Annotated in this window: 197 protein-coding genes, 2 tRNA genes and 2 riboswitches (2 of these 201 cut by a window edge); of the genes, 86 read left to right on the top strand and 113 right to left on the bottom strand. The window is 42.7% G+C overall.

Going from position 1 to position 230,686, the window contains the following annotated elements; all coding sequences use genetic code 11:
• Together ABIE26_RS05375 and ABIE26_RS05370 are read left to right on the top strand one after the other, a co-directional pair.
• Nucleotides 1–49, top strand: the 3' end of a protein-coding gene (locus tag ABIE26_RS05375) for a 7-carboxy-7-deazaguanine synthase QueE (protein ID WP_310139206.1). The gene continues 575 nt to the left of window position 1, outside the view; only the last 49 of its 624 coding nucleotides appear in the window; its start codon lies off the left edge, out of view; it ends in the stop codon at nt 47–49.
• 52 nt (nt 50–101) lie between these two features.
• A complete protein-coding gene (locus ABIE26_RS05370; protein WP_310139208.1) occupies nt 102–1,997 on the top strand; it encodes an OmpA family protein in 1,896 nt (631 codons plus the stop codon).
• Between the two features lie 6 nt (nt 1,998–2,003).
• On the opposite strand, the gene kdsA is transcribed toward ABIE26_RS05370, so the two are convergent.
• Complete coding sequence (gene kdsA, locus ABIE26_RS05365; protein WP_310139210.1) at nt 2,004–2,819, bottom strand: 3-deoxy-8-phosphooctulonate synthase; 816 nt, start codon at nt 2,817–2,819, stop codon at nt 2,004–2,006.
• 16 nt (nt 2,820–2,835) lie between these two features.
• Nucleotides 2,836–5,025 carry a DNA helicase RecQ gene (gene recQ, locus ABIE26_RS05360; protein WP_310139213.1) on the bottom strand — a complete coding sequence of 730 codons (2,190 nt, stop codon included), beginning with the start codon at nt 5,023–5,025 and terminating at the stop codon, nt 2,836–2,838.
• A gap of 89 nt (nt 5,026–5,114) precedes the next feature.
• On the opposite strand from recQ, the gene ABIE26_RS05355 reads away from it, so the two are divergent.
• Together ABIE26_RS05355 and ABIE26_RS05350 are read left to right on the top strand one after the other, a co-directional pair.
• Nucleotides 5,115–6,080, top strand: coding sequence for a KpsF/GutQ family sugar-phosphate isomerase (locus tag ABIE26_RS05355; RefSeq protein ID WP_310139216.1), 966 nt, complete (start codon nt 5,115–5,117; stop codon nt 6,078–6,080).
• 15 nt (nt 6,081–6,095) lie between these two features.
• Nucleotides 6,096–7,187: a mannose-1-phosphate guanylyltransferase gene (locus ABIE26_RS05350; RefSeq protein WP_310139218.1), complete on the top strand. Its 1,092-nt coding sequence runs from the start codon at nt 6,096–6,098 to the stop codon at nt 7,185–7,187.
• Between the two features lie 6 nt (nt 7,188–7,193).
• Here ABIE26_RS05350 and rlmB read toward each other — a convergent pair whose 3' ends face one another.
• Nucleotides 7,194–7,958, bottom strand: a complete 765-nt coding sequence (gene rlmB, locus ABIE26_RS05345; RefSeq protein ID WP_310139220.1) for a 23S rRNA (guanosine(2251)-2'-O)-methyltransferase RlmB — start codon at nt 7,956–7,958, stop codon at nt 7,194–7,196.
• A gap of 162 nt (nt 7,959–8,120) precedes the next feature.
• Here rlmB and dnaB point away from each other — a divergent pair, with 162 nt between their 5' ends.
• Nucleotides 8,121–9,689 carry a replicative DNA helicase gene (dnaB, locus tag ABIE26_RS05340; protein WP_310139222.1) on the top strand — a complete coding sequence of 523 codons (1,569 nt, stop codon included), beginning with the start codon at nt 8,121–8,123 and terminating at the stop codon, nt 9,687–9,689.
• Nucleotides 9,690–9,695: 6 nt separating this feature from the next.
• On the opposite strand, the gene chrA is transcribed toward dnaB, so the two are convergent.
• The gene (gene chrA, locus ABIE26_RS05335; protein ID WP_310139226.1) at nt 9,696–10,895 is read right to left on the bottom strand and encodes a chromate efflux transporter; all 1,200 of its coding nucleotides are present in this window, start codon (nt 10,893–10,895) and stop codon (nt 9,696–9,698) included.
• Between the two features lie 11 nt (nt 10,896–10,906).
• Nucleotides 10,907–11,242, bottom strand: coding sequence for a tetratricopeptide repeat protein (locus tag ABIE26_RS05330; RefSeq protein WP_310139227.1), 336 nt, complete (start codon nt 11,240–11,242; stop codon nt 10,907–10,909).
• A 96-nt stretch (nt 11,243–11,338) separates the two neighbouring features.
• Here ABIE26_RS05330 and ABIE26_RS05325 point away from each other — a divergent pair, with 96 nt between their 5' ends.
• The 4 genes from ABIE26_RS05325 to ABIE26_RS05310 all read left to right on the top strand — a co-directional run bounded on the left by ABIE26_RS05325 (nt 11,339) and on the right by ABIE26_RS05310 (nt 15,176).
• Complete coding sequence (locus tag ABIE26_RS05325; RefSeq protein ID WP_310139230.1) at nt 11,339–12,076, top strand: electron transfer flavoprotein subunit beta/FixA family protein; 738 nt, start codon at nt 11,339–11,341, stop codon at nt 12,074–12,076.
• A gap of 43 nt (nt 12,077–12,119) precedes the next feature.
• The gene (locus ABIE26_RS05320) at nt 12,120–13,091 is read left to right on the top strand and encodes an electron transfer flavoprotein subunit alpha/FixB family protein (RefSeq protein WP_310139232.1); all 972 of its coding nucleotides are present in this window, start codon (nt 12,120–12,122) and stop codon (nt 13,089–13,091) included.
• 70 nt (nt 13,092–13,161) lie between these two features.
• Complete coding sequence (locus ABIE26_RS05315) at nt 13,162–13,773, top strand: bifunctional nuclease family protein (protein WP_310139234.1); 612 nt, start codon at nt 13,162–13,164, stop codon at nt 13,771–13,773.
• Nucleotides 13,774–13,790: 17 nt separating this feature from the next.
• Nucleotides 13,791–15,176 carry a nucleoside permease gene (locus ABIE26_RS05310; protein ID WP_310141488.1) on the top strand — a complete coding sequence of 462 codons (1,386 nt, stop codon included), beginning with the start codon at nt 13,791–13,793 and terminating at the stop codon, nt 15,174–15,176.
• Between the two features lie 67 nt (nt 15,177–15,243).
• Here ABIE26_RS05310 and ABIE26_RS05305 read toward each other — a convergent pair whose 3' ends face one another.
• The 13 genes from ABIE26_RS05305 to ABIE26_RS05245 all read right to left on the bottom strand — a co-directional run bounded on the left by ABIE26_RS05305 (nt 15,244) and on the right by ABIE26_RS05245 (nt 26,988).
• Entirely contained in the window at nt 15,244–16,530 is a 1,287-nt protein-coding gene (locus tag ABIE26_RS05305) for a citrate synthase (protein WP_310139235.1), read from the bottom strand.
• A gap of 118 nt (nt 16,531–16,648) precedes the next feature.
• Nucleotides 16,649–17,182 (bottom strand): DUF3347 domain-containing protein, encoded by a 534-nt coding sequence (locus ABIE26_RS05300; protein WP_310139237.1) that lies wholly within the window; start codon nt 17,180–17,182, stop codon nt 16,649–16,651.
• 100 nt (nt 17,183–17,282) lie between these two features.
• Nucleotides 17,283–17,789: a hypothetical protein gene (locus tag ABIE26_RS05295; RefSeq protein ID WP_310139239.1), complete on the bottom strand. Its 507-nt coding sequence runs from the start codon at nt 17,787–17,789 to the stop codon at nt 17,283–17,285.
• A gap of 141 nt (nt 17,790–17,930) precedes the next feature.
• Nucleotides 17,931–18,461, bottom strand: a complete 531-nt coding sequence (locus tag ABIE26_RS05290; protein ID WP_310139241.1) for an outer membrane beta-barrel protein — start codon at nt 18,459–18,461, stop codon at nt 17,931–17,933.
• Between the two features lie 192 nt (nt 18,462–18,653).
• Nucleotides 18,654–19,595: a tRNA (adenosine(37)-N6)-dimethylallyltransferase MiaA gene (gene miaA, locus ABIE26_RS05285; RefSeq protein WP_310139244.1), complete on the bottom strand. Its 942-nt coding sequence runs from the start codon at nt 19,593–19,595 to the stop codon at nt 18,654–18,656.
• Between the two features lie 25 nt (nt 19,596–19,620).
• The gene (locus ABIE26_RS05280) at nt 19,621–20,454 is read right to left on the bottom strand and encodes a hypothetical protein (RefSeq protein WP_310139248.1); all 834 of its coding nucleotides are present in this window, start codon (nt 20,452–20,454) and stop codon (nt 19,621–19,623) included.
• Entirely contained in the window at nt 20,445–20,828 is a 384-nt protein-coding gene (locus ABIE26_RS05275) for a hypothetical protein (RefSeq protein ID WP_310139251.1), read from the bottom strand. Before ABIE26_RS05275 ends, ABIE26_RS05280 begins: the two co-directional genes overlap by 10 nt.
• A 78-nt stretch (nt 20,829–20,906) precedes the next feature.
• Complete coding sequence (locus ABIE26_RS05270; RefSeq protein WP_310139253.1) at nt 20,907–21,986, bottom strand: MBL fold metallo-hydrolase; 1,080 nt, start codon at nt 21,984–21,986, stop codon at nt 20,907–20,909.
• Nucleotides 21,987–21,994: 8 nt separating this feature from the next.
• Nucleotides 21,995–23,845 carry a DNA topoisomerase 3 gene (locus ABIE26_RS05265; protein WP_310139255.1) on the bottom strand — a complete coding sequence of 617 codons (1,851 nt, stop codon included), beginning with the start codon at nt 23,843–23,845 and terminating at the stop codon, nt 21,995–21,997.
• Between the two features lie 2 nt (nt 23,846–23,847).
• Nucleotides 23,848–24,747 (bottom strand): histone deacetylase family protein, encoded by a 900-nt coding sequence (locus ABIE26_RS05260; RefSeq protein ID WP_310139257.1) that lies wholly within the window; start codon nt 24,745–24,747, stop codon nt 23,848–23,850.
• Between the two features lies 1 nt (nt 24,748).
• A complete protein-coding gene (locus ABIE26_RS05255; protein WP_310139258.1) occupies nt 24,749–25,609 on the bottom strand; it encodes a bestrophin family protein in 861 nt (286 codons plus the stop codon).
• 304 nt (nt 25,610–25,913) lie between these two features.
• Nucleotides 25,914–26,519, bottom strand: coding sequence for a DNA-3-methyladenine glycosylase (locus ABIE26_RS05250; protein WP_310139261.1), 606 nt, complete (start codon nt 26,517–26,519; stop codon nt 25,914–25,916).
• Complete coding sequence (locus ABIE26_RS05245) at nt 26,512–26,988, bottom strand: GAF domain-containing protein (RefSeq protein ID WP_310139263.1); 477 nt, start codon at nt 26,986–26,988, stop codon at nt 26,512–26,514. The genes ABIE26_RS05250 and ABIE26_RS05245 overlap by 8 nt, the downstream gene beginning before the upstream one ends.
• Nucleotides 26,989–27,128: 140 nt before the next feature.
• Here ABIE26_RS05245 and ABIE26_RS05240 point away from each other — a divergent pair, with 140 nt between their 5' ends.
• The 7 genes from ABIE26_RS05240 (at nt 27,129) to ABIE26_RS05210 (ending at nt 42,722) form a co-directional block, all read left to right on the top strand.
• On the top strand, nt 27,129–29,297 hold the full coding sequence (locus ABIE26_RS05240) for a S46 family peptidase (RefSeq protein ID WP_310139266.1): 2,169 nt from the start codon (nt 27,129–27,131) through the stop codon (nt 29,295–29,297).
• Nucleotides 29,298–29,365: 68 nt separating this feature from the next.
• On the top strand, nt 29,366–29,617 hold the full coding sequence (locus tag ABIE26_RS05235) for a hypothetical protein (protein ID WP_310139267.1): 252 nt from the start codon (nt 29,366–29,368) through the stop codon (nt 29,615–29,617).
• Nucleotides 29,618–29,943: 326 nt separating this feature from the next.
• On the top strand, nt 29,944–30,522 hold the full coding sequence (locus ABIE26_RS05230) for a hypothetical protein (protein ID WP_310139268.1): 579 nt from the start codon (nt 29,944–29,946) through the stop codon (nt 30,520–30,522).
• 132 nt (nt 30,523–30,654) lie between these two features.
• Complete coding sequence (locus tag ABIE26_RS05225) at nt 30,655–37,281, top strand: polyketide synthase (RefSeq protein ID WP_310139270.1); 6,627 nt, start codon at nt 30,655–30,657, stop codon at nt 37,279–37,281.
• Nucleotides 37,282–37,285: 4 nt separating this feature from the next.
• On the top strand, nt 37,286–41,275 hold the full coding sequence (locus ABIE26_RS05220) for a non-ribosomal peptide synthetase (protein WP_310139272.1): 3,990 nt from the start codon (nt 37,286–37,288) through the stop codon (nt 41,273–41,275).
• A complete protein-coding gene (locus ABIE26_RS05215) occupies nt 41,276–41,923 on the top strand; it encodes a 4'-phosphopantetheinyl transferase family protein (RefSeq protein WP_310139274.1) in 648 nt (215 codons plus the stop codon).
• A gap of 73 nt (nt 41,924–41,996) precedes the next feature.
• Entirely contained in the window at nt 41,997–42,722 is a 726-nt protein-coding gene (locus ABIE26_RS05210; RefSeq protein WP_310139275.1) for a TylF/MycF/NovP-related O-methyltransferase, read from the top strand.
• A gap of 7 nt (nt 42,723–42,729) precedes the next feature.
• Here ABIE26_RS05210 and ABIE26_RS05205 read toward each other — a convergent pair whose 3' ends face one another.
• Together ABIE26_RS05205 and ABIE26_RS05200 are read right to left on the bottom strand one after the other, a co-directional pair.
• Nucleotides 42,730–43,896, bottom strand: a complete 1,167-nt coding sequence (locus tag ABIE26_RS05205; protein ID WP_310139276.1) for a glycosyltransferase family 2 protein — start codon at nt 43,894–43,896, stop codon at nt 42,730–42,732.
• Nucleotides 43,897–44,814 (bottom strand): glycosyltransferase family 2 protein, encoded by a 918-nt coding sequence (locus ABIE26_RS05200; RefSeq protein WP_310139278.1) that lies wholly within the window; start codon nt 44,812–44,814, stop codon nt 43,897–43,899.
• Between the two features lie 302 nt (nt 44,815–45,116).
• Here ABIE26_RS05200 and ABIE26_RS05195 point away from each other — a divergent pair, with 302 nt between their 5' ends.
• The 9 genes from ABIE26_RS05195 to ABIE26_RS05155 all read left to right on the top strand — a co-directional run bounded on the left by ABIE26_RS05195 (nt 45,117) and on the right by ABIE26_RS05155 (nt 54,953).
• Nucleotides 45,117–45,989: a beta-1,6-N-acetylglucosaminyltransferase gene (locus ABIE26_RS05195; RefSeq protein WP_310139279.1), complete on the top strand. Its 873-nt coding sequence runs from the start codon at nt 45,117–45,119 to the stop codon at nt 45,987–45,989.
• Nucleotides 45,977–46,351: a sugar 3,4-ketoisomerase gene (locus tag ABIE26_RS05190; protein ID WP_310139281.1), complete on the top strand. Its 375-nt coding sequence runs from the start codon at nt 45,977–45,979 to the stop codon at nt 46,349–46,351. Before ABIE26_RS05195 ends, ABIE26_RS05190 begins: the two co-directional genes overlap by 13 nt.
• Complete coding sequence (locus ABIE26_RS05185; protein ID WP_310139283.1) at nt 46,326–47,423, top strand: DegT/DnrJ/EryC1/StrS family aminotransferase; 1,098 nt, start codon at nt 46,326–46,328, stop codon at nt 47,421–47,423. Before ABIE26_RS05190 ends, ABIE26_RS05185 begins: the two co-directional genes overlap by 26 nt.
• A 153-nt stretch (nt 47,424–47,576) precedes the next feature.
• Nucleotides 47,577–48,857 (top strand): sialate O-acetylesterase, encoded by a 1,281-nt coding sequence (locus ABIE26_RS05180; protein WP_310139284.1) that lies wholly within the window; start codon nt 47,577–47,579, stop codon nt 48,855–48,857.
• Nucleotides 48,858–48,868: 11 nt separating this feature from the next.
• On the top strand, nt 48,869–50,677 hold the full coding sequence (locus ABIE26_RS05175; protein WP_310139285.1) for an ABC transporter ATP-binding protein: 1,809 nt from the start codon (nt 48,869–48,871) through the stop codon (nt 50,675–50,677).
• Nucleotides 50,674–51,738: a prenyltransferase/squalene oxidase repeat-containing protein gene (locus ABIE26_RS05170; protein WP_310139287.1), complete on the top strand. Its 1,065-nt coding sequence runs from the start codon at nt 50,674–50,676 to the stop codon at nt 51,736–51,738. Before ABIE26_RS05175 ends, ABIE26_RS05170 begins: the two co-directional genes overlap by 4 nt.
• Before the next feature lie 7 nt (nt 51,739–51,745).
• A complete protein-coding gene (locus ABIE26_RS05165; RefSeq protein ID WP_310139290.1) occupies nt 51,746–52,918 on the top strand; it encodes a glycosyltransferase family 4 protein in 1,173 nt (390 codons plus the stop codon).
• Nucleotides 52,919–52,930: 12 nt separating this feature from the next.
• Nucleotides 52,931–53,917 carry a UbiA family prenyltransferase gene (locus tag ABIE26_RS05160; RefSeq protein ID WP_310139294.1) on the top strand — a complete coding sequence of 329 codons (987 nt, stop codon included), beginning with the start codon at nt 52,931–52,933 and terminating at the stop codon, nt 53,915–53,917.
• A gap of 82 nt (nt 53,918–53,999) precedes the next feature.
• Nucleotides 54,000–54,953 (top strand): glycosyltransferase family 2 protein, encoded by a 954-nt coding sequence (locus tag ABIE26_RS05155; RefSeq protein WP_310139296.1) that lies wholly within the window; start codon nt 54,000–54,002, stop codon nt 54,951–54,953.
• Between the two features lie 9 nt (nt 54,954–54,962).
• Here ABIE26_RS05155 and ABIE26_RS05150 read toward each other — a convergent pair whose 3' ends face one another.
• From ABIE26_RS05150 to ABIE26_RS05135, 4 genes are read right to left on the bottom strand one after another with little or no spacing between them, the layout of a single operon-like run.
• Nucleotides 54,963–55,397: a hypothetical protein gene (locus tag ABIE26_RS05150; protein WP_310139298.1), complete on the bottom strand. Its 435-nt coding sequence runs from the start codon at nt 55,395–55,397 to the stop codon at nt 54,963–54,965.
• On the bottom strand, nt 55,398–56,840 hold the full coding sequence (locus ABIE26_RS05145; RefSeq protein ID WP_310139299.1) for a GMC oxidoreductase: 1,443 nt from the start codon (nt 56,838–56,840) through the stop codon (nt 55,398–55,400).
• A gap of 36 nt (nt 56,841–56,876) precedes the next feature.
• Nucleotides 56,877–57,917 carry a UbiA prenyltransferase family protein gene (locus ABIE26_RS05140; protein WP_310139302.1) on the bottom strand — a complete coding sequence of 347 codons (1,041 nt, stop codon included), beginning with the start codon at nt 57,915–57,917 and terminating at the stop codon, nt 56,877–56,879.
• Between the two features lie 8 nt (nt 57,918–57,925).
• Entirely contained in the window at nt 57,926–58,609 is a 684-nt protein-coding gene (locus ABIE26_RS05135; RefSeq protein ID WP_310139303.1) for an HAD family hydrolase, read from the bottom strand.
• Nucleotides 58,610–58,624: 15 nt separating this feature from the next.
• Between ABIE26_RS05135 and ABIE26_RS05130 the strand changes: the two genes are divergently transcribed.
• Both ABIE26_RS05130 and ABIE26_RS05125 read left to right on the top strand, forming a co-directional pair.
• Nucleotides 58,625–60,307: a glycosyltransferase family 39 protein gene (locus ABIE26_RS05130; protein WP_310139304.1), complete on the top strand. Its 1,683-nt coding sequence runs from the start codon at nt 58,625–58,627 to the stop codon at nt 60,305–60,307.
• 86 nt (nt 60,308–60,393) lie between these two features.
• Nucleotides 60,394–61,263 (top strand): beta-1,6-N-acetylglucosaminyltransferase, encoded by an 870-nt coding sequence (locus ABIE26_RS05125; RefSeq protein WP_310139307.1) that lies wholly within the window; start codon nt 60,394–60,396, stop codon nt 61,261–61,263.
• A 9-nt stretch (nt 61,264–61,272) separates the two neighbouring features.
• On the opposite strand, the gene ABIE26_RS05120 is transcribed toward ABIE26_RS05125, so the two are convergent.
• Nucleotides 61,273–62,841 (bottom strand): hypothetical protein, encoded by a 1,569-nt coding sequence (locus ABIE26_RS05120; protein ID WP_310139309.1) that lies wholly within the window; start codon nt 62,839–62,841, stop codon nt 61,273–61,275.
• Between the two features lie 405 nt (nt 62,842–63,246).
• On the opposite strand from ABIE26_RS05120, the gene ABIE26_RS05115 reads away from it, so the two are divergent.
• Both ABIE26_RS05115 and ABIE26_RS05110 read left to right on the top strand, forming a co-directional pair.
• The gene (locus tag ABIE26_RS05115; protein WP_310139311.1) at nt 63,247–64,686 is read left to right on the top strand and encodes a hypothetical protein; all 1,440 of its coding nucleotides are present in this window, start codon (nt 63,247–63,249) and stop codon (nt 64,684–64,686) included.
• Nucleotides 64,687–64,701: 15 nt separating this feature from the next.
• Nucleotides 64,702–66,255, top strand: coding sequence for a beta-galactosidase (locus tag ABIE26_RS05110; protein ID WP_310139315.1), 1,554 nt, complete (start codon nt 64,702–64,704; stop codon nt 66,253–66,255).
• On the opposite strand, the gene ABIE26_RS05105 is transcribed toward ABIE26_RS05110, so the two are convergent.
• The 14 genes from ABIE26_RS05105 to ABIE26_RS05040 all read right to left on the bottom strand — a co-directional run bounded on the left by ABIE26_RS05105 (nt 66,256) and on the right by ABIE26_RS05040 (nt 81,625).
• Nucleotides 66,256–67,611 (bottom strand): lipopolysaccharide biosynthesis protein, encoded by a 1,356-nt coding sequence (locus ABIE26_RS05105; RefSeq protein ID WP_310139318.1) that lies wholly within the window; start codon nt 67,609–67,611, stop codon nt 66,256–66,258. It lies immediately after the preceding gene.
• A gap of 8 nt (nt 67,612–67,619) precedes the next feature.
• The gene (locus ABIE26_RS05100; RefSeq protein ID WP_310139321.1) at nt 67,620–68,426 is read right to left on the bottom strand and encodes a glycosyltransferase family 2 protein; all 807 of its coding nucleotides are present in this window, start codon (nt 68,424–68,426) and stop codon (nt 67,620–67,622) included.
• A 49-nt stretch (nt 68,427–68,475) separates the two neighbouring features.
• On the bottom strand, nt 68,476–70,167 hold the full coding sequence (locus ABIE26_RS05095; RefSeq protein WP_310139323.1) for a GMC family oxidoreductase: 1,692 nt from the start codon (nt 70,165–70,167) through the stop codon (nt 68,476–68,478).
• 7 nt (nt 70,168–70,174) lie between these two features.
• Nucleotides 70,175–70,756: a gluconate 2-dehydrogenase subunit 3 family protein gene (locus ABIE26_RS05090; protein ID WP_310139326.1), complete on the bottom strand. Its 582-nt coding sequence runs from the start codon at nt 70,754–70,756 to the stop codon at nt 70,175–70,177.
• Between the two features lie 44 nt (nt 70,757–70,800).
• Entirely contained in the window at nt 70,801–71,937 is a 1,137-nt protein-coding gene (locus tag ABIE26_RS05085; protein ID WP_310139328.1) for a glycosyltransferase family 4 protein, read from the bottom strand.
• Complete coding sequence (locus ABIE26_RS05080; protein WP_310139330.1) at nt 71,927–73,114, bottom strand: glycosyltransferase; 1,188 nt, start codon at nt 73,112–73,114, stop codon at nt 71,927–71,929. The genes ABIE26_RS05085 and ABIE26_RS05080 overlap by 11 nt, the downstream gene beginning before the upstream one ends.
• The gene (locus ABIE26_RS05075; protein ID WP_310139332.1) at nt 73,111–74,316 is read right to left on the bottom strand and encodes a glycosyltransferase; all 1,206 of its coding nucleotides are present in this window, start codon (nt 74,314–74,316) and stop codon (nt 73,111–73,113) included. The genes ABIE26_RS05080 and ABIE26_RS05075 overlap by 4 nt, the downstream gene beginning before the upstream one ends.
• Before the next feature lie 19 nt (nt 74,317–74,335).
• On the bottom strand, nt 74,336–74,950 hold the full coding sequence (locus ABIE26_RS05070) for an acyltransferase (RefSeq protein WP_310139334.1): 615 nt from the start codon (nt 74,948–74,950) through the stop codon (nt 74,336–74,338).
• 112 nt (nt 74,951–75,062) lie between these two features.
• Nucleotides 75,063–76,508, bottom strand: a complete 1,446-nt coding sequence (locus ABIE26_RS05065; protein ID WP_310139336.1) for an O-antigen ligase family protein — start codon at nt 76,506–76,508, stop codon at nt 75,063–75,065.
• 49 nt (nt 76,509–76,557) lie between these two features.
• Complete coding sequence (locus tag ABIE26_RS05060) at nt 76,558–78,711, bottom strand: exopolysaccharide transport family protein (RefSeq protein WP_310139340.1); 2,154 nt, start codon at nt 78,709–78,711, stop codon at nt 76,558–76,560.
• Between the two features lie 13 nt (nt 78,712–78,724).
• Nucleotides 78,725–79,405, bottom strand: a complete 681-nt coding sequence (locus ABIE26_RS05055) for a TolC family protein (RefSeq protein WP_310139343.1) — start codon at nt 79,403–79,405, stop codon at nt 78,725–78,727.
• A 45-nt stretch (nt 79,406–79,450) separates the two neighbouring features.
• Nucleotides 79,451–80,536 (bottom strand): sugar transferase, encoded by a 1,086-nt coding sequence (locus ABIE26_RS05050; protein WP_310139346.1) that lies wholly within the window; start codon nt 80,534–80,536, stop codon nt 79,451–79,453.
• Complete coding sequence (locus ABIE26_RS05045; RefSeq protein ID WP_310139349.1) at nt 80,533–80,916, bottom strand: response regulator; 384 nt, start codon at nt 80,914–80,916, stop codon at nt 80,533–80,535. The genes ABIE26_RS05050 and ABIE26_RS05045 overlap by 4 nt, the downstream gene beginning before the upstream one ends.
• A 337-nt stretch (nt 80,917–81,253) precedes the next feature.
• Nucleotides 81,254–81,625, bottom strand: a complete 372-nt coding sequence (locus ABIE26_RS05040; RefSeq protein WP_310139350.1) for a hypothetical protein — start codon at nt 81,623–81,625, stop codon at nt 81,254–81,256.
• A gap of 489 nt (nt 81,626–82,114) precedes the next feature.
• Between ABIE26_RS05040 and ABIE26_RS05035 the strand changes: the two genes are divergently transcribed.
• The gene (locus ABIE26_RS05035) at nt 82,115–85,654 is read left to right on the top strand and encodes a response regulator (RefSeq protein WP_310139352.1); all 3,540 of its coding nucleotides are present in this window, start codon (nt 82,115–82,117) and stop codon (nt 85,652–85,654) included.
• A gap of 40 nt (nt 85,655–85,694) precedes the next feature.
• Here the strand turns inward: ABIE26_RS05035 and ABIE26_RS05030 are convergent, their stop codons facing one another.
• Nucleotides 85,695–86,168, bottom strand: a complete 474-nt coding sequence (locus ABIE26_RS05030) for a YMGG-like glycine zipper-containing protein (protein WP_310139353.1) — start codon at nt 86,166–86,168, stop codon at nt 85,695–85,697.
• A 218-nt stretch (nt 86,169–86,386) separates the two neighbouring features.
• Between ABIE26_RS05030 and ABIE26_RS05025 the strand changes: the two genes are divergently transcribed.
• The 3 genes from ABIE26_RS05025 (at nt 86,387) to ABIE26_RS05015 (ending at nt 90,154) form a co-directional block, all read left to right on the top strand.
• Nucleotides 86,387–87,217, top strand: a complete 831-nt coding sequence (locus ABIE26_RS05025; protein WP_310139356.1) for an SDR family oxidoreductase — start codon at nt 86,387–86,389, stop codon at nt 87,215–87,217.
• Nucleotides 87,218–87,226: 9 nt separating this feature from the next.
• On the top strand, nt 87,227–88,606 hold the full coding sequence (locus ABIE26_RS05020) for an MBL fold metallo-hydrolase (RefSeq protein WP_310139359.1): 1,380 nt from the start codon (nt 87,227–87,229) through the stop codon (nt 88,604–88,606).
• Nucleotides 88,607–88,825: 219 nt separating this feature from the next.
• Nucleotides 88,826–90,154, top strand: a complete 1,329-nt coding sequence (locus ABIE26_RS05015) for an OmpA family protein (RefSeq protein ID WP_310139362.1) — start codon at nt 88,826–88,828, stop codon at nt 90,152–90,154.
• 64 nt (nt 90,155–90,218) lie between these two features.
• On the opposite strand, the gene ABIE26_RS05010 is transcribed toward ABIE26_RS05015, so the two are convergent.
• Nucleotides 90,219–91,211, bottom strand: coding sequence for a TerC/Alx family metal homeostasis membrane protein (locus ABIE26_RS05010; RefSeq protein WP_310139364.1), 993 nt, complete (start codon nt 91,209–91,211; stop codon nt 90,219–90,221).
• Between the two features lie 40 nt (nt 91,212–91,251).
• A complete protein-coding gene (locus ABIE26_RS05005) occupies nt 91,252–91,818 on the bottom strand; it encodes a helix-turn-helix domain-containing protein (RefSeq protein ID WP_310139366.1) in 567 nt (188 codons plus the stop codon).
• 180 nt (nt 91,819–91,998) lie between these two features.
• Here ABIE26_RS05005 and ABIE26_RS05000 point away from each other — a divergent pair, with 180 nt between their 5' ends.
• Genes ABIE26_RS05000 through ABIE26_RS04970 form a run of 7 tightly spaced genes read left to right on the top strand, consistent with a single transcriptional unit; the run spans nt 91,999 to nt 98,241 of the window.
• Complete coding sequence (locus ABIE26_RS05000; protein WP_310139369.1) at nt 91,999–93,159, top strand: hypothetical protein; 1,161 nt, start codon at nt 91,999–92,001, stop codon at nt 93,157–93,159.
• Between the two features lie 34 nt (nt 93,160–93,193).
• A complete protein-coding gene (locus ABIE26_RS04995; RefSeq protein ID WP_310139371.1) occupies nt 93,194–93,844 on the top strand; it encodes a head GIN domain-containing protein in 651 nt (216 codons plus the stop codon).
• Nucleotides 93,845–93,854: 10 nt separating this feature from the next.
• Nucleotides 93,855–94,580 (top strand): DUF4833 domain-containing protein, encoded by a 726-nt coding sequence (locus ABIE26_RS04990; protein ID WP_310139374.1) that lies wholly within the window; start codon nt 93,855–93,857, stop codon nt 94,578–94,580.
• A gap of 29 nt (nt 94,581–94,609) precedes the next feature.
• Nucleotides 94,610–95,197 (top strand): RNA polymerase sigma-70 factor, encoded by a 588-nt coding sequence (locus tag ABIE26_RS04985; RefSeq protein ID WP_310139375.1) that lies wholly within the window; start codon nt 94,610–94,612, stop codon nt 95,195–95,197.
• Nucleotides 95,198–95,204: 7 nt separating this feature from the next.
• Complete coding sequence (locus ABIE26_RS04980) at nt 95,205–96,173, top strand: FecR family protein (RefSeq protein ID WP_310139378.1); 969 nt, start codon at nt 95,205–95,207, stop codon at nt 96,171–96,173.
• Nucleotides 96,170–97,912, top strand: a complete 1,743-nt coding sequence (locus ABIE26_RS04975; RefSeq protein WP_310139380.1) for a hypothetical protein — start codon at nt 96,170–96,172, stop codon at nt 97,910–97,912. The genes ABIE26_RS04980 and ABIE26_RS04975 overlap by 4 nt, the downstream gene beginning before the upstream one ends.
• A gap of 41 nt (nt 97,913–97,953) precedes the next feature.
• Complete coding sequence (locus ABIE26_RS04970; RefSeq protein WP_310139382.1) at nt 97,954–98,241, top strand: hypothetical protein; 288 nt, start codon at nt 97,954–97,956, stop codon at nt 98,239–98,241.
• Between the two features lie 89 nt (nt 98,242–98,330).
• Here ABIE26_RS04970 and ABIE26_RS04965 read toward each other — a convergent pair whose 3' ends face one another.
• The 6 genes from ABIE26_RS04965 to ABIE26_RS04940 form a co-directional block, all read right to left on the bottom strand.
• Complete coding sequence (locus ABIE26_RS04965) at nt 98,331–98,900, bottom strand: DUF6580 family putative transport protein (RefSeq protein WP_310139383.1); 570 nt, start codon at nt 98,898–98,900, stop codon at nt 98,331–98,333.
• A 59-nt stretch (nt 98,901–98,959) separates the two neighbouring features.
• A complete protein-coding gene (locus ABIE26_RS04960) occupies nt 98,960–100,066 on the bottom strand; it encodes a cell surface protein (protein WP_310139384.1) in 1,107 nt (368 codons plus the stop codon).
• Nucleotides 100,067–100,087: 21 nt separating this feature from the next.
• Nucleotides 100,088–101,182: a YncE family protein gene (locus tag ABIE26_RS04955; protein WP_310139385.1), complete on the bottom strand. Its 1,095-nt coding sequence runs from the start codon at nt 101,180–101,182 to the stop codon at nt 100,088–100,090.
• A gap of 69 nt (nt 101,183–101,251) precedes the next feature.
• Complete coding sequence (locus ABIE26_RS04950) at nt 101,252–102,235, bottom strand: PKD domain-containing protein (protein WP_310139388.1); 984 nt, start codon at nt 102,233–102,235, stop codon at nt 101,252–101,254.
• An 18-nt stretch (nt 102,236–102,253) separates the two neighbouring features.
• Nucleotides 102,254–103,378 carry a YncE family protein gene (locus tag ABIE26_RS04945; protein ID WP_310139389.1) on the bottom strand — a complete coding sequence of 375 codons (1,125 nt, stop codon included), beginning with the start codon at nt 103,376–103,378 and terminating at the stop codon, nt 102,254–102,256.
• Between the two features lie 5 nt (nt 103,379–103,383).
• Nucleotides 103,384–105,447: a TonB-dependent receptor gene (locus ABIE26_RS04940; RefSeq protein WP_310139392.1), complete on the bottom strand. Its 2,064-nt coding sequence runs from the start codon at nt 105,445–105,447 to the stop codon at nt 103,384–103,386.
• Between the two features lie 97 nt (nt 105,448–105,544).
• Nucleotides 105,545–105,744, bottom strand: a riboswitch (cobalamin riboswitch).
• A 79-nt stretch (nt 105,745–105,823) separates the two neighbouring features.
• Between ABIE26_RS04940 and ABIE26_RS04935 the strand changes: the two genes are divergently transcribed.
• The gene (locus tag ABIE26_RS04935) at nt 105,824–107,065 is read left to right on the top strand and encodes a serine hydrolase (RefSeq protein WP_310139394.1); all 1,242 of its coding nucleotides are present in this window, start codon (nt 105,824–105,826) and stop codon (nt 107,063–107,065) included.
• A gap of 4 nt (nt 107,066–107,069) precedes the next feature.
• On the opposite strand, the gene ABIE26_RS04930 is transcribed toward ABIE26_RS04935, so the two are convergent.
• On the bottom strand, nt 107,070–107,951 hold the full coding sequence (locus ABIE26_RS04930) for a polyphosphate kinase 2 family protein (protein ID WP_310139395.1): 882 nt from the start codon (nt 107,949–107,951) through the stop codon (nt 107,070–107,072).
• Nucleotides 107,952–108,119: 168 nt separating this feature from the next.
• Here ABIE26_RS04930 and ABIE26_RS04925 point away from each other — a divergent pair, with 168 nt between their 5' ends.
• The gene (locus tag ABIE26_RS04925; protein WP_310139397.1) at nt 108,120–110,567 is read left to right on the top strand and encodes a penicillin-binding protein 1A; all 2,448 of its coding nucleotides are present in this window, start codon (nt 108,120–108,122) and stop codon (nt 110,565–110,567) included.
• A gap of 78 nt (nt 110,568–110,645) precedes the next feature.
• Nucleotides 110,646–113,753: a basic secretory protein-like protein gene (locus tag ABIE26_RS04920; RefSeq protein WP_310139399.1), complete on the top strand. Its 3,108-nt coding sequence runs from the start codon at nt 110,646–110,648 to the stop codon at nt 113,751–113,753.
• Nucleotides 113,754–113,895: 142 nt separating this feature from the next.
• Here ABIE26_RS04920 and ABIE26_RS04915 read toward each other — a convergent pair whose 3' ends face one another.
• Entirely contained in the window at nt 113,896–114,246 is a 351-nt protein-coding gene (locus ABIE26_RS04915; protein ID WP_310139400.1) for a GIY-YIG nuclease family protein, read from the bottom strand.
• A 130-nt stretch (nt 114,247–114,376) separates the two neighbouring features.
• Here ABIE26_RS04915 and ABIE26_RS04910 point away from each other — a divergent pair, with 130 nt between their 5' ends.
• The 3 genes from ABIE26_RS04910 to bioD are packed head-to-tail and all read left to right on the top strand — an operon-like array spanning nt 114,377 to nt 116,894.
• Nucleotides 114,377–115,153, top strand: coding sequence for an XRE family transcriptional regulator (locus ABIE26_RS04910; RefSeq protein ID WP_310139403.1), 777 nt, complete (start codon nt 114,377–114,379; stop codon nt 115,151–115,153).
• Nucleotides 115,153–116,286 (top strand): aminotransferase class I/II-fold pyridoxal phosphate-dependent enzyme, encoded by a 1,134-nt coding sequence (locus tag ABIE26_RS04905; RefSeq protein WP_310139404.1) that lies wholly within the window; start codon nt 115,153–115,155, stop codon nt 116,284–116,286. The genes ABIE26_RS04910 and ABIE26_RS04905 overlap by 1 nt, the downstream gene beginning before the upstream one ends.
• Nucleotides 116,283–116,894, top strand: coding sequence for a dethiobiotin synthase (bioD, locus tag ABIE26_RS04900; protein WP_310139405.1), 612 nt, complete (start codon nt 116,283–116,285; stop codon nt 116,892–116,894). The genes ABIE26_RS04905 and bioD overlap by 4 nt, the downstream gene beginning before the upstream one ends.
• A gap of 69 nt (nt 116,895–116,963) precedes the next feature.
• On the opposite strand, the gene rplT is transcribed toward bioD, so the two are convergent.
• The 8 genes from rplT to ABIE26_RS04860 all read right to left on the bottom strand — a co-directional run bounded on the left by rplT (nt 116,964) and on the right by ABIE26_RS04860 (nt 124,829).
• A complete protein-coding gene (rplT, locus tag ABIE26_RS04895) occupies nt 116,964–117,308 on the bottom strand; it encodes a 50S ribosomal protein L20 (protein WP_015807731.1) in 345 nt (114 codons plus the stop codon).
• Between the two features lie 74 nt (nt 117,309–117,382).
• Nucleotides 117,383–117,583, bottom strand: a complete 201-nt coding sequence (gene rpmI, locus ABIE26_RS04890; RefSeq protein WP_084240471.1) for a 50S ribosomal protein L35 — start codon at nt 117,581–117,583, stop codon at nt 117,383–117,385.
• Nucleotides 117,584–117,610: 27 nt separating this feature from the next.
• Nucleotides 117,611–118,180 carry a translation initiation factor IF-3 gene (gene infC / locus ABIE26_RS04885; protein ID WP_310139409.1) on the bottom strand — a complete coding sequence of 190 codons (570 nt, stop codon included), beginning with the start codon at nt 118,178–118,180 and terminating at the stop codon, nt 117,611–117,613.
• Nucleotides 118,181–118,193: 13 nt separating this feature from the next.
• Nucleotides 118,194–120,119 (bottom strand): threonine--tRNA ligase, encoded by a 1,926-nt coding sequence (gene thrS, locus ABIE26_RS04880; protein ID WP_310139410.1) that lies wholly within the window; start codon nt 120,117–120,119, stop codon nt 118,194–118,196.
• Between the two features lie 79 nt (nt 120,120–120,198).
• Nucleotides 120,199–120,936: a (Fe-S)-binding protein gene (locus ABIE26_RS04875; protein ID WP_310139412.1), complete on the bottom strand. Its 738-nt coding sequence runs from the start codon at nt 120,934–120,936 to the stop codon at nt 120,199–120,201.
• Complete coding sequence (locus ABIE26_RS04870) at nt 120,933–122,225, bottom strand: MFS transporter (RefSeq protein WP_310139415.1); 1,293 nt, start codon at nt 122,223–122,225, stop codon at nt 120,933–120,935. The genes ABIE26_RS04875 and ABIE26_RS04870 overlap by 4 nt, the downstream gene beginning before the upstream one ends.
• Complete coding sequence (locus ABIE26_RS04865) at nt 122,222–122,932, bottom strand: head GIN domain-containing protein (protein ID WP_310139417.1); 711 nt, start codon at nt 122,930–122,932, stop codon at nt 122,222–122,224. The genes ABIE26_RS04870 and ABIE26_RS04865 overlap by 4 nt, the downstream gene beginning before the upstream one ends.
• A 4-nt stretch (nt 122,933–122,936) precedes the next feature.
• Nucleotides 122,937–124,829 (bottom strand): RecQ family ATP-dependent DNA helicase, encoded by a 1,893-nt coding sequence (locus ABIE26_RS04860; protein ID WP_310139420.1) that lies wholly within the window; start codon nt 124,827–124,829, stop codon nt 122,937–122,939.
• Nucleotides 124,830–124,904: 75 nt separating this feature from the next.
• On the opposite strand from ABIE26_RS04860, the gene ABIE26_RS04855 reads away from it, so the two are divergent.
• Nucleotides 124,905–128,177, top strand: a complete 3,273-nt coding sequence (locus tag ABIE26_RS04855) for an amidohydrolase family protein (RefSeq protein WP_310139423.1) — start codon at nt 124,905–124,907, stop codon at nt 128,175–128,177.
• 15 nt (nt 128,178–128,192) lie between these two features.
• On the opposite strand, the gene ABIE26_RS04850 is transcribed toward ABIE26_RS04855, so the two are convergent.
• Nucleotides 128,193–129,440, bottom strand: a complete 1,248-nt coding sequence (locus ABIE26_RS04850) for a serpin family protein (RefSeq protein ID WP_310139425.1) — start codon at nt 129,438–129,440, stop codon at nt 128,193–128,195.
• 508 nt (nt 129,441–129,948) lie between these two features.
• A complete protein-coding gene (locus ABIE26_RS04845; protein WP_310139426.1) occupies nt 129,949–131,178 on the bottom strand; it encodes an NAD(P)/FAD-dependent oxidoreductase in 1,230 nt (409 codons plus the stop codon).
• A 16-nt stretch (nt 131,179–131,194) separates the two neighbouring features.
• Here ABIE26_RS04845 and ABIE26_RS04840 point away from each other — a divergent pair, with 16 nt between their 5' ends.
• Nucleotides 131,195–132,334 (top strand): 5-(carboxyamino)imidazole ribonucleotide synthase, encoded by a 1,140-nt coding sequence (locus ABIE26_RS04840; RefSeq protein WP_310139427.1) that lies wholly within the window; start codon nt 131,195–131,197, stop codon nt 132,332–132,334.
• A gap of 10 nt (nt 132,335–132,344) precedes the next feature.
• Complete coding sequence (purE, locus tag ABIE26_RS04835; protein ID WP_310139429.1) at nt 132,345–132,875, top strand: 5-(carboxyamino)imidazole ribonucleotide mutase; 531 nt, start codon at nt 132,345–132,347, stop codon at nt 132,873–132,875.
• Nucleotide 132,876: 1 nt separating this feature from the next.
• On the opposite strand, the gene ABIE26_RS04830 is transcribed toward purE, so the two are convergent.
• Nucleotides 132,877–133,440, bottom strand: a complete 564-nt coding sequence (locus ABIE26_RS04830) for a YqgE/AlgH family protein (RefSeq protein ID WP_310139431.1) — start codon at nt 133,438–133,440, stop codon at nt 132,877–132,879.
• A gap of 49 nt (nt 133,441–133,489) precedes the next feature.
• On the opposite strand from ABIE26_RS04830, the gene pdxH reads away from it, so the two are divergent.
• Genes pdxH through ABIE26_RS04810 form a run of 4 tightly spaced genes read left to right on the top strand, consistent with a single transcriptional unit; the run spans nt 133,490 to nt 137,675 of the window.
• A complete protein-coding gene (gene pdxH, locus ABIE26_RS04825; RefSeq protein WP_310139434.1) occupies nt 133,490–134,140 on the top strand; it encodes a pyridoxamine 5'-phosphate oxidase in 651 nt (216 codons plus the stop codon).
• Between the two features lie 26 nt (nt 134,141–134,166).
• Entirely contained in the window at nt 134,167–135,057 is an 891-nt protein-coding gene (locus ABIE26_RS04820; RefSeq protein ID WP_310139436.1) for a 3-hydroxybutyryl-CoA dehydrogenase, read from the top strand.
• 35 nt (nt 135,058–135,092) lie between these two features.
• The gene (ruvB, locus tag ABIE26_RS04815) at nt 135,093–136,115 is read left to right on the top strand and encodes a Holliday junction branch migration DNA helicase RuvB (protein ID WP_084240458.1); all 1,023 of its coding nucleotides are present in this window, start codon (nt 135,093–135,095) and stop codon (nt 136,113–136,115) included.
• Between the two features lie 51 nt (nt 136,116–136,166).
• On the top strand, nt 136,167–137,675 hold the full coding sequence (locus tag ABIE26_RS04810; protein WP_310139439.1) for a carbon-nitrogen hydrolase family protein: 1,509 nt from the start codon (nt 136,167–136,169) through the stop codon (nt 137,673–137,675).
• 12 nt (nt 137,676–137,687) lie between these two features.
• Here the strand turns inward: ABIE26_RS04810 and ABIE26_RS04805 are convergent, their stop codons facing one another.
• Nucleotides 137,688–137,906 (bottom strand): hypothetical protein, encoded by a 219-nt coding sequence (locus ABIE26_RS04805; RefSeq protein ID WP_310139442.1) that lies wholly within the window; start codon nt 137,904–137,906, stop codon nt 137,688–137,690.
• Between the two features lie 77 nt (nt 137,907–137,983).
• On the opposite strand from ABIE26_RS04805, the gene queG reads away from it, so the two are divergent.
• Nucleotides 137,984–138,922, top strand: a complete 939-nt coding sequence (gene queG / locus ABIE26_RS04800; RefSeq protein ID WP_310139445.1) for a tRNA epoxyqueuosine(34) reductase QueG — start codon at nt 137,984–137,986, stop codon at nt 138,920–138,922.
• Between the two features lie 13 nt (nt 138,923–138,935).
• Here the strand turns inward: queG and ABIE26_RS04795 are convergent, their stop codons facing one another.
• Nucleotides 138,936–140,795 carry a M1 family metallopeptidase gene (locus ABIE26_RS04795; protein WP_310139447.1) on the bottom strand — a complete coding sequence of 620 codons (1,860 nt, stop codon included), beginning with the start codon at nt 140,793–140,795 and terminating at the stop codon, nt 138,936–138,938.
• An 11-nt stretch (nt 140,796–140,806) separates the two neighbouring features.
• On the bottom strand, nt 140,807–141,757 hold the full coding sequence (locus ABIE26_RS04790) for an exonuclease domain-containing protein (RefSeq protein WP_310139450.1): 951 nt from the start codon (nt 141,755–141,757) through the stop codon (nt 140,807–140,809).
• Nucleotides 141,758–141,918: 161 nt separating this feature from the next.
• Between ABIE26_RS04790 and ABIE26_RS04785 the strand changes: the two genes are divergently transcribed.
• Both ABIE26_RS04785 and ABIE26_RS04780 read left to right on the top strand, forming a co-directional pair.
• Nucleotides 141,919–143,889 (top strand): DUF3857 domain-containing protein, encoded by a 1,971-nt coding sequence (locus tag ABIE26_RS04785; protein WP_310139451.1) that lies wholly within the window; start codon nt 141,919–141,921, stop codon nt 143,887–143,889.
• Complete coding sequence (locus tag ABIE26_RS04780) at nt 143,886–145,796, top strand: DUF3857 domain-containing protein (RefSeq protein ID WP_310139452.1); 1,911 nt, start codon at nt 143,886–143,888, stop codon at nt 145,794–145,796. Before ABIE26_RS04785 ends, ABIE26_RS04780 begins: the two co-directional genes overlap by 4 nt.
• Here the strand turns inward: ABIE26_RS04780 and ABIE26_RS04775 are convergent.
• The 5 genes from ABIE26_RS04775 to mqnE form a co-directional block, all read right to left on the bottom strand.
• A complete protein-coding gene (locus tag ABIE26_RS04775) occupies nt 145,785–146,303 on the bottom strand; it encodes a C40 family peptidase (protein ID WP_310139455.1) in 519 nt (172 codons plus the stop codon). The genes ABIE26_RS04780 and ABIE26_RS04775 overlap by 12 nt on opposite strands.
• 1 nt (nt 146,304) lies before the next feature.
• Nucleotides 146,305–148,914, bottom strand: coding sequence for a DNA mismatch repair protein MutS (gene mutS, locus ABIE26_RS04770; protein ID WP_310139457.1), 2,610 nt, complete (start codon nt 148,912–148,914; stop codon nt 146,305–146,307).
• Between the two features lie 86 nt (nt 148,915–149,000).
• Nucleotides 149,001–149,726 (bottom strand): menaquinone biosynthetic enzyme MqnA/MqnD family protein, encoded by a 726-nt coding sequence (locus tag ABIE26_RS04765; protein WP_310139459.1) that lies wholly within the window; start codon nt 149,724–149,726, stop codon nt 149,001–149,003.
• A 9-nt stretch (nt 149,727–149,735) separates the two neighbouring features.
• Nucleotides 149,736–150,347 (bottom strand): histidine phosphatase family protein, encoded by a 612-nt coding sequence (locus tag ABIE26_RS04760; protein ID WP_310139461.1) that lies wholly within the window; start codon nt 150,345–150,347, stop codon nt 149,736–149,738.
• Nucleotides 150,348–151,541, bottom strand: a complete 1,194-nt coding sequence (mqnE, locus tag ABIE26_RS04755) for an aminofutalosine synthase MqnE (protein WP_310139462.1) — start codon at nt 151,539–151,541, stop codon at nt 150,348–150,350.
• Nucleotides 151,542–151,666: 125 nt separating this feature from the next.
• Here mqnE and ABIE26_RS04750 point away from each other — a divergent pair, with 125 nt between their 5' ends.
• Entirely contained in the window at nt 151,667–151,816 is a 150-nt protein-coding gene (locus tag ABIE26_RS04750) for a hypothetical protein (RefSeq protein ID WP_310139465.1), read from the top strand.
• Nucleotides 151,817–152,015: 199 nt separating this feature from the next.
• Here the strand turns inward: ABIE26_RS04750 and ABIE26_RS04745 are convergent, their stop codons facing one another.
• Nucleotides 152,016–152,510, bottom strand: coding sequence for a lipocalin family protein (locus tag ABIE26_RS04745; RefSeq protein WP_310139467.1), 495 nt, complete (start codon nt 152,508–152,510; stop codon nt 152,016–152,018).
• A 116-nt stretch (nt 152,511–152,626) separates the two neighbouring features.
• Here ABIE26_RS04745 and ABIE26_RS04740 point away from each other — a divergent pair, with 116 nt between their 5' ends.
• The 4 genes from ABIE26_RS04740 (at nt 152,627) to ABIE26_RS04725 (ending at nt 157,889) form a co-directional block, all read left to right on the top strand.
• Entirely contained in the window at nt 152,627–153,742 is a 1,116-nt protein-coding gene (locus tag ABIE26_RS04740) for a trans-sulfuration enzyme family protein (RefSeq protein WP_310139470.1), read from the top strand.
• A 159-nt stretch (nt 153,743–153,901) separates the two neighbouring features.
• A riboswitch (SAM riboswitch) is annotated at nt 153,902–154,015 on the top strand.
• A 234-nt stretch (nt 154,016–154,249) separates the two neighbouring features.
• Nucleotides 154,250–155,554: an O-acetylhomoserine aminocarboxypropyltransferase/cysteine synthase family protein gene (locus ABIE26_RS04735; RefSeq protein ID WP_310139473.1), complete on the top strand. Its 1,305-nt coding sequence runs from the start codon at nt 154,250–154,252 to the stop codon at nt 155,552–155,554.
• Nucleotides 155,555–155,579: 25 nt separating this feature from the next.
• Entirely contained in the window at nt 155,580–156,638 is a 1,059-nt protein-coding gene (locus ABIE26_RS04730; RefSeq protein ID WP_310139476.1) for a homoserine O-acetyltransferase family protein, read from the top strand.
• Between the two features lie 6 nt (nt 156,639–156,644).
• On the top strand, nt 156,645–157,889 hold the full coding sequence (locus ABIE26_RS04725; RefSeq protein ID WP_310139478.1) for a homoserine dehydrogenase: 1,245 nt from the start codon (nt 156,645–156,647) through the stop codon (nt 157,887–157,889).
• Between the two features lie 59 nt (nt 157,890–157,948).
• On the opposite strand, the gene ABIE26_RS04720 is transcribed toward ABIE26_RS04725, so the two are convergent.
• The 3 genes from ABIE26_RS04720 to ABIE26_RS04710 are packed head-to-tail and all read right to left on the bottom strand — an operon-like array spanning nt 157,949 to nt 163,182.
• On the bottom strand, nt 157,949–159,292 hold the full coding sequence (locus ABIE26_RS04720) for a dihydrolipoamide acetyltransferase family protein (RefSeq protein WP_310139481.1): 1,344 nt from the start codon (nt 159,290–159,292) through the stop codon (nt 157,949–157,951).
• Between the two features lie 50 nt (nt 159,293–159,342).
• The gene (locus ABIE26_RS04715) at nt 159,343–160,590 is read right to left on the bottom strand and encodes a competence/damage-inducible protein A (RefSeq protein WP_310139483.1); all 1,248 of its coding nucleotides are present in this window, start codon (nt 160,588–160,590) and stop codon (nt 159,343–159,345) included.
• Between the two features lie 12 nt (nt 160,591–160,602).
• Nucleotides 160,603–163,182 (bottom strand): putative LPS assembly protein LptD, encoded by a 2,580-nt coding sequence (locus ABIE26_RS04710; protein ID WP_354375120.1) that lies wholly within the window; start codon nt 163,180–163,182, stop codon nt 160,603–160,605.
• A 158-nt stretch (nt 163,183–163,340) separates the two neighbouring features.
• Here ABIE26_RS04710 and ABIE26_RS04705 point away from each other — a divergent pair, with 158 nt between their 5' ends.
• Genes ABIE26_RS04705 through ABIE26_RS04695 form a run of 3 tightly spaced genes read left to right on the top strand, consistent with a single transcriptional unit; the run spans nt 163,341 to nt 166,058 of the window.
• Complete coding sequence (locus tag ABIE26_RS04705) at nt 163,341–164,219, top strand: N-acetylmuramoyl-L-alanine amidase family protein (protein ID WP_409035653.1); 879 nt, start codon at nt 163,341–163,343, stop codon at nt 164,217–164,219.
• 39 nt (nt 164,220–164,258) lie between these two features.
• Complete coding sequence (locus ABIE26_RS04700) at nt 164,259–165,104, top strand: N-acetylmuramoyl-L-alanine amidase family protein (protein ID WP_310139490.1); 846 nt, start codon at nt 164,259–164,261, stop codon at nt 165,102–165,104.
• The gene (locus ABIE26_RS04695; protein ID WP_310139497.1) at nt 165,105–166,058 is read left to right on the top strand and encodes an MlaD family protein; all 954 of its coding nucleotides are present in this window, start codon (nt 165,105–165,107) and stop codon (nt 166,056–166,058) included.
• Nucleotides 166,059–166,101: 43 nt separating this feature from the next.
• Here the strand turns inward: ABIE26_RS04695 and ABIE26_RS04690 are convergent, their stop codons facing one another.
• From ABIE26_RS04690 to ABIE26_RS04675, 4 genes are all read right to left on the bottom strand, one after another.
• Nucleotides 166,102–167,016: a ribonuclease Z gene (locus ABIE26_RS04690; protein WP_310139498.1), complete on the bottom strand. Its 915-nt coding sequence runs from the start codon at nt 167,014–167,016 to the stop codon at nt 166,102–166,104.
• A complete protein-coding gene (locus tag ABIE26_RS04685) occupies nt 167,016–167,402 on the bottom strand; it encodes an STAS domain-containing protein (protein WP_310139500.1) in 387 nt (128 codons plus the stop codon). The genes ABIE26_RS04690 and ABIE26_RS04685 overlap by 1 nt, the downstream gene beginning before the upstream one ends.
• 68 nt (nt 167,403–167,470) lie before the next feature.
• Nucleotides 167,471–168,415, bottom strand: coding sequence for a phosphoribosylaminoimidazolesuccinocarboxamide synthase (locus ABIE26_RS04680; protein WP_310139501.1), 945 nt, complete (start codon nt 168,413–168,415; stop codon nt 167,471–167,473).
• 36 nt (nt 168,416–168,451) lie between these two features.
• The gene (locus ABIE26_RS04675; RefSeq protein ID WP_310139502.1) at nt 168,452–169,423 is read right to left on the bottom strand and encodes a PhoH family protein; all 972 of its coding nucleotides are present in this window, start codon (nt 169,421–169,423) and stop codon (nt 168,452–168,454) included.
• A 102-nt stretch (nt 169,424–169,525) separates the two neighbouring features.
• Here ABIE26_RS04675 and ABIE26_RS04670 point away from each other — a divergent pair, with 102 nt between their 5' ends.
• The 4 genes from ABIE26_RS04670 to ABIE26_RS04655 are packed head-to-tail and all read left to right on the top strand — an operon-like array spanning nt 169,526 to nt 171,255.
• Nucleotides 169,526–170,305 carry an SAM hydrolase/SAM-dependent halogenase family protein gene (locus ABIE26_RS04670; RefSeq protein ID WP_310139505.1) on the top strand — a complete coding sequence of 260 codons (780 nt, stop codon included), beginning with the start codon at nt 169,526–169,528 and terminating at the stop codon, nt 170,303–170,305.
• Between the two features lie 3 nt (nt 170,306–170,308).
• Nucleotides 170,309–170,593, top strand: a complete 285-nt coding sequence (locus ABIE26_RS04665; RefSeq protein ID WP_310139508.1) for a putative quinol monooxygenase — start codon at nt 170,309–170,311, stop codon at nt 170,591–170,593.
• 13 nt (nt 170,594–170,606) lie between these two features.
• Complete coding sequence (locus ABIE26_RS04660; RefSeq protein ID WP_310139511.1) at nt 170,607–171,128, top strand: hypothetical protein; 522 nt, start codon at nt 170,607–170,609, stop codon at nt 171,126–171,128.
• Entirely contained in the window at nt 171,109–171,255 is a 147-nt protein-coding gene (locus ABIE26_RS04655) for a hypothetical protein (protein WP_310139514.1), read from the top strand. The genes ABIE26_RS04660 and ABIE26_RS04655 overlap by 20 nt, the downstream gene beginning before the upstream one ends.
• Here ABIE26_RS04655 and ABIE26_RS04650 read toward each other — a convergent pair.
• The 7 genes from ABIE26_RS04650 to rpsO all read right to left on the bottom strand — a co-directional run bounded on the left by ABIE26_RS04650 (nt 171,248) and on the right by rpsO (nt 180,345).
• Complete coding sequence (locus tag ABIE26_RS04650; RefSeq protein WP_310139516.1) at nt 171,248–172,489, bottom strand: DUF1015 domain-containing protein; 1,242 nt, start codon at nt 172,487–172,489, stop codon at nt 171,248–171,250. The genes ABIE26_RS04655 and ABIE26_RS04650 overlap by 8 nt on opposite strands.
• 63 nt (nt 172,490–172,552) lie before the next feature.
• Entirely contained in the window at nt 172,553–173,503 is a 951-nt protein-coding gene (locus tag ABIE26_RS04645; protein WP_310139517.1) for a D-2-hydroxyacid dehydrogenase, read from the bottom strand.
• A gap of 8 nt (nt 173,504–173,511) precedes the next feature.
• Nucleotides 173,512–174,576, bottom strand: a complete 1,065-nt coding sequence (serC, locus tag ABIE26_RS04640) for a 3-phosphoserine/phosphohydroxythreonine transaminase (protein ID WP_310139519.1) — start codon at nt 174,574–174,576, stop codon at nt 173,512–173,514.
• Between the two features lie 47 nt (nt 174,577–174,623).
• Entirely contained in the window at nt 174,624–176,999 is a 2,376-nt protein-coding gene (locus ABIE26_RS04635) for a TonB-dependent receptor (protein WP_310139522.1), read from the bottom strand.
• 17 nt (nt 177,000–177,016) lie between these two features.
• A complete protein-coding gene (rpe, locus tag ABIE26_RS04630) occupies nt 177,017–177,688 on the bottom strand; it encodes a ribulose-phosphate 3-epimerase (RefSeq protein ID WP_310139524.1) in 672 nt (223 codons plus the stop codon).
• 113 nt (nt 177,689–177,801) lie between these two features.
• The gene (gene pnp, locus ABIE26_RS04625; RefSeq protein ID WP_310139526.1) at nt 177,802–179,952 is read right to left on the bottom strand and encodes a polyribonucleotide nucleotidyltransferase; all 2,151 of its coding nucleotides are present in this window, start codon (nt 179,950–179,952) and stop codon (nt 177,802–177,804) included.
• 114 nt (nt 179,953–180,066) lie between these two features.
• Complete coding sequence (gene rpsO / locus ABIE26_RS04620) at nt 180,067–180,345, bottom strand: 30S ribosomal protein S15 (RefSeq protein WP_310139529.1); 279 nt, start codon at nt 180,343–180,345, stop codon at nt 180,067–180,069.
• Between the two features lie 150 nt (nt 180,346–180,495).
• On the opposite strand from rpsO, the gene ABIE26_RS04615 reads away from it, so the two are divergent.
• Together ABIE26_RS04615 and ABIE26_RS04610 are read left to right on the top strand one after the other, a co-directional pair.
• Nucleotides 180,496–180,915, top strand: a complete 420-nt coding sequence (locus ABIE26_RS04615; RefSeq protein ID WP_310139531.1) for an acyl-CoA thioesterase — start codon at nt 180,496–180,498, stop codon at nt 180,913–180,915.
• A gap of 378 nt (nt 180,916–181,293) precedes the next feature.
• Nucleotides 181,294–182,721 carry an MATE family efflux transporter gene (locus ABIE26_RS04610; protein ID WP_310139534.1) on the top strand — a complete coding sequence of 476 codons (1,428 nt, stop codon included), beginning with the start codon at nt 181,294–181,296 and terminating at the stop codon, nt 182,719–182,721.
• Here the strand turns inward: ABIE26_RS04610 and ABIE26_RS04605 are convergent.
• Together ABIE26_RS04605 and ABIE26_RS04600 are read right to left on the bottom strand one after the other, a co-directional pair.
• Nucleotides 182,711–183,097, bottom strand: coding sequence for a DUF983 domain-containing protein (locus ABIE26_RS04605; protein WP_310139536.1), 387 nt, complete (start codon nt 183,095–183,097; stop codon nt 182,711–182,713). The two genes, ABIE26_RS04610 and ABIE26_RS04605, sit on opposite strands and share 11 nt — an antisense overlap.
• 69 nt (nt 183,098–183,166) lie before the next feature.
• Nucleotides 183,167–183,748: a Crp/Fnr family transcriptional regulator gene (locus ABIE26_RS04600; RefSeq protein ID WP_310139537.1), complete on the bottom strand. Its 582-nt coding sequence runs from the start codon at nt 183,746–183,748 to the stop codon at nt 183,167–183,169.
• A 129-nt stretch (nt 183,749–183,877) separates the two neighbouring features.
• Here ABIE26_RS04600 and ABIE26_RS04595 point away from each other — a divergent pair, with 129 nt between their 5' ends.
• Nucleotides 183,878–184,648, top strand: a complete 771-nt coding sequence (locus tag ABIE26_RS04595; RefSeq protein ID WP_310139539.1) for a DUF3575 domain-containing protein — start codon at nt 183,878–183,880, stop codon at nt 184,646–184,648.
• A gap of 69 nt (nt 184,649–184,717) precedes the next feature.
• Here the strand turns inward: ABIE26_RS04595 and ABIE26_RS04590 are convergent, their stop codons facing one another.
• Entirely contained in the window at nt 184,718–185,704 is a 987-nt protein-coding gene (locus tag ABIE26_RS04590; protein WP_310139541.1) for a D-alanine--D-alanine ligase, read from the bottom strand.
• Nucleotides 185,705–185,855: 151 nt separating this feature from the next.
• Between ABIE26_RS04590 and ABIE26_RS04585 the strand changes: the two genes are divergently transcribed.
• From ABIE26_RS04585 to ABIE26_RS04540, 10 genes are all read left to right on the top strand, one after another.
• Nucleotides 185,856–186,623 carry a PASTA domain-containing protein gene (locus tag ABIE26_RS04585; protein ID WP_310139542.1) on the top strand — a complete coding sequence of 256 codons (768 nt, stop codon included), beginning with the start codon at nt 185,856–185,858 and terminating at the stop codon, nt 186,621–186,623.
• 20 nt (nt 186,624–186,643) lie between these two features.
• Nucleotides 186,644–187,690 carry an endolytic transglycosylase MltG gene (mltG, locus tag ABIE26_RS04580; RefSeq protein WP_310139544.1) on the top strand — a complete coding sequence of 349 codons (1,047 nt, stop codon included), beginning with the start codon at nt 186,644–186,646 and terminating at the stop codon, nt 187,688–187,690.
• Nucleotides 187,691–187,710: 20 nt separating this feature from the next.
• Nucleotides 187,711–188,700 (top strand): YihY/virulence factor BrkB family protein, encoded by a 990-nt coding sequence (locus ABIE26_RS04575; RefSeq protein ID WP_310139545.1) that lies wholly within the window; start codon nt 187,711–187,713, stop codon nt 188,698–188,700.
• Between the two features lie 97 nt (nt 188,701–188,797).
• Nucleotides 188,798–188,885, top strand: a tRNA-Ser gene (locus ABIE26_RS04570).
• A 113-nt stretch (nt 188,886–188,998) separates the two neighbouring features.
• Complete coding sequence (bla, locus tag ABIE26_RS04565; protein WP_310139547.1) at nt 188,999–189,784, top strand: subclass B1 metallo-beta-lactamase; 786 nt, start codon at nt 188,999–189,001, stop codon at nt 189,782–189,784.
• 67 nt (nt 189,785–189,851) lie between these two features.
• Complete coding sequence (locus tag ABIE26_RS04560; protein WP_310139549.1) at nt 189,852–190,388, top strand: RNA polymerase sigma factor; 537 nt, start codon at nt 189,852–189,854, stop codon at nt 190,386–190,388.
• Between the two features lie 41 nt (nt 190,389–190,429).
• On the top strand, nt 190,430–191,557 hold the full coding sequence (locus ABIE26_RS04555; RefSeq protein WP_310139551.1) for a FecR family protein: 1,128 nt from the start codon (nt 190,430–190,432) through the stop codon (nt 191,555–191,557).
• 76 nt (nt 191,558–191,633) lie between these two features.
• Nucleotides 191,634–194,966, top strand: a complete 3,333-nt coding sequence (locus ABIE26_RS04550; RefSeq protein ID WP_310139554.1) for a TonB-dependent receptor — start codon at nt 191,634–191,636, stop codon at nt 194,964–194,966.
• A gap of 11 nt (nt 194,967–194,977) precedes the next feature.
• Complete coding sequence (locus tag ABIE26_RS04545; RefSeq protein WP_310139556.1) at nt 194,978–196,660, top strand: RagB/SusD family nutrient uptake outer membrane protein; 1,683 nt, start codon at nt 194,978–194,980, stop codon at nt 196,658–196,660.
• A 20-nt stretch (nt 196,661–196,680) separates the two neighbouring features.
• The gene (locus ABIE26_RS04540; RefSeq protein WP_310139557.1) at nt 196,681–198,675 is read left to right on the top strand and encodes an FAD-dependent oxidoreductase; all 1,995 of its coding nucleotides are present in this window, start codon (nt 196,681–196,683) and stop codon (nt 198,673–198,675) included.
• A gap of 266 nt (nt 198,676–198,941) precedes the next feature.
• On the opposite strand, the gene ABIE26_RS04535 is transcribed toward ABIE26_RS04540, so the two are convergent.
• Nucleotides 198,942–199,805, bottom strand: coding sequence for an AadS family aminoglycoside 6-adenylyltransferase (locus ABIE26_RS04535; protein WP_310139559.1), 864 nt, complete (start codon nt 199,803–199,805; stop codon nt 198,942–198,944).
• 195 nt (nt 199,806–200,000) lie between these two features.
• Nucleotides 200,001–200,468 (bottom strand): inner membrane protein YiaA, encoded by a 468-nt coding sequence (gene yiaA, locus ABIE26_RS04530; protein ID WP_310139561.1) that lies wholly within the window; start codon nt 200,466–200,468, stop codon nt 200,001–200,003.
• Between the two features lie 213 nt (nt 200,469–200,681).
• Between yiaA and ABIE26_RS04525 the strand changes: the two genes are divergently transcribed.
• Entirely contained in the window at nt 200,682–201,119 is a 438-nt protein-coding gene (locus ABIE26_RS04525) for a hypothetical protein (protein ID WP_310139563.1), read from the top strand.
• A 63-nt stretch (nt 201,120–201,182) separates the two neighbouring features.
• Here the strand turns inward: ABIE26_RS04525 and ABIE26_RS04520 are convergent, their stop codons facing one another.
• The 6 genes from ABIE26_RS04520 to ABIE26_RS04495 form a co-directional block, all read right to left on the bottom strand.
• Complete coding sequence (locus tag ABIE26_RS04520; RefSeq protein WP_310139565.1) at nt 201,183–201,461, bottom strand: hypothetical protein; 279 nt, start codon at nt 201,459–201,461, stop codon at nt 201,183–201,185.
• A gap of 83 nt (nt 201,462–201,544) precedes the next feature.
• Nucleotides 201,545–202,021 (bottom strand): DUF1572 domain-containing protein, encoded by a 477-nt coding sequence (locus ABIE26_RS04515; RefSeq protein ID WP_310139567.1) that lies wholly within the window; start codon nt 202,019–202,021, stop codon nt 201,545–201,547.
• Nucleotides 202,022–202,062: 41 nt separating this feature from the next.
• The gene (locus ABIE26_RS04510; RefSeq protein WP_310139569.1) at nt 202,063–203,061 is read right to left on the bottom strand and encodes a hypothetical protein; all 999 of its coding nucleotides are present in this window, start codon (nt 203,059–203,061) and stop codon (nt 202,063–202,065) included.
• Between the two features lie 49 nt (nt 203,062–203,110).
• A tRNA-Ser gene (locus tag ABIE26_RS04505) sits at nt 203,111–203,195 on the bottom strand.
• A gap of 160 nt (nt 203,196–203,355) precedes the next feature.
• Entirely contained in the window at nt 203,356–203,562 is a 207-nt protein-coding gene (locus ABIE26_RS04500) for a hypothetical protein (protein ID WP_310139570.1), read from the bottom strand.
• Between the two features lie 111 nt (nt 203,563–203,673).
• On the bottom strand, nt 203,674–204,561 hold the full coding sequence (locus ABIE26_RS04495) for a DMT family transporter (protein WP_310139572.1): 888 nt from the start codon (nt 204,559–204,561) through the stop codon (nt 203,674–203,676).
• 94 nt (nt 204,562–204,655) lie between these two features.
• On the opposite strand from ABIE26_RS04495, the gene ABIE26_RS04490 reads away from it, so the two are divergent.
• The 4 genes from ABIE26_RS04490 to ABIE26_RS04475 all read left to right on the top strand — a co-directional run bounded on the left by ABIE26_RS04490 (nt 204,656) and on the right by ABIE26_RS04475 (nt 208,009).
• A complete protein-coding gene (locus ABIE26_RS04490; protein WP_310139574.1) occupies nt 204,656–206,068 on the top strand; it encodes a PLP-dependent aminotransferase family protein in 1,413 nt (470 codons plus the stop codon).
• 105 nt (nt 206,069–206,173) lie between these two features.
• A complete protein-coding gene (locus ABIE26_RS04485; protein WP_310139576.1) occupies nt 206,174–206,545 on the top strand; it encodes a DoxX family protein in 372 nt (123 codons plus the stop codon).
• 65 nt (nt 206,546–206,610) lie between these two features.
• On the top strand, nt 206,611–207,195 hold the full coding sequence (locus tag ABIE26_RS04480) for a DUF4142 domain-containing protein (RefSeq protein WP_310139577.1): 585 nt from the start codon (nt 206,611–206,613) through the stop codon (nt 207,193–207,195).
• Between the two features lie 115 nt (nt 207,196–207,310).
• A complete protein-coding gene (locus ABIE26_RS04475) occupies nt 207,311–208,009 on the top strand; it encodes a YdcF family protein (protein WP_310139578.1) in 699 nt (232 codons plus the stop codon).
• On the opposite strand, the gene ABIE26_RS04470 is transcribed toward ABIE26_RS04475, so the two are convergent.
• The 18 genes from ABIE26_RS04470 to ABIE26_RS04385 form a co-directional block, all read right to left on the bottom strand.
• Nucleotides 208,006–209,529, bottom strand: coding sequence for a glycoside hydrolase family 28 protein (locus ABIE26_RS04470; protein WP_310139580.1), 1,524 nt, complete (start codon nt 209,527–209,529; stop codon nt 208,006–208,008). The genes ABIE26_RS04475 and ABIE26_RS04470 overlap by 4 nt on opposite strands.
• Before the next feature lie 4 nt (nt 209,530–209,533).
• On the bottom strand, nt 209,534–211,705 hold the full coding sequence (locus ABIE26_RS04465) for an alpha-galactosidase (protein WP_310139581.1): 2,172 nt from the start codon (nt 211,703–211,705) through the stop codon (nt 209,534–209,536).
• 7 nt (nt 211,706–211,712) lie between these two features.
• A complete protein-coding gene (locus ABIE26_RS04460) occupies nt 211,713–213,773 on the bottom strand; it encodes a hypothetical protein (RefSeq protein ID WP_310139582.1) in 2,061 nt (686 codons plus the stop codon).
• Nucleotides 213,774–213,873: 100 nt separating this feature from the next.
• Nucleotides 213,874–215,499, bottom strand: coding sequence for an ATP-binding protein (locus ABIE26_RS04455; RefSeq protein WP_310139584.1), 1,626 nt, complete (start codon nt 215,497–215,499; stop codon nt 213,874–213,876).
• Nucleotides 215,500–215,562: 63 nt separating this feature from the next.
• On the bottom strand, nt 215,563–216,627 hold the full coding sequence (locus ABIE26_RS04450) for a LacI family DNA-binding transcriptional regulator (RefSeq protein ID WP_310139585.1): 1,065 nt from the start codon (nt 216,625–216,627) through the stop codon (nt 215,563–215,565).
• A 168-nt stretch (nt 216,628–216,795) separates the two neighbouring features.
• Entirely contained in the window at nt 216,796–217,554 is a 759-nt protein-coding gene (locus ABIE26_RS04445) for a glucosamine-6-phosphate deaminase (protein WP_310139586.1), read from the bottom strand.
• 4 nt (nt 217,555–217,558) lie between these two features.
• Nucleotides 217,559–218,785, bottom strand: a complete 1,227-nt coding sequence (gene nagA, locus ABIE26_RS04440; protein WP_310139588.1) for an N-acetylglucosamine-6-phosphate deacetylase — start codon at nt 218,783–218,785, stop codon at nt 217,559–217,561.
• 116 nt (nt 218,786–218,901) lie between these two features.
• Nucleotides 218,902–220,308 (bottom strand): putative oxidoreductase C-terminal domain-containing protein, encoded by a 1,407-nt coding sequence (locus ABIE26_RS04435; RefSeq protein WP_310139589.1) that lies wholly within the window; start codon nt 220,306–220,308, stop codon nt 218,902–218,904.
• Between the two features lie 10 nt (nt 220,309–220,318).
• Nucleotides 220,319–221,653 (bottom strand): sugar MFS transporter, encoded by a 1,335-nt coding sequence (locus ABIE26_RS04430; RefSeq protein ID WP_310139590.1) that lies wholly within the window; start codon nt 221,651–221,653, stop codon nt 220,319–220,321.
• Nucleotides 221,654–221,657: 4 nt separating this feature from the next.
• Entirely contained in the window at nt 221,658–223,013 is a 1,356-nt protein-coding gene (locus ABIE26_RS04425) for a Gfo/Idh/MocA family protein (RefSeq protein WP_310139591.1), read from the bottom strand.
• 10 nt (nt 223,014–223,023) lie between these two features.
• Nucleotides 223,024–224,040, bottom strand: coding sequence for a Gfo/Idh/MocA family protein (locus tag ABIE26_RS04420; RefSeq protein WP_310139593.1), 1,017 nt, complete (start codon nt 224,038–224,040; stop codon nt 223,024–223,026).
• Between the two features lie 157 nt (nt 224,041–224,197).
• Complete coding sequence (locus ABIE26_RS04415) at nt 224,198–224,977, bottom strand: sialate O-acetylesterase (RefSeq protein ID WP_310139595.1); 780 nt, start codon at nt 224,975–224,977, stop codon at nt 224,198–224,200.
• A 78-nt stretch (nt 224,978–225,055) separates the two neighbouring features.
• Complete coding sequence (locus ABIE26_RS04410; RefSeq protein WP_310139597.1) at nt 225,056–225,415, bottom strand: c-type cytochrome; 360 nt, start codon at nt 225,413–225,415, stop codon at nt 225,056–225,058.
• An 83-nt stretch (nt 225,416–225,498) separates the two neighbouring features.
• A complete protein-coding gene (locus tag ABIE26_RS04405; RefSeq protein ID WP_310139598.1) occupies nt 225,499–226,884 on the bottom strand; it encodes a mandelate racemase/muconate lactonizing enzyme family protein in 1,386 nt (461 codons plus the stop codon).
• A gap of 39 nt (nt 226,885–226,923) precedes the next feature.
• Entirely contained in the window at nt 226,924–227,976 is a 1,053-nt protein-coding gene (locus ABIE26_RS04400) for a dihydrodipicolinate synthase family protein (RefSeq protein WP_310139600.1), read from the bottom strand.
• A complete protein-coding gene (locus tag ABIE26_RS04395) occupies nt 227,976–228,992 on the bottom strand; it encodes an NAD-dependent epimerase/dehydratase family protein (RefSeq protein WP_310139602.1) in 1,017 nt (338 codons plus the stop codon). The genes ABIE26_RS04400 and ABIE26_RS04395 overlap by 1 nt, the downstream gene beginning before the upstream one ends.
• Nucleotides 228,993–229,011: 19 nt before the next feature.
• Nucleotides 229,012–230,217, bottom strand: a complete 1,206-nt coding sequence (locus ABIE26_RS04390) for an Nramp family divalent metal transporter (protein ID WP_310139604.1) — start codon at nt 230,215–230,217, stop codon at nt 229,012–229,014.
• Nucleotides 230,218–230,348: 131 nt separating this feature from the next.
• Nucleotides 230,349–230,686, bottom strand: the 3' portion of a protein-coding gene (locus tag ABIE26_RS04385; RefSeq protein ID WP_310139606.1) for a PVC-type heme-binding CxxCH protein. 2,737 nt of this gene lie beyond the right edge of the window; the window shows 338 of its 3,075 coding nt (coding positions 2,738–3,075); its start codon lies off the right edge, out of view; the stop codon is at nt 230,349–230,351.

Raw genomic sequence — 230,686 nt, 5'->3', positions numbered from 1 at the left:
TAAATGGGAAATTTCCCTGCAAACACATAAGTTTTTAAATATCCCTTAATAGCCTGTCATTTTTTAGCTACATTTAATCTGTCGTTAAAGTAGTAGCATTGATGAAAAAAATTACGCTTATCCTCTTCCTATGTTCCCTTATGCAAACTGCAGTTGCACAAACTTCCCCTGTAAAAAAGGCGCAAGGTAGTTTTGACAAAGCACAGGAATACCTCAAAAGCAACGACTTTGAACAGGCAGCCACGCTGCTTCAGGAAGCTTTGAAAGCCGATCCTTCTTTTCAATTTGCTTTTATACAGCTGGCCGATCTCAGCAGAAGGTTAAAAAGGTACGAGGAGGCAAAAGCCAGCTATACCAGTGCAATAAGGCTTGGAGGCAATCCCGATCCAAGGTTATATTATGGCTTTGCAGAAGTTGGCATAAATACCGGTGATTACGCTTCGGCTTCAAAAAATATAGCTTACTTCATCCAAAATTATAAAGGCACAGATCCTGATTTCCTGAATAGGGCAAAAAAATACCAGAAGGATTGTGAATTTGCCATTGAAGCCATAAAAAAGCCGGTAAATTACGACCCTGTAAACATGGGACCCGAAATTAATTCGGCCTACCGTGATTATTTTCCTTCTGTAACAGCCGATGGCACACAACTGATTTTCAGCCGCAACATCGATGGAAATGAGGATTTCTTTATTTCCAGGATGAAAGAAAAAAACTGGACGGTCCCTGTCCCCTTAAGTGAAAAGATCAACACCACTAAATACAATGAAGGAGCACAATCCTTATCTCCAGATGGGATGTACCTGTTTTTTACTGGCTGTAACCGGCCAGATGGCTTGGGCAGATGCGACATCTATGTAAGCCATAAAGAGGGCAAAGATTGGGGGGAACCGTTTAATCTTGGCGCCCCAATCAATACCATATACTGGGAATCACAGCCTGCCATTAGTCCGGATGGCAGCACGCTTTATTTTGTTAGCAACAGACCGGGCGGTCTGGGAGGTTATGACATCTGGAAAAGTTCCTTAAAAGCTGATGGTTACTGGTCGCAGCCCGAAAACCTGGGGCCGGAAATCAATACCCCATACGATGAGCATACCCCCTTTCTGCATCCCGATGGCAAGACGCTGTACTTTTCATCCGATGGGTGGCCCGGAATGGGCAATAAGGATATTTTTCTGAGCAGGGTAAATGAGCAGGGTAAATGGACAATACCTGAAAATCTGGGTTATCCAATCAATACTTTTAATGAAGAAACCGGCTTAATTGTGACACCAGATGGCAATAATGCCTTATTTTCTTCTAATTTAAAAGGCGGACTGGGCGATATGGACATTTATCAGTTTAAAATGCCGGATGCTAAAAAACCCCGGCCAATTACTTATGTTAAGGGAATTGTGACCGACAAAGAAAGTAAGGCTTTCCTGGAGGCCCACGTGCAGGTAGTAAATTTAAAGACCAGGAAAACGGTATACCAGGATTATACTTCTGCAGCCACCGGGGAGTTCCTGGCAGTTATGCCCCTGGGCGGAAACTATGCATTTAATGTAACTGCTGATGGGTATCTGTTTTATTCGGAAAATTACCAGCTCGACAGCGCCTATATCAGTAAGCCTTTCCTGGTAACTGTTGGGTTGGAAAAACTGGTTAATGGTAAAAATATGGTATTGAAGAACATTTTTTTCAATACCAATGAATACCAGCTGCTCCCTGCATCTGTAACCGAATTGACCACACTTGCTGAATTGCTGACCAATAACGCTACGCTTCATATAGAAATTCAAGGCCATACAGATAATGTGGGCAACAACCTTCAAAATGAAAAACTATCCCTGCAAAGGGCCAAATCCGTTTACGATTACCTGATTGCCAATAAGATTGCCCCGGAAAGGCTGACTTTTAAAGGATATGGAGAATCCAAACCTGTTGTCTCAAACGATACTGAGGCCGGTAAGAAACAAAACCGCAGAACCTCTTTTGTGGTCACTAAAATATAAAAGCGGTTAAATAACCGCTTTTCTTATCTTAATCAGTTTAACCAGCAATTCTTCCAGCAGATCAAGATGGAGCATATTGGCACCGTCTGACTTTGCATTTGCCGGATCCGGGTGTGTTTCAATAAATAAGCCATCAGCCCCCACAGCAATAGCTGCTTTGGCTATGGTCTCTATCAACTCCGGCTTGCCGCCCGTAACCCCCGAACTTTGGTTGGGTTGTTGCAGGGAGTGTGTACAGTCCATCACTACCGGCACCCCGAAACTTTGCATCTCGGGTAGTCCGCGGTAATCTACAATCAGGTCCTGGTAACCAAAGGTATTGCCCCTGTCGGTCAGGACTACCCTGTTGTTGCCCGATTCTACAATCTTTTCTACCGCAAATTTCATCGACCCTGCGGAAAGGAACTGCCCTTTTTTTACGTTCACCACTTTACCGGTCTTTGCTGCTGCGATCAGCAGATCGGTTTGCCGGCATAAAAAAGCAGGGATCTGCAGCACATCGACATAAGCGGCAGCCATGGCTGCCTCTGCACTTTCATGTATATCGGTAACCGTAGGTACGTCAAAGGTCTTTCCTATTTTTTCCAGTATTTTAAGCGCTTTCTCATCGCCTATGCCTGTAAAAGAGCCGCCTTTGGAACGGTTGGCCTTACGGTAAGAACCTTTAAAAATATAAGGAATCTGCAGTTTATCGGTTAGGGTTACAATCTTTTCGGCAATACGAAAGGCAATGTCTTCCCCTTCTATTGCACAGGGGCCAGCCATTAAAAAGAAATTACCGGAATCTGTATTTTTTAATTTATCTAGTGAAAAATTGATCATTATTATCGTTATGCTATTAATTACCTAACTCGGACATGAATTTTATACGCATCAGCTGGATCTCTTCACGCGAATAATCTGTTTCTCCCAGTTCTTTAAGGGCTTCATCAATGGAATCGTTTTCAGCAGACTGGAAATAATCAAATACCTCATCCTGACGGTCCTCATCAATCACCTCGTCTACAAAATAGTTGAGGTTCAGTTTGGTTCCTGAATTTACAATGGCCTCAATCTCTTTTAAAATGTCATCGTAAGTGATGCCTTTTGCCCTTGCAATATCTTCCAGTCCAATTTTCCTGTCGATGTTCTGAATGATAGAAACTTTAAGCTGCGATTTATTGGCCTGCGTTTTAATGATCAGATCTATAGGACGCTCAATATCGTTATCCTCCACATATTTCTTGATCAGTTCCAGGAAAGGTGCGCCAAACTTAAGGGCTTTACCATTACCTACACCTGAAATCTGTTTCAGTTCATCCATTGCGATGGGATAGTGTGTACACATTTCTTCCAGTGATGGATCCTGGAAAACCACAAAAGGCGGTACATTCTTTTGCTTGGCAATCTTCTTCCGTAAATCCTTCAGTAACTGGAGCAATTGGGTATCCAATGTTCCTGAACCATGTTTTACATCATCTTCGTCATCGTCTGCAGCATTTTCAATAGGCTCGTTCAGGATGAATTTGAGGCTATACGGGTTCTCAATAAAATCGCGGCCAGAGTTGGTCAGCCCCAGTAAGCCATAGTTATCTATATCTTTAGACAAGAAATTATTTAATACTGCCTGCCTTACCAATGATTTCCAGTGATTTTCTCCCTCTACAACTCCGAGACCAAATTCTTTCAGTTTACTGTGCTCATAAGCAATCGTTTGTGCTGTTTCCTGCCCCATTAATACGTTAATGATGTGCGAATCATCAAACTTCTCTCCTATGTTGCGGATCAGTTTTAAAAGTACCAGCAAAGATTCTTCTGCCTCGAAAAGCTTTTTAGGTTTTTTGCAATTATCGCACATGCAATTACACCCGGTCTCATTGAAATTCTCACCAAAATAATGCAGGATCTGTTTTCTACGACAAACACCGGATTCAGCATAATCGATCACTTCTTTTAAAATCTGGGTACCTATCTCTCGTTCAGACACCGGCTTATCTTTCATAAACTTGGCCAGTTTATCTATATCCTTCTGCGTATAAAATGCAATACAAACACCCTCTCCACCATCACGTCCCGCTCTTCCGGTTTCCTGGTAATAGCCTTCCATACTTTTGGGGATGTCATGATGGATCACAAAACGAACATCGGGTTTGTCTATGCCCATACCAAAAGCAATGGTAGCTACAATCACCTCCACATCCTCCATCAGAAACTTGTCCTGGGTTTCGGCCCTTACCTTAGGCTCCAGTCCGGCATGGTAAGGCAATGCTTTAATGCCATTCAGATTTAACGATTCGGCAACTTCCTCTACCTTTTTACGGCTCAGACAGTAAATGATCCCAGATTTACCGGTATTGTATTTAATGTACCGGATAATTTCCTTTAAAACATCGCGCTTGGGGCGGATCTCATAAAAAAGGTTTGGCCTGTTAAAAGAAGACTTAAACAAAGTAGCATCACTCATGCCCAGGTTCTTAATGATATCCTGCTGTACTTTGGGTGTTGCTGTTGCCGTTAAGGCAATAATAGGGATACCTTCTCCCAAACCGCTGATGACATGCCTGATCTTGCGGTACTCAGGCCTGAAATCATGCCCCCACTCGGAAATACAGTGGGCTTCATCTACCGCTACAAAAGATATTTTGATCAGTTTCAGGAAATCGATATTATCCTGTTTGGAAAGCGACTCAGGTGCCACATACAGCAGCTTTGTCTGTCCGTTTAATAAATCACTCTTAACCTGGCTAATTTCTGTCTTGTTCAAAGAAGAATTTAAAAAATGTGCTATACTGTCACTCCCACCAAAAGCCCGCAACTGGTCTACCTGGTTCTTCATCAGGGCAATTAATGGGGATATAACAATTGCAGTCCCTTCATTCATCAATGCAGGTAACTGATAACATATGGATTTCCCCCCACCAGTAGGCATAATAACAAAAGTGTTCTTCTTTTCAAGAACATTGGTGATTATTGACTCCTGATCACCTTTAAAATTATCAAAACCAAAAAAGGTTTGTAAGTTGTCAAACAACGACTTTTTCACATCCATTTCGTCTATAAAATATTCAGTGCTATTTTTACTTCAAAATAACATAATTTTGCACTAATTCAAAGCATCAATATACTAAATAATTCTGTTTGAAAAGTAAAAAATCTATTATCGAGGCTGGTGTCAGCACTTTAGAGCTGGAAGCCCAGGCCGTTTTAGGCCTGGTTAAAAATATAAATGATGATTTTGTTAAAGCAGTTAACCTGATTATTGAAAGCCGGGGCCGTGTAATCGTTACGGGCATTGGAAAAAGTGCCATTATTGCACAGAAAATAGTGGCAACCTTTAATTCTACAGGTACCCCTGCTATCTTTATGCATGCCGCAGATGCAGTGCATGGCGACCTGGGTATGATCCAGAAAGATGACGTTGTCATCTGCATTTCTAAAAGTGGCAATACACCCGAAATAAAAGTACTGACTCCGCTGCTGAAGCAGTCTGGAAATACGATGATCGGGATGGTTGGCCAGCTGAACTCTGAGCTTGCCATGCAGGCCGACCTGGTGTTAAATACCCATGTAGAAAAAGAGGCCTGTCCGCATAACCTTGCCCCTACCACCAGCACAACTGCACAACTGGCAATGGGCGATGCATTGGCCATCTGTTTACTGCATGCCCGCAATTTTAATGAGCAGGATTTTGCCCGATACCACCCGGGGGGCTCACTGGGTAAGAAGCTCTATTTGAAAACAGGCGATCTGGCCCTGAAAAATCAAAAGCCAAGCATCCATCCTGATGCCTCCGTAAAAGATGTCATCGTTGAAATTAGCCAAAACCGTTTAGGCACCGTAGTTGTTATGAATGGTGATGTGATTCTGGGCATTATTACTGATGGCGACATCAGGAGAATGCTGGAAAAACATTCAGATTTAACCCATATTAAAGCGAGCGACTTAATGAACCCTAACCCTAAAAAGATCGAGAAAGACCTTTTAGCGATAAATGCACTCGAAATTATTAAAGAAAACAACATTACCCAATTGTTAGTTACTGATGCCGGAAGTTATTTTGGTATTGTACATTTGCACGACCTTCTCCAGGAAGGCATTATTTAACCCTTTCCTATAGACATGAATAAGAATAACTACGCATTAATAATGGCTGGTGGCGTTGGCAGCCGGTTTTGGCCTGTAAGCAGAACTGAATATCCAAAACAATTTATTGATTTTTTTGGTGTTGGAAAAACACTGATTCAAAGTACATACGACCGCTTTCTGAAAATCTGCCCTGCAGAAAATATCTTTGTGGTCACCAACGAGATCTATACAGACATCATTCAGGAACAACTGCCGGCATTGCATGCAAACCAGATCCTGGCAGAGCCGATTATGCGCAATACCGCTCCCTGCATCTCTTATGGCTCCATGAAAATTGCCAGCCTCAATCCCGACGCAACTATTGTCGTAGCTCCTTCCGATCATACCATAACCAACCAGGATGCTTTCATTGCAGCTATTGAACAGTCTTTACAGGCGGCTTCGGCCAACGACTGCCTCATTACCCTGGGCATCAAACCAAGCCGCCCTGATACCGGCTATGGTTATATCCAATACATCGAGAACACTTTAAAAACCGACAATCAGATCCATAAGGTAAAGATCTTCACGGAGAAGCCAAACCTCGAGCTGGCAAAATCCTTTATTCAGAGTGGCGATTTCCTATGGAACGCAGGTATCTTTATCTGGTCTGCCAAATCTATTAACAAAGCTTTTTCAAAGCACCTGCCCGACATGCACGAGATCTTTACACAGGGCAACCCGCTTTATAATACGCAGAACGAAAAAGACTTCATCAGCGATGCTTATCAGCAGTGCACCAATATTTCCATAGATTTCGGCATCATGGAAAAGGCAGACAATGTTTATGTATTACCAGCGGATTTTGGCTGGTCTGACCTGGGCACCTGGGCCTCTATCTACGATATAGCGGAGCACGATTACGTTGGAAATGCAGTAATCCCGGCCGAAAAAGTAATGATGTTCAATTCATCGAACTGTATGGTTAATGTCCCGAAGGATAAACTGGTTATTTTACAGGGACTGCACGATTACATCGTAGTGGAATCTAACAACACCTTACTGATTTGCCCCAGAGCGGAAGAGCAAAGCATTAAACAGGTTGTAGCCGATGTAAAGGCCAGGTTCGGTCCGAAGTTTATTTAAGTGTTACTACTGGCGCTGTCTGATGGCTTCGTAAAGAATAACCCCGGCAGACACAGATACATTTAACGAGCTGATCTCACCCGACATCGGTATTTTCGCCAGGTGATTGGCCATGCGCATGATCTCATTGGAAATCCCTTCATCTTCAGACCCCATTACAATGGCTGTCGGGGCGGTGTAATCCGGTGCGTAGATGAGTTCATTTGTTTTTTCTGTACAGGCTACAATTTGTAAGCCGCAATCCTGCAGATATAATGCAACTTTATGTAAACTCTGGTGCCGGCAAACCGGAATGCTGAACAAAGCCCCCGCCGAAGTTTTAATGGCATCTGCATTGATCTGTGCAGAATTTTTGGAAGGCACAATCAATGCATGAACCCCCGCACAGGCAGCTGTCCGCGCTATAGCTCCCATATTTCTGACATCGGTAACACCATCCAGTATCAATACCAATGGGGTCTCTCCTTTTTCATAAATCAATGGAATGATGTCTTCAATTTTCTGAAAGGCAATTGAAGAAATTACAGCAATCACGCCCTGATGGTTCTTTTGGGTCATACGGTTCAACTTCTCTACAGGCACATTGTGCACTGGAATATCGCTGCCCTTCAGTAATGCTTTCAGCTCCAGAATAATCCCACCCGTAAGGCCACGCTGAACATAAATGCTCTCTACATCTTTTCCGGCTTTAATAGCCTCTATTACAGCACGTATACCAAACACAAATTCATTATTTTCTTTAGGTCTTGAAGGTCTTCTGAAATTTTCCATTTCTATAAAATTGAGCGGCAAAAATAGGCATTCTTTTCCACATAGTTTTGTTAGCAAAAAGCTAAAATTTGAGAAAAGGCTATTGGTATGCTCGTATTGCAACCGGTGGAAATGTGCATAAAGAAATGAAGAAAGGACTTATTTTTTGCCTAATTTTGTCACATGAGTAACGATCAGCCTTCATCCCAGGATAAAACAAATTTTAGTGCAAGAAAAGCCAGGTTAAGCAATACCATGAGCACAATGGGAAGGATACCTCCCCAGGCTACCGACCTTGAAGAAGCGATTTTAGGCGCCTTGATGCTCGAGAAAGACGCTTTATCTACCGTTATCGACATTCTTAAGCCTGATATGTTTTATCATGAAGGGCATAAAAAAATATTTGAAGCCATACAGGGGCTATTTCAGAAATCAAAGCCTGTTGATATTCTGACCGTTACCTCAGAGCTGCGTACCCTGGGCCTGCTGGAAATGATTGGTGGTGCCTATTACATTACCAACCTTACCAACAGGGTTGCATCGGCAGCCAACATTGAGTTCCATGCACGTATCGTTTCCCAGAAATACATCCAGCGTGAACTGATCAGGATTTCTTCGGAGATCATTCAAAATGCCTACGAGGACACTACAGATATTTTTGACCTGCTGGACCATGCCGAAAAGAACTTATTTGACATTGCCCAGAATAACCTGCGCAGGGACACCCAAAAAATGGATGAGATTGTTAAACAATCGCTTGCCACATTGGAAGAACTGCGAACAAAAAGTGATGGTCTGACAGGTGTACCTTCAGGTTTTACAGATCTGGACCGCATTACCGGGGGCTGGCAGGCTTCCGACCTGGTAATCATCGCAGCCCGTCCGGCGATGGGTAAAACGGCTTTCGTACTTACCTGTGCCCGTAACGCCACCGTTCAGTTTAAACGCCCGGCAGTGGTGTTTTCCCTGGAGATGTCGTCTGTGCAGCTGGTAAATCGTCTGATTTCAGGCGAAGCCGAAATTGAGCAGGAAAAGATCAGGAAGGGAAACCTGGCTGAATGGGAATGGCAGCAATTGCACAGTAAAATAGGTGGACTTACAGAAGCCCCACTCCTGATTGACGACACCCCTGCATTGAATATCTTTGAATTCAGGGCCAAATGCAGGAGATTGAAAGCCCAATACGATATCCAGCTGATCATCATCGATTATTTGCAGCTGATGCATGGTAAAGGCGAAGGCCAAAGCGGTGGTGGCAACCGGGAGCAGGAAATTGGTAGTATTTCCAGGGCGCTTAAATCTGTTGCCAAAGAACTCAATGTACCTGTACTGGCGCTTTCACAGCTGAGCCGTGCCGTAGAAAGCAGGCCAGGTGTAAATGGAAAAAGGCCAATGCTTTCCGATTTGCGTGAATCCGGATCTATTGAACAGGATGCAGATATGGTATTGTTTTTATACAGACCTGAATACTATGGCATCACCGAAGATGAACAGGGACGTTCGCAGGCTGGTGTGGGCGAGGTAATTATTGCCAAGCACCGTAACGGTGAAACCGGGATCGTACCACTCCGCTTTATTGGGAAGTACGTTAAGTTTGCCGATCTTGAAGAAAGCTTTGCAGCCCCTACCTCATTCTCTATGGATAGTCCAAGTGCAGGTATGTCGCCATCGCAGGACTTTGACAGACCTGCAGGAAATGTCATCATTAAACCTTCACGCATGGATGACATGCACGACGATGCACCATTTTAACAAGGGCTACAAAAAGTAGCCGAGCAATATGCCCGCAAGTACAATAAAAGGAGTACTGATCCTGGTATAATTCAGGATCAGAAAGGTGATGACCATAATCCCTATAGTCAGCCAGTTTAACGCAACAGGGATCAGTAAAAGCACAAAAGCGGCGATAATGAAGCCTACACTTACTGCGTTGATACCCGTAAGCGAGTATTTGATACGGGTGATCTTCTTCAGATCCTCCCAGAAAGGAACAATAAACAGCACCAGGATCAATCCTGGCAGATTAATCCCGATCACGCCCACTAAACCGCCCAAAATTTGCCCGGTTACGCCAAAACCAAAGTTCCGCATGCTCAATGCGCCCAGGTAACTGGTAAAAGAGAACGTAGGGCCAGGTAAGGCTTGTTGTAATGCAAAACCCGACAGGAAGCCTGAAGCACTCAGGTATTGCTTCATCTGTACAAACTCTGTAAACATCAGCGGTACCAGCACCTGCCCTCCTCCAAAAATTACGATACCATTGCGGTAAAAATTCTCGAACAGCCTGATGGGCAGACTAAAAGGCGATGTCCTGTTGATAATCGCCCCAAGCAGCGCCAGAAACAGCAATACACCAAAAAAATAGGTTAACTTTTTAGGGTTGATATTGGAGAACAGGTTTAAGCGAATGGTACTTTCCTCGGCGGGGGTTCCAATGGCAGATGACACCATCCCCCCCAATAAAATAGCCAGTGGAAACACATAGGCATTTCTTAAAACCAGGGTAACAATGGCCGCCGATATGGCCAGAAAAATAGTTAGTTGTGATACCAGTACCCTTTTGGCCAGGTTAAAAGCACCATAAGCCACAATCCCCAATGCAATGGGCTGGATATATTCTAATATCTCTGTAAATTTCTCCTTTTGATCGAGCTTGGCAAAGCTGATCGCTGCAAATGTCATAATCGCTGCAGAAGGCAGGATCCAGATCAGAAAAGTAATAATGGAAAGCTTTAATCCACCAACCTTATACGCAACACCTACAAGCGTTTGTGTTGATGCCGGACCTGGTAATACTTGTGCCAGGGCATTGAGTTCCAGCAATTCTTCTTCAGACACAAACCGGGTGTTTTTAACAAAGTATTTAAGCAGCAGTGCCAGATGCGCCTGGGCGCCCCCAAAAGCGGTAAAGGTGAAAAGAACTACGTTCCTGAGAAACAACAATTTTCTTTTACTCACCGCCTTGCTGGTTAATCATCTTCATAATCCAAACCAGCAGCAGAATTATAGGCGCCCTGCAATTCAGAAAACGCATGCATATCCCTTTTGCTGCGCGCTGCAGCCATCCCGTTCTGATACACCGCTATTGCCTTATCGCTTTGCTGCAATTTCTCGTAAAGTTTACCCAGGTGATAATAAGTTCCCACATAATCCGGATGTTCCCTGGTTAATTTTAAATAATATTCCAGTGCCTTTTCCGTATCGTTTGATGTATTGTATTCTGTAGCCAGTGCATACAATACAAAAGGATCATTAGGGTCACTTTGTAAAAACTCCAATAACTTTGCTAATCGGGTACTTTGCATTTTAAATCCCTGCTTTTTTAATTAGATTTGCAAAAGACAATGTATGGTTCGTAAGAACTTTCATCACTTAAAAACAAATTTATAATTTATAACTCTATGAAAATATTAGTTTGTATCAGTAATGTGCCAGACACAACGACAAAAATAACTTTTACCAACGATAATACACAATTCAATACATCCGGAGTTCAGTTCATCGTGAACCCATACGATGAGATTGCCTTGTCAAGAGCAATTGAACTTTGCGAAGGCGGCAAAGGAACGGTTACCGCAATTAATGTTGGCGAAAGCGCTACTGAACCAACCATAAGAAAAGCACTCGCTATAGGTGCAGATGATGCTGTAAGGATCAATGCTGCGCCAAGAGATGCTTATTTTACAGCTTACCAGATCGCTGAATATGCAAAGAGCAATGAATTTGACATGATATTGTGCGGCCGTGAATCTATCGACTATAATGGCTCGCAGGTGGCGGCAATGGTAGGGGAATTCCTGGACATCCCTTCTATATCTATCATTAAAAAACTAGACTATGATGGCAGTACTGCTACCATAGAGCGCGAAATTGAAGGTGGTAAGGAAGTCATCACCGTAAGCGGCAAATTTATTGCCAGCTGCGCTGAAGGTACTGCAGAGCCCAAAATACCAAACATGAGAGGGATCATGTCGGCCCGTACCAAACCGCTGCAGGTGGTTGAAGCCAAAGAGATAGAACAACTCAGTAAAATACAGCAATTTGAAACCCCGCCTCCACGTGGCGCAGTTAAACTGGTTCCGGCAGAAGAAACTGCCAGATTGATAGATCTGCTGCACCAGGAAGCCAAAGTAATCTAATCCATTCCGTTTCAAATTTTAAAAAATCATTAAAAAAGAGCTTATGTCAGTTTTAGTATATGTAGAGCAAGTAGATGGTAAGTTTAAGAAATCTGTATTTGAAGCAGTTTCTTATGCAAAAGCCATTGCAGACAAACAAAATAGTAATTTAACGGCTGTTTCAATCGGGAATGTTCCCGATGCTGAACTTAAGGAATTAGGGAAGTACGGTGCTGCTAAAGTATTAAACGTTTCCAATGAGCAGCTGAAAAACTTTGTAAACCAGGCGTATGCTGCTGTAATTGCAGAAGCCGCAAAAAAAGAAAATGCCGATGTAGTGGTATTATCCAATTCTTTCTCTGGTAAAGGTTTAGCACCGCGTATTGCAGTAAAACTTAAAGCAGGACTGGTAGATGGCGCAGTAGAATTGCCACAACTAGAGGGCGGAAAGTTCCAGGTGAAGAAAACTGCCTTCTCCGGAAAAGCTTTTGCCGTTACCGAGCTAACTTCGGCTGTTAAAGTAATTGCCCTTAACCCGAATGCCTTTGGTGTTAAGGAAAATGCTGCTGATGCTGCTATTGAAACTTTTAGCCCTGAAATTAAATCGACAGACCTTGCAGCTATTGTAAAAGAAATTGTAAGGGCTACCAATAAAATATCCTTACCTGATGCAGAACTGGTAGTTTCGGCAGGAAGAGGCCTGAAAGGACCAGAAAACTGGGGAATGATAGAAGAACTGGCTGCTTTACTGGGTGCAGCAACGGCCTGCTCCAAGCCGGTTTCTGATGCCGACTGGAGGCCGCATTCAGAGCACGTTGGCCAAACCGGTATCGCCATCAGTCCGAACCTGTATATTGCCATCGGTATTTCGGGTGCCATCCAGCATCTTGCCGGAGTAAGTTCATCTAAAGTGATTGTGGTGATCAATAAAGACCCTGAAGCTCCTTTCTTCAAAGTTGCAGATTATGGAATTGTTGGGGATGCATTTGAAGTAGTACCAAAATTAATAGAAGCATTAAAAGCACATAAAGGTTAGATCGCTGTCATATCGGGCCTGTTGAAATACAGATATGCATTCAACAGGTTCAAAATGACATTTCAATAAAATGAAAAAAGTAAAACTAGACATTGTTGGTTTATCTTACAGCCAGACACAATCAGGTGCCTACGCCCTGGTGCTTGGAGAAGTAAATGGCAGAAGGCGTTTGCCGATTATTATTGGTGCATTTGAGGCACAGGCCATTGCCATAGAAATAGAAAAGATGACCCCAAGCAGGCCATTAACGCACGACCTGTTCAAAACCTTTGCACAGATCTATAACATCGAAATCAGGGAAATCCTGATCTATAATCTGGTAGAGGGTGTTTTTTATGCGAAACTGATCTGTACCGACGGCACAACCGTACAGGAAATTGACGCACGTACCTCTGACGCCATAGCCCTTGCGGTAAGGTTTAACGCTGCCATTTATACCTACGAATTTATTCTTTCTTCGGCGGGCATCGTAATTGAAGGAAATGACTTTCTGTTCCTCGAAAACATGGACAACCTATCCAAAGAACAGGGAACTGAAGATATTTCCTCCATACCTTCTTCAAACTATAAATCGCTGTCTGTAGAAGAACTCAATCAAAAGCTTCAGGAAGCCATAGCAGAGGAAGCCTACGAAAAAGCCGCACGTATCCGGGATGAGCTAAACAAAAGAAATTCAAAATAAACTAAACCATTCTTATGATGAACGTTAAGTTTCGCTTAACCCTGATGAGTTTCATGCAATTCTTCGTTTGGGGTGCCTGGCTCATTACCATTGCAAATTACTGGTTTGGGACAAAACAATGGGACGGAACGCAATTCGGGGCCATCTTTGCAACGATGGGCTTTGCCTCGCTGGTTATGCCAACTTTAACGGGTATTATTGCAGATAAATGGGTAAATGCCGAAGTATTGTACGGAATCCTCCATATCCTGTACGCTGCTGTTTTGTTTTACCTGCCTCAGGTAAACAGTCCTGATTCGTTTTTCTGGGTAATGCTGCTGGCCATGTGTTTTTATATGCCCACCATTTCGCTCAGCAACTCCATCTCCTACACTACGCTGAAATTAACCCAGTTAGACATTATCAAGAATTTCCCACCCATACGGGTTTGGGGAACAATAGGCTTTATTGTGGCCATGTGGACCACCAACCTGACCGGAAATAAGGCAACGGCCTACCAGTTTTACATTGCCGGTATTGCTGCACTGGCATTGGGCTTATATGCCTTTACACTCCCTAAATGCCGTCCTGAAGGCCTTATAGGCGAGAAAAAAACATTTGCGCAGGCATTCGGACTGGAGGCGTTTAAACTCTTTGCCAATTACAAGATGGCCTTGTTTTTTATCTTCTCTATGTTTTTAGGAGGTGCCTTACAACTCACCAACGCCTATGGGGACGTATTTTTGGACGAGTTCAAATTATTTCCGGCCTATGCTGATTCTTTTGTGATCCGGTATTCTACCATTATTATGTCCATTTCACAGGTTTCTGAAACCCTTTTCATCCTGGCCATTCCCTTTTTTCTAAAACAGTTTGGAATTAAAAAGGTGATCGTAATTGCCATGTTTGCCTGGGTATTGCGTTTTGGATTTTTTGCCTATGGTGATCCTACCGGCAATCTGTGGATGATCGTCATGTCTTGTATTGTATATGGCATGGCCTTCGATTTCTTTAACATTTCAGGCTCTCTGTTTGTTGAAACCTCTACTACCCCTAAAACAAGATCTTCTGCACAGGGTATGTTCATGATGATGACCAACGGATTTGGAGCTGTATTCGGCAGCCTGGTTTCCGGATGGATGATAGACAAGTATTTTACCAAATCCTATAGTGATGTCCAATCTCTTGCAGCTTACGCACAAACAGATGCCAAAAACGAACACCTGCTGGATTTTTTGAAAAACAAAGGCATCGGTGTATTGGAAAATGGCAGCCTGAGCCGGGCACTCGATGTTAAGGACTGGCACAGCATCTGGCTCTCGTTTACCTGTTATGCGCTCATCATTACCATTGTATTTGCCATTATGTTTAAGCACAAACACAATAAGGCTGAAGAAACTGCAATCAAAGCCATGGGACATTAATCCTATCCATAAAAAAGGCCGGTTAGCAAAACTAACCGGCCTTTTTATTGAATTAAATAACCAGATATTATCTGTCTTCGATTTTAGTGAAGGTTCTGTCGGTATATCCAACATAAATCTGACGTGGACGACCGATAGGTTCTTTGTTTTCATGCATTTCTTTCCATTGTGCAATCCATCCCGGCAAACGACCAAGAGCAAACAGCACCGTAAACATATCTGTAGGGAATCCCAGGGCCCTGTAAATGATCCCTGAGTAGAAATCTACATTAGGGTAGAGCTTACGCTCAACAAAATAAGGATCGCTCAGTGCAGCCTCTTCCAGTTTCTTGGCAATTTCCAGTACCGGATCATTAATACCTAGTTTTTCGAGTACATCATCACAGGCCTTTTTTATGATTTTGGCACGTGGGTCAAAGTTTTTATATACCCTGTGCCCAAAGCCCATCATACGGAAAGGATCATTTTTATCTTTGGCTTTATTGATCCATTTTTCAGTATCGCCTCCATCTTCTTTAATCAACTCCAGCATTTCAATTACCGCCTGGTTGGCACCACCATGAAGCGGTCCCCATAAAGCATCTATACCTGCCGAAACAGAAGCATAAAGGTTACAGTCAGATGAACCTACCATTCTCACTGTTGATGCAGAGCAGTTTTGCTCATGATCTGCGTGTAAAATCAGCAGGGTATTCATGGCACTTACCACTACAGGATCTATTTCAACCTCTTCTGTACGCTGACCAAAGATCATATACAGGAAATTGCTTACGTAGTCGTATTTATTTTTTGGATAGATCAGTGGATGGCCTAAAGATTTTTTATAAATAAAAGAAACGATTGTCGGGAACTTTGCCAGCAGTTTGATCATCGTCAGGTCCATTGTTTCAGGAGATGAATTGGCCTTTAAAGATTCCGGATAAAATGTAGATAAAGAGCAAACCAGTGATGCTAGCTGGGCCATAGGATGCGACTTGGACGGATATCCATCCAGGAATTTCTTCATGTCCTCATGGATCAGTGTATGCCTGCTGATCTGCGTTTGAAAGTTTGTCAGCTGCTCTTGCGTAGGCAGTTCACCATATATAAGCAGATATGCAACCTCTAAAAAGTTTGATTTTTCAGCCAGTTCTTCAATAGGGTAACCGCGGTATTTTAAAATCCCAAGCTCACCATCCAAAAAAGTAATCGCGCTTTTGGTAGATCCCGTATTCTTGTACCCAAAGTCTAATGTAATGTGCCCCGTTAAATCCCTGAGTTTAGAAATATCTATAGCTTTCTCCCCTTCGGTACCAGTGATAACGGGAAATTCATACACCTTTCCATCAATCTTAATTTCTGCAATATCTGACATATATATTCTTAAATTTATAAAAACAAACTTAACTAATCTATTCGGATTAGCCTTTAGCTAACTATAACAAAGCTGTTAAATTATTATTAAATGAGCGTCAAAACCAAGTAAGAAAAACCTACATCGCAGGTTTAATTTCTTCCAGAACACGCCCGCACTCCATCATTTCATCTCCATAATATGGATTCTGGATTTTGTTTTCTGTAGCCAGCCAGTCGCCTCCATCTCCATTATTGGCCATAGGGCAATGCTGTACGTAAATAGATCCTTTTTTCAGATCGGCGTGTTTAAACAAAGCAATTACATCAGTACTCAAAGCCGTAAACTCTTTACGCTGGGCAGCTATATCTTTTGCGGAGGCAATTTTATCAGTAATCAACGCGGTATTTTCACATCCTTTATAAGCAGCCAAAACCGGTCCTAGTGTTGCTGCAGTTTTTTTTGCTTCCTCAAAATTAGTGCTTACCAGTGCATTTTTCAATGCAATATAACCATCATAAATGGCCTGTACTTTGGCATCTTTCAATTCTACGTTGTTTTGTACGGCAGCTTCCACTTTTGCTGTTGTATCCGAATTCCCTGCTACTTTTTTCTCTGTATTTGTGCAGGAAACTATCCCTGTAATTAGCATTACTGCCAGGTATTTCCTCATTGTTTTATTTTTTGTGGTTAAAATAGCATTTTAATTTTAAATAAATAAAAAAGCTCCCGAAAAAATCAGGAGCTTTTCAAAAATTTATTGAAAAACCGGATTAAAGTTTAAATCCATAAGCTACACGAAGGGCTACCTGGCCCAATGAACCGCCGCCACTTACTTCGGCTCCTTCATAACGCAGGCCAAGGTCAAGCCCGTTATCAAAACCATAACCTATCCCAGGCGCCCATAAAAACGAGGTTTTACCTCCGCTCTCAGTTGAAAATCCTGCACCAAGTTCACCGGAGAAGTACGCGCTTTCAGCAAAAAAGATTTTTGCACCGGCTTTTACCGGGATCATACCAAAACTTCCGGCGTCATCTTTAAGTGTCCAGTGGTTATAACCGGCAGACAGCAAACCAGAAACATTAGAGCTGAAGTCTTTTTGCAGACGTAAATCGCCACCAATGACAAAACTGGCACCTTCAGAGGTCGGGATACCTGCATTAAGACCGATGCCCAAACGAAGGGCTTTGGAATCTGCAGATTGAGCATTTGCATTTGTTGTAAAAAATACTGCCACGACAGCTGCTGTAATGGCCATAAATCGAATAGTTCTTTTCATATTAATATTGTTTACTTTAGGGTTAAGATGGATTTTTGCCACCATTAGCATCATGATACAAACAGCATGCCATTACCTGGTGGCTGAAACAAAAAAAGGCCCCTGAGTGATCAGGGACCTTTTTTAATCGCTATTTAATGATTACAGTTTGAAGCTGTAAGCTACACGCAATGCAAACTGACCGTTTTGTGGTCTGTAAGAGATCGACTCTTTTTGCTGCGTAACACCTTCATATCTTGCACCGATGTCAAAACCACCAGCAGTCTGGTAACCTATACCGCCTGAATAAATGAAAGCTTCTTTAACATCTTTTTTAGTACCGAAACCGCAACCAGCCTCACCTGATAAATATAAACCACCGATTTGAGGGAATACTTTAACCCCGCCTTTTACCGGGATCATGTTATAATCATCTCCCTGTCCGTCTTTCGCTTTGTATGAAGTGTAACCACCTGTTGCAGTAAGCGCCAGTTCTCTTGACAATTCAAACTGGAAGCCCAGGTCTGCGCCGTAAGCCAGTTTAAAAGGAGAACCGTCTGTAGGTGCACCAGCACTGATGCCTAAACCTAAACGAACACCTTTAGCATTCTCTCTTTGTTGTGCCTGAGTTGCTGTTGCAGTGAAAATAAAAAGACCTGCTGCAATTGCGAAAATTCTTGTAACTTTTTTCATTTTAATTTCTATTTTATTAATTGTACTTGTGTGTTATAAACAGTTATTTTATTATTGATAAATTTTGAATATCTCTAACTCAAAACTGTTTATTACACCCCTCTTTACAAACAGCATGCCAATGCCCTCTGTGTTTTGCATATTAATAAATTGTAACAATAAAGTTAAGTTTTGTTATTTTGGCCCTAAAAGTTAGGCAGGCTTATTGAAATGGCCATTGTATATAGTCATGGCCTGGGCAAACTGATCGGTTTGATCCGGGGAATTTATCCAGTTAATTTTCACCCCATCCTTTTCCATTTTTCTGAAAAAGGTCATCTGGCGCTTCGCAAACTGACATATCGCAATAGTTAATTTTTCCTGAAGCTCATTGTAATTAAGTTCGCCTGACAGATAAGCCACAACAAACTTATATTCAAGACCGTAGAATATCAGTTTCTCTTTAGAAACCCCGGAAGCTATCAATCCTTCCACTTCCGCAATCAACCCTTCTTTTAACCTGACCGAAAGCCTGTCGACGATTTTTTTACGACGCTGGCCGATTTCCGGAGCGAGACCAACAATACAGGAATCGAAAGGCGGGCGTTCTTTTTTTTCCAGCGTATTTGAGGATAAATAATCTGAAACTTCTATGGCCCTGATCACTCTTTTCCGGGAAGACAGATCGGCATGCGCCCGGAATTTATGAGAATAACCTGACAAAAGATCACGCAATGCTGCCAGTTCTAAATCAGACAAAGATGCCCTGAGTGTCTCGTTTGGCGGAATGGCAGTATATTGATGGTCCTGAAAAATACTGTGAATATACATTCCGCTACCCCCACAAAGCACAGGAAGTACATTTCTACCGCTTATTTCCGTAAAAACCCTATAAAAATCCTCTTTAAACTCATTTACATTGTAGCTGTCGCCCGCCTGCCGGATATTGATTAAATGGTAGGGAACTTTCCTGTCGCCTATAATATACTCATCCAGGTCTTTCCCTGTGCCAATATCCATTCCCTCAAACACCTGCCTGCTGTCGGCACTCACAATTTCTCCGTTTAAAGTATTTGCCAGATTGACAGCCAGCTTTGTTTTACCTGAAGCCGTAGGACCCAATATTACCAGTAATGGCTTTTTATATGTGCTCATCCCCCTATCCATAAATTTAATGCTGTCATGAGTTCAAGAATAATACATATTTAAGATTTCCGGTATTAAAAACCGGGATAAACCCGCTTTCCGGCACAGCTAAATGATTAACATCCCCGCCGGGCAAAGCGCCCGCTGGTAAACGATGTGAAAAAAAACGCTGCATATCCTCCCTGCGCAACCATATGGCTGCCGGCGGGGTAATTTCCGTCAGTTTAAAACCCGACTGTTGGTAGGCATTGCCCAACGACCAGTCCCGATCTGCATAACTCATCACATCATCAGGCCCAATTGTTTTGATCATATGCTTCATTAGTCTGCTAAAGCCGCCCGTAACTGTAAAGCCCATTCGTGTAGCAAACCTGATCAACTCTACAGAACGATAGCCTGCCGCAATCTTTTTCATATACCTGACATTGCTAAAACAAGCCACCGCAACAAGCTCCCCTTCTAACTCAAGCGCATACTTATACCTTGATTTTGCAGATCCCTGGAGATGGTTGTCATTTAAAAAAACATCTGCCTGCTGCTGATTAATGGAGATGACCTTAGCCTTACGGCCATGCAAACGTTTATTTAAGCCCAAAACAGATTCAACCCTGCTCAGCACCTGGGCGCTTCTGCTGTGCCACACATCCTGCCAGAGCTGCAATAACGTAATCCCCTTAAGCTGATAAACCCTTTGCAGTGCTATTAATTCTTCAGCTTTGTAAACACTACCGAGTGGGATCAGGTGAATTGCTGCCAGGCTGTTGCAAAGCAGCAAACTGTACTTTTCGTGCAGAAAAGGCTCCACTTCAATTCCCTTATCCTTCAAGGCCAGAAAGACACTGCCCTGCCAATCCAATTCTACACCCAACCCTTTTCCTTATATAATCTATAACCTTCAGCCAGCGCACTTTCGATATGCCCCAGAAGCGCATCATCCAGTTTTTTGATGTGAAAGCAGGACTTCCCCTTTAGCAACTTTAATAATGCAGGATCAAAGATTCTTTTCATCTCAGGTTCTGCATATACCGGCATATAATAAAAACCGACATGGCCTTTTTTAATCATCAGGCCTGCAAAATATACTTCAGTTCTTTTTCGCCCCTCAATTTCCACGTTCTTATCGCTCCACAGGTCATAGGTTACTTCACTATTGATCCTGTTGCTGAAGCCTAAGGTAGCATATGGCTGTAAGACAGCCCTGATGGTTTGAAATATTTCTATAAAATCTGTCTTTACTGCCATAATGATCCTATTAAAACCGCTTTTAAACGATACTATCTGAACAACACTGTTTCAACAATTTTGTTTACCGAAACCACATTAATCCAGCCACCATTCTTTCGACGGATAACTTTCATCTAATATAACCTGTTCTCCCAATAAAGGTGTTGTGATTTTTAGGTTTTCTGCATGGGCTTTTCTGGTTACGCGGATGGCGGGTTCGTTCCAGGCATGCATGGCCAGTGTAAATTTAGCCCAGTGAACCGGCAGCAATACCTTTGCATTTAAATCCTGGGCTGCCTGCACGGTCTGTTCGGGAAACATGTGTATCAGCGGCCAGTAAGCATTGTATTGTCCGCACTCCAATATCGCAATATCAAAAGGTCCGTGCTGCTCCCCTGTTTTTTTAAAATGGGTATCGTAACCAGAATCGCCACCAAGGTACAGCTTATGTTTAGAGGCCTGTAAGATAAAGGCCGACCATAAACTCTGGTTCCTTTTAAAGCCCCTACCTGTAAAATGACGTGCGGGAGCGGCCGTAAATTTTAAACCCCTGGCGGTTGTTTCTTCTCCCCAGGCCAGTTCCACAATCTGTTTTGGAGGCACACCCCAGTGTTCCAGATGGGCACCAGCGCCAAGCGAGGTAATAAAAAGCCGGGTCTTGCTTTTGAGTTTGAGGACACTTTGATAATCCAGGTGATCGTAATGATCATGTGTAATCAGCACGATATCCAGTTCAGGAAAATCTTCGCATTTAACAAAGTCAGTCCCCATATAACTTCCCGTACCAATATAAGAAAAAGGCGAGGGGCGTTTGCTAAAAACAGGATCGACCAGGATTTTAATTCCATCAACCTGAACCAGGTAAGAAGAGTGCCCAAACCAGGTGATCCTGGTTTTATCCGTTTCAGAAAAATCGGGCTTTACGTGGGGCAGTGTTTTTTTAGGCGCACTGTTCTCATTTCCTTTGATCATCCCCACAATCATGTCCCAGTAACTTACGCTATCGGGCTTCATAGGGGTTGGCGATAAATTTGAAAGTGTCCCCTCTTTAAAGTTGGCCAGTTTTGAAAGGCGTGCCAGACGTTCGCCCTTAGGGGCAGTCCCAAATACAGGCCAGCTCAATACCCATACGGTCAGTAAAGCCAGAGCAACAATAACAATTAATATGGAATACATAGCTTTCCTCATTTACTTTCTTCCTTTGGTTCGGCGAGTTTCTGGGCCAGGGTATTGCCTGCAAGCAAAAGCTCGTTGGTGATCAGTTTTGTATAATCGGCAATTTCGGCTTTAAAATCAACAACCGAAGCTCCGGAACGGATCTCTTCCAGGCGTTTCTCCCATTGTCCGGTTAATTCGGCCTGTGCAATTTTCTGGTCTTTAACCACATCATATACCGCCAGACCTTTTGCTGTAGGCACGAGGTTCCGTTTTTCGCGGCTCACATACTCCCTGTTGATGAGCGTTTCTATTATTGCCGCCCTGGTTGCAGGTGTACCCAATCCGCTATCTTTCATGGCATACCTTAACTCTTCATCTTCAATATCCTTACCCGAGGTTTCCAGGGCTTTTAATAAAGATGCCTCATTATACATAGCCTTGGGTTTGGTTTGCTTTTCCAGCAGGGCCTTATTGGTAACGGGTAGTTCTTCTCCTTTTTTTACTTTGGGCAGCGCCGGATTATCTTCATCTTTCTTTTCTTCATCGGCCTCATTGAATACCGAACGCCATCCCGCAGAGCGGATCACGGTTCCGTTTGCAACAAACAGGGAGCCCGATTCTACAGATATTTTGGTGATCTCTTTCACACATTCCTGGTGAAATGCTTCAAGCATTCGTCCAACTACCATATCATAAATAGCTTGTTTATCACCACTTAACTGGTAAGGAGACTCACCCGTAGGCAGAATAGCATGGTGATCGGTCACTTTTTTTGCATTGACACTCCTTTTATTCAATGGAACAGTCAGCAGAAACTCTGCCTGCCGGCTAAAATCAGGATGCGCTTTAGCTTTCTCTATCAGGTTAGGTACGCCTGCAAATATATCATCACCAATGTAGCGACTGCCGGTACGCGGATAGGTCACCAGCTTGCTTTCGTACAGTCCCTGCAGCAAACTTAAGGTCTGATCGGCCGTAAAGCCCTTACGTTTATTGGCTTCCTGCTGCAGACTGCTCAGATCATGCAGCAGCGGAGGAGGTTCTTTACGGGGCTTGGCCTCTACATTTAAGATTTTACCACCATTACTAAATCCTGAGGCCACATCCTCAATTTTGGCCAGCAGCGCTTCTGCTTCCTCTTTTTTATCAAAATTACTGACCGACATTGCTCTGAACAGTTGCCCATCCTTATCCAGCTGTATGGCCAGCTGATAATAGGTTTGTGGCACAAAATTTTTGATCTCCAGGTATCGCGAGCAGATCATGGCCAATGTAGGTGTCTGTACCCTGCCCAGCGATAAAACCGAACGGTTCCCCGCCGAGATGCTCAGTGCCTGGGTAGCGTTCATCCCTACCAGCCAGTCCGACTCAGAACGGCAATGTGCCGAATTGAACAGGGTGTCGTAATCTGTTCCCGGTTTCAGGTTCCTGAAACCTTCTTTTATGGCCTCATCTGTCTGAGAAGAGATCCACAATCTTTTAAAAGGCTTTTTACATTTCAGAAAGTAATAGATGTAACGGAAAATAAGCTCTCCCTCACGCCCGGCATCCGTTGCAACAATGATCTCGGTAGCCTCATCAAAGAGTTTTTTAATGATATCCAGTTGTTTTCTCACCCCGGGATCTTCCACCATCCCATCCTTGGTCTTTATTTTCCGTATGGCCAGCTTAAACTTCTTAGGGAGCATAGGCAGGTGCTGCCTTCTCCAGCCAATAAATCCGTATTCCTGCGGTGGGGCCAGCTGTAACAAATGCCCGAACGCCCAGGTAAAAGAATAACCTTTCCCCTCAATATACCCGTCTTTTTTAGTTGTAGCACCAAAAACCTTAGCCAACTCACGCCCTACTGAAGGTTTCTCTGCAATAACAATCTTCATAATTATTCAAAAATATCTAAACCAATTTTAAATGTGCTGCAATGTGCATCAACAATATCTTTTATATCTGGAGAATACCCTCCGCCCATGCTTACCTGAACCGGCAAACGGTTTTGTTTGCAAAACTGCAGTACCATTCTATCTCTTTCCCTGCAACCAGCCTTACTCAATGCCAGTTTACCCAGTTTATCAGTCGCCAGCACATCCACACCCGAAAGGTAAAAAACAAAATCGGGTTGATGGGCCAAAAGTACGGGAAGTGTTGCTTTTAATTTTTCCAGAAACACTTCGTCTGCAGTCCCATCCTCCAGTGCGATATCAAGATCGGAAGTTTCCTTTCTAAAGGGGAAATTTTTATCGCCATGCATAGAAAAAGTAAACACTTCGGGTTTATCGTAAAAAATCTCGGCTGTGCCGTTTCCCTGGTGCACATCCAGATCGATGATAAGAATACGCTCTGCCAGCCCCGTTTTTAGCAAATAGTTTGCAGCGATGGCCTGATCGTTCAACAGACAGAAACCCTCGCCCCAGTTACTTCCTGCATGATGCGTCCCTCCGGCTACATTAAACGCAATCCCAAACTGCTGTGCAAATAACGCACCTTGCACTGTCCCTTTCGCGATCCTGAGCTCTCTTTCTACCAATTGTTCTGTTAAAGGAAAACCAACCCTGCGTTGTTCCCTTGCGGGCAGAGTAAGGCCTGTCAATTGTTGCCAATAAGTCTGCTGGTGGGTTAACAGCACTGTTTCTTCATCAAGAGCATCGGGTGCAAATAAATTGACTGCTGTAATTACGCCTTCGTGGATCAACTGTTCGGGGATCAATTCATACTTGATCATGGGGAAACGGTGCCCCTCTGGCAGCGGGTGTGCATACAGCGGATGCCACGCAATTTTCAGCATCTTATTTCAGTATCTCCCCTACGTGTTTTTCAATATTGTTACAGATCTCATCTACTGGCAAATCGTTGGCATCTTCTCCAAAGGGATTCTCAATTTCTTCCGCAATCAGCTCTAAACTGGCCAGCACATACAGGATAAAGGGAACAATAGGTACTACAAAATACCCCAAACTAAATACCCAGCCAAAAGGCAGTGTAATGACATATATAAATATAAATTTTTTAATGAACGCACTGTAAGAATAAGGAATGGGCGTTCGCTTAATCCGTTCACAGCCACCACAGATATCAGTAAGCTGCTGAACATCTGCATTAAGTATAAGCAGCTGTTCCTGGCTGATCTCTCCGCTTGCCTGCAGCTCAAAAACCCTGGATGAAATACTGGTTGCCACCTGGTTAGGAATATGCTTTCCGGCATCTACTTCGATCAGCAAGCTGTTCTTTCCAAAATACTGTTTTTCCCTTAAATGTTCCTTTAATGCAAAAGCATATTTTGGAATGGCATAATCAAAAAACTCGTTATGTTCTGGCTTTAGCTTTAGTGATTTGATCTTTATGGCCAGGTTGCGGCTCACATTGGTTAACGCCCCTAAAAAACGGCGGCCTTCCCACCACCTGTCGTACGAGGTATTGGTCCGGAATACCAATAACATGGAAATGACAAAACCCAGCAAATTGTGCATCATTCCTATGTTTTTAACATAAGTTGTTTCTGCAAGTTTCAGGTAATTCAGCTCCAGATAGGCAATAATACCCGAAAATACAGCAACACTAAGCATCAAGGGCCATAAGGTCCTGATGGTATCAGCTTTATGCACATGAAATATAAAAGTTACCCAGTCTTTAGGATTATAATTGATCATATTATACTGTTATAAAATGCGCCTGGCAATGCGCTCAAAATTCATGGTTTCAAACTTAGATAAAACTGCTTAGCATTTATGCACATTTTGAAAATAATAAGACTGAGACCGTACTGCTCCCGGGATATTTTGAATATCGATTAAACCTTGTTAAATCTTTACAAGGATGTTACAAGATCATTTGACCTAGAAAGGACCTAGGAACGACCTAGAAAGGACCAAGCAAAGATCAAAAAAACTGCGACACATATCAGACTCAAAAGGAACCTTCCCGGGCAGGATTTAGGAGGCAATTTTTTGGGTGTTAAGTATTGGGTTTGCTTACAAATTTATTGCCCTTAATATAGTATCTCCAGGGCAATAGCGCATGGTCTTCTGCGTAAGCTACCCCAACTCTTGGTACCGCAGCAATATTTTCAGGTTTTACTGACATTCCGCTATCCGCTATCCAGATTTCTTCCCCTTGCAGGTCTTTTGCATTTAAAACCTTATCAATAGCCAGCGCCTTGGCCAGTGCGCCTGGCCCAGCTGTCAGATTAGGTTTTAAGGCGTTCATATTTCTGCGTTGCAGCATCACGTCGATGCCTGTAACTGGTTCCAGTCCTCTGATTAAAACTGCATGGGGTGTTCCTTCGGGGGCTGTAACCACATTAAAAAGGTGATGAATGCCATAACAAAGGTAGACGTAAGCTAATCCGCCAGCTGCGTACATCACCTGGGTACGGTTGGTAAACCTCCCCCCATAGGCATGCGAGGCCTTATCGATCACCCCTTTATAAGCTTCGGTTTCAACAATAATACCCCCGGTCAATTGCCCTTCAACATTAGTAAACAACTGTTTTCCAAGCAGCTGAACTGCAAGACTGTTCACATCATCGTTCTGGTAAAAAGAAAAAGGCAGTTTAGTCATTTAACAGGCTTATAATTTGCTTTAAGTATTGGGCATCAATTTCATCAAAATGAGACAGATATTCACTATCCACATCTAAAACAGCAATCACGCTCTCTTGTTTAAAAACAGGGAGTACAATTTCGGATCGCGAGGCTGAACTGCAGGCGATATGACCCGGAAAAGCTTCCACATCGGGCACGATTAAAGTTTCTGCCTGCTGCCAGGAGGCACCACAAACGCCTTTTCCTTTTTTAATGCGTGTACAGGCTACCGGCCCCTGAAACGGTCCTAAGACCAGTTCATCGCCCTTAACCAGATAAAAACCAACCCAGAGCCAGCCAAACTGTTCTTTTAGGGCGGCAGAGATATTGGCCATATTGGCAATCTGATCGTCTTCGCCGCTGATTAAAGCAGCGACCTGGGGGATTAAAGACTGGTATTGAGTTTCTTTATCTGCATTAGTTATTATCGTTAGGTCTTCGGCCATAGCATAAGAATTATTTTAAGCAAAAATAAGAAAGTTACTTTATCAGCCACTCAAATTAAAATAACTAAATTTGGCATTTTCGGTTGCCATTGTATTCAACAAAAATGGTATATCAGACTAACTAACAATAAACAATACAGATGAATAAAAAAACCTTAGTTGCTTCGCTGTTGACCTGCTCACTGCTTACAGTTGGTGTGTTACAATCGGGTTACAAACCCTGGGAAGAAGGAATGTTCCCCTTAAGTGAGCTCCACAAGCTTGATTTGAAGAAAGCAGGCCTGAAGATCAGTCAGAATGAAATTTATAATCCTAATGGCACCAGCCTGGTCGACGCCCTGGTTAATGTAGGCGGATGTACAGGATCGTTTGTTTCTAACCAGGGGCTGATCATCACCAACCACCATTGTGCTTTTAGTGCAGTACAACTGGCCAGCACTCCGGAACACGATTACCTGACCAATGGTTTTGTAGCCGGAACACGTGAACAGGAAATTGAAGCAAAAGGATTAACCTGCCGTATAACTGACAGTTATGAAGATGTTTCTGACAAAGTCCTGGGGGCCGTGGCGCAGGTTGCCGACCCTGCTTCCCGATTGAAACTGATTAATGATGCCATGAAAAACATTGCCTCAGAAGCCGAAAAGAAAGACCCTTCTATACAGGCTGAGGTATCAGAAATGTTTATTGGAAAAACTTATGTACTGTTTCGCTATAAAACCATACAAGACGTACGCCTGGTGTATGTACCAAACCGGCAGATCGGCGAATATGGAGGTGAGACCGACAACTGGGTGTGGCCACGCCACACCGGTGATTTCTCGTTTATGCGTGCTTATGTAGCACCCGACGGGAAACCGGCCAAATACTCAAAGAACAACGTCCCTTACAGCCCTAAAAAATTCCTGAAGGTTAATGCAAATGGTACCAACGAAGAGGATTTTGTATTTATACTGGGTTATCCGGGCAGAACTTTCCGCCATCGCCCTGCGCAGTTTATTGAATACCAGCAGCAATTTGTATTGCCATATGTTTCTGACCTGTACGATTTCCAGAACAAAACCATGGAAGAGGCGGGGAAGAAAGATAAGGCTACTGAGATTAAGCTGGCTACCCGCATTAAAAGAAATGCCAATGTACTGAAAAACTACAGAGGGAAACTGCAGGGACTGAAAGGAATTGACCTTGTTGGCAAAAAGAAAGAAGAAGATGCTGCCCTGGCCAGCTTTATCAACGGCAATGTAGCTGTAAAAGCCCAGTATGGCAGCCTGATGACCGATATTGACAACCTTTACAAGCTCATTAATGGCGATGCCAAAAGGGATTTATGGCTGGCCCAGATCTACAACTCGACCAGCTTGCTTGGGTTATCTAAAAACATAAACGTATTTAAAACTGCAATGGAAGCTTATCCGGCGGCACAACAAGAAGCATTTTTTAGCCAGAACCTGCCCCGCTTAAAACAATTCCTGTCTGGAAATTACGAAGCATTTGACCTGGACGCCGACAGGAACAACTTTAAGCGAATGCTTACTGATGCTGCTGCACTTCCGGCAAACCAAAGGGTAAATGCACTTAACAGCATTGCAGGCGATGAAAAAACAATAGACACTTATATCAACAGCGCTTTTACCGACAGCAGGTTAAAAGACAGCAATTACGTGTTCCGGACTTTACTTGCTTCGCCGAAATCGCTAAAAGACTATAGCGATCCCCTTCTGGTATTTGAAAAGGCAGTTGCGGCACAAATTGCCGAACTGAAACCAGAGAAAGACCGCAGAGAGGGTGTTTTAAACAAATTAATGGGCGATTACGTGAATGTTAAGGAAAAGTTTTTAAAGAAAGGTTTTATCCCGGATGCCAACAGCACATTAAGGCTTACATACGGTTATGTTAGAGGCTACTGGCCTGCGGACGCCTCATACATGCGGCCTTACACCACCATAAAGGGAATACTGGAAAAAGGCAGTACCGGAAACCCGGAGTTTGATTATCCTGCACAGATCAGGGCACTATGGCAAGCCAAAGATTTTGGTCCGTTCGAGAAAAAAGACCTTAAAGATGTTCCTGTTGCCTTTTTGTACAATATGGATACCACAGGAGGTAATTCGGGATCTCCCATCATGAATGCCAATGGCGAGCTGATCGGCGTAAATTTCGACCGTGCTTATGGCGCTACTATTAACGATTATGCATGGAACGAAAGTTACAGCAGATCTATTGGAGTCGACATCCGTTATGTACTTTGGGTGGCTGCAAAAATCGACAAGGCAAACTTCCTTTTAAAAGAAATGGGCGTAAAAATATAGCCCCTGAATAAATTACCTTACAGCCATCCCTCGCCTGAGCGGATGGCTTTTTTTAAACATAAAAACATATGAGAGTATTAGCAGAACTGCCACACCCGGATTGTAAGATCACCCTGTTTAACATGAACCAGAAATACATTGTGAAATTTGAACAGGGCACACTGGAACAGAGTTATAAATTATCGGAGCTTGACCTTACGGGAGGAGGGGCAAATGAAATCTTCCAGATGCTGGATGAAACTTTTATTGCAACTGTAGTGGAACGTTTTAAGGGAATGCGCAAGGATTTTTCGGAGGCTTACAACAGGCAGCAGTATTAGTTTAAACAAAAACATATAAATCACTGTAAAACAAACACATTAAATACAAATCAGAATATAATTCTGTATTTCAGCAACAGAATAAAAAGCAATCACAACATTTAATGAACTTAAGCTTCAACACATCAATAATAAAATATTTGAATTTTAATTAGTTATAACTTAACACAGAATATAATTTTCCCATACAAAAACGCCAAATAAAATTGAAGTCGGGCACTTTTCAGCCAATTTTTCCGTTTTCTATAAAATGAGAGATTTGAAATTGCCAATCCGGGTTTTATTTAGAATATTTGCCAAACACATACCGCCTGCCGGACAAGATCATGAAAAATAAAAGCCTGTTTATTAGCCTGCCCATTTTAGTTTTGCTATACATCTCCTGCAATAAAATATCGGAGAATGTTGAACGGGATATCATCTTTAAGGATAGTGTTTTTTTTGATATTCCGGTGCTGAGCAGCATTACTGATCCGTATACACTGCCCGATCTCCAATCCGCCGTTAGTATTGGAGATCAGATCAACAACCAGGTAAAGGGTTTTACTACCGATCATATTAAACAGATAAAAATAACCAGCCTGAATATGCTGTTGGGGATTACAGAAAAGGACAAAAACGGAAGAGATTCTATTGACACCCAAAACAATTTTGGCAACCTTGAAACGGTAAAATGGGAAATCACAAACGGAGCAGACACCAATTTGGTTGGAAGTGCCAGCGTTTCATCAACAGGGGTACTGAGTACGCTTGCCATACCGCTTAGCATACCTCCGGAAATATTGAAGCCTTACCTAATTGGCGACACAAAAAAATACAGGGTAATTGTTAAGGCAAAAAAAGCCACCAGCAAACCCATGAAAGTAAAGACCATGGCCATTTACACAGTTACACTGGCAAAGTAACTGGTTTGTTATCGAACCAGTTTTTTTCTCAGGTTATCTTTTTTTTAGTATTTTTGAAGATGCTGAACTTTGTCTGGCAGTCAACCAATTCTAAATTTGCCTCTCTATATGATTAATCATAAAAAACCAAATATGAACACTGATCTGTTGGTTCATCACCTTTTTGAAGAGGCTGCTAAAAAATACCCTTCAACTGTTGCGGTTTCATTCCATGATCAATCAGTCACTTACGAAGAATTAGATAAAAAAGCTACAGCACTTGCGGGCTACATTGTTTCTGTCGCCCCTTCACAGGAAATCATAGGTATCAGCGCAACACGTTCTATCGAAATGATTGTAGGTGTGCTGGCCATTCTTAAATCAGGAAAGGCTTATCTCCCACTGGACCCGAACTATCCTGAACAACGTTTGGAGCAGATTGTGGCCGATTCCCGAATTTCTTATATAGCGGCCCGTGCTGAGCAATCCGATTTTTTTAAGGTACTGGGCTTAAAAACTATTGCATCCGACGAAACCTATTCTATTGAAGCACCCGGAGCGATTCAACAGGGACTAAATGGCTGTATCCTTTACACTTCCGGCTCGACCGGTAAACCAAAGGGCGTATGTCTTGGACATGAGGGGCTTAGTAATTTCATAAGCTGGCAGCAAGAAAACTCCATTTGTGGCCCTGAAGTACAGTCGTTACAGTTCTGTCACCTGAGTTTCGATGCCTCCTTTATGGAGATTTTTATGGCGCTTACCCAGGGTGGCACCCTGCACCTGATTACAGAAGATGACAGATTAGATGGGGGAAGATTGCTTGATTTTATCCGCACTAAGCAGATCAATAAAATATTCCTGCCTTATGTAACTTTACAATACCTGGCAGAGGCCGCTGTTAAAGAGCAAAAAGTACCCGATTATTTAACTGAAGTAACGACCGGAGGTGAACTGCTGAAAATTACGCCGACGATAAGGCAGTTTTTCAATAGTTTAAATAAGGGAAAACTACTGAATATTTATGGCCCTACTGAAGCGACGGTTTGTGTAACTACACTTGTGTTGGAGGGCGATGCAAACCTGTGGGCTGACATTCCGACAATCGGCAGTCCAATGGCGGGTGCCCGGATCTTTTTCCTTGATGAAAATCAGCAACCTGCCGCAGCGGGTACGGTTGGAGAACTTTGTATTGCAGGGCTTTGCCTGGCCAATGGCTATCTTAACCAACCAGAGCTTAGCGCAGAAAAGTTCGTCTTTTGGGAGCACCCTTCTATCGGACAGGTCAGAATTTACCGGACAGGCGACCTGGGCCGCTTTTTTGAAAACGGAGAAATAGATTTTATAGGCCGGCAGGACGGGCAGGTTAAGATAAGAGGCAACCGTGTGGAGCTTGGTGAAATAGAAATAGCCATAATGAACCAGGGCCAGGCCAATCAATGTGTGGTGGTACTTCGGGAAGACCTGCCAGGAAGGAAGTCGCTTGTAGCTTACCTGGTTTGCGACAAACAGGCATTTGACCCGCAGCAGATCAGGACATATGTTGCTGAAAAACTGCCAGACTATATGGTTCCCGCCAGCTTTGTCCGTATGGATGAACTGCCAAAGACCACCAGTGGAAAAGTAGACAAAAAAGCCCTGCCTAAGCCGGATATAAAAAGACCAGCTATTAATGAGTTGTATAAAAAACCTGTCAGCTTAACTGAAAAAAATATCACTAAAGTTTTGCTGGATGTATTTTTGTACGATAGAATTGGCATCAATGATAACTTTTTTGAACTTGGGGGCAATTCTCTGCTTGCGCAGAAAACGGTATCGGAACTCAGGTACCAGTTCAGTTATCAGCTTCCGATTACAAAGCTTTACCAGTTCCCGACGGTTTCAGGGATGGCTGCGTTCCTGGACAGGCAGCAACAAAAACATAAATTTTCTACCGCTTCAACCTCCACAAACCAGCTAAAAAGCGACATCGCTGTAGTAGGCATGGCAGGAAGGTTTCCCGGGGCAACTTCCATTGATGGATTATGGGATATCCTGGTTCAGGGAAAAGAGACAACCACCTTTTTTGGTCCTGATGAGATCGACTCTTTTGTACCGAATTCTTTAAAAGACGACCCGGCCTACGTAAGGGCAAGGGGTATAATTGACAAGGCAGACGAATTTGATCCTTCGTTTTTTGGAATCAACCAGAAGCTGTCGGAACTCATGGACCCACAACAGCGGATATTTCTGGAAATTGCCCAGGAAGTACTGGAAAAAACAGGGCACCTGATTGCCAATCCCGGGTTCAAAATCGGGGTATTTGCCGGAAGCGGCAGCAATACCTATTACGAGAACAATGTACTGCCCAATGCCGATCTGATTGAAAGGCAGGGTAAGTTGCAGGTGCTGACTGTTAACGAAAAAGACTACATCGCGACAAGAACTGCCTACCACCTTAATTTAAATGGCCCTGCTGTAAGTGTCAACTCCGCCTGTTCAACCTCCCTCCTGGCCATCGCAGAAGCGGTAAATAGTTTACGTGCAGGCCAATGTGATGCGGCACTGGCGGGAGGTTCGAGTGTAACTGTACCCATAAACAGCGGTCACCTGTATCAGGAGGGCGCTATGCTGAGTGCAGACGGACACTGTTGCCCGTTTGACGATGATGCAACGGGAACAGTATTTAGCGACGGCGCCGGTGTGGTGCTTTTAAAAAGGCTGGAAGATGCCGAAAGAAACGGAGATTTCATTTATGGCATCATCAGGGGGGTTGGCGTGAATAACGACGGATCGGGAAAAGGTAGCTTTACCGCCCCGAATACAGAAAGCCAGGCCGATGCCATAGCAATGGCCATTGCGGATGCAGGTGTAGATCCGGCCGACATCAGCTATATAGAAGCGCATGGTACAGGAACTCCGCTGGGCGACCCTATAGAATTTGAAGGGCTGGTATCGGCCTTTGGCGATCAGCAAAACCGGCAGTACTGTGCCCTTGGGTCTGTAAAAAGTAATTTCGGACACCTGACACAAGCTGCGGGGGTTGCAGGACTGATCAAAACCTGTCTTGCCCTGCAGCATAAGCAACTACCAGCCTCACTTGGCTATAAAAAGCCAAACCGGAATATAGATTTCGTAAACAGTCCTTTTTATGTAAATCACAAACTGACTGACTGGAATGTGAAAGACAAAAGGATTGCAGGTGTGAGTTCTTTTGGTGTAGGTGGGACAAATGTACATGTCGTTTTACAGGAGTACGAAAATTTACCAGTTGCTGCTTCAGCCGGCAGGCCTTTTGAATTGATTACCTGGTCGGCCCTGACCGAAACCAGCAGGGAAAAATATAAAACTGCGCTGACTGGATATCCTTATTCGGGCAGCGACAATTTAGCAGATATCGGCTATACCCTCGCAAAATTCAGAAACGCCTATCATTACCGCAGCTTCCGGGTAGTAAACAGCATTACAGCACTAAAGGCAAAGCTGGAAGAAGGTACTGTAAACAAAGTGGAAAACAATTATCTGGAAGAACTTCCCGGGGAAATCGTTTTCAGCTTTCCGGGCCAGGGTGCACAGTACCTCAACATGGGAAAAGCGCTTTATGAAGGCGAAAGTATTTACAAAGCGGCAATAGATTCGTGTGTGCCTATTTTAATGGAACACATTGGCATAGACATACGCGATATTATTTTTCCGGGGGATACAGACCAGGCAGCGGAAGACAGGTTAAAAAATACTAAATACACCCAACCGGCATTGTTTGTAACCGAATATGCACTGGCCAGGCTGTGGATGCATTGGGGCATCAGGCCCAGCCTGTTTTGCGGGCATAGCATTGGCGAATATGTTGCGGCACACCTGTCGGGCATATTCTCTTTACCGGACGCTTTGAAACTGATTGCTACAAGGGGCTTAATGGTAAGCCAATTGCCGGCAGGCAGTATGCTCTCTGTAAGGGCCAAACACCAGAAAATTGCTCCCCTGCTAAAAGAAGGCCTTTCCATAGCGGCAATAAACAGTCCCGATTTATGTGTTGTTGCCGGCCCTACAGCTGATGTTAAGGCATTTTCAGCTGAACTCGACGGTTTTGAGATTGCCAATAAGCTGCTCTTTACCAGTCATGCCTTTCATTCATCCATGATGGACCCTATTGTAGAGGAATTCAAAAGAACGGTTGCCGAAGTGACACTTTCTGCGCCAAACATCCCAATCGTTTCTACAGTTACCGGCAAGCTCCTTAGTGCCGAACAGGCCACAGACCCCGCGTACTGGGCCAGACATCTAAGAGAAACGGTACGATTTTCAGATGCTGTGGAAACCATTTTAAGCTATGACCATCCTTTATTTCTGGAAGTAGGCCCTGGTGCTGTAACCGCAACTTTAATTAAACAAATTTCGGCAGGAACAAAGCTTACTGCGCCAGCAATTCATTCGATGGCCAATACCGGAAATGACTATGAATCGGTACTGACTGCCCTCGGTTATTTATGGAACCATGGGTTAAATCCCGATTGGGACAACTACTATACAGGGCAGCAAAGAAAGCTATTGCATTTACCTTCCTATCAGTTTGACCGCAAAAAATTCTGGGTAAATCCAAAATCAAACAGCTTACAGCCCCCACCGGTCGCTCAGGAACAAAATAACCAATTTAATGAACACCGAGCCAAGAATATACAAATAATGAGAACAGCAAAACTGACATCAAAAATTAAACAATTACTGGAAGATGCTTCCGGCGTCGAAATGCAGGATGTTGAATCCAACAGGAGCTTCCTGGAAATAGGCCTGGATTCGCTGCTGTTGACACAGGTTGCAATTTCACTTAAAAAAGAGTTTAACTTGCCAATCACCTTCAGAAAGCTGAACGAAGAATATACAACAGTAGAGGCGCTTGTAAACTATATAGACCAGAATACGGCTCCTGATCCGGCGGCAGAAGAACCGGCGACACCAGGCTTTGCAGAGAGCACATTACAAAACCAGGCGGCGCCGGTTTACGGACAAGCTTATGCTCCCGCCTACATCCAGCAGAATGGTATGCCGGCAAATCCTACAGCACTGAGCTTAATCGCACAGCAACTGGATATTTTATCAAAACAAGTATTGCTGATGCAGGGCAATACAGTAACTCCTGTTGCTCCTGTTGCTGTAAACCATCAGCATGCTGTTATGGTTCAGGAGAAAAACACCTCCGCCAACGGAATTGCGGACAAATCTGACCTTACGGCGCAGGAAAAGGTGGAAATCCAGAAACCTTTTGGTGCTACGCCTAAGATTGACCGGCAATCTACCGAACTCAATGAGCGCCAAAACAATTTCCTGAAAGACCTGACCCTCCGCTACAATAAAAAAACGGAAAAAAGTAAGCAGTATGCTGCGGAAAGCAGGGCGTATATGGCCGATCCAAGGGTAGTTTCGGGCTTTAAACCAGCTACCAAAGAACTGGTGTATCCTATCGTGATCAATAAATCATCCGGAAGCCGGATGTGGGACATTGATGGCAATGAATATATTGATGTGCTGAACGGATTTGGTTCCAACATGCTGGGCTATCAGCCTGAAGCTATCAGGAAGGCCATGCACGAACAGGTAGATAGCGGATACGAAGTGGGGCCACAACATGAGCTTGCTGCCGAAGTGAGCAAACTGGTATGTGAGTTTACTGGTTTTGACCGTTCTGCCCTTTGCAGTACAGGATCTGAGGCTGTGCTGGGTTGTATCCGGATTGCCAGGACCGTAACCGGCCGTTCATTAATTGTAGCCTTTACAGGGTCTTATCATGGCATCATAGATGAAGTACTTGTAAGGGGAACCAAAAAACTGAAGTCTTTCCCAGCCGCGGCAGGCATTATGGCAGATGCGGTAAAAAACATATTGGTGCTGGATTATGGAACCGATGAAGCACTTGCCATCATAAAAGAACGTGCCGGCGAGATTGCAGCTGTTATAGCGGAGCCTATCCAAAGCCGCAGACCCGAATTTGTGCCTATAGACTTTTTAAAAGAGGTAAGAAAAATCACCAGTGAAAATGGTGCAGCATTGATTTTTGATGAAGTAATTACCGGTTTCAGGATGCATCCCGGAGGCGCTCAGGCTTTATTTGACATCAAAGCAGATCTGGCTTCCTACGGAAAGGTAGTTGGTGCAGGCATTCCCATCGGGGTAATTGCAGGCCGAAAAGAATTTATGGATGCCCTTGACGGGGGTACCTGGAACTATGGCGACCAGTCTTACCCTGAAGTGGGTGTAACCTATTTTGCGGGCACCTTTGTAAGGCATCCTTTGGCGCTTGCTTCTGCCAGGGCCTCATTGAAGTACATGCAGGAAAAAGGCCCTGATCTGCAGCAATCCTTAAATGATAAAGGAGCTTATATTACTTCAGTACTGAACCAGGAGATCGGAAAACGACAGCTGCCATTTTTTGTAGCCAATTACGGATCATTATGGAAGATTAAATTTCATGAAGAAGTCCCTTACAGTGAATTGATGTTTACCTTGATGCGTGAAAAAGGCATCCACATACTGGATGGCTTTCCCTGCTTTATAACTGAAGCCACCACGATGGAGGACCTGGATAAGGTAATCGAATGTTTCAGGGAGAGTATGGACGAAATGATTGGTGCCGGTTTTTTTTCGGCCGCCCCTCAATACGCCATAAATGAAACTCAACCGGTTGTAATGGATGCGGGCAGCCCACCCGTTGAAGGTGCAAGGTTAGGTAAAGATGCCGATGGTAACCCCGCATGGTTTATTGAAGATCAGCAAACCCCGGGAAAATACCTGCAAATCAAACCATGAGCAAATGACAGGTAAATATAGTCTTTTAAGTGTGCCATTTGATCCCTTTGCCGGGCATGAAATAGAAAAAGTTGTTGTTACCAATGAATCGCAAAGAGAACTCTGGCTGTCTTGTATCCTTGGAGGCGAGGACGCCAGCCTGGCCTACAATGAGTCTGTGTCATTAACACTTGAAGGTGAATTAAACCGTTCTGCTTTTAAGGAAGCGTTAAAATTACTTGCTTTAAGACATGAGGCGTTAAGGGCGGTTTTAAGTCCGAATGGTGAGCAGCTGATCATTTATAAAGATTTAACTCCCGAGCTGCTGGAATATGACATTCAGGAGTTTTCTGACGTAGCCTGGCGGAATAAAGTAAATGAATTTATACATGAAGAAATAGGAAAGCCTTTTGACCTCTACTCAGGCCCTTTGCTTAGGCTTTACCTGCATCAGATTAATGCGCTTACACACCATTTTACGTTAATTATCCATCACATTATTGGTGATGGCTGGTCGATAGGTATTATACTCGAAGACCTGGGCAAGTTGTATAATGCCTGCTGTAACGCCGAAACCGCAGATCTTCCCGATGCAGAACAGATCAGCGATTATGCAGTACTGCAGACCGACTTTAAAAAAAGTACAGAATACGCAGACACACAGCGGTTCTGGTTAAACCAATATAAAGAAAATGTTCCTGTACTAAACCTGCCGCTTGATTTCAGCAGGCCCGTTAACAGGACGTACAGGGGTAAACGGAATGACTATCCGCTAGACAATGAATTGCTGGCAAAGCTGAAGCAGCTTTCGGCAAAATCAGGCACCAGTCTGGTTACCACCTTAATCACAGCTTTTGAATGTTACCTGTATCATCGTACAGGACAAGAAGATATAGTATTGGGCCTTCCATCTGCGGGGCAGTCGGCCACGGGTTTTTTCGGTCTTGTTGGCCATTGTGTAAACCTGCTTCCGCTTAAAAGCCATATTGAAGCCCATTTGTCATTTTCTGATTATCTGAAAATCAGAAAAACACAAATTTATGATGCCTACGACTACCAGCGGTTAACCTTTGGGGAGCTGTTGAAAACATTGAATATCAAGAGGGACAAATCGAGCATCCCCCTGGTGCCTGTTGTTTTCAATGTAGACATGGGGATGGATGAAAGGGTGAAGTTCAAGGGTCTGAAGCATGCCTTATTTTCTAATCCGCGTGTTTGTCAGACCTTCGAGATCTCGTTGAATGTAAACGGTTCCAAGGAATCAATGATGCTGGAATGGGCTTACAATACACAACTGTTCAGTTCTGAGACCATAGACAGGATGATGGCTGAGCTTGAAACGGTTTTAAATACAGTTACCGAAAATCCGGAAACTGCGATTTATAAGGTACTGCCACACCCCGATCCTTTTCCGCAGTTTTCCGTCTCCGAGGCAGGAATACCGGCAAATGAAAATCTCATAAGTTTGTTTCAGCATCAGGTAAAAAGCAACCCTGAGCAGATTGCACTTGTTTTTGGGGAACAATCCCTTAGCTATATGCAGCTCGACCATTTGTCTAATCAGGTTGCCAATTACCTGATTGAAAATGGGGTCAGCAAAAAAAGCAGGATACCTTTATGCCTGCAGACCTCAACAGAACTTATTGTAGGGATGCTTGGCATTCTTAAAGCCGGGGCGGCCTATGTTCCTATTGACCCTGAGCTTCCACAGGTACGAAAAGATTACATCATTTCCTCCTCTACCAGAGAAGTAATGGTGACAGATACCGGGCTCCTGAGTGACATCCCTGTTTATGGCGATATGCTTTATCTTTCGCTTGACAAGAAAGACAGTCCGGTTTGGCAGGCTTCAAACCAGGACACAGGCATAACAATCCATGATGAGGACCTGATCTATATTATTTACACCTCAGGATCTACTGGAGCACCGAAAGGTGTAATGATCGGGCACGGTTCAATCACCGATTATCTGTATGGTTTGAAAGAACGCCTTCCCGAAATCACAAACTGTAAAAGCTATGCCCTTGGCACTTCCGTATCTACTGACCTTGGAAACACCATACTTTTCAGCGCGCTTACTTTTGGCGGCACATTGCATTTATTTGCAAAGGAAAATTTTAACAATCCTTTGTTCAGTCACAATTACTTTAAGTCACATCGTATAGATTTTTTAAAGATTGTGCCATCGCACTGGAAATACCTGATGCTGGATGAAAAAGGGCTGTTCCCTGCAAAAATCTTAATGTTTGGGGGTGAATCACTTCCAGCCGATTTTATTGAGACTATCAGTTCAGGGAGCAATGATTGCCTCCTTGTAAACCATTACGGTCCTACGGAAACAACGATAGGAAAACTGATACACAGGGTGGATAAACAGTTCGCTTATCAGGGAACCGTACCTATAGGCCGGCCATTTTCAAACACCGAGGTGTATGTTGTAGACAAGCATTTCAACAGAACCCTTACGGGAGTTCCCGGAGAACTTTACATTGGTGGAAAGGGTTTGGCGCAGGGTTACCTGAACAATCCTTCGCTTACAGACACTGTCTTCATCAAAAATCCGTTTGTTGAGGAAAAAGATGCCAAAATATATAAAACAGGCGATCTGGTCCGCTGGCTGCCTGATGGGAACATTCAATATCTGGGCAGGATTGACGATCAGGTCAAAATAAGGGGCAACAGAATTGAACTCGGTGAAATACACAATGTACTGCTAAAACATGCAGATGTTGAACAATGTGCGGTAATTGCGGTTGATGTAGAAGGAAACGAGAAAAAACTGGCTGCCTGGGTAGTTCAGAAAAAACAACTCGACAGGGAAGTTCTAATAGCGTACTTACAGGCAAATTTACCCGAATACATGGTTCCACGCCTGATCATGCAGATTGACGAAATTCCGTTGACGGCAAACGGCAAACTGGACAGAAAAAGATTACCAGCCATTGTTAATGATGAACAGCGCAGCTATGTTAAACCGGCAAGTGCAGAAGAGGAATTGATAGAAAGGATCTGGTCGGCCGCGCTTGGGTTGCCAAAAGTTAGCGTTACTGATGACTTTTTTGAACTGGGCGGGCACTCACTGATTGCCATCAGGGTAATGGTAGAAATTGAACGGCAAACCGGGCAGCGTTTGCCACTGGCCAGTCTGTTTGACCATTCCAGTATACAAAAGCTGGCCCTTTTGTTGAAAAAAGATGAGCCCCTGCTACCGAAATGGGATGCCCTTGTGCCAATTAAACCTGCCGGCAGCAAGAAACCTGTTTACCTCGTTCATGGAGGTGGATTGAACATCCTGGTGTTCCAGTCTATGTCGAAATTCATGGATCCTGACCAACCCGTATATGCTTTACAGGCCCTTGGGCTTAATGGACAAACCACATTGTACCACACCATTGAAGAAATTGCAGCAAAGTATATTTCGGAAGTTCAGGAAGCCGATCCGCATGGTCCTTACCTGCTTGCGGGATATTCGCTTGGTGGAAAAATTGCCTATGAGATGGCCCGGCAACTCCTTGCCTCTGGAAAAGAGGTAAAAATGCTTGGGATATTTGACACTTATACCGGTTCGTCCAGTCAGGGCACAAAAAAAATTGTCGAAAAACTAAAGCGGCAACTGCATAAAATACCTTTCTTCTTTGATCAGTTTACCCGAAGGCCAGCCATTGCTTTTGGCTATCAATGGCTGCTGCTTAAGAAAAAAATAAGCAAGTTAATGGGAAGGTTTAAAGAGCCTGATACTGAGATTTTCACCTACGACCATGAAATTGCCCGTAGCTATGAAGAAGCCTACCGGGTATACAGGCTAACGCCTATGGACATTGAAATTGATCTTTTCCGGGCCAAAGAACGTATTTATTATCTGGACGACCTGATTTTTCTGGGCTGGAAACCCTATGGAATGAAAGGCGTTAATGTACATGAAGTTCCTGGCGATCATAAGACTTTTCTCTATCCCCCTTATGACAAGGCCCTGGCTGAGATTTTACAAGAGGCAATAGATAACAAAAAGCAATAAATGAAACCTGACTTTTCAGAAAATCATGTATTTGTTATGGATACCGACAGGTATTACAGCCAGGTAAAAGACAGTTATGAGGGCGTATTAACTGAACAGGAGTGTAAAAAAGCCCTGAGGTTTTTAAGGGTTGAAGATTACAGGAATTATGTGGCCCGAAAATATTTTGTAAGAAAGCTGCTTGCCGTATACCTTGATGAAGGCCCGCAGGAAATAACATTTCAATTGTCCGCACAAAAGAAACCCTATATTGAAGGTATTGAATTTAACGTGAGCCATAGTGCAGAAATGGCCGTTATTGCATTGAGCAAAGCTCCGGTAGGAATTGACATTGAATTTGTAAAGACCGATTTTTCTTATCATACGCTGCTGGCGGATTGTTTTGACAGCGAAGAACAGGATGCCATTCACAAGGCAAATGACCAATTGCTCGCTTTTTATACCTTATGGACAAGAAAAGAGGCCCTTTTAAAAGCATCAGGCGATGGCCTGGTTAAAGAACAATTGAATGAGGTTAATGTACTGCAGAACAAAACAGTTCATCACCGCAAGACTTACCATCTGTTTTCGACCTTGCTGACAGAAAATTATATGATGAGCACAGCTTTTACCTTATCATCAATAAAAACACATTACTGGAATGTTTAAATTACACCTATTGCTCAATTAAATCAAAAACATTCTGTAATTTAAAATCCGGACTGACCAAAGAACTGAATTTATGGACAACTATTTTATTACAAAGCCACCTTATACCAAAGCAAGACATAACCAGTCGCTCCTGAAACTTGTAAAGTTTTTGAACAAAGTTTTTAGAAAGTTAAAACTTGGCCTGGTGATTAGTCCTATAGATACGACTGTAGATATGAACACAATTGAACAGCGAATCAATTATTACCATTTACTGAATATGGTAATACAGAAAGGTATAGCAGGTGACGTGGTAGAACTGGGATGTTTTTCCGGACAGTGTGCGCTGCTTTTTGAAAAAGTTCTTGAGCAGAACCATTCTGATAAAAAACTGCACCTGTACGATTCATTTGAGATTAAGTTTGCGGAGAAAGGAAATGTAGAAGATGTTTTAAAAGAAAGCTTCGGCCTGGCCAACCTCAGGCTACCGGAACTGCACAAGGGCTATTTTGAGCAAACCTTACCCGGACAACTGCCTGAAAAGATAGCTTTTGCGCATATTGACTGCGGCCATGGTGGTGATAAGCTGCAGCACAAGGAAATTATGTTATTCTGCTTTGAGCAAATTTACCCTAAAATGTCGCCAGGTTCAATATGCGTTTTGATGGACTACAACGATCCTGATGTCAATGGCCCGGGGCATGATGCCAACCCTGGTGTTAAACTGGCATGGGATGAGTTTTTTAAAGATAAGCCCGAACAAATTGTGCCTTTATATGGCAACCAGTATTTTCATGCCTATTTCACAAAACAATAAACAGGCTTTATTTTCTTTTTGATTTTTCCCAGGCCGCGCTCTGTGCTTTTCTGAAATACCTGAATATGCCGGCTACAACTGCATAATTCATCATACAGAAATAGTAAGGCACAAAAAGGGCCTTGATGCGGATACTTCTGGATTCAAAAAACATTCCGGCAAGACTAAGCAGGTAAAAAAGGACCTGCATGGCTAACGAAAATTTATAGAACACGATATCTGTTGTTGCAACAATAAGAACGTTAAGGGCAAAGGTAAGCACCAAAAGAAATGGTGTAATTGTCCACCGCAACACCCTGTGACTGAAGTATTGAAAAGTAAGTACCGGATAATAAAAAGGGTTGGCGGCTTTTTTTAGTCTGAAAATAGATTGGATCCCCCCTGCCGCTATCCTTATCTTTCTTTTCAGTTCCTCGGCTGTATTGGCCGATGCAGTTTCCATAGCATATGCTCCCGGTTCATAAGCAATAATATAACCTTTTTCAGCTATCCGCATTGCAATCATATGATCGTCTATAATGGTGTCTGACTCCACAGGCTGATAAAGCGATGTTCTGATGCTGAACAACTCTCCTGCGGCGCCTACATTGGAATACAACTCATAATCCCATTTTTTTAATAAAGATTCATATTTCCAGTAAAAACCCTCTCCTGCAGAACTGGCATCTGCCGTCTCGTCTACAAGTATTCTCTTTTCGCCTGCTACGGCACCTACTTTAGGATTCTGATAATGTTTTACCAGTTCCAGAATGGCATCCCTGTTTAAAAACGTATTGGCATCCGTAAACACCGTTACTTCACCTTCAATAAATGGAATGGCCCTTTTTATGGCTGCCATTTTTCCTTCACGACGGTCTTCATGCAGTAAAACAACTTCCTTAAAAGTTCTCACCCTTTCGGCGGTACCATCTGAGGAGCCATCGGTAATAAATATAAACTGTATCTTTTCAGCAGGATAATTGAGCTGAAGTGTATTGTTTATTTTCTCAACAATGATGTCTTCTTCATTATAGGCAGCTATAAGGAGGGTAACGTTTGGCAATTTATGTACAGCACTAAAATCGGATGCTTTGACAAAAAATCTCTTGATCTTTACCAGAACATACAATACTATACCGTAACCGATAAATGTATATACAATAAGAAAGAGGCTGATCCAGAAAGCTATTATCATTTATCTGTTAATTTTAAATCCAAGGTTGTTGCTGTTTTTTGAATTGACGAAATTCCATGTTATTCCTTTACACACCCATTTTACCAGGTCTGATCTGCCTTTTAACAAATAAACTATAATTTGCTTGCTGCAGGCAAATAAAATGTAATAAATACTAAAAAGTAAGGTATTCAGGATACCGGTATTCCTTCTGATGAAAAGCATCCTGTTCCTGGTCATAAAATAAGTTTTGATGCTGCTTTCCTTTCCTACGCTCATAGATTCTTTATGGTAGATACGGGTTTTACCGGTGAACCAGATCTTCTTTCCTGCCTTCATGAATTGCTCGCACCAGTCGAGCTCTTCATAATATAAAAAGAATTGTTCGGCCATCGGGCCAATTGCCTCCAGATCTTTTTTACGGCACATCATTGCTGCACCATGACAAAAGCCAGTTTCTCTGCTATCCAGGTTATACTGGCCTTTATCGGTTTCCATATTTCCAATGCCTTTGTTGCGGCAGGTAAGGTAATTCATTTTTGTAAAGCCAGCATATTGTATAATTTCCGGCTGGTCAAAATAAAGGATCAATGGAGAAAGCAGACCAATGTCAGGATGCTGTTCGAACTCTGCAAGCATTACCGGAACAAGGTTCGCGGTAATTTCAGTATCATTATTCAACAATAAAAGAAAATCCCCTTTTGCCACTTCCACCCCCAGATTGTTTCCACCTGCAAAGCCCAGGTTATGCTCAGACCTGATGTAGACCAGGCCTGGATATACGGCTTTATAAGCATCACCATGATCCTCGCTGCTTCCATTACATACCACAATTACCTCCACTTCGTTCACAGAGGTATGCTGTTTAACCGATTTAAGAAAGTCTATAGTTACCTGAGGCTGATTAAAATTTACGGTGATGATAGAGGTCGTCTTCATGAACAGTAAAAATAGTTCTTTCCTATATTAAAACAAGAAGAAACCATCATGATTTTTTTAACCAATAACTGTCTAAATAAATTGTGCTTACCACTTCTAAATACAGAATAAGCAAAAGAGCATATGTAACAGCATGTAACAATTTCAAATAATAAACCATTATTCTGATTTATTGGAATACATTTCATATTTTTGGACATAAGGATAACCTATTTAAAAACATCTACAAGCTTAATTTCACTAAACATGTGTATCATCTGATGCAGATTAGTATTATTTTGTTTGTTATTAAACCCGGAAACATGCGCATCGCTCATCTTGTACTGACCTATACCAATCCTAAGCAAACCGAAAGAATGATCAGGAGGATGATGCATGATGATTTCGACTTTTATATTCATGTTGACCAAAAGTTCGAGATTGCCCCCCACCTTATTCTGGGACAGCTTCCAAATGTTTACTTTATCCAAAATCGGGTAGATGTGCGGTGGGCTGGCTATAATACTGTAAAAGCCACCTTCGAATGTATTAAAGAGATTGTTGCAACCGGTATTGAATACGATTTTATCAATTTATTGAGCGGACAGGACTATCCGCTCCGGTCGGCCGATGTGATGGCAGATTTTTTTCGTCAGCATAAGGGTTATGAGTTTCTCAAATATAAAGACATTAAAAACGACTGGACCGAAGGGCAATTAAGGATGCAGAAGTACTTTCTGATCAATCATAAGCTAAAAGGTAAGTATAAAATAGAACGGCTGTTAAATTTCCTGCTGCCGCGTAGAAAAATACCTTACAACCTGCATCCCTACGGGGAATCCATGTTTTGGATGCTAAGTCTGCAGGCTGCGATGTATGTGGTTGACAAGGTTGAAAATGACAAAAAATTAAGCCGGTTCTTTTCTTTATCCTGGGGTACCGACGAATTTGTTTTCCAGACGATCCTGATGAACTCACCTTATAAGGATAAGGTGATAAACGAAAATTACAGGTATATTGACTGGTCGCAGGGCGGGGCAAACCCTAAATTACTGGATGAAGATAATTTTGACGACATTAAGCAGTCGAACATGCTTTTTGCCCGAAAGATGGATCCTGTTAAAAGTTCGAAATTGATGGATTTGATTGATGTAAACCTTTTAACCCTGTGCGGTATAATGACATGGCCCATATAATTAACCTAACTACTTTTAAGGATACCAGGGGTATACTTACTGTTCTTGACCAGGTGGTCGACTTCGAAATCAAACGCCTTTTTTATATTTATGCTGTAGATGATTCTGACCGCGGCGGACACCGGCACCACAATACGCGGCAGGCGGCAATCTGTATACAGGGTTCCTGTCAGATTACCAACAACGATGGTAAAAAATCAGAGGTATTTGACCTTGACTCGCCGGAAAAATGCCTTTTCCTGGAACCCGAAGACTGGCATGTGATGCACAACTTTTCAAAAGATGCCATCCTGCTGGTATTGGCATCTACACCTTTCGACCCTAAAGATTACATATATGAGCCATACAGCGATCCCGTATGAGAACTTAAATAAGTTAAACAAATCATTTGAAAGCTTATTGAAACAAAAATTTTCAGATTTTCTTGATAAAGGATGGTACGTTTTAGGAGAAGAAGTAGTCGCGTTTGAAAAAGAATACGGAGCTTTTAATCAGGAACCTCATGTTGTGGGTGTGGCCAATGGTTTGGATGCACTTATACTGGCCTTGAAATGTTGTAATTTCGACGCTGGTGCTGAAGTACTGGTTCCATCCAATACCTATATTGCAACTATCCTGGCCATTCTGCATTGTAATCTGGTACCCGTCTTCGTAGAACCGGATATAAAAACCTATAACATTGACCCTACACGTATAGCAGAAGCTATAACAGATAAAACGGTGGCCGTTATGGTCGTCCACCTGTATGGGCTATGCTGTGATATGGATCCGATCCTGTCGGTAGTTGAAAAAAGAGGACTGAAACTTATAGAAGACTGTGCGCAGGCACACGGGGCAACTTACAAAGGAAAACTTGCCGGAACATTTGGAGATTTTGCGGCATTTAGTTTTTACCCGACCAAAAACCTGGGAGCCCTTGGCGATGCCGGAGCAGTGATTTGCAAGTCCGAACGGCATTTTAAGCAACTGAAACAATTGCGGAACTACGGTTCGGAAAAAAAATACCTGAATGGCATTGTGGGTTACAATTCGAGATTGGATGAACTCCAGGCTGCATTTTTAAGAATAAAACTCCCTTACCTGGATAAAATCAATACACATAAGAAGAAACTTGCGGCCATTTATCAAAGTTCATTAAACGATGGTTTTATTAAACCAGTAGTGCATTCAGATTTTGATCATGTTTACCATATATATAACATAAGGCATCCTGAAAGAGACAGGCTGAAAGCCTACCTGCTTGAACATCATATAGGAACAGAGATACATTATCCGGTTGCCCCGCACAAACAAAAAGCCATGCAGTCTATGAACCACATGAGCTTCCCTGTATCTGAAGAAATCCATAATACAACTTTAAGTTTGCCCTGCTCCTTTGCACATAGTGAAGCAGATATATACCGTGTTGTAGAGATTTTGAATAAATTTAAATAAATTTGGTACATGCACTATCTGATAAAAGAGCTCGTACCCCCGGTTTTTAATGCGCTTAGGTGGTATAGTTTCAAATACGGCTGGAAGGGAAACTTACATTGAATTCAAGCCCTTCCGTTATGAGGGCTCATTCTGGAAATTAAAAAACAGTTAATGAAAATACTTCTAAAAACGCTCTGCTTTATTTTGTTATTGGCTTGTATTAGTCTCCAAAGCTGCAGGCAAAAAACACTTAACAAGAAAACCGTGCTAGCCATTCCTGTTTATGGGCAAAGTTTAGCGCTTGGAGAGGAAGCCATCAGAATAACGGACTTCGATAGTTTAAGCAAACAAACACACCATCTGGTGCGAACAGAAAATCTTGACGAAGATTTTGGGTACTTTTCGGACAGCCGCTTCAAACAGTGGGCGAAAAAAGTACTTAACGACAGACGCAGGGCGTTTGAGCTTTCGATATATGGAATGTCGGAAATACTTGCCAGGTATATTGTAGATAAAGGACATGGCGATAGTTTGTTGATCTGCACTTTTCCTGGCGGACAAGGGGCCACCAGCATTGTTGATATGAGCAAAGGAAGCAAGGCGTATCTTAAATTTTTAGGTGAAATTAAAGATGCCTACCAGGAGGCAAAAAGTAAGGATTGGGACTTTATTGTACCGGCTTATTGCTGGATGCAGGGAGAAGATGACATTGTCTGGAAAAAATCTCCCGATTATAAAAGAGACCTCAAACAATTTCAGACAGATCTAAATCACGATATAAAGGCAATTACTAAACAGAAACAAGATGTAAAGTGTATTGTATATCAAACCAATTGCTTAACACTATCCAAGGAATTTAAAGCGACCAATTTTAATGGATATGAAACATCTGTGCCACAGGCGCAATTGGAATTGATACGTGATGATTCATTATTTATGGCAATGGGGCCAACTTATCCTTATTCTTTTGTAGATGAGCGCGTACATATTGATGGTCTTTCCCAGAAACGAATTGGATACTTAGCTGGCTTGTCTGCAGTACGGTTATTGGAATCCAAACCCAGTAAAGGTTTAATACCTGAAGGGCTGCGTGTGTCCAGAGATACGATTATTCTTAATTTTAACATTCCTAGTCCTCCTTTAGTTCTGGATACAACTGCGGTTTCCAAAGCCGCTAATTATGGTTTTAGTGTAATCAATCCATCAAATAGGGATATTTTACAAAAGGTGATCTTAACGGGGCAATCGGTTAAGCTGATCTGTAACGAAAGTCCTGTTGGGTGTAAGGCAAGGTATGCAGTTAACGGGATACAGAAAAAATCCGGGCACGTTAGTGGTCCAAGAGGAAACCTTCGCGATTCACAAGGCGATAAGCTAAAAGCGAACATACGGAAGACAGAATATCCCTTGCATAACTGGTGCTATCAATTTGATATCTTAGTACGGTTTTAAGTCCTCTTTCCATGGTTGATTCAATAATCCGAAAAATAAAAAAGCTAAAAACGAACCTCAACATCAAACGTACACTGGGTTTAGTGTGGCTCGCTGCGAAAGGATGGATGATCCTTTCTATAATTATGATCCTTGCCGAAACTCTTTTGTTTTTAGGGTCAATTTATGCGCTTAAAGTACTCATCGACAAAGTTGCCCGGATCAATACCCTGCCAAATTCTGAAGAGCTTATAATTAAGCATGTACTTATTGCAGGTGTATTGTCGGTATTATATGCTATTGCCAGAGCAGTTTCTGCCTATGTTACAGAGGTACAGGCAACAAAGGTATCGAATTATATAGATGAGAAAATCCACCATACGGCAATACAAATGGACCTGTACCATTACGAAAGTCCGGATTATTATGACATCCTGAAAAGAGCAAAGGATGCGGGATCGGAGCGTCCTAATATTGTGATTACCACCATTATGGAAATTGCAAAAAATACGCTCAACCTTTTTGCTGTGGGGTCGTTGTTCATTACGATCAATTGGTTCCTGCTGCCATTACTGGTTGCTTTTGTATTGCCTACGCTATTCGTACGCATCTATTTTTCAAACAAACAAAATACATGGCGTATTAAGCATACACCATTGGAACGAAAATCGGCCTATTTAAGTAATCTAATTACCTCAGATACCTCTGCCAAAGAGATCAGGAGCTTTAATCTGGGAACCTATTTCAAAGATTTGTACCAGGTTATACGAATAGAAGTGATACAGCAAAAGTTAAACCTAAGTTACAAAAGGACGCTAAATGAAACCATTACAGGATCAATTGCTACTATGGGCTTTTTTACCTGTATAGGCTATATTGCCGTCGGTACAGTTCGTGGCACAACCAGTGTGGGCGACATCGCCCTGTTCCTGATTATTTTTCCGCAGTCCTTTACTTTAATACAGAATGTCTCATCCGGCATTTCTCAACTCTATCAGAACAATATTTTTATCCATAGTATTTTTGAGCTATTTGACCTGCGCCCACAGCCCGTTCTGCAAAAAAATACTGTTCCCGTTCCGGAAGACCAGGATCTGGATCTTGAATTAAAAGAAGTTAGTTTCACCTACCCCCATAGTTCAAAGCCTGCGCTCAGCAATATCAATTTAAAAATCCCTTCGGGTAAAATTATCGCTATAGTAGGATTAAACGGCGCGGGTAAGTCTACACTTATCAAGTTACTTTCAAGGTTATACGAACCCAATGAAGGTGAAATGACATTGGGAAAAACCAATATCCGGGAGTTTGACCTGGCAGATTACCGCCGACAGATCAGCACTGTTTTTCAGGACTTTTCGAAATACAATGTTTCGGCTGCCGACAATATCCGTTTTGGCAATATCGACGGGGAATACAATGAAGAAAAAATGGTCGAAGCATCTAAAAATGCTGGTTCACATTCCTTCATCTCAAAATTTTCAAAGGGTTATGATACCATGATGGGAAGGTTATTTGAGGATGGTCATGAGGTCAGTATCGGGCAGTGGCAGAAACTGGCCATTGCCAGGGCATTGTATAGCGAATCGAGGTTTATTATTCTTGATGAAGCAACCAGTGCGCTGGATGCTATTGCAGAAAAGGAATTGTTTGATTCTTTCAGAAAACATATTGGAAACCGGGCGGGTATTATTGTCAGCCATAGGCACTCGGCCATTAAACATGCCGACTATATTTATGTAATTTCGGGAGGAAAAATCCTTCAGGAAGGAACAGACAAACAATTGCTTGAAATGGAAGGGGATTATGCAAATCTGTTTAATGAAAAAACATCAACTGAATGACACAATATGACAACATAGAAAATGCCATTCGTAAAGGGGTATGGTTTCTTTATGACCATCAATATCCAAATGGAGAATTCTGCTGTTATATCTGTCCAGACGATGAAATGAAAATGTGCGTAACACACAGCAATGTTTTTCCTACATCATTAATAGCCAATTCAATTTTCGATTTAAGGTATATTCCTGAAGTAAATGAAATACTGGATAAGGCCGCAGCTTTTCTCCAATACCAGGCAATGCGAGGCGGTACATGGAATAATTTTACCATTTTAAACCCATTATTTCCTATTTGTCCACCTGATGTAGACAATACAGCCTGTGCCGCTATTGTACTTCAAAAACTGGGTAAAGACTTCGAAGATAATAAAACACTCATTTTAGCCAATAGAAATGATGAAGGCTTGTTTTACACGTGGTTTACCTGGAGAACAAGATATAATCCAATAAAAACCTACTGGTTGCTTAGTCTAAGAGCACTTAAACATCCAATTGATACCTGTATGTTCTGGAGGAAAACTGAAGCTACAAGATATGATATAGATGCAGTTGTAAACGCTAACGTATTGTTTTACTTGGGCTTGAATAAAAACACTGCACCTGTATTGAAATATATGCTGGATATAATTGAAAAGGGAAAAGAAAGCGACTGTGATCTTTGGTACCGCAACCCGTTTACGATCTACTATTTTTTTTCCAGAAATTATAAAGCCGGATGCGCTGAACTGGAACCCGCAGCACAGACGATAAAAGAAAGGATATTGCTTACCGCAAAAGCGGATCACTCACTGGGAGAAAGCATACTGGATACGGCGTTGGGCATTATTTCGCTGATCAATTGCGGAGATAATTCCACTACATTGGATAAGGCTGTTGCTCATCTTGTTGCTCATCAGAACAGATCTGGTGCTTGGCAAAGATGGGGTGTATATTATGGCGGGCCAAAAAAACTTCAAACCTATGGGTCCGAAGAAATGACTACGGGCTTTTGTCTGGAAGCCCTCGCCCTTTATCGTTTCAGGTTGCTGGAGATAGCAAAAAAAAATAATCCTTCAAATTAGCATTAAATTGAAAAAGACAAACAACAAAAATATAGCGCTGATTACCTTTTGTATGGACGAATGGGGCGGCAGTGAGGAACTGTGGGCGAGGTGTATTCCTATGTTAAAAAGCGGAACAAGCCTGACAGTTTATAAAGACAAGATTAATTTTTCACACCCAGAATTTGTTAAACTCAGCAATCAGGACGTAAAACTGGTTGAACTGGATCCGCCAATGTCTTCAACACAACGGCTGATTCGCAAAGTGAAATACCTGATGCGAAAGGCAGATTTGAAAAAGTGCAGGGATAACTACAGTCTGTATAAGTTTCATCTGGAAATGAAAGTATCTAATCCCGATCTCGTTATTATTGCTCAGGGGATAAACTTTGATGGTTTGCTGTATGCTTATCAATGTCTTTTACTCAAGATCCCCTATGTCATTATAGCACAAAAAGCTGTTGAATTTTATTGGCCATACCCAACGGACAGGACTTACATGAAGGAAACCTTGCTAAAGGCAAGAAAGTGTTATTTTGTTTCCCATCACAACAAACAATTAACGGAAGAACAGTTTGGCATGCGTTTGAACAACAGTGAAGTCGTATTCAATCCTGTAAAAACCAGGGGTAATGTACTCCCCTTTCCCCCCACAGAAAATGGTTACAAGCTTGCCTGTGTTGCACGTCTGTTTGTTATCGATAAGGGCCAGGATATTCTATTGCGGATAATGAACAGTGAAAAATGGAGAAACCGGCCTGTTTCAATTTCCCTCATTGGAACTGGCACGGATGAAGAAGGAATAAAGGACATGGCCGCGCTTTTTGATTTGCCGAATGTTGAATTTTCGGGTTTTCATCAGGACATCGAAGGCCTGTGGGGAAATTACCACGCACTGGTATTGCCATCAAGAAGTGAAGGGTTACCCCTGTCTATGATAGAAGCAATGGCCCTGGGCAGAACCGTAATTGTAAGCAAAGCTGGTGGAAATACAGCAATAATTAGCGACGGTATAAACGGTTTTATTGCTGATGCTACAGAAACAGATTTTGAAAAGGCAATGGAAAGGGCTTGGGAAATGAGGGATAAATGGCCTGAAATAGGGTTACAGGCTTCTTTATATATAAAAGACCATTTACCTTTATCTCCTGAGACAGCGTTTGCAAATCACATCAATCAATTACTGGATCCGATAAAATAGATTGTTACAGCTATGGTTTTAAAAATTATAAGGTCTATTGAATGGTGGGAGTATAAACTTCCTCCGCTTTTGGCTATTGGCTACGCAACTATTATCAAATCTAAAACCCCATTTATAGAGGCAATACCCCAGCTCCTGTTCCTCTTATTGTCGTTGATTATCGGTGCTGCCTATGTAAGTATCATCAACGACATAACTGATATCAAAGATGATCTGGCAAGTGGTAAACACAATAGAATTGCCGGAGTTAAGCCTTCGCTGAGATGGATTTTACCAGCTATATGTTTGCTCGCAGGTATATTTTTTGTTTACCTGCTTTATCCCGACCGCCTGTCCGTTTTTTTGTATACCATGCCCTGGATTTGTTTTAGTTTATATTCTTTCAGGCCGGTGAGGCTAAAAAACAGGGGGATATGGGGTGTTTTGGCTGACGCAAGTGGCTCACATATTTTCACAAGTCTGCTCATGGTGAGTAGTTTAAGTTATACTACAAACAGTGGCATAGACTGGTGGTGGTTTGGAAGTACTGGTGTTTGGGCACTTTGTTATGGACTACGAGGCATACTATGGCACCAATTTTACGACAGGAACAATGATCTGGAAGCTGGAATAAAAACATTTGCAGTAGGGGTAGCGCCACATAACTTCAGACTTGCAGAACTGATAATTTTTGGGGTAGAACTCGCGGCAATAAGTTTAATGTTGTTTAGTATCCATGAATTGCTTCCTATGATGTTACTCATGGTGTATATAATCGTGGCCTTAACCAGATCTTACAAATTAAAATATAAGCCTGTAATAATTATTGCCCCCGAAGGACAGGCATATCATATACTTATGGCTGATTTTTATCAGGTATATTTTCCACTTTCGCTGTTATTTCTGGTGGCCTGGAATACGCCCTACGCATTTTTTGTACTGATTATCCATTTTTTATTATTTCCGGTTAAAACCATTGCCTCTTTAAAAGATCTAAAGTCGCTGATCACCTCTAATTAATACTTTTACAACATTTTTTGTTGTCTAAGCTATCTGATATTTATATCTTAGCGTAATTAAGAGCCTTTCCAAAAAAATATTAATGGACATTCAAGAACTGGTTACCATCATCATTCCTACCTATAATAGAGCTGCTAAAATTCTGGATGCTGTGAAAAGTGCTGTTGAACAAAGCTACCCGCATACGCAAATCATTGTGATTGATGATGGTTCTACCGACAACACTGCTGAATTGTTAAAACAATATCCACAGATTGAATACTACTATAAGGAAAATGGTGGACAGGCATCGGCAAGGAACTATGGCTTGAAAAACTCAAAGGGTACGATCATCGCTTCCCTGGATTCCGATGATGTCTGGTATCCCGATTTTCTAAGCAGCTGTGTCGAAAAATTGCAGTCTGAAAATCTGGACTTTGTTTTCGCAAATTGGGACCAGGATGCAAAACAAGGTGATACCTGGAATTTTCTGCTTAATGACCCATTTTTAAAACCTTACTTCAAAAAAGAAGCAAATGGCTGGATCAACCTTGAATACACAGAAACCCGGGATCTTTACCTGAACGCCTGCCCCTCTCCCTCATCTTCCGTTGTTTTAAGAAAGTCTTCCATTGTTTCCGGATGGGACGAACAGATTAATATAGGGGACGACTGGTGTTTGTATCTGGAAATGATCTTATCCAAGGAGTGTAAAGTTGCTTTTACCATGAATAAACTGTGGCATAAGCGGATTGACAACAACAACGTTTATGATGGCAGAAAGTGGAGCGAAATACTGGAGTTTTTATACGTTGCCGATTTAAAAAAGAAAATGAGCAGGTTCAAACATCTCCTTACCAGATTGGAATTAAAGATACTTCAGGAACGTTATATGGCAAGCCTGGTTGAACTGTCTAAACACAACCTTATTCGTGAATTCAGGATTTTCACTTCACTTAACTTACTGGGACAATCTTTTGCAATGAACATCCCTTATACGTTAAAGGCCATTCCGAATGTATTCATTAAGGGGCTGCAAAATAAGATAAAAAAATAGGGCTTTCGGTTAGACAGGATCCCGGATTTCATCAGGAGGATACAATGCGAACGAAAAAGGATTAGGTACCGGGCTTTTGTACGGATTATACAGTCCCAGATAATTTACAGTTTTGCTTTCATCCATCTTATGGATAAAAAAATCGCTGGAAAGCAAAAAATACTTAACCAATTCAAATAACACTGTTGATTGTTCCGGACCAGTCCTTAAAAAATACATCAGCTTCCATTTCAATTTTGTAACTAAATTGCGGTCCATAGTCTTAAGATAATCATCCACATACTGTTCAACAACACCTTCAGCAATTTTAAGGTATGCCAGTTCGCGTTTGATCAGCAATATACAATGCTGCCTAATTGATGGCAGCAAAAAATAACTACCTGCAGGAATGGCCAGACTGGCCGCTCCTATCCCCATCAACAGCAAAAATTTTCTTCTCTTCATTTAGAATGATTTATCGGCTGCAAATAATGAAAGTGCCGACAAAGTTAACGTCGGGTTGGATGCACTATAGGTTGTAAAAGCTCCTGCCCCCAGTACAAAAAGGTTTCTATACTGATGATGTATCAGATGCCTGTCTACCACACCCGTCCCCGCATCTTTGCTCATCCTGGTCCCCCCTATAATGTGTCCTTCGTTGGGAAAAGGTTCCAGATACTTTAATTTCTCGACCGGAAGGCAGGAAAGTATGTCCGGCAATTTCTTTTTCATGTTTTCTATTCCCTTTAGCGTGTATGCTGATCGTTCCTGAAAATTCACCTTCGGCACCAGTTTGTTGGCCGTTGTGGTGATGTAATTGATGTCTTGAGGCAAATCCTCAAACAACATGCGGATACTGGCTATATTGAGCCATTTGCCACGCTCAAGCCGGATGTAGTAAGGCGCATTACTAACTTCCATCAAACAAGCCGCAAAATCTTTTCTGTGTGCCCCATCATACAGCATGTACCCATTTGCATTCACCCAGGTGCTTCCTCCGGCATTGCTCATGTTATCAAGATAAATCAGTACCTGCATGCCCAGCTGTTCACCAAAACCCTTACCTGTTAATCGATTGGTATCTCCAGCATTCAATAAAATATTTGTATTAAAAAACGGGTTTGCACCAAGCGCGATAACTTCAGCAGAAGTACGGCAGGTTTTTCCATCTTTAATATAATAAACACTTTTTGCAACATTATTAACCAGTTCCAGGCTAAATACCTGAGCTCCATAAACAAGGGTAACCCTTTCGTCTTTATAAACATCAATCCCAGAATTCTCTATAGTAAATTTTGCATTCACCGGGCAAGTATCGCAGGTGCTGGACGCCATGCAGCCATTTCTACCTTTCGTGGCGCGACTTGCCCTTGCTGTGGGCTGACTGATGTATTGGCTGCCATAGGTTTTATGTAATATTTTGTCGACCAGGCTAAAAGTATGGGGGGGCAGTGGATACTTTCCCGTCCTTGGAAAAGGCGTACTTTCCGGTCCTGATACAGACATCAATTCTTCTGCTTCATAATAATAAGCGTCAAGATCTTCATAGGTTATGGGCCAGTCCTGTTCGATTCTAAAAAGGCTCTTCATTTTGAAATCTGAGGGCATAAACCGCGGAGTACAACCCCACCAGCAGTTTGAGCAGCCACCATATCCAGTGGTAAACGGCCATAGTTTTTTAGGATTTACGTTATTTATGGCCTCTTGCCAGGGTTCCTCATATTTTTCGTATTCAGAATGAATACCTCTTTTTACTTTGAGCCTTTCTTCATGCGCATAAAAATGTCCACGTTCAAGAACAAGTACTTTTTTATTCCCGGTACCAGCTTTTGATAGGTATTTCTTCAGAAAAAACGTTGATGCGAAACTGGTACCAACAACGATCAGATCGTAATCCTCATTCCTCATTTATACATTTGTTTTAGCGGTGAAAGTTCAAACTGATCAGTAGGCATAATTGTTTGCATTCTGTAAAAACCAGTGTAACCAGGGGATATCTACAAACATTAGAATGCAGAGCAAAATGGTAAACAATACCAGATAAAGCATAAACCATTTTCTGGTGTATAATTTTTCTGAGCCCTGTACCGGCGAATCATTAAGCAGGCCTATTCTTAAATACCAGGAAAAAAGCAAAGCGAAAAACGGAAAACTGACCAACAGTTCTATCCTATCCTTGATCAGAAAAATTCCCATAAAAAAGGCACAGGTAATTCCATAAAAAAACATGGAAACCAATAAGCTGTTTTCTGTATAGTATTTAAATGACCTGCGGTATTGTCCCGCAATCTCTGGATTTGCAATTAACCGGTATTCAGCGAAACGTTTTGTAGCCATTAAAAATGCCCCCCCCATCCAGTAAGCCACGATGATACTGACAGGTGGAAACGTATTGATCCAATCCAGATCCCATTTGCTATCAGGTACCCCCAGCGCAGGACTAAAAATAAACCAGCCTGCTGCAAAACGTATAGGATTGTTAATCGATTCAGTTAACACATCCAGAAATACCCTGTCTTTACTCCTAAAAGGCTTAACATTATAAATAATCCCCATAAATAGCAAAAAAACTGCCATTGAAAGAAATTTTAATGAGACACCGTATGCCAATAGGAGTCCTATAATTGCCAGGACAGTATATTCACAGTACACAATTACCGGATTTACAACCGAAACCACAGACGAACGTTTTCTTTTTAACGGGTGGTACTTGTCGAAACCTGCGTCGAGATATTCATTGATGACATAGTTTGCAGAAGCAATCAAACACATCCCTACCACACCAAATGCAATCTTAAACAGCAGCGCAGCATTGAAGGGTGTGTGAAAAATTGACAGTGCAAATAACATCCCCGGCACCATAAATAAATTCTTGACCCAATTATCTGGCCTGGCAATTGCAATATAATCTCTAGCACCTGCCTGTTGCATCCCACCCTCTTTTTTATATACAGCATCGTCCTGTAAAGTTGTTTTCCTGATCATAATAACCACTAAATTCTTGAATGTGTAACCTGCTCCACAAGCTTATAATAAAAACCTGAACGGGCCTCATTCCTGTCTATCAGCAAAAAAGGCACATTTGCCGCAGCTGCACATTTTCCATCCAGCTCATACCGGTCTCCAATAAAAAGGCAGGACGCCCTGTCCTTAATTTTCAACACGTCCATAATGTACTCCAGCCCTTTCACTGACGGCTTCATCGCATTAATATAGTTATCTGTTGAACTCACCTCAAGTTCAAAACTCAGATTCATCGCCAAATTCTTCTCTTTTGCGGGATAATCTGAATAAACCGTTTTATGTATGGACATCGCTTCTATCGTATAAAGAAATTCGGCTACGCCCGGGTATACGCAATCAGAAAGAAATTTAACAGGATAATCAAATATCCACTGCTGAACTATTTTTTTCACTTCATGTACCGGACTTTTTGTTTTTTCGGCACACCAGCTATATTGTGCATTATCCAGATCAGTGGAGCAAAAACCCGCTTTATTTTCCCTTTCCTTTCTAAAATGGTAGAGAATATAAAGATCTTTCAGTTTCCAGGGTCTTAATAAATAATATCCAAGTAGTCCTGCCAACACTTTTCTTCTTAGTTTTTTTTGATCATATAGCGTCCCGTCGACATCAAATATTACAAGCTTTAACTTATCCCAGGCTATATCATTCACGTTTTCAATTTATTTATGAGTAAAATTATTAAAAAAATCGATATTGCACACTTTTCCTATTTACAAATGAATACTTTAAGCTATAGAAAGGGTGCCGAACAGAAAAATATCTGGAAAACACTGCTTTTCCTTTTTATTTTTTTGGGTACAGTGTTGAGGTTGTATCATTTCTTCTATAACCGGTCTCTTTGGATGGATGAAGTTTATTTATCTGCAAGCTTAATTCAGTTCAACTTTATCGATTTGATAAAAGATCCACTGCTTTATCAACAAAAAGCTCCCATCGGGTTTCTGTTTACCGTTAAAATATTTGTATGGTTGTTTGGGAGCAATGAATTTTCCTTAAGATGCCTGCCGCTTATTTCCGGACTTTTTTCGCTGCTTGTTTTCATTCCTGTTTCAAAATATTTCTTAGGTTTCAGGGCTTCAGTAATTGCAATCGGAATTCTATCCTTTTCACCGGCCTTAATTTACCATAGCGTTGAGATCAAACAGTATTCAACTGAATTGTTAAGTACACTTTTATGCCTATACTTTTTGATCCGGTTTGATGGGGCAACAGGTTTACGGTCCCTCTTTTTATGGGGTATGATCGGGGGGCTAATTTTGTGGTTTTCGTACTCCTCTGTATTTATCCTTGCAGGAATCGGAATTGCCAGAAGCCTGATCTATATAATCAATAAAAAATGGAAGCTTCTACTCCTCGGCATCCTACCGTATTCGATATGGCTGGGAAGTTTTGCCCTGAATTATGTCTTATTTACACACAAGCATGCGGAATCAGAATGGATCGTTTACTGGTTCCGTGCTTATGGCAATTTTATGCCTTTCCCTCCTAAATCAATAACTGATTTAAAATGGTTTGCTTTAAATCTTTACCGTTTGATGGACTATCCATTAGGGCTATTATGGAACTTTAATTTTGCTTTTGCAAAAAATTCAATAGCTGTTATTTTAAAAATGCCGATATTATCAATAGGATTATTCATTGCAGGCACATATAGTTTCCTAAAAGGAAATAAAATATTATGCTTTAGTCTCTTCTTTCCTGTTCTACTAACCTTATTGGCTTCTGGCATGGAACTCTACCCACTTACGGAAAGATTTTGGGTATTCATTTCCCCAATATTTATAATAATTATTGTAAAAGGGCTGGATTTAATTTCATCATGGTTTAACGCAAAATTTTCATTTTTAATGATAGCGGTTCTTTTACTCTGCGGCCCTGTAGTTCAGTCGGCATACTATGTATGGTCTCCAGAAAAATTCTACGTACATAAAAAATCATTTCAAAGGGAAGCTTTAATGTATGTAAACCAGGAATATCGGGAAGGCGATGTTGTCTATATTTATTGGAACAACCTACCTGGCTATCGGTTATACCACCAGATGCACGAATTAAAATATACCGCGGTTGAAGGTAAGGACTATCGGAAGGAATCAAAAAATATAGAGGATTACAACAGGCACCTTCAATCCGAAATAAAAAGACTCGGAAAGCACAAAAGGGTATGGCTGATTTTTAACCTGCAATTTCTGACAGATATAGGAGATAACATAGATGAACCGGCCTGGTACTACAAGTCAGAAAAATCCCCTACAGAGAATTTGCTTAGCGAATTTTCAAGGTTAGGCAATCCTGTTAGCAAACAAAAAACAGCAGATATAGGTATATATTTAATTAATATTAACCACTAATAAGAGATTAAATTTAATTAGCTTTACCTTAGCGATTGAATATTTTCTTTTTTAAGCTGTAAAAAACCACTTTATTTATTCTCCATATGCGCGTTGCACATATAATTATGGTACATAAAAGTCCTGAACAATTGTTAAGGCTGGTAAAAAAACTTGACCACGCTCAATTTGACTTTTATATACATGTAGATAAAAAAGTTGACATCCTTGCATTTGAGCACATCCTTACCCTTCCAAATCTGAAGTTCATCAAGAACAGGGTGAACTGTAACTGGGGAGGTAACAGTTTGTTAACGGGAATTGTAAGTGCATTAACTGAAGTTTTATCTTTTGAGGTCCGATACGACTTCATCAATCTTTTGAGCGCTCAGGACTATCCGCTTTATCCTGCAGAATCAATTTATACTTATTTAGAAGCCAACAAAGGCACTAACTTCATTTCTTTTGATGCTTCCAGACAAACGGATTGGTGGAAGGCAGCTGTTTCGAGGTACGAAAAGTATCATTTTACAGATCTCAATATAAAATCGAAGTATTTCTTTCAAAAAGTTGTCAATACAGTGATGCCAAAACGAAAATTCCCCATTTATGCAGAATTGTACGGAGGAAGCAAATCAACCTGGTGGACCATCACTTACGATTGTGCAAAGTTAATATCAGACCAATTGTCTAATAACAGAAAGCTGATAAAATTCATCAGATATTCCTGGGGGACAGATGAGTTTATTGTCGCTACTATTATCATGAATTCTAAATTCAGGGATTCAACGGTGAACAACAATCTTCGTTATATAGACTGGTCGGAAGGAAATCCTAACCCTAAATTATTAGGAATGGAAGATCTGGAAAAAATAACAGCAAGCAAAATGTTATTTGCCAGAAAATTTGATATCTCGTATGACAAAGAAGTCCTGACAAGTATAGATAACAGACCTGATTCGATAAATCAGGTCTGATTATGATATTTATTTAGCTTCAACAAACATTGGAGTTTCAGTTACTTCCAGGTTCAGGAATCCATCCTCAGTGGCCACCTCTTTAACATTCATACTGGAACTTCCGGGATTAAGTTTGTAAATGACTGCTTTTTTAATTCCAGCACCCAAATCCAGCTGATAATTCTCTTTCCGGTCTGTTTCATCGGGCACCAGTAAAACATACATTTTTTTATTCTGGTAACTATAAATATCTACAACAGGATCTTTGCTTATGGTATTGTAATAGCTGTAATTCCCCATAAGCCTGGTAACCTGATAAATGTAATCAGCAGCTGGCCTTCTTTTATTCTTGGATACCAATCCGGAAAACCCAAATGGGTTACTTGTTTCCGTCCCAGGGTCATTATTATCATACAATTGATAAAAGAATAATTTATCAATACCAAGGCGTGCATATAATAATCCCAACCTTAAGATCCAGTCCGCCTGGGTAACTTCAGCTGATTTACTACCTATTGGAATAGCGCGCTGGATACTTTTTTCACTTACATCATACCCTGTTTCGGTCGACCATATCGGAATTTCCTGCCCAAGTTCTTTCACGTAATCGGTAAAAGTACCTGCTATTTTAGTCATGTCATTCGTTTCAGGTGCAACCCCTCTTCCCTTACTCCTGAAAGAAGCAAACCAACCAGTATAATCATTTGAGTACATATGATAATTGATCACATCAAAACAAAGATCAATTTTACCGTCTTTTTTTAAGCCACGATGTTTTTTACACCACTCCACCATTCGTTTAACATATTCTACATTTGGCTTGGCAATTCCTCCCATAACAACCACCATTGAAGGGTCTGCAGTTTTAACCCCCACTCCTTTACCGAGCCGCCCCTTATCTCCATCATAGAAAGCAGATAGCTGGGCCGCATACTCCTCCGGTGACTGCTCACTGTCTTTGCCTTTCCACCACTTATCCGGCTCGTTGCTGCTTTCCAGGTATTTAATATATCCAAGCCCTATTACAGGATCGGCAGTTTCTTTTGGCACAAGAATCAGCTTTTTGTCAATGTTGCGGTTACGTCCGTAACGTGCGGCAATCTGGAACCCTGCTCTGCCAATTTCCTTATAAGAAGCCGGCGCATCCCTAACCGCCTTATATTCGATAGGCATTAAATCTCTCTGCCGTTTTGCTTCAGGATAAGTATTTACGATCCAGGAAGGGGTGATCTGCAAATCCATCAATACAGTTATGCTGTCCTTATGACATTTCTGATAGATCTCATCATAACTCCACCCACCTTCAGGTTTGTGATTAAACCGAAAAACACCTTTGGAAGGTTCTATCCTTTCCCAGTCCAGGAAGTGCCGGAATCCACTAAAGGTCTTAATTAAATTATATTTAGCTGTGTCAAAGTTATAATGGTCGTCATAGAAATCCCACTCAAAACCATTTACTCCAAACATATCCTTAATTTTAACCTGTTTTTCCCTCAAGGGTTTCAGTTCTACTCCCGTCCTTTCCGGCTCAGGTTTACAACCATAAAAAAAAGCGATGACACCCGCTAACTGAAATAAAAGGCAAATTCTTTTCATATAAAAAATACTACAAGCCCAAAATTATAGGCCAAATACTATCAGATAAATATATTAATAAATGCAATATTATAATAAGAATTTGTAATTATTCAACCCAGAGCAATAACGTGCAAATATTTCCCCAATATCTAAAAACTCAGCACGAACTCTAACCCGCAAACTAAAAAAACAAAGTGCCTCATAGGGCTAAAATTAGATGAAAGCACAGTAATTTGTCACAAAAAAGTCATAAACAAAAAGTTCTTTAATTAATGAAGCGGGAAAAACATTCCACACATATCGTTTTTCGCACTGTTTTGAAGGAAATTAACTTATATGAAACTTTTGTGTTAAAATTAAAAATACAAAATTCTGTATAAATTTCATTACAATTGCAGCCACTTTTGGGATAAAATAAAAAGTATGAATAAAAAATTATTGCTACACCTATCATTAAGTGTATTAGCCGTAGTATGTCTGGCTTGTAAAAAAAATCCAGCTATTGAACAGCCAACAACTCCTCCGGTAGAGGTGCCCGTTGTAACCCCTCCTACAACACCACCTAAAGATACCACAACTACTCCCCCAAATGCAACTGTACTAAATCTTGGTACTGGTAGTGGTAACCTTTTGATTGATGGCAAGTCTCTTAATATTTCTGCGAACACAGTAATTAAAATAAAAGGTGGCTCTTATAATGATATCCAGGTGGCTAATTTTCAGATTGAAAATGGCACTGTTCGCATAGAAAATGATGGACTTGTGGAATTGGTTGGCGATAGGCAGGTAAGTATTTCCAATGTAAAAAATGTGGTTTTCTCAGGAAGCGGAACTCCCGGTATCGACAAAGGATTTGTTTTCCGAGATAAAAACTCAGATATGGCATCCGTTCAGTTAAGAAACAACGTCGATAATTTTACTTTTAAAAACGCCAGCTTTAAAAATATATCCACCTATAACGTCATTCAGTACGAGTCAAAAAAGGTTTATGATGGAAGCGATGCTTCATGCTCAAAAAACCTGAAATTTTTAAATATTGATTGCGATAATACGGGAACACTGATCAGATTTAAAGGATCTGTAGAAAACGGCGTAATCACTGGCTTACTTAGAAATGTAGAAATTGCTTATGTGACTTTTAAAAATTCACCTGGTGTAGGCAGCGCTTTCGTGATGGAAAATGTAGATGGATACGATATCCATAACAACTTTGTTCAAAATGTAAACCAGGACAACAGCAACCACAATGGGGTTTTTTATCTACAGGGAAATGGCAAATTTTATAACAACATAGTAAGAGACCATCAGGGTAATTCAATAAGGGCCTGGGTGTATAGTATTGGAACCACTCCGCAAAAAACCTTGATTTTCAATAATGTGGTGATCAACTCGCGTCAATACAGTGCATTTGAGCTCCAGGCATTTACCAGAAATATGATTGGCGGTAGAACAACTTATAGCAACGCTGAAGTTTTTAACAATACCTGCGGCAATCTATTACCTAAAGGAGCCTTTCCCGCCCAGATTCTTGACCTTTACAGCCTTCTTGGAGGAAAATGTGACATCTTTAACAATATTGGATATAAATTTACAATTGTTGGTCAGAACAATACCAATTTTATCTGGAATGAACTGGGTGATACCAAAGGCAACGGATTCAACAATAAATATTTCAAAACATATGAGGAGGCAGGCATAAAGGACGACAGTTCTTTCAAACTGAATACGACCTCCAGTCTGAAAAACAGCGGAAGTGCACTGTCGGGGAGGGATCTTGAAAATTATACGAACCAAGCTGTGACTTATGATCTTTACGGAAGTTCGAGACTTATGTCTGCCCCTTCTATAGGTGCCGTTGAATAATTTAACCCAATTGCCATGAGTATAAAATTCTTGACCCTGCTTTTCATCAGTCTTTCATTAACCTGCTGCTGCTGCAAAAAAAAGCAGATATTGCCTGCAGAACCGGTACTGGATGTACCGAAAAAAAATGAAGACATCCCTGTCACAGTTACCGGAACCAAATTTAGAGATGTATTGGGAGTCAATGGATTTGACTGGGAATATACCGTTGACAATTCAAGCCAGCTAGATCAAAATAAAGTAAATCTGATCAATGCTTTTACTGGCTTCAGACAGTATCTCGATTGGGAAAGGATTGAGCCCCGTGAAGGCGCATTTGACATGGGCTACTACGATCAGATTTATCAAAAGAATGCCGAACTGGGAATAACATCCCTCATTTGCCTCCAGATCATGCCAGGCTGGATGAGAAAAACATATCCTGAATACAATGCCGCTGATCCTTTCGGTAGTTTACGGGACTATACCCCTGTTCCCTACGGGCGCGATAAAAATTCTCCGGCATCTTATGTTGCCATGGCAAAGGCTGGCTTTCAGATTGCAGCCAGGTACGGAGCAAACAAAATGGTAAACAGAAGCCTGATTAAAACAAGTACTTATGAAGCAGCTTCCCCAAAAATAGGTCTGGGCACATTAGGATATATAGAGTGTAGCAATGAACCCGATAAGACCTGGAGAGGACCAAATGCTCAACAGACCCCAGAACAGTACGCAGCACAGTTATCGGCCTTTTATGATGGTCATATGGGTACACTGGGTGCAGATGTAGGTGTCAAAACAGCAGATCCTGACATGAAAGTAGTAATGGCTGGTATAGCCGATCCAAATCCGGATTTTATCAGGCGCATGATCGATTGGTGTAAGTTGAACAGGGTTAAAGACGGTAAGTTTACCCTTTGTTTTGATGTCATTAACTACCACCACTATTCAAATGAAAACTGGAAAACAGGAAAGGCTCCTGAACTGTCAGACGTAGGTACAGTAGCGGACAACTTTATCCGGCTAAGTGATGCCCATGCAAATAAGACTGAAGTATGGGTTACAGAATGTGGTTTTGATGTTAACCCAAAGAGCTCGCAGGCCGTCGTACCGATCTTAAACAAATCTACCCGCGAAACACAGGCCGACTGGATTCTCAGAACCAGTCTTTTATATGCCAGAAAGGGAATAAAACGCACCTTTTTCTTTATGCTAAACGATGTTAATGTTAACGATGACACACAGTACGCTTCGGCTGGATTGATAGAGAACGGAAAACGGAGAATATCTGCTGATTACATTTATCAGGCAAAAAAGCTAATGGGTGATTACATTTATCAATCAACAGCTTCGACTGATCCTCTTGTTGACCTTTATACTTCAGGAACCGGAAAAATATATGTACTTACCGTACCTGATCAGAAAAACCGGAAGGCCAACTACACTTTAAACCTGGGCAATGAAGTAAAAGAAGTTACCCTTTACACTCCACAGCCTGGTGCCGACGAAATGCTGGCTAAAAAGGTAAGTGTAAATGGTTCTCTGGTTGTAAGTGTAACAGAGACCCCTACTTTTGTCAAGATAAATTGATCAGCTGCGTTTCATAAATTTCTTGTAGTTTCTTTCTATCAATGAAAGAAACTCCCAATAGCCGTCACGATAGATCGTAAAGAATGAAAATTTCTGATAATATTTATTAAGCGCATAGTATCCTATCGTAAGCCCGGTAAGGGTACTTAAAATAGATGCTCCCGCAACACCATAGATGCTGTTGGTTAATTTTATGGCTACGATATCCGTAACTACAGTTACAACAACCATTAACATAACTTTTAAAAAGTTAATTTTAGGCAAATGGATAATATCCAGGGTTAAACCAAAAAAACGTTCAGCAGAATAAAGAAGGGAAATAACCATAAAAATCCTTAAAATATTCGGAGCTTCTGTAGCCACGTACTTTTCTCCACCCAGGATTAATATGGCATAGTCGGCAAAAACAAATCCAACAATCAGCAATGGCATCAGAAGAAAGGTAATCAAACCAATATTTTTCTTCATCACCTGCAGCAACTCTGATTTCTGACCGGAATTAAAATAGGCAGACAAAGAAGGCATAGCAGTAAAAACAAAACTCCTTAGTGGAATTTCCACTACCTGCGTCAGCTTGGTTCCTGCGTTATATATGGCCAGATAAGCCGGTCCCATAAAAAGTTTAATGATAAAAGAATCGGCAGAATTTAATAAAGTAGCACTCAGGTTGGTGCCTACACTAAATTTCCCAAAATTATACATCTCTGTTACCCCTGCCTTCGTTTTATACTTTAGTTTGCTGATTTCAGTCCAGCCACATATCAGGGCTACTGAACTTGATATCAGATTGGCAGCAAGATAGCAGTACAGCACTTTATGAATGTCCATCTTATTGATAAAGATCATGATGAGTAACAAAACCAGAAAGCAGCCCTGATTGGAAAAATTGAGGATGAGCAAGCGGTCGAATCGCTGTTTTCCCTGTAAAATACAATTGGAAACAAAAAAGGGAAGTGAAAAGAGATAATTTATGCTAAAAAAACGGAGAAACAATGTAATGCTGGTGTCCTTTATATGAAGAGAAATGAAATATGCCGGAATATTGATCAGCATGAACACTCCGGTAATCAAAATAGCTATAAACCAAGTAGATCCTATAATCTCGCTTTTCCTTTGCTCGTCTGATCCTGCGTAAAATTTTACAAAAGCTGTAGATAAAAACCCTGATCGAAATGTATCTACCAACAATAAAACAGTCAGAAAGAAACCCCAGTTGCCCATATCCTCCTGCGTCAGCGATCTGAAAAGCAAAGAAAGCGTAACCATGCCTATTACCGCATTTATTCCATTGCTGGCCAGAGACAAGATATACTTGCTTCTGAGCATATCAAATATAAACGAGATTTTTGCTTTCATAAGAATTGTTATTTTGAGAACGATTGCAGCCTTGCAGTAAGGGCCTTCACCAAACCACCTTCTTCCATTAGTCGCCTGTCTGAGGTCCACACCAACGAACGGTTGTTAGTTATCTTTTGTAATCTGCCAAATTTGTTTTTTAATTTCAACGCCAGGTAACCATCTTCATTTGCGCCCGGAGGGTGCTCATATCCCCCAACCTCAAGTCCCTGGTCCCTTCTATACGCAGTACTGCAGCCATAAGCATACATTGCCTCTTCTTTATTCCTCTGAATCAGCCCTTTAAATATATCACCCAGGGTTTCATACAGAAAATAAGGAACTCTATACCCTGAAGTCTCTGGTAAAAAAGCAAATCTTCCATAGGCACAGGCAACATCCTTATTCGCTAACAGCGGCCTTGCAAGGAGTTCTACCCAATATGGGCTGTAAACAGAATCAGCATCGGCATTCATAATAATCTTCCCTCTCGCAGCTGCCAACCCGGCATTTCTCGCATGTTTCACTCCCTGCTGGTATTCTATTAAATGATTAACACCTGTCATTTCAATTAATTTTTGGGTGTTATCTTTAGAATTGTTGTTCACGACCAATATTTCGACATCCAGATCTGTAAGGGTTTCTGCTAGTGAAGATAGTGTTCTCAGGATAGACTTCTCTTCATTATACGCTGGTATAATTATACTTACATCTGGTTTTTCAGGTCTGAATTTCTTCAGGTTGCCACGAAGATCTTCCACCTGACTTAAAAACCAGTCAGCATCCTGCTGTTGTTTTCTAATGTAAGTGGGAACAGTTAAAGGTCTGAAAGGCATAACTTCTCCATTTGTAGTTTGTAAACATAACCAATACTTCTCATTTTCTTCATAACCTTCCCAATTTCATTTCTTCAACAGCATAGTTACAGGCCCGGGCCGTAAGTGCCATGTAAGTAAGCGAAGGGTTCTGGCATCCGGATGAAGCCATACAACTGCCATCAGTTACAAATACATTCTTTACTGCATGAACCTGGTTGTAGGCATTTAAGACCGAGGTTTGGGGATTCCTTCCCATTCTCGCAGTTCCCATTTCATGAACGGTCGCTCCTCCGGCCCTGTTATAAGAAAAGGTTTCTACATCTTTAAACCCGGCTTGCTCCAACATTTCACCGCAACTCTCACGTATATCGCGCATCATTAAATTTTCATTCTCTCCAAACGAGAAGTTTATCCTGATCAGCGGTAAGCCATGACGGTCCTTTTGATGAGGATCCAGGCTTACCCTGTTGTTTGCACTTGGCAGGCACTCGCCCCAGCCTGCCATCCAAACGCTCCATGGCCCAGGTTTAGTCAACTGGTCTTTAAAATTTTCACCAAATCCCCTTAACAATCCCATTTTATCTCTCCAGTTTTCACGTTCACCATAGCCCTGAATGTTATAGCCTCGAAGAAATCCTCGTTCTTCATTGTCATTCAGGTTGCGGAATCTTGGTATCAGGAAACCTGCTGGTCTTCTTCCTTTATAATATTTATCGGCAAAACCTTCGTGATTGCCTTTCGCACCTGAACACGAATGGTGGTCCATTAAATTGCGACCAAGTTGCCCGCTATCGTTGCCCATTCCATTTGGGAAACGCTTTGATACAGAATTCAATAAAATTGAAGTAGAGGCGATAGTAGACGCATTCACAAAAATTATCCGGGCAAAAAACTCAAATTCCTCATGGGTATTTGTATCAATCACGCGTACTCCTGTTGCTTTCCCTTCTTTGTCATTATAGATCAATCCCTTAACAACAGAGAATGGTCTAAGTGTCAGGTTCCCGGTGGCAGCAGCAGCAGGAATTGTTGCACTGTTACTGCTAAAATACCCTCCGTAAGGGCATCCTCTTGAACATAAATTCCTGTACTGGCAGGGACCACGGTCCTGCCAGCCTCTGGTAAGATTTGCTACTCTTGCAATAGTAAGTAAACGGTGTTCATCGTTTTTCTTTATCGAATCGGCCAGATGTCGCTCTATACAATTCAATTCCATAGGTGGTAAAAAGATTCCGTCTGGCAAATGCGGTAAATTTTCGCACTTACCACTTATTCCTATAAAACGTTCCACATACGCATACCATGGTGCAATATCCTTATACCGGATTGGCCAGTCTACCCCATTGCCATCTTTCAGATTTGCTTCAAAATCCAAATCGCTCCATCTGTAGCACTGACGTCCCCACAAAAGTGATTTTCCACCAACCTGATAGCCCCTGACCCATTTAAAAGGCGATTCCTGGATATATGGCTGTTCGTTGTCGTTTAAATAAAACAACCTATCATCTTCATTTGAAATTGAAGCCCTGAGTGGAGTAGTTTCCAGTTCCTTTTGGGTGTTGTTTAACCTGTATTTAAAATCCCAGGGATTCATGTTCGCAGTCGGATAGTCTATGATGTGTTTTACATCTCTCCCTCTATCCAGCATAAGGGTTTTCAAACCCTTTTCACAAAGCTCCTTCGCTGCCCAGGCACCGGTTATTCCCGAACCAATTACAATTGCGTCGTATGTATTGTACTTTTTATCAATTAAACTCATTACCCTGTTATTCAGTTGCCCAGCATTTTTGGTGAGAGGTTAATGAAATACAGGCCTCGAAAGTCCCCGGAATATAATCGTAAGCCAAAGCTTTTGTTGCGCCTGCCTCAGACGTACAATACCCCAATACAGTATAGTACTTCATCAGGTAAATGAAGGTATCTCCCATCAGCTTATGGTGTATTTTATGCACGATTGGGTTCTTGTTCTCTTTATCTTCAAAATGTACCAGAACAGCCATCCTTTGTTCAACACTGCAAACTAAATAGTCCCGACCAAAAGTCTTCAAAGTATAGTGCTCCAGTTCTTTCAACCCCTCTATAAAATTATTCTGTGATCTTTTTTCGGTGCACTCAACTATCATTTTAATAATAAAGTCCTGCACTTTCGCAGCCTTGGCTCCCGGCGTATCCGTAGCCGGAATAATGGTTTCAGCAATTTCTCCAATCAAGCTTTGTTTTCCGGCGAGATAACCTATATCCGGTTTTTTAAGTAAACGCCGGAATTTGAAAAAAAAAGAACCCGCAAAGGCTACAATTGCAATTGCCAGCAGGCTAAGTATCGCTGTTCTTCTATTTATAATTTTCATTAAACTATATATAAAAATGAGTCATAACAGGATTTCAATGAAAACTATTCTGCAAGCGTATGGTACACCGAAAGTAATTGTTCTGCTGATGATTTCCAAGTAAATTCCGCAGCTCTTTTTATCCCTTTTTCTTTCATTTTAAGCATGAGTCCGCTATCGGAAGAAAGCTGTTTCATTTTTAAGGTAATGTCTTCGCTACTGAAGGGGTCAACGAACAATGCAGCATCAGCAGCCACCTCTGGCATCGATGAGGTATCTGATGTGATAACAGGGGCGCCACAGGCCATCGCCTCCAGAATCGGCAACCCAAAACTTTCGCGGAGTGAAGGGTATAAAAACAATGTACAACAATTGTAGAGCAAGGGCATGTCTTCAGAAGGGATATATCCCGGAAATAAAAAAGCTGGCTTTAAGTCAACCGCGTTCAGTTTCGTTAACATTTCATAAACCAGTTCCCTATCGTAATCAAGAATCACCAGGGGCAGCCCATCCGGATCGGATTTTTTATAATCCACATAAGCTTTTACCACATTGGTTGTATTTTTTTTTGGCGCAGTATTGCCAAGAAACAACATAAATTTTTCAGGGAGCGTATGCAAAGTCCTGAATTGTTCTATTAGCCGGGGCTCAAGCTGTGTGGTAAACTTAGGGCTTACGGCATTATAAATAACTTTCACCGCATCTTCCGGTAAATTCAGCCGTTTTCGGATCACTTCCCGTTCATAATTAGAAACGGTAATTACAAGCTTACTCATTTTCACAATTCGTGGAACCACCAATTTTCTGTAAATATTACCAAAGTTCTGGTAAGCCGTACCTTTAAAATCTGTTTTCTCCAAATAGATTACATCATGCAAAGTAAGTACGAGCGGAACAGTTAAGCGAAGCGCAGAGGTATTGCATGTGGAATGCAATATATCCAGTCTATCTTGCTTTACAGCAGCAGGTAAAGCAATCTGCTCCCAGGTGGCATAGCTTCTGGCCCTGATTTCCCTGATCTTGAAGTTACCGGTTTCCTGAATGCACTTGTCTACATCTTCCCTTACATAAACGATATACTCGTTATGAGTGTCCATCTGCTGAAGCTCTTTGATCAACTCAAGGGCAACCACTTCCATTCCATGCTTCTTCTTCCTGAAAAGCCGCTGTACTTCTATCCCTATGCGTAATTTATTTTTCATTGGTCTGTTCGTTGATTTTCTCTTTATGATAATGTTGGGTAGCTACCGAGAGTTGATTAGCCTTCTTCACCTTTAAAAGCGCAAGTATTTGAAAGTAAATAAACCTTGGGGCATTTTTCAACGATTTGTATATGCGCTCGTCGGCCTTAAAATAAGCGAGTGCGATAAAGACTGTGGCAAAAAAAACAACCAAAGAAACCAGCCAGTAAAAAACCATATACGGCATGAGGACCAGATCTACCATTGCAAAAAGGCAAGCAAGCATCAGCAACATAAATAGTGGCGGGCGAAGCAGCATAATACTAAATAAAAGCTGATTTCTGTTCAATTTCACCAGGGATTTGCCCAATAGGCGAGCGCCAAGAAAAAGATACCTGAACCAGGTATTGATCCACCTTGCACGCTGATTTACCAGCTGGTCTGTCTTTGCCGTTTTTTCGTCGTATACAACTGCTTTTTCTGAAAAAGCAATTCTGTGTCCGGCAGACAAGATTTCATATTGAAGAATTTTGTCAAATCCGGCTCCCTTAAACTGGTTATGTTCAAGGCATTGCTTATACAGTTCAGTTGTAAATGCCATACCAGAACCAGATAATGCGGCAGAAGATCCGGCCTCAAACATCAATTTTCTGTCTATAAACCGGTAAAATATATCACCCGCTTCGTCAAGACAAGCATAGGTCGTATCCAGGTTCTTCGCTTTCCTAACCCCTTGAACGGCCACATAGCCTGCAGCAAAAGTTTTATTAAGTTCATTAAAGTAGGCTTCATGTACCAGGTTATCACTATCAATAATCGTCAGGTACTTGTGCTCCCTTTTAAAACGGTCAATTGCATAAAAATGAGATTTTGTATTACTGGCCAGTACAGACTCCGGCCTGAGCACAATAATCCGTTCATCATCAAATTTCAATTCACTGACATCACAGTTATCTGCAACCACATAAATCAGGTAATTATTGTAGCTGGCTTTTAGTATCGAATCAACAACCATAGGTACAAGACTGACCTGCTGGTAAGCAGTAATGATGACCGCATAGTCGGCTTCTATAGCTTCCTCATGCGTCATACGAGTCCTGTTGCTCAGCAGTTTCAGTACATAAAAAATAAGGGGCATTAAAAAATGGAGGCCCACCAGCACCTGTATAAAAATAAAGCTATACAAAACTCCGTTCATAATGTTGCATTTTTTGCTATATAGTCGGCAATGGCACTATAAATGTTTTTCACACTATTTTCCCAGGTATGGCTTTCAGCAAAATCTTTTCTGGATTGCTGAAGTTCCTTGTTGTCTTCTCTCAGGGCACGTCCGATACAAGTGATATAGTCCGCTTTACCTTCAGCAAGATAAACATGATCTTTAAATAATTCCATTGCGCGCGTTTTAGTAGCTACAATGGGTTTACCCATAGCCAGGTATTCATCAATTTTACGCGGATAATTTCCTACAGTCACCTGATTAACCACCTGAGGGTTAATACATACATCAAAAAACTGTATGTAAGATGCCAGATCAGCTATAGGTTTACTCCCGGTGAAGATTATATTTTTAAGTCCATGAAGGTCACTTTTTTTGAAATCATCATCCTCTGGGCCCACCAGTACCACGGTCCAGTCCGGACGCTCTGTAGCCAGATGTCTGATCAGCGCGATATCCAGTCGCAAACTTTGCAGCGCACCCACATAACCGACAACAGGGGTATGAATATCCGCCAGTTCAACAGGCTTTTGCGCATGCTCATTTACCTTAAAAATCTGAAGGTCACAGCCCTGGCCGACATAATAAGCATATGGGTTATACTGACTGCAATAATCTGTCAGGTAAAACGAATTTGCCAGACAAAGATTGCTTTTTGCCATCAGCTTAGGTTCAAGGCGCTCACCATGCCGCTTCCAATAGTCAACCGCCAGCATAAAATCCCGCGAATAATAAATACTGAGTTCAGGTTTCAGGAGGTCAGCAAGATAATAACCTTTAAACATTTCGCTATCATTGAACAAGATAACGTCTTTAAAGCCCAGTTTCTTTATGGCCCGCTGTATGGATTTTGCAAACTTTACGTTGTTCCTTTTGTTAAAAAAATCGAAAATTAGTTTATTGTCAATCCAATTAATCGACTCTACCAAACAATCAGGAAAAAGATTCCAGATGTTGTCAGAAACATGAACCAGTCCTTCGCTTTTTCCTTCAATAACCGCTATTCGTTTTTGCACCCGCTGATCAGCTTTGTGCTTCCATTTTGTAATCCTGTCCAATGGCGAATTGACATACAACACACGATTGTGCTTTGCAACTTCCTCTGCAATGTTCTTACAATTGCTTCCTATATCTGTATCCCAGGCTTGCTGGCCAAGAATAATCACATCCCTATCAATCATACAGACAATATTAAACAGTTTAAACCTTTTTCCATGCTTTTTCTTCAAAGCTATATTGTTTGACCACCCTGGCCGGATTTCCGACAACAACACTATATTCCGGAACATCTTTAGTAACTACACTTCCCGCACCTACCACTGCATGCCGCCCAATGGTAATACCTGCGGTAATCACACTATTGGCTCCGATCCAGACTTCGTCAGATATAACAATCTGTTTAACAGTATCTTTCTGCAAACTAGGAGCTATATCAGGGTCTTCATACCCGTGGTTGAGTCCGGATACCACAATATTTTGTGCCAGCATAACATCGTTACCTACCGTTACAGGACCAATCAGCACACTTCCGATTCCAATAATACTATGGTCGCCTATAAGTACGTTCCCCATCCCATTATTTACAGTAACAAAATCTTCAATAATTGAACCTTTTCCCAACACAAAGCGATTAAAAGGAAATACATCCATGCGGCTATTCCAACGGATTATGCTTCTGCGCCCCCTTTTATGTAGAAAAGGATTTACAAAGATCCTTACCCACAAGCGGGGCCTGTGGTCATTGGAAGGGATCAATAGCCAATGTGCAATCTTTTTTAGTTTATGATTTTTCTTTATTTTATCAACTACTGACATCGTACTATTTATTTCAATCCAATAATTATTTTTTCCCCTTCAACTCCTGAAAGAAAGCAACAGCAAAACAAATCAAGCCAGGAATTAAAAAAATTTCAAAAGGCATATTATCTTACACATTTAAAAACTTAGGTTCGTGTTTTTCATCAAACTTTGGACACATAAAAATAAAAGCCAATGATATCCAGACTACTATTGCCGAAGGCATGGCATTCATTACTTCGTTACCATAACTACAAAAAAAGAGTCCTGCTGTTGAAGACAATAGTGCAATCGCTTTATATCTTAACTTCGCATTCCTGATTTTCCAGATGATCCCACAGCATTTGCCCAAAAGATACATCATCATACAAAACCAAAAAGTAAAACCAACAATACCATACATTGCCCAAAGCTTTACCCAATAACTATCCGGCTCCACTGTAGACAGGAATTTATCTTTATTATACTCCTTTCCCCATGCTCCAATAACACCAAGACCGCCACCAAAAGGCCGGGTCTTTAAATATTCTGCCAGAATTTGCTGATTTTGCAGGCGTACATTTAACGAAGCTTCCTTAGGATCTAAGGCCGTACGCATCCTATGGATCGCATAGTTTCCACTACCTATCGACGTATATTTTAATACAAACAGGCACATGGCTGCACCGACAATCCCTAATGCCAGAACCTTGATGTTTTTAGTCAGCGTAATCGCAATAAAGGCACCTACAACCAAAGCAAATAAAGCTCCCCGCGTACCCGAAATCAGCATCCCGTAAACAAAGAAAACAGACAAGATTAGCATCGCTATTCTAATCCAGGTTTTAAAAGGCCCTAGGGCCAGCATTACCGCTGTCAGGATAAATGCCGCCTGCGAAGCACCGAACTGTCCCGCGTCACTATAAAAAGAGAATACCCTCAATTTTCCCCACAACATATGGGTAATAGATCCTCCTTCGTCTAAAAACCTTTGTTCACCAGGTGACAAGCCAATATGCTGCTGCTTAATTCCGTTCAAAGCCGCTAAAAACGACAAGGAAATGATCAAAATAATAAAGAGGTTTAACTTCGACTCCGAATTATAAAGCAAAAAAACAAGCGGAATAGCAAGAATTGGAAACAATGCTGTACTTCTTACCTCCTGCAACCATCCCCTTACACTGGCTCCTGCTGGGTTAATCAATTCTACACAGCTAATGATAAACCAAACAAGCATCACCTTAGTAAGGGGATTATTGATGTTTTTCCAGTCGAACTCATTATGCATAATGATGACAATGATCCAGGCCAGCAATAGAAAAACTTCTATGCCGATTCCAAAAGGAATAGCAGAACTTGTCTCCCGGGAAAACAAGCCCATCGTAAAACAGTATACGATTAAAGCTGACAGCCCCAGAGAGGGATTCCTCGCCAGCAGCAGAATATAGATCACAAAAAATGCAGCAACTACCAATAAAACCGGCCCAACTATAGAAGCAACAGTTAAAAAGCTAATTCCGACTGCAATTACCAATCCTATAAGAGACAAAAGCAAAGTCCGCTTTGTTTGAGATAGGGAAGATATAAATCGGATCATTTTTAAATTTAGAGAATATTTTTAACCTGCACAGCGCAAAAACAAATCATTAGTTTTTAACATTTTCTAATTTCACCTTGTTGATTACCCAGCCCAGGAAGCCCGGCTGGTTTCTGATGTAATCTACCAGTTCTTTATCATGATCTGTTAGTCTGTTACCTGCCTCAAAAACTGCAATGTTATTCTCTGTAAACAACAACCATTCCTTTGCCATATTGATATCGCTAAGGGTATTAACGTCAATAATTATCACATCAAATTCATTCCTCAAAACCTCAAATCCGGCTTTTAAACTGGCCGCATTCTGCATTTCCAACAAAGAAGAATGATTTGTGCTCTTATTCATGACCGTAATCAGATCTTCGGTTTGTATTTCACGCTTCACCAAAAATGCTTCAAAATCCTGGCTTAAGGTAAGCTCTTTTGAATTGGACTTTGCTACATTGACATCCCCGCCTATTAAAAGTACTTTATTTCCTACCATGGCAAAAGCATAGGCCAGGCTGCTTGCAATAAACGATTTTCCTTCATTTGCTTTCAAACTGGTAATGCCAAGTATTTTAGAGTTATTTCTTGCAAAATCAGCTGAAATTTCAAACCTTAACGATCTGAGCAGGTCTTTATAAACCGCAAATTCAGGATTATGCTCGTTATCTTTCCAGATGCTTCTGATGCTCAGGTTTGAATTCTTCATATAATTCAAACTGCCCAATACTTTCGATTTGGTGGCATACTGAAGTTCCTTCGCATTGTTAATTGTATTGTCCAGCAGAAACATGCCTATTAAACCCAGAAAACAAAATGAAAAACTCGACACCCCTGCCAAAGCCACATACAGAATTCCTTTTGAGGGCAAAGGAGGCCCCGGAAGCCCCCATTGTGCAACCTGAAGTTTCAAAGCAATGTTTTGCTCCGTCCTGTTTTGGTTATAGGTATCCAATGCCGTCATATAATCCTTAGTGGCCAGTTCAGCATCCCTTTCATAATTCTGTATTCCTGCATCAAACGGCACCATTGTATTGTACTTGGACTTAAGAACAGCCAGCTCATTATCAATAGAACGAATGCTTCCTTTTGCCTGACTTACTGCAGTTTCCAAGGTTAACCTCTGCTGAATCAGCGCCTGCCTTGATGCCTGCGGGTTAGTTACGTTGTTGTCAGACATCCGGCTGCTTAGCCTGTCAACCAATCGATTAAGGGAATCTATTTTTGCCTTATCCGCCATTTTGAAATTACCATCGATATAGGCATCATTCGCAATCTTGAGTTGATTTTTGAGGTTAACCATCGCCCGGTTATCAGCTGTGGAAGTCCCGCCCGAAAACACGTCAGAACCATTCAGTTTTGCATTAATATCGGCTATGGCCATTTGGTTTGACTGGATGTCACGCAAAGCCTGAGCCTTCCTGTCCTCGTTCTGAGAAATCTGGCCATACACCATTTCAGACTGTTTATCCAGGTTCAAAACACCATTTTGCATCTTAAAATTTTTAAGTGCAGCATTCTTCTGGTTCATTGCCGTTTCTTTCTTTTTTAATAAAGAATCAAGCAATTCAATAGAATTCGTTTGGTTAACGTCCACGTCAACACTGTACGAATTTATGAACTCACGCGACAAGGTATTGACAACAAATGTGGAAAGATCAGGGTTATTGGAAGTAAAACTTACGTTGATAAAGTCACTGCCATCAGGTCTGAAAATATTTAGTTTTTTTTCCAGGCTCTCTTTGTCATACCCCATCGAGCCCGCCAGATCGTATAATTTATATGGCCCTTTATTAGCATCAATGGAAAGCACCTCTCCGTTTTTTAATTTCTCCTGGTAAAGCCTGATCACCTCTGCCCTTTGTGTGGCATTTAAAGAATCTACTTTTGGACTGTAAGGCTTAAATGCATTGCTTGGATACTCTAGGTCGTGCAAAACAAGCCTGTAAGAAAGCATACTCATCACTTTCCTCATCTTCAGTCTTTCGATAATATTCGAAAATTGCTGACTTATTTTGAAGTAGTCCATCCCCTGATTGCCACTTACAACAACCTGTTTGGACTGATCGATGATTCCGGTTGCAATCTGTACTTCAGAATTATATTCCTTTGGTAAATTTTTTACGAGAAAAAAAGTCACGACTACTGCTACGATCGGAACAATAATCAAAATCCATTTGTATCTGTTAAGAAGTTTTAAAAAGGCCTTCAGGTTCATCTATTGCAATTTGCTATTTTACGTCTGATAATTTAACACCGATGATCTCTTCCAAGGAATCTTTAGCTCCCAGCAGATTTACTTCAGTTTGTATTTTTGCTGTAGTGGCATTGGTCAGGTTAATCCTCGATTGATTATAGGTATCAAGCGAAATTTCACCTTTTTCAAATTTTCCTCTCAAATTATCTGCAGTATTTTTATTGTCCTGCATACTGGTTGTATAAATTTTCAGTTGGTTGATTTGCTGTATATAAGTATAGTATCTTTTTTTTACTTCAACTTCTAAAGCCAGTTCGTATTCCTTCGCCTGATACTGAGCAATCTTGTAATCAGATTTCGCTTTTTTTGCAGTGAATGGTTTTTGTAAAAAACTGCCCAGGTTTACGTTAACCCCAAACTGGAACCCGTTCACATTATAAGGGTTTACCGGGTCAAGAACAGATCTGCTTTCTGGTCTGTAAAAATAAGAAGCATTAAATATATCCAGGTAAGAAAGCGCGGTAATAGGCAGTTCATTTTGAGTTTTTGTTACAGTCTCATTGATTGCTTTCCGCTTTGGATAGTTTTCTTTTGCCAGTGCGATGTACTTCTGTAAATCGGCATAATTAATTTCTCCGATAATAGACTCCTGTGCATAAGTCTTTAAACCGGTAACCATTAATAATATTAGTGCAATTTGTAACGACTTTTTCATGTAATTCTATATTAATTTATATGATAGGTTAATTTTATCTGCTGTTTACACCTGTTCTTTCTGTATTAATGCAGGTATGGTTTTAACAATGATTTTAAGATCTAAAAAGATAGAATAGTTAGCTGCATAATAGTTGTCCAATTCTTTTCTTTCTGTTTCAGACATGTCTTTTTTGCCCCTTTTACTGATCTGCCATAAGCCTGTTAGGCCAGCCGGCCCAAGGAATCTGGTAGACCATTCATTTGTGGTCAATTGCTCTGCTTCGTACAACGGTAATGGCCGGTTACCTACTAATGACATATCTCCGATAAACACGTTGATCAACTGAGGCAATTCATCAATACTCGTCCTTCTTAAAAAAGATCCAAGCTTAGTAATCCGGGGATCATTTTTAAACTTAACAAAAGCTGCCTTGCCATTCTTTTTATTGGATTCGTTCGAATATTGGTTCAGGTCTGCAATAGAAGCAATCATCTGATCTGCGTCGCTTCTCATTGATCTGAACTTATAAAAGTCAAATATTTTATATCCTGCACCTACCCTTTTACTTTTGTAAATAACCGCTCCTTTTGATTCCAGTTTGATGAGTATCGCTACAAGAATAAAAAGGGGAGTTAAAAACAACAATGCAAAGCCGGAAGTCAAAACATCAAAAACCCTTTTTGTTAAAGGAATCTGGTACTCCACATCCATTTGTTTGGAAAGTTCCAGAAGTTTTGGTTTGATTAGCTTGAATTTGATCAAAAAATTAAGCCTTTCATAAAAATCTTCTACCGGAAAAGGATAAGTATAGTAATCATTTACCTGTAGCTTTAATGCCTTACTTCTCCATTCCTTATTTTCTTTTATTCCGAGCAGCACAATAACCAACCCGTGAAGCAGTGGGTTATTCTTTATATAACTTACCTGGTTAAAGCAGTCTTTATTGTCATCCACCTCCAGCAGTATAATATCCGGTAAACTCAGGAGAGATCTGCTATCCAGGTATCGCTTAAAATCATCGGCATCTTCCAAGTGCTCTATATTGAAATTTGAGTCGAAATCTTCAAAAACCTCACTCTTGAGGAGCTTACCGAAATACACAATTTTTGCATTGATCTCAGGCCTGTTCATGGTTGTCGTTATCATCATGAGAGTAGTTGTGTTATGTGAGATTTTAAAATTGTAGGATTAAAAGGTTTTTCCAAAAAGCAATCTATTTTAAATGGCATTTCTTTCACCTTATCTTCCAAATCATCTGCTCCAGATAACAATATAACTGGTGTATTTCTATAAAAGCCACTGATTTTCAGATTTTTAATCAATGTACTACCATCAAAATAAGGCATCATTAAATCAGAGATAATCAGATCGGGATCATTTCCTTCTTCCAGCCATGCAATTGCTTCGATCCCGCTTGTTTTTATAACCAAAGTATATTCAGAAGACAGTATAAAATTCAACAACTTAAGTATGCTTGGTTCATCATCTACAACTAGTATTGTCTTCTTACTACCGTCCTTGCTATCCATGGCTTTTTAAAGCGTTTTTTTAGTTTATTAAAATTAATTCAAACGTAAACAAATTATTCCAACTTAGTTCTTTTATTTAAGCTTTTCATCACCTAAATGAAGTTTTAATTTAGTTAGGTATAAAAGTAGCATTTCTTACAATAAAAATTTAAATAAATAAATTCTTTTAAATAGATGATAAAGCCAATAAAATAATAGTTTTTTCTTCCACAATCAAAACTGACCTTTTTATGCAGAAATTGTCCCTTAATAAGTAGCCAACTTATGCTCAAAAATTAATTTCAAAAAGTTTTAATTTGGGGCAACAACCAGTACGGTCAAACCGTAACGTAAAGTTCTATCTGGCATTGATCCTGAAAGACCCTTCCCTCACTTCGCCTTTGGCGCAAGAACTCAGTTCATTGGAAACAACCCTTCCATAGGAGTCAATAACCATTAAACGAATACCCTGGGCTTCGAGGGACTTTAGCTGGGTCTTTAAGTTAAAATCTGAGGCATAAAAAAATGGTATGTCTTCACTGCCATCTTTTACGTTTACATTGTAGTCTTTGTTTTGAACAGAATAGCTGATTTGACAATCGCTGCATTCTACTCTCAGGATTCCTTTGTTATTGAGTACAACATCTGATAAATCACTGGTCAGTGATTCCTTCTTACAGCTGCAAAAGGATAAAATGAGAAGAATCAATAGGGTGGTTGAGATTTTCATTTTCATTGCTTTTTCACGAATCCAATTGAAAAAATCAGGCCATCTAAAATCTCGACACACATCCTACATTTCAGGCTGTTCAAAAACTGGTTTTTATCTACTCTAAGCCCCATTAAACGGCTTTTTTCAATAAAATACAGCCAAAGAAGAACACATACCCCACTGAACCATTTTTCTCAAAAAATCTACATTTTGGGTATTTTTTTTCACATGATTCGCAAAATCATCAAAAACCTTTCTCTGAGTAAAAAAGCGGCCAAAATGGCTATTTACGATATTCCTACTACACTTATATTTATTTCAAAAATAAACTTCAACAAAAATTAAGCAACAAAACACTTATAATGAGTATATTAGCAAATTAAAAATCAAACCGTAACCAAACAAACGCTGTAGAATGCTTTTTTATAGATTTTACTCATCTATCTCATATATAAATCACTATTTTTACTCTGTTGTTGAGAACAGCTTATCGGCAACCTTTTTCATATGAAATACACACCTCTTCCCGAAAATGAGAAAGAACGATTAAAGGTAATACAAAACGCTCAGGTATTTGACCCTGCGTACGAGGCCCACTTTGAACGGATCACAGAACTCGCCTCTTCAGTATGCGACACATCAATCGCCTTTATCACCTTAATTGATCAAAATAAACAGTGGTACAGATCAAATAAGATTTTCACCGCTGAAGAAATCTCCATTGAAAATGATTTCTATCGTCAGACAGTAAAAAACTCTGGTTTCCTGGAAATACAAGATACATCCAGCGATGTCAGCTTTAAAATAAACACCAATCATCAGTACATCAAAATGATGTATTATGCGGGTTTCCCCTTGATAGATGCTGGCGGGACCATCATTGGTACCTTGTCGGTTTTTGATACAAAACCTAAAAAGGAACTTACCGCAAAACAGAAAAGATTACTCGAGCTCCTATCTACTGAAGTAGTTTCCCTCGTAAATGAGGTTAAAAACAAAAAAGAACTTAATCATTTTCTGAAATTATACAAATCCTCTCATGACCTGATTTGTGAAGCAGACACCGACGGCCTTTTAAAAAGAGTAAATCCTGCTTTTACAACAACTCTTGGCTGGACTGAAGAAGACCTGCTTAATAATTCATTTTACAACTTTATCCATCCTTACGACCTGCAACTTACCAATGACGAGCTTAAGAGACTGTCAACCGGAAAAAATGCAGTAAACTTCACCAACCGTTTTAAGACAAAAAAAGGAGAGTATAAAACCTTGCAATGGAGCGCAACAACTGAAACCGGTTCGCACAAAATACTAGCAATTGCGCGTGACATTACCAGGGATAGAAACCTTCAGCAAAAAATCCTGAGCAGTGAAAGTAAACTAAAATCATTTGTTGAAAACACTCAGGGCTTCATGTTTACACATGACCTGTCCGGAAATCTCATGTTCATCAACAATGCAGGCGCGCTGCACCTGGGTTATACTAAAACCGAGCTCCAGAATATGGGTCTGTTTGACCTTATTCCCAAAGCCCACCACCCTTCCGTTAACAATTACCTGAATGAAATTAAGCTCAATGGAACAGCCCAGGGCTTAATGACAACCCAGCATAAAAAAGGCAATCATATCATATGGATATATAATTCCGTTCTCGAAAATAACTTATCCACCAAACCTTACATCATTTGTAACTCAATTGATATTACAGAGCGACATAGCCTTGTTAAAGAACTAAAAAACAAAAACAAAAAACTGGAGCAGGCAAATAACATCGCTCGTCTTGGTAGTTGGGAACTCGATTTAATAGAACAGAAACTGGCCTGGTCTGATGTTACAAAGGAAATATTCGAAATAGAACCAGATTTTGATCCCAATCCTGAAAATGAACTTTTATTTTACAAACCAGGTACCAGCAGAGATAGCAGGTTTAATGCACTTAATGCTGCCGTGCTTAAAGGAGAAGGCTGGGATCTTGAACTGGAACTTGCTACCGCCAAAGGTAATGATATCTGGATCAGGTCAATTGGAATTCCAGAGTTCATGGAAGGCAGGTGTTATAAAATACGCGGAACTGTTCAGGACATTACCAAAATAAAAAACATGGAAGCCAGCCTCGTCTCTGCAAAGGAAGATGCAGAGCTGGCAAATAAAGCTAAATCAGAATTTCTGGCCAATATGAGCCACGAAATCAGAACGCCATTAAATGGCATTATCGGATTTACAGATTTACTGATCAAAACACAGCTGAATGAAACCCAGCAACAATACCTGTCTATTGTTACACAATCCGGAAATGCCTTATTGAATACCATCAATGACATTTTAGATTTCTCAAAAATTGAAGCCGGTAAATTGGAAATGAACTGGTCTAAATTCAACCTGTATGAAATGGCAGAAGAATCTGCAGATGTCATTAAATACCAGGTTCAAAGTAAAGGTCTTGAATTGCTCTTAAACATTTCGGCAGATCTGCCGAAGTATATATGGGCTGATGAGCTCAGGCTCAAACAAATTCTCATTAATTTACTGGGTAATGCCGTCAAATTTACGGAGAAAGGTGAAATAGAACTTAAGGTAGAAGCATTAACCAATCCTGAATTGCCAGAAATCAAATATCGTTTTTCTGTAAGAGACACAGGAATTGGGATTAATCCGGATAAAAGACTCAAAATTTTCGATGCATTTTCACAGGAAGACGCATCAACTACAAAAAAATACGGCGGTACCGGTCTGGGCCTCACAATTTCCAACAAATTGTTAGGCTTGATGAATAGCAAGCTTCAGGTTGAAAGTACTATAGGCAAAGGAAGTGTTTTCTATTTCGAGATCGTGCTTCAATCGGAGGCTGGAGAATCTATAGAAACCCAAAACCTTGATACCGTTAAAAAAGTCCTCATTGTAGACGACAATACCAACAACCGGCTCATCATCAACAAAATGCTTTCCCTTAAGCAAATAACGTCTATAGAAGCCGGAAGCGGTATTGAGGCCATTAATCTGCTCCATGCCGGAGAAAGATTTGATGTAATACTGATGGACTACCATATGCCCGATTTAGATGGGCTGGAAACCATCAAGCGCATCAGGGAAATCCTAAAAGACTCAGCAAAAGAGCAGGCAATTGTATTACTGCATAGTTCATCCGACGAATCCATAATTTCAGCATGTGAACAACTACATGTACAACACCGCTTGCTCAAACCGATCAAGCTAAAAGATCTGTATAGTTCACTTTTCAGCGTAATTTCTAAAAAGGCTGAAAAACAGAATACCGCTGTACAGGAAACTGACCGACTGGAAGAGCCTATACAGGTTTTAATTGCGGAAGACAATGCTGTAAATATGTTGCTCGCTAAAACAATTGTCAGACGGATTGCACCCAATGCAACTATTTTTGAAGCAAAAACTGGTTTGGAAGCTTTGGAATGTTATAAAGAAACAAAAATAGACATTGTTTTAATGGACATTCAAATGCCGGAAATGAATGGCTATGAAGCCACCAAAAAGATAAGGTCTATCCGAAACAAACCACATACACCTATTATTGCGCTCACAGCCGGAAACGTTAAAGGAGAAAAAGAAAAATGTTTTGCAGCCGGAATGGATGATTTTATATCTAAACCCGTTGTTGCCCATACCATCGCACTCTCACTTAAAAAATGGTTAAAAAACCCGGTTGAAGATCCACTTAGTGAATTATCGCTTTCAGCTTCCGAAGACAGCAGATATCATTTTAATATAGAACTGCTTAAAGAATATGTTGGTGATGATGCTTCCGTCTTAACAAAGGTACTGTCATTGTTAAGAACAGAACTGATGAATTTCTCCAAAGATTTTAAAGAACATGTACAAAATAAAGATCTCGGTAAAATACAGGAACTGGGACAAAAAATATACGATACAGCTATCGTTTCGGGGCTCACAGCCCTGGCAGTAATTTCTAAAAAAATAGGATCGTTGAACAGCTATAACGAAACTGAAGTGAACAACCTGCTCGCACACACACAGGAAGAAATAAAAACAGCTATCGGACTCATTGTCCGATAGCTGCGCAATTACTTAAAGCCCGATTAGCCGGGCTTTTGTTTTAATTCTTAGGTTGTACCCTACCCGATTTACGATCCTGGTCCCTGCCAATCAGATAGCCTGTTCCTGCACCAACAACTCCCCCTATTATTGCTCCTCTGCCATCCTTTTTATCCAACAACACACCGCCAAGTGCACCGGCACCAGCGCCAATAACAGCTCCTTTGGCAGCCTGGCTCCAGCCTTTTTTCTTTGCCGGAGCTGCTGTTTCAGTACTGTAAGACCTGGCAGGTGCGGCTTCGTTCCGCTCTGAAAGCAAAAGCATACGGCGCTCTTCTTTTATTTTTGCCAGTCGCTGCGCTTCCTGTTCCTTCTCTTTTATTTTGGCTTCTGCCTTTTTAAAACTGTCCAGTTTTAAGCTGTCTTTAATCGCAGCCACCACTTTTTGTTTTACTAATGCCTCTTCACGTGCATTGTTATTTGTACAAGCAGCGAGCATTGCCCCTGCTATACATACCAAAACTATCCTTTTCATCTTCATTTGTTTTTAGTTAACATGTTTTATCATGAAAAAATGATGCCAAAATCACATATCCCCGATTGGAAGTATCCAACATGCCTTCTTTTCCATAAATATCTCCGCCAGTTAAAATAAAACGCCGGATAAATCCAAAAATTATGATATTAGCCATCAATTGGCTACTTTCACGTTCAAATATGTATCATAGGTATGCACACAATACAAAAAGTTAAGTGGCAGAATTAACGACAGTAAGTATTCTCGGCTGCGGATGGTATGGGATGGAATTGGCTAAAGCCCTGATTACAGTTGGTTATCAGGTAAAAGGTTCGGTTACAAGTTCCGAAAAATTAAGGCACCTGTCAGCACAAGCCATTCAACCCTTTCTCGTTAATTTTGAAAAGGACGCTGAAAATTACGATGCGCTCTTTTTTAAAACGGATGTATTGTTCATCTGCATCCCACCAAAAAGGGCTGCAGGCCTGCAATCCGATTATCCATATAAAATACGGCGGATCCTCAACGCAGCAAAGCACTGCAAAATAAAACATATTGTATTTATCAGTTCTACAGCTGTATATGGTGATACAAATGCTGAATTGAATGAATTGAACAGTCCTGCTCCCGAAACAGATTCAGGAAAAGCAGTACTGGAAGCAGAAACATTGTTGCAAAACCAAAAAGACATTACCATCACAATTATCCGCTTCGCCGGACTGGTTGGGCCAGGCAGGGATCCGGGAAGGTTCTTTAGTGGAAAAACCGATATCCCTAACGGGCAGGCTCCTGTCAACCTTATTCATCTTAATGATTGTATTGGTTTCAGCCTGAATTTAATGGCCAGACAGGCATACGGGCATACATTCAATGCCTGCTGTCCGCACCATCCTGCCAAACAGGAGTTTTATACCGCAGCCGCTCAAAGTGCAAACTTAACTACACCGGTTTTTAAAGACGAACTCTTAAAATGGAAAGTAATTTCAAGTATCCATCTGCCTTTATTAAATTATACCTACCAGGTCACAAACTGGATCAGCTGGCTTAATACCCGCACAAATTATTAGAATAAAAACATGAAACTCACAATTTTAGGGGCCGCAGAACAGGTAACCGGCAGCATGCAGCTCTTGCAATTAACTGATTACAATATATTGATAGACTGTGGCCTCGACTATGAAAAGGATACTTATCAACAGGAGAACCTTTACTTCCCTTTCGATCCGTCAACAATAGATGTGGTGATATTGACCCATGCCCATATTGATCATTCGGGCAACCTGCCTACCCTTGTCAGAATGGGGTTCAAGGGTCAGATTCTTTGCACAGCCCCTACTGCCGAACTCAGTGAGTTGCTGCTACTCGATTCTGTAAATGTTTTTCTGAGCAAACAAAACAAACGTTCCCGGGCTAAAAGAAGCAGAAAAGGACCGGAACCACTTTACCTGCAAAAGCAGGTAATGGAAACTGTAGACCGTTTTGTTACCATTGCTTTCCATAAGGAATTTCGTCTCCATGAAAAGGTAACGTTAACCTTAATTCCAATAGGGCATCTTTTGGGTGCTGCAGCAATAGTTTTAGCGGTAACTGAAAATGGTTCAACAAAAAAAATTGCCTTTACAGGTGACGTAGGCAGAAAAGGTTATCCCCTGCTCACCAACCCCGAACCCCTCCCGCCGGTAGATTACCTGGTCTCAGAATCAACATATGGCGGAAGATTGCACAGTACAGATACCACCCTGACCCAAAAGCTGATCGACACCATCACGGAATCCTGTATCAAATACCCAGGCAGGCTCATTATCCCTGCTTTCAGCATTGGGCGAACACAGGCACTGGCCTATACCTTAAATAGAATATTCAGCAAAGGCCTGCTTCCACCTGTTAAAATATTTATCGATAGTCCTCTGGCCAGTGCTGCCACCGAAATCTATCGGAAATACGAGCATTTCCTGAACCAGGAGGCACAGGATTTTTATACAAATAATACCCCAGATTTCAAGGAATTATCTTACGTACAGGATAAACGCGAAAGCATTTCTGCAGCGAACTACCATGAACCCTGCATTATTATATCTTCTGCGGGTATGCTGGAAGGAGGACGCATCCAGGATCACCTATATTATAACCTGCAGAACTACTACTGCACCATCTTGTTTATCGGCTACTGTGCTAAAGGAACTCTGGGCGACAGACTTTTGCGTGGAGAACCTATTATCAGGTTGCGAAACCGGGACCTTATGGTATATGCTACAATAAAACAAACCGATTTGCTAAGCGGGCATGGCGACCACAACGACCTTATGGATATCATCAGGCAGCAAAAGCCTTCAACATTAAAGCAGGTATTCCTGGTACATGGAGAGCATAAAAGCCTGCAGGCACTTTCCGATGCTGTTCAGGAAGAAAATTATGCCGTTACAATTCCGAAAAAAGGAGAATCATTTGAATTATAGCTATAAAGAAAATCTCAATTCTGTAGCAAATACTATACATATTTCTTAGGATTTAGCTGAAGTACTCATTTTTTAAAGCAAAGCAAGACACTAAAATAACGAGCTGATTCCTAGTAAGTTCCCGATTATTGATTCAGAAAAATGGCTTTGGCAGGATTATTACAAGCAGGTAAGCATTCGGCCTGAAAGCCGAAAGATTAAACATCTAACAAAATCAATATGAACTCAAAAATTACAAAAACGGCTTTAATGCTGTCCCTAATGGGGTTATCAACGCAATTATTTGCTCAGGATTCAGGAAGGTTTTCCGAGAAATCATTTCGTACCTGGTCTGTAGGTGTACATGGCGGCGTACTTAGTCAAAATACAATTTTCAATGGCAAAGAGCGCGACTTTCAAACTGCTAAAGAAACTATCGGTTACGGTGGCTTCATTAAAAAGCAGGTGCTTCCATCTTTAGGGATCCAGGCCGACTTCCTGAGAGGGAAAGTTGAAGGCTTAAGGTCTAATACGGGAGGATTGGATGCCAATGGCGACAATACCTACCTGAGTGGTTCAAGCTATGAAACAAAAATTGAATGGTCTGCTGCATTAACTGCAATTTACAACATTGCTAACATCAACATCAACAAAGAGAACGCAATACTTACCCCTTATGTTAAGGCTGGTGCCGGATACATGTCTGCAGGTGCTTCAACTACAAATGTTCCTTTATCGGCAAATGAAAGCTATAAAGAAAGATGGTTTGTACCGGTTGGAGCTGGTTTCAAACTGGGTGTTGCAAAAGGTATCAATTTAGACATGGGTTACGATGTTAACTTTGTGAAATCAGACAAATTTGACGGCTTTAATTACGGCGGCAGAAACGACAAGTTCTCTTACGGTCATATCGGATTAGAATTTGCACTGGGAAGCAAAGAGAAACCTCAGTTACAAAACTATAGCTCACTGGCTAATCTTCGCGCGCAAACCAAAGAAGAGTCTGATGAGTTAAGAAGGGCACTTTCTACTGCTGAACAAAATGCTGCAAGAGACAGGGAGCAATATGCCAAAGATATGGGTGACGATGACAATGATGGTGTAGCCAACAAGTTTGATAAATGCCCTGGTACACCTTCTGGTACAGTTGTAGATGGTTCAGGTTGCCCTATTAAAGTACAACGCGAAATAATTAAAGAAACTAAGGTTGTGGTAACCGAGGCCGACCGTAAGGTAGTAGACGAGGCGATCAAAAATTTAGAGTTCGATTTAGGTAAAGCTACAATAAGGGCTAAATCTTATGCAACTTTAAATAAAGTAGCTGCACTGTTGATCGAGAAAAACTTTAGTTTGAAATTAGCTGGTCACACAGACAACACTGGTTCAATGGCACTAAACTTACGTTTATCTAAAGAAAGAGCAGAATCTATTAAAGCTTACCTGGTATCACAAGGTGCAAATGCTTCACGTATTGAAGCAACAGGATATGGTCCGAACCAACCTATCGCATCCAACAAAACTGCCGATGGTCGCCAAAAAAACCGTCGCGTTGAGTTTACCTTATACTAAACGCAGTTAAATCCAATAAAAAGGCCATGGTAATTGTACCATGGCCTTTTTTATGCTGCTTTCCTTAATCAGCAGCGCTGGTTTTCTTTGGTGCAAATATAAGTGAGGCAATAACCGATAAGACCAATACCCCTCCTACTATTGACAACGATACAGGAGAGGAAATATGATAAAAAGGTCCGATCACCATTTTTACTCCAATAAATGATAAAATAATGGCCAACCCGTATTTCAATAAACTAAACATGTGGATAAAGTTAGCCAGCAGAAAATATAATGCCCTTAAACCAAGTATGGCAAATATATTTGAAGTATAAAGAATGAAAGGATCATCAGGTGCAATGGCAAAAATTGCCGGTATGGAATCCACCGCAAACAACAGGTCGGTAAATTCTATTACTGCCACAACAACCAGTAAAGGGGTCGCTAATTTTACACCATTCTGCACAGTAAAGAACTTAGCACCGTCAAATTCCTTGCTTACTTTAAAAAGCTTATAGATCACACGTGCGCCGGGGCTTTTACTAAAATCCTTTTCTCCGTCGTCATCTTCTTTGGCAAGTCCGGATTTAATGCCTGCATACACCAGGAACAAACCAAAAATCAGCAATACAACATTGATCTTTACCAGCTGCCCAAATACCTGCATTTCTGGCAAATAGGTCAGGTTGATCAGCTCTACCCCTGCAAAAATGAAAATTGCCCGAAAAAGCAATGCGCCAATAATGCCCCAGAACAATACCTTATGGTGCAATTCCTTTGGCACATTAAAAAAGCCAAAAACCAGGATAAACACGAATAGATTATCCACAGAAAGTGCCTTTTCTATCCAGTAGGCAGATTGAAACTGTGTAAATTTTTCAAAGCCAGAAGTATGCCATACAACCATGCTGAAAATCATCGATAAACCGATCCAGACCACCGACCATATGGCTGCTTCTTTACTGCTAACGGCATGTACCCTCTTATTAAAAACCCCCAGATCTAAAAGCAGCATTACGATCACTACAACTGCAAACCCGATAATTACACCGGGATGGTTAATCATTTTATCCATTCCTTAACTTATAAATTTGTTTTTTATGTTTTTCACTTATCTATCTGAGCTTATCTAAGGGCTTCCTGTCATTTAAAGTTGCTGCTTTATATTTACTTGGCGTAAGCCCGGTTACCAATTTAAACTGGGCCGACAAATGAGCGCTGCTGCTGTAGTCCATTTTAAAAGCAATCTCATTCAGGTTCAATTCTCCATACTCCAGCAGTTCCTTTACCTTTTCAATCTTTTGCTGGATAATGTATTTTTCAATGGTAATCCCCTCTGTCTCTGAAAACTGCCTGCTTAAATAGGCATAGTCCTTATTTAACCTATCAGCTATCAACTGCGTTAAACTCTGGTGAATCCCGTTAAGGTCAGAATAGTGGATCAGGTTGATGATTTGTGTTTTGATTTGTTCAACAAGCTGGTCCTTTTCCTTGTCAATCAATTCAAAGCCCAGATTGCCCAATGCGTCTCCAATACTTTGTAACTGGTTTGCATCCGGACTAGGTTCAACCGCTATTTTTCCAAGAGAAATTTCGTCAACTTTAAAGCCAAAATTTTCCAACTGCTGTCTTACAATCATAATGCAGCGGTCGCAAACCATATTCTTTACATATAACAACATAGGCAAACCTGATATTTTTAAACTGTACGTTCTTCACAAATATAAGGCAATATTTGTTCTGTTGAAGTCATTAATCTTTCTACGACCCTATGGCTCCCAGGCTTAAGGACTGAATTTATTTTTTCTTCTGCGTAGGGGTAAAAGTTCATCTCGTTGTCCTAATTCAAAATGAGACAAAAAATGAACTTCAGAATTTACAAAACAAACATGCAGGTGTGGACCATAAAAACCCTTATATGCCTGCTTTTATCTGCAACAGGACTTATCGCTTTCGGTCAGAATAAGATGCCGGGAAAAATACATATTGGCTTTGTGTATCCCTTAAGTACAAACGGTACACATGCACCATTAGATACGAATAACCTTTCTATTCACCTGCTGGCGGGTGTTTCTGCATCAGAACAGGGTGCCTCTTTTGCAGGTTTATCCAATATAGTCCGCAATGGTACCAAGGGCTTCCAATTTGCCGGCCTTTCCAATCACATCGGGAAACAGGCCAATGGTGGATTGTTTGCAGGGTTTCTAAATACCTATGGCGGTGGTGAAGCATTTGCTGTTGCAGGGTTTGGCAACTTTGCTTCAGGTAATGTTAAGGGCGCACAGTTTGCCGGTTTCGCCAATATCGCAAAGGAAGTGACAGGGGCACAGTTTGCGGGCTTTGCAAATATCGCCAGCGAGGTAAAAGGCCCGCAGTTTGCCGGTTTTATGAACTTGTCTAAAAAGGATGCGGGTATCCAGTTTGCTGGTTTCATGAACAAGGCAAAAGACGTTAAGGGGTCTCAGCTTGCTGGTTTTATCAATATAGCAGGTAAGGTAAAGGGCGCACAGCTTGCAGGCTTTATCAATGTGGCCGACAGCAGCGACTACCCCATCGGCATCATCAACATTGTAAAAAATGGCGAAAAAAGTCTGGGCATCAGCACCGATGAAACGCTTACTACGATGCTTTCTTTCAGATCGGGCGGAAAAGTACTTTATGGAATCATAGGACTGGGTTACAACTTTAAGAACAAAAAAGAGGTCTATGCATTCGAGGCCGGAATTGGAGCACATTTTTTCCAGTCTAACAGGTTCCGTTTAAATGCTGAGATCGTAGGAACAGGACTCGAAAGCTTCAAAGCAGGTGAATACTTCAAAACTTCATTCAAACTAATGCCTGCCTTCAAAATCACACCAAAACTGGAAATATTTGGCGGACCTGCATTCAATTACCTCAATACCAACACTATTGAAGGCCGAAGTTTAAACAAAAGCTACATCACCTCCTGGGAAAATAAATGGGGCAACAACTTCCAGGCCTTATATGTAGGCTACGGCGGCGGCATACAATACTTATTCTAAAATCACAAACATTCAATTATATAATACGATCATTATGAAATCTATAGCAACCCTTACATTAATCGGCTTTCTGTTTATCGGATGCTCAAAAGACAGGCTTACGGCCAGTGGCGATAAAACAACAGAAACACGTACACCGGGGGAGTTTACAGGAATAAACACCAGCGGGTCAAATACCATCTATATTTCTTATGGAACGGAATTTAAAGTAGAACTAAGGGGCTCCAACAACCTGATCCCCTACTTCAAAACCAATGTCATCAATAAAACACTGTACCTGGGTTATGAGAATGCCAGTATTCAGCACGATGATGTTGAAGCCTATGTTACACTTCCGGACCTCAGGAAAGCATCGCTTAGCGGAAGTGGAAAAATAACCATACAGGGCACCTTTCCGTCATCAGATGAGTTAAAAGTATCTATTAGCGGTTCGGGGAATATAACTGCGCAGGATGCCTTTGATGCTGATCAGGTTTTGGTCAACATTTCAGGTTCCGGAAAGGCAGATCTTCAGCAAATCAATGCTCAAAAAGCCGAGGTAGATATCTCTGGTAGCGGCGATGTCAGGGTTAAAGTTCAGAATAAATTAAAAGCCAGGATCAGCGGCAGCGGCAAGGTTTATTATACCGGAAGTCCGGAAGTAGATGCAGATGTCAGCGGTTCAGGCAAAGTTGTTAAATTTTAAAATTACAACAATGATATCGGTTCAGTACTATTTCCATAAGCAAAAAGACATGCAGGACAATATCAAACAAAGCGATGGTTTAGAAGAACTGCTCTTTTTCATCTTTGCCAGTCCTGCAAGCGTATATAGATATAAGGCGTCGAAAATACGGCAGGTGTCCCTGAAAACACCTGCCCCATTTGGAAAAAGATTACTAAGAAGTATGTTAATCATCATAACCATGCTCATTTTGCTAAGTCAGGCTTCATATGCACAGAAACAAGTAGAACAAACCGGTTTGCCGACTCCCAAAGGCCGTAATTTATTATTTTTTCTGCAACGTGACCCTGATGCAAATACCGTGGTGTATGAGTTAAATTATAACAGCGATGGCACTTTACAAACCAATAACCCCATAAAGGGCTCATGGATCAGATACGAAGAAGATCAGAAGTTTAAAGAGCTGACGACTATTGAAAAAAAGTTTGCTTACGGTGTACAAAGTAAACCAATTGGTGTAGATGAATACGAAATCAGGTTGGTAGCCTATAAAAAGATGCCCATGTATCTCCTGAAATCAGAAACTGATAATAAATACCGCATCTACATTAAAGACGATGGAAAGAATTTGTTGCTGAAACGGGTATTTGTTAGGGTTAACGGGGGGAGTTTCTGGTTTCCAAAGGTGCAGTATATCGATCTGATTACCACCAACAGCGCAACCGGAATGGAAATTTTAAAGAGAATAAGAACCTGAACTGATATATTTGAATAAGATTTAATCACTTGAAGCTAGCTAATCATATTTCAGAAAATATAAACCTGCAGCAGGACGATGAGGCTTTTGAGCATTTATTCAAAACGCATTTCAAAGCATTGCACGCCTATGCCATTGCCATACTTAGAGATGAAGATACCGCGGAAGAAGTGGTGCAGAATATGTTTTTAAAGTTCTGGGAGAAACGGGAACTGCTGAATATTCAGACATCTGTGAAGGCCTACCTGTACAAATGTGTGTACCACGACAGCCTGAACCTATTAAAGCATGAAAAAATTAAAACAAAGTACCAGGATTTTGCTACTTATACCATGAACAGCCACAATGAACCTGCCTCGTCAAAAGTAGAAACCACCGAATTGGAACGGCAAATTGGGTTGGCACTAAACGAATTGCCCGAGCAATGCCGCACCATATTCCAGATGAGCAGGTTTGAGGAATTAAAATACCGGGAAATTGCGGATCAGTTGGGCCTGTCTGTAAAAACCATAGAAAACCAAATGGGCAAGGCACTCAAAATGATGCGCCTGAAGCTGGCCGACTTCCTTACGCTCATTTTATTAGGCCTGATGTATTACAAGGATTTTTTTAATTAGAAAGCACATGACTGATGAATTATTGATAAAGTTTCTTTTAAATGAAACTCGTGAAGAGGAAAGCATCACCGTGCAAACCTGGTTAAATGCCTCAGCTTCCAATAAAGACTATTTTGAACAGTTTGAAAAAATATGGAACAGTAGTAAAAAGCTATCTGCGAATAGTCCTGTTGATGAAAACGAGGCCTGGAGAAGGTTTAAGCAAAAAGCAGCACAAAAAAACATTAACGAACCTATAGTAAGACCTTTAAAGCCAGCTTACAAATGGCTCAGAGTAGCTGCAGTACTGGTTTTAATAGCCGCAGCATGGTCGGCCTATAACCTGTTTGTACCTGTCTCCTACAAATCCTTAACGGCAGGAAATGCGGTAACAAAAGAGCTGCTTCCGGATGGCTCTGAACTTACCCTGAATAAAAATGCAGAACTCAGCTACGCCTCCAATTTTAAAAGGAACAGAAACGTGCATTTCCAGAAAGGTGAAGTGTTCTTTAATGTTGCACACGACAAAAGCAAACCTTTTGTAATTGAAATCGATAAAGTGTCTGTACTGGTGGTGGGTACATCCTTCAATATAAAACATTTAAATGAGCTTACTGAAGTAATTGTAGAGACTGGAATTGTAAAGGTTAGCATGGGCAGCGAGGAAATAACCCTGCATAAAGGAGAAAAAGTACTGATCAAAAAGGGTGTACATGACCTTGTTAAAGAGCAAAACAGCGATGAGCTGTACAATTATTACCGGACCAATAAATTTGTTTTAAACGGCACTCCACTGCCAAGGGTAGTTCAAATACTAAATGAAGCTTATCATGCGCAGATCATTATCAATGACCCTGCAATAAAAAAAGAAACCATTTTTACTACTTTAAAGGCAGACACTACCCTGGAAGCTAATTTAACGACCATCTGTAGTACTATGGGTCTTAAATTTGTCCGTAACGAACAGCGGATCCTGTTGTCTAAACAAAAAAAATGAAATTAAAAATCACCCTGGCGCTACTCATCCTGACCGGATTTGCAAACGCACAAATGCCCCTTACGCCTTCCAGGCATAACCTGGAGAAAAGGGTAAGCATAGCTATAAAAAATACCCCGATCTCGGATGTGCTGAACCGGATCAGCAGGGCCGGCGACTTCTACTTTTCCTATAGCGGTTCGCTTTTCAGTCAGGATAGCCTCGTTAACGTAGATGTTAAAGACACTCCGGTCAGGGAAATTCTCGACAAGCTGTTCAGGAACAAAGTCGACTATAAGGAAAACGGGGAATATATCATTCTGCGTTATGCGGCCTATCGGCTCACTATTGAGCCAGAGAACATCACCACCGCAGAAAAACTCTACATCATCAGCGGTTACGTAGTAGATGTGGAAACTGGTAAAAGAATCCGGCAGGCCAGCGTATATGAAAAACAATTAATACCCTCTACATTAACAGATAACAACGGTTATTTCAGCTTAAAATTTAAAGGCGAACACAGCCAGGTAGCCCTCACAGCCAGTAAAGAAAATTACCGGGATACTACCCTTATTTTTTTATCAGACATTAAAGTAAAACCTGAAGGTTACAGTGGTCCAAATGATGATGAAGCTGCCGGTGTTTTTGCAGACGTAGAACGTTCCGGAATTGGAAGGTTCTTCATTTCTTCCAAACAAAGGATACAGAGCTTAAACATTCCCAATTTCTTTGCAAACAGTGCATTTCAGGCGTCCTTAACACCAGGTCTAAGCTCGCACGGACTTATGAGTTCTCAGGTCATCAATAAGTTCTCTCTGAACGTATTGGGTGGCTACACTGCAGGTACCAATGGTTTCGAAATTGCCGGTTTGTTTAACATCACCAAGGGTGATGTAAAAAAACTGCAGTTTGCAGGCCTGTTTAATGAAGCCGGAGGCTCGTTAAACGGCTTACAGTTTGCAGGCCTGATGAATGATGTGAGGGGCGATAAACAGGGCTTTCAGGCAGCAGGATTATTGAACCATGTAAGAGGAACTGCAGGTGGAAGCCAGGTAGCCGGACTTTGCAATCTCGTTTCAGGAAATGTCAAAGGGGTACAGATAGCGGGGCTTACCAATATAGCCTGTAAAAATGCAGGCGGCCTGCAATTAGCAGGATTGGGTAACATTACCACCAGGCATCTTAAAGGGGTTCAGATCGCAGGCCTGTTCAACTACGCAAAAAAAATGGGTGGCTTCCAGTTGGGGATTGTTAATGTTTCAGATACCTCCTCGGGCTATAGTTTAGGCTTGTTAAACCTTGTAAAACATGGCTACCACAAAATCAGTTTATATACTACTGAAACCGTAAACACCAATCTGTCTGTAAAAACAGGTAATGCCAAACTCTACACCATATTGCTGGCTGGGGCAAACCGATCAAAGAATGAAAAAATATATACTGCCGGACTAGGACTGGGGCACGATTTTATATTCAATAAACGTCTGTCGGCCAGCGCAGAGTTTAGTAGTCAGCTGGTATACCTTGGCGACTGGGACGGTGCCACTACACTTAACCGTCTCCAGGCCAATTTCCAGGTTCAGATCGTTAAAGGCGTTACTTTATTTGCCGGCCCGGCCTATTCCATTTACAGTATGGATAACTCCGGCACACCAAGTGCAGTGGGATATAAACAAAATATTGTCCCTTTGCATCACCACAGTTTTGGCAGGAACACTAAAGGCTGGCTGGGCTTCAACGCAGGCATCACCTTTATGTAAACACCTATAAAACAAAAATTTGTGTTCTCTGTTATGATAACATGGAACCATTCAATATTAAAGTTGGTTTTGGTGAGAAAGAAGTAACACTAACCATTTTACCCACCAAAGAAGGTTATTATAAAGTAATTTATTTTGGTGGGATTGTAGGAGCGGTAAGACCAGAAGCAGATGGCGAAGGCTGGGAACAGGTTGATGAGGATGAAATTACCGCTGGCGATTTGCCCCCTTACGAACCCAATTTAAATGCTGACAGGTTAAATTTTGTCATGTCTGAGTATATAATAAGCAATATTGGCGAAGAAATCTCGGCTATTTTAAAAGAATAAGACCTGGTGCTACTTTAACAGCTGTACAGCAAACAAAAAGGGTCATCTTTCCAGATAACCCTTTAAAATATCATTAAAATAAGTATGTATTAAATGCTTACACTCTTTTTGGCATTCCAGTAAGGCTGCCATGCCTTTACACCGAACATTACCGCTCCATAAATCACTGTGCCCAATAAAAACTTCAGCTCATAGGGGATGGCAGCTACAAGACAAGCCCAGAAGCCAGCAAATGTTGGTGGATATAAGCCTGGCACATACATCGGACTGATATCTGAAACAATCCAATGGATCAGCGTAATGACAATTGTAGACAGCACCAGGTTTTGAACGTTAACTTTTTTAAGGATAAACCTGCTGGCCAGTCCCATCAGCACGAAAGCGATATAGGTCCAGTACCAGCCCGGATAAAAGAAGCCGTAGCCTGATGTTTTGGCAATAAACAAATCACTCAGCAATAACACCAGTAAAGGAAAACCAAAGGCTTTCAAAGGATTACTGAAATAAGCAGCTCCAAACATTGCAATAGCTCCTACAGCTGAAAAATTGGCAATTTCCTTGAAGTTATCAGAATTAGGCGCTGCAACACGGAAAATACTTACAAGTACCACAACAAGTAATAAGATTAAGGTACTCGGGTTAAATTTAGATCCAGACATGTTCATTTAAATTATACAACAAAGTTATATTATTTCTACGGATAACAAAACAATCGGTTTTATTTGATCATCCCCAGGTCTAACACCCCCAGCAGCTCTGTAGAAAACTCGCCCAGTATGCCCATATTGGCCTGAACACCGGTCTGGATTTTGATAAAATCAATGCCGGCGAGGGCTACCGGTTTCCCGTTTGCGTCTACCGCATTTGCAATGTCAATTTTATCACCATCGGGCAGGTTGTCTGCATAACCAAAAGCAAAAGGCATACTGGTTATTCGGTTCCCCGCTTTGATGTTTGTGGATGGCAATAGTGAACCTCTCAGGGTATATTCGTTTCCAGTGATCCATGAAGGGTAGCCCTGAACCTTAGTACCCATATTCACCGTACCGCTGTTCCCTTTATTATCTCTCCAGGCCACCGGGCCACCACCCGCAGCCGGCTTGGTATAAGTTACCTCATAATCACGAACATAACCGGGCTGGTTGTATTCGCTGCCTTTTATTTCGTACCAGGTATCATCCGGCAAGCCATTTCCGTTCGCATCTTTCATCACCCATACAATTCCGGGTTCTGCAAAATCGGCCAATGGGTTACCAAAAACAATCAGGTCGTCTTTGCTGCTTTCGTTGATTACCGTATGATCGAAACCAAGTACAATATAACCTCCCCAGGCGCCTAAGGATACCAGGCCCGACTTTCCTTCCAGGCTTTTCGCTGCAGTAAGGGTACCCGAAGTCCGGTTAACAAACTGCCCCGGCCCCGGTAAATAGTCAAATACCTTTTTTACATAGGCGCTGCTGCCAGGTGTTACCGGGATATTGGGCAGCCCAACATTTACCGTATAACTCCACACAAACTCTCCCCCGCTATTTCTTGCCCGGTAATCTATCGTATAAATCCCCGATTGTATCGGACTAAACACGTAATCAGAACCATTCCCCTGTATTTCCCCGTCCAGCTTCCACTCCTGCTCATAGGCCTTGCCGTTTACATTTAAAGCCGAAAAAGCAATCATCTCATTTACCTTGATATTCAGCACCGTCCCTTCAACGGTCAGCTGCACCACAGGTGCTTCTGATGTTTCCTTATCCTTTTTACAGGCGGCAAACAGCGTTAAAACGAGCGCGAAGAGTATGGATAATACCAGGTAATGCTTAGCTTTCATGGGGTGTATCTATTTTAAATGTTATTTATAGCTGTATTTGAACACGGCGTTTTGAGGAATTGTTCCCGTAGCGAATTCAAACTTCTTTTTACCATCGGCTGCAAAACAAAAAAAGTTGCCATCAGTTGAATAATCGGTTGCATCGGCCACGTAAACATCATTTGTAAGTGGATCAACAGTAACCCCATACACATTGCTCAAAGTAGTTCCATCTGTTATAAAATCGGCACCTATGGTAGCATTTGTAATGTTAAACGTCTTTAATGCTGACGGATAATCCCCGGTAATCACGAATGCCTTTGTACCCGCTACAGTAATGGCATTTAAATCGTAAGCATAAGTCTGGATTTTACTATCCGACACACTGCTTAGTTTCTCAAAAGCCGGAGCCACGAAAGGCAAATACTGTCCTCTTGTTATTACAAATAAGTCGCCTGTTGCGGTAGCAGCTATTTTATTCGCGTTAAAACTAACCGCAATTTCTTTCAATTTTGTAAAGCTATTTAAATCAACTACTGAAACAGATGAGTTAATTGGATTGCTTACATATGGATGCAAAGAATTGGTAATATAAAGTTTGTTGTTTACAATGGCCATTTCTTCCATAGCACCACCAGCGTCCAATCTGGCTTCAATATTTAAACTTGCCGTATCCACTTTCGTAACGAAGCCGTCGTAGCAGGAAATATAAGCTTTACCTTTATAGAAGGCAACATTTCTTGGAGAAAAATCCTTGGTATCATTATAAAATGGAATTCGTTTAATTGATTTTCCCGTTGCAATGCTGATTACTTCAACATAAGCATCTTTTGCTGTTGAATTATCGCCCGTAACCATACAATACATTTTACTGCCATATTGTTTTAAAGCACTGGCCCCAGTTCCCAGGTCAATTCCGTTCTGTTTTTTAAAATAATCCTTTTCTATAGCTTTTGTAGCAATTTCGTAATAGGTAATCGTACTCTTATTTTTCTGACCAAACGGTCCTTCACACAGCACATACACCCCTGTTGTTGCATTCGGCTGCGGGTCAATTGGTGGCAATTTTTCTTTTTTACAGGCACTGAATGCCAAAAGTAATCCTGCAAGTGTAAATAAGTTTAGTTTGTTCATCATGTTGTTTTTTGGCAAGGCAAAGCTAAATAAAGTAACTCTGCCCTGTGGTTTTTATTATCTGTTTATTTATTATTTCTTTAAGTGTAAACTGATGTCAACAGCCCCCCCTACTTCTGTAGAAACCTCTCCCAGGAACCTGGCCCGCGGGTTGTTCCTGTCCGGTTCAAAAGGGTTTCCATTGGAATTTTGCCCGGTATAGATCTTTACAAAATCAATATGTGTAAGCTGTACGGTTTTGCCCTGCGCATTCACAGCCCAGGAAATATCAAAAGAATTGTAGCCTGCACCGGTATTTTCCATCAGGCCTTTATAGTCCGCAGAACCGTTATCAGTATACCCCCACTCCAGTGGTTTATTGGTAATGATACTACCGGTGGCCAAGGTGTTTTTGAGCAAAGTACCACTAAAACTCAGCTGGTCCTGATCTTTAATCCACTCCGGATAATAAGCATTGCTGTGAAAGGCATTGCGTAAAACATACCCCTCTTTACCCTGGTTATCCTTCCATCTGATGTCATCGGTCTTATTTTTTGGGTTATAATACGTGATCGTATAATTTTTAATTGTCTCAGTTTTGTTGTATTCACTGCCTGCGAGTTCAAACCATTCGCCGTCATCAGGTAAACCATTTCCATTCAAATCCTGCATCACCATTACAACTCCGGGCTCCGACCATTCCATTCCCTCACCAGTAAGCGGGTTTCCATAAATCCCCAGATCAGCACCTTCCTTATTCGCTATTGAGTGGTCAAACCCAAAAATCAGGTATCCGCCAAATCCGCCTAAGGATACCAATCCTTCCCGCGCTTTACCAACCAGCGCTTCGGCTGCTTTCAGTTCCCCGAGTCCGGAATTGATAAACTGTCCGGGTGCAGGCATATACTCATATATTTTGCTGATAAATTTAGAACTTGAGGGGCTTACAGGCCTGGGTTGATACTTGTCTTCTTCGGCACGCTCCTTTTTTTCACAGGCAGTAAGGCACAATTGAAGAGCGGCAATCATGATCAATGCCGGTTTTAAGTGGGTTCGTTTGTTTTTGTTGAATGTCATTTTTAAGATATATAGGGTTTAATAGATAAAAGCAAAATGAGCGGGGATATCCCCTGTTGTGGCCGTCCATTTCTTTTGTCCGGCAGGACTAAAACAGTACATTTTTCCGGGCGACACATAATTTTTGGCATCGGTTACAAATACCTCTTTTGTTATAGGATGAACAGCTATGCCATAGGGAATGGTGATCGACTTCTCCGTTCCATCCGTTATGAACTGTCTGTCCATCAGCGTTTCATCTTTCACATTCAGCATCCCGTAGGTTATCGTAAATTTTGCCTCATCATAACTCCATTCCGATCCGTAATAGTAGGCGATATCTCCATCAATGGCCAGGTTGCTTACTGCGATGTCAAAAGTCTTTTTCACCTGGTCTGTTTTGGTATCTATCACAAACATTTTGGAAGGAACATCGTAATAGTTTCCTCTCGAGGTTACGTATAGGTCGCCATACTGGTCGGCCTTTAACCGGTGCAGGTTGATGGCCACATCGATGTTCTTTACCACAGAAAAAGTATTCAGATCAACCACAGAAACCGTTCTTTCATACGCAGAGGGGCTGTAACCGCCGGAATTTGCTACATAAAGTTTTTGCCCTACTATGGCCATTTCTTCCGGTTGCCGGCCTACTTCAACCCGCCTCACTTCCGTCAAAGAGGCCGTATCTATCTGCGCTACAATTCCATTAGGTGCTGTTGGGTCACCTACCTTACCCAGATAGGCGCTTACGTAAGCCTTGCCGTCTTTAAATGTAATGTACCTGCAATTGATGATGTTGATCTGTGTGATGCGTTTGCCTGTCTTCACGTCCAATACCTCTACCTTATTGGAAACGTTGACCACCACATAAAGTTTTGATCCATATACTCCTATATCGTTGGCTACATCGCCCAGGCCTTTTACCACGGCCGGGTTTGCCTGGTTGTAAATGTTCCTGCGGTATATGCCTGTGCTATAATCCATATAATCCAGCGAGGCTTTGTTCATGTTCATATTGCCTTCATTCACCAGGTAAAAACCTTTGATGCTGCTGGACGGATTGGGCGGCAAAACCTGCTGCTGCTGTTCAGGAATCGGCTTAAGCTCTTTACGGCAGGAAACCATCAATATGGAGATCGCAATCAGGACAATTAGATTTTTCATGGCTGCTAGTAATTATAGGTTAGTGAAAAACGGTAATGACGGCCCGGCATCGGAAAATTGGTCACCACTTCGTAAGCCTGGTTCAACAGGTTATTGATTTCTGCCGTTAACCTCATTGCTTTTTTATTGAATTTTGTATGGTAATGAAGGGCGGCATCGTGTGTGTACCAGGGCAAGACGTAGTTATTAATGTTATTTGCAGTTTGGTCGTAACGTTCGCCGGTATACAGGTAGCTGTAATTAAACGACAGCTTTTTATAGCTAGCGCTAGCCAAGAAAGATCCGTTATGCCAGGGGGTATATGGGATCTGATCTTTGTAGCTGTCCGACTTCTTGTCGGCATCAATTGCCTGCTGGTAAGTATAGCTTATGCCGGCATTCAGTTTTAAATCTGGCCCCAGTTGCCAGGCCGACTGTATATTTACATCTATGCCTTTAATTTCTACAAGGCCAATGTTCTCCATCCTCCATCTAACCGGATTATTCGCAGGAACCGCCATTATCTTATCTCTTACCTTGTTATAATATAAATCTGCCTGAACAGAAAACTGGCTTAGCAATTTGTTTTCATAAGCTTTCAGGTAAGTAAAGCCCAGATCGTACTGTTTGGTATATTCAGGTTTCAATACGACAAACCCATAGTAGGTATAATACAGGTCATTAAATGTCGGCATTCTGAAAATGCTTTTATAAAACGAACGTACCCTGAATTCCTTTTGGTTAAAAGGCTGCCATGAAACCATTACTGTAGGTGTCAGTTCATTTCTGTCGGGATCTCCCGGTCCTTCCCTGGTTTGGTCATATTTAAGCGTACTTAATAAATTAGCCTGGATATCAAACCGGTCTAACTTAAACTGAGTAGCCAGCGCTGTAAGCACAGTATTTCTTACCGGGTAAGCAAAACGATAGAGATCCGCATCCAGCTTGTTCCACTGGTAATCGGCCGATAACACAATATCCCAATATTTCGTCATTTCAAGTTTATTGACAAAAGAAAGATAGATTTCCTGCTGATGATACTTGTTCTCTTCAAATCCGTTAATGTTGATTCGCTCCGGGTTGAGGTAACGCTGGTAATCATTTGCATATTTTGCCGTTGCGAGCAGGCTATATTTACCTATATTTTTTTCGTACGAAGATTGTAGAAAAGCATTCCTGTTCCATAATCTTTGCGGAAAATTAGATACGTTCGCCACAACTGCACCCGGCAGCCCCTGGTTATCTCTATAACCATACAATTTCACCCTCCATTTACTGCTGTCGGGCAATATCCCGTTTAAACCCAGCTCCAAACGCATGGTTTCAATATCTCCATCGGTCCTTACCTGAGTAGTGTCATACACCCCATTGGTTGACCTGAATTTGTACCGCCCATGTGCATTTTTATATTCTGCGCTAAGCGAGCTGTAAACACGATTGCTGATTTTGCTTTGCCAGAGTAAAGAAGGGTTCAGCAATCCAAACGATCCGCCTTTTATGGCTGCACGGATCTTTTGTGTCCGGCCATCAGAAAAATCAGGTTGTTTACTTTTAAGATACAGGGAACTCCCGGAGGCAAAACCTTTGGCCGGCTGAAAAATGGTGCTCTTCTGGCCGTTGTAGAGTTCTATCTCTTCTATATTGTCTAACGAAAATTTGCCCAGGTCTACCTGCCCGTTCTGGGCATTACCCAGTTGTACCCCATCGTAGAACACCGCAGTATGGTTGGTGCCCATACTGCGCACATTAATGGTTTTTAAACCACCAAGCCCGCCATAATCTTTCAATTGCACACCTGAAAAATAACGCACGGCATCTGCAACAGATAAACTGTTTAACTTTTGAAGTTCTTCGCCTGATAGTATTTGTAAGGGAGTTGATGATGTTTGCCGCCGGCTGATCTTTAAAGTCCTGATCTGAACTTCCTTAAGCTGGTTCACTTTATCAATAGAATCGGCTTTTTTTGCTTTCGAAGCATCCTGCTGGGCAAATAAAGTCAGAGGTGTAAAAAGCCCCAACCATAATGTGGCTTTAAAAAAAACAGATAAACGACAATTCATGCCATAAAAGGCATTTGATTTTCTTATCATTTTTGATGTGAGCTTTTACCCACAGCAAACAGTTAGATCAAGGAAATGAAATACAATAAACAAGCACTCACTCCAAGCTTCAATCCCCGAAAGCTATGAAATATTACCACTTCTGGCAGGTCTTCTGACTTACTCCCGGATATCCTGCCTTCCCAATTATCTTTTTTTCTAAGATAAAAAGTGGCCCGATTTGAACACCGTTACAGAGCTTACAGCTGCGGGACAGTTACGGAATTGCACCGTATTCCCTTTTAATCCCGGCCGGCACAGCCGGGAACCAAAAGCGAGGCAAAGGTACTTAATAATCCGTCCATCAGCAACAAGCGTTTTTGATATATTTTTTAATCCCTATATTTAAAGTCATTATTCCTTCAAAATGAAAAAAACAGCTTTCTCTATAACGTTCTCTATCCTGCTGCTGATTAGCTTGAATACCATGGCACAAAAAACCGACACCCTGCTCATCGAACAATTGATGCGTCAGCATCCGGACCTCTTTAACGGAGTTTTAAATCATCCCCAAAAAAACCAGGTGCAGATACTGTACACCCAGGTTAACCGCAATGCCAGAAAGCAGATCAGCTTTAAATCATTTAGTTATAACCTGGATGACCACCGCTATTTTTACCCGGCCAGTACGGTGAAACTGGCTGCCGTAATTTTTGCACTGGAAAAGATCAATGAAATTGGGGCAAACGACCTGAAGGTTAAGAAGTTTACTGCCGAGAGCACCATGATTACCGATAGTGCCTATACCAAACAAACCAAAGTAAATACAGATACCAGCGCCAAAAACGGGCTCCCCTCCATAGCACACTACGTCAAAAAAATACTGCTCACCAGCGATAACGATGCATTTAACCGTCTGTTTGAATTCATTGGCCGTGCAGAGATTAACCAGAAACTAAAAAAATACGGTCTTAACGATAGCCGCATCCTGAACAGGTTAGCTATTGGTGATGCCGGTGAAAGTTCAAAACACACCAATCCGGTTAGATTTTACGACGGACAGAAGCTGGTTTACAGTCAACCTGCCCAATACGATCCTAAAGAATACCCGCTTACTTTAACCAATACGGTTATGGGCGTTGGGTATATAGATAGTGCCGAAAAGCTGGTCAACAAGCCCTTTAGCCTGGTCAACAAAAATGCGTTCAGCATTTCAGATCAGCAGGCATTGATGAAAAGACTCATCTACCCGCAAGCCTTTTCTGAAAACGAAAGGTTTAACCTGACACCCGAAGATTACAAACTCATCTATACCTATATGAGCAAACTCCCAACGGAAAGCGACTACCCGGCCTACGATCCTAAAGAATTCTGGCCAACCTATGCTAAGATGCTTTATTACGGCCGGGAAAAGGGTGCCACCATCAACCCCGATCTGAAAATATACAATAAATATGGCGATTCATATGGTTTCATCATCGACAATGCTTACTTCAAAGACAGCAAAAACAAGGTCGAGTTCTTTTTAACAGCCGTTGTCCAGTCTAACGAAGATGGCATCTATAATGACAACAAATACGATTACGATCAGGTATGCTTCCCTTTTATGAAAAACATAGGCCAGGTAATTTTTGATTACGAACTGCAAAGAAAAGCCAAAAAGAAATAAGCTCTTATTGCTCGTTTATCAGCTGTTTCCTGATTTCGTCCAGTTTCTCCAGTTCTGCGCTGGCCAACACCGGAAACTTCAGGTCCATCTTTTTAAATACATCTTCCAGGATATGGCTTATGGTTAGCCTGGCGTACCACTTCTTGTCGGCCGGCACAATATACCATGGGGCCTGCGCTGTCGAAGTTTCCTCAATTGCCTCTGCATAAGCTTTCATATAATCCTTCCACAACCCTCTTTCCCTGATGTCTGCGGAAGAAAATTTCCAGTTCTTTGCCCGGTCTTCAATTCTGTCCAGGAAACGCTGCTTCTGCTCCTCTTTTGAAACGTGCAAAAAGATCTTCACAATAACCGTCCCGTTATCCGTAAGGTGCTTTTCAAAATTCCTGATGCTCTCATACCTGCGTTTCCAGAATGTTTTGTCAATTTTCTGTACACTATCATATCCCGGTAACTTTTCATTTAAAACATATTCCGGGTGTACCTTACAAACCAAAACATTTTCGTAGTGCGAGCGGTTATGGATCCCGATCCGGCCGCGCTCGGGCAAGGCCTTATAATGCCGCCATAAAAAATCGTGATCATATTCTTCAGATGTAGGGGTTTTAAAACTGTATACCTGGCAGCCCTGGGGGTTTAAGCCCGACATCACATGCTGTATTGCGCTATCCTTTCCGGCTGCATCCATCGCCTGAAACAGGATCAAAACAGAATGAGAATCGGCGGCATACAAAGTTTCCTGAAGGGCACTCAGCCTGGTTTTGATCTCTTCCAGCTCCTCGCTCCCCTTTTCCTTATTGTTTTCGCCCTTATAGGTAGTCGAAAAATCATCCAGCGAAACTTTCTTCCCCGGAACAGCTAAAAATTGTTCAATCTCTTTATTCATAGGTTCCTGCAAATTGTATTAACAATACCCGTAAAGCTAAGCATAGATCTTTTTAAAACCTTTGTAACTTTACATGAAAATTTAAGTAAATTAAATATGTTAATTTGCACTGCAACTTTTAACACTATTTAACACAAACTGTTTTACGTTTTTTTGATCTTTACCCGCATGTTTAAAGAAATTCGCAATAAGTACATCCGTTATTCTAGCATATTCCTTTTTTGTATCATCGTCTTCTTCTGTGCACTGCAACTCAATTTCTTATGGTTATTTGGGTATTCCCCATCCTATGAGGACATCAAGACCCCTACCCTCCGTGTAGGCTCAGAACTCTATACCTCAGACGGAAAGTTAATAGGCCGTTATTATAAAGAAAACCGCACCCCCGTTAGCTTCAATGAAATCTCGCCGAGTGTGGTTAAAGCATTGGTGGCTACAGAGGATGTCCGTTTTTACAAGCACATGGGCATTGATTTCCGCTCACTGCTGTCCAGCGGTATTTCTACGGCTACGGGCGACAAGCGCGGGGCAAGTACCATTACCCAGCAGCTGGCCAAAAACCTTTACCGCACCCGTTACAATAAATCGCAGGGTTTGCTCAGCCGCATTCCGCTGGTACGTACCATTGTGGCCAAACTTAAAGAGTGGTTAACTGCAGTAAAACTGGAATCCAACTACTCCAAAAATGACATCATTACCATGTACCTCAATACGGTATCCTTTGGAAACAATGCATACGGTATTAAAACTGCGTCACGCGTCTATTTTGATAAAGAAGCCAATGAACTTGATGTTCCCGAATCGGCTCTGCTGGTAGGCATGTTAAAAGGTACCAGTCTCTATAACCCGGTAAAAAATCCGCAAAAAGCACTGGAACGCCGTAATGTCGCCCTGGCTCAGATGAACAAATACAGCTACATTTCAGCTGCCGAACTGAATGCCTACAAAAGTGTGCCCATCAAATTAAAAGAAGGCCGGGTTGATGAAGGCAGTGATGGCGATTCCTACCTCAGAGCAGCAGTAGATAAGTACCTCGAAAAATGGTGTAAAGACAACAATTACGACCTATATGAGGATGGTCTGAAAATATACACTACCATAGATTCCAAACTGCAGAAATATGCCGAAGAAGCCGTTGCGGAACAAATGAAAATTGTACAGCGACGGTTTTACAGCGTTTGGGGAAATGAAGATCCCTGGGAAGACTCCGAAGGAAAGAAAGTGGATTATCCAGACCGCGCCATGCGTAATCTGCCCATCTACAAACAACTTGAAAAAAAATATCTCAATACACCAGACTCCATAACAGCCTATTTCAACAGGAAAAAGAAGATGAAGATCTTTACCTGGAAAGGCGATCGCGATACCCTGTTCTCTACATTGGATTCCATCCGTTACTATGGAAAAATTATGAATACAGGAATGATGACGCTCGATCCTTTTAATGGTAAAATTAAAGTATGGGTAGGTGGACTGGACCATAAATATTTTAAGTACGACCACGTAAACCAGTCTAAACGACAAGCGGGATCAACATTTAAACCCTTCGCTTACCTTGCCGCCCTGGAAAGCGGCATGAGTCCCTGCGACAAATTTACCGACAAACCGGTAAGAATTGCCTACCAGGAAAAAGGTAAAACTGAATACTGGGAGCCAAAAAATGCTGATTGGAGCGTGAGTTATCGGGAAATGTCACTGCGCTGGGCTATGGGAAAATCTGTAAATACCATTACCGCCCAGGTTACTGAAAAAGTAGGCTGGGAAAATGTAGTAAAATGGGCGCACGACTGCGGTATCGACAGTCACCTTGAATCTGTACCATCCGTTAGTTTAGGAACCAACGACGTCTCTGTATTCGAAATGGTTAAAGCTTACGGAACCTTTCTGAACGGCGGTTTAAAAACGGACCCTATCCTGGTGGAAAAGATTACCGACCTGGACGACAACATCATAGAAGAATTCAAAGCAAAAACAAAACGTGTGCTGAGCGAGGAAATATCCTGGCTGATGCTCTACATGTTCAGGGGTGGAATGGAAGAGCCAGGCGGTACATCGCAGGCGCTATGGGAATGGGACCTTTGGAAAAAAGGCAACCAGATCGGCGGAAAAACAGGCACCTCAAATGACTATGTAGACGCCTGGTACATGGGCATCACCAAAGACCTGGTAACAGGTGTCTGGGTAGGCTGCGATGAACGTACAGCCCATTTTAAAAATGGCGAAACCGGGGAAGGTTCCAGAACAGCCCTTCCTGTTTTTGCGAAATTCATGGAAAAGGTATACAAAGATCCAAGCACAGGGTATACCATGGGCCCCTTTCCTAAAGCTAAAGTCAAAATAACCCGTGAGATCAATTGCCCTACCCCAAGGTATGAAGTGGATACGACTTCAAACGATAGCCTGACCGTGGATTCCACTAACTTTGATGTTCCCAAAATAGAAGAGCAACAACCGGCAGTTACGACAGAGCCAGTAGTACAAAAAACAGAAGAAAAGAAACCTGTTGAGCCAATAAAACAACCCGCTCCTGAAGTACCTTTAACCAGGAAGGAAGAAAGGGAACTGCGAAAAAAACAACGCCAGGAAGAAAGGGAAAGAAAGAAGAATAACCAATAACACCACACATTATCCCTATATAAATACCGCAAACTAGCTATTACTTTTTTGCGTAAATTTAAATGAAATATATGCGTTATGAATAAAAGCTATACCTTCCTTAAAAGACTTCTACCTGTTCTGTTTATCTTCATCGTTTCTTCCCAGTCTATCTATGCCCAATACTTCGGACAAAACAGGGTACGCTACAACAATGAGAAGTTTAAAGTGCTGCAAACACCGCATTTTGAAATTTACTATTACCTGAAAAATGAAAAGATGATCCAGAAATTTGCGCAAGACGCAGAAACCTGGTACAAAATGCACCAGGAAATTTTCAGGGATACTTTTTTAAAGAAAAATCCAATTATCCTTTACAACAATCACCCCGATTTCCAGCAAACTACTGCCCTGCAAGGCGAGGTAGGCATCGGAACGGGTGGTGTAACCGAGGCCTTTAAAAACAGGGTAATCATGCCTGTAATGGAACTGAATAACCAAACCAGGCACGTGCTTGGTCACGAGCTGGTCCATGCCTTCCAATACCACCTTTTACTGGAAAAAGATACCATAGGCCTTGAAAACATTAGCCAAATCCCCCTCTGGATGATTGAAGGAATGGCCGAATACCTTTCTGTAGGTAAAACAGATGCCTTTACTTCCATGTGGATGCGCGACGCACTGCTCAACAGGGATATCCCCTCTTTAAAAGACCTCACCAACTCCAATAAGTATTTCCCTTATCGTTACGGCCAGGCATTCTGGACCTTCGTAGGTTCAGTATATGGCGATACCACCATAGTTCCGCTATTTAAGGCAACTGCAAAATACGGATATGAAAATGGCTTGAGATATACTTTTGGCTACGATGACAGGACGCTTTCGGGTTTATGGAAAAATGCAATTGAAGCGCATTATCGTCCAATGTTAAAAGCCGATAGCTCCCAGATCAGAATTACCGGAACGAAAATCATCGACAATAAAAATGCAGGTAATATGAATGTAGCACCATCTATCAGCCCGGATGGCAAATACCTCGCGTTCCTATCCGAGAAAGACCTGTTCGGAATAGACCTCTTCCTGGCTGATGCCAAAACGGGAAAGATCATCAGAAAGCTTAGCAGCCAGGTTTCAAATTCGCATATTGATGATTTTAATTTCCTCGAATCTGCCGGCACCTGGTCGCCCGATGGCAAACAGTTTGCATTCAGCATCTTCAGTAAGGGAAAAAACCAGCTGATGATCGTTAATGTCGACAACGGCAGTGTCGCCTTACGTGCAGAAATGGGTGAAGTAGCCCAGTTTGGCAACTTGACCTGGTCGCCGAACGGCGAAGACATTGCCTTCTCGGGCATGGTACAAGGCCAGAGCGACATCTTTTCCTATAACCTTAAGACAAGAAAAGTTACCCAGATCACCAATGATTCCTACTCCGACTATGCCCCTGCCTATTCACAGGATGGCAGGAAAATAGCGTTCTCGTCCGACAGGGCATCTATGGCCAAAAACAACAATATGGCCGTTCATGCTTTAAACCTGAGCATATACGATATAGAAAGCAAATCCTTAACAGACATCCCGGTATTCCCAGGTGCCAATAACCTGAATGCACAATTCTCGGGCGACAGCAAGCGCCTGTTCTTCCTGTCCAACCGCGATGGTTTCAGGAATTTATATGAATACAACCTGGGCGACAATACCGTAAAACAGCTTACAGACTATTTTACCGGCATCAGTGGCATTACCGAATTTTCTCCGGCAATCTCTGTCTCCAGAAATGATGATATCGTTTACAGCTATTACCGTTCACAGCGATATACGCTTTACAATTCCCCGATCAGCAGTTTCCGTTCGAAACCTGTTGATGCCAATGCTGTAAATTTTGACGCAGCCATATTGCCGCCAATGGAATCCATAGGTGTCGACATTGTAAATTCTAACCTCGGCAACTTTGAGCGTTTCGAAAAAACCACTACCGACTCGATGCGCCTGGTTCCTTATCGGCCTAAGTTTAAGCTCGATTACCTGGCCAATAGCGGTGTGGGGGTTTCTACCAGCAGGTTTGGCACGGGTGTACAGGGCGGTATCGTTGGGATGTTCAGTGATATTCTTGGACGTAACCAGATCATCGCCAACCTTTCCGTAAATGGCGAGATTTATGACTTCGGAGGTATGGTGGGTTACATCAACCAGCAACAAAGAATCAACTGGGGCGTAGCCCTTTCACACATTCCTTACCTTACCGGTTATAGGGAAATCGTTCCGGATAAGTTAAAAAATGGCGACACAGAAATTAATGTAATTAACGACCGTACCAACCTGATCAGAACTTTTGAAGATCAGGCCCAGGTATTTGGGGCTTACCCTTTTAACAAAGTACACAGGTTTGAAATGGGCGGAGCAGTTTCACGTTACAGCTATCGGGTAGACCGCATCAGCAATTATTATGAAAATATCAATGGCTACCCGGGCTATTACATCACTTCCGACAAAAGAAAAGTCCCTCTAAGTGAAGCGACTAATGATATAGGTGTTCCATTAAAAAGCTTCAGCATCTTCCAGGCCAATGCCTCTTTTGTAGGCGATAATTCTATAAATGGCATCACCTCTCCTCTTGATGGTTTCAGGTATAGGGTTGGCATAGAACAGTATTTTGGCGATTACCAATTCTCTGCGGTTACAGTAGACCTTAGAAAATACTGGCGCCTAAAACCCATCACCATTGCTGCAAGAAGCTATAACTACCAGAGAATTGGTAAAGACGGAGAAAATCTTTACCCCTTATACGTAGGTTATCCTTATCTGATCAGGGGTTATGAGGCAAACTCGCTGTACAATACCCGGAACAGTTCAGCCAATGGATTTGACATCAATCAATTGTCCGGAAATAAAATAGCCGTGTTCAATTTTGAACTTCGGCTTCCTTTTACCGGCCCTAAAAAATTATCGGCAATTCCTTCGAAATTCCTGTTTACAGATCTGAACCTGTTCTTTGATGCCGGTTTGGCCTGGAATGAAGATTCTAAAGTTGTATTCAAAAATCAGCCAACAAATCCGAAAGAACGCGTACCTGCAATGAGCGTAGGTATGTCTTTAAGGGTAAATGTATTCGGATATTTTGTACTTGAGCCTTATTATGCCATTCCGTTCCAGCGTACAGATCTAACACTAGGTGTATTCGGCCTTACATTTGCACCAGGATGGTAAAAAAAGCTCTCCGTTGAGAGCGGAGAGCCTGCTAAAAAAACTAAAAACTGAGAGCGCTGAGCGCGTGTAGAGAGCGTTAATGGCGGGTTGAGAGCATATCTTTTAACACCTGTATAAAGAAACTTATACAGGTGTTGCTATTTTAAGAAAGCATGTTAAACGACAGGTTCACCTGGTTGATCATCTTCTTCCCCGAAGTGATGTGCTCAAAATCCAGACCTATCGTTAGATCCACCCAGTCAGGATTACAAGACCTTACCAGCCGCTCCTTTTGCATACGCGTAAACCTGCTGATCAGCTTGAACCGGCTCAAAGCCTGGGCTTCTGTTTTCAGCTCCTCGAAATAAACAAGCCTCGTCAGCTGCTGCCCGCTGTCAAAAAACAAACAAGGCATTTGCTTATAGAATTCCAGGGTCTTAATCAGATTAGAACTCATCCCTACATGTAAACTTGTACGGTTTCTGTCGGTTACGATGTACACAAATTTTTTCATGACTATCTTTTAAAATTGTTTATAACTAAATAAATTAGTATATATTTGTATAGAGAATAATATAACTAACATTATTGGCACAATAATACTAACAATATTAGCAAAAACAAATTTATTTTAAACTTTTTTTATGTCAAATATTTCATCCAACCTTAAGTACCTAAGAAAGAAAAAGGGGCAAACACAACAGCAATTCGCTGATGCAATGCAAATTAAGCGCTCTTTGATCGGAGCCTACGAGGAAGATCGTGCCGAACCTAAGTACGAATTACTAAAAAGAATAGCAGAATATTTTGACCTGACCATAGATGAATTCCTGACCGAAAACATCAATGACAACTGGAAACCCAAACCTAAAAGCCAGGGTTCAAACCTTAGGATATTAAGTATATCGGTCGACAAGGACGACAATGAGAACATCGAAATGGTACCTGTAAAAGCTAGCGCTGGTTACCTCAATGGCTTTTCAGATCCTCAATACATCAAGGAACTTCCTAAATTTCAGCTGCCCCTGCCCTTTTTAAGGCAAGGCACCTTCAGGGCTTTCGAAATTGTTGGGGATTCCATGCTGCCCATCCAGCCAGGGAGCATCATTGTAGCAGAGTACCTCGACAACTGGAACGATGTTAAAACAGGCGAAACCTATATCATCATCAGTCGCGCTGAAGGTGTTGTTTACAAAAGGGCCGGAAACCGCTTTAAGGAAAACAAAGAACTGAAACTGATTTCTGACAATAAAGTCTACGATCCGTACACCGTTTCGGCCGATGATATCCTTGAAATCTGGAAAGCCAAAGCCTATATCTCAACGGCATTGCCAGAACCAACCCCAGAGCCAACCATAGAAACATTAAGCGCCATGATGGCCCAGATGCAGAAATCCATCTCGCAGCTTAACAAAAATTAATGAACCAGGCAGAGGAATTCATAAAAGGCAAATTGCAGCAAAGGGCTGACAAGGGTATTTTGAGAAAGCTCTCTTCAGCAACTTTTCAAGCTGATTTCTCTTCTAACGATTACCTGGGCTTTGGCCGGTCGGCCGAATTAAATGCAAAAACCGAACAAATCCTGGCCCTGATTCCTGCACATCAAAATGGTTCCGGAGGCTCGCGCCTGCTCAGCGGCAATCACTGGTTTACCGAGGAAACGGAACAGCATATTGCCGCTTTTCACCAGGCTCCGGCAGCGCTCCTCTTTAATTCCGGCTATGACGCCAATCTGGGGCTCCTCTCCAGTCTGGGCCAGCGCGGGGACACCATCATTGCCGATGAGCTCATACACGCCAGCCTGATCGACGGTGCCCGCCTCAGTAATGCAAACCGCTACACTTTTAAACACAACGACCTGAATAGCCTGGAAGCCAAATTAAAGCTTGCAAAGGGCAACAGCTACGTAGTTACAGAAAGTGTATTTTCTATGGACGGAGATACGGCCCCGCTGACTGAGATCAGTAAACTCTGCAAAACCTATCAGGCCAACCTGATCGTAGATGAAGCCCATGCATTGGGCATATACGGGAAACATGGTGCCGGACTTGTACAGCAGCGACCCGACCTGGAGAAAGATATCTTTGCACGTGTTGTTACCTTTGGAAAGGCACTGGGCTGTCATGGCGCTGCCGTATTGGGCAGTGTAAACCTGAAAGCATATCTTATCAATTTTGCACGTTCGTTTATTTATACTACCGCTGCACCTATCCATACCATTGCTAATATCAGATCGGCTTACCAGCTGCTGGAACAAACAGATTATACCTCCTTGATAAGAGAAAAGATCAACTGCTACCAGAACCTGATCGGCAAGGCAGCCCTGAACAACATTCCCAGCACAAGTGCCATACATACCGTAATTTACCCCGATAGCCATACTGCAAAAAAAGCGGCAGCAACACTTCAGGAAAAAGGACTTGATGTGAGGGCTATCTTAAGCCCTACAGTAGCAGAAGGAAAAGAAAGGTTAAGGATTTGCCTGCATACTTTTAATACGGAAACAGAAATACAAACCCTGGTTAAAGAACTTATAAAAACATACAGCGCATGAGCAATACTTATTTCGTAACCGGCATTGGCACTGGCATTGGCAAAACAGTTGTCAGCGCAGTGCTAACGGAAAAACTACAGGCCGACTACTGGAAACCTATACAATCGGGCGATCTTGAGATCAGCGACAGCCTGTTCATCAAACACCTTATCAGCAATACTAAAACCATTGTTCATCCGGAGAAATACAGGCTTGGCCAGCCACTCTCCCCACATTTGTCTGCACGCCTGGATGGGGTACAAATTGACATCAATGTCCTGCAGAAACCGGCAACCAGCAACAGCCTGGTCATTGAAGGAGCAGGCGGCCTGATGGTTCCGCTGAACGATACCGAACTGATACTGGACCTGATTAAAAGCCTCGAAGCAAAGGTGATTGTTGTATCGCAGAACTACCTAGGCAGCATCAACCATACCCTGCTTACCCTGGAAGTCCTGAAGACGAATAACGTCGCGGTTGAGGGCCTGATCTTTAATGGCACACCAAATGCTGAAAGCGAAGCCTACATCACACAGTACAGCAAAATAAAAATATTGGGCAGAATCCCTAAAATGAGTATTGTTGACAAAGAAAGTATCCTTCAAGCAGGGCAACACATCTGCATCTGAGGACAAAAATATAAAGACATAAAAAAGGGAGCAATAAGCTCCCTTTTCTTTTATAACAATCCGTTATATCTATTTTACTGTATCAATTACAGCTTTAAAAGCTTCTGGATGGTTCATCGCTAAATCTGCCAGAACCTTACGGTTCAAACCGATGTTTTTAGCGGCTAACTTACCAATTAACTGAGAGTAAGATATACCGTGCTGACGTGCTCCAGCATTGATACGCTGAATCCACAATCCGCGGAATTCTCTTTTCTTAACTTTACGGTCACGGTATGCATATTGCAAACCTTTTTCTACCGTATTTTTAGCAATGGTGAAAACCTTGCTTCTTGATCCCCAATAGCCTTTGGCTAAATTTAAGACCTTTTTCCTTCTTCTTCTCGAAGCTACTGCGTTTACCGAACGTGGCATGTTTTTGTTGTTTTTGATAAACGGTGTTGCGTATTACAGCAAACTTACTACCGGGTACCTGGTTAAAAATTTAATTATTTACCGATGCAAAGCATACGTTTAACGTTGCCCATATCAGCGTCCGACACCATTGAAGTGTGTCCTAAGTTACGCTTACGTTTAGTCGACATCTTTGTCAAGATGTGGCTTTTGTAGGCATTCTTCCTTGCGATTTTACCTGTTCCAGTAAGCGAAAAACGCTTTTTAGCACTGGAATTGGTTTTCATTTTTGGCATAACCTGTTTTTATTTATGTAATTTATATTATTTCTTAGCAACTTTTGGGGCCAGCGTTAAAAACATACGCTTACCTTCCAGCTTAGGTAACAGCTCCACTTTACCCACATCTTCAAGTGCCTGGGCAAATTTCAACAACAGGATCTCTCCCTGCTCTTTGTAAACAATTGCCCTGCCTTTAAAATGCACATAAGCTCTCACTTTTTCACCATTCTCCAGAAAACTAATCGCATGTTTCAGTTTAAACTGAAAATCATGATCATTAGTATTAGGCCCGAAACGGATCTCCTTAATTACAGTTTGCTTCGCATTTGCTTTGATCTCTTTCTGCTTTTTCTTCTGCTCGTAAACAAATTTGCTGTAATCAATAATTCTACAAACCGGTGGCACCGCATTTGGAGAGATCTCTACAAGATCCAGTTCCAGTTCATCGGCAATGGCCAAAGCTTTTGCCAAAGGATAGATCCCCGGTTCAACATTATCCCCAGCTAATCTCACCTCTTGTGCCCTGATAAACTGATTAATATTATGTTCTGCTTCTTTTTTCTTAAAAGGAGGACGTGGTCCCCTGTTAAATCCTGGTCTGCCTAATGCCAAATTTGTATCTTATTTAAACTGTTATTTCTTTAATTAATAGTTCACTAAACTCCTGCAGGGTCATTTCACCTAAATCGCCTTCACCATGCTTTCTTACTGAGGCCTTACCTTCCGCCATCTCTTTCTCACCAATAATCAGCATATAAGGTATTTTTTTAACCTCTGCGTCTCTGATTTTTCTTCCAATCTTCTCATCCCGGAAGTCAATCAGCCCGCGAATATCGGAATTATTTAATTCATCTGAAACTTTTTTTGCATAATCTTCATACTTTTCTGAGATCGGAAGAATGATGAACTGTTCGGGAGAAAGCCATAAAGGGAAGTTGCCTGCACAATGTTCAATCAGCACGGCTATAAAACGTTCCAGCGATCCAAAAGGCGCGCGATGGATCATCACCGGTCTGTGTTTCTGGTTATCACTTCCGGTATATTCCAGCTCAAACCGCTCCGGCAGGTTATAATCTACCTGAATTGTTCCCAGCTGCCATTTTCTACCCAAGGCATCTTTTACCATGAAATCCAGCTTCGGACCGTAAAATGCAGCTTCACCATATTCAACTACTGTTGGCAATCCTTTTTCATCAGCAGCTTCTATAATAGCCGACTCAGCAAGCCTCCAGTTCTCATCGCTACCGATGTATTTGGCTTTATTTTCAGGATCTCTCAACGAAACCTGCGCTACATAATCTTCAAATCCAAGCGATTTAAACACATACAGTACCAGGTCAATTACCTTTTTGAATTCTTCCTTCACCTGGTCTGGTCTGCAGAACAAATGCGCATCATCCTGAGTAAAGCCCCTTACGCGTGTTAAACCATGCAATTCCCCACTTTGCTCATAGCGATAAACTGTACCGAACTCAGCAAAACGCAAAGGCAGGTCTTTATAAGAACGCGGCTTGGTTTTATAGATCTCGCAATGATGCGGACAATTCATTGGCTTCAGGAAAAACTCCTCACCTTCCTGTGGCGTCTTTATCGGCTGAAATGCATCCTTTCCATATTTCTCGTAGTGGCCGGAAGTAATGTATAGGTTTTTATGTCCGATATGCGGAGTAACCACCTGCTCGTACCCGGCTTTGGCCTGAGCCTTGGTTAAAAACTGAACCAGACGTTCGCGCAAAGCAGCACCCTTAGGCAACCACAATGGCAGGCCCATACCTACTTTTTCCGAGAAAGCAAATAGTTCCAGTTCTTTACCCAGTTTACGGTGGTCCCTTTTCTTTGCCTCTTCAATCATGTGAAGATACTCAGTCAGTTCACTGGCTTTAGGGAAGGTAACCCCATAAATACGTGTCAGTTGTTTCCTGGTCTCATCACCACGCCAATAAGCCCCAGCCACGTTCATCAGCTTTACAGCCTTCACAAAACCGGTGTTCGGAATGTGCGGACCCCGGCAAAGGTCTGTAAACTCACCCTGTGTATAAAAAGTGATCTTTCCATCTTCCAGACCTTCCAAAAGATCCAGCTTGTATTCGTCGCCTTTTTCTTCAAAATATTTAATGGCATCGGCTTTACTGATGGCCTTACGCTCAAAAACTTCTTTTTGTTTGGCCAGTTCAAGTATCTTGTTTTCAATGGCCTTAAAATCATCCGAAGAAAATTCCCTGTCGCCAAAATCAACATCGTAATAAAAACCGGTTTCAATAGCCGGACCTATCCCGAATTTGGTTCCCGGATACAACGCTTCCAGAGCTTCAGCCATAATGTGTGCAGATGAATGCCAGAAGGTAGATTTACCGGCCTGGTCGTTCCAGGTCAGCAATTTTACCGCAGCATCAGCCTCAATAGGTCTGGATGAATCCCATACTTCGCCGTTTACTTCGGCAGCTAAAACATTTCTTGCGAGGCCTTCAGAAATAGATAAGGCAATCTGATGGGCAGTTATGCCCTTTTCATACTGGCGGACTGATCCGTCAGGTAGTGTAATGTTAATCATCTACAACTATGATTTAAGTTTTAAAAAAAATATAAAACAATCACTTACAATGTGATTTTCTTTTCGGATGCAAAGATAATTAATATTCTGTACTTTCAAGCCAGCCATTTGCCAAAACATCGGCTAAATGCATGGTTTTTAAAGGAATATTATTTTTGTCAATATAGCCCTGCAGGTGCATCAGACAGGAAAGATCCGTCGAAATAACATACTCAGCCCCCTGTTCAAGTGCATTGTTCACCTTTTGCTGCGCCATAGCTGACGAGATGGCGTCAAACTTCACAGCGAAAGTACCGCCAAAACCACAGCACATATCCGTATCCTTCATTTCCACCATTTCCAGTCCATGAACTTTGGAAAGCAGCAGCCGGGGCTCCGCTTTGATCTTACATTCGCGCAAACCGCTACAGGAATCGTGGTAAACAGCTTTACCATCCAGTTCTGCACCAAAATAATCCTTCTTCAGCACGTTCACCAAAAAGTCAGAAAGCTCAAATATGTTGGCCTGAATATTCCTGCATTTATTGTGTACGATCGTATTGGTAAACAAATCATTAAAACCGCCTTTCACCATCCCTACACAGGAAGCAGAAGGAGCTACAATATAGTCTGTTTCAGAGAAATCATTCAAAAACTTGATGCCGGTTTCTTTGGCCTGCTCCCAGTATCCTGCGTTATAGGCAGGCTGACCACAACAGGTCTGTGCAGTATTGTAAAACACCTCACATCCAGCCTTTTCCAGTAATTTAACGGTATTGAATGCAGTTTCAGGATATAGCTGATCAACAAAACACGGCACAAATAATTCTATCTTCATTTCGATTCAACCTTTCTAAGGAACAGCAAAAATACCAAACCTATAACGAAAAATGATGCCAAAGCGATAATTGAGTTGCGCATACTGCCGGTCGCCTCTTCTATATAGGCAAAACTGAACAGCCCTATTACAATGGCCAGTTTCTCGGTCACATCATAAAAGCTGAAATAGGAAGCCGTATCCGGTGTATTCTCCGGCAGATACTTAGAATAAGTAGAGCGGGAAAGCGACTGTATCCCTCCCATGATTAAACCTACAACTGCAGCCAGGCCATAAAACTGGTACTCATTGGTTACAAAATAAGCGCATATACAGGTTCCAATCCAGATGAACACCACAAAGATCAATACCCTTACGTTTCCTGTTTTTTTGGCAAGCCGCGACATCAGTACCGCTCCGGCTATAGCCACTAGCTGTATGATCAGGATTACCGCAATCAGTTTTGCGGTACCCAGGTGCAGTGTTTTTTCCCCAAAACCGGCAGCAGCAAGCATAATGGTTTGTACGCCCATCGAATAGAAAAAGAAAGCCGGTAAAAACCGTTTCAGAAACTTCATGTGTTTCAGTTGCTTCCATACTTTGACAAGTTCCTGAAAACCGCTGTTGATCACTTTCTTATTGATGGTTGCATAATTGGGACTGCCAGCAGGCAGCTTTTTAAAAGGGATCTGCGCAAAGCCGATCCACCATAAGCCTACCAGCAAAAATGACAACCTTGGCGGAAAGGAAAGATCGGTAATTCCGAAAAGTTCGGGTTTCAATACAAACACAAAACATATGATCTGCAGGAGTACACTCCCCACATAACCGTAGGCATAGCCCTTGGCACTTACCGTATCCTGCTGGTCTGGCGTAGCAATTTCAGGTAAATAGGAATTATTGAACATCACCCCGCCTACGTAGCCCATAGCCGCTATGGCAAAACAGATTACCCCGAATTCCAGGGTGTCCAGTTTAAAAAAGTACAACCCTATACAGGCCAGGCCGCCCATATAGGTAAACAATTTCATAAAGATTTTCTTATTGCCCCTGTAATCGGCTATTGATGAAAGTATAGGCAGTAAAATAACCATAATCAGATAGGCCACCGAAAGCGCATAATTTGATAATGCGGTATTGGTAAATGTCCGGCCAAAAAAACTAACCTTATCCCCATGTTCCTGCGTGGTGGTAATGATGGTATAATAAGCGGGAAAAATAGTTGAAGTGATAACCAGATTATAAGCAGAGTTGGCCCAGTCGAAAAATGCCCAGGACCGGATGACCTTTTTGTCGTTCTTTAGTTTCAATTTACTTTTTCCAGTTTGGTTGCACCTGATTTTTTCTCATCCACCTTCTTAGGGTTTCCTTTATAATAGATCTCGCTTGATCCGGAAGTTTTCACCTTAAGTTCATTCAGCACATTGATTTCCGCCTTACCCGTACCCTCGGTATCAATATTGTAAACGCCTACAATAAAATCAAAGGCGTTTACTTTTGCGGTACCTTTAATTTTCAAATCATGTGTTCCTGCCTGTCCGCTCAGCGCAATTTTGCCAACACCATCTACTTTTGTACTTACTTTAGCCGCGCTTAAATCCAGCCGTACATCAGATGCGCCCGAAAAAGCAAAGTCTACGTCTCCGGCATAGATGCGGCCTTCTCCTAACACCTCAACTGCGCCATCCAGTTCCAGGCCCCTCAGTTCACCTATACCCGCCCTTACAACTATAGAATCCGTACCACAATAGCGATCGTAGTCGACCTTCAACCTCAATTCAGAGCCGGAAACATCCGCTTTAACATAGGTAATGATATTTGAATCGGCCTCTACCTGCACTTTATAACTACTGTCTTGCGTCATCACCAGCTTAATGGCCCCGTCCACTTTTATTTTATCAAAGTTTTTCAGGGTTATTGCCCTGCTTACGTGGTTGCCCGAGTCTTCAATACATTTGTTTTCGCATCCCGTAAGTAGAAACGGGATAAAAAGGGCGATAATGGATGTTCTTTTCATGGGTTTAAAGGTAATAATTTTTGCCATCTGTTTTAATCTTTCCCGCATCCAGCAGAATGCGGATACGTTCCAGCCTTTCGTTTTCTGTGCCGGTACTGATAGCCGTCACCAGCACATCCAATACCTGCGGCTCACTTTGTAAAAGCGTTACAATTTCAAAATCTATTTTATCGTCCAGCACCTCGGCATCATCGGCTTTTTTTTCGGCCAGGCAAACATCACAAATCCCGCACTTATCTGCTCCGGGTTCATCAAAATAAGCCAGCAGCTGAATGCTTCGGCATATCTTTTTACCTGCATAAGCCAGCACCGCACTGATCTGGTCCTGCTGTATCTGTTTACGTTGGGCAATATACTTCAGGTCGATGTCCATGTGTGTAAAATCGAGGCGTGGACGGATGTATTGCAGCTGAGGCTGATCTGATTGTGGTAAATAAGACAACATGCCTTGCTCCTGCAGGTTGTTCAGCATTCTGATCACATCGTTATAAGACATTCTCAGCTTCCCGGCAATATCGGCCTCGCTGATCTTTACGTATTGGTCAAAAGATCCTCCGTACGACCTTAGTATGGTTTTGATCAGGGGATCATATCCCGCATTTTCGATCTGGAAACGATAGACATCTTCATTTCCAACAATGAACATCAGCCGGGAAGGCAGGAATATATTTTCCGATAAGGTCAGGTAACCATCGTGCTCTAAAAACTTTAACGCCGCCATGCTCTTCATCACCCCGGTATTGAAACGCTTACAAAAATCGGCCAGATCAAAGCTAAAACTCAAACCTTCGCCCGCACCATAAGCCAGCTGGAAATAATTGCCCAGGTAATGGTATACCTTTTTAATCTCCCCAACATCAGGGAAGCTGTCCGCATACCTGGCCTTTAGCGAAAGTTCATCCGATTTGTTGGCCAGCAATATCGTATAGGCCCGTTTCTCATCCCGGCCAGCCCTTCCGGCCTCCTGGTAATAGGCTTCCAGACTCTCGGGCAAATCCAGATGTACCACAAAACGTACATCGGGTTTATCTATGCCCATTCCAAAGGCATTGGTGGCTACCATCACCCGTATCCGGTTGCGTTTCCAGTCTTCCTGTTTTCTAAACCGTTCTTCTTTTTCCAGGCCCGCATGATAAAAATCGGCAGCAATCCGGTTCCTGTTTAAAAAAGCAGCTACTTCGGCCGTTTCCCTTCGGTTACGCACATAAACAAGGCCACTGCCTTTTACATTGGCAGCTACACTGATCAGCCTTTTGTATTTATCTTCGTCATCCAATACCACATAGCTCAGGTTCTTACGGGCAAAACTCTGAACGAATACCTGAGTTTTTTTGAACTGCAATTTTTCTACTATATCTTCCCGCACAAAACGGGTCGCGGTAGCAGTAAGCGCCAGAACAGGCACATCCGGATGGATTTCCCTGATCTCACTTACCCTCAGATAAGGAGGTCTGAAATCATAGCCCCATTGCGAAATGCAATGTGCCTCATCTACTGCAATCAGGTTCACATTCATATAAGAAATACGCACGCGCACCAGTTCCGATAGCAGCCTCTCCGGCGAGAGGTACAGGAATTTGATCTTGCCATAGATGCAATTGTCCAGCAATATGTCAATCTCGCGTTTGCCCATCCCAGCGTAAATAGCCACCGCTTCAATACCTTTTGCCTTCAATCCTTCTACCTGGTCTTTCATCAAAGCCACCAGTGGTGATATCACAATGCATATCCCCTCTTTAACCAATGCCGGCACCTGAAAGCAGATGGATTTCCCTCCCCCGGTGGGCAAAAGCGCCAATGTATCGTTCCCGTTTAAAACCGATCTGATGATCTCGTCCTGTAAGGGCCTGAAGCCATCGTATCCCCAGTATCGTTTTAATATCTCCGTCTCGTTCATAAAAAGGTTGCACCTCAAAACTATAAAAATGAACTGATATTACTAAATTGCGGCCTAAATTCCAATACAGGCTATATGAGAACACTATCTTTACTAACAGTTCTTTTATTCATACTTCAACCTTCTTTTGCACAAACACGCACAAACACGCCGCCATCGCAGACAAACGGTCAGCCTGCAAAATGGGATATTGAAAAATACCGCGGAAACACCAAATCTTTTACCTTAAATACCGATGAAGGCACCTGGATGAACCTTGATGTAAGTTCAGATGGGAAGGATATTGTGTTCGACCTGTTGGGCGACATCTATACTATGCCCATTACCGGCGGCGCTGCAATACTGCTAAGCGGTGGTGTGAGCTGGGATATACAGCCCCGTTTCAGTCCGAATGGCAAATACATTTCCTATACCAGCGACAAAGGCGGTGCCGATAACATCTGGATTATGAACCGCGATGGCTCCGGCAAAAGGCAGATCACCAAAGAGAGCTTCCGACTGCTGAACAATGCCACCTGGATGCCAAACAGCGAATACCTGATTGCCCGTAAACACTTTACCGGTACCCGCTCCCTTGGTGCCGGCGAAATGTGGATGTACAGCATTTATGGAGGCGAAGGTGTACAACTTACCAAAAGGAAAAATGACCAGCAGGATGCAGGCGAGCCCAATGTTTCACCAAACGGCAGGTACCTTTATTACAGTGAAGATATGTCGCCCGGCCCTAATTTTGAATACAGCAAAGATCCCAACGGCATGATTTACGCCATCAGGCAGCTCGATCTGGTTACCGGAAAAATCACCAGCCTTATCGCCCAGCCCGGCGGTGCAGTAAGGCCACAGGTATCACCTGATGGTAAAATGATGGCTTATGTAAAGCGTATCCGATTAAAATCGGTACTGGTATTGCAAAACCTGCAGACCGCCGAAGAGTGGCCCATATATGAAGACCTCTCGCACGACCAGCAGGAAACCTGGGCCATTTTTGGGGTATATCCCAATTTTGCATGGACACCCGATGGCAAGAGCATTGTCTTTTATGCCCGTGGAAAGATCAAAAAAATCGACCTGAATTCGCTTTTCACCAATAACATCCCCTTCCACGTTACCAGCCTGCAAACCATACAGCAGGCACTGCATTTCCCGCAGCAGGTATTTAACAACGACTTTACGGTAAAAATGATCCGGCAGCTAACCACTTCTGCTGACGGTAAATTTGTGGTATTTAATGCCGCAGGCTTCCTTTACAAAAAAGACCTGCCCAATGGTACACCCGAAAGGATCAGCAAGGGGATTGACTTTGAGTTCGAACCAGCCATCAGCAACGATGGGAAATCGGTAATTTATGCGACATGGAGCGATGAGTTCAAAGGCGCAATAAAAAAGACGGACCTCAAATCAGGTAAAACAGTAACACTTACCGAAGAAAAGGGCTTTTATTACTCTCCTTCATTTTCAAATAAGGGTGACAAGATCGTTTTTCGTAAAGGTATTGGCAATGATGTGCTGGGCTATGCCTATGGCCGGGGTACCGGCATTTTTACCATGCCGGTTAATGGCGGACCAAAAACACTGATCTCTGAAAGCGGCATCAGGCCGGAATTCAATACCGATGATACCCGGATCTATTTCCAGTCTTCTGAAGGCGGCAAAAAAGTATTCAAAAGCATAGATCTGAACGGAGCTAACGAACGTACCCACTATACCTCAACCTATGCCACTCAATTTGCGCCCAGCCCCGATGGCAAATGGATGGCATTTACGGAATTGTTTAATGTGTATGTAACCCCAATGGTTACAGCCGGCGCCGCACTCGAGCTCTCATCTACCAATAAAGCCATCCCCCTTACCCGTATCACCAAAGATGCCGGTACTTATATCCACTGGAGCCAGGACAGCAACAAATTATTCTGGACTTTGGGCGAGCAATATTTCAGCAGGGACATCAAGACTGCGTTTAACTTTACGGATGGATCTGCACAGGGCATTCAGCAACCCGACAGTGTAGGCCTGTCCATAGGCCTAAAATTAAAAACCGATGTGCCCACCGGCCTTACTGCCCTTACCGGCGCCCGCATCATTACCATGAAGGGCGATGAGGTGATAGAAAATGGTGTCATCCTGATTGAAAACAATAAAATTGTATCTATTGGTAAAAACCTTGCCATTCCGGCAAATACCAGGGTAATTGATGTTACCGGTAAAACCATTATGCCTGGAATGATAGATGTACATGCACACCTGCGTACCAGTCCGGATGGCATTACGCCGCAGCAGGACTGGTCGTACCTGGCCAACCTGGCATTTGGGGTAACTACGGCGCACGACCCTTCCAGCAATACCGAAATGGTTTTCAGCCAATCAGAAATGATCAAAGCCGGCCGACTCACCGGCCCACGTTTGTACTCTACAGGCTCCATCCTGTATGGTGCCGATGGCGACTTCAAAGTGGTCATCAATAGTCTTGATGATGCGCTGTCGCACCTACGCAGGTTAAAGGCCGTAGGTGCTTTTTCTGTAAAATCATACAATCAGCCCCGCCGCGATCAGCGCCAGCAGATCCTGGAGGCCGCCAGACAACTGAAAATGCTGGTGGTACCCGAAGGCGGATCTACCTTTTATACGAATATGAACATGGTAGCTGATGGCCATACCGGCATTGAACACAGCATTCCGGTGGCACCTGTATTTAAAGATGTGACTACCCTTTGGAACAAATCTGAAGTGGCTTATACCCCTACACTCATTGTAAGTTATGGGAGTCAGTGGGGCGAAAACTATTGGTACGACCGTACCAATGTATGGGAAAACGAGCGTTTAATGGCCTTTACACCCCGCTCTATTATAGACCCTCGCGCCAGAAGAAGGACCACTTCCGAATATGGCGACTACGGCCATATAGAAGTAGCCAAAACGGTAAAACAAATAGCCGATGGCGGTACAAAAGTGAATTTAGGGGCACATGGACAAATACAGGGGCTGGGTGCACATTGGGAACTTTGGATGCTGGTACAGGGTGGAATGACACCCCTGCAGGCTATTCGCTGTGCCACCCTGAACGGAGCAGCCTACCTGGGCATGGACAAAGAAATCGGCTCGCTGGAGGTTGGAAAACTGGCCGACCTTGTGGTGATGGACAGTAACCCCCTGGATGACATCAGAAACTCAGAAAAAATCAAATATGTGATGATCAACGGTCGTATTTTCGACAGCCTCTCCATGAACGAAATCGGTAACCGCGAGAAAGTACGCGGTAAACTTTGGTTCGAAACCGGCAAAGGCATGGTATACACGTTCCCAACCGGCATTGCTGAAACCTGGACCTACAGCATTCCCAACTGCGAATAAAAATCAGCTTCCCCCTTATTTATCCGATAAGGGGTTATTGATGATACCGGTAAATAAGATCAGACCTGTTTTCATTTCGCGGATGGCAAATACAAACGGGCGGTCAATAAGGATCGGAGTTGGTACCCCCGGTGCCGAAGTCAGTACAATGCCTACAGAAGTAACAGCAGCAGCTTCTGTCCCGCTTTCATTTACTTCAATAAAGGTTTTATGTTTCACCTCGTCTATTTGTAAACCTCCTCCAGCACTAATTCTGCTAAAATCTGCAGAACCGTTTTTGCCAAAAGCTATTCCCATACCCAGGTTTATCAATGGATCATTTAATTTAGATTCATAGCTGAATTTAAATTTTGGCATCTTTATTTCCGCAGCGATTTTTCTAAAACCCGTCATCCAGCCCTTCCATTTTGTGGTTGTAATTGAGTTTGCAAATTCGTTTATACTGGTATTGGCGGCAGGCAGTGCAATTACCATGCTGTATTTTTCATTCCCATAAGGAAGTTCATAAAGAACTGCATCTGTCGCACTTAAATAATTAACATCGGCCTTTGCCGTCATAAAGTCGGTCTGAATCTTGCTGCCATCGCCCAGGCTAAAATCAGATTTTGCAGTCCGGTTCTTATCAAACTTATATTTCCAATCGCTTTTAAAATAAACTGCATTGATCAGGTACATCAGCATACCAGGCCCGATTGACTCAATTATAGTTGGGATTTTTCCGTTCGTGCTGGTGTTTACCCAATTATTAATTTTGTCTTTCGCAGCTGGATTTGCAAAGTCAAGTCCCTCGACTGCTGCATTATAGTTATCTGCATTCACCTTAAGAAAAGCAGGCAATGGGCTAAACGTATTTCTATACCAGATGGAATTGGCAATTTTCAACGAGGCCTTAGGATCGAGCTGAGGCAATTCAGTGACTATTTTATGGTAATAGCTGTTCAGTTCTGCCGCTGTAAAACCCTTAAATTCCATGGTATTTCTGATGGCCTCTAAGGTCGTACCGTTACTTCCGTTACTGGTCATACCTAGGGCCATACTTACACTTAAAGGTGACAACATCAGGTTTTTGCCGGCCAAAGGTTTAGACAGCGTTTCTTTAAATAACTTAAAAGTAAAAGCATTATCAGCTTCTACCTTTTGCTGTTCTCTTTCGGTCAATATCAGATCTTTGCCCTCAGCAGATGGTTTGTTATCCTTTTTACACGAAGTCGTATTGAACATTAAAACAGCAATAATTAGAAATAAGGTCGAATTCTTTTTCATCTGTATATTATTTGTTTTTCAACTGTGATGAAGCTATCAGCTTTTTCAAAAGCTTTTAATTGTTCTGGTGTTTAAGAACTCGCAAGCTCGGTTTATTCATCCCAATGTGTGGTTTGAAAAATCGTGACGGTTTCATCTGTTTAAATTTGGTTTAATCATTATACGTGTAAAACTCTGATTTCGATACAGTTGCCTAAATAAAAGACCAGTTTATTTCTGGAGAGCGGATTGTATGCGGATATAGTTCTATAAGAACGAGACGCTTGACTTGCGTTCGGGATGCATTTGAACTGCGTTCAGGGTGCGTTCGGGATGCGCTTTAGGTTCATTAGGCCTTGCGTAGGGGTTGGTTAGGGGTTGATATACCCAAGGGCCTTATCAACCCCGGTCTAACACTTGCTTAACCCCTGTTCAAATCAGGGCGCATCCCGAACGCACCCTGAACGCATTCTAAATGAGTATCAGGCAGACATCTCTTATAAAAAAGAAAAACTCAGTTTATTTAAACTTATAAATTCCGGGCAATAACGAAACCACTTGCCCAGGCCCATTGAAAGTTGTAGCCACCCAGCCAGCCGGTCACATCCAGACATTCGCCGCCAAAGAATAAACCTGGTATTTTCCGGCATTCCAATGTTTTTGAGGATAATTCGGCCGTATCGATCCCCCCTCTCATCGCTTCAGCCTTATCGTATCCCTTATCTCCCGCAGGTTTCACTTTGAACTCATGTATAATCTGCTCAATGTTCTCCAGCTCAGCCTTTGTTAAAACTGCAACCTGCTTTTCAACCGGTAGGAATTTAGCAAGGGCATCGGTAAATTTCCGTGTGAAATGGCGGTTAAATAAAGCAGACAGCAGCGTTTTGCCGTTTTGTTTACGTTCCGCTTCAATCAGCGAACCCATCTGCTGGCCAGGCAACAGGTCTATATTGAATACCTCTCCTCTTTCCCAGTACGAAGAGATCTGCAAAATGGCCGGGCCGCTTAAGCCCCAGTGGGTAAAAAGGATGTTTTCTTCAAAGGCAATGCGCTCATTGCTTACACGGCAAAAAACACTGTTTCCGGACAACTGGGCATACCAGCCCTCGTCCTTTCCGGTTATAGTAAGCGGTACCAGTGCAGGTGCTGTTGATACAATGTTAAGCCCCAGGCCCCGCGCAAAACGCAGGGCAAAATCGGTTGCCCCCATTTTAGGAATGGGCAGACCGCCGCTGGCCATAACGAGCTTAGGAGCTGTCAGCGTTTTCGCTTTACCGCCTTTTTCATATTTCACGGTAAAAGAACCTTCATTTACAGCTATATCCATTACCTGTGCATCGCAAATCAATCGCTGTTCAAAATCTGCACACAGTGAAGTAAATACTGCTACCACATCCTTTGCATTTTTCCCATCCGGAAAAAGCTGCCCCAGGGTTTTTTCTTTCCCATAAATACCATAAGTTTCAAAAAAACTGATGGTATCGGCTACAGTCCATTGTGTAAAGGCCGATTTAACGAAATGTTTATTGGCCGAGATGAACTGCTCATCGCCGGCAAGCAGGTTGGTGTAATTGCACCTTCCTCCGCCTGAAATCAGTATTTTAGCCCCTGGCTGGTCGTTTTTTTCCAGCAGTATCACCTTTTTGCCCAGGTAACCTGCCTGCACTGCACACATTAAACCACAGGCCCCTGCACCAATAATTATAGCATCTGCATCCATCAATCCGTTTATATTGTTATTTTTGTGCAAAATAAGCATAACTTTTTCAATAGATATGGCAAAACAAATAAGTGATTTAAAATTGGGTATACTTGGTGGTGGACAACTCGGCAGAATGCTGATACAGGAAGGCATCAATTACAACCTTACCACCCTGGTTTTAGATCCGGATACCGATGCTCCCTGTAAACATCTTGCAAATTACTTTGAATGCGGCTCTATTACCGATTTCGATACAGTGTACAATTTCGGCAAAAAAGCAGACATCATTACCATCGAAATAGAAAAGGTTAATATTGAAGCACTGGAACAACTGGAAAAAGAAGGAAAACAGGTTTTTCCGCAATCCAGAGTGATCCGTCTGATCCAGGACAAGGGCATACAGAAGCAATTTTTTAAGGAAAACAATATACCTACGGCCCCTTTCCAGCTGGTAAACACCAGGGATGATATCCGGAGCAGCAGTTTTGCCTTCCCATATATCCTGAAACAACGCAAGGATGGCTATGATGGCAAAGGTGTGATGAAGATCAGCAGTGCGGCCGACATTGAGCAATCGTTCGATGCCCCCTGCCTGATTGAGGAAATGATTGATTTTGAAAAGGAAGTGGCCGTGATTGTGTGCAGGAACCCAAATGGAGATATGAAGACTTTCCCAATGGTCGAAATGGAATTTAACCCCGAAGCCAACCTGGTAGAGTTCCTGATCTCACCATCTACCTATCCAGAGTCTTTGCAGAACAAGGCCGAAGTGATTGCCAAAAACATTGCTTCCTCACTCAACATTACCGGCCTGCTGGCGGTTGAGATGTTTGTGACCCGCGATGGTGAACTTCTGGTAAATGAACTGGCCCCAAGGCCCCATAACAGCGGCCATCAAACCATTGAAGGTAACTATGTTTCGCAGTTTAACCAGCATTTAAGGGCGATTTTTAACCTGCCATTAGGGGATACACGTTCCATCAGCAATGCGGTTATGATTAATCTCCTTGGCGAAAAGAACCACAATGGAGTGGCCAAATACCAGGGACTGGAAAAAATCATGGCTATAGATGGGGTATATGTTCACCTTTATGGCAAAAAATACACCAAGCCCTTCCGCAAAATGGGCCACATCACCGTGGTAGACCAGAACCGAGACAGTGCCATACAAAAAGCCAACTACGTTAAAAATACATTAAAAGTTATTTCATAACCAAAGTGTTATGAGCATTAAAGAGAACGTTATGAATGATAAAAACGTGCAAAAGCACATCAAAGCAGGTATCATCATGGGGAGCAAATCAGATCTTCCTGTTATGAACGATGCTGCTGATATTTTCAAAGAATTTGGGGTTGAATTTGAGATAACCGTAGTGTCTGCACACCGCACGCCGGAAAGGATGTTCGAATATGCTAAAAATGCCGCTTCACGAGGTTTAAAGGTTATCATTGCTGGTGCGGGGGGTGCAGCGCATTTGCCTGGGATGGTAGCTTCAATTACCACTCTACCTGTAATCGGTGTACCGGTTAAATCTTCAAATTCTATTGATGGCTGGGACTCCATCCTTTCCATCCTGCAGATGCCGAATGGCATTCCTGTGGCCACTGTTGCCTTAAATGCAGCAAAAAACGCTGGTTTGCTGGCGGTACAGATCCTTTCGACTGCCGACGCTTCGCTTGCCGAAAAAATGCAGGCTTACAAAGATGAGCTTCGCAAAAAGGTAGAAGAGAGCGCTGCAGAAATGGAAAAATAGATCAGTTGAGGTTCGGATCCTGGGGAAAATTGCTCACATGGGCATATTTAGGCCCCAGGTTAATGATCACCTCACGCCAAAGGTTTTCTTCGTTGCCGGAGAAAATCACATCGGGATGGAAATCGTCGGATACGATCCAGGTGTTTTCTTTCATCTCTCGTTTGAGCTGCTCCTTCCCCCAGCCTGAATAGCCAATAAAAAATTTGATCTCGTCCTCGCTGATGCTGTTGTTGCGGATCAGCGCCTTCAAGGTTTCAAAATTACCTCCCCAGTATATTCCTTTGGCCACTTCCTGCCCGTCGCCGATCTTATCGTGACACCGATAGATGAAATGTATGGTATCGGTTTCCACCGGTCCGCCAAAGTAAACAGGAAAACTGGCTTCCTCAAGTTCCGGAACCACATCCTTAAGCAATAATGTACTGCACTGGTTCAGGATAAAGCCTACCGTGCCCTCATCCTGATGATCTGTAATGAGCACCACGGCGCGCTTGAAATTAGGATCCATTAAAAATGGTTCAGAAATTAATAACCTGCCCAAAGCGGGCTGTAATCTGCTTATCATTTTGGAAATTTAAGGATAAAATTAAATAAACTAAAACCTATTTTTGTGCATGGAGCTTAACAAAAACAATTTACACGACCTGAGGCAGGAATACCGTTCTGCCCGGCTTACAGAACAGGATGTTGATCAAAACCCAATGGTACAGTTTGGGAAATGGTTTAATGCAGCTGTAGATGCGCTGTTATATGAACCAAATGTAATGACACTGGCTACGGCCGACAGGTTTGGAAAGCCTACGGCAAGAATTGTACTGCTGAAAGGTTATGATGAAAATGGTTTTGTTTTTTATACCAATTATGAGAGTAAAAAAGGTCAGGATCTGCTGGAAAATCCACAAGCGGCGCTGGTCTTCTTCTGGCCCGAACTGGAGCGCCAGGTGCGCATTGAAGGCCTGGTAAGCAAGGTAGATGCGCAAACCTCGGCCGATTATTTCCATTCCAGACCTGTGGGCAGCCAGATCGGTGCCATGGCTTCAGCACAAAGCAGGGTACTGGAAAACCGCCAGTTGCTGGAAGACAAAGTGGAGGAACTCAGCAAAACCTATGCGGGACAGGAAATCCCACATCCCCTGCATTGGGGAGGGTACCTTATTGAGCCCAGCCACCTGGAGTTCTGGCAGGGCCGTCCGAGCAGGCTGCACGACAGAATTGTGTATGATCTGGTGGATGGTTCGTGGATTATAAATAGATTAGCGCCATAAACGTGAACTAACATCATAAAAAATAAATGAAAAACATCGCAGTAATTGGCTCAGGCACCATGGGCAATGGTATTGCGCATACTTTTGCGCAATTTGGCTACCAGGTAAATTTAATCGACATTAACGATGATGCACTGAAAAAGGCAATCAGTACCATTGAAAAAAATCTGGACAGGCAGCTGAACAAAGGAACGCTTAGCGAAGCAGAAAAAACAGCAACCCTGGCCAGCATTACCACGCTAACAGATATGAGAACCGGTGTGGCCCAGGCCGATCTTATTGTCGAAGCTGCTACAGAAAACCTGGAGCTTAAGCTTAAAATATTTAAAGACCTGGATGCCTTTGCCAAACCTGACGCCATCCTGGCCAGCAACACCTCCTCCATTTCCATTACGCAGATTGCATCAGTAACAGGTCGCGGTGATAAGGTAATAGGGATGCATTTTATGAACCCGGTACCGGTGATGAAGCTGGTAGAGGTGATCAGGGGTTATGCTACCAGTGATGCTACGACTGAAAGCGTGATGGCCCTTTCAGAAAAACTGGCTAAAGTTCCGGTAGAAGTAAACGACTACCCTGGCTTTATCGCCAACAGGATACTGATGCCTATGATCAATGAGGCCATTTATTCCCTGTATGAAAATGTTGCCGGTGTAGAAGAAATTGATACCGTAATGAAACTGGGTATGGCCCATCCTATGGGACCTTTGCAACTGGCCGATTTTATTGGCCTGGATGTTTGCCTGGCCATATTACGTGTATTGCAGGATGGCTTTGGTAACCCCAAATATGCACCATGCCCTTTATTGGTAAATATGGTCATGGCTGGTAACAAGGGCATCAAATCGGGCGAGGGCTTCTACAATTATACCAATGGTGTAAAAGAAGCAGTTGTTGCCGCCAAATTTGCCCGATAGCGGATAAATCCAAGGCATTTATTTAACTTTACCACATGAACGAAAATCTTGATCCATCTGCTGAAAACCTTTCACCTGTTGAACGCGATATAGAAAAAGTACTGCGACCGCAGGCTTTTGAAGATTTTACCGGACAGGAAAAAGTGATGGAGAACCTGAAGATCTTTGTGAAAGCTGCCAAACTACGCGGCGAACCTCTGGATCATGTGCTGCTGCATGGCCCTCCGGGACTGGGAAAAACCACCTTATCGCTCATCATTGCCAATGAAATGAATGTGGGCATAAAGGTAACCTCCGGACCGGTATTGGATAAGCCTGGTGACCTGGCCGGGCTTTTAACCGGCCTGGATGAAGGCGATATCCTTTTTATTGACGAAATACACCGTTTAAGTCCTTTGGTTGAAGAGTACCTGTATTCGGCAATGGAAGACTTTAAAATAGACATCATGCTGGAGAGCGGGCCCAATGCCCGCTCTGTACAGATTTCCTTAAATCCTTTCACCCTGGTGGGTGCCACTACCCGATCTGGTTTACTCACGGCGCCGCTCAGGGCCAGGTTTGGCATCAATTCCAGGCTGGCCTATTACGATGCAAAATTACTGACCACAATTGTTTTAAGGTCCTCTGAAATCTTAAAAACACCCATTACCGACGAAGGGGCCTATGAAATTGCGCGCCGCAGCCGTGGTACCCCACGTATTGCCAACGCCTTATTGCGCAGGACCCGGGATTTTGCACAAATTAAAGGTACAGGACAAATAGACACGGAAATTGCACGTTATGCCTTAAATGCGCTGAACGTTGATGAACACGGACTGGACGAAATGGACAACAAGATCCTGACCACCATCATTGATAAGTTTAAAGGCGGCCCTGTGGGATTGAAGACCATTGCCACTGCTGTGGGGGATGATGAAGGCACCATAGAGGAAGTTTATGAACCATTCCTGATCCAGGAAGGTTTCCTGATGCGGACTTCAAGAGGGCGTGAAGCCACTGAAGCCGCCTATAAACACCTGAAAAGAAATTTCCCCGGACAAAGCGGCCGATTGTTTTAAACTCCGGAATTTAGGCTGATTTCTGTTTCCTATTCCTTAAATTTAGCGAATATGAATATAGAAACAAGAAAACTGACTTTAGAAGATTACGATGACCTGAAAGAATCTATGCTGCAGGCCTATGATACGCTTGGCGGGCAGATCTGGAGCAAGGCAACCATTTCCAGACTTTTAAAGCTGTTTCCTGAAGGACAATTGTGTATTGCAGTTGATGATAAAGTGGTAGCCTGTTCCCTTTCTATTATTGTAGACTACGATGAGTATGGCGATAAGCATACCTATCAGATGATCACCGGGGCTTATACCTTCTCTACCCACGACCCAAATGGCGATACCTTATACGGAATTGAGATCTTTGTTTCCCCGGAATTCCGGGGCCTGCGCCTGGGGCGCAGACTCTATGAGGCCCGGAAAGAACTCTGTGAAAGCCTGAACCTGAAAAGCATTATTGCCGGAGGGCGTATCCCCGGTTATCATGAATTTGCAGACCGGCTGAGCCCGAGACAATACATCGATAAGGTTAAAGCCAAAGAGATTTACGACCCTACCCTTACCTTCCAGCTATCGAACGATTTTCACGTAAGGAAGGTATTGAAGAACTACCTTCCTGGCGATCATGAATCTAAAGAATTTGCCACTTTGATTGAATGGAACAACATTTATTACCAGGGCATAGACGCTTCGGCCCGTTCGGCCAAGACCATCAGAATAGGCCTGGTACAGTGGCAGATGCGTTTGTTCCCCGACATAGCGGCTTTTTATGAGCAGGTTGAATTTTTTGTGGATGCGGTGAGCGGCTATAAATCTGACTTCATCATGTTTCCTGAATTCTTTAATACCCCCTTGCTGCATCCCTACAATCACTTACCAGAAATGGAAGCCATGCGCAAGCTGGCCGAACATACTGCCGAAATTGTAGAACGCATTCAGCAATATGCACTGGCCTATAATGTAAACATTATATCGGGCAGCATGCCTATTCTTGAAAATAACAAACTGTACAATGCCACCTATTTATGCCATAGAAGTGGAAAAACCGATGAATACCGGAAAATACACATTACGCCAAATGAACAGAAATATTATGGCATGGTGGGCGGTGATCAGCTCCAGGTATTTGATACCGACTGCGGAAAGATAGGCATACTGATCTGCTACGATGTGGAATTTCCTGAACTGAGCAGGATACTGGCCGATCAGGGCATGCAAATGCTGTTTGTGCCTTTTTTAACGGATACCCAGAACGGGTACACCAGGGTGAGGCATTGTGCACAGGCCAGGGCCATTGAAAATGAATGTTATGTGGCTATTGCCGGCTGTGTAGGCAATTTGCCGAAAGTAAATAACATGGACATCCAGTTTGCGCAATCGGCCGTATTTACCCCTTCTGATTTCGCTTTTCCGACAAATGCTGTAAAAGCCGAAACTACGCCGAACACAGAAATGATGCTGGTGGTAGATGTTGATCTTCATTTGCTGGATGAACTGCACCATTTCGGCACAGTAAAAATACTGAAAGACCGTCGCAAAGACCTTTACGAAGTAAGGCTGTTAAAATAACAGCCTTACTTTCTAACTATGCGCCCCCTTATAAACGAACCAATAGATCAGCAGGGCGATCACCAGCAATGGGATCAGCCATCTTAAAACTACTGCAGCACCATTGATGTCTTTTTCTTTCACCGCCTGGGGCGAAGGCCCCGGATCGTCCTGATGATGTGCATAATCATGTTCTATCGGTTTGTGCGGTTTGTTTGGGTCTTCCGTATGTTTCGATTCCTGATTTTCCATGACTTTAAGTTTTGGTTTATCTAACAACAAGCCAGCCGGTAAAAAGTTTCCGCAACAAAGCCCTATCTTTGTACCCAATGGCAGCCAATGCAGCAACATACAGCAAAATGATCAAGGATGAAGCCCTCAGGCTTGGCTTTATGCAATGTGGTATTGCCAGGGCAACCTTTTTGGAGGAAGAGGCGCCAAAACTTGAAAAATGGCTCCGGAACAACCATCACGGGCAGATGGGCTATATGGAAAACCATTTCGACAAAAGGCTTGACCCCAGGCTGCTTGTTGAAGGCTCAAAATCAGTGATCTCGCTCACTTTAAACTATTATCCGGGCGAACAGCAAAGGGATCCGGAAGCACCAAAAATCTCCAAATATGCTTACGGAATGGATTACCACCAGGTAATTAAGGATAAACTGTTCCAGCTGCTCAACTATATCCGCCAGGAAATTGGTGAGGTAGACGGCCGCGCATTTGTAGACTCGGCACCGGTACTGGACCGCGCCTGGGCCAAACGCGCCGGCATCGGCTGGATTGGCAAAAACAGCAACCTGATCAATAAAAAAAGCGGCTCCTTTTTCTTTCTGGCAGAACTCATTGTAGACCTGGATCTGGAATACGACCATCCTTTTGAAGCAGACCATTGCGGCACCTGCACAAAATGTATTGATGCCTGCCCAACTGAGGCCATCTTATCTCCTTTCGTGGTCGATGCCAGGAAATGTATTTCTTACCTCACTATTGAACTCAGGGAGGAAATTGATCAGGGTTTTAAAGATAAGATGGACAACTGGATGTTTGGCTGCGACGTGTGCCAGGATGTGTGCCCATGGAACCGCTTCGCCGTACCGCATGCAGAACCCCAATTTGCAGCCAATGCGCAGCTGCTGCAAATGAAAAAAGAGGAATGGCTGGACATTACAGAGGATGTATTTAAAACGATCTTTAAAAACTCTGCCGTTAAACGCACCAAGTTCAAGGGGCTGGCCAGGAATATTGATTTCATAAAAAAGACCTCTTAAAGAGGCCTTTACACTATTTTACACGAAACACGTTGTCGCTTTTGTCCTTATCCGGCACATGCACACTTCCCAAAATCACTTTTTTAAGATTTTTAACCGAAATCACCTCAATACGAATCAAAGGATCGCCGTTTTCCCATACGCCAATGCTATGATGGATTTTTTCGGAAGAGCCGTCAGCATACTCCAGTTTAAGGTCAACAGGCAGAGGTTTAAGGCTCTTATTTTCTATCTGAATGCTGTATCCTTTGCTGGTTTTGGTTACAGCTTTTAACCCCATATCGGTAACCCCCTCATCAAAAAACCAGCGCTTCCAGAACCAGTTCAGGTTTTTACCCGAACCTTCGTTCATACTGTAAAAGAAGTCGAAGGGCATGGGATGTTTACCCTGCCACCGGCTGATGTAATGATGCAGCGCTTTAATAAATAGCTCATCGCCCAGGTAATCTTTAACATAAAGGTAGCCAAGCCCGGGTTTAGGGTAGGAATTGGTAAAAGTACCAACACCTTTTAACTCTGGCGTTAAAGTAACGATAGGTACATCGCTGCCTGTTCCTGAAGAAATAGCGGTCGATTCGACCCCATAATCGTCTACCATTGCAGTATCTATCATTGGAGCGAGCAACCACTCTCCTATGGTTGCCCAGCCCTCATCCATCCAGCCGTATTTGGTTTCATTGGTACCCATATAAAAAGGGAACATGGTATGAAATACCTCGTGAACGGTAAGTGTGATGGCATCTTCCCTTTTCTCGACCGGGTTATCATTTACCATCATGGGATATTCCATCTGATCGAGTCCGTCGAAAACGGTTTCATGTGCATATGGGAAAGGCCATTTTGGAAAAACATGGCTCATCAGCTGCACGGTTTTCGCCGCAAAATCTACCACTTCGTAATAGTCGCGATGAACAGGATTAAAAGCAGCATCTACCCTGGTCCGCCTTTTGGTCTGGGCGTCAACCATCACACTGGTCGATTTCCACAGGTAATGGTTACTGGTAGCAAAGGCAAAATCGGTCACATTTTTTGCTTCAAAGGTATAGGTATTGAAATCCTTGCTGCTGGTGACGGCTTTACGTTTCAGGTCTTCAGCGGTGATGACATCTATAACTTCATCCGCATGTTCGGCCTTTTTTAAGCGGTTTGCGACCTCCTTTTTAAAGACTTCATTTGCATTCAGCAGATCGCCGGTAGCCCATACCACATAGTTTTTTGGGACAGTAATGTCGGCCCTGAAATTGCAGAAGTCGTTATAAAACTCCTCTTCACCCGTATATGGGTATTTGTTCCATCCGTCTACGTCATCGTACACCGCCACTCTTGGAAAGAAATAAGCCAGAAAATGGGCGCTATCGCTCACCTGGCCAGTACGCATATGCGAGCCTTTATTTAAGATATACTGGTAATCTATTTTTAGTTTAAGGGATTTGCCTGGTGCAAGTTCCGCAATGTCAGCATGCATATTGGTACCATCTATTACCGGAATGGTTGTCCTCCCATTTACCTGTAGCAATTGCACATCAACACCTGCACCCATATCTTTTGGAGCAAGCTTCGTTTTCACGTTTACGCCCTTTTTATAAAGGTTAGGATAGAGTTTAAACCAAAGCTGCTTAAGCGTATCAGGGCTATTGTTGAGGTAAGAGATTTCTACCTCGCCTTTTAACACACGCGATGCCGGATCAAAATTAGTTTTCAGCTTATAATCAGCGGTATTCTGCCAATAGCCTGGTCCCGGTTTACCACTAACATGCCTTGTCCCTTTTGAATAGGCTTGTTGTATATTTGGCGGCACAGGCAGGCTTTCCTGGGCGAACGCAGGCGCAGACAACAACAGAAATATTGCCGCCAGTCGTTTTTTTCTGATCATAGGTTCAGGGCTTATTTCCCAAATTTCATTTTGAGCTGCTCCAACATATCATTGGTCACTTCTTTGGCAGGCCGATCTTTTTTTTCCTGGGTTTGCTGGGGTTTGGTGTACTGCTGCTGTGGCTTGGCCTGCGCTTGTTTGACTTTATTGGCTTCCTTTTTTTTACTCCACCTTGCCCATATCTCATCCAGTTTTTTCTTGGTATACAGCGGAAAATCCCCCTGCTTCATCCAGGCATAATAGCTGGGTTCTATATCAAATACCTGTTCAACAGTTTTGCCTTTATGTTTACCAAAATTGAATATCTCTTCGTCATTTTCATTAAAGACCATTCTGCCGGCAAAATCAACCGGTTTGTTCATATTGGTAAATACATGAAGGGCATCTACATCATTTTGCACAGGTTTGGATATCTGGCCTTGTTTATCTTCAAATTCCGCATCTTTATAACGTTCAATCTGTGCCAGTAATACCTCATATGTGGCCTTGATATCAGCTTCGGCCGAATGGGCATTAACAATATCTTTATCACAGTAAAACCTGTAAGCAGCCCTGAGCGTACGCTGCTCCATCTGGTGGAATATATTCTGTACATCAACAAACTTTCTGTCGGTCATATCCAGATCAACGCCCGCCCTTAAAAACTCCTCCAGCAATACCGGGATATCAAAACGATTGGAATTGTACCCGGCAAGATCTGCATCCCCAATAAATTCGGCAAGTTCGGCAGCCACAGTTTTAAATGTGGGCTCGTTGGCAATATGTTCATCATAAATTCCATGGATCAATGAAGAATGCAGAGGAATAGGCATCTCCGGGTTGATGCGCATGGTTTTGATCAGTTCAGATCCATCCGGCATGGCTTTTAATATTGCAATTTCAACAATACGATCAGCACCAACATTAACACCGGTGGTTTCCAGATCAAAAAAAGCGAGTGGGCGTTTTAAATTTAATTTCATTTTTAACTTTTTCGTAGCTTTTCAAAAGTCGTAAAAATCATTCATTAATCCTCAACTTATTTGATAACACATTAATTTCTATTGGAATAGTTTAAAATCTATTTTTTTATTCAAATTCCAGCATATATCTTGCGCTATGTTTTTGCGATAAACGCTCATTTATGAAATATCTTGTTTTTTTAGCTGCTTTTTTCTTTTCGGGAACAGCATTTGCACAAAACTTTGACTATGCCAATGTAAGTGGAGACGAATTGCTCCTAAAAAAGGTTGATCTGGACAGCAACGCCAATGCGGTTGTGCTCAGGGAATTTGGTACTGCAGCTGTCAGGGTTGATGATGCCTACGGCAATTTATACATCGATTTTGAATACCATGTACGCATAAAGATATTCAACAAAAATGGTTTTGAAAATGCCAACGTTGTTATTCCGCAGCGGATTTATGGCGATAAGGAAGATATGATCTATGACCTTAAAGCAACAACCATCAATGAAGTAAACGGGCGCCCGGTATTGACAGAACTGGACAAGAAAAAAATATTCAGGGAGAAAAAGAACAAATATGTGAACCTGACAAAATTCACCATGCCCAATCTTACTAAGGGCAGCATTGTTGAATACAGTTACCGCATCCACTCGCCCAGCCTCTACAACTTCAGGAGCTGGGAATTTCAATCTGGTATCCCTAAGCTGCATAGCGAATTCATTGCCAATATCCCCGCTTTATACAATTATAATGTAAGTCTTCGCGGTGCGCAGAAGCTGAGTTCCCAAAATGCCGAGCTCAATAAAGAATGTCTCAGAATTGCAGGGAGAAGCATTGATTGCTCTAAGATGACCTATATTATGAAAAACGTTCCGGCACTGATCGAAGAGGACTACATGACTGCTGCCAGTAATTTCAGGTCGGCCATCAATTTTGAACTGGCCGAATATTACATGATGAACGGCGCAAAAAAAAGTGTCACCAAAGAATGGAAAGATGTGGATCATGAGTTGCTGGATGATAAATCGTTCGGGGGACAAATGAAAAGAAAGGATATATTTAAAGATCTGCTGCCAGAAATACTCAAAAATGCCTCTGATCCCCTGAGTAAAGCACAAGCAGTTTTTTATTACATTAAGCGGAATATCAAAAAAAATGGTTTTATCGGAATCTTTAGCGAAAACACCATCAAAAAAGCACTTGAAAATCATACCGGAAATATAGGAGACATTAACCTGGCACTGGTAGCTGCTTTGAATGCCGCTGACCTGGATGCGGAAGCAATGATTCTTTCAACGCGGTCAAATGGTACGGTAAACAGCTTGTATCCCGTGATCAGCGATTTCAATTATGTGGTTGCGAAAGTAAACATTGATGGAAAATCGTACCTGCTAGATGCTTCCGAGCCGCTGATGCCTTTTGGCTTGCTTCCCCTACATTGCATTAACGGACAAGGAAGGGTGATCAACCCTAAAAAACCCTCTTATTGGTACGATCTTAAAGCCAGTCAGAAAGAGACCACCCGTTACAGCCTGAATGCCGAACTGGGAAAGGATGGAAAGATAAAAGGCTCCCTGAGCGTTTACTCGTTAGGATATGCGGGATGTAACAAGCGCAGAAAAATTACTGCCGCCAGCTCCGTAGATGAATATGTAGAACAGCTGGATGAAAGTATGCCGAAGATCCGCATCCTCAAGCATCAGATACAAAATCTGGACAGCTTGGAAAATGTCCTTACTGAAACCTATGAAATTGAGATGTCGGCTTTTCAGGACCTGAATCATGATCCGCTGTTCTTCAATCCTTTTTTTGTGGAACGTATTTCCAGAAACCCATTCAATCTAAACGAGCGTAGCTACCCGGTCGATCTTGGTACCCAAAGTGAAATTCGTTTTACCCTATCGCTTAAATTACCAGGCAATTACACATTGGCCGATAAACCCAAAGAAATCAATATGGTATTGGCAGATAACGGCGGGCGCTTTGTATGCAGCACCAGTCTGGAAGAGGATGTCCTGATTTTCACCGAGCTGCTCCAGTTCAACAAAGCGGTATACGATTCCGATGAATACCATTCACTTAAGGAGCTCTACAGCAGGATCATCCAGTTACAGAAAACAGATATTGTTCTTAAAAAAGTAAAATGACCTTAAAAAACCTTATTCCTTTTCTGCTGCTGCTTTGCAGCTTTAGCAGCTTTGCACAACAGGAAGAATATGCAGCCGATCAAATCCCGGCAGCATTAAAAAACCGGGCGAACGCTGTGATCAGAAAAATGGAAACTACCGTGGATATGCAGGCGGATGACCAGGTGATCATGACCGTAAAAAAGGTGGTGACTGTACTCAATAAAAACGGAGATGAACAGGCCGAGCTCACTTTACCTTACAGTAAAAATCTGGCCATCAAATCGGCGAAAGGCATTATTCTGGATGCCTTTGGAAAACCAAGGGGTAAATTTACATTGAGCAATTTTTCCGATCATAGTGCGGTGAGCGACATTTCCCTGTTTGAAGACGATCGCTTAAAGCATTTTGCCCCTACGGTTATGAACTATCCTTACACCCTTTTATGCGAGTATGAATTGAAGTTTAAACAAAATCTGATGATACCGGCATGGCGTGCGGGCGGCATACCTGGTGTTGCCGTGGCCAGCAACAGTTTTACCTTTACCTGTAAACCGGAGGATAAAATAAGGGTCAAAAGCGTCAATTATAAAGGCGATCCTGAAGTAACAGGTACCGCCAAATCCAAAAGCATGACCTGGACGGTTAACAATGTACCGGCATTTAAACCCGAACCTTTTGCCCCGGACCCGGAGCGTTACAGCACCTTTGTAAAAATTGCTCCGGAAGCGTTTAGTTATTATGGGTATAAAGGCCGCTATCAGAACTGGAATGAATTGGGGATGTGGGAATATACGGAGCTGATCAAAAACAGGCAAAACCTGCCTCCGGATGCCATTGCAGCTGTTAAAGCCCTGGTACAGGGTGTGGACAATGATAAGGACAAAGCCAGGAAGATATATGAATATGTACAAAAAAAGACCCGTTATATCAGTGTACAGATAGGCATTGGCGGACAAATGCCCATGCAGGCCTCAGAAGTTCAGCAGCTCTCGTACGGAGACTGCAAGGCCCTGGTCAATTATACCCAGAGCCTGTTGAATGTGGTAAACATTCCTTCTTATTACTGCGTAGTGAATGCAGGTCCTTTTAAAAAGGACATGGATGCTGATTTTGCCAGTATGAACCAGGGCAATCATATCATTTTATGCCTGCCGCTTAAAAATGACACCACCTGGCTGGAATGTACCAGCCAGACCAGTCCTTTTGGCTATTTGGGTACTTTTACCGACGACCGTACCGTACTGGCCTGTACCCCGGAAGGGGGTAAAATACTAAGGACTCCCGCTTTAACTACCCCGATGAACACCCAAAAGCGCAAGGGCGAACTTAACCTGGATGGGGAAGGAAATGTTCAGGGCAGCCTGAAAACCATTTACGGTGGCGCTCAATATGACAATTGCAATCAACTGATTGACCAACCTTTAAAGGAACAATTGAAACTTTTAAAGGATACATACAGCCTCGGCAATATTGATTTCAGTTCCTGTAAAATAACCCAGGATAAAGGGGAAACACCACGCACAACAGAATTACTGGAGTTCGGTATTTCGCGCTATGCTTCAAGAACCAGCAACCATTTTTACCTGGTACCCAATGCCTTCAACAGAAAACGGACTGTGCCGGAAGTGAGCAACAGAACCCTGCCCCTTTTTATCAACAGAGGTTATGTAGATGAGGATGAACTTATTTACACACTACCAGATAACGTGGACATAGAAAGTATGCCCAAAAACACTTTTATCAATAATGAATTTGGCAGCTATCAGGTCAGCATTAAAAAAGAAGGTAATAAATTGATATATAACCGGAAATTTGTTTTAAACAGCGGAACCCACCCTGCCGAACGCTACGCAGCTTTTGCAGAGTTCATCACTGAAGTGAGTGTTGCCGATCAGGCCAAGGTTATTTTTAAATCAGTTAGTTAAAGAACCTGCTTTGACCAGGGCCCGCTGGTAGGCCGGTAAACTCAGATCATCTACCACAACACCTCTGGTTGTAGAAGCATGTACAAAGCAGTTGTTGTTTAAATAAACACCTACATGGTCTACCATCCCGCCCCCGAAGGAAAAAAAGATCAGATCGCCCTCCTTCAGCTGTGCTACACTCTTTTCTTTAATTACATTTGCCTGGTCCCTGGACCTCCGCGGCAGTGTATTGCCATAAATATCTTTCTGCAGCAGAAATGCAAAGCCCGAACAATCAATCCCTCTTTTGTCCAGTCCGCCCAAACGATATTGTACGCCCGTCCAATCGGTAATAAAACGGTACAGCTGTTTATTCCTCAGGTGTGCCATAGCATCGGCAGCTTTTACGGCAGATACATTGGGCCTGACCGTTTTTTTCCTGGAGCTACATGCTGAAAAAAATAAAGCAGCCATCAGCAGCATAAGGAGCGCAAATCTGTTTGTCTGTATTTTTTTCAAAACTTCCATATTATTGTTTGATTAAACGTTGTATTTCATCCAATTTCAATAAAGCCTCCACAGGAGTCAGTACATTCACATCCAGGTTGTTCAGCATATCCCTTATTTTTACCAGGATAGGATCATCAACAGCAAACATGTGCAGTTGATATGCCTGGTTCTGCACCTTCTTGATGCTGTCTTTAATGCTTTGACCTTCTGTTCTGTCTATTTCCAGCTTCTTTAAAATCTCGTTGGCCCTGTTGATCAGCTTAGGCGGCATACCCGCCATTTTGGCCACGTGGATACCAAAGCTGTGCTCACTTCCACCCGGCACAAGTTTCCTTAAAAAGATCACTTTATTGCCCACCTCTTTAATGGAAACATTAAAGTTTTTGATGCGGCTCATGGTACTGGCCAGTTCATTCAACTCGTGATAATGGGTAGCAAACAGCGTTTTTGGCTTCGCTGATGGGTGCGTATGTAAAAATTCAGCAATTGCCCAGGCTATGGAAATCCCATCGTAGGTGCTGGTACCGCGGCCAATTTCATCGAGCAGGATCAGGCTGTTGTCCGAAATGTTGTTCAGGATACTGGCGGTTTCATTCATTTCCACCATAAAGGTACTTTCTCCTGAAGACAGGTTGTCTGAGGCCCCTACACGGGTAAATATCTTGTCTACCAATCCGATTGTAGCTGCTTTTGCCGGCACAAAACAGCCCATTTGTCCCATTAAAACAATTAAACCGGTTTGACGTAGTATGGCCGACTTACCCGACATATTGGGACCGGTAATGATGATGATCTGCTGGCTCTCATTATCGAGAAATACATCATTGGTGATGTACTCTTCGCCCACAGGCAAACGCTGTTCTATTACCGGATGCCTTCCACCCTTGATATCCAAAGCTTTACCTTTAGTGATCTCAGGTTTTACATAATGGTGCTTAACCGCTAGCTGGGCAAAGCAAAGCAGTACATCCAGTTGTGCAACCAAAAAAGCATTCAGCTGTATGGGCTTAATATAGGTGCTCACCTGGTACATCAGTTCGTTATACAGCTTCACTTCAATCTGCTGGATCTTTTCTTCAGCACCAAGGATCTGCTCCTCGTATTCTTTTAGTTCGGGGGTAATGTATCTTTCAGCACTCACCAGCGTCTGCTTCCTGATCCAGTCGGCCGGCACCTTATCCTTGTGGGTATGGGTAACCTCCAGGTAATAACCGAACACATTGTTAAAAGCAACTTTCAGAGATGGAATACCGGTAGCAGCGGCTTCTCTTTTCTGGATTTCTACGAGGTAATCCTTACCCCCGAAAGAAATTTTACGCAGCCGGTCCAGTTCTTCATCTATCCCATCGGCAATCACATTCCCTTTAATGAGTAATGCCGGCGGGTCCTGCTGCAGTTCCCTTTCCAGCTTTTCCCTGATGCTCAGACATGGGTTCAGCTGATCGGCAAGTGCCAGCAGGAAAGCATTTCCTGATTTCTGGGCCAATGATTTTATTTCTTCTATATGGTACAGTGCCTTTTTTAACTGGCAAAGTTCCCTCGGGCCAACCTTTTGCAGACCAACCTTTGAGATTAGCCGCTCCAGGTCACCTATCTGCCTGATGTGCGTTAAAAACTCCTGTAAAAGCACGTCGTGCTTTACCAGGTAATCGACCATACCCAACCGCTCCTGAATAGGTTTCAGTTCCTTTAAGGGCATAATGATCCATTTGTGCAGCAAACGGGCGCCCATTGGGGTACAGGTATTGTCCAGTACCTCAAAAAGCGTTACCGCGTTTTCGTTTGGCGAATTCACCAGCTCCAGGTTACGGATGGTAAAGCGGTCGAGCCACATGTATTTGTCTTCTTCCAATCGCGATATGGAAGTGATGTGCTTTAAATTTCGGTGTTCCGTTTCGTTAAGGTAATGCAATACCACCCCTGCTGCAACAATACCACTGCCCAGCCTGTCGACGCCAAAACCTTTTAATGAATTTACCTCAAAATGTTTGGTCAGTGTTTCGTTGGCATAATCTGATGTAAAGGCCCAGTCGTCCAGGTGATAGGTGTAGAATTTATCTCCAAACAGTTCCAGAAACTCTTTTCTTCTGCTCTTTTGAAAAACAACTTCGTTGGGTTTAAAGCCTTGCAATAGCTTATCTATGTATTCTGCATTGCCCTGTGCCACCAGGAATTCACCTGTAGAAATATCTGCAAATGACACCCCTACCGTAGATTTATCGAAATAAACCGCTGCCAGGTAATTGTTTGATTTTTGGTTCAGGATATTGTCGTTATAGGCAACACCTGGTGTAACGAGTTCGGTTACGCCCCTTTTGACAATGGTTTTAGTGGTTTTAGGATCTTCAAGCTGATCGCAGATGGCTACCCGCTGTCCGGCACGCACCAGCTTGGAAAGGTAATTGTCCAAAGAATGGTGCGGAAAGCCTGCAAGCTCCAGCGCGCCGTTAGGCCCCGTCCCCCTCCTGGTCAGCACAATGCCGAGGATCTGCGAAGTTTTGATTGCGTCTTCGCCAAATGTTTCGTAAAAGTCACCAACTCTGAACAATAATAATGCACCCGGGTACTTTGCTTTAATCACATTGTACTGCTGCATTAACGGGGTTTCTTTAGTATGATCTTTAGCCAAAATGAATCTGTTTACAAAATCGTAAAGATACTACCTTGAGGTATAGGCTTTACGATTTGTTGAAAAGTAAAAAAATGTGAATAGGTTTATAATTTTGTAATGTAGGACAGGAACAATTCCAGTGCTTCACGTTTTTTGTCGGTAAGCTCAAAATCCAGTTTATTCAGCAGGTAATCTTCCAGGTCAAAATCAGCATGCACTGGCAGTGCATGCAAAAGCTCACTGCGTTTGGAAAGTCCGAATGCCAGAGCTTCATTAAAATCATTAATGAAAGCCTGGGGAATGGGTTTATTGGCCACCCAGGCCGCGTATACAAAGGGAAGGCCGGTAAAGTTCATCCATTCCTGTCCCATATCGTAAGCATAGGCAAACTGCTCCTTTTTCCCAAAGGTACGGTCGCCAATCAGTACCAATGCATCTGTTTCAGCAATTGCATCAGTAGTGTAAACCACCTCCTGTTTGAAATGAAATTTGAGCAGCACCTTTGCCAGGTTATTCGATGTCCTGGAATGGCTGTCCAGCTTTACCGTTTTAATTTCACCTGCCGGGACCTTGCTGAAAATAAATACTGAATTTACCGCACCTACAGAACCGATGCAATAATCGGCCACAATGTGCGCGCCGGGAACCTGAGGGATTGCCGCAACAGGAACCAGACCGATATCCACCTGTCCATCAATCAATTTAGCAGCGCAATCTGTAGGAATATCTAAGCTCAGATCGATCTGTTCCAGCAGGGCTGAATGTTCAATTCCGTAAATAAATGGTTTGGTATTGGTATAGGAAACAGCAGAGATTTTAATCTTGTTCAACAGTTGAATTTATTTTAAATGATCGGTATTGTTAAACTCAGTGATCACAAACTGGTCACCACTAAGTTCAACCTTATAAAGTGTAGTGTTCTGATGCGGAAACGCTGTCATTTCGGCAATAGGCTTGTTGGTAAGCAGGCAAAGGAATAAACGCATGGCGCGGCCGTGCATACAAACCAGCACCCTTTTTTCATTCGTAGCAGCCTTAATGATATCAAGCGCCTGCTGTTCCCTTTTTACCACATCATTCGGACTTTCGCCACCTTCAAAATGGGCATCGTAATCACCCGCTTCCCATTGCTCCATCAGGCCTTTAAAAGCACAAATGGCATTTTCGTCGTTAGGTTTCCCTTCCCATATGCCCCAGGCCAGTTCGTCCAGTCCTTCCAGTTGCTCCCAGGGTGTACCTGCATCTATAAAACCTTTAACCGTTTGATGGGTACGCTTTAATTTAGAGGTATATACCTTGTCAAAAGGCACAGCTTTGTAGGCCTTGTAAAATGCAGCTGCCTGCATCCTGCCGGTATCGTTCAGATCGCTGTTGATGCCCCTGCCCTGTACAATTCCCTGTTTGTTTAAATCGGTTTCACCATGCCTGATGATGTAGAGTTCTTTATCCATTTAGTTGATTACTGGCAGTTTATAATATTGTGGTTTCGGCTCATCTCCAAAAGTAACATCTGTATAGTCTGTAACCACATTGTACAGGGTATCCCTTTCAATCGGTTTACGGTTCACCAGCTTGATCAGGCTTACCAATTCCTGGGTACTCATTGCAGGATGCTGCTCTTCTGCACCTGCCATTGAATAGATTTTGGTGGTATCGTCTAAGGTACCGTCAATATCGTCTACACCAAAGTTCAGCGACAACTGTGCAGTCTGCCTGCTGATCATCGCCCAGTAAGCTTTAATGTGGTCAAAATTATCCATGTAAATCCGGGCAATGGCATAATTCCTTAAATCCTCGATTACAGAAACTTCAGGCACATGGTCCATCTGGTTGTGCTGGTTTCTGAACTTAAGCGGTATAAAAGCCTGAAAACCTCCTGTTTTATCTTGCTGCTGACGCAGGCGTTCCATATGGTCTACCCTGTGCCAGAACTGTTCTATATGCCCATACAACATTGTAGCATTGGTTTTCATGCCCAGTTTATGTGCCTGTTCATGTATATCCAGCCATTGTTCGGCATTGCATTTGTCGTGCGCAATCTTTTCACGTACCTCGGGGTGAAAAATCTCGGCCCCGCCCCCCGGCATAGAATCCAGGCCTGCTTCCTGCAGGTATTTCATTCCGTCGTAATGACTTAATCTGGCTTTTTTAAAGATGTAGTAATACTCTACCGGTGTTAATGCTTTAATGTGAAGCTCAGGGCGATGTGCCTTTGCTTTCCTGAAAAAATCGCTATAGAATTCCAGGTTTTGTTTGGGCACAACACCTCCGGTGATGTGTACTTCGGTTACCGGTTCATGATCGTATTTTTTCAATACGTCCATCATTCCGTCAACGCTCATTTCCCAGCCTTCTTCCTTTTGCTTGATCATTCTCGAATAAGAGCAGAACTTGCAGTCGTATACGCAAACATTGGTAGGTTCAATATGAAAGTTGCGGTTGAAATAAGTACGGTCGCCATGCCTTTGTTCCCTGATGTAATTGGCCAGAACGCCAAGGTAACCAAGTTCAGCATGTTCATAAAGGTAAACGCCTTCATCGAAAGTAATCCTTTCCTGCTGCTGAACTTTCCGGGCAATTGCCTTAAGCTCTGCCTTTAGCTCGGTATCTTCCAGCAGCAATGCGAGTTTTGAGGTAGTATCCATCTGTAATGTATAATGAACAAAAGTAGCATAAAATCGTAAGATACCTGTTTTTAAAACCGATTTTACCTGTCAGCACTGTGTAAAAGACAGATCTTTCTTATCTTTAGATAAGCCATACACCGACCATGGAGAAATACGACGCAAGGATAGAAGCCTATATCAATGCTTCAGCTTTAGAAAACTTCAACAAATGCAGGCCTTCGCAGAAAAAGGAATATATAGAAGCCAAAACCGAGCCCATCAGAGAAAAAAGGCTAAAAACTGCTGCCGAGTGAATTTCAGAAGGTAAACACAGAAACTGGAAATACGAGCGCTAACCCGCTAAGCAATAAGCCTAAACTAAAAAAGAAAGCCCGCAATTACATTGCAGGCTTTCTTTTTTACGCTTTCCCAGAAAAATTACCTGCTCTGAAAAGGGCTAGGAACATTGCGAAGCTGTGTTCCAGCCTTAGAAGAGAACAGTTATTTTTCCTCTTATTTTGCAGCTTTATTAAAGTTCAATACGATATAAGCTGTAGCACTTCTGTACTCTACAGGTGTTTTGATCACCATCGTCTGTCCGTCTGTTGATGAAAGCAGCATTCTGTAGCCTTCAGTTACATTTTTAGCTTTATCACCTTCGTACAATTTTTTAAACTGGAAAGTATCTTCTTTTGTGCTGGCCGACCAGTAAATGGTTTGTGTTTTGGCTGCGCAATCGGCACCACCAGGCAAGCTATAGCTGCCATTACCACTATTGGTTAACCTCCAGGTACTACCCACAAAACACTTGTAAGAACTTTCTCCGAACAAAGATTTTACCGAAGTCTGAGGAATCCCTTCAAAAGTAATGTCGTTCAAAACCCAGTTACCTGTTATATTACCTCTTTTTAAAGGTTGTTGGGTAGTAGCTGCACCTTTTGGTGAGCAGCTTTGCAGCACCATTAATGAACTGCATAAAATGGCTGCTATCAGGAATATTCTTTTCATATCTTGAATTTTTTACTTTTTAAATACATAAATCCTGCCAAAACTTAGGGTTAATTATTTTTACCTTTAACATTGTTATACTTCAACTGTAGATTTTAGCATTTAACCCCATAATAATGAGAGCAGAAACACTGGCAATACATGCAGGAAATTTATATGAAAGCGCCACGAAAGATGTTACAGCACCTATAAATTTGTCAACCACCTTTTTAAGGAATGCGGAGGGTGGCTACTCTGGTGGACACATGTACAGCCGGATGAGTAACCCCAACCGTTCGGCGCTGGAACAAACACTGACGGTCCTGGAAAAAGGTGTGGATGCCTGTGCCTTTTCATCCGGCAATACCGCTGGGATGGCTGTTTTCCAGGCTTTAAAGCCCGGCAGTCACATTATCGCCCCGGACGACATGTACTGGGGACTAAAAAAAGTACTCCTGACGATATTTGCAGATACGATTGAAGTCGATTTTATTGACCTAACAGACATTGAACTGATCGGGAAACACATCAAAAAAAACACCGTGCTCATCTGGACAGAAACCCCTTCCAACCCATTGTTAAAAATTACAGATATAAGGACTGTTGCTCAACTCGCAAAATCGAAAGGACTGATCCTGGCATGCGACAGTACCTTTGCTTCGCCCAGTTTGCAGACCCCGATTACATTGGGGGCTGATATAGTGATGCATTCCTCTACCAAATACATCGGCGGCCATAGTGACGTACTGGGAGGAGTTCTGGTTACCGCCCAACAAAATGAATTCTGGGAACGCATCAGGAACATCCAGCAGACAGGAGGTGCAGTACCCTCACCGTTCGATTGTTTTCTGCTGTCGCGGAGCTTAAAAACACTGGCCTACCGGATGAAAGGCCATTGCGAAAATGGTCTGGCCCTTGCACTTTACCTGCAAAAACATTCCCGGATAGCACAGGTCTTTTATCCCGGCCTTCCTCATCATCCCGGACATGCAATTGCGAAAGCACAAATGACTGGTTTTGGCGGAATGCTGTCGATATTGGTTAAGGGCAATGCAGATGATGCCCGGAAAGTTGTAAATAAAGTAAAACTGTTTGCTCAGGCAACCAGCCTTGGAGGGGTGGAAAGCCTGGTGGAACACCGCGCATCTGTAGAAGGGCCAAACACCAAAACGCCACAAAATTTAATTCGGATATCAGCAGGACTTGAGCATATTGACGACTTAATTGCTGATTTTGAGCAGGCTTTAACCTAAAAAACTGGTCAAAAACAACAACAAATAAAACTTTATACTATTAATAATCAATCAATTAAAGAATATTCAGAATTTAATTTTGATTATTTTAGCACATAACCCTACATTTGTGACATTATTTAGCGAAAGCTAATCAAGTCAATACCTCTAATCGGGTTTGATTTATAAAGAAGTGGCGAGAGACAGGCTCTGTGACCCACTGGCAACCCTCCCAAAATGGAGAAGGTGCCAATTCCTGACCAACCGGCATGGTGCCGTTTGGAAAGATAAATTAAAACATATGAAAACGATTATTTCAATTCTTCGTCATTATTGTTGCCCCAAACATACCATGTGTATGTGCTGTTGCATACAATAATCCTTAAAATCTTCCTTTTGCATTTTTTTGATCCATCCGGAAGGCCCCTTTGGGTACGCCAATAAACATGCTCCGCTTGCATGCCTATGCCAGGAGTAAGTGCTAAAAAATTAATTAAACCATATAAAAAATAAAAGATAAAAGATAATATGTCTGCTTCTCATAAATTCGAAACTTTACAGGTCCATGCCGGCCAGGAAATAGATCCTACAACAGGTTCAAGGGCCGTTCCTATATATCAAACCACTTCTTATGGCTTCAAAAACTCTGAACACGGTGCAAACCTGTTTGCCCTGAAAGAGTTTGGCAACATTTACACCCGTATCATGAACCCGACTACGGATGTATTTGAAAAACGTATTGCTGCGCTGGAAGGTGGGGTTGCCGCACTGGCAGTGTCATCTGGACAGGCGGCCCAGTTCATCGCTTTAAACAACATACTGGAATCAGGCGATAATTTTGTTTCCTCCTCTCATTTGTATGGAGGCTCCTACAATCAGTTTAAAGTTGGTTTTAAACGCCTGGGCATCGAAGTTAAATTTGCCAATGGCGATGATCCTTCAGATTTTGAAGCCAAAATAGATGCCAGAACCAAAGCTATCTACCTGGAAAGCATAGGCAATCCGGCTTTCAGCATCATCGATTTTGAAAGAATATCGGCCATAGCCAATAAGCACGACCTTCCCCTCATTGTCGACAATACTTTCGGTGCGGCAGGTTACTTGTTTAAGCCCCTGGAACACGGTGCGCACATTGTGGTACAGTCGGCTACCAAATGGATAGGCGGACATGGTACCAGCATTGGCGGGGTAATTGTTGACGGCGGAACCTACAACTGGGGCAATGGCAAATTTAAGCAGTTTACTGAACCTGCTGAAGGTTACCACGGATTGGTATTTAACGATGTATTTGGCATTGGGGGCCCCTTCGGGAATATCCAGTTCATCATTCGTGCCCGTGTTGAGGGATTAAGGGATTTTGGTCCTGCCATCTCCCCTTTTAACTCCTTCCTGCTGCTGCAGGGACTGGAAACCTTATCGCTTCGGGTACAGCGCCATGTAGACAATGCACTGGCACTGGCCACCTGGCTGGAAAAAAATCCTGCTGTAAAAAGTGTAAGCTATCCTGGACTGGAGAGCAGCCCATACCATGCCAATGCAAAAAAATACCTGCAAAATGGCTTCGGTGCAGTATTGTCGTTTGAGCTGCAGGGCGATAAGGCACAAGCCACGGCATTGGTAGACAGTCTTAAACTGGTAAGCCACCTCGCAAACGTAGGAGATGCAAAAACACTGATCATACAGCCTTCGGCAACCACACATCAGCAGTTGAGTGATGCCGAACAGGTGGCAGCAGGTGTTAAGCCTAATCAGCTCCGGGTATCAGTAGGTATAGAACACATAGACGATATCAAAGCCGATTTTGAACAGGCTTTCAACAGCCTAAAAAAATAGACAATACCCTTCATCAAAATTAATAATGAGTACAATTTCCACATATAATTACACCAAGATCTTTAAACTGGAAAACGGCAAAAAGCTGCGTAAGCTGGATATTGCTTACCAGACTTACGGAAAGCTGAACGCTAAAAAGGACAATGTAATTTGGGCCTGCCATGCACTTACTGCAAATTCTGATGTGCTGGACTGGTGGAAAGGATTGTTTGGCAACAATGCCCTGTTTAACCCTGATGAGCATTTCATCATCTGTGCAAATGTGCTGGGTTCGCATTATGGCAGTACCAGTCCGCTAAGCACAAACCCGGTAACGGGTCAACCTTATTACTTGGCTTTTCCGGAGTTTTCAATCCGGGACCTCGTTGCGGCACACCGCTTACTGGCTGCGCACTTGGGGATCAGCAATATAAAGGTACTGATCGGCGGTTCGCTGGGTGGACAACAGGCTTTGGAATGGTCGATAACAGATCCTGCTGCTATTGAGAACCTGATTTTGATTGCAACCAATGCCCTTCATTCGCCCTGGGGCATTGCTTTCAATGAAAGTCAGCGTCTGGCCATTACTACCGACCGGAGTTTTTACGCTCAAAAGCCAGATGGCGGTTTAAAAGGCCTAAAAGTAGCCAGAAGCATTGCACTTTTATCTTACAGAACATACGATGCCTATGCAGCAACCCAATTGGAAAGCGTTAACGATAAAACAGGTGGCTTCAGGGCCTCATCTTACCAGAACTACCAGGGTGAAAAGCTATGCAAACGCTTTAATGCCTATAGTTATTGGTACCTGAGCAAAGCGATGGACAGCCATAATGTAGGAAGGGACCGTAACAGTATTACAGAGGCCCTGGCCCTTGTAAAAGCAAATACGCTCGTAATTGGCATTGAAAACGACATGCTTTTTCCACAGTCGGAACAGGAATACCTGGCCAGGAACATACAGGGGGCAGAATTTTACAGTTTAAAATCAGCCTATGGCCATGATGGCTTCTTAATTGAGACAGATACCCTGACGAATGTCATTGGCAATTTCCTGAAGGAAAGTACGAACAAGAAAATAATTAAATTACATAAAACAGCATAATAATAGATGAGCAAGAAACTTAAAATTGGATTATTTGGTTTTGGAGTAGTTGGTCAGGGATTACACGACATCATTCGTGGCCAGGATTTAAACCTCGAGATCATTAAGATCGCCATCAAAAACCCGGAGAAAAAGCGGACGCTTGACGCCCACCTTTTTACAACAGATCATGATGTATTGCTGAACAATACAGAGATCAATACCATTGTAGAACTGATTGATGATGCCGATGTGGCTTTCAATATTGTTAAAAGAGCATTAATAAGCGGTAAAAACGTAGTTTCTGCCAATAAAAAGATGATCGCCACACACCTTGCCGAACTTGTTGAACTACAGGAGAAGCATAATGTGTCTTTGTTGTATGAAGGTGCTGTATGCGGCAGTATCCCGATTATCCGTAACCTGGAAGAGTATTACGACAATGAACTGCTGCATGGCATCAGCGGTATATTCAACGGCTCATCAAACTATATTTTATCGAAAATATTTAATGAGAACCTGGAATATGGTGTGGCCTTAAAGCAAGCACAGGATCTTGGTTTTGCAGAAACAAACCCCATCCTGGATGTGGGTGGGTACGACCCTAAATTTAAGCTGGCCATTGCTACTGCACATGCCTACGGACTGTTCATTAACCCGGATAAAATTCTTAATGTAGGAATACAACACCTGTCGGAGAATGACATCAGGTATGCCCGTGAAAAGAACTTTAAAATTAAACTGGTACCAACTGCGCGCAAAATCAGTACCAAGCAGGTGGTGACCTATGTATTGCCTAAATTCGTAAAATCAGACGATTTCCTTTTCAATGTAGAAAACGAATACAACGGGGTTACCGTTCAGGCGGCATTTGCCGACAAGCAGTTCTTCTTCGGAAAAGGCGCTGGTGGCCACCCTACAGGTGCGGCAGTTTTATCGGACATTGCAGCTTTAAGGTACGATTATCGCTATGAGTACAAAAAATACCACCAGCATAATGGCCTTGTACATACTGACGATGTAAACCTGGAAGTTTACCTGCGTTATACACATGAATATACCATCGAAAAATTAAAGATCGAAAATATCGTAGAACGCTTTACCCGCGATGACTACAAATATGTGATTGGAAGTGTAAGCCTTAAGAGCTTACTGGCCAACCGCGAGTTACTGGAGCAGAAAGATATTTTTATTGCCCATACCGGAAAATACACCTATACGGAGCAGCAGCTGAAATCTGTAGCTGAAGAAGAAGCCACTTTTTTTAATTAATTTTTTGTTTTGACATAAAAAAGGCCCCGATTGGGGCCTTTTTTATGTTATACTGTTTTTTATAGTTCTCTGTTCACATCCCAGTTCTCGAGGTAATCTGCCACCCTACGTACAAAAGAGCCGCCCAAAGCACCATCTACAACCCTGTGATCGTAGGAAAGTGACAGGAACATCATGTGCCTGATGGCAATCACATCCCCAAACTCCGTTTCCAGAACTGCAGGTTTCTTTTTAATCGCACCAACCGCAAGGATAGCCACCTGAGGCTGATTGATGATCGGCGTGCCCATCACATTACCAAAAGACCCTACATTTGTTAAGGTAAAAGTACCGTTCTGAGTTTCGTCTGGTTTCAGTTTTGAAGCACGGGCGCGCCCCGCCAGGTCGTTAACTGCTTTGGTTAAACCCAGCAGATTCAATTCATCCGCGTTTTTGATGACCGGAACAATCAGGTTACCACTAGGCAAAGCAGCTGCCATCCCTATATTGATGTCCTTCTTCTTGATGATCTGCGTACCGTTTACGGATACATTGATCATCGGATAATCTTTTATCGCTTTACTTACGGCCTCAACAAAGATGGGCGTAAAAGTAATTTTTTCGTTTTCACGTTTCTCAAAATTCCTTTTAACCTTTTCACGCCACATCACCATATTCGTCACATCTGCTTCAACAAAGGAAGTAACGTGCGGAGAGGTCTGCTTGCTCATCACCATATGTTCAGCAATCAGCTTGCGCATCCTGTCCATTTCAACAATCTCATCTGCCCCGCCCATGCTGGATGCAGCAGGCTGAGTTGCAGCTTTTGGACTTTGTGGAGGTGTTTCCAGCGAAGCCGCAGGTTTCACAGGCTCTGGCTGAGGTTTATTTACCGGAGCAGCGGCAACCGGACTACTGCCTTTTTTACTTTGCACATAATTTAACAGGTCGTCTTTTGTTAAACGTCCTTCAGCGCCCGTACCAGTAATACCATCCAGTTCGTTAACGGTAATCCCCTCTTGCGCAGCAATATTTTTTACCAGCGGAGAATAGAACCGATCTGATGTAAAATCAGCAGGAAGCTGCTCAGTTCCCGGAATATTTTCCAAGATGATTTCCGCAACCGGCTCAGCTGAAACCACAGGCATTTCCACTTTAATTTCCGTATCAACTGAAGCTGAAGCATCAGTTTCTATGATGGCAATTACCGCACCTACCTGTACAATATCGTCTTCTTTAAATAATTGCTTTACCAATTTACCTGAAACAGGTGATGGCACTTCAGAATCAACCTTATCCGTAGCAATCTCCAGAATCGTATCGTCCAGGTTCACCTGATCGCCGGGCTGCTTAACCCATTTAATAATGGTTGCCTCTGCAACGCTCTCCCCCATTTTAGGTAACAATAATTCGTATTGAGCCATTTTTTATTTTATGATTTGTATCAGGTGCAAAAGTAAAGTATTTTGCAGACTTAAGCCACATCTTGTTTCAGCTCATTCAAAACCATTGTCAAAGCAGCTACTGCAGCACGCTCTATATTCTGTGCCCTGCGCCCGCTAAAATTGAACAGCCTTGCAGTTACACGATCTTGATTTGCCACTGCAATCCACACTGTTCCAACCGGTTTCTGCTCGGTTCCACCGTCGGGGCCAGCAACTCCACTTACTGCAACAGCATAATCTGTTTTAAAATGATGGATTGCACCCAGGGCCATTTCTTTTACGGTCTGCTCGCTTACGGCTCCATGCGCATCCAGTGTTGACGCTTTTACACCAAGGACAGACATTTTCAAGGCATTGGAATAAGTAACAGCACCACCGGCAAATACGGCCGAACAGCCGGGATGCTGGGTAATCAATTGCGCAATATGTCCGCCTGTACAGCTTTCTGCGGTAGATAAAGTCAGTTTTTTCTTTTCCATAATCTTTAGCAGCGCTTTTTCGAGCGCAATGTCCTGGTCTATCACGACATATTTCCCGGCTTTGTTTATGATGAGTTGTGCATAATGTTCAATTTCTTTACTTAACAGTTCCTCGTCTGCCCCACTGCCACTTAACCTTAGCCTGATCTGGCCTAATTTAGGCAGATAAGCCAGTTTAATATGTGCTGGTAAACTGCCTTCTATCTCTTCCAACTCAAAGGCCAGGAAAGATTCCCCTATACCTGCAGTCAATATGGTTTTATGGAGAATAGCCGGCATTTTAAAGGCCTGCTGCAGACGGGGCAGGATTTCCTCTTCCATCAGGTACATCATCTCAAATGGCACACCAGGCATAGACACAATAATACGTCCCTGGTTTTCAAACCACATGCAGGGTGCCGTGCCATTTTTATTCTGGATCACCGTACAGCCATCCGGCACATCGGCCTGCTTGCGGTTCATGTCTATCATCGGCCTGTTGAAGCGTGTGAAGATATCTGTCACGTGATCCAATGTAGCCTGGTCCCTTCTGAGTTCCATATTAAAATACCTGGCCAGCGTGATTTTGGTGATGTCATCTTTAGTAGGCCCTAAGCCACCTGTCATTAAAATGATATCAGCCCGTTTTTCGGCCAGTTTCAGGGCCTCTGTAATGTGATCTGCATCGTCGGACACTGATGTGATTTGTTTCACCCTGATGCCGATCAGGTTCAGCTGAGTGGCCATCCATGCAGAATTGGTATCCACAACCTGACCAATCAGTATTTCATCACCAATGGTTATAATTTCAGCTAGCATAATAAAATGTGTTTAGAATCTGGTATAAAATCCTTTTCTCTTGCTCAGTTTCAGGTCCTGCAGGATAGAAGCTTTTACTTTTATATCTACCGAATAACTTTGATAGAAACCAAAAGGTACCCAGGTAAAGCTCATGTCCCAGCAATGCAGATCGCGGTAAATTGAAAAATTGGTCTGGGAAATAGTTTTCTTCTGGAAATCCCAGCCCGAGCTGAAAGTAACTTTCCATTTCGGGGTAATGTTGGCATCACCGTTAAAGTTAAGGGTATTGGTTACTGTACCATTGCGGCTCACTTCATCTGTCCGATAGTTAAAAGTATAAGCAAAGGCGAAGTTCCATGGAATATTAAAATCAACAAAAGCATTCGGGTCGCGGCTCACCAGAGCCAGGGCCTCTGCCTGTTCAGGAGTCATTCCCCCTCTGTTGGCCTGCTCTTTCAGCTTGTCTTCGGTTTCATTTTTGCGTTTCAGGGCCTCGGGGTTCAGACTGTAGTTGAATGAAAAACCAAAATTCGTTAAGCGTGGAAATTTACCCTGGGTCCAGGTGTACCTGTCTATCTTTCTTCTGTCCCTGGCACCAGTAAATTCATTGGTATAATCCTCATACAGGTATGGGTTTAAGGTACCGTAATAGTTGATGCCCAGCTTATCTGTAAACTGTGAACGTCCGCTGAAGTTCAGGTCAGATAACTTGAAATTTTCGGCCAGGAAGTTATAGGAACCATTGATGCTCAGACCTTGAATGATCGGGATTTTCTTCTCTCCGGTACCGGTGGTGTCTTTAGCCGATAAAACCTTCGCTTCCACTATATTATCCAGCGAGAAACTCATAGATGCAGATTTTCCGATACCAGGGCCGCCATACTGCGAAGACTCATGAATGGAATATTTAGTGGGGATGATGTTGCCCTTATAATCCCTTTCAAATACCTGCTCCCCGTTCTGGTAATAAGCGTATTTATAATTGCCCTTACTGACGTCAGAAAAATCCGGTGTATAGTTAAAGCTCACGCTTGGGGTCATTACATGGCGCAACGCTTTAAAGTTGCCCAGGTTTTTGAACTGTGCAGTTGAATAGACTTTTGTGGAAAGTCCGCCGTTGATGCCGTACTGGCCCGAACGGTTAAAACCCGGTATGGTATCTATAAATATTGCATCCGATTTACCTGGCACCTTGGCGTAGGTTTTCCGGATCGACTGAAAGTGCCATTTCTCGGTATAGGATGTACCTACGTTAAAGTTAAAATACTTCAGCACATTGAAGGCCATATTGATGGGAATGGTATGCTGCACCCCGTTTCTGAACTTTTTAAGGGCTTCTTTTCTGAACAGCAAGGAATCCGGTGAGCTGATCTGGTTGGTCGCCTGCATGTTGTAACCCACTGTAATTTTCTGGTACCACTTCTGTTCGCCCACCCTTTTTTTAGAGTCAAAAGGGTTAAACGTAGGCACAGACAGGGTAACATCAGGCAGGGTCAAACTTACATTTCTGGTTGCAGTTTCCTGATTGTGCCGCAAAGCACTGGTCATCTGGATCCCGTTACCAAAGGTCCTGCTATAGGAAATACTGGATCCAAAAGTATTCCTTGCGGTCATATTCGGATCGTAAGTCCCCCCTGCGCCTGTCCGCTGGTCATACAATGACGTTCCTGCATCAACAGAGGCAGAGAAAGTTGTTCCAGGCTTTGCATTGGCATTTTGCTGGTGGCTCCAGTTGATGCGGAAATCCCTTCCTTTACTGAAATCCTTCGTTCCTTCCGTACCATTCTTGGTATAAGCATACCTGAAATTGATGTTGCCATTGTGCTTATACCTTTTGGTATAGTTGGATGCAATGTTGGTATCAAATGAGCCATAGGAGTAGATTGTTCCGGTAATTTTGGCATCCCAATAGTCGCTCAAACCAAGGTAATACCCCCCATCCCTTAAAAAGAAACCCCGGCTGTAATCCTCGCCCGGACTGGGCAGTATGATCCCTGAGCTTTTTTTATTGGGTTTAGGAAAAAACGCAAAAGGCAAACCCAGGGGTAAAGGAATGTCTTCTATTTTCAGGTAAAGGGGCCCGGCAATGATCTGATTTTCCGTTACAATGGCCTTGGTAAAATGGATCCCGAAATGTGGATGTGGTAAATTACAGGTACTGTAAGTTTGTCCTTTACTGTGAATCTCGTCGTCGGGCTGCTTTTTGGCTTTACCTCCGGTAAAAAAACCACCCTCTTGTTCTGTATACACACCCCAGATATTCCCCGCCTTTGTTACGGTATTGAATACCAATGAGTCAGCCAGAGATGTACTCTGCCCCTCCATTTTAAAAATAGGCCTGCCAATGTATTTCCCTTTCGCATCTGTGGTTCCACGGGCATAAATTAAGTTGGTCCTGTTGTCGTACTTGATGAATTCTGCATCCAGTTCCAACCCCTGATAAATTACCCTGGCTTTTCCATACAGATAGACTACGCTGCTATCTTTACTAAAAGCAATAGAGTCTTTGGCGGTATATTGGATTTTTTCAGAAGCCGTGGTATCTTTTGGGTTGGTTTGAAGGCTTGCTTTTTTGGTTGTATCTTTTTTTAGGGTATCTATTTGCTGCACAACCTGAAAGCCTGAAAAAGAATTAAATGCAAAAGCATGGTTACTAACAGATGTTAATAAAACAATCGTTTTTAAAAAAATGATGTAGCGTAAAAGTTTCAAATTCGTGTGTGAATGTTATTTTTGCATTAATGTTTAATCCAAAACGTTCAAAATTAATGAAAAATATACCATTGCTCAGACCAAATGCAATTTTGATCGTATTTATTTCTTTTATTTTTATTATCCTGTCTAATTACCAGGCATTTACACAAGAATACAAAATAAAAACTATAGTTATAGATGCAGGTCACGGAGGGCGCGACGGCTCTACCCGGGGTTTGTACTCTACCGAAAAAGATGTGGCCCTGAAAACAGCGTTGCACCTGGGTGCTGCTATAGAAGCCAACATGAAAGATGTTAAGGTCATCTACACCCGGACAACCGATGTATTCATCCCGCTTTATGAGCGGATTGCCATTGCCAACAATGCCAAGGCCGACCTATTTATCTCTATCCATTGCAACGATATGCCGGTTCATAGATCGACGGTTATCACTGGATACAAAAAAGGCAAAAAGGGTAAAAAAACACCCATTTATGAAACTGTTTACCGCAAAAGCACGTCAACACGCGGCGTAGAAACCTTTGTATCGGGGATGGGTCGGATGAATGAGCAGGACGAAGTGATCAAAAGGGAAAATGCGGCCATATTTCTGGAAGACAACTATAAAGAGAACTATGAAGGTTTTGATCCCAACAATCCGGAAAACTACATCATCCTTTCGCTCATGAAAAATACTTTCCGGACGCAGAGCTTAAAGCTGGCCAAGCTGGTGCAAGACCAGTATGTAAGTGTTGGGCGCGTAGACAGAGGTGTACAGGAAAAGAGCCTGGCCGTACTGGCACGTGCGGGAATGCCGGCCATTTTAACAGAAATTGGTTTCATCAGCAATCCTGATGAAGAGAATTACATGAACTCTGAGACTGGACAGAACGAAATTACGGAATGCTTATTGAAGGCTATTCAGAATTATAGGAAAGGAATTGAAGGATAACACCAGTATTGGAAAATTTTAAACACAGAATAAAGAGAGATGAGATTGAAAAAATGTATATTCCTGCTTGCCGTTTCATTAATTATAAGTACACAAACTACTTTTTCTCAGGGATATAGAGTTAAAACCATTGTTATTGATGCCGGTCATGGAGGACCAAAATCCGGAGCTGCAGGAAGCTATTCACTGGAGAAGAACGTAGCCTTAAAAGTGGCCTTAAAACTGGGCAAAAAGTTTGAAGAAGAAATGCCTGATGTTAAAATCCTGTACACCAGGAAAACAGATATTGACGTGGAGTTTCACAAAAGGGCCGCCCTGGCCAACGACAACAAGGCCGACATCTTTATTTCCATTCATTGCAACTCCATGCCCGACAGAAAGGTGATCACCGGTTACACCAAGGCTAAAAATGGAAAAAGAATAGCCAAGTATGGTTATGTAAAAAACACCAGTACCAGTGGCACCGAAACTTTTGTTGCGGGATCGCACCGCCTGGATGAGCAGGATGTGGCCATAAGGGAGAATGCCGATATCAAGCTGGAAAAAAACTACAAACAAAACTACGATGGCTACGACCCGAACGATCCGGAAACATTTATTATACTATCTTTGTTCAAAAATACATTTAGAGATAAAAGCCTTAAGCTGGCCCGGTTAATCCAGAACAACTATACCAACGACAATAACAGGGTTAACAGGGGTGTAAAAGAGCAGGGCATTTTGATTTTACAACGATGTGGAATGCCAGCTGTATTAACAGAGATCGGATTTATTTCCAATCCAAGCGAAGAAGATTATATGAATTCAGCTAACGGACAGGAAGAAATTGTAAATTCGATATTTAAGGCAGTTAAAACATATAAAAAAGAAACTGAAGTCAATTAAATGAAAATCGCAAACGAAACTAAAGTAGGCATACTGGCAGCCTTTTCCATCGCCTTATTAATTATCGGGTATAATTTTTTAAAAGGTAATGCCATTTTCTCTAATGAGACTGTCCTGTATGCACGGTACCCCCGCGTAGACGGTCTGGGCGTATCCAAGCCCGTTTTGATCAATGGTTTTCAGATCGGACGTGTGGACCAGCTGCAGCTACAATCGGACGGAAGTATCCTGGCCACTTTGAAGATCAAAGGGAAATACGAGATTCCTAAGAACAGTATTGCAAAACTGGAGGGAACAGACCTTCTGGGCAGCAAAGCGATTGTGATGGAGTTGGGAACCGGGCAGGATTTTGCACATGATGGAGATACCCTGAACGCCAATGTAGCAAAAGGCCTGCTTGAAACTGTACAGCCGGTTCAGAAAAAAGCTGAGCTGATCATTGGTAAAATGGATTCTATCCTGACCAGTGTAAATGCCATTCTGAACCCTAACTTTCAAAAGAATGTCGACAAAAGCTTCAACAGTATCGCTTCTACCCTTGCTTCTTTAGAGGCAACCTCTAAAAAAGTAGACAATCTGGTAGGCTCCGAAGGCTCAAGAGTTTCGGCAATTCTTGCCAATGTTGAAGCCATTTCCAACAATTTAAAAAAGAACAATGAAAAGATCAACGGCATTCTTGATAACATCAACACCATTACCGATCAGGTTGCTGCTGCCAACTTTAAGCAAACCATAGACAATGCAAACAAAGCTATGGCCGATCTTCAGACCATAGTGAGTAAAATTAATAATGGGCAAGGTTCACTCGGCTTACTCGTTAACGACACCAAAATGTACGATAACCTGAATAACGCTTCAAAAAGTCTGGATAACCTGATGATTGACCTGAAACAGAACCCTAAACGTTACGTTCATTTCTCTGTATTCGGCGGTGGTAACAAAAAGGACAAATAACATACATGGCCATAAAAAAGCCCCGGCAAACGCCGGGGCTTTTTTATGGTATGGAATAAGTATTACCTTCCAGGGCCAGCTCTGTGTTTTCAAATGCCGTCCGGGCCTCCTCTAAAAGCGGCGGTAAAGTCTTGTAACGTGAAGAAAAATGACCGATGAGCAGTTTTACTGCCCCGGTAGCTTTAGCAACTTGTCCGGCCTGTAATGCTGTCGTATGATGGGTCTGGTTTGCCCGTTCCAGCATGTCCTGTAAAAAGGTAGCTTCGTGATACAACAGGTCAGCACCTTTTATACTTTCAAAATAACGTTCGTCCATCAATGTATCTGAACAGTAGCAATATGTTCTTGGGCGTTCAGAATCAGTGGTATATTCCGCGTTTAACAGGGTTGTACCATCTGGCAAATCCAAATCCGCCCCTCTCTTCAACAGCGGATAGTATTCAACCGGAACCCTATCTGCTTCGAGTCTTTCAATCATTAGCTTACGCAACCGTTTCTTTTGTACAAACTTAAACCCTGTACAAGGAATCCTGTGGTTTAAAATGATGGTCTCCACAGTCAGATCCGCATTTTCGAAAATCTGCACAGACTCATCAGCCTGTGTAGCTACAAACTCTATAGGGTAGCGGATTACGGTTTCCGAATGCTTAAACTGAAGTTCCAGTATCTCTGCAAGGGCCGGTGGCCCGAATATTTTCATTGGCTTAATGCGTCCATTGAGGTGTAAACTCGACAATAAGCCAATCAATCCGAAATAATGATCGCCATGCAAATGACTGATAAATACGAAATCTATTTTGTTTGCTTTAATCCCAAACCTGATCAATTGCTGCTGGGTACCTTCCCCGCAATCAATCAGGTAGAATTTTTCATTGCAATTTAAAAGCTGGGCGGTAGGATTCCTATTGTATACAGGGGTTGCAGAACTGCTGCCTAAAATAGTAACCTCAAACTTCATTAACCTTTATCTACGCCCCCCAGCAATTCTTTCTCTATTTCCTCCATAAAGATCAGGTCGGTAGCTTCATCAACTTTAGCTACAATGGTCAGCGACTGGTCGAGGTTAGACATCTCCAGTATTTTGGCTAAAACCTCATTCACTCCTGTAACAATGAACAATCCGTTTGCTTTTTTGCAAAGCCTGTCGCCAAAAAGCAGGGAGCTCAGGTCCTGGGAGTCATCGCATTGTTTCACAGCCGAAAGATCAACCACGATGTTACAGTATCCTTCTGTGTTCAATAAAATGAACTCAGATTTCAACTTCGGTGTATTGTCGTTTGTAAGCTTCGATTCATTGAGCTTTAATACAACATACTTTTCATGCTTATCTACTGAAAATTTCATGATATTGATTGTTTAGTCTAATACGAAAGTAATTATTTTTATCTGGATAATAAGGAGCTGTTTAAAACTTATAGCGTATTTAAAAAGCTATTCACATTTTTTTCAATGCGTGCAGTTACATCGGTCTGTTCGTTTTTCACAAAATTATCACCCGTGATCTGCTCGTAAAGTTCTATGTAACGCTCGGAGATCGAATTCACAATTTCCGGTGTCATCAACGGTATGCTTTGTCCGTCTTTTCCCTGGAAACCATTTTCAATTAACCATTTCCTTACAAACTCTTTAGACAGCTGTTTCTGGGCTTCGCCTTTTTCCTGTCTTTCGGCATAACCTTCGGCATAAAAGTAACGGGAAGAGTCGGGCGTATGGATCTCATCGATCAGGTAGATTTCATCGCCAACCTTTCCAAATTCATATTTGGTATCCACCAGGATCAAACCACGTTCAGCAGCCATCTGTGTACCACGCTCATATAAAGCATAGGTATGGGCTTCCAGCTGGGTATAATCGGCCAGGGAAACAATTCCTTTAGCCAGGATATCCTCCCGGGATATATCTTCGTCGTGCCCTACCGCTGCTTTTGTTGTTGGCGTAATGATCGGCTTTGGCAGCTTATCGTTCTCTTTTAAACCTTCAGGCAGGGAAACCCCGCAAACACTGCGTTTTCCGGCACTGTACTCTCTCCAGGCATGTCCGGCAAGGTATCCCCGCACCACCATCTCTACTTTAAAAGGCTCGCATATGCGGCCAACAGTTACCATCTCATCGGGCACACCAATTACCCAGTTCGGAACAATGTCTTTTGTTGCACTTAAAAATTTAGCCGCAATCTGGTTCAGCACCTGTCCTTTAAAAGGGATGGCCTCAGGTAAAACCACATCAAAAGCAGAGATTCTGTCGGTCACCACCATGGCCATAAAACGGTTATCAATGGTGTAAACGTCGCGCACTTTCCCCTTATAAAAATTAGTCTGCTTTGGAAAGCTAAAATTTGTTTCTTTAATTGCTGTCATGCTGTTTGCCAAAAAGCGTTTATTGATTGTTTAATATTATTGTATATCGCCGTAGGCTTTTAGTATTCTTTTTACCAGTTTGTGCCTTACCACGTCTTCTCCAGTCAGGTAAATGATCTCTATGCCGGGAATATCATCGAGGATGCGCAATGCATTGTGCAGGCCCGACATTTGTTTTTTAGGCAAATCCACCTGTGTCACATCACCTGTTACGATGAACTTTGCTGATGGCCCCATACGGGTCAGGAACATTTTCAGCTGCAGGTCGGTTGCATTCTGTGCCTCGTCCAGGATTACAAAACAATTGTCGAGCGTCCTTCCCCGCATAAATGCCAGGGGTGCAATCTCGATAGTCCTGTTTTCTATATAGGTTTTCAGCTTCTCGGCCGGGATCATGTCATCCAGGGCGTCGTATAAAGGGCGCAGATAAGGGTCAACCTTTTCTTTCAGGTCGCCCGGTAAAAAGCCCAGGTTCTCTCCTGCTTCTACGGCGGGACGCGTCAATATAATCCGTTTGATCTCTTTATTTTTCAAAGCCCTTACCGCCAAAGCAACGGCAGTATAGGTTTTTCCGGTTCCGGCAGGACCGATTGCAAACAGAATATCGTTTTTACCGATGCTGTCTACCATCCTCCGCTGATTGGTTGTCCTTGCTTTTACCAGCAAGCCGTTGGTACCATATACAATCACTTCACCTCCACCACCACCGGTTGCAGCTTTCTCTGCTCCGTTTTCGGTAGCAGCAGCCGGTACTTTCTTTGCCACTAAAATCGACTCCACATCATTTGGCGTTAACGAACTGTACTTCTCCAGATGCCCAAGCAGCTGATTGTATTTCTGTTCAAAGCCCTTAAGTTCCTGATCGTCACCAAGTACCTTAACCTCATTCCCTCTTGCTACAACTTTAAGTTTCGGAAAAGCATTTTTTATCAGCTCGTAATGCTCATTATTGGTGCCCCAAAATTGTACCGGATCTACCGATTCTAATGTTAATTTAAGTTCGTTCAAAATATTGTTTTTTAGATAGGAGTGTATATTTTGATATAAAAATTGAATATTTGTACGCGATTTGCCGCTTACGCAAGATTAAGAATAAATATTCAATTTTTAATGGCCATTATTACATTAACGACAGATTTAGGTTCAAAAGATTTCTATCAGGCTGCCCTTAAGGGGAGTATCCTGAGCATCTTGCCTACTGCTACTATCGTTGATGTGACACATGAGGTACCATCCTTCAATATCTCGCATGCAGCATTTGTTTTAAAGAACGTTTATCCTTATTTCCCAAAGGGCACCGTTCACCTCATCGGTATTGATTCCGTGTTCAGTCAGCATACCAAATACATTGCCTTAAAACACAAGGATCATTTTTTTGTAGGGGCAGATAACGGGGTCTTTTCTTTACTTTTTGACGAGAAGCCCGAGGAGATTGTTGAACTTAACATTATGCAGGACCTTAAATACCTGCACTTCCCTTTAGTTGATATTTTTGTTAAAGCGGCCACTCAGCTGGCGAAAGGGGCAAAACTTAAAGATATAGGGGTGGCTACCGACAGTGTGGAAGAAAGAATGCTACTGGCACCGGTTATTGAGCGCGACATCATCAGGGGAAGCGTCATTTACATCGATACCTTCAGTAATGTAATTACCAATATCACCAAAGAGCTGTTCACCAAAATTCAACGCAACAGGGATTTTACGCTTTACTTCAGAAAAAGCGAAACCATCAGTCAGCTAAGCTGGCATTACAATGAAGTTCCTGAAGGCGAAAAACTCTGCCTGTTTGGCATCAGTAACCACCTCGAGATTGCCATCAACAAGGGCAAGGCCAGCGGCCTGCTGGGCCTGCATCTGAACGACATCATCAGGGTCGAATTTCATCCTTAAGCTATGCTGGTACGTCTGGTTAAAATGCATTTCCATCCGGAATTTATAAAAGAATTTCAACAGCTGTTCAAGGCAGTACAACCCCGGATCAGTGCTTTTGAAGGCTGCCATAGTGTGCAACTGCTGCAAGACCATGACGATCCGAGTGTATTTTTTACCATCAGCCACTGGCAAGACGAGCAACATTTAAACGCTTACCGCAATTCAGAACTTTTTAGAACCACCTGGGCACAGGTTAAGCCAAATTTCCGGATTAAAGCTGAGGCATGGAGTTTGCTCGGTAAATAACAAAAAACGAAATATGCATTATATCCTTTTCTTTTTACTGCTAACAGCTGGTCTTAGTGCTGTTGCCTTTCAGACCGATACCAGTGCCTATCAAACCCAGCGCCTGAGGGTAAATGCCCTCCTGGCCGAAAGAAGCGCAAGATTTGGTCAATACGACGAGAGCCTGAATGCACGGACAGGTATTTTTGGGTTCCAGACCAAAAAAGACATCCGCAATTCCAATGAAATATTGAGGCAGATTGTTTTGAACGACAATAACATTTTCAATGAGCTGAAGGTATTGATGGAATACAAAGACCTGGAAGTGAGGCAGGTTAAAACCGATGCAAATGAAACCAGCAACCGGATACAGAATTATAAACAATCCATAAAAACCCTGCAGGACCAGAACCAGAAATTAAAGGACGAAGCGAAAACCCTGAGGAAAGCGAAAAATTTTACTTCTGTCCTGCTGGGGCTATTTAGCATACTAACCGGGACAATGACCATTATATGCCTCAGAAAAATGAAAAAAAATGAAAAAGCAACTGTTTAAATTATTGGTAAAGCTCAACAATGCAGTGCTGCCCAGTTTGTACAAAAAAGACCCGATGAAACTTACGACGATGCAAAAAGCCATATTGGGTTACAGGTACTGGGCCTTGACCAATTCTCTTAATTAAAGAAACTGGTGAGCAGCCCCACCAGGAACTTGGGTTCAACCCAGGTCGATTTAGGCGGCATTACCCCTCCGGCATCAGCAACGGCTATTACCTGCTCAACCGCCGTAGGGTACAGCACAAATGCTAGGGCAAACAATTCATTGTCTACCTTGGTCTGCAATGCCTGAACCGGTGTCCTACCCCCTTCAAAAGTAATCCTGGCATCCGTTCTCGGATCATTGATGTTCAAAACAGGTCCCAGGATAAAGTTCTGCAAAATACTGACATCAAGCACATCAACCGGATCATTTTCGTTGTAAATCTCCCGATTTGGCCGGAGTGCATACCATTGTCCTTTAAGGTACATCCCTATTTTGTGTAAAGCAGGCTGCACCATTTCAGCAGCTTTCTCTACTTCAAATGAAGTGGAAATCGCTGCAATAAACGCTTCCCTGTCTAAACCGCCAAGATCCCGGACCAGCCGGTTGAATTCCAGCACCTTTACCTCCCGGGTATTCATGTAAACGGTGCTAAAATAATTGTAAAGTTCTGTACCGTCATGTTTATCTGCATTCAGCGCCTGTTTCTGCAGGCCCATCTTTGCCATAGATGCCGCGCGGTGATGGCCATCAGCAATATAAACCACGGACATTTCTGCAAAGGCTTTAACAATAGCCATAAGGTCGCCCGCATCTGTAATTGCCCATACCTTATGCACAGTGCCATCCTTAAATACAAAATCCAGATCAGGCTTTTGTTTTACATACTTCGTTGTAAGCTGCTCTACCACTGCATCCGGGTGATAGGTAACCAATACCGGGTTTGCATCCAGTCCGGTTTGCTGCAGATAATCAGCCAAAAGGCGTTCTCTGCGTTCAACTGTAGATTCGTGTTTTTTTATCCTGTTTTCCAGGTAATCGCTGATGTGTGTCAATGTCCAGATGCCGGTTTGAACCAGGCCGTCATGGCTCACCTGGTAAATGTAAATGGCAGGTTGCTGCTGTTTAACCAGGTAATTGTGTTCTATAAAGCCTTCCAGGTTTTCGCTGATCTTTTTAAAAATCAGTTCCTGCCTTGTTCCGCGCAGATATGGGTTATCCAGTTCAGGATCAATCAGGTGCAGAAAACTGCATGGGTTTTCTGAAGCAATCAGGCGTGCTTCGCCCGTACTGTAATTTTCAAGCGGCCACGTTACGACTTGCTCCTGCAAATGAACAGCGGGTTTAAGCGCACAGAATGGCTTAATTTCAGGCATATATTTGGTTTAAAAACAAAAAGGGTACCCGACCTTAATCAGGTACCCTTTTTTCAATTCTTACTATTTACTAAAATGCTCAATAATCAATGTTGCCAGTTCCGTACCGATGCGTTCCTGTGCTTCATTGGTAGAAGCACCAATATGAGGCGTTAAAGATATTTTTGCGTGCTGTAAAATCGCTGCAGCTGGTGTAGGCTCGTTATCAAACACATCCAGGCCTGCAAAAGCTACTTTACCGCTGTCTAAAGCAGCGATCAAAGCGGTCTCATCGATGGTACCACCCCTTGAGCAGTTTACCACGCCAACACCTGTTTTCATTTTTTCAAATTCCGCTGCACCCAGGATAGGTTTATCCGCAAAAGGTGTATGCAAGCTGATGAAATCACTATTGCTGATCACTTCTTCCAGCGATACTGTTTTTACAGGGATATCTACCTTAATGCCACCCTGAAGGTTCAGGGTAATGTTGCCTTCAAAAGGGAAAAGATCGTAAGCCAATACGTTCATGCCCAGGCCCAGAGCCACAGTTGCAGTTTCGCGACCAATCCTTCCGAAGCCAATGATACCGATCGTTTTTCCACGCAACTCCGTGCCTTTGGCATAGGCTTTTTTCAATGCATTGAATTTGGTATTGCCTTCAACTGGCATTTTTCTGTTCGCATCCTGTAAAAAACGTACACCGGTAAACAGGTGTCCGAATACCAGTTCAGCAACAGATAAAGAAGATGCAGCAGGGGTATTTACCACAGCAATGCCTTTACTGCGGGCGTATTCCACATCAATATTGTCCATACCCACACCACCACGACCAATCAATTTAATATTGGGGCATTGGTCTATCAACTCTTTACGCAGCTGTGTGGCACTACGTACAGTAATTCCATCATAATTCTTTAACGCTTCGGCTAATTGGTCCTGAGGCACAGTTTCTGTATCTACTACAAAACCTGCCTGCTCCAGTAAAGTTTTACCAATGGGATCTATCCCATCGTTTGCAAGGATCTTAATCATTAATTTATCTATTTGTGGTTCTCTTCAAAAGTCTGCATTAAATCAATCAGCGCATGTACGCTTGTAATTGGAAGCGCATTGTACATAGAGGCCCTGAAACCGCCTACACTTCTGTGTCCTTTGATACCTTCAATGCCATTTTCTTCAGCAAATTTCAGGAAAGGTTTTTCCAGTTCAGGGTTTTCCATTACAAAGCAGATGTTCATTCTTGAACGGTCTTCTACCGCACAGGTACCTTTAAATAAAGAATTTCTGTCAATCTCTTTGTACAGTGCATTTGCTTTTGCAATGTTCTCTTTTTCAATTTCAGCAACACCTCCTTTAGATTTTAACCATCTCAGGTTCAGCATAGCCACATAAATGGAGAATACCGGGGGGGTATTGTACATAGAACCACCGTCAATGTGCACTTTATAGTCCAGCATTGAAGGAATTCCTCTACCCGATTTACCCAGGATCTCATCTTTAACAATGGCAATAGTTAAACCGGCAGGGCCGATATTTTTTTGTGCACCTGCATAGATCAGATCATATTTGGAAACATCAACTACACGACTCATGATATCAGACGACATGTCGCACACCACTGGCACGCTGGTTTCAGGCAGTTCAAACATTTCTGTTCCGTAAATGGTATTGTTTGAAGTACAATGAAAATAAGCACTGTCTTCAGGAATGCTGTATCCTTTTGGAATGAAGGTATAATTATCGGCTTTTGAAGAAGCAACAATATTTGCAGTTCCAAAGTTTTTCACTTCTTTAATGGCTTTATTGGCCCAAACACCTGTTTCCAGGTAAGCAGCAGTACCGCCCTGAGGCAACAGGTTCATAGGAACCATCGAAAACTGCAAACTCGCACCGCCTTGTAACAATACAACCGAATAACCCGATGGTACGTTCATTAATTCTTTAACCAATTTTACGGTCTCATCTACAACCGCTTCAAATTCAGGCGTACGGTGAGAGATCTCCAGGATGGATAAACCGTCTTTAAAATCTAATACTGCCTGTGATGCTTGTTTAAATACTTCTTGAGGTAAAATACATGGGCCTGCGCCGAAATTGTGTCTCATTGTTTATGTTAGATTTATTGCCTGTAAATGTAACAGTTTTATGTCGTTTATCCCTTCGATTTTTTAAACTTGATGACCAATTTTACGTTGAGACGCCTACCTGTTAGGTAGTTAGGTACAGCATATTGTACGTTATCCAGATCTTTCAACCACAAATAAGAAACTGTATTGTTGATATTCAGCAAATTAAATACTTCAACATATGCCGTAAACGAACTAAAATATTTCTCCAGAAGGCCTGCTTTTTTTTCTGAAAAATCGTCCAGAAAATCTTTGGAAAAACCAATATCGACCCGCTTATAGGCAGGGATATGAAAACTATCTGAATAGCTTTGCATAAGCGGCGAACCAACCGGCAGCCTGGAACCATAAAGCAGACTAAGGTGCACCTTGTAGGCTGGACTGTTTAACAAGCGGTCCTGGAAATAAGCAGAAAAATTTACCCGCTGGTCTGCTGGCCGTTTCAGGTAGCCTTTACCATCGTTTCTGATGTCCTGGGCCGATTTCATAAACGACAGCCTGAAGTAAGACAACAGGTCTTTCACAAACTCTCCGCCGATGTTAAAATCGGCACCATAAGTATATCCTCTGGCCTCTTCCCTGGCCAGGTATTTCACCCGTACATTGTCCATCAGATAAGGAATCAGCCGGTCGTGGTATTTAAAATAGAGCTCTGAACTGAATTTCAGGCGGGTACCCAGGGCGTCAAAGGCATAATCCAGTCCGGCCGAAGTATTGTACGAACGCTGTGCTTTTTGCTGCAGGTTCAGTGTACCATCAAAACCCCTTATGCTCCTGTAATCCGGGGCCTGCTGGTACAGTCCGGCCGTAAAACGGAAGATCTTTCTGTTGTTTGCCGGGCGATAGGCCAGCAGCAGGCGCGGACTTAACAGAAACTGTTCACTCAGATCGTTATAGCTTCCGCGTACCCCCAGCTGCAGATCGGTATTGCCCGATAGCCGGTAACTGTCCTGCAGATAGGCAGTATAATACCTGATGCCGAGTTTATTCTGGACAAAAACACGGTTGTCCTGGTAAAAGTTATGGGTTTCGGCATCTTGAAGATAACCCGCTGAATCAATCAGGCTGTATTCATTCAGGTTATCGCTGTAATTTTTCGTTTCAAACCTCAGTCCCCAGGAAAAAGTGTGGTTCTGAAAGGTCTGATCGGCTTTAAACTCTGAACTGAAACTCCTGGAACTGAGCCTGTTTGCAGCATAGCTGATGTAAGCGCCTATAGCCCGGTTTTGTACACCGGCATTTCCTGTATCAAATAAATACCAGCCCGTAAGGTCAATCTGTTCCTTTTCTTCCGATTGGAAAAAACTGTTTATCCATTTCAGGACGTAGTTGGGTTTAGGAATGAACTTTAAGGTTGCCGCCCCTCCTGCGGTCTGGTAATTGTCTTTCTCCTCACCTTCATAATCAATGTTCAGCCGCATCCTGGCGGTAGCAGTACCAAACACCGTTTCCCTGTTTTCCGGGATCAGTTTAAAGGTCCCACTGTTAAAACTACCCAGCAGACTTAAACTCAGGCGGGGCGAAAACTCATGGCCATACACCATTTGTACATCCGTAAAATTGGGGGTATACACACCCTTGTTATCCTGACTGCCCAATAAACCGGTATTGTTCTTATACCTGATTCCGGCAAGCAGGTAGCTTTTGCGGTTTACAATTTTAGACCCGAAAGATAAACCCAGCAACCCAGCACTTAAAACAGCCGAGCTGCTGTCAGGGCGCTCATATTTCACATCCAGCACCGACGAAAGTTTGTCGCCATAACGGGCTTCAAAACCTCCGGCCGAGAATTTTGCCGAGCTTAGCAAATCAGGATTAACAAAGCTAAGCCCCTCCTGCTGGGCATTCCTCACCAGGATGGGCCTGTTGACCTCTATATCGTTTACATATAGCAGGTTCTCGTCAAAATTACCTCCCCTGACGCTATACTGGGCACTCAGTTCATTGTTTGGCGACACGCCGGGGAGTGTCTTCAGAATAGCTTCAAAATTTCCGGAGGCAGCGGGTAAAGCAGCGGCATCAGCAATATTGATGATGGTACTGTTGCTCAGCTGGTTTTGTTTATTGGTAATGGTCACCTGCTCCAACTCAGCAGGATTGATGCTCAGCACCGCATGCCGGGTAATCCGGCCGGCTTTTTCCTCATTGACATTGATCAATACAGGGTTATAGCCCAGTAATGTGTATTTTAAGGTAAAGGCTTTGGTTTTGGAGTAAATGTTATAAAGGCCATGCTCATCGGTAATGGTCGACTGGCTTTGCCCGAGTATGGTCACCGTAACCTGCTGCAGGGAATGGCCCAGCTGGTCGCTAACCAGTCCCGATATTTTTACCAGGGGCTGCGCATTTGCGCTGGTAAAACCCAGCAAAATGACAAACAGCAATAAATAGGTCCTGAGCATTAACAAGGTTTTATAAGTTATACCTGTACAGCACTGCCGTCTACCTGTTTAAGTTCTGTGATCATAGCTGTTGGTGAAGGGGCCGCAAATATGGCATTCCCTGCAACCAATACATTTGCCCCCGCCTGCAGCAGGGCAGCTGTATTGTGAAGGCCAACACCCCCATCCACTTCTATGAGCAGATCGGGTTTTATTAAGGCTGCCATTGCCCTTAATTCCCTGACTTTATGGAGTGTGTTCGGAATAAACTGTTGTCCACCGAAACCGGGGTTTACCGACATGATCAATACCATATCCAGATCACCCAGGATGTCCTTCAGCAAAGCCGCAGGTGTATGCGGGTTCAGGGCTACGCTGGCTTTACAACCGGCCGCATGAATGGCCTGAACAGTTCTGTGCAGGTGGGTACAGGCTTCATAATGAACAGTAATCACATCGGCTCCCGCCGCCGCAAAGCGTTCAATATACTGATCAGGGTTTACGATCATCAGGTGCACATCCAAGGGCTTCTTTGCATGTTTTTTTATCGCTTCCATCACCGGAAAACCAAAAGAAATATTGGGTACAAAAACTCCATCCATCACATCCACGTGAAACCAGTCGGCCTGACTGGCGTTGATCATTTCAACATCACGCTGAAGGTTGGCAAAATCTGCAGAAAGTACGGAAGGGGCAATAAGATGGGTCATTTGGTTAATTTTTGATTTATGGTATGGATACCTTGTAAAGATAAACAAATAACCCGTTTAAATAAAAACCCCCGCTGTTGGCGGGGGTTTATGCTTAAAATGACCTCAATTACTTAAGCAGGTTTGTTTTCTGCTGCTACAGTTTCCGGTTTTGGCGGACGCGGCAACAATGCTTTTCTGGAAAGCTTCATTTTGCCTTGCTTGTCAACATCCAGCAATTTCACCTGAACCTTATCTCCTTCTTTAAACACACCGTCCATCGTCTCTAAACGCGTCCAGTCGATCTCAGAAATGTGCAGTAAACCATCTTTTCCTGGCATGATCTCAACGAAAGCACCAAAAGGCATAATAGATTTTACTTTACCATCATAAGTTGCACCGATTTCAGGTTTGGCAGCGATGGCATTGATACGGCCTACGGCAGCGTCAATTGCAGCTTTATTATCAGCAAAGATCTCAACGATACCTTTGTTGCCTACTTCTTCAATAGAGATGGTAGCGCCGGTTTCGCGCTGCATTTCCTGGATAATCTTACCACCAGGTCCTATTACCGCACCAATAAATTCTTTATCAATGCTCAGGGAAACAATACGCGGAGCATGTGCTTTATAATCCTCACGAGGTGCAGCAATTGTTTTCTTCATCTCGTTCAGGATGTGCAGACGTGCTTCTTTAGCCTGGTTTAAAGCGTTGGTCAGCACTTCCCACTTCAGGCCATTGATCTTCAAATCCATCTGACAGGCTACGATACCTTTTTCAGTACCTGTAACTTTAAAGTCCATATCCCCCAGGTGATCTTCATCACCTAAGATATCTGAAAGGATGGCATATTTACCGGTTTTTTCGTCGGTGATCAATCCCATAGCGATACCCGACACAGGCGCTTTGATTTTTACACCGGCATCCATCAATGCAAGTGTACCTGCACAAACTGTTGCCATTGATGAAGAACCGTTAGATTCCAGAATATCAGAAACGATACGGATGGTATAAGGGTTTTCTTCCAGCCCTGGCAGTACTTTCTTCAAAGAACGCATGGCCAGGTTACCGTGACCAATTTCGCGGCGACCGGCACCACGGTTAGGGCGAACCTCACCGGTTGAGAAACCAGGGAAGTTATAGTGCAATAAGAATTTATTGTATCCATTGATGAAAGCACCGTCAATCATTTGCTCATCATCTTTAGAACCCAGAGTAACGGTGGTTAACGATTGGGTCTCACCACGTGTAAATACAGCAGATCCGTGTGCAGCTGGTAAATAACCTACTTCGCTCCAGATCGGGCGTACCGTACGTACATCACGACCATCTAAACGGATACCTTCATCAAGTACCAGGTTACGGATCGCATCATACTGTACATCGTGGAAATATTTTTTAGCTAAAAAGCCGGTTACATCATCGATTTCTTCACCTAAAGTAGCAATGAAATCCATCAAAACCGCACCAAAGGCATCACCTCTTTCACCTTTGCTGGTATTGCTTTTTGCAATGGCATATACTTTATCATAAGCATAAGCATAAACCTGCTCTTTCAATTCAGGATTGCTGTCTTCATGAGAATACTCACGTTTAACGGTTTTACCAACCAGTTCAGTCAGTTCTTTTTGTGCCTGAACCTGGATGATGATGGCTTTATGTGCAAATTCTATTGCTTCAACCATTTCGGCTTCAGAAATCTCGTTACACTCACCTTCTACCATTACGATGTCCTTTTCAGTACCTGCAACCAAAAACTCGATATCCGCACGCTCCAGGTCGCTTACATAAGGGTTAATAACAAATTTGCCGTCAATTCTGGCCACACGTACTTCAGAGATCGGGCCGTTAAACGGAATGTCTGAAACCGCAATAGCAGCAGAAGCGGCTAAACCAGCCAAGCAATCTGGCATGATATTTTTATCAGAAGAGATCAATGAGATCATTACCTGGGTATCAGAATGATAATCCTCAGGGAACATCGGGCGTAAAGCGCGGTCAACCAAACGTGAAATCAAAACTTCATAATCTGACAATCTGGCCTCGCGGCGAAGAAACCCACCAGGTATACGACCTGCTGCAGCATATTTCTCCTGATAATCTACCGATAAAGGCAGGAAATCAACACCTGCTTTAGCACCCACAGTAGATACTACAGTAGCCAGTAACATGGTATCACCCATTTTTACGACAACAGCACCATCAGCCTGTTTAGCCAGTTTTCCTGTTTCAATTTCAATTGTCCTTCCGTCACCCAGATCGAACGTTTTCTTTATTACATTCATTTAATAATAGTTGTGGTGTGTTTTCCTCTTTTCACACACCTTGTTTATATATGTTTTTTATTTTCAAAGCAAAAAAGCCATTCCAGAAGAATGGCTTTTCCTGATAAAAGCAAACTACTTGATGATATCCCTCAGACCTAAAGTCTTGATGATAGCACGGTAGCGCTCAATATCTTTTTTGTATAGGTAAGCCAAAATACCACGACGTTTACCTACTAATTTTTGTAGTGATAACTGAGTGGAAAAATCTTTACGATTTTTCTTTAAATGCTCTGTTAAGTGCGCAATACGGTATGTAAATAACGCAACCTGACCTTCTGCAGAACCCGTGTTTGTTTCTACTTCGCCGTGTTTTTTAAAAATTTCGGCTTTTACTTCTTTACTTAAATACATTCTTGAATGATACTAAAGTGTTTATAAATTAATTAATTGCCGGCAAAGATACAGTATGTTTTAAAGATTATCAAGAAAGTTTCAATTTACCCTTGGATGGCAAATATAAGTTAAACTAAATCCTATTTTTGCAGCATCAATTGTTAGGCCATGGAGAAAAATCAGTACAGCATATTTGAAAGCCAGTTAAAGGTACGTCCTGACGACATTGACATGTTTAACCACGTACACAACAGCAAATACTTCGATTATGTACTTGCTGCCCGTTACGAGCAGATGGCCGAGTTTTACAAAATGCCTATGGAATCCTTCCTGAAAAGTGGTTTTGGCTGGGTAGTACGCACCGCGCTGGTCGATTTTAAGCGTCCGCTGATCCTGGGCGACGAGATCCTGATCCGCACCGGGATTTTGACCATTAACGAAAAAGGCTGCCGTGTACAGTTTGAGATCGAAAACAAACGTACGGGTAAAATAGCCGCCGATGGCTGGTTTGACTATGTCATGATTGATACTGCCACCGGTCGCGGCTGTAAGGTTACCGATGAAATGATCAAAGCCTACTCCATTTAATTCTTCTATTCTCTGCCGCTATACAGATAAGTTAGCCTGGTTGCCCATACTGGCATCATCCTGTCTTCACCTCGGCTTCATATAAGGTTTTGGACGGTTTTAGCCGAGGCGAACCCGAAGTGAACCCGAAATGACCCCAAGATGAACCTGTTAACATAAAAAGAGTGGAAGAAACTGTCTTGCTCCTATCCGGCTTAAGAAAAGTTGTTGTAAATAAAAAAACTTTTATATTTTTGTTTTACAAAACCGCAATTCGATGAAAATCTTTGCAGTCCGTTTGAGGTTCTAAGTACCGAGGGCTCCACCCTTTCCGCAAAACATCAGCTTCAGCACCAAAGTGCTGCTTAACGGTTTATATTTTATTTTTTTCCATTTTTTATGTCAGAACAGAATACAGCTTCAATGGGTAGGCTATCTCAGATTTTTACACTTTTAAAACAGGCCTTAAGAGGCGACGAACTTGATTTCACACAAGGGAGCATGCGCAGGGCAGTCCTGCTACTGGCCATACCTATGATGCTGGAAATGGCAATGGAATCTGTTTTTGCATTGGTAGACCTTTATTTTGTTGGCCATCTGCACAACAGCAGCCATGCCATACAAACTGTAGGTTTAACTGAATCCGTATTGACCATTATTTACTCGCTGGCCATTGGCATGAGTATGGCCGCAACGGCCGTTGTTGCCCGCCGTGTGGGCGAAAAAGATCCCGAAGCAGCAGGAAAGGCCGGCATGCAGGCCATATTTATAGCTGTGGTCTTTAACATCCTGATCAGCATCATCGGATTGGTTTACGCCAGAGAGATCCTTTTGCTGATGGGCGCTTCGGCCGAAACTGCAGAACAAGGCACACCTTTTATGCGCATCATGATGGGCGGGAGTGTAATTATTGTCTTGCTTTTCCTGATCAACGGAATTTTCAGAGGTGCAGGAAATGCAGCAATAGCCATGAAAAGTTTATGGATTGCCAATATCGCCAATATCATTTTATGTCCGGTATTGATCAATGGTTTCGGGCCGATACCTGCATTCGGCTTAACAGGTGCAGCAATAGCCACCTCTATTGGTCGCGGTATAGGCGTATGCTATCAGCTGTACCATCTTTTTAAAGGCAGCGGTGTTTTGAAAATCAGGCTGACCTATCTAAAGCCCCACTGGGAACAGATCATTGCCTTGTTAAAAATTGCCACACCCGGCATATTTCAGTTTGTTATTGCTTCCTGTAGCTGGATTTTCCTGGCACAGCTGGTAGCTACCACAGGTGGCGATCATGGCTCGGCCGGCTACCAGACCGCGTTGAGGCTGATGATGTTCTTTATGCTGCCGGCATGGGGCATGAGCAATGCCGCTGCCACACTGGTAGGTCAGAACCTGGGCGCAAAACAACTGGAAAGGGCCGAACAATCGGTAATGAAGACCGGCAAGTACATTATTATCTATATGCTGCTGGTTATGGCCCTTACCTTTGCCGGGGGAAGGTATTTTATTGCTTTCTTCAGCAACGACACAGCAATACAGGACGTGGCCATCAATGCCCTGCAGATCATGAGCCTGGGCTATATATTTTATGGCATGGGTATGGTACTGATGAGCACCTTTAATGGGGCCGGCGATACCTGGACACCAACCTGGGTAAATTTTTTCGGGTTCTGGCTGTTCCAGATCCCTCTGGCCTTTTTACTGGCAAAACAATTCGGTTTAGGCCCGGTAGGCGTATTCATTGCCATTCCCGTTGCCGAAACAGGCATCGCCCTGGCCGGGTTTATCCTGTTTAAAAAGGGTAAATGGAAAACAGTTAAGGTTTAGGCACGTAGCCCAGGCCTGGTGTAAGCCAGTGTAAAAGGAATACACGCGAATAACGGTAATTGAAAGGTGCAAATAAAAACACACCAAACAGGATAATGCCTGCGTAGATCCAGAGGTTCTCGTAAACCAGATCGAGCCCAAGTACATAAGCCGCTACACTGATACTGATCATCTCGGCCACGTTCATGGCGTAACTGATAAACATGGCCACATAAAAAAATCCGGGCTCACGCTCGAAGCGCAGGTTACAAACGTTGCAATATTCGTTTGTAGCCTGCCCTTTAAAGGAGTACACCTTACCTGAAAACATTGCCCCTTCCCTGCACCGCGGACATTTACACTGTACAACAGCTGCTAATTTTGATATCGGTTTCATACCTTATAAATTTTAATCTTAAACAAAGGTACGAAGAGCTGTTTTGCTATTTTATGATCTGGATCATATCTAGATTTTAACGATCTTTCCCTTCAGGAGCTTCAGTTCCTTCTGTGCCGCCAGCTTTTTAACCAAACGGATCACTGTTTCTACGCGCAGCCCGCTCATATCGGCCAATTGCTGCCTTGTAACGTCCATTACCACGTCTTTTTCGAGATTTTTAAGCAGGTAGGCAATCAGGGTCCTGATGCGGTGTTCGGCCTGTTCATTGGCCAGTTCTTCCAGCATCATGGATTTGTAAAATAAACGGTTGCTCAGTGTTCTGATCAATTCTGTACTGAAATTACGGTCTGTCTCCAGCAATTTAAAGAAGGCGTCTTTATACACCGTAATGATTTCAGTGTCTTTGGTTGCAATGGTATAAGCAAGATAAGGTTTGTTTACCAGCAGTGCAGGTTCACCAAAGTATTGGTTGCTCTTAAAAATGCCCTGTATAAACTCCTTGCCATCGTCGTTTACAGTTACCATCCGTACCTCGCCGTTTACAATAAAATAAACGGCCCGGGGTTGGGCGCCAGGTTCATAAACCACCTCCCCTTTTTTATATATAACCGACTGATAACCATTATTTAGCAGGTATTTTATCATCATAAGCACAGCAACATAATCAATTTACGAAGTTAACCATAGCATTTATAAAATACCTCATCGGGGGTATTTTTTGCCTTGGTAATTTAAGATAACTTTGACGAAAATATTTTCAAACCCAAACAAACGATTATGAACAAAAATTTTACTAAAAATTCATTACTCCTGCTGATGCTGTTAATTTTCTGTACTTCAGCCAGCCTGACTGCACAGGAAAAAGAGGAAGATGCAGATGGCAAAAACCTTGTAAAATGGAATGCGGGGGCATTGTTGTTTAAAAACCTTTCTTTTCAGTATGAGCGCGCTGTTACCAAAAAGATATCGGTAGCTGTTGGCTTAAGGTTTGCCCCTAAATCTGGTGTACCTTTTCCCTCGCTGGTAAAAGACCTGATCGACGATGATGATACCTGGAACAGCATTAAAGATTTTAAAACCGGGAACTTCTCCATTACACCGGAAGTAAGGTTTTATATGGGCCAGGGCGTATTTAAAGGTTTTTATGTAGCACCTTTTGTAAGGTATGCTACTTATAATGCGGAAGTACCTTATACTTTTGATGTTGAAGTAGCCGGTACCAGCAGATCCGAAACCATGCCGTTGAGCGGAAGTGTAAATACATTTACCGGTGGGGTGTTATTTGGTGCACAATGGAAACTGAGCAAACTGGTGTATCTTGACTGGTGGATCCTGGGGCCAAATTATGGTACATCTTCAGGCAACATCTCAGGCAAAAAAAACTTAAATAATGACGAGCAGGATGCTTTAAGGGATGCACTGACCGACCTGGAAGACCTGCCGCTGGTAAAAACAAAATCTACCGTAAACGGCGAGGGCGCCAAAGTTGATTTTAGCGGGCCCTGGGCCGGGTTAAGATCCGGACTAAGCATCGGCTTCAGGTTCTAAGCCCTGTTTACTTATACAAAAAAGCGGCTTGTGACAAATTCACAAGCCGCTTTTTTGTATAAAAACATTTTAGCCGATGGTCTCGCGGATCAGCTTGGTATAAAAGTCGTTCAGTTTCATTCCCGCTGCTGCCACCTGCTGGGGTATAAAGCTGGTTGCGGTTTGTCCGGGAATGGTATTGATCTCTATAAAATAAAAATCACCTTCATCTTCGTTCAGGATAAAATCTATGCGTACCACTCCGCGGCAGTTCAGTTTCAGGTATACATTTTTAGCAATTTCGGTAACCCTGGCCAGCGTTTCCGGTTTCATCATAGCCGGAGTGGTTTCGGTGGCCACGCCTGGTGTGTACTTGGCTTCAAAATCGAAAAACTCTTTGGCAGTTTCCACTTCGGTAGCAGGCAATGCGGTGACCTGGCCATCCAGCTTTACCACGCCAATGGTAAACTCCCTGCCCGAAATGAACTCTTCGATCAGGATCTGGTTGTCTTCTTTAAATGCCCTTTCTACTGCAGCTTCCAGATCGTTGACATGATTAACCTTGCTCATGCCAATACTACTGCCGCCGTTATTGGGCTTTACGAAATAAGGCACTTTAAGTTCCTTTTTGATTTGTTCCAGGCTATGTGGTATATTTTTAAAGATCTGTACAGATTTGGCAATATTTAACTGCGGAATGCCATTCACAATGGCTTTTGTATAACCTTTGTTCATGGTAACCGCCGAAGTCAGGGCGTCACAAGTGGTATAAGGCAGGCCCAGCATGTCAAAATAGCCCTGTAATTTACCATCCTCGCCGGGTGCCCCGTGAATGGCGATAAAGACCCCATCGAATTTGATCTTCTTCCCTTTCAGGTTGATGGAGAAGTCGTTACGGTCGACCTCAATTTTCACAGAATCGGCCGGCTCATAAAACCACCCCTGCTGTGTAAGCATAATTTTATATACATCAAACTTATCCGGATCCAGGTTCTGGGCAATGGTAGCGGCACTTTTAACGGATACCACCCATTCTCCTGTAGTACCACCGGTTAGCAATGCTATTGTTTTTTTCATTCGTTTATATTTTTAAATTGCTTGTGAAAGCGCCTGACAGTTAAGACAGCACACAAATATAAATTAGTTGCCGCAGATGTTATTTTAATTCCAATAAAATATTTTTTTAGCCTAAATTTGGCGCTTATACCTTAAAAGACATTAAACTGCTATGGGCAAATTCATATCTTATCTGAAGACAAAATCTTTTAGAAACAACCTTATCGCTGCTGCACTTACGGTAGTGGTGATATTGCTGATTGCTTTCTTTAGCTTAAGGTATTATACCAAACATGGCCAGGGACTTAATGTTCCGGTTTTAAAGGGAATGTCTATAGCAAAGGCTGTTGAAAAGCTGGAAGAACTGGGTTTACGTTATGAGGTAGATTCGGTGTACATTATGGACTCCCCTCCAGGAATGGTAATTGACCAGGACCCCAATGCCAATACCTTTGTAAAAGATAACCGTACCATTTACCTGACAGTGAATGCCGCCCAGGCACCAAATGTTAAATTTCCTGAAGTGGAATTCAAATCTTTAAGGGAAGTACAGGCATTGATTGAGAGCTTTGGCCTGAAACTTGGTGATACCACTTATAAACCAGATCCGGCGAGGGATGTGGTGCTGCAGGCTTTGTTTGGCGGACAGCCGATTAAAACCGGTGAAACTTTACCAAAGGGATCGCGGATAGACCTGGTGCTGGGCGACGGGCAGGGAAATGAGGAAGTGGAAATCCCTACTTTGATCGGCCTTACCAAAGACGAAGTCCTGCTTGTCTTGAGACATGGCGCCAAGTTAAACCTAGGGATTATTACGTATGAAGGCAACATTACCGATTCGGCAACGGCAGTTGTAGTTAAACAAACACCTTTTGCAACCGATTCGGTAACGAAGGTTCAAATAGGCACACCGGTAAACATTACGCTTTCCAACAAATAAAGATTGATTACTTTCTGTATATGACAAACGAAAAAAAAACTTCTAAAGGCAAAATTTTTCTGGCCTTAGCGCTGGCGGTTTTAGTGGTAGGCGGCTACTATGGCTTCAAATTTTACAAGGTGTATTTTTCACCCAATACCACAGGCAAGGAAAAGTACCTGTATGTAAGGACCGGCTCGCAGCTGGACGATCTTTTTGAAGAACTTCGCCGTAAAGACATTTTAACGGAGATCGGTACTTTTAGTCAGGCTGCCGCAAAAATGGACCTGGCCCGCTCCTTAAAGCCAGGCCGCTACAAGCTGAATAAGGGAATGAACAACCGCAGCATCATCAATATGCTGAAATCCGGTAACCAGGACCCTGTAAAGCTGAAATTCCAGAACCTGAGAAAAAAAGAGAATTTTGCAGGCTACCTGTCGCGCAACCTGGAACCCGACTCCCTGACTTTTATCAACCTGCTGGATTCAGCAGCATTGATTGAAAAATATGGCTTCAATAAAGACAACAGCTATGTAATGTTCATTCCCAACACTTACGAAATGTACTGGAACGTGACCGCTGCAGAGTTCTTTGAAAGGATGCATAAAGAGTACGAAAAATTCTGGACAGAAGAACGCAGGCAAAAAGCTGCTGCACTTAACCTTAGTCCGATACAGGTTTCTATACTGGCCTCTATTGTGGATGCAGAAGCTTTGTACGATAAAGAAATGCCGGTCATTGCCGGCCTGTATTTAAACAGATTGAATAAGGGTATATTGCTGCAGGCCGATCCGACGGTGATTTTTGCCAACGATGATTTTACAGTAAAACGGGTAACTAATTCCTTACTACAGGTACAATCGCGCTACAACACCTATAAATATGCAGGTTTGCCTCCGGGGCCCATCATGATGCCGAGCATAAATGCCATCGATGCCGTACTGAACCGGGAAAAGAACAACTATATTTATATGTGTGCAAAAGAGGACTTTTCGGGCTATCATAATTTTGCGGTAACGGTACAGGAACATGAGATGAATGCGAAGAAATACCGGGACGCTTTAAACAAGCGCAACATTTACAAATAGTTTTTGAGTAGATTTGGTAAATGGAGTGGATACACAAGCAGCTATTAAAGATCAGGATCTATTCCCTGTTTATAGACTGGACCAAAGTATGCATACTTCCGGGTTTTAGTCCCCTGCCCCTGTACACTGTTGCCACTTTCTTTTTTAAGGAGATCGGGAAGGATTCGCTGGTCAATAAAGCCTCTTCCCTGGCCTATAACTTTATGCTCGCTATTTTTCCTGCGATCATCTTTTTATTTACACTGATCCCTTTTATACCCAAAAGGTTCCATTTCCAGGACCAGCTGATGCAGCTCATTATGCTTGTGCTTCCTGCTGATGCCTATAATGCTTTCAGCACTACGCTGGATGAAATTGTGCACAAGCAAAACCGGGGCTTGCTGTCCTTCGGGTTTTTACTTTCGCTGTTTTTTGCAACCAACGGGGTACACAACCTGATGATGGCCTTTAACAAATCTTCGCTGATCATTGAAACACGGACCTGGTTAAAGCAGCGGCTGATTGCTGTGGTACTGACCCTCATTATTGCCTTCTCGGTTATCATCTGTATCATCGCTATGGCCATAGGCGAATATGCCCTGAATTATATCGATACGGAACTAGACATGGAAGGGAATTTTATTGGTTATCTGATTGGTCTTACACGCTGGTCGCTGTTGGGTATACTCTATTTTGTAACCATATCGGTATTGTACAAGTACGGCCCGGCACATGCCAAGAAATGGCGTTTTTTTAGTGCAGGGTCATGGCTGGCAACCATACTTGCTTTCCTGACCATCTGGGGCTTTTCTTATTACATCAACAATTTCAGTTCTTACAATAAAGTGTACGGTTCTATCGGTACGCTGATTGTGCTGATGATCTGGCTTTACCTGAATTCTTTGATCCTGCTGATCGGTTTTGAGCTGAACGCAAGCGTAGACCTGTCTAAACGCAGCGTAAAAATCATCCGTCCTAATTTCAATCTGTTCAAAAAAACGCCTTCTGAACATCAGAATTCCGGAAAATAAAAAAAATTACTAACTCATTTTTAAGCCCTTAACAATTTATCGTTAAATTATTAAGAGCTGAATTTGTAAAATCAAGCGGTATTTGTACTTTTGCGCCGGAGAGTTGGCAGAGTGGTCGATTGCGGCAGTCTTGAAAACTGTTGAGTGTAATAGCTCCGGGGGTTCGAATCCCTCACTCTCCGCCAGAAAGGGATGATTTTTCAATCATCCCTTTTTTGTATATTGTAATGAATAGCCGGTCAGCATTTCCCGGTCTCACCTTTTTACTATGTTGGCGGATTCTAAAAAGCAAAACAAAATGAAAGCCTTAAATATTTTATTGATCATCGTAATTTCTCTGTTAAATTTAAATTGCAGTTCTCAGAAACAAGAGGTGTTCAAACCCAAAGAGGTTTACAAATCGAATGAACTAATTGTAACCCAAATTACCAAAAATTCTTTTGAACATACCTCGTTTTTACAAACCGACGATTTCGGGAAGGTCCCTTGTAACGGCCTCATCGTTACAAACAGCAATGAGGCAATTGTTTTCGATACACCAACCAACGATGAAAGTTCAGGGGCATTAATTAAATGGATAAAAGAAACGCTCCACTGCAAAATAAACGCAATTATTCCTACCCATTTCCACGATGATTGTTTAGGAGGACTAAAGGCATTTGATGAAAATGATGTTCCTTCCTATGCCTATTTCAAAACAATTGAACTGGCAAAAGAGAAAGGCTTTGCCATTCCTGAAAACAGCTTCAGGGATTCGCTTGTCTTAAAAGTAGGGGATGAAAATATTGTTGCAAAGTTTTTTGGAGAAGGACATACAAAAGACAATGTGGTTGGTTATTTTCCTTCAGAAAAGATCATGTTTGGGGGCTGTTTAATAAAAGAACTGGGTGCAGGTAAAGGTTTTTTAGGCGACGCTAACGTTACAAACTGGCCGGCTACAGTTGAAAGCGTTAAAAAGGCGTACCCAGATGTGAAAATTATTGTCCCGGGACACGGTCAATATGGGGACAACAAATTACTTGATTATACAATTAACTTATTCGGCCCTCAAACTTCCCGGCCAACCGCTGCCTCACCTAAGTAAATAAACAGATCGGCTTGCGCAGTTTTGCGTTTGTTCTTATTTACTTTTATATTGTCTGATATTCTGTATGAGAGAGGAAGACCAAATATTATTAGATCGGCTTAAAGACGGAGACCCCTCTGCTTATGAAGCTATATTTAAGAAGTATTATAAAATGCTCTCTGCTAAAGCCTATTTCATGCTGGAAGACGAGATGGAGGCAGAAGATCTGGTTCAATCCTTATTTGTTGCCATCTGGCAAAAAGCCAGGCTTCATAGCATCAACACTTCACTAAATGCTTATTTACTCAGGGCAGTACATAATCAGTGTATCATGTCCCTTAGAAAAAGAAAGGTATCTGAGCGCAGGCTTAATGAATACAGCCTTAATTGCAGTGATGTAGTCATGGAGGAAGAGCCGGAAGCAGATCACTATGAGGACAACCTTAATCTGGCTTTCAATGAGCTTCCCCTGCAACGGCAGAAAGCATTTAAGCTGGTATATATGGAAGATAAAAAATACAAGGAGGCAGCACAGGAAATGGGGCTTTCGGTGAATTCAATAAAAACGCATTTAAAGCTTGCAGTAAGGGCTTTGCAAAAAAAACTGGTCAATTTTAAATGAACATTCACCTAAATGAAAAAAAATGCGTCTAATACTTAGTAATGGAATATAACGAGGAATACATACAAGGGCTTCTGTTTGAAAAGGTAGCGGGAACAATTAGTGATGAGGACAACCTGATTGCCGAACAGGCTATTGCACATGATATCCGGGCAAGGGAGTTTTGGGAAACATTACTTGTAAAAATGAAAGGTACCAGAGGGAATTCATTTTTATCCGGAATAGACCCGGATGCAGCATGGAATAACACCCAGCCCCGCTTTAATGAAATACAAGATTCATTTTTTAAGCGAAACAGGTGGCTGCTGAGCAGCGCGGCTGCAATACTGCTGCTTGCACTGCCCTTTATATGGTACTTCACATCAACAAAAGGTACAGCAGCAGCAGATCAGGAACAAATATCCAGGCAGGTTCACCTTAAAACTGAGAACGGTGCTGCTGTTGACCTCTCATCAGACCGTGTGGTTACTTTGGGCCATGCCCGGTTTAACGCCAGTCAAAAGGAATTGACCTATGCCGCTGGCGAGGTTGTTCGTAAGGAATGGGCAACACTTGTTGTTCCTGCAGCAAAAGATTATAGCGTCAATTTATCCGACGGTACAAAGGTTTGGTTAAACGCGGCTTCGAGTTTGCGTTTCCCTGTACAGTTTGGAAAGGAACAGGCCCGTGAGGTTTATTTATCAGGAGAAGCTTATTTTGAAGTTACCAAAAATCTGAAACAGGAATTTATAGTGCATACCAATAGCGCGGATATCCATGTCCATGGAACTTCATTTAATGTCAATGCGTATGACGGGAACCGTTTTGCAACCGCCCTGATAGAAGGCAGTGTATCGGCCACAACAAAAAACCAAAATCTTCGGTTAAAACCGGGCCAGGAAGTGATACTGGAAGCACAAAACCTACAGGTCAGACCATTTGATGCCCAGGAAGTGCTTTCATGGAGAAAGGGCACCTATTTTTTTCACAAGCAGCCCCTATCGGAAATTGCAGCTGTGCTTAGCCGCTGGTTTGATGTAAAAATTGCCTGGCAAACACCAGGAATTGCTGAGCAGGCTTTTACCGGAGAGATTGATAAAAAATTATCAATAGAGGTAGTCTTAGCCAATTTACAGCTATCTTCAGGTATCAAAGCAGAGCTTAAAAATGGTACACTGACCTTCCGATAATTTTTTTTAAAAATTCCGTTCACCCATTTGGGTAAGTGCAGCGTCATTAGGCAAACCTTTTATAAACCTTAAATGTATGCTTAAAGAACTTACCCGATCGGGCCGGCTGATATTGCCGGTAATTTTCTTGCTGCTGCTATCCCTAACCGGCCGAAGCCAGACCAACAGCAAGATCAGTATCAAAGGCAGGAACATCACGCTTGCCGATGTATTTAAATCCATCAAAAAACAAACGGGGCTCACCGTGTTTTACAGCAACAAACTGCTGGACGATTCTGAAAAGATCTCTGTCGATTTTACAGGGGAATCAATTAGCGCTGTAATGAGCAGTATTTTGAAAGGCCGGCAGCTGGATTGGCTGGTCAAGGAAAAATACATTGTATTGCAAAAAGCGACAGGACAAGTCCAGCCCCAGCAACTTAAAACAGAGCAGGTAAGCATTGACAATGCTCCCAAACTAAAAGGAACGGTGACCGATAAAACCGGAAACCCCTTGCCTGGCGTAAGTATCAGGGTAAAAGATGCCGGTACAGGTACAGCAAGCGATGCACAGGGGCGGTATACCATTGCAGCTTCCCGCGGTGCCACCCTGCTGTTTTCTTCTGTGGGTTACCTGAGCCAGGAAATCCAGGTGGGTAGCCAAACTACGCTTAACGTGAAGCTGCAGGAAGACAATGCCGACCTTACAGAAGTGGTGGTAGTGGGTTATGGTACGCAAAAGAAAGTAAACCTTACCGGTGCTGTTTCCATGGTTTCAGGAAAAGACCTGTCTGTCCGGCCAATGGGGCAAACCTCTGCCTCCCTGCAGGGAATGGCTCCCGGTGTTACCATCAGGCAAACTTCCGGGAGGCCCGGAGCTGATGGGGGAAATATCCGTATCCGCGGTATTGGCACTATGAGTGCCTCTCAATCAGACCCTACATTATCGATCGCCGCAAATCCGCTGATTATGATCGACGGAATTGAGGGATCTATGAATAACATCGACCCCAATTTAATTGAATCTGTGTCTATTCTTAAGGATGCTGCTTCCTCTTCCATCTATGGTTCAAGGGCGGCAAATGGAGTAATTCTGATCACGACAAAAAGGGCTAATGCAGATCAGGTCAGCATTTCTTATAACAATTACATTGGCTGGCAGGACCCAACCAATATGCCAAAACTGGTAAATGCGCTCGACTACATGCTACTGATCAATGAAGCCTATACCAATACCGGCCGTACCCCATTGTATACAGAGGCACTCATCCAAAAATACCGGGAACAAAATGGGGTCAGTTCCGATCTCTATCCGAATACCGACTGGCAAAAAGAGACCCTTACAGGTTCCGGTTTGCAGCAAAGTCATTTTCTGACTGTTCAGGGTGGTACCCAAAAAGTAAAAATACTGGGTTCCTTTGGTCTTTTTGATCAGAAAGGGCTCATTGAGAATTCGGGTTTTAAACGGTATACCATTCGCAGTAATGCCGACATTACTTTTTCGGACAAACTCAAGGCCAGGATTGATCTTCAATACGTAAATGCCATCACTACCGACCCTGCAGCCACGGCAAATGAAATATTCCAATGGACCAATGGTCTTCCGGCAAACCTGATCGGTATCAATGAAAGCGGGCAATGGGGAGTGGGCTGGAATGGCAACAACCCTATCTCGGCAAGTAAAGACGGGGGAACAAACAGAACCAGGGCTCCTTTTGGGAGTATCAATGCCACGATTAATTATAAACCAGTTGAGTGGCTGGAAGCAGAAGCTGCTTATTCGCCAAAATATGCACTTTCTTCCGGTAAAAATTTCAGGAAAGCAATCCAGTCTTATCTGCCCAATGGCAGCCTTAGTTTCCTGACACCGGCACTTACCTCATTAAACCAGACACAGTCGCAATCCTTTTTTAACAACATCCGCGCTACAATTACTGCACGCAAAGATTTAAATGATCATAGCTTTAAATTTTTATTGGGCGGATCAAGAGAAGATTATTATTCGGAATGGATCTCTGCATACCGGGATACTTACATTCTGCCCAATTACCCGATATTGAACGGAGGCTCTGCTTTGAATCAAACCGCTACCGGAAGTGCTGAAGAATGGGCGCTCCAATCCTTGTTCAGCAGGTTCAATTACAGCTACAAGGGTAAATACCTGTTGGAACTGAATGCACGCTATGACGGCTCCTCCCGCTTTTCCAAAGGCAACAAATATGGTTTTTTCCCATCTGCATCGGCAGGATGGAGAATTTCTGAAGAAGCTTTTTTTGCTGGATTGAAAAACACTGTGAACGAGGCTAAGCTGAGGGTATCATGGGGGAAACTTGGAAACCAGCTCATTGGCACCTATCCTTCCGTTACAGCCCTGGTGTTTGAATCTATGGCTATGGGCAAACAGATCGTAAATACTGCTACACTAAAGGACATGGCCAACAGGAATATATCCTGGGAGAGCACCGAAGAAAAAAATATAGGAATTGACCTTACCCTTTTTAACAACCTGAGCGTAACGGCCGATTATTATCAAAGACGTACCCGTGACATTCTTTTACTGCTTGACATTCCCCTGATTATTGGTTTGAACAGGCCCAACCAAAATGCCGGAACGGTTGATAATAAGGGATGGGAACTGGGCCTTGCTTACAAAGGAAAGGTAAAGGATTTCAACTATAACCTAAGCTTCAACCTTTCGGATGTAAAAAATACGGTGGTAGATATGAGAGGGATTAACCAGACCAGCACTCTGACCGTTCACCGTGAAGGTTATTCTATTTCCTCCCTTTTCGGATATGAAGCATTGGGCTACTTTTCGTCTGATGCCGAAGTAGCCGCCCACGCCAAGCAATTCGGTACGGTGAAAGCCGGTGACATCAAATACAAGGATCAGAATGGTGACGGACTGATCAATGAAAGTGATAAAATTATCATTGGCGGGACCATTCCGAGGTACACCTATGCTGCTAACCTTGCCGCTTCTTATAAGGGCTTTGATCTTTCTGTACTGTTGCAGGGAGTAGGCAAAGCTGATGGTTACCTGAACGGGCCTGGGGTTCAGCCATTCAGCGTAGGTGGTGCATTGGGCGGTACAATCCGCGAAGAAAATAAAGACCGGTGGTCGCCAGACAACCCCAATGCCAAATACCCAAGGCTGGCTTTCGGCGAATCCAACAACGAACAGGCATCCAGTTTCTGGCGAAGGGACGCTTCTTATCTGCGTGTTAAAAATATTCAGCTGGGCTATACCCTGCCTGCTAACCTTACAAAAAAAATGAGTATTAACCGCTTACGGATCTTTGCCAATGGTTCCAACCTGGCTTCTTTTGACCGCTTCCTTAGCGGATACGATGTGGAAGCCCCGGTAGGTTCAGGTAGTATCTATCCGCAGGTTAAATTATACAGTTTTGGCTTGGAAGCTACATTTTAAAGATAAAACAGATGAAAACAAATTTTTACCTCATTATACTGGCAGCTGTTTTAATCACAGTGAGCCCATCATGTCAGAAAGGATATCTGGATAAAAACCCTTTGTCTGGTCCTTCTGATGAAACTTTTTTTGCGAACCAGGATGAACTGCTTCTTGCAATAAATGGTCTTTACAGATACGTGTCTTATTCTCCTCTTGACGGAATGCCTCTTAACCTGACCATAGATGATGGAACAGATATTGGCTGGGACCGTAACAACAGCGCATTACAAAGTCTTGGCAAGAGCAATCACGATAGCAACAATAGCTATGCGAAAGACATCTGGACAGAAGCATACCGCGTAATAGCGAAATGTAACTTTGTACTGGACAATATAGAAAAGGTGAAAGATAAAACCACACCAGCCATATTTAACCGGTCGAAAGCTGAAACCCGGTTTATACGTGCCTATACCTACCAATACCTGGCAGACTATTTTGGAGGGGTACCTTTGGTAACCAATATGCTGAAACTGGAAGATGCACAGATTGCCAAAACCCCGAAAGAGGGTATTGTTGATTACGTAATAAAAGAACTGACAGAATGTGCCCCCGACCTTCCATTAACTTACAGCGGAGCAGAAGTAGGAAAGGCAAGCAGAGGGGCTGCATTGTCCATTAAAGCCCGTACGGCACTAAACAACGGTAGATGGGCTGAAGCCGCCGAGGCGGCAAAAGCGGTTATGGACCTAAAGATCTATAACCTGCACAATAACTTTGGTGCCCTGTTTAGTTATGCCGGGCAAAATTCCAACGAGGTTATCTGGGCCTTTCAATATCTCCGTGCTTCAAAAACCAAAACCCACTCTACACCCAATAACCTCCTGTCGCGCAACGGACAGGGATTTTCGAACAAAGTGCCGTCACAGTCGCTGGTTGATGTGTACCCTTGCACCGATGGCTTAAACATTGATGAATCGCCACTTTTCAATCCAGCAGAACCCTATAAAAACAGGGATCCCAGGCTTGGATTTACCATTGCCTTACCAGGATCAGTTTTTTACAATTATCAGTTTGAAACGCATCGTGACAGTTTAAAATGCTGGAATTACAATACCACACCTGCAACACGGGTAGACAACCAGGAGGCCATCAATGCTTTTGCAACCTTTACCGGCTATTGCTGGAAAAAGTATGTAGACCTGGAAGACAAGCCCGACCGCACCAATTCGGAAATCAACGTGATCCAGATCCGCTATGCCGAGATCCTGCTGATCTATGCAGAAGCAAAAAATGAGCTCAATCAGCTGGACCAGACCGCATACGATGCCATCAACCTGATAAGAACGCGCCCGAGCGTAACTATGCCAGCCATTACTGCAGGTAAAACACAACAGGAATTCAGGAGTCTGGTCCGCAAAGAACGGCTCTATGAGCTGGCCATGGAAGGTTTCAGGATGTCTGACTTGCGCAGATGGCAGATTGCTGAAAAAGCCATGACCGGAAATTTCTATGGCAGGGTACAAAGAGGATTGGTGGCAGCGGCGCCACAAATTGATGAGAATGGCTTAGCTGATTATTCGGCAGTGCCCAACCGTGCAGATATGAGGGTGATAGAGGTACGCACTTTTAATAAGGACAGGGACTATCTTTGGCCAATTCCGAATATTGAGACGGTTACCAATACAAAATTAATCCAGAACCCCAATTATTAATGTCACATATACCTATCAATATGAAATCTTATCTTTTAAATACCCTGCTGTTTGTTACCGTGTTATTGGTTAAACCGGTATACGCCCAGCAACCTTTACGCCCCGAGTATGACATCTGCGTTTACGGGGGTACTTCTTCGGGTGTAATTGCTGCCTACACCGCAGCTAAACTAGGTAAATCTGTCCTGCTGATCGAACCGGGAAAAAACCTTGGAGGGATGAGCTCCGGAGGTTTAGGCCTTACTGATATCGGGAACAAATATGCCATTAGCGGTTTGGCCCTTGATTTCTACAGAAGAATTGGTCTGCACTATGGCAAATTTGAACAGTGGATATTTGAGCCTCATGTTGCTGAAAACCTTTTTCTCGATTACATAAAAAGGGCTAAAGTGGAAGTTTTGTATGAAAACCGTTTAACCGGCCTAACCAAAAATGGTAAACTGATTACAGAAATAACATTGGAAAACACAAGGAACGCGAGACCCGGAAAAAGGATCAGGGCCAAAATGTTTATTGATTGCTCTTATGAGGGCGACCTGATGGCAAAAGCTGGCGTGTCCTATGTGGTAGGCAGGGAGGCAAATGAGCAGTACAAGGAAACATTTAATGGCGTCCAGTTGATGACAGGGCATCAGCTTCCTGATGGAATAGACCCTTACAAAACTCCTGGCGATGCATCAAGCGGTCTGCTCTGGGGAATCCAGCCAGGTGTTTTGGAAAAAGACGGCTCGGGTGATAAAAAAGTTCAGGCCTATAATTTCCGGATCTGTTTAACCAATAACAAAAACAACCTGGTCCCTATCACCAAACCCGAAAACTATCAGCCTGAAAGATATGAACTGTTGCTTAGGCAAATGGGAAAAAGACCATGGAAATCACTGCAGGATGGTTTTATATGGAGCGGGATGCCCAATGGAAAAACAGACATCAACAACAGGAACGGCTTTTCGACAGACATGATTGGAATGAACTGGGAATATCCGGATGCCAGCTATAAAAGAAGGGCAGAGATTTGGAAAGCACATGTCGATTATACCAAAGGGCTGCTCTATTTTGTTGGCAATGATCCGCGTGTTGCGGAGCACATCAGGGCAGAAATTAAGCAATGGGGATATCCAAAAGATGAATATACAAGTAATGGAAACTGGTCTCACCAGCTTTACATACGGGAGGCCCGCAGAATGGTTGGCAGCCTGGTCATGACCCAGCACCATTGTCAGGGAAAAGAACTGGTTAACGATGGTGTGGGCACGGCTGCTTATACGATGGATTCCCATAACTGCAACAGGCTGGTGGTAAATGGAATGGTAAAAAACGAAGGAAATGTAGAAGAAGGGGGTTTTGGCCCCTATCCTATTTCTTATCGTGCAATTGTTCCTAAAGCCAACGAGGTCAGTAATCTTTTGGTGCCAGTTTGTTTGTCGGCCAGCCATATTGCTTACGGTTCTATCCGCATGGAGCCTGTTTTTATGGTGCTTGGACAATCTGCCGCTGTTGCAGCTGCGCAGGCGATAGACCAAAAGCAGACCGTACAACAGGTTGATGTTGCAGGGGTGCAGGCTAAACTTAAAAACAATCCACTGGTTGACGGGAGCATTCCGGAAATCCTGGTAGACAACAATGATCCGTTAAAAGTGCAGAAAACAGGCAGCTGGGAAGTACAGCTCCGCGGTGGTTATGGGCCTGATTACTACTTAAGTGAAGAGGGACAATCGGGCGGAAAAATAAAATATATTCCCGAGGTACATACAGCTGGCAAATATGAAATTTTCACCTATTATCCCAAGCAAAAAAACGGAGCAGCGGTAACTCAGGTCAATGTTTATGATGGAAAGAAAACCAAAGAGATTTTAATAGCAGATGAGGAGGTTAAGGTACTGGGGCAAACCTCAGGTGAGTGGATAAGTTTAGGGCTGTACAAACTGGGTACCGGAAAGCAGGCTTATATTGAAATAGCCAATAAGGGCAATAACGGACGGGTTGTTGCCGATGCCATTTTGCTGGTACCCAGATAAAACAAACTTCTCCCCAAAAATAAGTAAATCTAAATTTGCAACCCAATTGGGATTTGTACTCTTGCGCCGGAGAGTTGACAGAGTGGTCGATTATGGCAGTCTTGAAACTGTTGAGTGTAATAGTTCCAGAGATTCGAATCGCTCACTCTCCGCAAAAAAAGAGCCTTAAGGGCTCTTTTTTATTATTGTAACAAACGGGATCAAAGGTTTAATATTTCTTTTGTTTACTGCATCAGGCTAACGCGGCCTTGATTGGACATTACAGTTTATTGCTGCGCTTTAACTGTATTTAGATAGCTCCTTATATCTGTTTCCAACTTTCCAGGATATTCATAACCTAGTTTTTCGGACAATTCGGTGCCAATTTCCGAAACCAAATCTGCCATTGCAAATAAGGCATTCCAGTTGTCCGCAGCATCGCTTCCCGAAAAAGTTTTTTCCACTTTTGCCCACATTTTGACGTTCAGGTATTTTTTAAAAAGTCTGCCATACTTATTGGTTGTGATGTTCCAGTGGTGCTGGCTTGCAATATACCATTCCATTAAAGGCACTAAATAGTCAGTCCTGATATTGTTTTCCGACATAAATTTGGCATAGAACAGCTCATCTCTTGCAAGGCATTTTGCCACATAGGTAGTGTCCCACCAAAAATCATTTAAAAGCTGTTTAAATTTCTCTTTTGCAGGCTTTTTTATGATGGAAACCTGATAGGTAGGTTGTTTCAGCTTTTGCGTTATCCCATCTTTATCGATCAGCACTTTATAGCCAATATCCCAATCTTCAGGAAGTTCATTCTGACCGGCCTCTGCCAAAAAACTGGCTTTACTGTACAATTTAAAATCAACTTTCATACCGTCATCATACAAAACCATTTTCATAGCATGTTTGAGATCAAAACACGTTTCATCTTCTTCGATCATCGCAATGGACTTTCCAAAATTGTGTACCCAATTATTGTCGGAGATATAACCGGCATTGTGCTCTAAAACGAGTTCAATATCCAAATCGCTAAATTCATCTACAGGTGCTAAAGGATTTACAAGCGAACTTGTGAGCAAGACCGCCCTGACATCCTTATTGTTTTCCGACCAATCAATAATGCTTTTTAATTTTTCTTCCCTTAATTCCATTTGCTACTTATTTCCATTGTCAATACTCCCTTTACGACAATCATACTCCTGCCGAGGTGATTTATAGTCTGGTTTTAAAAAACTTAAATTTCGTATTGGCTAAAATTAACAAAAAGAAAGCACTGGCAATAGCTGAACTGGCTAAAAACCCCGCAGGCTTGCCAGGCAAGGAGTTGCGGGGAGGCAACCGCTACGTTACAGTTCTTTATCCTCGAACATTTTTGCGCCGCGGGTATTTTTTTGTACGGCAATCGCCGAAAACATGCTCAAACAGAATGCCATGGCATAAAAACCTTTTTCACTAAGCGCAATATCTGCATTCCACAAACCGATGATCACAAGAACCATTGCGGCAATGGTGGCAAACCAGCTCAGGCTGTAGTAAAGATCGGTAACAGGGAGTCCCTCAGCCCGGTCCCTTACACTTTTTTGTACAGAGATTACGGCAAACAGGCCAAATAATAAAATGGTAAGGTAATAACCTTTTTCGTTCAGTTCCATACCGGCATTCCATAAGCCAATGCAATACCCTACTGCCCCGGTCAATAAGGCAAACCAGGAGGCGCCAATAAATGCAGCGGTTGGTTTAAACGGATTTCTAAGGTTCTCGCCATTTTTAACGACCGGCGATTTTTCTTCTGTTCTTTGTTGTAGCGGTTCCATATTTATTTTGTTTTTGATTAATAGGAAAGCGAATGTCGGATGTAAAACAGGACTATAAAATATATTTATTTACGTCACCAGTTACTCTCTGCGCTTAGCCTTTTCTTTACAGGTTTTGCTGAAGAGGCAATCAATTTATTGCAGGAAGCGCTTTTCAACACAAAACATACATCCAAACCGGAAGATATTGAGGACTTAAGCATATGTCTGACCATGTTTTTAGCTTTGCGTAATGATCGGGGAAGTTTGAAACAACTGAGTTTGCTGACGCGTACCGATGCCTGGTACGAAAAAAAAATGGGGATGTTATGGACCATCCGAAAGCATCTGATGGAAATTCTGGTCCATGCGCAGTTTTCCAACATTGAGCTTGCGATGTCGAGGCTGAGCAGTTTCCGGCGGCGATATAAAAAATACCTGCTCAAAACTTCAGAGGAACGCGTATTATTTTACCTGAGACTGGTTGAAAGATTCCTGCTTAAGCCCGATGTGATTTTTGAAACAACTTATAAAAATGCAGTTTTAAAACAGCTGGATAGCCCGGAAAATAAGGATATCTTCACTTTGAGCTTTATCGCCTGGCTGATTGCAGGCTGGGAGAAAGAAACAGCTTATAAAGTTGTTCTAATGCTTGTAGATCCAGATTCCTGATTGCGTTCCACTCCCTATCTGGCTTTCAATATTACTGTATCAAAAACCTTTCACCTTTTCCAGTCATAAAACTGACCACTCCCTTGCCATGGCCTGAGCCCTTACCTGCACTGTTAAAATATTTCTGGAGACAGGCCTGTGCTTCCTTGTTTTCACCTTCCTGCAGCAGCTGCTGCAAGCCTTAAGATGACTGGCCGCATCTGTACGATTTGGGTTTTCCAAAGACCATAGCACCCCCATTCGTCTATTGCCCAGGGGCGCCGATTGGGTAAAGTGCAGGGCTGGGGCCTTGAATTTTATTTCCTGATCGCTCTGCCCAAGCAAGGTTAAACTTTTGAGCATGAGGATTGTCAGCAGAATAGCTTTTGTATAGATAATCTTATCATTTTTTTAGTATAAAAGTCGTTTTATAAAAGCAGACAGAACTATTCAACACCTTCGACAATCATTTTTCTGATAAGTGTGATCTGGCCTAAATGGTAATAGCTGTGCTCTATCATCGCTTCGACATTCCTCAACCAGGTTTTATACTTTTCTTCTACAAATACCAGCGCTAATGTTTCGTCAGACAGTTGGGCCACCCTATCAGAAAAATGCTCCGCATTAATTAAAAACTCATTCACAAGTCTAAGCCAATCTTGTTCTGTCTTTATTTCCGGCAGGTCGAAGCTATATTTATCTTTTATATCCAGTGCTCCGCCATTGAGTACTTTCAAAACTCCGGCTAAATAATAATTAACGTGAAAAGTTAAAGCCGCAATTGTATTCAGGGTGCTAACCTTTTGTATGGCTTGCTGCCAGGACACCATTGACAACTGCTCTTTATAATTGGTATTGGCGATCCAGCGTCCGTTCAAAAATACTTCTCTCAGCCTGTCGGCTATAATTTCAGCTCTGCTCATTCTGATTTAATACTTTAAGGTTAAAGTATCCAAGATACAGATTATTTAGAAATGGAAACCCTGGCGATTTTATATTCATTAAATGCCATAACGATGTTAAAGCCAAGGAATAGTATAGCTTCCGAACTTACTTTAAGCCGGTTCGTATCAATTCCGGCAACAGCAGAAATAAAAAGTGTGGTAAAAACCATTATCGCGGCTACAAATAAACTCATAAATGCCGAGCGGAAAAGCATGGTCACACGCAGGATGTTTCTTTTAAAGAAGCCATCCGGATTGCGAATCAATTGCAGCAGGTTGATAAAAATGAAAATCCCGATCAGCAATATATAACCGTTCATGTAAATGCCGCCTGTGTTCCAATCGGGCAGGTTAAAATAACCCTTACTCACAAAATATGTGATGATCAGGATAGTGATCAGTGTTTTAACGACAGTCCAGCTTCGTTTATCTGCCAAAAGCCTGTGCCATACCGGGTACTTTAGCGGGTCAACCAGCTTTGCAGTTCCCATTAACCGGGCAGAAGGCGCAACAAAAGGATTAAATATGCCAATGGCCATCAACATCAGTGTGCTGTAGAATTGAAAAAAAGCATCTCTGATCAGGAGCGTGATGCGTTCCTCATTCAGGATGACATCGTTTGAATAAGTAAAAATCGACAGGCAGATGAGTATAATCACGATGACATGAAAACATACCCCATAATAATTAACGATTCCAATAACTGGCCGGTCCCCTGTTGTGTTTGGGTCAACCGGCTGTTGTCGTGCCCATTGCTCACTTAAACTGCTGCCCAAACCACGTACAAAAAGTGCAATGGCCAGTATAAATACCATAATTACCAGCAAGGCAGTTATTATGCCGGCTGCTTCAGTACCAAAAAAGCTAAATGTGAATATCAATCCAACTATAAAAAGTGTGATGTATCTATAGCTTATTTTTTTAAAACCATGTGCACTTAGTAATACAGTGTAAAACAATCCCACAAATGCGCCAACCAAGGCAGAGGTTATGAGTTTTAAAATTAAGTTTCCGATCATTATCGCATGGCTTAAAACACAAAAAGAGCCTGTAAGGCTCTTTTTTTTGCGGAGAGTGAGGGATTCGAACCCCCGGAGCTATTACACTCAACAGTTTTCAAGACTGCCGCAATCGACCACTCTGCCAACTCTCCGGCGCAAAAGTACAAATCCGGATTGGTTCTGCAAATTTAGATTTACTTATTTTATGATTTGCTTTGTAACAGCGTGATCTTTGCTTATTTAAAAAGACAAAAAAATAAAGGGGCTGCTGCCCCTTTATTGATAAGCCCTTCTTAAAAGCGTCAATAACTTTTACAAAGATCTGAGCAATGATAAGATCGTACCTACGGTTTTATTGGCAAACTGAAAGGTATCGTTAGCTACAGTGCCAACTGTAGCTGTTATGGGCTGTAGCAATGCCCCTAACCATCCATTTAAAAGCGCACCGCCTTCAGTTTTTGTCATTTCCGCGGTGTTTAATTCTTCAACACCGAAATTGTTAAGTTCGAGTTTGTTCATGATGTTTAATATTTGATTTAACCCTAATTTAACAACAGCCAGAACAGAATACCTCATGATACAGGTGTTCATTCCGTTCATTATCTGTCCTCTTAACGCCTACTGTAAGCATTAAGCCCTTGCAAACTTCCTCGTCCCTGCTACACATAATATCACCCCTATTGTAACAGCCAACATTCCAGCACTTACTTTTTCATGAAGCAATGAAGCAGCCAGGGCCAGTCCGAAGAACGGCTGCAGGAGCTGTAACTGTCCTACTGTTGCTATCCCCCCCTGTGCTAATCCCCTGTACCAAAAGATAAAACCTATAAACATGCTGAACAAGGATACATAGGCCAGGCTAAGCCATGCTCCGGTTGTGATACCTTCAAAAGAAGATGGCATATAACGAAATGTGAGGGGAAGCATTACAGGCAGTGAAAGTACCAAAGCCCAGGAAATTACCTGCCAACCACCTAAAGTTTTGGTAAGTCTGGCCCCTTCGGCATAGCCTATCCCGCACAGTACAACTGCCAAAAGCATCAGCACATCACCGGCAGCTGAAGCCCTTAGGTCTTGTGCAACGGCATACCCTACCACTAAAAGGCTCCCTACAACAGAGAAAAGCCAGAATATGGGCCGCGGACGTTCAGCACCGCGGATGATCCCAAAAACAGCTGTTGCCACTGGTAAAATTCCTATAAAAACGATAGAATGGGCAGAGCTGACATATTGCAATGCCAGCGCACTCAATAAGGGAAAACCTACTACTACCCCGAGCGCTACGATTGCAAGGGGCAAAAGCTGCTGTTTAGCTGGCCGCTTTTCTTTAAAAACCAGCAAGGCAATGAGTGCAAGTATGCCGGCAATGGAAGCTCTGGCCATGGTAATGAATACCGGATTAAATTCTAAAACTGCTATCCTTGTTGCGGGTAAAGACCCGCTAAACAATACCACACCTATAAAACCGTTTATCCAGCCCTGTGCGGTATCTTCTTTTACTTTAGTTGCTCCTGTCATGATGCTAAAATTTTCAACCCAAAAGTCGCGGAAGCACAACAGCAAACACAGATACAATTTTTAATATTTGAATGGACACAATTATATTTGTAAGGTGAAGAAAGACTTTTTATACAACGAAATAGCAGGTAATATTGCCGATAAGATCAAAACAGGTGTTTTAAGGGCTGGAGAGCGTTTATCATCTGTAAGGACATTGAGCAGGGAACATGGGATCAGCATAAATACGGCGAAAAGAATATTTCTTGAATTGGAAGCTCAATCCCTGGTGCAATCAAAACCTCAATCGGGTTATTTTGTAAGTCCGCTAAACTACCTCAAGCTTCCTTTGCCTGAAACGAGCCAACCCCTCCCTGTTGTCAAAAACATGGAACCAAATGAATTGATTGACAGTGTTTATTCCAACATGGCGCGAAATGACCTGACCCTTCTTTCTATTGGGGTACCCTCAGGCAATCTTTTACCCTTGGCAAAATTAAAGAAAGAAATCGTTCTGGCCACAAGGGCGTTGAAAGAAGGCGGCACAGCATACGAGCCTTTACAAGGAAACGTAAAGCTTCGAAGAATGATAGCTGTCCGTTCGTTGGCCTGGGAGGGACATTTGAAGGAAAGTGATGTGGTAACCACCAATGGCTGTATGAACGCATTGGCTTTATGCCTTATGGCACTAACCAAACCAGGTGACACCCTTGCCCTGGAAAGCCCCTGTTATCCGGGCATTTTACAGCTTGCAGTAAGCATGGGACTAAAAGTACTGGAAATTGCCACACACCCTGTTACGGGAATAGCTATCGAGGCGCTGGAAAAATTGCTCCCTGAAATAAATGTATGCCTGCTGGTACCGAATTTCAATACACCTTATGGCTATTGTATGCCTGATTCGCACAAAAAAGAAATTGTAGCACTTTTGGCCAAACATAATGTTCCACTGATTGAAGATGATACTTACGGTGACCTTCATTTTGGCGCTGAACGCCCAAAATGTTGTAAGTCTTTTGACAAAGAGGGCAATGTTTTGTGGTGTGGGTCAGTATCTAAAACGCTTGCTCCCGGTTACCGTGTTGGCTGGGTTGCCCCAGGTAAGTATAAGGATCTGATATTAAGATTAAAACTGGTACACGCCTTATCTTCTACCTCCGTTATACATGAAGCAACAGGAAATTTTCTGATGACGGGCAGGTACGACCATCACTTGCGGCAACTGCGTAAAACCTTACAGGAAAACTATCAGCGTTATGCCCTTGCCATAGCAGCACATTTTCCTCCGGGGACAAAAATAAGCAGGCCGCAAGGTGGACTTACCCTATGGGTTGAATTCCCAAATGGAATAGATACGGCAAAATTGTACAATTATGCGTTAAAGAAACAAATAAGCATTGCGCCAGGCCGAATGTTTACCCTTCAGGATCAGTTTCAAAACTGCATGCGGCTTTGTATTGGCCTGCCCTGGACGGAAGAACTCAATTCCACTTTAAAGCAGTTAGGAAGCCTTGCCAGGGTTTTATAACATACATGCAAAAAGAATGTCGCAAACACCCCTTAACATTGTCGTTTCCCCCCAGCATGGCTTTTAAACCCAGACGATACTTTTGTAGTACAAATTATAAACATCATGAAAAAAGACAAAATTATTTTCTGGACAGCAACAATTCTGATCTTTCTGTTTGAAGGAGTTATGCCCGCCTTTACATCACAAACTGAACTGGCTAAAGAAGGGATCAGACATTTAGGGTATCCCCAGTACTTTGGCAATGCCCTGGTTATATTTAAAGTGCTTGGTTCAATTGGCCTGATCCTTCCTCAAATTAAGGGGCGCCTCAAAGAATGGATTTATGCTGGTTTTGCGTTCGATTTTGTATTTGCCAGCATCAGTCATGCCGCCGTAGACGGTATAGGCGGACAGGCTATTTTCCCACTGGTTGTTTTGGGAATTCTGATGATCTCTTATTTTTATTATCATAAAATCAACAAAGCAGCCATTTAGCTGCTTTCAAAAACATTTTCCAGCTTCAATTGTAGTTAATTAAACTAACAATTAAGACATTAATCATGAAAGCAAAAACCTTATTGGCCATAATTCTGCTTGGTTTTTCTATTTTCCAGGCTTGCCAAAATGCAAACAACAGTACAAAAGATGCTCAGAAAGCGGCAGTTGATTCGGCCATGGAGGATCATATAATTACAGATACAACCGCTTTAAACCGCGGGGCGGATATGTCGGTCTTTATGAACGAAGCAGCACTTGGTGGAATGAAAGAAATAGAGCTGGGAAAAATAGCGGAGAAAAAATCAACCAACCGACTGGTGAGAACCTTTGCTACCACAGTAGTCAGAGATCACAGTAAAATAGCCGAGCGTTTAAAAAAATTGGCGGAAAGCAAACGTATGACCTTACCCACCAGCCTTCCACAGGCGGATCTGGCGCATATGGAGGAAATGAAAAATATGCCTGCTGCGGAATTTGACAAACACTATATTGGAATGATGGTAAAAGATCATATCAAATCGCTTGACCTTTTTAAATCGGCAACCACATCTGGCGATACACCACTTCAAAATTTTGCCATCAAGGCATTGCGCACTTTGGAAGCACATTATAAAGCAGCTACAGATTTAAACGAAAAGTTGAAATAAATCAGCTTTGAGTTTAAAATAAGCACGTTTCTACAAAAGGTTGAAAAAATATTTTTAAGCAACTGTAGCAAATGTGATGGCCCATACGTCTATACCTGAATAATAGGATAACCAGATGGAGTCAAAAGAATTATTCAGGGAAATTGTAAAAGTTGCCGAAAGTCCGGATATGGATACCGAACTGATCGAAGCATTGACAAGTTTATGCTTTCAGGAGGAGAGCCTGGAACCTACAGATTTACTTTTCGTTTTCGGATCCAATGTTCAGCACCGGGAAATTGCAGACATCATCAGTTATATGCTGAATGCAGGTCTGGTTAACCAGGTTTTAATTACCGGTGGTGTAGCGAATTATAATGGGTCTTTCTATAAAAAAGAGGCCGAATCTGCCTTGATCAAATCTTATATACCATTGGAAAAGTATGCAGATAAGCAAATATTCACCGAGTGCAAATCAAAAAACACGCTGGATAATATTGTAGAAGCGCAAAAGGTATTCTCTTTTAAGAATATCCGGAGCATGACTTTTTTATCCCACTCTTATGCATCCACCAGGGCCTCACTCTGCCTGAAAAGATTTTTTCCATCGGTAATGCTGCATTGTATACCCCTGCCCTTACCTTCTGACTATTTAAAATATCCGATAAGCAGACAAATGTGGTCCAAGACCGAATACGGAAGGGGTCTGGTATGGGGCGAATATTTGAGGCTACAGACTTACGGTCAAAGGGGTGATTTCCCTATCACTGAGATTCGGGGGTCACTGGAGCACATTAAAGCCTTAACTGAACAGAAGTCGCTACATGTAGCTTAGCGGTCCTGCTTTATATTTTTACTCTCCCCCTCAATGAGTACAAAATTTTTAGCACCTGATTTACCCCCGGCATTCTTTACTACCGCATTCTGAACATTTTCCAGCCGGATAATGGCTTCTGCTCCAGTAGTTTCAGGAAGCTTCCAGTCGAGCACCTCGATGTCTGTTCCATCCTCGCACACCAGCGCTGGCCTCAGATCATTGCTGCCAAGGTTAAATTTGATGTTTTTCAGCTTAAGCCCTTTTACATGTCTTGCCCAGACCCCATATGCCGGCACCCTTGGCCCGAATGTCTTGACTTCCGGATATTGATCTATAGCTTCAGGAACAACCTGTCTGGCGTGTTCTGCCAATCCGCCACCTGCCAGACTGATCTCAATATTTTCAAGAGTAAGGTTGGTGATGTAATGTCCTGGTACGCCAGTGATCAGAATACCTGAAGGCGGCATGAGCTGGGCATTTGCAGCAGCATTTGCTTTTACATTGCGGATAACCACATTTTCAAAAGTACCGGTAGATTGTTTGGTATCGCTATTTTTGCGGAACACACTTAAGCGCGAGCCCAGGCGAAAAAGCATCGGGGTCCTTACCTCTTCCATGGTAATGTCAGAGATCTCTACATTACGCAAGTGCGCACCATCGACAGTAAGGAGCTTAATCCCTCCGTTACGTGTGTCGTAGATGTGGCATTTGAAGATCCTGATATTTTCGAAGGCTGCCATAGATTCAGTCCCCATTTTGATACCCGCCTGATGGCTTTTCAAACGGAGGCCGCTGACTTCAATATTTTTGCAGGCCATTTTGCTGGAAGTAGTTTTAAATACTAATGCATCATCGCCACTCTCTACATCACAGTTTTTGATCACCACATCCTGGCATCCGTCAATACCAATCCCATCGTTATGGGCCACCCCCACACTTTGAATTTTTACATTTTCTATGTGAAGGTTCCTGCTCTGAAAGTAATGGGAAGTCCAGGCACCGGCATATTTAAGGGTTACATCATTTACGGTTACCCCATCACAACGTACAATACGTACCAGAAATGGCCGCAGACCCCAGCGCTGCCCCTCAGGCCTGGTGTCGGTAAGGATATGCCTCGCTTTGATGGCCGATCCTTGTCCGTCAATTGTTCCCGCTCCTTCCAGCCTGATATTTTTTACTTCGACAGCCACCAGAAGTGCCCAGCCCACGTCAATGCCCAGACCTTCGGTAAAAGGATCGAGGTTACGGTAATCCTTCAGGTCGGTACTGCCCAGCAATACCGCATTTTTTTCGAAATGAATGGTTACATTATCTTTCATTACTATAGTTCCTGACAAGAATTTTCCTTCGGGAAAGATGACTTTACCACCACCTGACTGGTTGCAGGCATCAATTGCTTTTTGTATGGCAACTGTGTTCAGGGTTGCACCGTCGCCAACGGCACCATATTTAAGAATGTCAAAATCAGCGGCATTTACAAAATTTGTAAATGCCGTGATCATCCATAAACCAAGTATTATTTTAAGTGTCTTCATGGTATCATTGTGCTATAATTTCAAAAATGGAACTGCTAAGCGGAGCTATTTTTCCTGAAGAAAGGTTTAATCCTATATTCATCAGATAATCGCCACTAAAAACCTTTCCGTCATCAGGGAAAGTTGATCTGGCATCAGGCAAGAGGTTAATTTCTTTTATTCTGTAACGTTTCAAAGGGTCGAGTCCCTGCAAGAGTACTTTGCCCATATATTCCTTTCTGCGAAAATTGAGGAGATAACTGAAAAGCACAGCCCTGTTTTTGTCTTCACTGGCATACATCAAAACAGTCCTGTTTTCCTCGTATGGCGAGACTAGGCGGTACAGATCGCCAAACCAGATCACATCGCTGATCTGCTTGTAGGTTTTAACAGCCTGGTTACTGAATTTAATTTCCTGTTCGGTAAGGTTCTTTACCCTGATGTCGTAACCCATTTTACCCATCATGGCCACATCGGTACGGAACTTCAGTGATTGTTTGCCCATTGAAGTTACGTGGCTGGAGACGGTTAATGCAGGGAAAAAGTTGAGGTAACCCCATTGTATAAATACCCGCTCCAGACCATCGGTATTGTCGCTCGGCCAGAATTCAGTAAAGTACTTCAGACCACCATAGTCTACCCTGCCCCCACCACCTGCGCAGAGCATAATTGGCAGGTGTGGATGTTTTTTTCTTAAACGTTCCAGTATCTGATAGAGCGCCCGGTTATAATCGATAAACAGGTTGCCCTGGTTTTCTTTTAAAAATGGAGAATAGGTATTGGTGAGCATCCGGTTGCAATCCCATTTGATAAAAGCGATTCCGGGGTTTTCGGTAACCAGATCATTCACCATATTGTAGATGAAGTCCTGCACCTTAGGATTAATCAGATCCAGAACAAGTTGATTGCGGGAGTAAGCTTCCTCCCTATTGGGAAGTTTTAGGATCCATTCGGGGTGCTTTTCGTATAATTCACTTTTAGGGCTTACCATTTCCGGTTCCAGCCATATACCAAATTGCAGTTTTTTTTTGTTTGCCTCGCTAATAAGGTAGCCGATACCGCTTGGCAGTTTCTTTTTGTCAACCTGCCAGTCGCCTAAAGCTGTTTTATCTGCATCTCTCGGGTATTTATTGCCAAACCAACCATCGTCCAGCAGGAAGAGGTCTACCCCCAGCTTGTTTGCCCCATCAAACAGTTCAACCAGTATGTCCTGATTAAAATCCATATGCGTGGCTTCCCAGTTATTCAGCAGTGTTAAACGAGGTTTATTGCCATCAAGCACCCCATAGTTACGGGCCCAGCGATGCAGGTTACGGCTGGCCTCCCCTTTTCCTTTTTTGCTATAGGTGAATATAAATGCAGGAGTCTCAAAAGTTTTGCCAGGCTGTAATTTATATTCAGAAGCGTAGGGATTCATGCCGGTAACCAGACGCAGACCGTTTTGCTGATCTACTTCAAATGAGCATTGAAAATTGCCTGACCAGGCCAGGGTTCCGGCGATGAGTTCGCCATTATTTTCATCGGATGGCTTATTTAAAGAAAGGTAAAAACAAGGAGCACGGTACATGTGTGCGCGGCTGCCTAATTTACTATCAAGTACCTTTATACCTGTGGTTAGCTGACTTTCTTTCATTCTCATTTCGGTCATATAATCACCGTCGAACTGACTGAGCCAATACTTTGAGGCATCAAAATGCAGCATGGAAGAAGCATAATTGGTTAAGGTAACCGGTTTCTTTTCGTTGTGCTTAATCTCCGTCCATTCTTTAATGATATCTTCATTATAATAAGCGGTGAAATGCAGCAATACTTCTACCGGGTATTGCGGGTCCTTTAAGCTGATAGAAGTGGTGCTTACATTGTTATCCTGCTTATTGATTTTGTGGCTGGTATATTTCAGATCCAGAGAAGGATTGCCATCGCTATGCACCATCCTGATTGCGGGTTCAAATAAATCGCCCATCCCGGCCCCGATATAAGCTTCACGCCTGGTTGCGGTCAACAACGACTGGTCGGATGGATTAATTAATTTCTGACCAAGATAGCTCTGGTAAAGTTTTTGAGCCCCTGATACCGTAAAAATCAAACTGGTATTTTTTGTTGCAATGATGATCTGTTTGTCTTGCTGGGCAGAAACACTGAAGAAAATTCCAAAGATACAGAGCAGGCAAAACAGGTATTTTATTGAATTGTTCATTTCAGCACTATAGTTTAATGAGTTGCGTAGCCCCTTCTTTTATCTTGTACTTATAATCTTTCCCATCTTTTTTAATATTGATGAGCAACATATTCTTCCCGGTCCTGGATACTTCCAGATCAAACACATTTCCAAATGCATGAATGTGACGTAAAGCCATATTGTTCCAGTCTTCCGGCATTCTTGGAACGCATTCAAAACTCCGGAAACCTACAGGGCGCATGCCAAATAAACCTTCAGTAAATATGCGGCAATAAAGACCGCTTTCGGCAGATAGATGGCGTTGGTTACCCTCAGGGTAAGCCTCAACGGGATAAGGCACATGATCGCCCAGGAGTCTGCGGCGCGAATAATATTTAATAAAGTCCATGGCTTTGCCAGTTTCACCAGCCTGCAATACGCCTCTTAATGCATATAAAGTAGATCTGTCCCAGAAAGTTTCTTTACCGGCTTGTGTAGCCAAACCATCGGCAGTCCATAGCCTTGGCGAGAAAAGCGCATCAATGGTACCCTGCTTTCTGTCGAAGATCCCCACGGTTAAGGGCAGGCAAATCCAGGCCCTGAGTACATCGTTTCCTTCGTAATATTTATAGGTTTCAAAACCTTCGACGTTGCCACCAAAGTATTTCTCCATATTTGCCTTTAATGCATCAGCCTGCTTATGGTAGGCATCTGTCTGGCTTTTAGGTTTACCAAGCGCCTGCCCCAGCATCACTGCCGACCGAAGGGCATCATAATACAGGGTGTTGGTAGACAAATTGGCCTTTCCGGCAGGAAAACGGCCTTCCAGTTCATCTTTATCAGAGGTAACCACCCCCTCTGTGTTCATTTTTCGTTTGCTGTATTCCAGGCACCACTCAATTAAAGGCCATAGTTTACGGGCAGAATCTATATTCCCTGTGGCCAGGGCATACCGGGATGCGCCGTAGGCAATCATGGCCTGGTCACCCCTGTCACCCGCGCCTTTCCATACGGCATCTCCTTCAGCTACAATGGAGCTTGGAATTGCTTTATAATCAGGATTCATATACCTGGCAAACCAGGCGTAGGAGTTCATGGCAGAAAGGTGTCCGATCCTGTCGCCCGAAAAAGCAAAATACGGATTGACGTATTCGGCCTGATCGTTTGCCCAGATAGCGGCATAATAAGCCAGGCCACCGGGGCCGTGCATATAACCGCCCTTTGTTTTGTAAATACTTTCGGTGGCCCGCAGTTTGGCAAATTCAAAAGCAGTGTTCAGTATCTTGTCCGGTGTTTCCAGCTTTAATGGCCCCTGAATCTCTGCTATTCTTGCCATTCTTTTTTCCTCTTCTTTGTCTGCATTAATAGCAGGCAGCTGTTCCGGGTGGTCTGTTGCGAGGTAATAAACTGCAAATGTTGCTGATTCTCCGGGTTTCAGCATCCGGTTTCCCTCTCCTATTGTACCCATGATGACGCTATGCGATTGTCCCTTGCTTCGTGAAGCATCTGTTCTGACCTCTCTCTTGAGATATTCCATGGCGACAGGCAAATCTGCTCCCGAAACATTGGTAAAAACAAATTTTTCGATAGCCATAGGCTGATCAGCTGAAGGGAAAAAACTGCGTGTTATCGTGGCTAGTACAGGGTTTCCGGTTTCGGCACTTACGCGCATGATACCCTTTTGATTGATATTTTTGATGCTGTAGCCTAAACTACCTGATTTACCACTTTTAGCGACACCAAAATCCAGCAGCCTTTTATTGATGTAAAACCTTGGCAGTTCATTGTCCTGAAAGGAATAACTGATATGGGACCTTGTACCATCAGGAAGCATCCTGAACGTTGGAAATACGATCGTCCTGTTTGTTTTTGACCGTTTAATGCTATCTAATCCATATTCAACCCATATGGCTACCTGCTCTCCCGCCATCTCGATATGATCGGTATGGGGAATGCGCTTATCTATATTCCATGTAATGCTTCCATTCGGCTGTATTGCCCAGCGATCCGTTTGTTTAGGTAAAGGTGTTTGCTGTGCATATCCGGTAGTTAATTTTAGACAAAGGAGGGCAATCAAATACCTGCCTCGCATAAAGATTCTGTTCATGTTGTTTTGGTTCAAATTGGCTAACGCAATTTGAAGATTTTTAACAGCATATTTCAGGATGCTTTTGGCTCTTTAATAAACTATCTTAGCATGGTGGCCGTTATAACACCCCTCTTGACCTGGCCACTTTAAAGAGCACTTCGAACATCTTTTCGGGCGCAAATGGTTTGTTAAGGATATCGTAAACGTTTATGGCGGCAAATTTCTGCCGCACTTCGGTCATAATATCTGCTGTAAAGATTACCGGATGGACAGTGGGGTACTGCCGGCGTATAATCTCTGCGAGTGCATATCCATCCAGACCGGGCATATGCAGGTCAAGCATGGCCACATCGTATTCATTTCCTTCCATCAACTGGAGGGCGCTGTTGCCATCGTCTGCACAGTCGGCCTGTACCCCAAAATACTCCAGGTGCTTTTGGGCAACCATCAGGTTAATCAGGTTATCTTCCACCAGCAATACCTTCAATCCCTTAAGTTTATGCTGGTAAACGGCAGACATCGGCAGTGCCGTTGCATTGTCATCAGAATCCTGGTTATCGGCAATGTCAAAAACCAAGTCAAAATGAAATTCAGCACCTTTACCTGTTTCGCTCTCTAAAATTACCCTGCTGTTGTGCAGTTCGGCAAGCTTTTGGGTAATGGTTAAACCCAACCCGGTTCCTGTATGTTCCCGTTGTGCCGATAACTGAATTTGTTTGAAACTTTCGAAAACCGTTTTCTGTAATTCGGGCGGAATGCCCATTCCGGTATCTTTTACGCTGAAATGCAGTTTTACCTGGTTGGAATGAGCAGACAAAAGTTTTACCAAAAGGGTTACCTCTCCTTTATCCGTAAATTTAATGGCATTGCTGATCAGGTTATTCAGCATCTGGCTAAGACGTATCGGGTCGGCAATAAGCTTTTGCGGAATTTCATCGTCGACATAGCTTTTTAGTTGTATTCCCTTGGCCTCGGCTAAAGATTTAAACTGATTTTTAATATTTTTTATTAGCCTGAACAGATCTACCTCGGCAAGTACCAGTTCCAGCTTTTCATTTTCAATCTTGGTCAGGTCCAGAATATCGTTGATCAGCTGCATCAGATGATCTGCGGAGAAGATCAGGTTACCAATATAATCCTTCTGATCCATGGTATGGTTCAGTTTCAAGAGGTTAGCAATGCCAATGATACCGTTTAATGGCGTCCTGATCTCATGGCTCATTACTGACAGAAAATCTGACTTGGTTTTTGATGCTTTTTCTGCTTTGTCCCTGGCCTCCACCAAAGCCATATTACTCAGCTCCAATTGCAGCTTGGCTTCTTCCAGGGCCATATCGGCCAGTTTTTGTGTCGTAACATCCTGTATGCTCAGCACCAGGATATAATTTTCCGGTACCGAAGATTTCAGTACCGGCTTTATTTTTGCCTTAAACCATTGGTTCTGATGCTCATCCAGGTGTTTGTAGGTGATTTCCTGAACTGTTCCGGTTTCTATCGCCTCATTTACCGGAATTGTAAATAGCGCAGAACCAGCGCCCATTACTTCTGTTATCGTTTTACCCAGGAAGGCTTCCTTAGGCATAAATAATAAACGTTCATCGGATACCCACACGTTTTTAAAAACCTGGTTTCCGTCAATCTCAAACACAATATCTTCAAGAGAAGTGATGAGCGATTGCAAATGAGCAGTTAATTCATGGAGCTTCTCCCCCTCATTTTTATCATGATGAGCTGATTCGTTCATATTCAACAATAGGTTAAACAAATATAAACAAAATCATCAGATCACCGCGCTGATAAACCTGGCTTAGTTTCTGTAAAACTGATGGTTTTCTTTTGTAATGATATCGATAGGCATATGGTACACTTTATCTATCGGACTTGCGTGTACAAAATGGGTGTAAAGTGCCATAATACCTCTATACCCCTGTTCTATCGGCTTCTGGCAAATTAAAAAATCTATGGTTTGTTTTTTTAGATAGGCTATATTTTCAGTCAGAAAATCAAAACCGATCAGTTTAACATCTTCAATCCCCTCCTCTTCCAGATAATGCGCTACCGAAGACACCCGGGAATTGGTTACAAAAATGAGGTTTATAGTATTGTCTTTTAGCGCAGCCGAAAGGCTTTTTTTAACAGAATCATAGGCAGTATCACGGATATCAACTTTGAGGATTTCGTTTACTTTATGGTTATCTTCAAAATACTTCCGGAAACCTTCTTCTTTGCGAAGCAGGTGGTGGTGGTTGTCTATTTCCTTAGAGATATTTACAATGAGGACCTTATCGTTTTCTTTCAATAAATAACCGGAAATATGTGCTGTAAGATAGCCGCTATGGTACAGACTAGGGCCAATGTAGCATAAACTGTTCTTGTCCGGAATATCCGAATTAATGAAGACACATTGTATGTTGAGCAGAGCACATTCATCTACAAATTTGCTCGATTCTTCTATAAACATCGGAGCTAAAAGTACACCATTAAAATTGCCCCTGAGCACAGCTTCTGATTGTTTTACAAATGATTTTTTATCGTTCTGATCAAACAAAAAAGTTTCTACCTGAATACCATAAGACGAGATTTCGGATTCGGCCTGCAAAACACCACTCAAAGGAGCATTCCAATAATCGGTTTCTTTGGATACTGAAGGGATTAGCACAGCAAACCTCAGGATTTGTTTAGATGCCAGGCGCCTTGCTAAAATATTGGGTTTATAGTTTAATTCTTCTATGATGGCGTCAATCTTCTCTTTTGTTTTAGCAGATACGCCTGTTCTGTTATGCAAAACCCTGTCGACAGTTGCTATAGAGACATTTGCTTTTCTTGCGATCTCACGTACACCAACAAGTGCTTTCTCTTCAGTTTTTTTCATTAGTTTATCTCGTTTTTAAAGGTCATGATCCCATTGCAGGCACAATTGCTGTGTTACCACATTAAGGCCTCATCGCTATAAATTTGCATTTATTTTATCAAATAAAATAAATGCGCTCCTAAAAAAGCAAAAATATTTTTTGACCGGAGCGTTTCCGGTGGTTTTCCCTTAAACAAAAACGCTGCTTTGCTTATCGGTAAACATAACCGCGTTTTCATGTTTCCTCAGTATGGTTGAGGGATATTGCGCAGTAACTTCCTGACTTAAGGTATGGTGCACTGCCTTCGCTTTTTTTTCGCCAGGAACCATACAGAATATATATTTACCAGAGAACAATGCCGGAATAGTTAGGGTAAGGGCATATTCGGGCACCTGGTCTATTTTACCGAAACAGCCATCATTTACCTGCTGCTGCCTGCATTCCCGATCAAGGTCAACTACCTTAACCAGTCTTGTATCGTTAAAATCAGCTACGTGTGGATCATTAAAAGCAATGTGGGTATTTTCTCCAATGCCCATGCAAACCAGGTGCGGCGGAAATTGCAGCAGCAGTTTTTCGTAGCGTTCGCACTCTGCTACTGTATCTGCTGCATTTCCCCTGATATAGTTTACACTGCGGAAACCCACATGGTCAAAAATCGCCGCTTTCAGGAAGTTACCAAAACCTTGCGGGGCGTCTTCAGCCAGGCCAATATATTCGTCCATATGAAAGGCATTGATGCGCGACCAGTCTATGTCTTTTTCAATCAATGCAGACAAGAATTCATTCTGAGAGGGGGCCGCGGCAAAGATGATATTGAGATAAGGTTCTGTGCCCAGTAAAGCTTTTATTTTCTGATAAACAGCTTCAGCTGCACGTGTTCCGAGCAAATTTCTATCTTCCAGTACCTGTACTTTCAGTTTGTCTGTTGTAAATTCTCTGACCATTTTTCTATTCTTTTACCAGGATCGGATTGTATTGCAATTCTAATTCCCGGCTGTAAATAATTTCTCCTTTTATGATGGTATTAGCAATGTTTATTTGCTCATCAAAGAGCACCAGATCTGCATCTTTTCCTTTCAGTATTGTACCTTTTTTATCGGCAACGTCTAAAATTCTGGCTGGGGTGGCTGTCATCATTTGTATCGCTTCCTGTAAAGGAACACCTGCTTCATTAACCATGGTTCTGATCAACCTGTCGGCAGTAGCTACACTACCAGCAAAAGCACTGCGGTCCATCAGCTTAGCTACCCCATCTTCAATTAAAACTTCCAGTCCGTCTTTTTTGTTGCCTAAAATGCTTTTACCCGGAGGCATTCCTGTAGCCCTCATGGCATCAGTAATGAGGGCCGTTCTGGAAGCTCCTTTTATCTTATACACCAGCTTTAACAAAGGCGGTGGCAGATGTATGCCATCAGCTATGATCTCCACATCCATTTCATCAATCAGGTAACCAGCTTCAATAGCACCGGCGTACCTGAAAGCGTTTCTTCTGCTTACGCCCGACATGGCCGAATAAAAATGGGTGGCAAGGGTGTACCCATTTTCAAAGGCTTCCAGCACCTCTTCATAAATGGCGTCGGTATGTGCAATGGCAGGAAGAATGCCCAGGGCCTTCAGATGCCGGCCAAATTCAAGTGCACCTTTAAGCTCCGGTGCTGCGCTCCACCTTCTGATGGACTGCGCATGGAACAAAACCTTTTCATATTCCCGGGGCTCAGGGTTTCGCATAAAGCGCGGATCTTGTGCCCCACTCTGGTTTTTAGAAAAATATGGCCCTTCCAGGTGCATACCCAGAAATTGCGAGCCGGTTTTATTTATTGCTTTGGCAGTTTCGTAATGGTCAAGCGTTTCCAGTAAATGTGCCAGTTCACTGGTCAATGTAGTCGGACACATGGCTGTTGTACCATATTTGACATGGGTTTCAGCAATTTTAAGGAAAGAACTCACATCACCATCCATAAAATCAAAACCACCCCCGCCATGAATGTGCATATCTATAAATCCGGGTGCAATGTACTTGCCTTTAGCATCTATCTGGACTGCCCCGGGTACTTCGATATCGCCTTCTATAACATCACTGATTGTGCCATCGCAAACAACGAGCGTTCCATTTTTTATAATACGGTATGGGGTTATAATGTTGCCGTTAAATATTTTTAGTTTCCTCTCACTCATAATCTGTTGTAATTTCAAGGCTGAAATTATTTGCAAAGATAAATATTATTATCACACTGTTTACGTACCCGAACAATAGTATTATCTGTAAAATGTAAGTTTAATTCCTTGTGAATTTAGTTTTTCAAAGCAAGCTCAAGTGCTTTTGTTGTGGTATAGTATTTACTCAAAAGTGCATCCTTTTCCCAACCGGGAAGCTGCCCTTCTTTGAGAAAACGCAGGTATTTTTTAGTTACCTCTGCAAAATGGGTCTCATGTCCGGCCTTGTATTTTTCAGGAACAACAACTTCCCAACCTGTTTTGACTGGCTTTAAAGTGAGGCCCGGGTAGTTCTTTGCAATCTTCTCAATGCCCTGTTTTAAGGCTTTTTCATATGCTGCATCATTTGATTTTAACGGCTCAATGTAGAGTGTGGGCTTATATCCCTGTTCACTCCCCTGTTTAATGATGAGATTGGCCTTTGTTCCGCGCATTACCGAGTAATGGGTATCTCCTGAACCTTCAGGCGCCTCGAAATTCCAGACTACGGAAACCTTTGCATGCACCCCCTTGATGGTATAATTCATTTCTCCATTAGCGTAAACCTGCAATACTCCGTTTTTAATATCTTTCTGAAGGTAAGCAGGATAGGTATCTTTACCTGTACTCTTTTTAAACTGTCCTGGGCTAATTGAAGTTGTCCAACGCCTTGCAGAAAGCATGTTTATATCAGTTTTGTAATGTATAAGTTCATTTGAAAAGGCTTCCCATTGTACCATATCTACCAGATGGGTAGTCACATCGACCAACCCGTTTCCGGCCTGATTGATGTCGAAAAACCACTGGGGACGGATTAAAGGCGCACCAGAAACGTATTTAAAAAAATGATGCACGCTTTCTTTTGTTATCGCCGGGTGACCTTCGGTCCCTTTTTCCAGTACTCCAAAAATATCCGGCTGCTCCGAAAGTTCCTTTTGAAGCATATTCGTAATTTCATAACGTTCTGTCATGATATCATATAACAACACCTTGTTTTTTTGGGCAAGTTCAAACGATTTCTCCAGCTGCTGGAATCCTTCGGTATTGATAGCCATAGGTTTATCTGCCAGAACATTAATTCCTGCTTCAACAGACTTTTGTATGTATTCTGTTTTTTTCTGATTGTTGCCCGACAGGATCACTACATTCCCTTTTTTTTCATCGAGCATTTTTTGCAGGTAATCCGGCCCCTTATACACTACTTCTTCCCATTTTGTAGGCTCTTCTGCCCTGCTGTTGTATTTTTCAATGAGTTTTAAATGCGCATCAAGCTCTGGCCCATCAGGTGCATAGACATGTACAATCGGGCTGATCTCTTTATACATAGATTTCTGTATCAGAGCGGCATGAAAATGTCCGGGATCAAGTGTAATCAGCTTTATAGGGGCCTCTTCCGACTCCCCGGTGGTATTTTGGCAACCTGTTCCGGTCACGAAAAGCAGGCAAAGGGCAAAAGCTACTTTGCCTTGATTGTTGTTAAATTTAAAATGACGATTAGAAAGCATAAGCATTTTTTTAAGATTTTATAGCAGACCAGCTCCTCAGCTTATGTCCGTAAAGTGCATAAAAAATAAGATACAGATAACAGGGAAATAAGACCCAATAAGCTGTTCTTAAGTCAAATAAATCGGCAAAATAGCCATAAAAAAGTGGCATAATTGCATTTCCGCATAGTCCCATAATCATCAGAGAGGCACCCAATTTTGTAAATCGGCCCAGACCATCGAGCGCAAGTGGCCATATACCTGCCCATACCAGCGAGTTTGCAAACCCCAGCAATACGACAAACCAGATAGAAACATCGGCCTGGTGGCCTAAAAAGGTAATGCTCCCTTTTGCATAAATGATAAGCAATGTAAAAATAGCGCCGAGTAAGGTACATACTCTTAAAGCATTGGCCTGACTAATGAACCGGGGTATGGCGACAATGCCCAGCAGGTAACCGCAAATGGTCACAAACAAAGTATAAGATGGAAAAACTTTAGCCTCAAGCAATTGAATGTTCATGGATCCGGCATAACCTATAATGGTATCAATGGCTATCACCTGGGTACCCACATGCAAAAATATACCCAAAGCACCAAGCACCAGGTGGGGAAACTGAAAGATGCTGGTCTTACCGGAATTGGCCAGCGCCACATCTTCGCTTTCCTGTTCGGTATTGATTTCCGGCAAGGGAGAATAGCGCACAAATAAACCGAGGCATAAAAGAACAATACCTACACAGGAATAAGGAAGTATTACCCTTCGGATCAGCTCATCAAGCGCTGCACTCCTGGCTGCTGCATCCATTGTGGGCAGCTGTTTAAATAGATCCGCATCTGTAGCCTTCAATATTACAGCGGCGAACAGCAAAGGCGCAAGTATACCAGCCCCTTTGTTACAGATCCCCATAATACTGATGCGCTGGGCCGCGCTTTCTTTCGGTCCCAATACGGTAATGTAAGGATTGGCGGCCGTCTGCAATATGGCCAGACCAGAACCGAGCGTAAACAAGCCCAGCAGAAATACTTCATAGGTCCTGGCAAGTGCCGCTGGAACAAAAATAAATGCGCCCAGGGCCATGGTCCAGAAGCCAATCATCATCCCTTTCTTAAATCCAACAGATTTTAACAGGTAAGATGAAGGTACAGACATCACAAAATAAGAGATGTAAAAAGCGAAGGCAACCAGATAAGACTGAAAATTATTGAGTTCACATGCAATCTTAAAATAAGGGATCAGGATGGCATTTACCCAGCTTACAAAGCCAAAAATAAAGAACAGCAACCCGATGATAAAAATTGAAATGAGTGTATCGCGCTTGCTCAACGAGCTTACACTAACCGAAGCAATATTTCCTTTTTCCATGCGATCAGATCGTTGGTTCCCAACCTTTTTGGTAAGTTCTTCTCCAGTATTGCATTGCTGCTTTATTGTTTAAAATATGACCGTTTTTGGGGTCGATATCAAGGGCCGCTCCGGTACGCTGTGCAATATTGCCCAACTGTACAAGCAATGTGCTTTGGTGACCGCTCAAAATATCCGAATTTAAGCTGGTCCCTTTTTTTATCGCATCAAAGAAATTATTGATGTGCAAGGCATCTAAAGCTTGTGAAGGATTGGTTAGACTTCGCGCATCAACTTTAACATCATTTTTAACCTCTTTTACCAGCTTATTATTTAAATCATAAATCACATATCCATTTGTGCCGTCGATTTGCAGGGACCCATTTTCCCCATAAAAAATAACACCCACGCTGGCACCTTCTACATTCCGGCCATTGCAACTCCTTCCTTCCCAGGTAATGGCACCTTTCTTGCCAAATTCCAGGCTTATAACCTGGGTGTCGGGCGTTTGCCAATCATCCTGATACCGGTAACGGCCTCCTGATGAGGTGACTTTGGTGGGATAATCTACACCAAGTCCCCACCTGGCGATATCAACCATGTGAGTTCCGTTGTTTAGCGCCTCACCTGTTCCCCAATGCCAGAACCAATGCCAGTTGTAATGTAAAATATTGTCTTTATAAACCATCCGTGGCGCGGGCCCTTGCCACAAATCAAAATTCAACCATGACGGGACAGCTGTCTCTTTACCTTGACCTATGGAAAGCCTGTTATTGGTATACCAGGTTTTTGCAAAATAAGGCCGTCCTATTGCTCCGCCATGGAGTTCCCTGATGGCAGCAACAATATTTGGCCATGAACGGCGCTGGTTGCCCATCTGGATTACGTTTTTATATTTATTTGCTGCCGCCAGCAGCAGTTCACCCTCTGCCGGGTTGTGGCTGCAGGGCTTTTCCAGGTAAACATGTTTACCTGCTTTCGAAGCGAGTATTGCGGCAGGCGCATGCCAGTGGTCGGGTGCAGCTACAACCAGGGCATCAACATCTTTATACTCAAGGGTCTTTCTGAAATCCGGCTCCGACTTCGGTCTCCTGTTCTGGTTCTTTTCTACCTGAGCAACACATTTATCAGCAGCACGGCTATCCACATCACAGATATAGGTTACCACACAGCCTGGCTGCAGTGAAAAGTTGCCAGCCAGTGCAAGCCCTCTGGCATTTACCCCCATCATGGCGACATTGATCTTATCGTTTGCCCCCAGTATACTTGCATAACTTTTGGCACTAAACCCAGGTAGCACACCGCCCAATGATAGTGCGGCCGCGCCAGTGACTGCATTTTTTATAAAATGACGACGGTTTTTGTCTGCTGATTTATCCATATATATCAATTTATTTAGCCTTATTTAACAATCCCGTCATGCTCACCGGACAGCCACCCTTTGCTTTGCTTTCATCTGCGGCCTCCATAAAAGCAGCAATTTCTATGGTCTCCTCCGGTCGGACAGGTGCCTGTCCTGTTTCAAAAAATTTAACGATTTGCTGAAGCAAGGGGTTGTAGCCTTTAAATTCGCCAAGGGTAATGTTTTTCTTTTCACCAAATATCCTCGCACCGTAATCGCTTTTGCCGTTACGTGTACCTCTAAAAGAACCGACACGGCCGTCGTTCCATACACCGACTACAACATCGGTATCATCTGTATGCACTCTGGTGACCGTTTTACAGCCCGGTCCCATTACCGCAAACAACATTTCTACACCATGTATGCCATACCAGAACAGATCGGGGTGTGTTTTTTCATATTTGGCAGGACTGTAGGTTTCTGCACCAAGCACTTTTCCAATTTTACCCTCTATTACGTCAGATATGCCATCCATATACCTTAAAGAAGAAGAAGAGAATACAGGGGAATTGTATTTTTTTGCAGCTGTAAATATCGCATTGGTATCTGCCAGCGAAGCCGCCATTGGCTTGTCTATAAACATAGGTTTACGTGCCTTAAACACCTGTAAAGCTTGTTCGAGATGCAAACGTCCATCATTTGTTTCCAGCAATATAACATCGGTTTTCCTCAGCAGGTCAGCAATCGAGCCGACAATTTCAACACCAAGTTTTTTTACATCTTCTGTATATCCCGGGATCCTGTCTACACTGGTTTTGATGTCATTACTCCCCTTCGGGTAGGCTGCCACCACTTTATAGCCAGCATACTCGGCCGGTGCATCTGCTGCGTTCAGGGTCTTGGTAAAAGCAACGGCATGTGAGGTATCCAGCCCTATGATCCCTACCCTTTTTCCTGCCAATACGCTTGATTTTGCATATAGTGATTCAAAACTACCTGCAACACCCAGGCCTGCACCTGCTAAAGTTGCCATTCTGATAAAATTTCTCCGGTTGTAACTATTCATAATGATTTGTCTATAAAATAAACTTACAATTTTGTTCTCAATGTGGTGTTAAAAGCCTTGTTCTTCTTAAGGATATACAATGATGTGTACGTACCCGAATATACGCACTAAAGAAGAAACATGCAAATTTATTTTGGCATTAATCCATAAAGGTTTACTATTTACGATTCTTTTGCAACTTGCGCATAACGATAGCAAAACGTTTTCCCAGTTCCCTTGCTGAAGGGGTATCCAGATGCGTCCCATCTCCTTTATGTATTAACCCTTCAGCCGTAGCAAGTCCGGAATTTGGCACTTCATCTGCTAAATCTTTCAATACCGCATTTATGAGCTTGTAATTTTCACGGTAATGTCCCAGCTCCCCGGCTACGAAAGGCAGGTCAGAAGCCAGTAAGTCCTTTCTAAAATCGGCAACCAGCTTTTTCAGTTTAGCCATATAACGTCCTGACTTTTCTTCATTGCTATCTGCTTCTCCCTGGTGCCATACAATACCTTTAAGCACCCCATATTGCATTGCGATTTTAGCTCGTTTTATTGCATCATCGTAAGGGTGGTCTTTTAAATATTCCTTCCCGGCCTGCCATACCTCAATTGAAGAACCTCCTACTGCACATGGAACTAAACCTATTTTTATCTTTTTATTTTTATCCAGCATATGCTGGGCGAAACTCAGACCAGGGCCAACACCAACCATTGCCGGACGGTCAAAATGAAGCGGATCTGTAGCCTCCACCCATTCTCCATTTTTGTTCAGCATCAATATCCTCGGGTTAATCTGCTTACTAATGCTATCCACTTTCCCTCTCCCGGCCATATTTGACTGTCCAACCAGCAGGTACAAATGAAAATCCGGATCAACCTTATCTGGACTTTGCTGGGCGAGACCATAAAAAACACAATTGAACGAAACAAGAAATAAAAGGAACACAAATTTCATATTGTTAATTTAAAGTCATGAAAGCACCATTTCGGATGCTACCTGAAATGGCACTTTCATACTGATTTCATCTCTGGTTTATTTTTTTGCTGAAGAATGCGACAAAATATATTTCACCATTTTTTTTGCATCTGGTTGCGAAATTTTTGGGTGTGCAGCCATAGGGATTTGGCCCCAGTTACCGCTGCCTCCTTTTATTACCTTTCCGGATAGGAGTGTAACATTTGCATCGGTAGCCGTGTATTTTTTTGCGATCTCAATATAAGATGGTCCAACCAGTTTACCGTCTGGTTTATGACATGCAAAACAATCTGATTTTGCGATCAGTGCTTTTCCTGCTTCAATGTCTTTTTTCGGATCAGCAGTTTGACTTTTGGCTGCTCCTGCAGTAAATATACCCAATGCCAGGCAGCCTGAAAAAAATAAGTTCTTGTTCATTGTTGTGTGTGTTACTATTAGGTTATTGTGTTCGGCTTAAAAATAAATATTTCCTGCAATCCACCTTCTAAATATTTAATAATTTATTTCCATTTCTTAAACATTTGCTCGTAATGGACAGAAGTATCGAAAATACCTCCACTTTTTGTATAAAAATCGTCCCCAAGTTCAAATACGCCTCCTATTGTTTTAGTCCAGGCTGCCCCGGCATGAGGATGATAGCTGAGCATGTGCTTCCAGTTTTTATAGTTCATGTCGCCATTTGTCTCTATAAGGCCCATATTTATGCCCGGGAAAGGCATCAAACGGGCTGCAAGGTTTTTATTCCAGTCTATCAGTATCGGATTCACGGTAAGATCTGCACACAGACAGGGAATTTGATTTTCTGCCGCGAGTTTGGCAATTTTCATTGACATACTGAGTGTTTTTGCAATTCCTTTAAGCACCAGTGCGCCATAACCCTGTTCTATCCTTTTTGTAGCATCGGCCTCCGTATGTATACTTTCATCCGCAGCCATCCTTATGCCAAGGTCAGATACATCTTCATCATTATGTTCCGCGAGCGGCTCCTCGTAAAATAAAATGTGCTCAAAAGCTCCTATCTTCCTGGCATGGTCCAGGTAGCGCTGTAGTAATTCTTTACGTTCATACCTGCCATTCGCATCCATTGTATAAATCAGTTTACCATTGGGTGTACGGTGTGTACGCAGATCTTTAAGCGCAGCATGCACCTGACTCAATCTATCCATATCCTTCTGCAACATCTCTGTCTGGCTTCCCGGATACCCTGTTTTTATTTTAAAAACAAAATAACCTTCGGCAGCAGCCTTTGTCAAATCCAATACCGGCATCCCATAAGGCACCTGGTAAATAATCGCAACCTGGCGGTTTTTATGTGATAAGGCTTTTTTATAAGGCCCCGGGATCATTTCATTAAAGGTTTTGTACTTGTTTTCAGCAGCATACATTAACCAGGCGGCATTGTCGGTGCTGATGAGTGCATTGTAAACAAAATTTAGGTTCAGATCAGTCTTACCGGTCATCCTTTTCGCTTCTTTAAACAATTCAGGAAATATTGCTTCCAGCAATGCAATGGGATCTTTAAAAGGACTTTGCCGGATTAGTTCCAGCGCCTTGTTCACCACAAGGAACATCAATGCATTCCCTGCTGCTTCGGTATGGCTGGCAAAAAGGTCAGCATCGCCGTATAAAACACTTTGTGTTGCTATACCAGTGGTAGTCAGCCCCGATTCGGTCTGAATTCTGGAAGCTACCTGCCAGAGTTCTGTCAGATAGCCTCCTTTAAATCCAAAAGGCCGGATCAGCTTTTCACGTTCAAAATCGGTATCAGTATTTGTTATTTTAATTTCTTTCATAATTGATGTTGCAAAAAAAGAAGTTTCGTTGAAACCAGCTCCGGAAAATGCAGCCATCAGACCGGTGTTCTTAATAAAGGCTCTTCGGTTCATTTCTCCTGGTATTTCCTTGATGCTATTTTCTGACAATAACTAGCCGAGAAACTTTTTAACAAAACCCTCATCTGTCAAATCCGGATAAGCAGCACACACGCGTTCTATTTCAGCGGCCTGCCCTTCCGACAATTGTTCTTCAGGGTTCAGACACCAGGTTCCTTCCATCAATCCCTGTTTTCTTAACACCTCATGTATACCGGGTATACAGCCATGGAAGCTATGCGAAGGATCAAATATCGCCGCATTCATATCTGTTACCTGCACGCCCTTGTTTAACAATGTGGCTGCATTTTGATCCCCATTCCTTTTACAGGCTTTAACCTCTTCAAACAAGCGTACGGCAGCATTTGTCCACACTGCCCAATGCCCCAGCAATCCACCTATAAATTCTTTTTTTACTTTCTTTCCACCTACTTCAAACTCATAGCTGGTGAGCAGGTCGGCAACAATATTATCATCATTCCCGGTATAAAGGGCAATTTTATCTGTTCTGCTTGAATGGCATACAGCCCTAACCACATCCAGGGTCTGGTACCTGTTAAAAGAAGCTACTTTTATGGCTTCTACATTTTCTATTTCTGCAAACTGCAGCCAGAAATCATAGCTGAAGATGCGTCCGCCAACACTTGGCTGCAGGTAAAAGCCAAAAACAGGCATTACTGCTGCCACAGCTTTTACCCTGTCCAGAATCGCTGTTTCTGTCCACCCCTGCAATCCGCCCATACTCAAAAGCCCCATATCGTAGCCATACCTAAGAGCGGTCTCTGCTTCAGTTACCGCCTGTGCGGTAGGACCGCAAATCCCAGCCACTTTGATAAAAGGCCTTTCCAGCGCTGCTTTTTCTACCTCTTCGGCTGCCAGACGCAAGACAGTGTCATAAAGATTAATCTTTGGCTCCCTGATCTCAAACTGCGTGCTGTGTACCCCTACTGCAATCCCCCCCGCACCCGCGGCCATATAATACCTGGTCAGCTGCCGCTGCCGCACCTCATCCAGCTTCCTTTCTGCGGTTAATGCCAGTGGATGCGCAGGGATTACTGTACCTCCATCCAGGAACTTCTTCAATTCGGGTTTTAATTGCTGTACCATCAGAATTGTCCTTTCCTTTCCTGAAAATGTGTGGGTTTATTGGAGATTTTACCCCCCCCTTGTAACCAGCTAACTGTCATATCCATCATTTCCCTGATGGTTACCCTTGGGTAACCAAACAGCTTATGGGCTTCTGACGCATTGTTTAGCAAGGCTGTCTGCTGAACCTCATTTTCAAACAGTGGTTCTTTACCCAGCAGCATGCCAAACTGTTCAGCAAGCCACTTTACCGAAAGTGTTTCCGGCCCGGTTACATTTAATAGTTTCGCAGGTGCACTGCAATGCAGCAGAGATCTGATCGCAATCTCATTGGCATCTCCCTGCCAGATCACATTCACATTTCCGGTAGTCAAATCTATTGACCGGCCTTCATTTACAGATTTGGCAAGTTCCAGCAGAACGCCATAACGAAGATCGATTGCATAATTTAAACGATAAATAAGGGTTGGCGTCTGGTTCTTTTCGGCGAAATATTGAAAGATACGCTCTCTTCCCAGACAAGACTGCCCGTATTCGCCAACCGGAGCAACCGGATGATCTTCAGACAAACCACCAGAAGTAACCGGAGTAAAGGGATAAACGTTCCCGGTAGAGAAAACAACAATGCGTGATTTTTTAAAACGCTCAGCAACACGACCGGGCAGGTAAGCATTCATGGCCCAGGTAAAGGCCTCTTTACCGGTAGTACCAAATTTGGTTCCAGCCAGATAAATGATATTTTCAACATCTGGCAGCCCTGCCAGATCAGCTTCATTCAGCAGGTCCGCAGAAATGGTCTCTACCCCGGCGGTTTCCAGTTCTTCCCGGGCATTGCCATCAGAAAAACGGGATACACCGATAATGCGTTTTTTCAGTCCGGCCTGATCCACCGCCAGCTTTGCCAGTCGGGCCATACTGGGGCCCATCTTACCGCCAACACCCAACAACATAATGTCGCCCTCAATTTTACGGATATCTGCAATCAGCCTTTCAGAAGGCTTTAATAACTCTTGTTCCAGTTGTGCTAATTCGGTCATTTAAAATAGGATTATTGAATTACTTAAAAAACAGTTCTTTAATGTTGCTCAGTGCAAGAAATATCAATATGAGCAGGCCTATAGCCCCAAATATCTTGGTAGACAATGAATTCACATGTTTGCCCATAATCTTAGGGTCATTGGAAATGGCATACATGGCAATACCAATGAAAGGAACGAGAAATATTGTTACACTCTGGGCAAAAACGATCAGTTCGAGCGGAAGTTTGCCAAATTTAATGGCGATAACAGCACCAAATACCATCACCATGGCAATCAGCAATTTGACTGCTGTTGAATTCAGCTGACTGCCCTTACCAAATGCATCGCCCAGCAAAGCCCCACCAACAGTTGCATTTCCTACAAGCGAAGAAAAAGAGGCACCAAAAAGTCCAACCAGGAAAAAGATAGAAGCAGCACTGCCAAACAGGGGTTCCAATGCCCTTGCCATATCGGATGCGGTGTTTACTTTAATTCCTTTGGTGTTTAGAACTGCGGCGGCACAGATCATCACAATCGCACTCATCAGGCCCAGGATGACAATTCCTGTAATGCTGTGGCTCTTTTTTTCTTTGATCTCAGGGTTTACCTTTATCCGCTCCTGTACCAGGTAACTCTGGTAAAAAGCACCCACAATAGAAAAACAGGAAGCAAAAAAAGCGATAACCAGGCCCGCTGATCCGTCAGGCAGTTCAGGTACCAGTCCACCTGTAATACCCGAAACGCTGGGCTTTGCAAAAAACAGGGTCGTTACAAAGGCAAAAAGCATCAATGCCACTAAAAAAATCATTAGCTTCTCGAGCACTTTATAAAAGGCCCTGAAGAAAAGCAAACCTATGCCTACAAGATTGAATACAATAACCCACAACACAGGAGATGTACCAGTGGCCTCAGCCACTGAAATGCCTACGCCAATAGAATTTCCGGCCTGGAAGGAGGTGGTAACAAAGAAAATCCCCAGTCCAATGGCCACAGCGGCAGCATTTCCCCATTTCTGACGAATCGTACCCAGGAGTGACTGTTCTGATGCCACGCCAATCCTGGCGGCCATAACCGTAAAAATCGTCATAAAAAAAATAGCCACCACAACAATCCACAACAGGCTATAGCCATAGTCGGCCCCCAGTTTTGAAGTAATCGTCATTTTACTAGGGCCAAAAACCAAGGCTGCTGTAATAATTCCTGGCCCAAGGGAAAGCAGCCATTTTTTAAGTTTTGATATCATTTTCAGGGTTTAATTTGGTTTAGTTACGGTATTGACAAACAGTTTATTTAACACTTCGTTAACGTACCCGAAAATATAAATTAAAATATTAAAATCCAATATCTTTTTTGGGGAACGCGCTTCAGCTTGCTTTATTTTTTCATAATATAGGAGAATATATCTCTCACTTCCTGCTCAGACAGATGTTCTAAGATACGTTCAGGCATCAAAGAAACCTGCTGGGCTTTCATCTCCTTAACCCGCGTTGCAGAAAGCACCATGTTTTTTCCTGCAACGGGCTGAAGTGTGATGGCATCACCATTTCTTGAGATGATTTTCCCCTCCAGTGTACGCCCGTCTGTTGTCACAATCTTGTGGATCACATAACCTTCCCTGATATCAGCATTGGGATCAACAATATTGAGCAACATGCTGTTCATGTTATCTCTATCGTAGCCGGTCAGATCTGGCCCTATATTTCCACCACCAT

Source organism: Pedobacter africanus (assembly GCF_040548825.1).
Lineage (GTDB): Bacteria > Bacteroidota > Bacteroidia > Sphingobacteriales > Sphingobacteriaceae > Pedobacter > Pedobacter africanus_A.
The sequence above is the reverse complement of the archived record's forward strand: the minus strand, read 5'-3'. Positions and strand labels throughout refer to the sequence as shown.

Coding starts and splice junctions, on each gene's coding strand:
- ABIE26_RS05370 (WP_310139208.1), top strand. CDS start 102: ATGAAAAAAATTACGCTTATCCTCTTCCTATGTTCCCTTATGCAAACT.
- kdsA (WP_310139210.1), bottom strand. CDS start 2,819: ATGATCAATTTTTCACTAGATAAATTAAAAAATACAGATTCCGGTAAT.
- recQ (WP_310139213.1), bottom strand. CDS start 5,025: ATGGATGTGAAAAAGTCGTTGTTTGACAACTTACAAACCTTTTTTGGT.
- ABIE26_RS05350 (WP_310139218.1), top strand. CDS start 6,096: ATGAATAAGAATAACTACGCATTAATAATGGCTGGTGGCGTTGGCAGC.
- rlmB (WP_310139220.1), bottom strand. CDS start 7,958: ATGGAAAATTTCAGAAGACCTTCAAGACCTAAAGAAAATAATGAATTT.
- dnaB (WP_310139222.1), top strand. CDS start 8,121: ATGAGTAACGATCAGCCTTCATCCCAGGATAAAACAAATTTTAGTGCA.
- ABIE26_RS05330 (WP_310139227.1), bottom strand. CDS start 11,242: ATGCAAAGTACCCGATTAGCAAAGTTATTGGAGTTTTTACAAAGTGAC.
- ABIE26_RS05325 (WP_310139230.1), top strand. CDS start 11,339: ATGAAAATATTAGTTTGTATCAGTAATGTGCCAGACACAACGACAAAA.
- ABIE26_RS05320 (WP_310139232.1), top strand. CDS start 12,120: ATGTCAGTTTTAGTATATGTAGAGCAAGTAGATGGTAAGTTTAAGAAA.
- ABIE26_RS05315 (WP_310139234.1), top strand. CDS start 13,162: ATGAAAAAAGTAAAACTAGACATTGTTGGTTTATCTTACAGCCAGACA.
- ABIE26_RS05310 (WP_310141488.1), top strand. CDS start 13,791: ATGAACGTTAAGTTTCGCTTAACCCTGATGAGTTTCATGCAATTCTTC.
- ABIE26_RS05305 (WP_310139235.1), bottom strand. CDS start 16,530: ATGTCAGATATTGCAGAAATTAAGATTGATGGAAAGGTGTATGAATTT.
- ABIE26_RS05300 (WP_310139237.1), bottom strand. CDS start 17,182: ATGAGGAAATACCTGGCAGTAATGCTAATTACAGGGATAGTTTCCTGC.
- ABIE26_RS05295 (WP_310139239.1), bottom strand. CDS start 17,789: ATGAAAAGAACTATTCGATTTATGGCCATTACAGCAGCTGTCGTGGCA.
- ABIE26_RS05290 (WP_310139241.1), bottom strand. CDS start 18,461: ATGAAAAAAGTTACAAGAATTTTCGCAATTGCAGCAGGTCTTTTTATT.
- miaA (WP_310139244.1), bottom strand. CDS start 19,595: ATGAGCACATATAAAAAGCCATTACTGGTAATATTGGGTCCTACGGCT.
- ABIE26_RS05275 (WP_310139251.1), bottom strand. CDS start 20,828: ATGGCAGTAAAGACAGATTTTATAGAAATATTTCAAACCATCAGGGCT.
- ABIE26_RS05270 (WP_310139253.1), bottom strand. CDS start 21,986: ATGTATTCCATATTAATTGTTATTGTTGCTCTGGCTTTACTGACCGTA.
- ABIE26_RS05265 (WP_310139255.1), bottom strand. CDS start 23,845: ATGAAGATTGTTATTGCAGAGAAACCTTCAGTAGGGCGTGAGTTGGCT.
- ABIE26_RS05260 (WP_310139257.1), bottom strand. CDS start 24,747: ATGCTGAAAATTGCGTGGCATCCGCTGTATGCACACCCGCTGCCAGAG.
- ABIE26_RS05255 (WP_310139258.1), bottom strand. CDS start 25,609: ATGATCAATTATAATCCTAAAGACTGGGTAACTTTTATATTTCATGTG.
- ABIE26_RS05250 (WP_310139261.1), bottom strand. CDS start 26,519: ATGACTAAACTGCCTTTTTCTTTTTACCAGAACGATGATGTGAACAGT.
- ABIE26_RS05245 (WP_310139263.1), bottom strand. CDS start 26,988: ATGGCCGAAGACCTAACGATAATAACTAATGCAGATAAAGAAACTCAA.
- ABIE26_RS05240 (WP_310139266.1), top strand. CDS start 27,129: ATGAATAAAAAAACCTTAGTTGCTTCGCTGTTGACCTGCTCACTGCTT.
- ABIE26_RS05235 (WP_310139267.1), top strand. CDS start 29,366: ATGAGAGTATTAGCAGAACTGCCACACCCGGATTGTAAGATCACCCTG.
- ABIE26_RS05230 (WP_310139268.1), top strand. CDS start 29,944: ATGAAAAATAAAAGCCTGTTTATTAGCCTGCCCATTTTAGTTTTGCTA.
- ABIE26_RS05225 (WP_310139270.1), top strand. CDS start 30,655: ATGAACACTGATCTGTTGGTTCATCACCTTTTTGAAGAGGCTGCTAAA.
- ABIE26_RS05220 (WP_310139272.1), top strand. CDS start 37,286: ATGACAGGTAAATATAGTCTTTTAAGTGTGCCATTTGATCCCTTTGCC.
- ABIE26_RS05215 (WP_310139274.1), top strand. CDS start 41,276: ATGAAACCTGACTTTTCAGAAAATCATGTATTTGTTATGGATACCGAC.
- ABIE26_RS05210 (WP_310139275.1), top strand. CDS start 41,997: ATGGACAACTATTTTATTACAAAGCCACCTTATACCAAAGCAAGACAT.
- ABIE26_RS05205 (WP_310139276.1), bottom strand. CDS start 43,896: ATGATAATAGCTTTCTGGATCAGCCTCTTTCTTATTGTATATACATTT.
- ABIE26_RS05200 (WP_310139278.1), bottom strand. CDS start 44,814: ATGAAGACGACCTCTATCATCACCGTAAATTTTAATCAGCCTCAGGTA.
- ABIE26_RS05195 (WP_310139279.1), top strand. CDS start 45,117: ATGCGCATCGCTCATCTTGTACTGACCTATACCAATCCTAAGCAAACC.
- ABIE26_RS05190 (WP_310139281.1), top strand. CDS start 45,977: ATGGCCCATATAATTAACCTAACTACTTTTAAGGATACCAGGGGTATA.
- ABIE26_RS05185 (WP_310139283.1), top strand. CDS start 46,326: ATGAGCCATACAGCGATCCCGTATGAGAACTTAAATAAGTTAAACAAA.
- ABIE26_RS05180 (WP_310139284.1), top strand. CDS start 47,577: ATGAAAATACTTCTAAAAACGCTCTGCTTTATTTTGTTATTGGCTTGT.
- ABIE26_RS05175 (WP_310139285.1), top strand. CDS start 48,869: ATGGTTGATTCAATAATCCGAAAAATAAAAAAGCTAAAAACGAACCTC.
- ABIE26_RS05170 (WP_310139287.1), top strand. CDS start 50,674: ATGACACAATATGACAACATAGAAAATGCCATTCGTAAAGGGGTATGG.
- ABIE26_RS05160 (WP_310139294.1), top strand. CDS start 52,931: ATGGTTTTAAAAATTATAAGGTCTATTGAATGGTGGGAGTATAAACTT.
- ABIE26_RS05155 (WP_310139296.1), top strand. CDS start 54,000: ATGGACATTCAAGAACTGGTTACCATCATCATTCCTACCTATAATAGA.
- ABIE26_RS05150 (WP_310139298.1), bottom strand. CDS start 55,397: ATGAAGAGAAGAAAATTTTTGCTGTTGATGGGGATAGGAGCGGCCAGT.
- ABIE26_RS05145 (WP_310139299.1), bottom strand. CDS start 56,840: ATGAGGAATGAGGATTACGATCTGATCGTTGTTGGTACCAGTTTCGCA.
- ABIE26_RS05140 (WP_310139302.1), bottom strand. CDS start 57,917: ATGATCAGGAAAACAACTTTACAGGACGATGCTGTATATAAAAAAGAG.
- ABIE26_RS05130 (WP_310139304.1), top strand. CDS start 58,625: ATGAGTAAAATTATTAAAAAAATCGATATTGCACACTTTTCCTATTTA.
- ABIE26_RS05125 (WP_310139307.1), top strand. CDS start 60,394: ATGCGCGTTGCACATATAATTATGGTACATAAAAGTCCTGAACAATTG.
- ABIE26_RS05120 (WP_310139309.1), bottom strand. CDS start 62,841: ATGAAAAGAATTTGCCTTTTATTTCAGTTAGCGGGTGTCATCGCTTTT.
- ABIE26_RS05115 (WP_310139311.1), top strand. CDS start 63,247: ATGAATAAAAAATTATTGCTACACCTATCATTAAGTGTATTAGCCGTA.
- ABIE26_RS05110 (WP_310139315.1), top strand. CDS start 64,702: ATGAGTATAAAATTCTTGACCCTGCTTTTCATCAGTCTTTCATTAACC.
- ABIE26_RS05105 (WP_310139318.1), bottom strand. CDS start 67,611: ATGAAAGCAAAAATCTCGTTTATATTTGATATGCTCAGAAGCAAGTAT.
- ABIE26_RS05100 (WP_310139321.1), bottom strand. CDS start 68,426: ATGCCTTTCAGACCTTTAACTGTTCCCACTTACATTAGAAAACAACAG.
- ABIE26_RS05095 (WP_310139323.1), bottom strand. CDS start 70,167: ATGAGTTTAATTGATAAAAAGTACAATACATACGACGCAATTGTAATT.
- ABIE26_RS05090 (WP_310139326.1), bottom strand. CDS start 70,756: ATGAAAATTATAAATAGAAGAACAGCGATACTTAGCCTGCTGGCAATT.
- ABIE26_RS05085 (WP_310139328.1), bottom strand. CDS start 71,937: ATGAAAAATAAATTACGCATAGGGATAGAAGTACAGCGGCTTTTCAGG.
- ABIE26_RS05080 (WP_310139330.1), bottom strand. CDS start 73,114: ATGAACGGAGTTTTGTATAGCTTTATTTTTATACAGGTGCTGGTGGGC.
- ABIE26_RS05075 (WP_310139332.1), bottom strand. CDS start 74,316: ATGATTGATAGGGATGTGATTATTCTTGGCCAGCAAGCCTGGGATACA.
- ABIE26_RS05070 (WP_310139334.1), bottom strand. CDS start 74,950: ATGTCAGTAGTTGATAAAATAAAGAAAAATCATAAACTAAAAAAGATT.
- ABIE26_RS05065 (WP_310139336.1), bottom strand. CDS start 76,508: ATGATCCGATTTATATCTTCCCTATCTCAAACAAAGCGGACTTTGCTT.
- ABIE26_RS05060 (WP_310139340.1), bottom strand. CDS start 78,711: ATGAACCTGAAGGCCTTTTTAAAACTTCTTAACAGATACAAATGGATT.
- ABIE26_RS05055 (WP_310139343.1), bottom strand. CDS start 79,405: ATGAAAAAGTCGTTACAAATTGCACTAATATTATTAATGGTTACCGGT.
- ABIE26_RS05050 (WP_310139346.1), bottom strand. CDS start 80,536: ATGATGATAACGACAACCATGAACAGGCCTGAGATCAATGCAAAAATT.
- ABIE26_RS05045 (WP_310139349.1), bottom strand. CDS start 80,916: ATGGATAGCAAGGACGGTAGTAAGAAGACAATACTAGTTGTAGATGAT.
- ABIE26_RS05040 (WP_310139350.1), bottom strand. CDS start 81,625: ATGAAAATCTCAACCACCCTATTGATTCTTCTCATTTTATCCTTTTGC.
- ABIE26_RS05035 (WP_310139352.1), top strand. CDS start 82,115: ATGAAATACACACCTCTTCCCGAAAATGAGAAAGAACGATTAAAGGTA.
- ABIE26_RS05030 (WP_310139353.1), bottom strand. CDS start 86,168: ATGAAAAGGATAGTTTTGGTATGTATAGCAGGGGCAATGCTCGCTGCT.
- ABIE26_RS05020 (WP_310139359.1), top strand. CDS start 87,227: ATGAAACTCACAATTTTAGGGGCCGCAGAACAGGTAACCGGCAGCATG.
- ABIE26_RS05015 (WP_310139362.1), top strand. CDS start 88,826: ATGAACTCAAAAATTACAAAAACGGCTTTAATGCTGTCCCTAATGGGG.
- ABIE26_RS05010 (WP_310139364.1), bottom strand. CDS start 91,211: ATGGATAAAATGATTAACCATCCCGGTGTAATTATCGGGTTTGCAGTT.
- ABIE26_RS05005 (WP_310139366.1), bottom strand. CDS start 91,818: ATGTTGTTATATGTAAAGAATATGGTTTGCGACCGCTGCATTATGATT.
- ABIE26_RS05000 (WP_310139369.1), top strand. CDS start 91,999: ATGAACTTCAGAATTTACAAAACAAACATGCAGGTGTGGACCATAAAA.
- ABIE26_RS04995 (WP_310139371.1), top strand. CDS start 93,194: ATGAAATCTATAGCAACCCTTACATTAATCGGCTTTCTGTTTATCGGA.
- ABIE26_RS04990 (WP_310139374.1), top strand. CDS start 93,855: ATGATATCGGTTCAGTACTATTTCCATAAGCAAAAAGACATGCAGGAC.
- ABIE26_RS04980 (WP_310139378.1), top strand. CDS start 95,205: ATGACTGATGAATTATTGATAAAGTTTCTTTTAAATGAAACTCGTGAA.
- ABIE26_RS04975 (WP_310139380.1), top strand. CDS start 96,170: ATGAAATTAAAAATCACCCTGGCGCTACTCATCCTGACCGGATTTGCA.
- ABIE26_RS04970 (WP_310139382.1), top strand. CDS start 97,954: ATGGAACCATTCAATATTAAAGTTGGTTTTGGTGAGAAAGAAGTAACA.
- ABIE26_RS04965 (WP_310139383.1), bottom strand. CDS start 98,900: ATGTCTGGATCTAAATTTAACCCGAGTACCTTAATCTTATTACTTGTT.
- ABIE26_RS04960 (WP_310139384.1), bottom strand. CDS start 100,066: ATGAAAGCTAAGCATTACCTGGTATTATCCATACTCTTCGCGCTCGTT.
- ABIE26_RS04955 (WP_310139385.1), bottom strand. CDS start 101,182: ATGATGAACAAACTAAACTTATTTACACTTGCAGGATTACTTTTGGCA.
- ABIE26_RS04950 (WP_310139388.1), bottom strand. CDS start 102,235: ATGACATTCAACAAAAACAAACGAACCCACTTAAAACCGGCATTGATC.
- ABIE26_RS04945 (WP_310139389.1), bottom strand. CDS start 103,378: ATGAAAAATCTAATTGTCCTGATTGCGATCTCCATATTGATGGTTTCC.
- ABIE26_RS04940 (WP_310139392.1), bottom strand. CDS start 105,447: ATGATAAGAAAATCAAATGCCTTTTATGGCATGAATTGTCGTTTATCT.
- ABIE26_RS04935 (WP_310139394.1), top strand. CDS start 105,824: ATGAAAAAAACAGCTTTCTCTATAACGTTCTCTATCCTGCTGCTGATT.
- ABIE26_RS04930 (WP_310139395.1), bottom strand. CDS start 107,951: ATGAATAAAGAGATTGAACAATTTTTAGCTGTTCCGGGGAAGAAAGTT.
- ABIE26_RS04925 (WP_310139397.1), top strand. CDS start 108,120: ATGTTTAAAGAAATTCGCAATAAGTACATCCGTTATTCTAGCATATTC.
- ABIE26_RS04920 (WP_310139399.1), top strand. CDS start 110,646: ATGAATAAAAGCTATACCTTCCTTAAAAGACTTCTACCTGTTCTGTTT.
- ABIE26_RS04915 (WP_310139400.1), bottom strand. CDS start 114,246: ATGAAAAAATTTGTGTACATCGTAACCGACAGAAACCGTACAAGTTTA.
- ABIE26_RS04910 (WP_310139403.1), top strand. CDS start 114,377: ATGTCAAATATTTCATCCAACCTTAAGTACCTAAGAAAGAAAAAGGGG.
- ABIE26_RS04905 (WP_310139404.1), top strand. CDS start 115,153: ATGAACCAGGCAGAGGAATTCATAAAAGGCAAATTGCAGCAAAGGGCT.
- bioD (WP_310139405.1), top strand. CDS start 116,283: ATGAGCAATACTTATTTCGTAACCGGCATTGGCACTGGCATTGGCAAA.
- rplT (WP_015807731.1), bottom strand. CDS start 117,308: ATGCCACGTTCGGTAAACGCAGTAGCTTCGAGAAGAAGAAGGAAAAAG.
- rpmI (WP_084240471.1), bottom strand. CDS start 117,583: ATGCCAAAAATGAAAACCAATTCCAGTGCTAAAAAGCGTTTTTCGCTT.
- thrS (WP_310139410.1), bottom strand. CDS start 120,119: ATGATTAACATTACACTACCTGACGGATCAGTCCGCCAGTATGAAAAG.
- ABIE26_RS04875 (WP_310139412.1), bottom strand. CDS start 120,936: ATGAAGATAGAATTATTTGTGCCGTGTTTTGTTGATCAGCTATATCCT.
- ABIE26_RS04865 (WP_310139417.1), bottom strand. CDS start 122,932: ATGAAAAGAACATCCATTATCGCCCTTTTTATCCCGTTTCTACTTACG.
- ABIE26_RS04860 (WP_310139420.1), bottom strand. CDS start 124,829: ATGAACGAGACGGAGATATTAAAACGATACTGGGGATACGATGGCTTC.
- ABIE26_RS04855 (WP_310139423.1), top strand. CDS start 124,905: ATGAGAACACTATCTTTACTAACAGTTCTTTTATTCATACTTCAACCT.
- ABIE26_RS04850 (WP_310139425.1), bottom strand. CDS start 129,440: ATGAAAAAGAATTCGACCTTATTTCTAATTATTGCTGTTTTAATGTTC.
- ABIE26_RS04845 (WP_310139426.1), bottom strand. CDS start 131,178: ATGCTTATTTTGCACAAAAATAACAATATAAACGGATTGATGGATGCA.
- ABIE26_RS04840 (WP_310139427.1), top strand. CDS start 131,195: ATGGCAAAACAAATAAGTGATTTAAAATTGGGTATACTTGGTGGTGGA.
- purE (WP_310139429.1), top strand. CDS start 132,345: ATGAGCATTAAAGAGAACGTTATGAATGATAAAAACGTGCAAAAGCAC.
- ABIE26_RS04830 (WP_310139431.1), bottom strand. CDS start 133,440: ATGATAAGCAGATTACAGCCCGCTTTGGGCAGGTTATTAATTTCTGAA.
- pdxH (WP_310139434.1), top strand. CDS start 133,490: ATGGAGCTTAACAAAAACAATTTACACGACCTGAGGCAGGAATACCGT.
- ABIE26_RS04820 (WP_310139436.1), top strand. CDS start 134,167: ATGAAAAACATCGCAGTAATTGGCTCAGGCACCATGGGCAATGGTATT.
- ruvB (WP_084240458.1), top strand. CDS start 135,093: ATGAACGAAAATCTTGATCCATCTGCTGAAAACCTTTCACCTGTTGAA.
- ABIE26_RS04810 (WP_310139439.1), top strand. CDS start 136,167: ATGAATATAGAAACAAGAAAACTGACTTTAGAAGATTACGATGACCTG.
- ABIE26_RS04805 (WP_310139442.1), bottom strand. CDS start 137,906: ATGGAAAATCAGGAATCGAAACATACGGAAGACCCAAACAAACCGCAC.
- queG (WP_310139445.1), top strand. CDS start 137,984: ATGGCAGCCAATGCAGCAACATACAGCAAAATGATCAAGGATGAAGCC.
- ABIE26_RS04795 (WP_310139447.1), bottom strand. CDS start 140,795: ATGATCAGAAAAAAACGACTGGCGGCAATATTTCTGTTGTTGTCTGCG.
- ABIE26_RS04790 (WP_310139450.1), bottom strand. CDS start 141,757: ATGAAATTAAATTTAAAACGCCCACTCGCTTTTTTTGATCTGGAAACC.
- ABIE26_RS04785 (WP_310139451.1), top strand. CDS start 141,919: ATGAAATATCTTGTTTTTTTAGCTGCTTTTTTCTTTTCGGGAACAGCA.
- ABIE26_RS04780 (WP_310139452.1), top strand. CDS start 143,886: ATGACCTTAAAAAACCTTATTCCTTTTCTGCTGCTGCTTTGCAGCTTT.
- ABIE26_RS04775 (WP_310139455.1), bottom strand. CDS start 146,303: ATGGAAGTTTTGAAAAAAATACAGACAAACAGATTTGCGCTCCTTATG.
- ABIE26_RS04760 (WP_310139461.1), bottom strand. CDS start 150,347: ATGGATAAAGAACTCTACATCATCAGGCATGGTGAAACCGATTTAAAC.
- mqnE (WP_310139462.1), bottom strand. CDS start 151,541: ATGGATACTACCTCAAAACTCGCATTGCTGCTGGAAGATACCGAGCTA.
- ABIE26_RS04750 (WP_310139465.1), top strand. CDS start 151,667: ATGGAGAAATACGACGCAAGGATAGAAGCCTATATCAATGCTTCAGCT.
- ABIE26_RS04745 (WP_310139467.1), bottom strand. CDS start 152,510: ATGAAAAGAATATTCCTGATAGCAGCCATTTTATGCAGTTCATTAATG.
- ABIE26_RS04740 (WP_310139470.1), top strand. CDS start 152,627: ATGAGAGCAGAAACACTGGCAATACATGCAGGAAATTTATATGAAAGC.
- ABIE26_RS04735 (WP_310139473.1), top strand. CDS start 154,250: ATGTCTGCTTCTCATAAATTCGAAACTTTACAGGTCCATGCCGGCCAG.
- ABIE26_RS04730 (WP_310139476.1), top strand. CDS start 155,580: ATGAGTACAATTTCCACATATAATTACACCAAGATCTTTAAACTGGAA.
- ABIE26_RS04725 (WP_310139478.1), top strand. CDS start 156,645: ATGAGCAAGAAACTTAAAATTGGATTATTTGGTTTTGGAGTAGTTGGT.
- ABIE26_RS04720 (WP_310139481.1), bottom strand. CDS start 159,292: ATGGCTCAATACGAATTATTGTTACCTAAAATGGGGGAGAGCGTTGCA.
- ABIE26_RS04715 (WP_310139483.1), bottom strand. CDS start 160,590: ATGCTAGCTGAAATTATAACCATTGGTGATGAAATACTGATTGGTCAG.
- ABIE26_RS04705 (WP_409035653.1), top strand. CDS start 163,341: ATGAAAAATATACCATTGCTCAGACCAAATGCAATTTTGATCGTATTT.
- ABIE26_RS04700 (WP_310139490.1), top strand. CDS start 164,259: ATGAGATTGAAAAAATGTATATTCCTGCTTGCCGTTTCATTAATTATA.
- ABIE26_RS04695 (WP_310139497.1), top strand. CDS start 165,105: ATGAAAATCGCAAACGAAACTAAAGTAGGCATACTGGCAGCCTTTTCC.
- ABIE26_RS04690 (WP_310139498.1), bottom strand. CDS start 167,016: ATGAAGTTTGAGGTTACTATTTTAGGCAGCAGTTCTGCAACCCCTGTA.
- ABIE26_RS04685 (WP_310139500.1), bottom strand. CDS start 167,402: ATGAAATTTTCAGTAGATAAGCATGAAAAGTATGTTGTATTAAAGCTC.
- ABIE26_RS04680 (WP_310139501.1), bottom strand. CDS start 168,415: ATGACAGCAATTAAAGAAACAAATTTTAGCTTTCCAAAGCAGACTAAT.
- ABIE26_RS04670 (WP_310139505.1), top strand. CDS start 169,526: ATGGCCATTATTACATTAACGACAGATTTAGGTTCAAAAGATTTCTAT.
- ABIE26_RS04665 (WP_310139508.1), top strand. CDS start 170,309: ATGCTGGTACGTCTGGTTAAAATGCATTTCCATCCGGAATTTATAAAA.
- ABIE26_RS04660 (WP_310139511.1), top strand. CDS start 170,607: ATGCATTATATCCTTTTCTTTTTACTGCTAACAGCTGGTCTTAGTGCT.
- ABIE26_RS04655 (WP_310139514.1), top strand. CDS start 171,109: ATGAAAAAGCAACTGTTTAAATTATTGGTAAAGCTCAACAATGCAGTG.
- ABIE26_RS04650 (WP_310139516.1), bottom strand. CDS start 172,489: ATGCCTGAAATTAAGCCATTCTGTGCGCTTAAACCCGCTGTTCATTTG.
- ABIE26_RS04645 (WP_310139517.1), bottom strand. CDS start 173,503: ATGATTAAGATCCTTGCAAACGATGGGATAGATCCCATTGGTAAAACT.
- serC (WP_310139519.1), bottom strand. CDS start 174,576: ATGAGACACAATTTCGGCGCAGGCCCATGTATTTTACCTCAAGAAGTA.
- ABIE26_RS04635 (WP_310139522.1), bottom strand. CDS start 176,999: ATGCTCAGGACCTATTTATTGCTGTTTGTCATTTTGCTGGGTTTTACC.
- rpe (WP_310139524.1), bottom strand. CDS start 177,688: ATGACCCATCTTATTGCCCCTTCCGTACTTTCTGCAGATTTTGCCAAC.
- pnp (WP_310139526.1), bottom strand. CDS start 179,952: ATGAATGTAATAAAGAAAACGTTCGATCTGGGTGACGGAAGGACAATT.
- rpsO (WP_310139529.1), bottom strand. CDS start 180,345: ATGTATTTAAGTAAAGAAGTAAAAGCCGAAATTTTTAAAAAACACGGC.
- ABIE26_RS04615 (WP_310139531.1), top strand. CDS start 180,496: ATGGAGAAAAATCAGTACAGCATATTTGAAAGCCAGTTAAAGGTACGT.
- ABIE26_RS04610 (WP_310139534.1), top strand. CDS start 181,294: ATGTCAGAACAGAATACAGCTTCAATGGGTAGGCTATCTCAGATTTTT.
- ABIE26_RS04605 (WP_310139536.1), bottom strand. CDS start 183,097: ATGAAACCGATATCAAAATTAGCAGCTGTTGTACAGTGTAAATGTCCG.
- ABIE26_RS04600 (WP_310139537.1), bottom strand. CDS start 183,748: ATGATGATAAAATACCTGCTAAATAATGGTTATCAGTCGGTTATATAT.
- ABIE26_RS04595 (WP_310139539.1), top strand. CDS start 183,878: ATGAACAAAAATTTTACTAAAAATTCATTACTCCTGCTGATGCTGTTA.
- ABIE26_RS04590 (WP_310139541.1), bottom strand. CDS start 185,704: ATGAAAAAAACAATAGCATTGCTAACCGGTGGTACTACAGGAGAATGG.
- ABIE26_RS04585 (WP_310139542.1), top strand. CDS start 185,856: ATGGGCAAATTCATATCTTATCTGAAGACAAAATCTTTTAGAAACAAC.
- mltG (WP_310139544.1), top strand. CDS start 186,644: ATGACAAACGAAAAAAAAACTTCTAAAGGCAAAATTTTTCTGGCCTTA.
- ABIE26_RS04575 (WP_310139545.1), top strand. CDS start 187,711: ATGGAGTGGATACACAAGCAGCTATTAAAGATCAGGATCTATTCCCTG.
- bla (WP_310139547.1), top strand. CDS start 188,999: ATGAAAGCCTTAAATATTTTATTGATCATCGTAATTTCTCTGTTAAAT.
- ABIE26_RS04560 (WP_310139549.1), top strand. CDS start 189,852: ATGAGAGAGGAAGACCAAATATTATTAGATCGGCTTAAAGACGGAGAC.
- ABIE26_RS04555 (WP_310139551.1), top strand. CDS start 190,430: ATGGAATATAACGAGGAATACATACAAGGGCTTCTGTTTGAAAAGGTA.
- ABIE26_RS04550 (WP_310139554.1), top strand. CDS start 191,634: ATGCTTAAAGAACTTACCCGATCGGGCCGGCTGATATTGCCGGTAATT.
- ABIE26_RS04545 (WP_310139556.1), top strand. CDS start 194,978: ATGAAAACAAATTTTTACCTCATTATACTGGCAGCTGTTTTAATCACA.
- ABIE26_RS04540 (WP_310139557.1), top strand. CDS start 196,681: ATGAAATCTTATCTTTTAAATACCCTGCTGTTTGTTACCGTGTTATTG.
- ABIE26_RS04535 (WP_310139559.1), bottom strand. CDS start 199,805: ATGGAATTAAGGGAAGAAAAATTAAAAAGCATTATTGATTGGTCGGAA.
- yiaA (WP_310139561.1), bottom strand. CDS start 200,468: ATGGAACCGCTACAACAAAGAACAGAAGAAAAATCGCCGGTCGTTAAA.
- ABIE26_RS04525 (WP_310139563.1), top strand. CDS start 200,682: ATGTTTTTAGCTTTGCGTAATGATCGGGGAAGTTTGAAACAACTGAGT.
- ABIE26_RS04520 (WP_310139565.1), bottom strand. CDS start 201,461: ATGCTCAAAAGTTTAACCTTGCTTGGGCAGAGCGATCAGGAAATAAAA.
- ABIE26_RS04515 (WP_310139567.1), bottom strand. CDS start 202,021: ATGAGCAGAGCTGAAATTATAGCCGACAGGCTGAGAGAAGTATTTTTG.
- ABIE26_RS04510 (WP_310139569.1), bottom strand. CDS start 203,061: ATGATCGGAAACTTAATTTTAAAACTCATAACCTCTGCCTTGGTTGGC.
- ABIE26_RS04500 (WP_310139570.1), bottom strand. CDS start 203,562: ATGAACAAACTCGAACTTAACAATTTCGGTGTTGAAGAATTAAACACC.
- ABIE26_RS04495 (WP_310139572.1), bottom strand. CDS start 204,561: ATGACAGGAGCAACTAAAGTAAAAGAAGATACCGCACAGGGCTGGATA.
- ABIE26_RS04485 (WP_310139576.1), top strand. CDS start 206,174: ATGAAAAAAGACAAAATTATTTTCTGGACAGCAACAATTCTGATCTTT.
- ABIE26_RS04480 (WP_310139577.1), top strand. CDS start 206,611: ATGAAAGCAAAAACCTTATTGGCCATAATTCTGCTTGGTTTTTCTATT.
- ABIE26_RS04475 (WP_310139578.1), top strand. CDS start 207,311: ATGGAGTCAAAAGAATTATTCAGGGAAATTGTAAAAGTTGCCGAAAGT.
- ABIE26_RS04470 (WP_310139580.1), bottom strand. CDS start 209,529: ATGAAGACACTTAAAATAATACTTGGTTTATGGATGATCACGGCATTT.
- ABIE26_RS04465 (WP_310139581.1), bottom strand. CDS start 211,705: ATGAACAATTCAATAAAATACCTGTTTTGCCTGCTCTGTATCTTTGGA.
- ABIE26_RS04460 (WP_310139582.1), bottom strand. CDS start 213,773: ATGAACAGAATCTTTATGCGAGGCAGGTATTTGATTGCCCTCCTTTGT.
- ABIE26_RS04455 (WP_310139584.1), bottom strand. CDS start 215,499: ATGAACGAATCAGCTCATCATGATAAAAATGAGGGGGAGAAGCTCCAT.
- ABIE26_RS04450 (WP_310139585.1), bottom strand. CDS start 216,627: ATGAAAAAAACTGAAGAGAAAGCACTTGTTGGTGTACGTGAGATCGCA.
- ABIE26_RS04445 (WP_310139586.1), bottom strand. CDS start 217,554: ATGGTCAGAGAATTTACAACAGACAAACTGAAAGTACAGGTACTGGAA.
- nagA (WP_310139588.1), bottom strand. CDS start 218,785: ATGAGTGAGAGGAAACTAAAAATATTTAACGGCAACATTATAACCCCA.
- ABIE26_RS04435 (WP_310139589.1), bottom strand. CDS start 220,308: ATGCTTTCTAATCGTCATTTTAAATTTAACAACAATCAAGGCAAAGTA.
- ABIE26_RS04430 (WP_310139590.1), bottom strand. CDS start 221,653: ATGGAAAAAGGAAATATTGCTTCGGTTAGTGTAAGCTCGTTGAGCAAG.
- ABIE26_RS04425 (WP_310139591.1), bottom strand. CDS start 223,013: ATGGATAAATCAGCAGACAAAAACCGTCGTCATTTTATAAAAAATGCA.
- ABIE26_RS04420 (WP_310139593.1), bottom strand. CDS start 224,040: ATGAATAGTTACAACCGGAGAAATTTTATCAGAATGGCAACTTTAGCA.
- ABIE26_RS04415 (WP_310139595.1), bottom strand. CDS start 224,977: ATGAAATTTGTGTTCCTTTTATTTCTTGTTTCGTTCAATTGTGTTTTT.
- ABIE26_RS04410 (WP_310139597.1), bottom strand. CDS start 225,415: ATGAACAAGAACTTATTTTTTTCAGGCTGCCTGGCATTGGGTATATTT.
- ABIE26_RS04405 (WP_310139598.1), bottom strand. CDS start 226,884: ATGAACCGAAGAGCCTTTATTAAGAACACCGGTCTGATGGCTGCATTT.
- ABIE26_RS04400 (WP_310139600.1), bottom strand. CDS start 227,976: ATGGTACAGCAATTAAAACCCGAATTGAAGAAGTTCCTGGATGGAGGT.
- ABIE26_RS04395 (WP_310139602.1), bottom strand. CDS start 228,992: ATGACCGAATTAGCACAACTGGAACAAGAGTTATTAAAGCCTTCTGAA.
- ABIE26_RS04390 (WP_310139604.1), bottom strand. CDS start 230,217: ATGATATCAAAACTTAAAAAATGGCTGCTTTCCCTTGGGCCAGGAATT.